Here is a 224,451-nt window from a genome sequence, read left to right as displayed (position 1 = left end):
CCGCGCCGAGATGCCGGCGGGGCATCGCTTTCCGATGGACAAGTTCTCGCGGCTGGCCGCCGTTCTGGAGGCCGAGGGCGTTCCTGGGGCTGACGGCTTTGCGAAACCCGAACCGGCCGATATCGAGACCCTTCGCTTGGCTCACACCGAGGACTACGTCCGAGGCGTGGTCGAGCTGTCCCTACCGCCCGACGTGGTGCGCCGGATCGGCATGCCCAATACCGAAAGCGTCGCGACGCGCGCCCGAGCCGCAACTGGCGGTACCCTGCTCGCTGCGCGTCTGGCCCTGGAGCATGGGATCGCCTGCAACACCGCCGGCGGCAGCCATCACGCTTCGGCCGAGAGCGGGGCGGGCTTCTGTGTGTTCAACGACGTGGCGGTGGCGGCGAGGCGACTGCAGGCCGAAGGCTTGGTCGGCCAGGTGCTGGTCGTCGATCTCGACGTCCACCAGGGCGACGGCACCGCGCGGATCTTCGAGGGCGATCCCAGCGTCTTCACCTTTTCGATGCATGCGGAGAAGAACTTCCCGCACCGCAAGGCGGCCAGCGACCTCGACGTCGAGTTGGCCGATGGAACCGATGATGGGGCTTATCTGACAAAGCTGGATGAGATCCTGCCGGCGCTGCTTTCCAGCGTCCGACCGGACATCGTCTTTTTTAACGCGGGGGTTGATCCCCACGCGGACGACAAGCTGGGCCGGCTGTCGCTGACCGACGATGGGCTGGGGCGACGGGAGGCCCTTGTCCTGGGCGCTTGTCTCTCTCTTGAAATCCCCGTGGTCGGGGTCATCGGCGGCGGCTACGACGTGGATATTGATCGTCTGGCGGCTCGCCACGCCATCCTGCATCGGACGGCCAAGTCTCTGTATTCTCGTTAGTCTTTAAGTCGCCATCTCCGTCGGGGCGGCTCTCGAAAAGAGCGGCCCGACGGAGGTTACGCGGCGATCACTTACAGGCTCTGGGCGATCGAGCCGACGATGATCACGAGCGGAAGAACCGCCAGAACGAGCGAAGCGAAGCCAGACACGGCGGTGGTCTTCATGGTCATGGTCTTGATCCCTTTTTTCTCCGGCCGCCCCGTTGGCATCCGGTAATCAGGGATATAGGCGCTGCCCTTGGTTATTTCACGTTACCTTTGCTTCATTACGTCGATTTTAAGGAGGTTATCGCGGTAAATTCACATTACGCGGGAGTAATTTTACGTGATCGGCAAGTATCGGAACAAAATTTCACCGAACCCCAGTCCTTCGCCCACTTCTTTCGCCAGGTGAATGGCCGGCCGCAGGCCGCGCAGGGCTTGGACGGCAGATCGCCCTTGGCGACCGCCTTTCCGCCCTTGCGCGACAGCTTCATGCGCCCTCCTCGCTGGGCGCGACCAGAAAGAGACCGCGCAGGGTGGCGATCGGGGCCGAACGGGTTTCCTGCCAGGCCTCGACATGGACGTTAGCGATGCGGCGGCCCAGCTTCTTGATGCTGGCGCGGGCATAGGTGGTTAGCGGCCGGCCAGAGCGCAGGTACTCGATCGAAACGTCGATCGTGCGCGGCTGGCGCGTCATCGGCGCGGCCACCGACAGCTGCGCCAGCGCCGTCATCTCCATGAAGGCGCCCAGGACGCCGCCGTGGATGGCTGGCAACATGGGGTTACCCACGATGTGCTGGGCGAACGGCAAGATCGCGGTCATCTCGTCCCCGGCCAACTCTGCGCGCACGCCCAGGAAGCGAGCATAGGGAATGGACTCCAGCATCGAGACCAGGCGGCTGTCGGCGTCGCTCATTGTTCGGCTCCCCCTGTCCGGGCGCGGCTGATGCGCGACGGTTTGAGATTGGCGCCTGGCTTCTTTCCGGCGCTGGCGTCGAGCATGAAGGTCGCCTGGGCCGTGGCCACGGGATCTTCGGGATCGCGGTCGTAGGCCACGGCCCGGACGAAGGCGACCGAGCGGGTCAGCTTGTAGCAGTGGGCGCGCGCCAGGATGTCCAGCCCCGGCTCGGCCGGCCGCATGTAGTCGATGCGCAGGTCCAGGGTCGCGATCGAGGTCCAGGCCTCCAGGGCGGCGTGCACCGCCTGGCCGCTGGCGTGGTCCAGCAGGGTGGTCACCACGCCGCCGGCGATTACGCCCGTCTCTGGATCGCCGACGATTTCGGGCCGGTATGGGACCTTCAGCAAGGCCGTCGCGTCGCCGATCTCAAGCGTGGAGAAGCCCAGGGCCCGGGCTTGCGGACTGCCTTCGTTCATCGCCGTGGCGATTAGGCGGCTTTGTTCGTTGTCGCTCATGCCGTCTCCCTCAACAGGGATAGGCTTAGCCCGTCAGGCGTTGTCATATCCAGCCGTGATCAAACCCGAAGATCTTCTCTGTCCCCGGCCCGGAGGCCTCTACTGCCCACCGGGGGACTTCTACATCGACCCGGTCCGTCCCGTGGACCGGGCGGTGATCACGCATGGCCATGCTGATCACGCCCGCGCCGGCCATGGCGTCGCCGTCGCCACGCCGCAGACCTTGGCGATCATGGCCGTCCGCTATGGCGAAGGCTTCGCCGGCCGGCGAGAGCCCGTGGCCTATGGCCAGACCTATGCGCGGGACGGCGTCGAAGTGACCCTAGTCCCGGCCGGCCATGTCCTCGGCTCGGCCCAGGCGGTGGTCCGCTGGAAGGGCCTGACCATGGTGGTCTCCGGCGACTACAAGCGCCGGCGCGACCCAACCTGCGCGGCGTTCGAGCCCGTGCCGTGTGATGTCTTCATCACCGAGGCCACCTTTGGCCTGCCGGTGTTCCGCCATCCGGAAGACGCCGGCGAGATCCGCAGACTGCTCGCTTCAGTCGAGCAGTTTCCCGAGCGCTGCCACATCGTCGGCGCCTATGCGCTCGGTAAGGCCCAGCGGGTGATCCGCCTGCTGCGCGAGGCCGGCTGGGACAAGACGATCTTCGTGCACGGCGCGCTGGAGCGGCTCAATGCGCTTTACGAGGCGCATGGTGTCGAGCTTGGCCCTCTGGCGCCGGCGACCGCGTCGGGACCCAAGGAGGCCTTCGCCGGCCAGATCGTCATCGCCCCGCCCAGCGCTGTGGCCGACCGCTGGTCGCGGCGCTTCCCCGACCCGGTGGACTGCTTCGCCTCGGGATGGATGAGGGTTCGGGCCCGGGCGCGCCAACGTGGCGTCGAGCTGCCGCTGATCCTGTCCGATCACGCCGATTGGGACGAGTTGACGGGCACGCTGGCGGAGCTTCGTCCTGGCGAGGTCTGGATCACTCATGGCCGCGAGGAAGCGCTGGAGCGCTGGTGCGAGCTGGAAGGCTTGCCCGCTCGCGCGCTGCGGCTGGTCGGCTATGACGAGGAAGAAGGCGAGTAGCCCTCGGGCGCCGCGCCGACATAGCGCGCCCTGGGCCGGATCAGGCGGCCGCTCTGCAACTGCTCGATCGCGTGGGCGGTCCAGCCGGCGCTCCGGGCGGTCGCGAACAGGATGAAGGGCGCGTCGGCGGGCAGCTTCAGCGCCCGCGCCAGGCTGACCAGGGCGAAGTCGATATTGGGCGACAGGCCCGTCGCCGCCTCGGTCGCGGCGCGAAGCTCGGCTAGGAGCGGCGGGGGATCAAAGGCCGTCAGCAGCGCCGCCGCGCGAGGATCGCCGTCCGGATAGAGCGGGTGGTTGAAGCCTGGCATCGACGCGCCCCGCGACAGACGCGCCGCCACCGCATGGGCTGGATCGCGGCGCTCGGCCTCTTCGACGAACGCCTCGACCCGCGCGGCCATCCCGCCGTGCAGGGGTCCCGAAAGCGCCGACAGGCCCGCCAAGCAGGCCGCGGACAATGAGGCGCCGGTCGAGGCGGCCACGCGGGCGGCGAAGGTCGAGGCGTTCAGCTCGTGATCGGCTAGCAACACCAGCGCGCGACGGACCAGATCCGCGCCGGCGGCGTCGAGACCCCAAGCGGCGGCGAACCTGACATGGGCTGGCCCCTCGCCGGCCTGACCGGTGGCGGCGTCCACGACCGCCTCCAGAAGATCGGCGGCCTCCATGGCTAGGGCCAAGAACGCGCGGCCCCGCGCCGGGGGCTCCCGTCCGGCTCGGAGGGCGAGCGTCAGGAACAGCCGCTGGCGCGCTGTGTCCGCTTCCGGTGGCGGTGGTCGACGCGAGGCCTTTGGCGCCGCGCCGTGGCCGCCGCGTAAGAGGCTTCCGACATTCTCCAGCGTCAGGTCCTGCTCGGCGAGCTGGACGGCGTCGCGGCCGCGATACCAGAGCTTTCCACCCGCCACCGTCGTGATCGCGGAGGGCAGAACGGGTTCGCCCCAGGCGATGGCTTCGGCCGCGACATCGGCCGCGCGTCGCCCTCGCGCCTTCTTCTGGGCCAGGACGGCGACGTCGGAGGCCCGATAGAGGCTGCGGCGCGGGTCGCGCGGATGGGCGGTCGCTTCGATCCGACCTCGGCTGACATAGGCGTAAAGCGTCTGCGGACGGATGCCGAGCCGCTCCAGAACCTGATCCGCGTCCATCCAATCGGCCATATAGATTGATTATATTGATCAAGATTGACGATCAAGCCGGGGAGGCGCTCCTTCGCCGCGAAAGGAGACCGCATATGTCCGATGGTCTTGAGGGCGTCGTGGCTGCCCGCACTGTCCTGTCCGATGTCGATGGCGCCCGGGGCCGCCTGGTGATCCGAGGCTACGCTGTCGAGGATCTATCGGGGCGCACGCGCTACGAGGACGCCGCCCACCTGCTGTTCGACGGCTTCTTCGAGGATGCGGCCAGCGATCTCGCCCCGGCGCTCGGCGAGGCCCGCCTCCGCGCTTTCAAGGAAGTCGCGGCTCTGGACGAGGGTCTCGCGCGCCGGGACCCGGTCGAGGCCATGCGCGCTCTGATGGCACGCCTGCCCGATGGCGACGACCTGCCCACGGCCCTGCTGCTGATCGCCGCGCCCGCTGTCTTCACGCCTGCGGTGCTTCGGGTCGCCGCCGGCCACAGCCCCGTCGCCCCCGATTCGTCTCTTTCCCACACCGCCGACATCCTACGCATGACCCGGGGCGCGCCGGCGTCGGACGCCGAGGCCGCCGCGCTGGACGCTTACCTCGTCACGGTCTGCGATCACGGCCTGAACGCCTCGACCTTCGCCGCCCGCGTCGTCGCGTCGACCCGCGCCGGCCTGACCTCGGCGGTGCTGGCGGGTCTCTCGGCTTTGAAAGGGCCGTTGCACGGCGGTGCGCCGGGACCTGTGATCGAGATGCTTGACGCGATCGGGACGCCGGCCAATGCGCGGCCGTGGCTGGAGAAGGCCTTGGCGCGTGGCGACCGGCTGATGGGCTTTGGCCACCGCATCTATCGCGTCCGCGACCCGCGCGCCGACGCCCTCAAGGCCGCCGCGCGCAAGCTCGCCTCCGCCTCCAGCGCCCTGCCGGGTCGCCTGGCCTTCGCAGAGGCGGTCGAGAAGGCGGCGCTGGAGATCCTGCGCGAACACAAACCTGACCGGCCGCTGGACACCAATGTCGAGTTCTACACGGCCCTGCTGCTGGAGGCCCTGGGCTTGCCGCCGTCCAGCTTCACCTGTGTCTTCGCCATGGGCCGCGTCGCTGGCTGGATCGCCCACGCTCGCGAACAACTGGCCGGCGGGCGTCTGATCCGGCCGCAGTCGGTCTATGTGGGGCCTGAGCCCCGTATCGCCGCCTGAGCCGTCGCGAGTCGTTCGCGCTGGGGCAAGTCGGGCCGCCTTGCTAAAAGGCGGCCATGTCCCCGACCGCAAACTCCCCCGAAGTTCGCGCCGCTACCCGCCGGGTCGCCCTGCTGTCGGTGGCGACGGCGTCGATCCTGATCGTCGTCAAGGCGATTGCCTGGGTCGCCAGCGGCTCTGTCGCCATCCTGGCCTCGCTGTCGGACTCGTCGCTGGATCTCGTCGCCTCGCTGATCACCGTCTACGCCGTACGCTACGCGGCCGAACCGCCCGACGCCGAACATCGCTTCGGCCACGGCAAGGCCGAGGCCTTCTCCAGCCTGATGCAGGGCGGCCTCGTGTTCGCCTCGGGCGCGCTGATCGGACGGGAAGCGATCAACGCCCTGCTGCATCCGCGCCCGGTGGAGCATGGTCTGGCTGGCGTCGTGGTGATGCTGATTTCCATCGGACTGACCCTGGCCCTGATCACCGCTCAGACCCGCGTCGTGAGGGCCAGCGGTTCGATCGCGATCTCCGGCGACCGTGCACACTATGCGGCCGACCTAGCCTCGAATGCTGTCGCCCTGGTCGGCGTCGGCGCGGCGGCGTGGCTGGGCCTGCCCTGGCTGGACGCCGCCGCCGGCCTCCTGGTGGCGCTGTGGCTGATCTGGGGCGCGATCGGCGTGTTCCGCGAGGCGTCGGGCCAGCTGATGGACCGCGAGTTGCCGGAGGAAGAGCGTACCCGCATTGTCCAGTTGGCCACGGTCGATCCGCGCATCCTGGGCGTCCACCAGCTACGCACCCGCGCCTCGGGACCTTACGTTCATATGCAGATGCACGCCGATCTCGCCGCCGATATCTCGCTGGCCGAGGCGCATACGATCATGGTCGCCGCCGAGAACCGGCTGCTCAAGGCCTTCCCGTCAGCGGACATCATCATCCATCCCGACCCGCGGGGCCTGGCTGAAAAGCACGGCGGCGTCTTCGCCGAGAGCGTCGAGGGTTGAGTTTTCGGGGCGGAGCGGTACGGAACTCCGCATGAACGACATCCTCGCCCACCTGCCCCGCGCTTTCGCCGGAAAGACCGTTCTGGTCCTCGGCGACGTGATGCTGGACCGCTTCGTCTACGGTGCGGTCGACCGCATCTCGCCTGAGGCGCCGGTGCCGGTGATCGCGGTCGAGAAGGAAACCGCCATGCTGGGCGGGGCGGGCAATGTCGCGCGCAATGTCGCCGCGCTCGGCGCCAAGGCCGTGCTGATCGGGCTGGTCGGCCAGGACGAGGCCGGCGCGGCCCTGCGCGGCATGATCGACGGCGAGGCGGGCCTCGACGCCGAGCTGATCGCCGATGCCGGCCGTCGCACGACCGAGAAGGTCCGCTACATCTCGGGCTCCCACCAGATGCTGCGCGTCGATCGCGAGGATCGAGCGCCAGGCGATGCTCCGGCGCTGTTGACGGCCTTCAAGGCTCGGTTGGCGGCGGCTGACGTCGTGGTTCTGTCCGATTATGCCAAGGGCGTGCTGACCGACGCCGTGGTGCGCGAGGCGATCGCCGCCGCCCGCGCCGCCGGCAAGCCGGTCATCGTCGATCCCAAGAGCCGTGATTTCGCCCGCTATGACGGCGCGACTCTGATCAAGCCCAATCGCAAGGAAGCCGCCGAGGCGACCGGGATCGTCGAGAATAGCGACGAGGCCTCGGAAGAGGCTGGCGCGGCCATCCTCGCCATGGCGCCCGCGCTGGAGGCCGCGCTGATCACGCGCGGCGGGGCGGGAATGACCTTGTCGGTGCGCGGAGAGGCGCCGGTCCACCTGCCTGCAACGGCGGTGGAAGTGTTCGACGTCTCGGGCGCCGGTGACACCGTCGCCGCCACCCTGGCCCTGGCCGTAGCGGCGGGCGCCAGCCTGGTCGTGGCCGCGCATCTGGCCAACTTGGCCGGCGGCCTGGTGGTTGCCAAGCTGGGCACCGACGTCGTGACCGCCGCTGAGCTGACGGCGCGGGCGGGGTCCCAGCAGGGCGAGCCGGGCGAGATAAAGATCGCCGACCTGGCCCAAGCGCGCGATATCGTCGAAGGCTGGCGGGCGCGCGGCCTGAAGGTCGGCTTCACCAACGGCTGCTTTGACTTGCTGCACCCCGGCCACGTGTCGCTGTTGTCTCAGGCCAAGGCTGCTTGCGATCGGCTGATCGTGGGCCTCAACACCGACGCCTCGGTCTCCAAGCTGAAGGGGCCCACTCGGCCCGTGCAGAGGGAGCAGGGGCGCGCCACGGTGCTGGCCTCGCTGTCGTCGGTCGACCTGGTGGTGCTGTTCGACGAGGACACCCCGCTGACTTTGATCAAGGCGTTCAAGCCCGACGTCCTGGTCAAGGGCGCGGACTACACGGTCGAGACCGTGGTCGGCTCCGATGTCGTGCTAGGCTATGGCGGCAAGATCCTGCTGGCGGACCTCAAGCAAGGTCAGAGCACCACGGCGCTGATCGGCCGTATGAACGCGAAGACCTGATCGAAATCGCCGCGCAAAAGCCTGGTTTTCCTGAGTAATCGCGGTTCAGCAATCTCTTGTTAAGCAAAACGGCGCATCGCTCTTTCGATGCAGCCTGAGCGCACCTAAGGCATGAGCGTCGAACGCACCCTTCATCATTTCCCCCTGGACCCCGCCTCGCGACAGGTGCGTCTGGCGCTAGGCGAAAAGCGGCTGCCGTTCGTCGAGGTCCAGGTCCGCTACTGGGAAATGCCGCCCGAGTTCTCGGCGCTCAATCCATCCGGTCTGCCGCCGGTGCTGGTCGAGACGCGCAACCAGCGCACCGTGACCGCCTGCGAGACCCGGGCCATTCTCGAGCACATCGAGGAGACCGAACCAGAGCCGCCGCTGTTGGGCCGCGACCCGGCCGAGCGGGCCGAGGCGCGCCGGCTGCTGCAGTGGTTCGACCGCAAGTTCGACAACGAGGTCAACGGCTTCCTCCTGCACGAGAAGATGGAGAAGCGCCTGCTGCGCATGGGCGCGCCGGATTTGGCTGCGTTGCGCCAAGGGCGCGAGGCGCTGCGTATGCATCTGGGCTACATCGAGAGCCTGCTGCAGACCCGCGACTGGCTGGCCGGCCGGCGTATGAGCCTGGCCGACTTCGCCGCCGCCGCGCACCTGTCGGTGATCGACTATTTCGGCGACGTGCCGTGGAAAGACTTCCAGGCGGCCAAGACCTGGTACATGAAGCTGAAGTCGAGGCCGGCCTTCCGGCCCATCCTGGCCGATCGCTGGCCCGGCCTCGCGCCGGCCGCGCACTATGACGACCTCGACTTCTGAGCTGACCCCCCCAAAAGACTTTGGCGCGATCAAGGACGAGATCCGCGCCGAGGCCCTCGCGCTAGGGTTCTCGACCTGCGGTTTCGCCGATGCGTCGGCCGCCTGGCCGAACGGCGAATGGCTGCGGGAATTCGTCGAGGCCGATCGACACGGCGCCATGGGATGGATGGAGGAGACGCTTGAGCGGCGCTCGCACCCGACGGCCATGTGGACAGAGGCCAGGTCGGCGGTGGTTCTAGGCGTCAACTACGGCCCCGACATCGACCCGCTGGAGCAGCTGGCGCAAACCGATCGCGCGGCTATCTCAGTCTACGCCCAGGGCGACGACTATCACGACGTCATCAAGAAGCGGCTGAAGGTTTTGGCCGGCTGGATGCACCGCCGGTTCGGTCAGGACGTGAAGGTGTTCGTCGACACCGCGCCGCTGATGGAGAAACCACTGGCCCAGCGGGCGGGCCTTGGGTGGCAGGGCAAGCACACCAACCTGGTCTCGCGCCAGTTCGGCTCTTGGCTGTTCCTGGGCAGCGTGCTGACGACGCTAGACTTGCCGCCAGATTCGCCGGAGACGGACCACTGCGGCCGATGCAGCGCCTGCCTCGACATCTGCCCCACAAAAGCCTTCCCCGCGCCGCGCCAACTGGATGCGCGACGCTGCATCTCGTACCTGACCATCGAGCTTGCGGGGCCGATCCCTGCGGAGTTCCGCTCGGCGCTTGGCAACCGGATCTATGGCTGCGACGACTGCCTGGCCGTTTGTCCGTGGAACAAGTTTGCATCGTTGTCGAGCGAGGCGAAGCTGCAGGCGCGGGACGCTCTGAGGCAGCCGTCGCTGGCCGAGCTTGCGCTGCTGGACGACGCTGAATTCCGGGCGCTGTTCTCGAAGAACCCGATCAAGCGCATCGGCCGGGATCGGTTCGTGAGGAACGTGCTCTACGCAATCGGCAACAGCGGCGACGCCAGCCTGATGGCGGTGGTCGAGCCATTGCTCGCAGACCCCGCCCCAGTGGTGCGCGGGGCGGCGGTCTGGGCCGCGCGCCGGCTCCTGGGAGGCGCGGCGGCGGTCCTGAAAGGGCGCGAGGACGACGAAAGCGTCCTCGCCGAGTGGGCCTAAGCCTTCAGCGCCGCTTCCACCGCCACGCGAGCGGCCGCGCCGAGATCAACGCGCTTCAAGGCCAGGGCGACATTGGCGCGCAGCAGGCCGATCTTGTCGCCGCAGTCGTGGGTGACGCCTTCATAGACATAGGCGTGGAACGGCTGCTGTTGCATCAGCTTGGCCATCGAGTCCGTCAATTGGATCTCGTTGCCGGCGCCCTTCTCCTGGCTGGCCAGCAGGTCGAAGATCTCGGGTTGCAGGATGTAGCGACCGGCGATCGACCAGTTCGAGGGCGCCGTGCCCTTGGCCGGCTTTTCGACCATGCCGGTCATGGTCGCCAAGCGGCCGTCGACCTTGCCCGGGGCGACGATGCCGTACTTGTGGGTCTCGCTTTCGGGCACTTCCTCGACGCCGATGACGTTGCCGCCGCCGACCTTGTCGTAGACTTCAATCAATTGACCCAGGGCGGACGGATCAGCATCGACGATCACGTCGGGCAGCATGACCGCGAACGGCTCGTCGCCGATGATGTCACGGGCGCACCAGACGGCGTGGCCCAGGCCCAGCGGGGCCATCTGGCGCACGAAGCTCATCTCGCCCGGCTTGGGCAGCTCGGCGCGAAGCTGATTGAGGATGTCGATCTTGCCCTTGGCCTCGAGTTGGGCCTCAAGCTCGACCTGGTGGTCGAAATAGTCCTCGATCGCGCCCTTGGAGCGGCCGGTGACGAAGACGAAGTGCTCGATGCCGGCCTTGCGGCCTTCTTCGACGATGTAGGACAGGATCGGCCGATCGACGACGTTCAGAAGCTCCTTCGGCGTGGTCTTTGTGCCGGGAAGCACGCGGGTGCCCAGACCAGCGACGGGAAGGACGGCTTTACGAACGGGTTTCATGAGCGGCTCGTCTAGTGTTGGGAGGCCGTTCTAGAAAAGCTGGCGACCGAAAGCCACCATTGTTCCGTGAAATCGTTGGCGGAATGGGTTTGGGGTGGAATACCCCGCCGTCCGTGCTAGCTGAACGGCCAGCTTCGCCTGAGGTTTATCCATGATCCGTCGCGCCCTTCTCGTAACCATCGCCGCCGCTGGTCTGACCCTGGCCGCTTGCGGGCCTAGCAAGAAGGCGCAGGAAAACCTCGCTGCGGCCGACGCCTTCATGGCTAAGAACGCCAAGGAGCCGGGTGTCGTCACCTTGCCGCAGGGCTTGCAGTACAAGGTCGTGCGCGAGGGACCGAACGGTGGCATGCATCCCACGACCGCCGACGAGGTGAAGGTCCACTACGAGGGCAAGCTGCTGGACGGTACGGTGTTCGACAGCAGCTATGAGCGCGGCGTGCCGGCCGTGTTCCCGCTGGACGGCCTGGTGCCGGCCTGGGTCATCGCGCTGCAGCGCATGAAGGCGGGCGACGAATGGATCCTCTACGTGCCGCCGGCCCTCGGCTACGGCGCGCAGGACAAGGGTCCGATCCCTGGCAACAGCGTGATGATCTTCCGGATCGAGCTTTTGGACGTGAACCGGATCGGCCCGGGTAAGCCCAAGGAATAGGCCTCCGCGGCCCTAGACGGCGCGGGGCGGGTAGCCGCTCTCGCGCAGGGCGTCCATGACTTCCTGGGTGTGCTGGGCGTCGCGGGTTTCGATCGTGATGTCGAACTCCGCACCCTTGGCTGGCACGTCCAAGGCGAGGCGGTTGTGGTTCACCTCGATGATATTGGCGCCCATCGTCCCGATGACGGAGGCCACGGTCGACAACAGGCCCGGGCGGTCGTCGCCGATGATCCGCAGGGAAACCAGGCGTTGGGCGCGGACCAGTTCGCGGGTCAGGACCGAGGCCAGCAGGCGGGTGTCGATGTTTCCACCGCACAGGATCAGGCCGCACTTCTTGCCCCGGAACCGCTCCGGATAGGCCAGCAGGGCGGCCAGCGACGCCGCCCCGGCGCCTTCGGCGATCGTCTTCTCGACATTGCAGTAGAGCGACACGGCCTGCTCCAGGTGCGGCTCTTCCAGCAGAAGCACGTCGTCGATCAGCGGTCGGACGACGCCGTAGGTCAGGTCGCCGACCTGCTTGACCGCCACGCCTTCCGCGATGGTCTGGCCGCCGCAGTGGGCCGCGACGCCGCGCATACGGGCGGTGAAGGAGGGGTACATGGCCGGCTCGCAGCCAATGATCCGGATGTCGGGCTTGAGCGCCTTGGCCGCCGTGGCTACGCCGCTGATCAGGCCGCCGCCACCGATCGGCACGGGCAGGACCTCCAGGTCCGGCGCGTCCTCGAGCATTTCCAGCGCGATCGTGCCCTGGCCGGCCATGATGTCGTAGTCGTCGAACGGGTGGACAAAAGTCAGGCCCTGCTCAGCGCAAAGCTTGCGGGCATGGGCGTTGGCGTCGTCATAGGTCTCGCCCTCGATCACCACGGTCGCGCCAAAGTCGCGGGTGTGCTGCACCTTCACGAAGGGCGTGGTCTTGGGCATGACGATGGTGACGGGCACGCCCAGGCGCGCGCCGTGATAGGCAAGGCCCTGGGCATGGTTGCCGGCGCTGGCGGCGATGACACCCTTGGCCTTTTCGGCCTCGGACAGCAGCATCAGCTTGTTCAGCGCGCCGCGCTCCTTGTAGGCGGCGGTGAACTGTAGGTTCTCGAACTTCACCCAGACTTCGGCGCCGGTGATCTTCGAGAGTGTCTTGGAGTGACGGCACGGCGTGCGCTCGATCTGGCCCTTCAGGCGGCCGGCGGCGGCTTGGATGGCGGCGAGGTCGAGGGTCATCGGATCAGCACTCTGTCGCGGCGAAGTAGGGCCGTGGCGGGGCTCTAACACGGCCAAGCCATCCGGGCCCACCCCTTTAGGACGCCGTTTCGAGCAGCTTTTCGATCGCCGACCACGCTTCCGGCTCGGTCAGCATCGGCGCGTGGCCGACCCCCGGAACCTCCGCGTAGGCCATGTGAGGCGCGGCGGCGCGCATCCGCTCGACGATCGCGGGGTCGATCAGGTCGGAAATGGCCCCGCGCACCAGCAGCAGCGGGCGGTCCTTCGCCAGGGCGCGGAACAGTGGGTACATGTCCGGCGGAGCCAGGGCCTGCCCGCCTTCCGCCTGGGTCTTGGTGGCGGCTTCGGCGGCGGCCTTGATCGGCGCGGAGATATCGGGGTCGTAGGCCAGGACGAAGCCGCCATCCCTTTCGTCGAACAGTCGGCGGGCGAACACCTCCCAGTCTTTCGGACCATAAGCCGGGAACGCCGCCACGTTGATCGCCTTGGCGTAAGCGACCGCGTCCGCCCATGTCTCGAAGCGGCTAGCCATGCCCGCATAGCCAGCGATGCGGGCAAGGCCGATGGGCGACAATTCCGGGCCGACGTCGTTCAGCACCGCCGCAGCGATCGCGTGGGGTATGATCGACGTCAGCACCATCGTGATCAGGCCGCCCATGCTGGTTCCGACGAACACGGCCTTCGCAATGCCGGCCGCTTGTAGCAGCGAGACGATGTCAGCGGCATAGGTTCCCGGATGGTAGTTCATCGGGCTGGGATCGCGGGACGAAAGCCCTCGACCGCGCACGTCCACCGCCAGTACCCGCCGACCGGTCGCGGCGATCTTCGGCGCCAGATTCTCGAAATCACGAGCGTTGCGAGTCAGGCCGTGGATGCAGATCACCGGCAGCTTCTGGTTCTTGCCGTGAGGCGCGTAGTCCCGGGCGTGCAGCGGCAAGCCTTCGGGCGAGGTCCAGAAGAAGTCGGTGACCGCTTGCATCTCAGCCCTCGTAGGTGAATGGCGAGTCGATCTCGCCCAGCAGCGGCGCGGCGTTATCGCGGTCGTTGGCGGAGATCTCAGAAGCGGGAACCGGCCATTCGATCCCGATCGCCGGATCGCTCCAGCGTACTGCGCCTTCGGCTTGAGGCGCGTAGTAGTCGGTGACCTTGTAGAGCACTTCGCAGGCGTCGGTCAGGGTGACGTAGCCGTGGGCGAAGCCCTTGGGAACGAGCAGTTGCTGGCGGTTCTCGGCCGAAAGCTCGGCGCCCACCCACTGGCCATAGGTTGGCGAGCCTTTGCGGATATCGACCGCCACGTCGAAGATCGCGCCGACCACGCATCGCAGCAGCTTGTCCTGGGCATGCGGCGGCTTCTGATAGTGCAGGCCGCGCTGTATGCCGCGCGTCGTCGAACGGACATGGTTGTCCTGCACGAACGCCGCCTTGAAACCGGCCTCTTCGAGCGCCGACTGGCGGAAAGTCTCGGAAAACCAGCCGCGCTCATCGCCATGGCGCGCGGGCGTGATAAGCAGAACTTCGGGGATCGCCAGCGGCGTGATCTTCATAACGCGTACTTTGCTTTGAGAAACGACCGGTCACCGATGCCGCCTGAGACGATGGAAGACAAGAGCGCTCCGACGGTAACGGTGGTGATCGTGTCCTACCAGAGCGGTCCGACCCTGGCCGAATGCTTGTCGCGACTGGAAACCCAGACCTTCTCCGACTTCGAGACGATCCTGATCGACAACGCCTCGACGGACGGGGCGCCGCAGGCCGCGGCCAAGGCACATCCGTTGGTCGATTTCGTGGAGGCCGGCGCTAACCTCGGCTTCGCGGCGGGCAACAACCTGGCCGCCCGGCGGGCCAAGGGGCGGTGGCTGGCTCTGCTCAATCCCGACGCCTATCCCGAACCCAACTGGCTTGAAGAGCTGATGGCGGGCGCTGCGCGTCACCCGACGGTGAAGAGTTTCGCGTCTCTGCAGCTCTCCGCCGATCGGCCCGGCCTGCTGGACGGGGCAGGCGACAACCTGACGAGCGCTGGCATCCCGTTCCGGGGCGGCTATGGTCGGAAGGCGCCGGCTTCCTTGCCCGAAGGCGAGGTGTTCTCAGCCTGCGGCGCGGCGATGTTGATCGACCGCCAGCTATTCCTAGAGGTGGGCGGCTTCGACGAGCGCTACTTTTGTTACTGCGAGGATGTCGACCTCGGCTATCGCCTGAGGCTGCTGAGCCAGCCGACCCTGCTGCTGCCCAAGGCCAAGGTCGCCCATGTCGGCTCTGCGAGCACGGGCGTCCGGTCCGACTTCGCCATCTTCCACGGATCGCGTAATCGCATCTGGACTTTCCTGAAGAACACCCCGGGCTGGCTGTTTCCCGTCACCCTGCCGCTGCACGCGGCAGTGACGGTTGGGCTGCTGCTGCTGCACTGGCGACGGGGCGACGTTGGCCCCGCCATCCGAGGGATCAAGGCCGCCCTGAAGCGTGACGACTTGGACGCTGTCATGGCCAATCGGCGCGTCATCCAGACGAAACGGAAGGCCTCCCCAGGCGCGATTCTGAGGGTGATGTCGATCGACCCGGCGGCGTTCGTCGGGCGTCGGTTCGTGATCCGGAAAGCGCGAAACCTCTAGACCGAGAGGTCCTCGACCAGGCGGCGCATGAAGGCCGCACCGCGCTGCATCTGGCTGATCTCGACATATTCGTCGGGCTGGTGCGCCTGATCGATTGAGCCGGGACCGCAGATCACAGTCGAGAAGCCCGCGCCCTGGAACTGCCCGGCCTCGGCCGCGTAGGGCACGACGCGCGGTGGGCCGTTGTCGCCGGCCAGCTTGCGGGCGAAGGCCTCGGCGACGCCGTCCTCCTCCGGCGCGAAAGCCGGAGTCAGCGAGCGACGCTCGACCCTCACGCCGCCCTCCGGCGCCTTGGCCTTGATCTCCATGTCCATCGCACGCGCCGCCGTGAAGAAGTCGGCCAACAGCGCTTCAGGGTCCATGCCCGCAGGCGTGCGCAGGTCAAACACGAAGACGCACTCTCGCGCCAGGATGTTGACGGCCGTGCCGCCGTTGACCTGGCCTATGGTCAGGGTGGCGCCCTTGGGCGTGAACGGCGAGTTCGGATCGGCTTCATGCTCCAGCCGTTCGGACAAAGCGACGAGCATGGCCATCAGCTTGATGGCCGCCATGTTCGCCGAGACGCCCAGATGCGTCAGGCTGGAATGGGCTTCGCGGCCCGTGACGGTGACGATGAAGCTGGCGATGCCCTTGTGGGCCCGCACGGCGACCATGTCGGTCGGTTCGCCGACCACGACGAGGGCGGGCCGGGGAAGCTCTCGGGCGATGACGTCGATCATATCCGGCGCGCCCAGGCAGCCGACCTCCTCGTCGTAGGAGAGGGCCAAATGAACTGGTCTGCTCAGAGTCGCCTTGGCGAGATCGGGCGCGGTCGCCAGAGCGAGCGCCAAAAAGCCCTTCATGTCGCAGGTTCCGCGCCCATAGAGCCGGCCGTCGCGTTCCGTCAGCGTCCAAGGATCGCTGGACCACGGCTGGCCATCGACCGGTACGACGTCGGTGTGACCCGACAGCACGACCCCGCCCTCGACAGCCGGGCCGATCATGGCCATCAGGTTCGACTTGGTCCCATCGGCGTTGGGAATGCGCCGCGAGGGCACGCCCAGATCGGCCAGATAGCCCTCGACCCACTGGATCAGCTCCAGGTTCGAGCGTCGCGAGGTGGTGTCGAAGGCCACCAGCTTGGCCAGGATGTCGATGGCGCGGTCGGACAGAACTTCGGAAGAGGAGATCATGGGGCGAGCCTAGACCCGTTCACCCCGCGACGCCTACCCGACTTGATCCCGTCGTCTTCCATTGATCTTTGGAGGGGCAAGACCATGCGCACTCGTGGGCCGATTGGCCGCCTCACGAGCGATTTCATGCCCTGGCGGCGTGACTGCGGGCTTTTCTTGGCGGCCACGGTTCTCTAGAGGGAGCGAACCATGATCCTGACCCTCTCCTGTCCCGACCAGCGCGGCATCGTCGCCAAGGTGTCCGCCTTCCTCTACGAGCGCGGCTGCAACATTCTCGACGCCCAGCAGTTTGACGATCAGGAGACCGGTCAGTTCTTCATGCGGGTGGTCTTCGACGCCGACGGCGCCGATCGCGCGGCGCTGCGCGATGAGTTTGGGGCGCTGGCCTCCACGCTGGCCATGAAGTGGACCCTGCGCAATCGGACCGAGCGCTATCGCGTGCTGCTGCTGGCTAGCAAGTTCGACCACTGTCTGGCCGATCTCGTGTACCGCTGGCGCATCGGTGAGCTGCCGATGGACATCACCGGCGTGGTGTCCAACCATCCGGCCGAGACCTACGCCCACATCGACCTGTCGGACCTGCCTTTCCACCACCTACCGGTGACCAAGGAGACCAAGTTCGAGCAGGAGGCCGAGCTCTGGAAGCTGATCCAGGAGACCCAGACCGACATCGTCGTGCTCGCCCGCTATATGCAGGTGCTGTCGGAAGGGCTGTCGGCCAAGCTGCAAGGCCGCTGCATCAACATCCACCACTCGTTCCTGCCGGGCTTCAAGGGCGCCAAACCCTATCACCAGGCCCACGCTCGCGGCGTGAAGCTGATCGGCGCCAGCGCCCACTACGTGACCGGCGACCTCGACGAAGGTCCGATCATCGAGCAGGACGTCGAGCGGATCAGCCATCGCGACACGCCCGAGGATCTGGTGCGCAAGGGTCGCGATATCGAACGCCGCGTGCTGGCGAGAGCTCTACGCTACCGTCTGGAAGACCGCGTTCTGCTGAACGGCCGCAAGACCGTGGTGTTCACCGACTAGCCCACGGCTTGGCCTCTCTGGTTGCAAGGATACTGAGAACTGGAGTACGGGGCTTCTCTCTTGAGGCGCCCGAGGCTTTCCAGCGCATGCTGCAGCAGAATCTCCGCGTGATGGTGACCGGCGGGTCGGGCTTCATCGGATCAGCCATGTGCCGCCATTTGGCCGGCCAGAACGACGTCGCGATCCTCAATTTCGATAAGCTGACCTATGCCGCCTCGCCGGCCAGCCTCGCCATGCTGGAGGGCAAGGCCGACTATCAGTTCGTTCAGGGTGATGTCGCCGACGCAGCTGCCGTCTCGGCCGCGATCAAGGCTTTCCGCCCCAACGTGGTCATGCACCTGGCCGCCGAGAGTCACGTCGACCGCTCGATCACCGGCCCGGGCGAGTTCATCCAGACGAATATCGTCGGCACCTATGTCACGCTTCAGGCGGCGCTTGAGCACTGGCAGAGCCTGGAAGGCGAGGAAAAGGACCGCTTTCGCTTCCACCACATCTCGACCGACGAGGTTTTCGGCAGCCTGGGCGCCGAGGGCCTGTTCTCCGAGACAACGCCCTACGATCCGCGCTCACCCTATTCGGCCTCGAAGGCCTCGTCAGACCATCTGGCCCGCGCCTGGCATCATACTTACGGCCTGCCGGTCGTGGTTTCGAACTGTTCGAACAACTATGGGCCCTATCACTTCCCCGAGAAGCTGATCCCCCTGGTCACGCTGAACGCGCTGGAGGGTAAGCCGCTGCCTGTCTACGGCAAGGGCGACAACGTCCGCGACTGGCTGCACGTGGAGGATCACGCCCGCGCCCTGCACATGATCGCCACCAAGGGCGTTCCTGGTGAAAGCTACAATGTCGGCGGCCGCAACGAGCGCACGAACCTGCAAGTGGTCGAGGCGATCTGCGACGTGCTCGACGAGTTGCGTCCGCTGCCGGGACGTAAGCGCCGCGAACTGATCACCTTCGTCGCCGATCGGCCAGGCCACGACGCCCGCTACGCCATCGACGCCACCAAGCTCGAAACGGAGCTGGGCTGGAAGGCTCAGGAAACGTTTGAGACCGGTCTGCGCAAGACCGTCCAGTGGTATCTGGACAACGAGTCGTGGTGGGCGCCGCTGCGCGAGCGCTACGCCGGCCAGCGCCTGGGCCTGAAGACCGCCTGATGGCCAGTCCGCGCATCGCCCTGTTCGGCGCCAACGGCCAGCTGGGCTCGGACATCGTCGCGCTGGCGGACCAGCGTAGTCTGGACTTGGTCGCCGTGACGCGCGCCCAGATCGATGCGGCGGACTCTTCGGCCAGCTTTGACGATCTCCACTTCGACATCGCCATCAACTGCGTTGCCGTCACGCGCGTTGACGACTGCGAGAAGGACCCCGCGCCGGCCGTCGCGATCAACGCCCATTTCGCGGGCCGCCTGGCCAAGGCCTGCGCCGCCAAGGGCGCGCGCCTGGTCCAGGTCTCGACCGACTACGTCTATGGCGGCCAGTCCCAGCGTGAGCCTCTGTCGGAGGAGGTCGGTCGCGCGCCGGTCAATGTCTACGGCGCGACCAAGGCGCTGGGCGAGGATCTGGCGCGCCTGGACCATGATGACGTCATCATCGCCCGCGTCGCTTCGCTCTTTGGCGTGGCCGGAGCCAGCGGCAAGGGCGGCAATTTCGTGGAGACCATGCTGCGGCTGGGCGGTGAGCGCGGCCGTCTGACCGTGGTCGACGATCAGGTCATGTCGCCGACCGCTTCCTGGGACGCTGGCGAGGCGATCCTGGACCTGATCGCGGCGCAGGCGCCGGCGGCCGACTACCACGTCGTCAATTCTGGCGCCGCCAGTTGGTGGGACTTCGCCTCGCGGATCATCGAGAGGGCCGAGGTCGCCGCCGAGGTCGCGCCTATCCCGACCAGCGCCTTTCCAACCCCCGCGCGGCGTCCGCCCTATAGCGCGCTGTCCAACGCCAGGTTGGCTAACGTCATTGGCCGGCAGATGCCGCACTGGACTGACGCGCTGGATCGCTATCTCCGCACCAAGGGGCGCCTCTGATCGCGCCTCAAATCCTCCACGATCATCGCGTTGAACCGCCATTCTCCGCGCGAAAGGCTTCACGCTCCGCGCAAATCCGCTCTAGGCTCGACCGTCAGGACTGAAAAAGAAGACGTTATGAAGGGTATCATCCTCGCCGGCGGGTCGGGTACGCGCCTCCACCCGGTGACCATGGCGATCAGCAAGCAACTGCTGCCGGTCTTCGACAAGCCGATGATCTACTATCCGCTGTCGGTCCTGATGATGGCCGGCGTGCGCGACGTGCTGATCATCTCCACACCCCGCGATCTGCCCCTGTTCGAAGGTCTGCTGGGCGACGGCGCGCGGTGGGGTATCAATATCAGCTACGCCGAGCAGGCCAGCCCCAATGGCCTGGCGGAAGCCTATCGCATTGGCGCGGACTTCGTCGGGAACGAGCCCAGCATCCTCGTCCTGGGCGACAACCTGTTCTACGGCGCGGGTCTGGGGCGTCTGCTGCAGGGCGCCAAGGACCGCTCGATGACTGGCGCCAGCGTGTTCGCCTACTTCGTCAACGACCCGCAGCGCTATGGCGTTGTCGAGTTCGACGCCGACGGCAAGGCCATCTCCATCGAGGAGAAGCCGCAGAACCCGCGTTCGAACTGGGCCGTCACGGGCCTCTACATGTACGACAATCGCGTGGTGGACTTTGCTCGCGATCTGAAGCCCTCGGCGCGCGGCGAACTCGAGATCACCGATATAAACCGCCTCTATCTCGAGGCGGGCGCTTTGTCGGTCGAGCGCATGGGCCGCGGCTTCGCCTGGCTCGACACGGGAACCCACGACAGCCTGCTGGAAGCTTCCGAGTTTGTTCGCACGCTCGAACACCGCCAGGGCCTGAAGATCGGCTGCGTCGAGGAAGTCGCCTACCAAAACGGCTGGATTTCGAGCGAGCAACTGCTGGGCCTGGCCCACGATCTGAAGAACTCGCCCTATGGAGCCTATCTTAAGATGATCGCTTCGCAGGGCTGATCTACGACCTCGACCCGCTGGAAAATGGCCTCGGCGTCGGCGACAGTCCTCGCCGACAAGAAGGTCCATCGGGAGGTCTCGTGTCCAAGAGAACAATTCAAGCCGCTTTCGCGGCGGCGTTGCTGGTTGTTCCGGCGAGCCCAGCCCTGGCGCGTCAGGCTCCGGCGGCGGTCGTTCAGTCGGCCGAGGTGACGATCGACAGGGCGCGGATCGACGCGGCGCTGAAGGCCATGGTGGACAGCGGCCGCGCCGTTGGTGTCTCGGCCCTGGTCTGGCGGGACGGGCGCGAGCGCTATTTCGGGACCGCCGGCATGGCGGATCGCGAGGCGGGCAAGCCTATGCGCCGCGACACCCTGGTGCAGATCTTCTCGATGACCAAGCCGGTTACCGGTGTGGCGCTGATGCAGCTTTGGGAGCAAGGCAAGTTCGCTCTCGATGATCCCCTCTCGCGCTACCTGCCGGAGTTCGCCGACACCAAGGTGATCGACGGGCAGGGCGGCGTGCGCCCGCCCGCGAGACCGATCCTGATCCGAGACGTTCTGCGCCATACGGCCGGCTTTTCGTATGGGATGCGCGACACGGCCGCCGATGAGGCGTTCCGGGCGGCTGATCCCCTGAACCTTAAAGTGGATCTGGCCGAGTTCGGGCGGCGGCTCGCCAAGGTTCCGCTTCTGCATGACCCTGGCGAGCGCTGGAACTACAGCGCGGCCGTGGATGTTCAGGCGCTACTGGTCGAGAAGCTCTCTGGTCAGCCGTTCGAGGCCTATGTGAAGGCGCACATTCTCGATCCGCTGGATATGAGGGAGACCGCCTGGACCCAGCCCGAGACGGCCTTCCCGCGTTTGGCTGCTGTCTACAACAAGGGGCTCGACGGCAAGCTCATCAGGGAGGACAGCGCCGAGACGCGGCGCATGAATTTTGATCCGGCTCGACGCATGACGATGGGCGGCGCGGGCCTGGTGGCGTCGATCGACGACTATGCCCGCTTCTCGCGGATGCTGCTTGGCGAAGGGGCGTTGGACGGCGTGAGGATCCTCCGCCCCTCGACCGTGCGGCTGATGGCGACGGATCATCTTGATCCGCGCGTGACCGATCGCTGGTGGTTGCCTAGCAAGGGGGCGGTCGGCTTTGGCTTCGACTTCGCCGTGCGCACGAAACAGCCGCAGGCCGCGACAGAAAACCGGGGCGCTGTGGGAGAGTTCTTCTGGGACGGGCGCGACAGCACGCTCTTCTGGGTCGACCCGGCCAACAGGCTGACAGCCGTGTTTTTCGTTCAGACCTATCCGTTCGACGCCACCTTGCACCATGACCTCAGGGCGGCGGTCTATGGCGCCGGCTATCTTGGCCCCAAGGGTGACTAGGGCCTTGTTTGGGCCTTGAGATCTCGTGGTCTCGACGCGCAGCCCTTGAGGATCTCATCGTCGATCCGAACCTCCGCGAGGTAATCGTAGCGTCGGTCCGACATGCCATCAGAACAATCGCCGGGGGTCAGGCGCAGGATGAGGCGCCGACCGTCGATACGTGCATCGAACACACCATCTTGGCCTTCGGTCTTCAGGGTCGCGTCTGTCGCCGCCTGATCCGGATGGCCTGGTCGCGATAGCGTCAGGCGGTTGGCGTGAATCTTCACGCTCCAGAACGGCTCGGTCCCGAGGGCGTCGAAATCCCCGGAATAGTCCGGCTCCACGAGAGCTGGCGCGTCCGCCGGCGGCGCGGCGTGGTCGGTCGAGCCCATGGGCGACTGGCCGCAGGCGGATATCAACAGCACGACGGTGGCGAGGGCGGCGGCGCGCACGACTTGGCTATCCCCTTGGGTCGGTGAGAGGCTAGACTCCCTGGCGATGAATCGAAACCCGCGCCCCACCTTTCTGGAGTTCTTCGCCGGCGGAGGCATGGCGCGTCTCGGCCTGGGCGACGGCTGGACCTGCGCCTTCGCCAACGACTTTGATCCGGTGAAGGCCGCCACTTATCGCGTCAATTTCGCCGACGCCGGCAGCCACTTCCAGCAGGGCGATGTCTTCGCCCTTTCCGCCGAGGCCCTGCCCGTGGCGGATGTGGCTTGGGCTTCCAGCCCCTGCCAGGACTTCAGCCTCGCCGGCGCCCGGGCGGGCCTGGCGGGTGGCAAGTCTTCGGCGTTTTTCGGCTTCTGGACCTTGATGAAGGCGATGTCGGCCGAGAGGCGGGCGCCGCCGGTGATCGTTATCGAGAATGTCGTGGGGCTTCTGACTTCGCGTCGTGGCGATGACTTCACCGCGCTATGCGGCGCGCTGAGCGAGGAGGGTTATCGCTTCGGCGCGCTTGAGATCGACGCGGCCGCCTTTGTCCCACAATCGCGACCTCGCGTGTTCGTGGTCGCCACGCGCCTGCCCACCGCCAACCTGGAGGGCGCTAGCGCCTTTCATAGCCGCGCTATTCGCGAGGCGGCTGCTCGGCTACCTGAAGATCTTCAGGCGCGCTGGATCTGGTGGGGTATTCCTTCGCCTCCGAAGCGCAACACCGATCTCGCTGCCCTGCTTGAGCCCGATCAGTCGGTGACCTGGCATCCGGCCGAACGGACCGAAGCTTTGCTGGCCTTGATGGCGCCTTCGCATCGTCAGGCGGTTGAGGCGCGGGTCCAGGCGAGGGGGCGGTCGGTGGGCGCGGTCTTCCGCCGTATGCGCGGCGGCCAGCAACGCGCCGAGGTGCGGTTCGACGGCCTCGCGGGGTGTCTGCGTACGCCGCGGGGCGGTTCGTCTCGGCAGACCCTCCTGGTGGTCGATCAGGGCCAGGTTCGTTCCCGTCTTCTGAGTCCGCGCGAGGGCGCTCGCCTGATGGGCTTGCCGGATAGCTATCAGCTCCCGGCGTCCCAGACCTCTGGGCTGCAGATTGTTGGCGATGGGGTGGCGGTTCCGGTCGTGCGGTGGCTCGCCGAAACCCTCTTGGAGCCGCTCGTCTATAGCAAAACTGCAAGCCTTGCCGCCGAATGACCTCCTGACAGCCGAGGGATAGGGGGCTAGGGTGCGCCGCTTCCCGCAACCCCAAGGCTCCGAGGTGTTCCGATGGACGACGCTTCCTCCCTCTATGACGCCGCCCGCTTCAAGCGCGCGGGTCGCGGCAAGATTTATGACTCGATCATCGACACGATCGGCGACACCCCCCTGGTGCGCCTGCCGCGTCTGTCCGCCGAGTTGAAGCCCAAGGGCGAGGTGCTGGCCAAGCTGGAGTTCTTCAATCCGATCAGCTCGGTCAAGGACCGGATCGGGGTCTCGATGATCGAGTCTCTCGAAGCCCAGGGCATCCTGAAGCCGGGCTCCACGATCGTTGAACCGACCAGCGGCAATACCGGCATCGCCCTGGCCTTCGTCGCGGCGGCCAAAGGCTACAAGCTGACCCTCGTCATGCCGGAGAGCATGTCGATCGAGCGCCGCAAGATGTTGCTGTTGCTGGGCGCTAAGCTGGAGCTGACTCCGGCCGAGAAGGGGATGCGCGGCGCCGTCGCCCGCGCCCAGGAGCTGATCGAGGCCACGCCCGGCGCGGTCATGCCGCAGCAGTTTGAGAACGGCGCCAATCCGCTGATTCACCGGGTCTCGACGGCGGAGGAAATCTGGAACGATACCGCCGGCGCCGTGGACGCCGTGGTTTCGGGTGTTGGCACCGGCGGGACGATCACCGGCGTGGGCCAGGTGCTGAAGGCCCGCAAGCCTTCGCTGAAGATGGTGGCGGTGGAGCCAGAGGCCTCGCCCGTCCTATCCGGCGGCGCCCCGGGGCCGCATAAAATTCAAGGTATTGGCGCTGGTTTTGTGCCGGGCGTTCTGGACCGTGGCGTCATCGACGATATCGTCCAGGTCAGCAACGATGACGCCTTCGCCATGGCCCGCCGCGCGGCGGCTATCGAGGGTCTGCCGGTCGGCATCAGCTCCGGCGCGGCGCTGGTCGCCGCCTTCGATCTGGCCCTGCGCGACGAGTACAAGGGCAAGACGATCGTCACGATCATCCCCAGCTTCGCTGAGCGCTACCTGTCGACGGCGTTGTTCGAAGGGCTGTAGAGCCGGTGGGCGCTTGACCGACGTCTACGACAAGGAAAAGCGCTCTGCCGTCATGGCGCGGGTCAGGAGCAAGGATACCTCGCCGGAAAGGGCGGTCCGCCATATCCTGACCCAGCTTGGCGCGCGCTACCGCCTGCATCGGAAGGACCTGCCTGGAAATCCCGATATCGTCATGCCGGGGCGCCGGCTGGTCGTATTCGTCCATGGTTGCTTCTGGCACGGCCACGACTGCCAGCGGGGCGCGAGAATCCCGCAAGCCAACCGCGACTATTGGCTGGCCAAGGTCGCCCGTAACAGAGCGCGCGACGAGAAGGCCGCTCAGGCCCTGGCCGTCGGCGGCTGGGCCGTGGAGACGGTCTGGGAATGTGAGCTGAAAGAGAAGGATCGCCTGACACAGCGTCTAGCGATACGACTTGAGGCCTCTAAAGCTCCCAGATCATAGGGGCGAGGACCCGTTCGATCCGGCTTGACCGCTCCCACCTAACCCAACGTCCTCTCGGCGGCGGATCGCGTGTCCATAGAGTCCGCCGACGAGACCGGCGGGGTGCGCGCCAAGGCGGCGTAGAGCTGGAACGGGTCGATCGGCTTGGATACGCGGTCGTTCATCCCGGCGGCGACGCAAGCTTCCCAGTCCTCCGAAGTCGCCGAGGCGGTGACGGCGATCACAGGCGCATTTTGGTTGGGTCCCGTGCTCGCGCGTAGGATTCGGGTGGCGGCGCGCCCGTCCATGCCGGGCATGTAGACGTCCATCAGAACCACGTCGAACACCTCCGACTGAAGCATTTCGAGAGCTTGCTCGGCGGATTCGGCCAGCGTCGCGCGGACGCCCAAGGGTTCCAGCACCAGTTCAAGTGCGCGACGATTGACGAGGTGATCGTCGACCACCAGCACCCGTAGATCGGCGATGGGCGCCGCTGCGGACGCGTCCGCCGGCGCTTCGGCGATCTCCAGCTTGGCGCTGAGGGTGAACTGGGCCCCGCCGCTGGGCGGGCTGCTCGCCGATAGGTCTCCACCCATCAGGCGCGCCAATTCACGGCTGATGACAAGCCCCAGCCCAGAGCCTCCATGATGACGGGCGATGGCGTCGCTGAGCTGCTCGAAGGGCGTGAACAGCCGAGAAAGCGAGTCTTCCGGTATGCCGGGGCCTGTGTCCGCCACCTCGATCGACAGCAGGACCATCGACCCCTCGACTTGAGCACGGGGACTGACCGTTATCTCGCCGCGGGTCGTGAACTTGAGCGCGTTGGACAGGAGGTTGTTCAGGACTTGCCGGAGGCGCATGGCGTCGCCCGCCACCCAGCGCGGCAACGCCGCGGCGCCCTTGACCCGCAGGCGCAGACCCTTGCGCGTCGCTTCGGGTCTCCAGAGCCGCACGGTATCCGCGATGGTCTGACGGAGGTTGAAGGGCGCTTTCTCGACCGACATGCGTCCGGCTTCCAGGCGCGAGAAGTCCAGCAAGTCGTTCAGCAGGCTCCGCATGAGCCCACCCGCGTCAGCGATCAGCTGGGCTTGGACCTTCGCGCTGGTGTCCTGAGCCTCGCCGTGCAAGCGGGCCGCGCCGGCCAGAATGGCGCTGATCGGCGTGCGTAGCTCGTGGCTAATCATGGCCACGAACGCCGACTTGGCCGCGACGGCTTCTTCCGCTTCATGCCGCCTCCGCTCGGCCTCGTCTTTGGCCTTGGCCGCAGCCTTGAGCGCGGTGTGCAGGGTATAGGCCGCGATCGTGACCGTCGCGATCAGCAGCAAGGCGCCAAACCACAGAGCGTTGGCCAAGGGTGACCCAGGGTTGGCCGCCCGCGCCACCAGCGGAACGATCAACAGATAGAGGACGTAGGGCGTCGCGGCGGAGATGATCGCGGAACGCTGGCTGCTATTGATCACCACCACGTTCAGCAAAGCTCCCGCTAGCAACATGCCTCCTAAGGTCGGGGCGAAGCGCGCCTGGGAGGCGAATAGCGGCAGGGAAATGAAGCCGAAGACGGCGGACGTCACGAACGGAAGCGCTGTTGAGCTCAAGCGCCGCCAGACCGTCTGGGCGCGTTCCGATTGCTGTCGGATCCAGGTGGACACCCAGGGCTCGACGAACTGCAGGGCGGCGTAGATCGCGGCCCACAGCCATACGCCATGCAGGTCTATGAAGACGTCGAGGATCAAGGCGATCGCGAAGGCTGCGATCAGGCGTAGGGACGTATTCGCGCGCCGTGAAGCCAGCGCGTGAGCGGTCCGCCGTCTCTCCCCTGTCGCGCCCATCAGCGCCATTCCCGAGAAGGCCTTGCTGGAGGCCTCGGAGCGGAGCTTAGGTCCGAAGGGCTAAGAGGGTGTGAAAAGAAATATGGTTCATCAATGGCTTGGCCCAAAAAGGAGCCCCGCCGTGCATCGTGTGTGCTACGATCAGGCGCCGCGCTTTCAAGGCCTTGGCCCAAAGGCGCGGGCGAGATCCGCCGCGTCGACGCCTTCCAGTTCCAGACGCTTGATCCGCGCGGCCTCGCCGGACGCCAGTGTTACGGCCGACCGGGGGATTTTGAGGGTCTTGGCCAGGAAGGCGATCAGGGCCGCGTTGGCGGCCCCGTCTACCGGCGGGCTGGCGACACGGACCTTAAGATAGGGCCGATGCTCGGAGTCGAGCGCCCAGCCCTCGATCGCGTCACGACCGCCGCGGGGTGTTAGCCTGACCGAAAGGAGCTCAGCCAAAGGGGCCGATCAGGGCCGCCTCAAGGGCGGGCAGGATGAAAATCTGGACGCCGCGCAACAGCAACAGCACGATGATCGGGCTGATATCGACGCCACCAATCGTCGGGATGAAGCGACGGAACGGGCGCAGGATCGGGTCGGTGATCCGATCCAGCACGGTGGCGACATTATAGACGAATTGGTTTCGGCGATTGATCACCTCGAACGCGAAAAGCCAGCTCAGGATCGCCGAGATGACGATGGCCCACCAAAGTAGGTCCACCAGCGCGCTGATGATGAAGAAGACGAGATGGATGATCGGGGCCATGGGTTTTCCGTCTAGACGCAAAAGCTTCTTGCCCCGCCTGAACGGTGCTGACAAGGCGCTGTTACAACCCCGCTTGACGAGACGCCCCTGGGGCCGTATCTCCGCCGCTCCTTGGGGCCGTAGCTCAGATGGTAGAGCGCCTCGTTCGCAATGAGGAGGTCAGGGGTTCGATTCCCCTCGGCTCCACCAAGGACCTTCTGAGAGTTAGCCTGGCTTCAACCTCGCGGCGGCCATCGCCCGCGACGACACGTCACAGGTATCCTTAACAAGATCGCCGGGGTCGGCGCCTAGCATCCTCATCGCGCCACAGGTCGAGGCCGAGGATCAGGATGCGCCAGGGTCTACACGTCGCGCTCCAGGTCGGAGCGATCATTTCCGCATCGCTGGCGATCGCCGTCGCGCCCGCCCGGGCCGAGGAGCGAGCGGCTTCGTCCGTCACCTTTAGTGGCGGCTACAGCCTGGATGTCGCCGGCGTGGTCAGCGGGGGCCTCGCCAAGCGCAGCCGGGTGCTTGACGACCTGCAGCTCGGCGCGGACGTCGATCTGGAGAAGGCGGTGGGCTGGAAGAGCGCCAGGGCGCATGTCCTTTTCCTGAACAACAGCGGCGCCATGCCGAACGATGACGCCGGCACGCTGCAGGGCGTCGACAACATCGAGGTCGCCCGTCAACGGGCCCGCCTTTTCGAAGCCTGGGTCGAGCAAAGTTTTGGCGACAAGGGCTCGGTGCTGGTGGGTCTCTACGACCTGAACAGCGAATTCTACGCCAACGACAGCGCGGGCCTTTTGCTGGCGCCGGCTTTCGGCATTGGCTCGGAGTTGGCGGCGACCGGCCCCAACGGACCGTCCATCTTTCCATCGACAGCCCTATCCGTACGCGGGCGCTGGACGCCCAACGAGAACGTCTATGTTCAGGCGGCCGTGATCAACGCGGACGCGGGCGTGCTGGGTGACCCCGGTGGTGTCTGCACCCGGTTTGAACACGGGTTGTTGGCGATCGCGGAAGCAGGCTGGCAAGGGCGGGGCAAGGTGGCCTTCGGCGCTTGGCGCTATACCAAGAAGCAGGCCGACATCCGCGATCTCACGTCCGCCGGCTATCCCGTCTCTCGGACGGCGCAGGGCGCCTATGTGTTGCTTGAGCGGCAGCTAATCGGTGATAGCGAAAACGCCATGCGCAAGACGACCGCCTTCGCGCGGCTAGGCCTATCCGACGGCGATACCACGGCGTTCAAGGGCGGCTGGCAAGCCGGCCTTCTGGTCGAGCACATCTTTAAAAGCCGCCCCGACAGCGCCTTCTCGATCGGCGTGAACCAGGCCTTCCTGACCAGTAAGTTCAGGGCCAACGCCTTCGACGAAGGTCAGCATCTCACGCGCGCCGAGAGCGCGATCGAAGTCACGTATTCCGACAAGATCGGATCCGTCACCATCCAGCCGGACCTGCAATATGTCCGGAACCCAGGCGCCGATAGCGGGGTCGGCCACGCCCTGATCGCCACCGTGCGGTTCGGGGTGGCGTTCTGACGCCACCCCATCCGGAGCTTAGCTCAGCGCCGCTTGTGCGACGGCTTCGGCGGTGATGCCGAACTTCTGGTAGAGCACCTCGAAAGGCGCGGAGGCGCCGAAGCTCTTCATGCCGACGAACTTGCCGGTCTCGCCGATAAAGCGCTCCCAGCCCATCTTGATGCCAGCCTCGACGGCCACGCGGACCGGGGCCTTGCCGATGACGGCGGCCTGGTAGGCGGCGTCCTGCTTGTCGAACAGCTCCCAGCAGGGGGTGGAGACGACGCGGGTCGGCTTGCCCTTGGCCTGCAGGATGTCGCGCGCGGCCACGGCGATGCCGACCTCGGTACCCGAGGCGAAGATCGTGACCTGCGCCTCGCCGCCCTCGGCGGGAAGGAGCTCATAGGCGCCCTTGGCCGACAGGTCGCCGCCTTGGGTGCGCACGTGCGGGGTCTTCTGGCGCGACAGGGTCATCACCGACGGGGTGCGGGCCTGCTGTAGGGCGACCTTCCAGCACTCGGCGGCTTCCACCGCGTCGGCAGGTCGGAAGACCAAGAGGTTGGGAATGGCGCGCAGGGAGGCGACCTGTTCCACCGGTTGGTGGGTCGGGCCGTCCTCGCCCAGGCCGATGGAATCGTGGGTCATCACGTGGATGACGCGGGCTTCCATCAGGGCGCCCAGGCGGATGGCCGCGCGGCTGTAGTCGGCGAAGGCCAGGAAGGTGCCCGAATACGGGATCACGCCGCCATGCAGCGACATGCCGTTCATGGCCGCGGCCATGCCGAACTCACGCACGCCGTAGTGGACGTAGCGGCCCTTGTAGTCAGGCGTGTCGAATGCGCCCATGCCCTTGACCAGGGTGTTGTTCGAGCCGGTCAGGTCGGCCGAGCCGCCGATCATCTCGGGGATGGCCGGGATCAGCTGATCCAGGGCCGAGCCGGAGTGGACGCGGGTGGCGTTGACCGGTTTGGTCTCGATGGCCTTGGCGACATGGGCGTCCAGGGCCTCGAAGGCGTTGGCGGGCAGTTCGCCAGCCATGGCGCGCTTGAAGTCGCTGGCGTTGATCGAGGCGGCGAGCTTGGCTTCCCAGGCCTTGCGGACCTTGCCGCCGCGACGGCCGACGCTCTTCCAGGCCTTGGCGATGTCGTCGGGCACCGTGAACGGCGCGGCGTCCCAGCCCATCGCCTCGCGGGCGGCTTTGATCTGGTCGTCGAACAGGGTGTAGCCGTGGCTGTGGGGGTCGCCTTCCTTGGGGCCCGCGCCCTTCGAGATCAGCGTCTTGCACGCGATCATCGTGGGGCGATCCTGCTTGGTCGCCCAGCGCAGGGCGGCGGCGATCTTGCCGTGGTCGTGGCCGTCGACGACCTTCACGGCCCAGCCGGCGGCCTTGAAGCGCGCGACCTGGTCGCCGGTCTCGGAGATCGTCGCCTCGCCGTCGATCGTGGTGTTGTTGTCGTCGAATAGCACCGTCAGCTTGGAGAGCTTCAGGCGACCGGCGATGCTGATGGCCTCGTGGCTGACGCCTTCCATCAGGCAGCCGTCGCCGGCGATCACCCAGGTGCGGTGGTCGACGAGGTCATGGCCAAAGCGCGCGGCCAGATGGGCTTCGGCCATCGCCATGCCGACGGCGGTGGCCAGGCCCTGGCCCAGCGGGCCGGTGGTGGTCTCGACGCCGGGCGTGTGATGGACTTCCGGGTGGCCGGGGGTCAGCGAGCCCCACTGACGGAAGTTCTCGATCTCCTTCATCGTCACGGCCTTGAAGCCGGTCAGGTGAAGCAGGGAATAGATCAGCATCGAGCCGTGGCCTGCCGACAGCACGAAGCGGTCGCGGTCGGCCCAGTCGGGCTTGCTGGCGTCAAACTTGAGGAACTTGCTCCACAGCACGGTCGCCACGTCGGCCATGCCCATCGGCATGCCTTGGTGTCCGGACTTGGCCTTGTGCACCGCGTCCATGGAAAGGACGCGGATCGCGTCGGCCATCTTGATGGGCGAAACGGGCATGGAAGTTCCGTCTTGTCTTTGTTTTGCAGGGCTGCGCGATCGGCGCAGTCGCATGGGAACCCGGAGGGGTCAACCCGCGACAGGGGCATAATCCGGGCGCCGAACGCCCGCCGTGGACGCTATGCAACAGGCTCTACAGGCGTTATAGCGGGATCGCGCCTTATGCTCATTTTCAGCATAAGGTGGACATCAGATGGGAAAGGCCGGTCGCTTGGGTAATCCGTCGTTCTTCTCGCCCTACCGCCACGGCTTTGTCCGGGTGGCCACGGCCGTACCGAAGGTGAAGTTGGCCGATCCCGCTGTGAACGCCCAGAGCGTTCTGGCCTTGGCTCGTGAAGCGCATGACGCGGGCGTCGCCGTGATCGTGTTCCCCGAGCTGGGCCTGACCGGCTACACGATCGACGACCTCCTGCAGCAAGAGGTCCTGCTGGACGCCGTCGAAGCGGCGATCGCGACCCTGGCTCAGGAGAGCCGCAAGCTCTCGCCGATGATCGTGGTCGGCGCGCCGCTTCGCGACGCGGGCCGGCTCTACAACACCGCCATTGCGATCCACAGCGGCAAGATCCTGGGCGCGGTTCCCAAGAGCTTCCTGCCCAACTACCGCGAGTTCTATGAGCGGCGCTGGTTCACGCCGGGCGCTGGCGTGGCGGGCAAGACCCTGAGCCTGTCGGGTCAGGATGTCCCGTTCGGGACCGACGTCTTGTTCCGCGCCAACGGTCCAACGTCGTTCACCGTCGGCGTTGAGATCTGCGAGGACGTCTGGACGCCTAATCCTCCCAGCACCGCCCAGGCCCTGGCCGGGGCCGAGATTCTGCTCAACCTCTCGGCCAGCAACATCACCATCGGCAAGTCCGAGACCCGCCGCCTGCTGTGCGCCAGCCAGTCGTCGCGGATGATCGCCGCCTATGTCTACTCGGCCGCCGGGGCGGGGGAGAGCTCAACGGATCTGGCCTGGGACGGCCATGTCGACATTCATGAGATGGGCGCCTTGCTGGCCGAGACCGCGCGGTTCTCCACTGGCCCGGCCTGGACCTTCGCCGATGTCGACGTCGAACGGATTCGGCAGGAGCGGATGCGCGTCGGCAGCTTCGGAGACGCCATGGCCCTGGCGCCGCCCAAGGTTCCCTTCCGGGTGGTCTCTTTCGACTTCCAGGCGCCAGCGGGTGATCTGGCCTTGGCGCGCGCCATCGAGCGCTTCCCGTTCACGCCGTCGGATCCGGCCAAGCTGCGCGAGAACTGCTATGAGGCCTACAACATCCAGGTGCAGGGCTTGGCGCGCCGGCTGGAGGCCTCGGGGCTCAAGAAGCTGGTGATCGGCATCTCGGGCGGCCTCGACTCCACCCAGGCCCTGCTGGTGGCGGCCAAGGCCGTCGACCAGCTGGACCTGCCCCGGGCGAATATTCTGGCCTATACCTTGCCGGGCTTCGCCACATCCGACCGCACCAAGTCCAACGCCTGGGCGTTGATGAAGGCCATGGGCGTGACCGCCGCCGAGCTCGACATCCGCCCGGCCGCGACCCAGATGCTGAAAGACCTCGACCACCCGTTCGGGCGGGGCGAGGCGGTCTATGATGTGACGTTCGAGAACGTGCAGGCTGGTCTGCGCACGGACTACTTATTTCGCCTGGCCAACCACAACGCCGCCCTGGTCGTGGGCACCGGCGACCTGTCGGAGCTGGCGCTCGGCTGGTGCACCTATGGCGTTGGCGACCACATGAGTCACTACAACCCCAATTGCGGGGCGCCCAAGACGCTGATCCAGCACCTGATCCGCTTCGTGGCCCATTCCGGCGATGTCGACGCCAGCACCGCGGCTCTGCTGGAGGACATCCTCGCCACCGAGATTTCGCCGGAGCTGATCCCGGGCGAAGAAGTACAGGCGACCGAGAGCTTCGTTGGCCCCTACGCCCTGCAGGACTTCAATCTCTACTATATGACCCGCTACGGCATGGCGCCGTCGAAGATCGCCTTCCTGGCCTGGTGCGCCTGGCATGACCTGAACAAGGGCGGCTGGCCTGCCGGCCTGCCAGACAAAGCCCGCCGGGCCTACGACCTGCCAGAGATCAAGCGCTGGCTGGAACTCTTCCTGAAGCGCTTCTTCGCCAACCAGTTCAAGCGCTCGGCCATACCGAACGGGCCCAAGATCTCGTCCGGCGGAGCCTTGTCGCCGCGTGGCGACTGGCGGATGCCATCGGACGCCACGCCAGACGCCTGGCTTGCCGAACTGCGCGCGCGCGTTCCGGACTGAAGTCAAGCTGGCGAAAAGGGATCGGGGCGGCGACCCTCGTCCGCGCTGACGGCGTCGCTCAGGTCTTTGCGGCGTGCATTTCCACAACCCGATCCAGCTCCCAGATCGCCAAGACGATGTGATAGAAGGAGCTGGCCGGAGCGGGCTCTTCCACGAAGGTCTCGTCGGGCTGATACTTGTCGCGCCATAAACCGGGGAGCGGCGTGCGCAGGTAGGTCAGCAGCCCCTCGGCGCCCGCCGCGGCCATGTCCCAATACCTGGCCTCGCCAGTGATCTCGGCGGCTAGCGCGGCCGCCTTGATCCGCTCGGTCTGGGGCCACAGACGCGCGCCGTTGTCGTGGATCGAGAAGTCGTCGAGAAGCGCGTTGATCGCCACGCCTCTGGCCAGATCCACGCCGTGGGCTTCGGCGTCGTCGATCATGCGTAAGGCCGCCTTGGTTGCGTCTGGGCGGCCGGCGAGCTTGCCCCAGCGCAGGAGCAGCCAGCCCCATTCGAACTGGTGGCCCGGCTCGCAGATTCGACCCTCGACGCCTGGCGCGGGGTTCCAGTCCAGATCGAAGAACTCGCGGAGCTGGCCGCTTTCGGCCTGGATGAACTTGGACAGCGCCAGTTCGGCGATCTCGTCGGCTAGAGCGCGCCAGGCTGGATCGCTGTCGATCGCGTTCCAGGCCAACATGGCCTCGAACATGTGCATGTGCGGGTTGGACTGAAGCGGCGTCGTTGGCGGGTTGGATTGGTGAAAGCCCGCGACGGGATGCTTGCGCTCCGCGATCAGCTTTTCGCGCACCGCGACCGCGATTGACTTGGCCTCGGCCGCGCGCGTCGGCAACGCTGTGGCCACGGCCGCCAGGGCGAACATGGCGAAGGCCTGGTCGTAGAGTTCCGCCGTCTCGTCCAGGCTCTCGCCGTTCGGGCCGATCAAGGTGCGGAACAGACCGTCCGGCCGTTGGTAGGCCGAAAGGTAGAAGGACAGTCCGTGCTCGACGGCTTCTGGCCACGGACCGGTCCAACCGAGATCTCCGGCGATCGAGAACGAGTAGATCTGGCGCGGCAGGACGCGGCCCCGCCGCGGACCCTCGACCGGCGCGCCCTCGAGGTCCAGCTTCTCGAAGAAGCCGCCCTTCTCGTGGTCCGCTCCGGTCGTCCACCACAGCGGATAGGCCGCTTCGGTCGCCCAGGTCTTGAGGCGGTCGCGTAGGCGGGCGGCGTCGGCGAAAGCGATGGTCATCGAGGCGTCTCCAGAGATGAGCCCTTCTAGAGCGCAACCCGTGTCGAGGCCAAGACAGTGGTCTGGCGATTTCACGTCGAGCGCGGTACTGCTCATGACATGACCGGCGCCTCTGATCTTCCGCCCCTGAAGGCCGTCTTCCTGGACCGTGACGGGGTCCTGAACATTGATCATGGCTATGTCTTCGACCCGGCGCGGCTGGACTGGATTGAGGGCGCCCGGGAAGCCGTGGCAGCGATCAGCAAGGCTGGCTTGAAAGTCCTCGTCGTGACGAACCAGTCGGGCATCGGCCGGGGCTATTTCGATGAGGCGGCCATGGACTGTTTCCACGACGCCATGCAGGACCAGCTGGCCGAGCTCGGCGGACAGATCAACGCCTTCTACTATTCCCCTTTCCATGAAGCAGCGATCGTGGAGGCCTATCGCGTGGCCGACCACCCCGACCGCAAGCCCAATCCCGGCATGATCCTGCGGGGTTTGGCGGAGTGGAACCTGAAGCCGGAAGAGGCCGTGATCATCGGCGATCGCCACATCGACGTAGAGGCCGGTAACCGCGCGGGTATGCCTGGCTATCTGTTCAAGGGCGGGAATCTGCGGGCCTTTGTCGCCCAGGTGCTCGGCGATCGCGTTCCAGAACTGAAATGAAAATTCTGCAGTTCGGCAGGACAGGTCAGGTCGCCACCGCCGTCCTGGCGGCTGTCCCCGATGGCATTGAGGTCGTCGCCCTCTCGCGCGCCGATTGCGTCTGGAAGACCCCGACAGTATTCGCGATTCCATTCGGAGAGCTGACTGCGACCTCGTGCTCAACGCGGCGGCGTTCACCCAGGTCGATCCCGCGGAGGCTCGACCTGATGAAGCCTTCGCGGTCAACGCGACCGCGCCGGGCGTGATGGCGGAATCCTGCGCGGCGCGCGGCCTGCCGTTCGTCCATCTGTCGACCGATGCGGTGTTCGATGGGCGGACGAATCTAGCCTACGTCGAGACGGACGCGGCCCGACCTATCAACGTCTACGGGCGCTCCAAGCTGGCCGGAGAGCAGGCGGTGCTGGCCCATCCCCGCGCGGTCGTGCTGCGCATCTCTTGGGTCTTTTCCCGCTACGGCCGTAACTATGTCAGCTTCATGCTCCGCTTGGCTCGCGAGCGCGAGGTGCTGAAGGTCGTCGCCGACCAGTTCGGAACACCGACCGACGCCGAGGCCTTGGCCGGCTTTGTGGTGGCGACCGCGCCGCGCTGGGCGAGCGCTTCGGCTGACGATCCGCTGTTTGGCCTGTTCCACTTCGCCAACGCAGGCGAGACCAGCCGCTTTGAGTTCGCGAAAGCCGCGATTGATCGCGATCCGCTCGCGAAAGCTAAGCTGGAGCCGACCACCCAGGCCGCCTTTGCTGAGCCCGCTCCGAGACCGCCGCGCTCTCCGCTGGACACGACGAAGCTGCGCCAGGTGTTCGATTTTCAGCCCGAACCCTGGCGGTCGGCGGTCGAACGCGCGGCCGATCGGCTTGTCGCGGGCGGAGGGATCGGCTAGCGGCTGGCGCCCTAAGCCTCCCCGCGATAAACGGACTGGAGTTTTCAAGAAAATCCAGCGCGAGCGACCATGCAGATCTTCCTCGACAGCACCGACACCAAGGTCATCGCCGACCTGGCCTCCACCGGCCTGATCGACGGCGTGACCACCAACCCGACCCTGATCGCCAAATCAGGCCGGCCGATGCTGGAGGTGATCGCTGAGATCTGCGACATCGTTCCCGGCCCGATCAGCGCCGAAGTCGCCGCGACCACCGCAGAAGCGATGATCGCGGAGGGCAAGAAGCTGGCCACGATCGCGCCGAACGTGGTCGTGAAAATCCCGCTGACCCGCGATGGTCTGATCGCCTGCGCCGCCTTCGCCGACGAAGAGATTAAAACCAACGTTACCCTGTGCTTTTCGCCGACCCAGGCGCTGCTGGCCGCCAAGGCCGGCGCGACCTTCGTCTCGCCGTTCATTGGCCGTCTCGACGACTACGGCTTCGATGGCATGGACCTGATCCGCGACATCCGCACGATCTACGACAACTATGGCTACGAGACCGAAATCCTGGCTGCCTCGGTGCGCAACGCCGCCCACGTCAAGGAAGCCGCTATCGTCGGCGCCGACGTCGTGACGATCCCCCCCACCGTCTTCACGGATCTTTACAAGCACCCTCTCACCGACAAAGGCCTGGAGCAGTTCCTGAAGGACTGGGCTTCGACCGGCCAGTCCATCCTGTAAGGGTTCTCAGCTTCCGGGCGGGTGTCGCCGGCGCCCGGAAGCTGCACAAGTGATCACAGTTTATTTCGCAATGGCGAAGCTGGTTCGCAAGAGCGAGTTTGCGCGCTAAAGATGGTCCGCTTGCAGAGGAACACACTCATGGTTCCCCAGATCGCCGAGACCGAAGTCCGCCTTTCAGGTCCCGAGGAGGCCGACCGGTTCTCTCGGTTCCTGCACGATTTCTTGTCCGACAACGGGTTTCCGTTCGTGATTATCCACGATGCGCCAGAGCGCTTGGGCCAACTGCGGCGCGTGGTGTTCGAAGAGGTTAACCTCAGTCTTAAGTTCGCGCGGGAATGGACTCACTGCCAGGGCGCTGCCTGACCTAGGCCTCTGGCTTCGCCGTCGGACGAGAGGCACGCTTTCGACGAGCCTTGATCAGACCCAACAAGTGCTTCTCGCCCTCGCCTGGCATGGCGGGGGAGGGGTCTGCGGCCTTCGATGGACGCGGGGTTGGTAGGTCTTCGCGCGTGGGGTTCTCGGCCAGCAGATGCGCCGAAAGCATCAGGTCCGTCTTCACCGGGCCGAAGTCCGCCGCCGCCGTCCAGACGCGAATGGCGGCTTGTGCATAAGCTTCGGACAAGTCCGTCACCTCGATCATCGGCGGGGGGTCCTTGCGAATACGCGGATCGTTCTCGGCCCGTTCGCGCAGGCGCTTGAGCACCAGCACGAGATCCGTCTTCAGCGGCGCCTTGAACATCACGTCCGCCCGACGATAGCGGTGGGTGGAGTAGTTCAGGATCACGTCTCCGAACACCTTGCTGTTGGGAATCATGACCTTGACGTTGTCGGGCGTGGCGATCTCGGTGAACAACAAATCCAGGGATTTCACCGTGCCCTGGCGGGTCGCAGTCTCGATCACGTCGCCGACGCGATAAGGCCGAAACAGCAGGATCATCACGCCCGCCGCCACGTTCGAGAGGGCCCCTTGCAGCGCCAGGCCGATGGCAAGGGAGGCCGCGCCCAGCACGGCGAGGATGGATGTGGCCTGTACACCTAGCTGCTGAAGGACGGCCACAAGCCCCACCGCGATGACCGCGTAGCGGGCCAGGGAGGCGCTGAAGCTTTCCAGTGTAGGGTCTGGCGCGTTGCGATGGACCTTCCTCAAGGTTCGTCGCATGAACCGCGCAACCCAGCCGGCCGCCCAGAAGGTGACGGCCAGGATAAGCGCGGCGACCACCAGGTTTACGGCCAGCTTCCCCAGCCAATCCAGAAAGTGGCCGAACATGGTTTCGTCAGCCTTCACGTTCATCAGCGACGGTAGCGGCGTGTTTGGCGGGATCGGATTCGGCTTGGTCTGCATGACGTCTCGATAGGCGCCCCAGCGCACTGCGGTCAACGATAGGCGCGGCCCATGGTTCCGCTTGCGGAGGCCGCGTCAAGCCAGCGGAAACAGTCGGTTACATCAATTGGCTCGAATTCGTCATGAACGGAGACTAAGAGCGCCGCCCATGAGCATGCCCTTCATCGACCTCGCCGCGCAGCAGCGCCGAATCCGAGACAAGATCGACGCCGCCATCGCCAAGGTGCTGGATAGCGGCGCCTATGTCATGGGGCCGCAAGTGCGCGAGTTCGAGGCCAAGCTCGCGGAGTTCGGCCAGGCCAAGCTGGCTTTGTCCTGCGCCAACGGCACCGACGCGATCGCCTTGCCGCTGATGGCCTGGGGCGTCGGCCCCGGTGACGCGGTGTTCTGCCCGTCTTTCACCTTCGCGGCGACGCCGGAAGTCGTGCCGTGGGTGGGCGCCACGCCGGTGTTCGTCGATGTCCTGCCGGACACCTACAACCTCGACCGCGCCAAGCTCGAAGCGGCCATCGCGGGCGTGAAGGCCGAGGGCAAGCTGACGCCCAAGGTGGTCATCGCGGTCGACCTGTTCGGTCAGCCCGCCGACTATCCGGCGATCAAGGCCATCTGCGACCGTGAAGGCCTGAACCTGATCGCCGACAGCGCCCAAGGCTTTGGCTGCACGCTGGACGGCAAGCACCCGCTGCATTGGGCGGACGTGGCCACCACCAGCTTTTTCCCGGCCAAGCCTTTGGGCTGCTACGGCGACGGCGGGGCGGTGCTGACCAATGACGCGACCCTCTGGGACCTGATGGACAGCTACCGCGTCCACGGCAAGGCCGTCGGTCCGGATCTGGCCGGCAAGAGCTTCGACCACGACCCGAAGTACCTGAATACCCGCATCGGCATGAACTCGCGCCTCGATACGCTCCAGGCCGCGATCCTGATCGAGAAGCTGGCGATCTTCGCCGAGGAGATCGCCCTGCGGCAGGTCGTGGCCCATCGCTACGCCGAGGGCCTGAAGGGCGCGGTGATCTCGACGCCGGCCGTGATCAAGGGCGGCGTCTCGGTCTGGGCTCAGTACGTTATCGAGCACAGCGATCGCGACGGCTTGGCCGCCCACCTCAGGACGCAAGGCGTCCCGACGGCCGTTTACTATCCTGTCCCGATGCACGTCCAGGCGCCGTACGCGGTCTTCCCGCGTGGGGCTGGCGGCTTGCCGGTTACCGAGGCCAAGGCCGAGACCGTGCTGGCCCTGCCGATGCATCCCTATCTGGCCGAGGCCGACCAGCAGAAGATCATCGACGCGATCCGGTCGTTTGGCGGCTAAGGGCCGCTTAGCTTAGCATTGCCTCCAAGGTGGCAAGCTCGTCGGCCTCCCGCGCTGGTTTGTCCCAGCGGATGCGGTTGATGCGCGGAAAGCGCATCGCGACCCCCGACTTATGCCGGGTCGAGCGCTGCAGGCCCTCGAAGGCGACCTCGAAAACCAGGCCAAACTCGAGGTCGGCGCGCACCGAGCGCACGGGTCCGAAGCGCTCGATCGTGTGATCTCGGACGAACTTGTCGATCTGCTTCAGCTCATCGTCGGTGAAGCCGAAATAGGCCTTGCCCACGGGCGTCAGGCTGCGCCGTCCCTCCTCGTCCTCGCGCCAGACGCCGAAGGTGTAGTCGGAATAGAAGCTGGACCGCTTGCCGTGGCCGCGCTGGGCGTACATCAGCACCGCGTCGATCAGGCGCGGATCGCGTTTCCACTTGAACCACGGGCCCTTCGGCCGGCCGGTCTCGTAGACGCTGTCCCGGCGCTTGAGCATCAGACCCTCGGAGAGGCGGGCGTCACCCTCGGGCGGATCGAGGCGCAGGGCGGCCAGCGCCTCCCAGGTCGCGAACGGTTGCAGCGGGGACAGGTCGATCCGGCCGGTCTTCAGGCGACCGACGAAGGTCTCCAGTCGAGCGCGCCGCTCGACGAAGGGCAGGCCGCGCAGATCCTCCTCGCCGTCGAGCAGTAGGTCGTAGGCGCGGATTCCGGCGGGAAAGTTCGCCAATTGCTTGCTGTCCACCGTCTTGCGGTTCAGGCGCTGCTGCAGGTCGCCGAAGGACGCCAGCGCGCCGTCCCGCAGCACCAGCAGTTCACCATCGAGGGCGCCTTCGAAGTCCAAGGCGTCGATCACGTCTAGAAAGCTGGCCGAGATGTCATCGCCGGTGCGGGTGTAGAGCTTGCGCATCCCGCGCTCGCTGACCGCCTGGACGCGGATGCCGTCCCACTTCCATTCAGCGATGTAGTCGGCGGGATCGAGCTTGGCGAAATCGACGGCCTCGTCGATCGGCTGGGCCAGCATCACCGGCCGGAAGCGTCCCGGCGCGTCCGGCGAAGGACGCTCCGAGCGCCCTTCCAGCCAGGCGAAGAGGTCGCCATAGGGCGGGCTCATCGCGTGCCAGACCTCCTCGATCTCGCCGATCTCGACGCCGCCAAAGTTGGCGCAGGCCTGTTTGGCGAGGCGCGAGGAGACGCCGACCCGCAGGCCGCCGGTCATCAGCTTCAAGAGCGCCCAGCGGCCGTCGGGGTCCAGCGCGTCCAGCCACCCTTCGATCAGTCGCTGGACTTCGGTGCGCGAGGCCGAGTGCAGGGCGTCGATCACTTCGGACAGCTCAGGCGGCCGGTTGGCGCCAGGCTTCGCCGGCCATACGAGGGCCACGGTCTCGGCCAGGTCGCCGACATAGTCGTAGGACCAGGCGAACAGCTGGGAGTCCATCCGCGCCTCGACGGCCTTGCGGATAAAGGACGGCTTGGCGGCGTTAAACGACAGGGCTCCCGTCAGTGCCGCCAGGGCGTATCCGCGATCGGGGTCCGGCGTCTGGCGCAGGTGGTTCTCGATCAGGGTCAGCTTGGCGTTGCGCGAGCTGGTCAGGGACAGCCGGTCGAGCAGGTGGGCGAAGGCGCGCATGGACATGGAATGTCGGACGGGCTCCGTTCGTTCAGCCGGACGCATAACGGGGTCTCCCGGCGCCGCGCGCAAGAGCCAAGCGCGCATCTGACCAGCGCTTGCCAGACGCCTAAGCTTGACCTGTAGTCGAACAACACGGGTCGGAGGCCGTCATGATCAACCTGTCCGCCTTGCCGCTTCCGCTGCTGGGCGCGGCCTTGGCCGCCAGTCTCCTATTGTCGCAGGAGCTCGGTTATCGCTGCGGGCGACGCATGGGGGCGAGCGACGAGACGACGGGCGCGGGCCATCTGCTCTCGGCGGCCTTGGCGCTGCTAGGCCTGCTGATCGCCTTCACCTTCTCGATGGCGTCTGATCGCTATGAAGCGCGGCGGGCGCTGGTCCTAGCCGAGGCCAACGCGCTGTCGACGACCTACTTGCGAATCCAGGCGCTGGACGATCCCTTCCGGGGTCAACTGAGCCAGGGCGTCATCGCCTATGGCCAGGCGCGCCAGGATTTCTTCGCAGCGGGCGAGGACAATCAAAAGCTGGCCGCCGCCAGCGCCGAGACCGATGCCCTGCAGGCGCGGCTGTGGGGCGATCTGGTTCCGGCCCTGCGCGCGGCGCCGAGCGCGACGATCAATCCCGCCCTTCTTGAGACCACGAACGAGCTGTTCGATCTGGCCGCTTCGCGGCAGGCGGCGCTGGAGGCTCATGTGCCGGACGCGATCCTCCGCTCGCTGGTCGTCTACGCCTTGGTGGCGGCGGCGATGCTGGGCTACGGCATGGCCTCCGCCGGGCGACGCCACATGGTCGCCTCGCTGGCGCTGTTCGTCTTGGTCTCCTTGGCGGTCACTCTGATCCTCGACCTCGACCGGCCGCGCGCTGGTTCGGTGACGATTTCCCAGGCGCCGTTCGCCCGCACCCTCGAGGGCTTGAAGACGCTGGAGGCCGCGAGACTTCGCGCCCCGCGCTGAAACGAAAACCGCCGCGAAAGCGGTCAGGCTCTCGCGGCGGCTCTAGTTTTCAGGCTCTGAGAAGATCAGGCGCGTTCGTGAACGGCCTCTTCCGCCGCCAGAGGCTGCGGCAGGCGATTGAGCATTTCCTTCGGGCAGACCTGCCAGAACTGATCGCGCACGCGGTCCCAGTCCCTCAGCAGGGTCGCGGCGAACACCGAGTCCGTTTCGCGGGCATGCTCGGCGATCAGCGAGCGCAGCACGCCTTCCCAATAGGGCGAGGCCAGGCGCTGGACGAGGATGCTGTCGGGATTGATGTTGGCCTGGAAGCGGTCGTGCTGGTCGAGCACGAAGGCCATGCCGCCGGTCATGCCGGCCCCGAAGTTGTTGCCCGTCGGGCCCAGGATCACCACCTGGCCGCCGGTCATGTACTCGCAGCCGTTGGCGCCGCAGCCCTCGACCACGGTGACGGCGCCCGAGTTGCGGACCGCGAAGCGCTCACCGGCCTGGCCCGCCGCGAACAGTCGGCCCGAGGTAGCGCCGAACAGCACGGTGTTGCCGATCAGGGTGTTGGTCTCGGGGGCGGCCAGGCCGCGCGCTGGCTTGATCACGATCGTCGCGCCCGACAGGCCCTTGCCGACATAGTCGTTGGCCTCGCCGGTCAGTTCGATGCGCAGGCCCTGAACGGCGAAGGCGCCTAGGCTTTGACCCGCCGAGCCCTTCAGCTGGACGGTCAGGTGGCCTGAGGGCAGGCCCTTCATGCCGAACTTGCGGACGATGTGGCTCGACGTGCGCGTGCCGATGGTGCGGGCGGTGCTGCGGACCGTGTAGGTCAGCTGCATCTTCTCGCCGCGTTCCAGCAGGGGGGCGGCGTCGCGGACGATCTGGGCGTCCAGCGTGTCCGGCACCGCGTTGCGGCCCTCGACCGTGCAGTAGGGCTTGTTCGCGCCGGGATCGGCGCGGACCAGCAGCGGGTTCAGGTCGAGGTCGTCGAGGTGCTCGCCGCCGCGGCTGACCTGAGCCAGCAGGTCGGTGCGGCCGACGATTTCCTGCAGGGACCGGAAGCCCAGGCCCGCCAGAATTTCGCGCACCTCTTCGGCGACGAACGTGAAGAGGTTGATGACCTTGTCCGGCGTGCCGGTGAACTTGGCGCGCAGGGCCTCGTCCTGGGTGCACACGCCGACCGGGCAGGTGTTGGAGTGGCACTGGCGCACCATGATGCAGCCCATGGCCACCAGCGAGGCGGTGCCGATGCCGAACTCCTCGGCGCCCATCATGGCGGCGATGACGATGTCGCGGCCCGTGCGCATGCCGCCGTCGGCCCGCAGGACGACGGAGTGGCGCAGGTTGTTCAGCGTCAGCACCTGGTTGGCTTCCGACAGGCCCATCTCCCACGGACCGCCGGCATACTTGACCGAGGTCTGGGGCGAGGCGCCCGTGCCGCCGACGCCGCCGGCGACCAGGATCACATCCGCTTTGGCCTTGGCCACGCCGGCCGCGATCGCGCCGATGCCGGTGGCGGCCACCAGCTTCACCGTGACCCGGGCGATCGGGTTGATCTGCTTCAGGTCATAGATGAGCTGAGCCAGGTCCTCGATCGAGTAGATGTCGTGGTGCGGCGGCGGGCTGATCAGCATTACGCCGGGCGTCGAGTGACGCAGGCGAGCGATCATTTCCGTGACCTTGAAGCCGGGCAGCTGGCCGCCCTCGCCGGGCTTGGCGCCCTGAGCGACCTTGATCTCCAGCTCGACGCACTGGTTCAGGTATTCGGCGGTGACGCCAAAGCGACCCGAAGCCACCTGCTTGATGGCGCTGTTGGGGTTGTCGCCGTTGGGCAGTGGCTTGTAGCGCGCGCTGTCCTCGCCGCCTTCGCCCGAGACCGAGCGGGCGCCGATGCGGTTCATGGCGATGTTCAGGGCGCCGTGCGCCTCGGGGCTGAGGGCCCCCAGGCTCATGCCCGGCGTGACGAAGCGCTTGCGGATCTCGTTGACGCTCTCGACGTCGTCCGTCGAGATCGGGTTGCGGTCCGAGCGCCAGTCCAGCAGGTCGCGCAGCTGGATCGGCTTCTGCGTGCGCAAGCCGTTGGACCAGCGGCGATAGAGCTCGTAGTCGCCGGTGTCGCAGGCCGTCTGCAGGGTGTGCATCAGGCGCGCTTCGAAGGCGTGAGCCTCGCCCGAGCGGCGGGCCTTGTAGAGGCCGCCGACCGGCAGGGTGACCGCCGTCAGGCCCCAGGCCTTGCGGTGGAGTTCGACGGACTTGCTCTCGATGCCGGCCAGACCAATGCCCGAGATGCGCGAGGGCATGCCGGGGAAGAACTCGGCGGCCATGGCGCGCGACAGGCCGACGGCTTCGAAGTTGTAGCCGCCGCGGTACGAGGAGATGACGCTGATGCCCATCTTGGAGATGATCTTCAGCAGACCGCCCTCGATGGCCGTCTTGAAGTTGATGCAGACGTCGCGCAGCGACTTCTCGCCGATCAGGCCGCGCTCCAGCCTGTCTTGGAAGCTTTCCTGGGCCAGATAGGCGTTCACCGCCGTCGCGCCGACCCCAACCAGCACCGCGAAATAGTGCGTGTCCAGGCACTCGGCCGAGCGGACGATGATCGAGACGTACGACCGCAGGCCCTTGGCGACCAGGTGAGCGTGCACCCCGCCGGTGGCCAGGATCATCGGCAGGGCCACGCGCTCGGCGTCGCTGGCCTCGTCGGTCAGGACGATGGCGCCGCAGCCGCGCAGGACGGCGTCCTCGGCCTCGGCGCGGATGCGGTCGAGGTTGGCGCGCAGGGCGTCGCCGGCGCGCGCCTCCTCGGCCGGTAGCGGCATGGTGCAGTCGATGACCGCGACGTTCTTCTCGCCGAGCAGCGCGTGGACGCGCTCGTACATGCCGGTGGTCAGCACGGGGCTTTCCAGCACATAGACGTCCGCCTGGGCCGCGTCCTGGGCCAGGATGTTGCCGAGGTTCTTGAAGCGGGTCTTCAGGCTCATGACGCCGGTCTCCCGCAGGGGGTCGATCGGCGGGTTGGTCACTTGGCTGAAGTTCTGGCGGAAGTAGTGGCTGAGCGGGCGGTACTTCTCCGACAGCACCGCCAGCGGCGTGTCGTCGCCCATCGAGCCGACGGCTTCCTTGCCCTCCTCGACCATGGGGGCGAGGATCATTTCCAGGTCTTCAAGGCTGTAGCCGGCGGCGGCCTGGCGGCGGGTCAGCTCCTCGCGGCCGAACTTGCGCGGCTCGGGACCCGGACCGATCTCCTTTTCGAGATCGACCATGTTGCCCAGCCACTCGGTATAGGGGTGGCGGCCGGCCAGCTCGTCGATGATCTCGTCCTCGCCGTAGAGCCGGCCCTCGGCCAGGTCGATGGCGATCATGCGGCCCGGCGAGATGGCCAGCTTGCGGGTGATGCGGCTTTCCTCGACGCCGCACATGCCGGCTTCCGAGCCCATGATCACGAGGCCGTCGTCGGTATAGGCCACGCGCAGCGGGCGCAGGCCCGAGCGGTCCTTGCCGGCCACGACCCAGCGGCCGTCGGTGGCGCACAGGGCGGCCGGACCGTCCCACGGCTCCATCACGGCGTTGCAGTAGGAATAGAGCGCCTTGTGGGCGTCCTTCATCTTCGGGTTGCTGGCTTCCGGCACCAGTAGGGCCTTGGCCATCGGCGCGTCACGGCCGGCGCGCACCAGCACCTCGAAGGTGTTGTCGAGGTTGGCGCTGTCGGAGCCGCCCGGTTGGATCACGGGCTTCACGTCGTCCCCGAACTCGCCAAAGGCCTGGGCGGCCATCTTGATCTCGTGGGACTTCATCCAGTTGATGTTGCCCTTGATCGTATTGATTTCGCCGTTGTGGGCGAGCATCCGGAAGGGCTGGGCCAGGCGCCACTGCGGGAAGGTGTTGGTCGAATAGCGCTGGTGGAAGATCGCCACGGCGGCGGTGAAGCGCTCGTCCTTCAGGTCGGGATAGAATTCGTCGATCGCCTCTGCCAGGAACATGCCCTTGTAGATCAGGGACTTGGCCGACAGCGAGCAGATGTAGAAGTCGGTGATGTTCTGGGCGTGGACGCGCTTTTCGATGCGCTTGCGGCACAGGAACAGGGCGCGTTCCAGCGCCTCGCCTTCCAGTCCGGCCGGACCGGCCAGCATGATCTGCTCGATCTCCGGACGCGTGGCGTTGGCCTTTTCGCCGATCACGGCGGTGTTCACCGGCACCTGGCGCCAGCCATAGATGTAGAAGCCGAAGCGCAGGGCTTCCGCCTCGACGATGGTGCGGCAGGTTTCCTGGGCGCCCAGGTCGGTGCGCGGCAGGAAGACCTGGCCGACGGCGATCGGGCCCGCGCGCAGGGCGTGGCCGGTGCGGCGCACCTGATCGACGAAGAAGTCCTGCGGGACGCTGACCAGGATGCCCGCGCCGTCGCCGGTCTTGCCGTCGGCGTCGACCGCGCCCCGGTGCCAGAGGGCCTTCAGGGCCTTGATCGCCAGCTCAACAACTTCGCGGCGCGGCTGGCCGTCGATGGCGCAGACCAGGCCCACGCCGCAGGCGTCGCGCTCTGTCGACGGGTCATAGGCGTGGCCGTCGATCAGGGCCTGGCGGTTCTTCAGATAGAGGTCCATCGCGTTCATGGGTCTTTGGTCCTCTCTCTTATTCCGCCGCGATCAGCGCGGGCGCGCCGACCTTGGCCTGCAGGTAGCGGTGGATGGCGTCGGCGGCGTCGCGGCCGTCCTTGATCGCCCAGACGACGAGCGAGGCGCCGCGCACGATGTCGCCGGCGGCGAACACGCCGTCGAGACTGGTCATCTGGTTGCGGACGTCGGCCTTTACAGTGCCCCAGCGGGTCACCTTCAGGTCCGGGGCCGACCACTGCTCTGGCAGGTTCTCGGGTTCGAAGCCCAGAGCCTTCACGACTAGCTGGGCCGGGCGGTCGAAGTCGCCGCCCGGGATTTCCTCGGGGCTCTGGCGGCCCGAAGCGTCAGGCGCGCCCAGGCGCATGCGGATGGCGCGCACGCCGGTGACGGCCTCGGCCTCGCCAGACAGGGCGCGCGGGGCGGCCAGCCATTCGAAGGTCACGCCTTCTTCCTCGGCGTTGGCCACTTCGCGCATTGAGCCTGGCATATTGGCCTTGTCGCGGCGATAGAGGCAGGTGACGGAGGCCGCGCCTTGGCGGATCGCGGTGCGCACGCAGTCCATGGCGGTGTCGCCGCCGCCGACCACGACCACGTCCTTGCCCTCAGCGTTCAGCTCGCCGGAGTCGTAGGCCGGGACGCTGTCGCCCAGGGACAGGCGGTTGGAGGTGATCAGGTAGTCCAGTGCGGGCACCACGCCCTTGCTGCCGCCGCCCGGAACGGTCAGATCGCGCGCGGCGTAGACGCCGACGGCGATCAGCACGGCTTCGTGCTTGGCGCGCAGGTCTTCCAGGGTGGCGTCCTTGCCGACCTCGAAGCCCAACTTGAACTCGACCCCGCCCTCGGCCAGGCGCTGGGTGCGGCGCTCGACGACCTCTTTCTCTAGCTTGAAGCCGGGGATGCCGTAGATCAGCAGGCCGCCGGCGCGGTCGTGGCGGTCATAGACGGTGACGTCATAGCCAGCCTCGCGCAGCTTCTCGGCAGCTGCCAGGCCCGCGGGGCCCGCGCCGATGACGCCGACCGATTGGCCGCGCGCCGGACCGGCGACCAGCGGCTTGACCCAGCCGTTCTCCCAAGCCTTGTCGGTCAGGTAGCGCTCGACTGAGCCGATCGTCACTGTGCCGTGACCGGACTGCTCTATGACGCAGTTGCCTTCGCACAGGCGATCCTGAGGGCAAATCCTGCCGCAAACCTCCGGCATGGAATTGGTCGCCTGCGACAGGGCGTAGGCTTCTTCCAGGCGGCCCTCGGCCGTCATCCGCAGCCAGTCGGGGATGTTGTTGTGCAGCGGGCAGTGAGTCTGACAGAAAGGCACGCCGCATTGCGAGCAACGCGAGGCCTGCTCGGTCGCCTTGGCGTCGATGAAGTCGGCGTAGATCTCGTGGAAGTCGCCGGAACGCTCGGCGGCCGCGCGCTTTTCGGGCGTCTTGCGGGGCACGGTGATGAATTTCAGCATGCGCTCGGCCATGCGGCTTCCCTCGTCATCCCTGGCGGGAGAAAAATTGCTCTGGCGGGCGTCTTACGGACTCTTTCGGGCAATAAGAATGTGTTGGTAAAAATTATAGACAAATATATCCCTGTCAGGGGCGTGGTCATTGCGAACCGATCGCAAGAGGCTCGGATAATGGTCTACTTTGTGGATTAACGCCGTATTTACGATGTTTGGCGCACGCCGAAGGGGTTGGCGCTCTAGGGGACGTTCATGCCGGATTGGCTTATCGCACTCATTCTCGGGCTGATTGAAGGTCTGACCGAATTCATCCCCGTGTCGTCGACGGGGCACCTGCTGCTGGTCGGCCACTTCCTGGGCTTCCACAGCCCCGGAAACACCTTTCAGGTGCTGATCCAGCTGGGTGCTATCCTGGCGATCACCAGTGTCTACTTCGGCCGTCTATGGGGCTTGCTGACCACCCTGCCGACCAACCCGGGCTCCCGTCGGTTCGTGATTGGCATTCTGCTGGCTTTCCTGCCGGCGGTTTTTGTCGGCGTGGCCGCGCACGATTTCATCAAGACCGTTCTTTATGAGACGCCGGCTCTGGTCTGCTCTACCTTGATCATCGGCGGCTTCATCCTGTTGGCCCTCGACCGCATGAAGTTCGAGCCGCGCTATACCGATGTGGCCGACTATCCGCTGAAGACGGCCTTCATCATCGGCCTCTTCCAGTGCCTGGCCCTGGTGCCGGGCGTGTCACGCTCTGGCGCGACGATCGCTGGGGCGTTGTTATTGAAATGCGACAAGCGCTCCGCGGCCGAGTTCAGCTTCTTTTTGGCCATGCCGACCATGGCTGGCGCCTTCGCCTACGACCTCTACAAGAATATCGACCAGCTAAGCGCCAACGACCTGGGCCTCATCGGCGTAGGCTTTGTCGGGGCGTTGGTTTCGGGCGTCTTTGTCGTCAAGACGGTGCTGAACTTCATCACCCGTCACGGCTTCGCGCCATTCGCCTATTGGCGGATCGCCGTGGGCGTCATCGGCTTGGCGCTGCTCTACGCCCCCCACTGATCGCCTGGAAGCGAAAAAGCGGACGCCGGTAGGCGTCCGCTTCTGAACGTCGGATAGGGCTGTCCGGCTAGAACGCGCCCGCTGGGGTCTCGGCGTACTGACCGCCCTTGCGATAACGATAGAGATAGGTCGGAACCACCGCTTCGACGGCGGTCGGGGCGACGCCGGCCTCGGCCAGGCCCGGCAAGCCATGATCGGCGACATTGTCGCTCTTCAGCATCTCGACCTGATCGGTGGTCAGCGGCGGGGCCAGCGGCAGGATCGAGGCCTGCAGGTCGCCCAGCGTCCCGATGAGCTTGGCGATCGGCCACGGCACGGGGAGCAGGGGGCGGGTCCGACCCGTCTCGGTCAGGATCAGCTCAAGAATCTCGCGCATCGTGTAGACGGTCGGACCGCCCAGCTCATAGGTCGCGCCCACGGAGGCCGGGCTGGCGATGGCGTTGGCGATCACTGCGGCCACGTCTCCGACGAACACCGGTTGGAACTTCGTATCGCCGCCGACCAGCGGCATCACCGGCGCCAGAGCGGCCATCTGGGCGAAACGGTTGAAGAAGTCGTCTTCGGGGCCGAACACGATCGAGGGACGCACGATGGTGGCGCTGGGGAAGGCTTCGCGAACGGCCGCCTCGCCTTCGCCCTTCGAGCGAGCGTACTTGGCTGCACTGTTCACGTCGGCGCCGATGGCGCTGACATGGACCAGGCGCTTTACGCCAGCCTTGGCGGCGGCCTCGGCGACGTTGCGCGCGCCCATGGTGTGCACCGACAGGAACTTCTGCCGGCCGCTCTCGAAGAGCACGCCGACAAGGTTCACGCAGGCCTCGGCGCCGTCCAGCGCCCGGGCGACCGAGCTGGGAACCCGGACGTTGGCCTGGACCACCTCAATCTGGCCGACATCGCCCAGCATGCGCATGCGATAGGCCAGATTCGGCTGGCGCACGGCCACCCGCACGCGATAGCCCGCCTTGGCGAGCGCCCGCACGACTTGGCCGCCCACGAAACCGGAGCCGCCGAACACCGTGACAAGACCCTGCATCTTCATTCCTCATCGCATGCGATGAGGCGGGAATTAGACGACCGCGCGCGGCGACGCAATGAAATCACGATTTGTCGTTTTTTCGCTGTTGACGTGGCCGGGCGCTTTCCCTAAACGTCCCGGCCTCGCGGCGACCTAACCGGTTGCGACTGCGGGCCCAGGTGGCGGAATTGGTAGACGCGCTGGCTTCAGGTGCCAGTGACCGAAAGGTCGTGGAGGTTCGAGTCCTCTCCTGGGCACCACCCCGTTTTCAGCTCATTGAACGAAGCTGAGGGGTGGCGCCAAAATCCTCGACGGATAAACATATCATTCATCGTGAGTATAAGTAGCGCGCGCCTACATTGGGCGCGTGGTTGAACGCGTCATGCGCGCGATTCTCGCCGGAGACTTCTGAGACTTGGCCCATTTCGTTCACGAGGGCGATCTGCCCGAAGGCGCGTTCGCAGGCGCGAGCATCATTGCGATTGATTCTGAAACCATGGGCCTGCGCTTAGGTCGTGACCCACTGTGCGTGGTGCAGCTATCTTCCGGCGACGGCGACGCCCATGTCGTCCGGTTGGGCCGCCCAGCTTACGACTGCCCGAATCTCAAGGCCCTGTTGAGCGATCCGGCCGTTCTGAAGCTTTTTCACTTCGGCCGCTTTGATATCGCCATGTTCGAACTCCATCTGGGAGTCGTGACCGCCCCTGTCTACTGCACCAAGATCGCCTCGAAGCTGGCCCGGACGTACACCGACCGCCACGGCCTGAAGGACGTGACGCGCGAACTGCTGGGCATCGAGCTCTCGAAAGCGCAGCAGTCCTCGGACTGGGGATCGACTTCGCTGAGCGCCGACCAGGTCGCCTATGCGGCGTCGGATGTGCTGCATCTGCATGCGCTGCGCGAGAAGCTCAACGCCATGCTCGAACGCGAGGGCCGTATGCGTCTGGCCCAGGCCGCTTTCGACTATCTCCCCCACCGCGCCTCGCTGGACCTGGCCGGGTGGGAGGACGTCGACATCTTCGCGCACAGCTGACGGAAGGCGTATGCACCCGACTGCGGTCATGACCGGACGAGCCATCAGCGCCGATCTCGCGCGCTGGCGCAGCCGCTCGCGCCGCGTCCTGCTGGCGCGTATCGTCTTGCCGATCGTGATCGGGGCCTTGCTGCTAGTGGTCGTTTCGCAAGTTGGATGGCGCACCTACATGGCCGCCACGCATCCGCCGACCGAGGCCAAGACCGAGATCCGCCTGATCACGCCGCGGTTCTACGGCCAGTCGATCGACGGCCGCAGCTTCATGATCACCGCGCGGTCGGCGATCCGCGATGACGCCGACCCCCGACGAATCCTGCTGGACGAGCCAGCTCTCACCCTGGATCTTGGTTCGCCGACGCCCACCCGCATGACTGCCAAGAACGGAGTCTATCGCCAGGACGATTTTGGCCTGATCTTGAAAGATGACGTGCGGCTGGACGATGGGACCGGCTATCGCTTCGCGTCGGAGGAGTCGTTTGTCGACACCCGTACCGGTGATGTGACCGGCGAGAGCGCCCTCAACGGCGAAGGACCCAGCGGGCAGGTGCAATCGAGCGCCTACTCCGTATATGACAAGGGCGACCGCATCGTTTTCAGGGGCGGGGTTCGCGCGCGGCTAGAACGGCAGTAAAGAACGTAAATGGCGCGGGTTCGCTGATGCGCGCGACGGATGAGGACATGGTTCTGATGAAGCGATGGACGGCTGCTGCGGCGACCGCGTTGGTCCTGTCTGGGTTGGGGGGCGCTGGCGCGGCTCTCGCCCAACAAGGCGACTCGAGCGCGCCGATCGACGTGTCCGCCGATCAGCAGGAAACGATCAACAGCAAGTGCATCACGATCTTCCGCGGCAATGTGGAGATTCTGCAAGATCGCTCGCGGATGCGCGCCCAGCTGGTGACCGTTTACAGCGCCAAGCGCGCGGGTTCGGAGAGCGGATGCGGTAACGCGCAACGCCTCGAGGCCGAGGGTGACGTCTATGTGGTCAGCGAGAACCAGAAGGCTCGCGGCGATCGCGCGGTCTACACGTTCAGTGACAGCACCGCCGTGCTGACGGGCGACGTTATCCTGACCAAGGGCAAGGACGTCGCGCGCGGTGATCGCCTGACCGTCAACACCAAGACCAACGACGCTAGGCTCGAGTCCACCGCCAAGGGACGCAGCGCTCCGCGCCGGGTTCGGGCGGTGTTCTATCAGGATGATAGCAAGAAGAGCGACGCGCCCGCCGCATCCGACCAACCGGCCCAGCGCTAGGACCGTTTCATGACCCTGACCTCCAGCGACATGGACGGCCTGTTCGTTGATTCCGTCGGCAAGTCGTTCGGCGACCGACCGGTCGTCAAGAACGTCTCCCTGCGCCTGAAGCGTGGCGAGGTCGCGGGCCTGCTGGGTCCGAACGGCGCCGGTAAGACGACGTGCTTCTACATGGTCACAGGCCTGATCGCCGCAGATTACGGCGCGATCTATCTGGACGGCGAAAATATCACGGCTCAGCCGATGTTCCAGCGCGCGCGTCTCGGCGTGGGCTATCTGCCGCAAGAAGCTTCGATCTTCCGAGGCATGACGGTCGAGCAGAACGTCATGGCGGTGGTTGAGATGCGTCAGAAGGACGCCCGTAAGGCCCGCGAGCAGGTGACCAGCATCCTCGAAGAGCTAAGGATCACTCACATTCGCAAATCGCCTGCGGTCGCCCTTTCCGGCGGCGAGCGTCGTCGCGTCGAAATCGCCAGGGCCTTGGCCAGCGAGCCGTCTTTCATGCTGCTCGACGAGCCGTTCGCCGGTATCGACCCCTTGGCGATCGCCGACATTCGAGAGGTGATCGGTTATTTGAAAAGCCGCGGGATCGGCATCCTGATCACCGATCACAACGTGCGCGAAACGCTCGACATCATCGACCGGGCCTCGATTATCCATGCGGGCGAGGTGCTGTTCGAAGGCTCGCCCCGCGAAATCGTCGATAACCCGGAAGTTAAGCGAGTGTATCTGGGCGATAGCTTTTCGGAACCCAGGTTGGGCGCTTGATCGAGGCTTTGATCGCCGCGAAACGTCCCTCAATCAGACCGTTTCGGTGAAAAGTCCTTTCAGGGCAAATATTTAGCCTCTGGCGCGATTTTTTCCGAGGCGGAAGGTCGCACCGGCCCGATATTTGCAGGCGTTCGCAACCCGTTAACCAAACCAGCCCTTCAATGACGGTCGAGATTGGTTCGTTCGTCAGGAGGGCGCATTGGCGCTCAGCCATCGACTAGAGCTCCGGCAAGGCCAGGGCCTCGTCATCACCCCCCAGCTGCAGCAGGCGATCAAGCTGCTGCAGCTATCGAACATCGAGCTCGACGCCTTCGTGGAGGCCGAGCTCGAACGCAATCCGCTGTTGCTGCGTGATGAGGGCGAGGCCCAGCCTGCGCCGGATGTCGAGGCCGAGCGTGACCCAAGTCTGACGCCGGTCGACAGTGTAGCCGACACGGCCGCCGGCCGTGAAATGGATGCCCCCGTGGAAGATGCGTCCCCCGGCGAGCGCGCCGCGGGCGAGACTATCGAGGCCGAGCACGCCGGGGGCCAGATCGACTGGTCTCGCGCCGGTTCCGGCGGGTCTTTCGATAGTGAAGACGGCTACGAGAGCGCTCTTGTCGATGTCCCCACTCTTTCGGCGCATCTGCGCGCGCAGCTGGCCCAGGCTGGTCTGTCGCCGGTTCGCAACGCCATCGCCGACTTCCTGATCGACGCCGTTGATGAGGGCGGTTATCTCCGCCTGGACGTTGTCGAACTCGCCGTGCGTCTGGGCTGCAGACTTGAAATGGTCGAGGAGGTCCTGACCGTCCTGCAGGGCTTCGAACCGGCTGGCGTCTTCGCGCGTGATGTCCGTGAATGCCTGGCTCTCCAGCTCAAGGATCTGAACCGCTACGATCCGGCCATGGCCGCCATGCTCGACCACCTCGAACTGCTGGCCAAGCGCGACATGGCGAGCCTGCGGCGCGTCTGCGGAGTCGACGACGAGGATTTGCGCGACATGATCGCGGAAGTGCGATCACTGAACCCGCGTCCCGGCGCGGCCTATCTCAGCGAACAGGCCGAGACCTTGGTGCCGGACGTCATGGTGCGCGAGGGTCTAGGCGGCATGTGGCATGTCGAGTTGAACACCGACACCTTGCCGCGCGTGCTGGTCGACCAGCGCTATCACGCCCGTGTGGCCAAGGGCGCGCGAAGCGACCAGGAAAAGACCTTTGTCGCCGACTGCATGGCCTCGGCCAACTGGCTGGTGAAGAGCCTAGATCAGCGTGCCAAGACCATCCTGAAGGTCGCCAGTGAGATCGTGCGCCAACAGGACGGCTTCCTGGCCTATGGCGTCGAGCACCTTCGTCCCCTGAACCTTAAGACGGTCGCCGATGCGATCAGCATGCACGAAAGCACGGTCAGTCGCGTCACTTCGAACAAGTACATCGCCACGCCGCGCGGGGTGTTCGAGCTGAAATTCTTCTTCACCTCGGCCATCCAGTCTTCTGAAGGAGGCGAGGCCCACTCCGCCGCTAGCGTCCGTCACAAGATCAAGGGCCTGGTGGATGCGGAAAGGACCGAGGCTGACGTCCATTCTGACGATCGGATCGTAGAGATCCTGAAAGCTGCCGGTGTAGATATCGCCAGGCGCACGGTGGCGAAGTACCGCGAGGCCATGCGTATCCCGTCGTCGGTCGAGCGTAGACGACAGATGAAGGAAATGGCCTGACCGCCCTATATGAGGCGTGAACACCGCGCGCGCCTCTTGGCCGCGCGGCCTAATCGGCTTCCGCGCGTTCCTGTGCGGGCGTGACGAGGAACCGATGAGCGAGAAGAGCCTGGCGGACGTGATCGAGGGGTTCGGCGAGGACGCCCGCCCAACCCTGACCGTCGGCGAGATGCTCGACGCCTTCGACAGCCGCGCCTTTGGCGCCATGCTGCTGGTCTTCGGCCTGTTGAACACGCTGCCCCTGCCGCCGGGGTCATCGACGATCCTGTCCCTGCCTATCCTGCTCCTGGCCCCGCAGATCGCCATGGGCGCCGACCATCCCTGGCTTCCTAGAAAACTCACCGAAAAGCCGTTGAAGCGGGACGACATGCGCGGCCTCTTCCGTCGCCTCGCCCCGATTGTGCGAAGCATGGAGCTGATTACCCGTCCCAGGCTGCGACCAATGTTCGCACCGGTGGGCGAGCGCGCCATCGGCGTGGTCTGCACCTTGCTGGCTCTGGTGCTGGTTTTGCCGATCCCGCTGGGCAATCTGGCGCCGGGAGCGACCGTGGCGATCTTGGCTTTGGCCCTGCTCCAGCGGGACGGAATCCTTGCGTTGGCGGGCTACGTGATGGCGCTGTTCAGCGGGGGACTTCTGTTCGTCAGCGCGCACGTGGTGATCATGGCCGTGCGCAAGCTCGTCAGCGTATTTTCGGGTCTGTTCTGACGGCTCCTTAAGGAGCGTTCGGACCGCTTGACACCCGTTCGAGACAGGCGCGTTGTATCGGTATGCAAGTCCAAGTTTCCGGCAAGCATGTCGACGTTGGCGAGGCTCTGCGAGCGCGAGTCTCCGACGAAATCGCCCTAAGCATCGGCAAATACTTCGATCGCGGCGGCGCCGCCGAGGTCGTGGTCAGCAAGGAGGGTTACGCCTTCCGTGTCGATTGTTCGGTCAAGCTGGCCTCGGGTCAGCAATTGATCAGCCACGGGTCGGGAGGCGACGCCCACGCCGCCTTTGACTCGGCGCTGGCCAAGATCGACACACGGATTCGACGATACAAGCGCAGGCTCAAGAGCCATTCCGCGGCGGCGACGGCCAAGAAGGTCGAGAACGCGGCCATGTTCGTTCTCCAAGCGCCCGACGCTGGGGACGGCGAGGATCATGACTGGGATGTGGATATCGACCACCCGACGGGCGCGCCCGCGGCGATGGTCATCGCGGAGACCCAGGCCGCTTTGAAGACAATGACCGTTTCCATGGCTGTCATGGAACTGGACTTGACCGGCTACCCGGCAATCGTGTTTAGGAACGCCGCCCACGGCGGATTGTCCGTGGTCTATCGGCGTCCAGACGGGAATATCGGCTGGATCGATCCCGAACGCACGAAGTCGCTGAACGGGCACGGGTCAACCGCGAGCTAACCGGACCGTGTCTCGGCCGTTGGCGCCGTCGGCGGATCCGCGGCGACGGCGCCCAGGCGGTCGATAACGAGCGGACGTTACAAGCTATGACCATTGGCGACCTTCTGGACCCGGGGGCGGTGGCGTTACGCGCTGGCGCACCCGGCAAGCGCCAGGCTCTCTCTCTGGTCGCTGACGTCGCCGCGCGCGTGCTCGGCGTGGATGCCGACTCCACCCTCGAAGGCCTTCTGGAAAGAGAAGCCGCCGGGTCGACGGGGGTTGGCGAAGGGGTCGCCATCCCCCACGCTCGTGTTCAAGGCGTGGATAGGGTCCGGGCGGTGGTCCTGCGCCTGGACACGCCCGTTCCCTTCGATGCGCTCGACGACAAGCCTGTCGACCTGATGGTGGCGCTATTTGCGCCGCTGGAGGCGAGCGCCCAGCATCTGCGCGCTCTGGCCCGCGTGGCGCGTGTGCTGCGTCAGCCCGAAACCCGCGCTGCCTTGCGCCAAGCCAAGTCTGCCGACGCCATCCACGTTCTTCTCACCCAGGAGGCCGCCAGCACGGCCGCATGACACTCTTCGCTAGAGCGCGTTGGGTTCAAGTGTGAGCGGCCAAACCGCTGGAACGCGCTCTCAGTCCATAGAGATTGAGTCGGCTTGTTTGGCTCAGATGCTTCCATCTAAACCACACCGGCCCTAGTGGACCGAGACCGGCGCCAGTTCGTGCGCCAGCGCGGTGGCGATCGCGGTGTCGCGGTCGATCATGACGGCGAGGCGTGCGCCGTCGGCGCGACAGACGGCGTAAAGCGTCTGGTCGGGCGCGAGATTGAAATCCTCCACGCCCTCGGGCGCGTCGGCGAGCAATTCTGCGGCTTTGATAGGTCGCACGTAGACGAGATCAGGAGCTCCAAGGGCCGCGAAGGCTTCGCTCGTGAGGAGCGGGCTTTGATGGGTGTTGGGCGTCATGATGACCACCTCCTTCAATGAGGGAACGCCTCTTGCTCCGGCCGGTTCAGCCCGCGCCGGAAGAGACTCGTTCCACGCGACCGTCTGGCCCGCGTTACCTTCTGATGCGCGGTCAGCCCGCGCTACGGATCGGGATGCGCTTGATCAGCCGTTCGGGCTCTGGGCGCGCGAGGTCGATGTGCAGGAGGCCGTGCTCCAGGGTTGCGGCCTGTACCTCCATGCCTTCGGCCAGAACGAAAGTGCGGACAAAGCCACGGGCCGCTATCCCGCGATGCAGGAAGGCCCTCTCGGCCTCGCTGCGGCCTTCGGCGTCGCGTTTGCCCGCTACGATCAGTTGGCCGCCTTCGACCGTCACCTGCAGCTGCTCGGGCGAGAATCCCGCCACGGCCAGAGTGATGCGGACGCCGCCGTTCTCGGCCTGCTCGACATTGTAGGGCGGATAGCTCTCGGACGCGGCCTTGGCGGCGCGCTCGATTAGGTCCCTGGTGTGCTCAAAGCCCAACAAGAAAGGGCTGTCGAACAGGATCGTCCGGGTCATCGCGAAGTCCTCGCTCAAGCGACTTCGTTCGCGGTGAACAACCCGAGGATCGGCGTTTCTCCCCGCGACACAACGCTAGACATGGCGAGCAGCGATGAAGCGTTCAAGAGGTAAGAGGGGGAAGTTCGCTTACGCGTGGCCTCGGATGGCGACGGCAAAGCCCAGAAATGGACAAGGCCCGGACGTTTCCGTCCGGGCCTTGATGGTGGAGCTAAGCGGAGTCGAACCGCTGACCTCTTGAATGCCATTCAAGCGCTCTACCAGCTGAGCTATAGCCCCGAAAATTTCTGAGAACACCTGAGGTAACTCTCGGAAATCCTTGGTCTCTTCAGCGTTTCGACTGGTGTCGCTCCCCGAAGAGGCGCGGAACCTAGTCCGGGATTTTCCGGGGATCAACCCTCCCTGCGAACTTTTTTCGAGAAAAATGTCGCAGGTCCGAAAACGCTTGTGGAAAGCCGGTCGCGGGACGATCCGTGACCGGCTTTCCACTGGATCAGTCGTCGACGCCCTCGCCGGGGAGGCCTTCGATCTCCTCGTCGAGGATGTCGTCGTCCTCGTCCTCCAGGAACGGAACGTCGTCGGCTTCGTCTTCGGCGAGATCGTCGTCCTCGGCGAAGTCGACGCCCAGGTCGGCGTCACCGGCGGGCGCGGCGCCGGGTTCGGCGTCTTCGTCGTCCGTCTCGACAACATCGGCCTCAGCCGCCTCGTCGATTTCCGGAGTCTCGTCGACCTCGTCCTCGAAGCCGTCCTCCTCCTTCGGGGCGACCGGCTCCTTCTCATCGTCGGACTCATAGTCCGGCGTGATCGCGCGGGCGCGGACGCGGCGCGACTTCAGAGCCTCTTCCGGGTCAAACTGCTCGCCACACTTAGGGCAAACAGCTGGACGGCGGTTGAGGTCATAGAACTTCGACTGGCAGCTGGGGCAGATTTGTTTTGCGCCCAAGTCGGGATTTGCCAAGGTGGCGACCCTTTGATCCTGATGGGAAAAGCGGCCGGTCACTTGCCATGACGGGAGGCCGCTGTCAAAAGCAAACCCCTTCGCGAAAACAACCAAATACTAAGGAGCCGGTTTCGGCATGTCGTCGGCTGGATTGAAGAGCGCCCCCGGAAGCGCTCTGCGAGGGATCGTACGCGCTCCGGGAGACAAGTCTATTTCCCACCGTTCTATGATCCTGGGCGCGCTCGCGACAGGGACGACGACGGTCGAGGGGCTGCTCGAGGGGGACGATGTTCTCGCCACGGCGCGGGCCATGCAGGCCTTCGGCGCGCGGGTTGAGCAGGAAGGCGTCGGTCGCTGGCGCATCGAGGGCCAGGGCGGCTTCGCTGAGCCTTCCGACGTTATCGACTGCGGTAACGCCGGCACGGGCGTTCGCCTGATCATGGGCGCGGCGGCGGGTTTCCCGATGTGCGCCACCTTCACCGGCGACAGCTCGCTGCGCGGACGGCCGATGGGGCGGGTCTTGGACCCCCTGGCCCGCATGGGCGCGACCTGGCTGGGTCGCGACAAGGGGCGTCTGCCCCTGACGCTGAAAGGCGGCAACCTGCGCGGCTTGAACTACACGCTGCCCATGGCCTCGGCCCAGGTGAAGTCGGCCGTACTGCTGGCGGGTCTTCACGCCGAGGGCGGCGTCGAGGTTATTGAGCCTGAGGCGACCCGCGACCACACCGAGCGCATGCTGCGGGCCTTTGGCACCGAGGTGATCGTCGAGGACCGCGTCGTCGGAGAGAAGACCATCCGGCACATCCGTCTTCCCGAAGGTCAGAAGCTCACCGGAACCCACGTGGCTGTGCCGGGCGACCCGTCGTCGGCCGCTTTCCCTTTGGTGGCGGGGCTGATCGTCCCGGGTTCGGAGGTCACGGTCGAGGGCGTGATGCTCAACGAACTGCGCACCGGTCTCTTCACGACCTTGCAGGAGATGGGCGCAGATCTCGTGATCTCGAACCAACGCCTGTCGAGCGGGGAGGAGGTCGGCGACATCACCGCCCGCTACTCCAAGCTCAAGGGCGTCGTTGTGCCGCCCGAACGCGCGCCGTCGATGATCGACGAATATCCGATCCTGGCCATCGCGGCCGCCTTCGCCGAGGGCGACACCGTGATGCGCGGCGTCGGCGAGATGCGGGTCAAGGAAAGCGACCGCATCGCCCTGACGGCGAACGGCCTCAAGGCGTGTGGCGTCCAGGTGGTCGAGGAGCCGGAGGGGTTCATCGTCACGGGGGCGGGACATCCGCCGAAGGGCGGGGCCACCGTCACGACCCATGGCGACCACCGGATCGCGATGAGCCACCTGATCCTGGGCATGGCCGCCCAGGCGCCGGTGGCCGTCGACGAGCCCGGCATGATCGCCACCAGTTTCCCAGGCTTCGTCGATCTGATGCGGGGCCTTGGCGCAACGCTCGCGGAAGCCTGAGCATGGGGTTCGTGATCGCCGTCGATGGGCCCGCTGCGTCCGGCAAAGGCACGATCGCTGGCCGCTTGGCGGCGCTTTACGGCTATCCGCTGCTGGACACCGGCCTGCTCTACCGGGCGGTCGGGGTTGGCGTTCTGGCCGGCGCGGGCGATCTCGATGACCCCATCGCGGCTGAGGCCGTGGCCAGGTCGCTTGACCTTTCGGATCTCGACAGCGTCGAGGTGCGGACACGCGCCGCCGGGGAAGCGGCTAGCCGGGTCGCCGTGCACCCCGGCGTCCGCGCCGCTCTGTTCGACCTGCAGCGCAACTTCGCCAAGCGCGAGCCCGGCTCGGTGCTGGATGGCCGCGACATCGGCACGGTTATCGCGCCTCACGCACCGGCCAAGCTCTACGTCACGGCTCGTCCCGAGGTCCGCGCCGAGCGCCGCTGGAAGCAGCTGGTGGGCCAGGGCGAGGCGGTGGATTTCGAGGATATCCTGGCCGACATCCACAAGCGTGACGCGCGCGATGGCGGTCGCAAGGATGCGCCAATGACGCAGGCCGCCGACGCCGTCTTGCTCGATACGTCGGAAATGACTATAGAGCAGGCCTTCGATGCGGCCCGCCGTATCGTCGAGGACGCGCGCGCCCGTCACCGGCTCTAGCCGGAGGGGCAAATCCACCGCCCGGCCTCGCCGCGATCAGAGAGTATCGCGGGCCCGCTTTATCAAACCCACTTCATCCGGAATCCCGAGAACCGTCTCGCGACGGGGCTCGTTTTAAGGGGTTCCCCCAACCTAGAGACCAAAGATCAGCATGGCTGACGATATGAGCTTCAACCCGACGCGCGACGATTTCGAAGCGCTCCTCAACGACTCGATGGGCGGCCGTGACTTCGCCGAAGGCACCGTCGTCAAAGGCAAGGTCGTCGGGATCGAAAAGGACTTCGCCATCATCGACGTCGGTCTGAAGACCGAAGGCCGTATCCAGCTGAAGGAATTCGGCGTCGACGAAGCCGGCAAGGCCACCATCAAGATCGGCGACTCGGTCGAGGTGTTCCTGGAACGTCTGGAAAACGCCCTCGGCGAAGCGGTCATCAGCCGCGAAAAGGCCAAGCGCGAAGAAGCCTGGACCCGCCTGGAAGGCGTCTACGCCAAGAACGAACCGGTCATGGGCGCCATCGTCGGTCGCGTGAAGGGTGGCTTCACCGTCGACCTGGGCGGCGCCTCGGCGTTCCTGCCGGGCTCGCAAGTCGACATCCGTCCGGTCCGCGACGTCGGTCCGCTGATGGGCAAGGAACAGCCCTTCGCCATCCTGAAGATGGACCGTCCGCGCGGCAACATCGTCGTCTCGCGTCGCGCCATCCTGGAAGAAGCCCGCGCCGAGCAGCGCACCGAACTGGTGTCGCAGCTGCAAGAGGGTGAAATCCGCGAAGGCGTCGTCAAGAACATCACCGACTACGGTGCGTTCGTTGACCTGGGCGGCATCGACGGCCTGCTGCACGTCACCGACATGAGCTGGAAGCGCGTCAACCACCCGAGCCAAGTGCTCGCCGTGGGCGACACCGTGAAGGTCCAGATCGTCAAGATCAACCCGGACACCCAGCGCATCAGCCTCGGCATGAAGCAGCTGCAGTCGGATCCGTGGGACGGCGTTGAAGCCAAGTACCCGGTCGGCGCCAAGTTCACGGGCCGCATCACCAACATCACCGACTACGGCGCCTTTGTGGAGCTGGAAGCCGGCGTTGAAGGCCTGGTGCACGTCTCGGAAATGTCCTGGACCAAGAAGAACGTCCACCCCGGCAAGATCGTCTCGACCTCGCAAGAAGTCGATGTGGTGGTGCTGGACGTCGATCCGTCCAAGCGTCGCGTCTCGCTGGGTCTGAAGCAGGCTCTGGCCAACCCGTGGGAAGCCTTCCTGGAAGCTCACCCGGTCGGCTCGACCGTCGAAGGCGAAGTCAAGAACGCGACCGAATTTGGTCTGTTCGTCGGCCTCGACAACGACATCGACGGCATGGTGCACCTGTCGGACATCGACTGGAGCGTCCCGGGCGAAGAAGCCATGGCCCGCTACAAGAAGGGCGACATGGTCAAGGCGAAGGTTCTCGACGTCGACGTCGAGAAGGAACGCATCTCGCTGGGCATCAAGCAACTGGCTGGCGACCCGATGTCGGGCGACACCTACCGCAAGGGCCAGACCGTGACCGTCACCGTCACGGAAGTGACCTCGGGCGGCATCGAAGTCCGCTTCGGTGAAGACGACGCTCCGATGTCGGCCTTCATCCGCAAGTCGGATCTGTCGCGCGACCGTCAAGAGCAACGTCCGGAGCGCTTCGCCGTCGGCGACCGCATCGACGCTCAGATCACCAACCTGGACAAGGCCGCGCGCCGCGTCTCGTTGTCGATCAAGTCGCTGGAAATGGCCGAAGAGAAGGAAGCCATCGAGCAGTTCGGCTCGTCGGACTCCGGCGCTTCGCTGGGCGACATCCTGGGCGCCGCTCTCCGCGAGCGCGCCAGCAAGGAATAAGCTTCCGCTCCATTCGAGTTGAAGTTGGCGGCGGCCGGAGCAATCCGGCCGCCGTTTTCTTTTGCGTGAAACCCTGCCACAACTCTCAGGGTTGAGTTGCGAGGGGGTCTTCTTGTCAGTCGATAGTGGATGGAGCGCTCGGTGGGCGGTGATTGCCGTCGTGTCGGTCACGGCCTTGGCGGGCGCGGCGCAGGCCGATGAGAAGCCTAGCTATGGGCCGCCCGCCAAGTGGGTTCAGGTCGCCGAGATCCCGGCGCCGCCGGCTGACGATCAAGCGCCTTCGGTTCAGCTTCTGCTGAGCGACAAACAATCCCAGCACGATAGCTCGGGCTCGGCCTACTACAACCGCCGCATCGTCAAGGTGCTGAAGCCAGAGGGCCTGCAGGGCGGCTCGCGGTCGGTGACCTGGGACCCGGTTCGCAGCAAGGTCACGTTGCATGCGTTGGCCATAATCCGAAATGGCCAACGGATCGACTTGCTCAAGCAAGGGCAGGATGTTCTGGTTCTTCGTCGCGAAAAGAACCTCGAGCGCGCCATGCTCGACGGGCGAATGACCGCCTCGATCCAGATCAAGGATCTACAGGTCGGCGACGTGATCGACTGGGCCTACACACAGGAGCACAAGGAGGTGCTGCTGGGCGGTCGCACGAACGACTTCGAGGCGATGAGCTGGAGCGGCGTCGCCGCCCGGTACCGCGTTCGTCTGCTATGGCCGGACGGTACGCCCCTGACCTGGAGGGTCACGACGGGCTTTCCTCAGCCGAAGATCGGCAAGTCCGGCAAGATCAATGAACTGCTTGTCGATGTCCGCGATGTGAAGTCGCCAAAGGCGCCCATCGGCGCGCCGATGCGCTTCCAGCGCCTGGGCATGCTGGAAGCCACGACCTACAGCGGCTGGGACGATATCTCGCGTCGCATGGCGCCCCTCTACGCCAAGGCCTCGGAGCTATCGGCCGACTCGTCATTGAGGCCTGAAATCGCCCAGATCGCCGGCGTCAGCTCGGATCCCAAGGTGAGAGCCTTTAAGGCGTTGCAGATGGTCGAGGACAAGACGCGCTATCTGTTCCTGGGAATGGGCGATGGCGGCTATAAGCCCGCGTCTGTCGACGAGACCTGGTCGCGGCGCTTTGGCGACTGCAAGGGCAAGACGGTGCTGTTGCTGACCGTACTGCGCGAACTGGGGGTCGAGGCCGAGCCGGTTCTGGTGTCGACAACTGGTGGCGATGGCCTCAGCGAGCGCACGCCTTCAGCGGCGCTCTTCAATCACGTCCTTGTCCGTGCCCGCATCGACGGCAAGAGCTATTGGCTGGATGGCACCCGTTCCGGCGACCTGGGCGACCTGGACAGCTTGCGGCCGCCTCCGTTCCGGTGGGCGCTGCCTTTGCGGGCCGCAGGCGCCTCTATTGAGGAGATTGTCCAGCCGCCACTCAGTCGGCCCGATGACGAGGGTCTGATTCATATCGACGCCTCGGCAGGTCTGGACAAGCCAGCGCGCATGACGACCACCCTCATCCTGCGCGGCGAAAGGGGGCTGTCGATGGCGCGCGCCTTGCGCACAACGCCGCGCGCCGACCTTGAGCGCGTGCTCAAGCAGCAGGCCTCCGCAAGCACGAGCTGGATGACGATCGAGAAGATCGACTTCGATGTGTCGCCAGACGGCGTCGGCAAGATCGTGATCAGCGGTTCCGCCGATCTGGATTGGAGGATGAATGACGATCTTGGTGTGAGGGAGTTCCGTTTTCCTGGTTCGGGGGCGGGCAAGGCTTCGGCCTTCCCGAGACGAGAGCCCGGCCCAAATGACGACGCTCCGTACATTACGCCGTTCCCGAACTATTCGACCTCTACAGTCGAGGTGGTTCTGCCTAACAAGGGTGCGGGCTTCACGGTCAAGGGGCCGAGCTATTCGGGACGGCTGGCCAATAACGAGCTGGTTCAGACAACAGGCCTGAAAGATGGCGTGGCGCGCTTCACGTCTTCGTCGCGGAGTGTTGGTCGTGAGCTTCCGTTCGCCGACGCCGAAGAGGCCAATAAAGCCGCTCGCCGCCTCGCCGGCGAGGCCCAGATCGTCCGCGCGCCAAAGGGTTCCTAAGCGTGCGCATTAACCGAACCTTGGTCGTGAATCGCACGCAACCCCTTGAAGACTCAGCCCTCGTTGGGCAAAGGTCCGGTCGCGCCTTGTTAGTCCTAGGGCGTTCCGGGGATATCGATGATCAAGTCTGAACTCATCGCCAGGCTCGCGAATGAAAATCCGCACCTGACGCAGAAGGACGTCGAGCGCGTCGTCAGCGTTATCCTGGAACGCATGATCGGCGCTCTGGAGGACGGCGGTCGCGTTGAGCTGCGGGGCTTCGGCGCCCTTTCGGTGCGGTCGCGCCCGGCTCGAACGGGTCGCAATCCGCGTACCGGCGAAGCGGTCGAGGTTCGCGCCAAGCACGTGCCCTTCTTCAAGAGCGGCAAGGAGCTCCGCGCTCGGCTGAACGCCGACGGCGACGAGTAGACGCGTGCTTAGTCGGGCTTGACCCCGACTCGCGAACGCCCGCAGCCTCCCGCTCATCCTGAAGAGGCGAGGAGGCCGTCATGAGCGTCGTCAAAGAGTTCCGCGAGTTCATTGCGCGCGGCAACGTCATCGACTTGGCCGTTGGCGTGATCATCGGCGCGGCGTTCAACGGCATCGTCAAGAGTTTGGTCGATCAGGTCATTATGCCGCCGATCGGCCTGCTGACCGGCGGTCTGGATTTCTCCAAACTGGAGTTAGTCCTGCGGCCTGAAGACACAGCGACCCAGGCCGTTGAGAAGGTGGCCGTACAGTACGGCGCCTTCATCAACACCGTGATCCAGTTCCTCATTGTCGCGGTGGTCGTCTTCCTGCTGGTCAAGCTGGTCAATGAGATCCGGCGCAAGGACGCCGAAACGCCCGCTCCGGCCGCGCCCACGCCTGAAGAGAAGCTTCTGACGGAAATCCGCGATCTGCTCGCCAGATCAAAATAGGCGGCGATCCGCCTGGAGCGCCCTTTCGAACGGGTGCTCCAGGCTTTTCGTCATTTGCCCAAGCTCGGGCTGTCGAGGTCGAGCTTGGCGGCCGGGATCACCGTGGCGCTTGGCGCGATCTTAGCGAGATCATCGCCCATGGCCTTGGCGTCGCCCGCAACGATCACGCTCATCCGCGTGGGATCGAGCTGAGCTTTGGCGAAGGCCTGCACTTGTTGGGGCGTCACCGCTTCGACCTTCGCGGCGTAGGCCTGAATTTCCGCCAAGGGCACGCCGTAGACGGCTAGGTTGCCTAGGATGTTGGCCAAGCCTTCGGATGTGCCAAGATCGCGGCCAAACCCTCCCACCAGAACGGATTTGCGCGCCGTCAGCTCATTGGCCGCGGCCGGTTCTGAGGCTAAGCGAGTCAGCTCCGCCCGGGTCAATGAGATGACTTCTCCGGCGGATTGGTTCTTGGTCTGCACCCGCGCGGAGAAACCGCCAAAGCGCCCCTGAGGCGTCAGGCTGGAGCCGGCGCCATAGGAGAGGCCGCGCTTGATGCGGATTTCCTGGTTCAGTCGTGAGGAGAAGCCCACGCCGAGCACGGTGTTGGCGACTATGCCGGGATAGTAGTGTGGATCGGTCCGCGTGATCGCCGGCTTGGCGAGAACCACCGCCGCCTGGCCCGTGCCCGGCAGGTCGATGATCACGTTGCGCGGTTGATAGCCGGCCGGGGCGGCCGGTGGCGCGGGCGGCGGCGAGGTGGGCTTCTTCCAGCCGCCGAAGGCTTTCTCAGCCAGCGCGAAGCCGGCTTCCGGCGTCAGGTTGCCCGTCAGGACCAGGACGGCGTTGTCGGGCCGCCAGTAGGCCGCATGGGTCTTGGCCAGATCGGTGCGCTTGATCTTCGGCAAGGAGCCCGGCGTGCCGCCCGCCACGTGGCCGTACGCAGAGCCAGCATAGAGAACCGGCGCCGTGGCGAAACTCGCCAGACTGCCGGGCCGCTGGTAGGCGACCGAAAGGCTGTCGAGAGTCTCGGCGCGGACCCGATCCAGCTCCGTCGTCGCGAAGGCGGGATTTTTAGCCACGTCGGCCATGACGGCCATGGCGGGCGCGGCGTTGTTCTCGGTGACGCTCAGAGTCAGAGAGGCGGCCTCCCAGCCCGAACCGGCTTCCAGATTGGCGCCCAAGGCCTCTGTCTCGCGTGCGACTTGGGTCGCCGAGCGGGTGGTCGTGCCCTCGGTGAGCAACTCGGCGGTCAAGCTGGAGACACCTGCCAGACCCTCAGGGTCGGAGCTCGCGCCGCCGCGCACCGTCAGGTCAGCCGTGATCAGCGGCAGGTCGCTGGATTTCGCAACAATAACGCGCAGACCGTTGGACAAGGTCTTCTCAGCCGGTGTCGGCAGCACGGCGGGTACGGGCTGGGCGATCGGCGGAGGGGCCTGACGCTCGCCTTCCGGAGCCAGTGTCGTGACCGGGCCGTCGTACTTCACCGAGGCCACTTTCGGGATCGGCGGTGTCGGATCCTTCTCGCCGGCCGGCCTGTCCTTCTCCGGCAGGTAGCGGATCACGGTGCGTTTGTCGTCGGCGAGGTACTTGCGAGCCACGCGTTGGACGTCGTCGGCGGTGACCGCCTGCAGCGCGGCGAGATTAGTGTTGGCGCGGGCTGTGTCGCCCTCGGTCATCAGCGCGTAGCCGATGGCGAAGCCTCGGCCGTCGATCTCTTCGCGACGACGCACGGCGTCAGCCAATAGGCCGGCCTTGGCTTCCGAGAGCTCGGCGGGCGGAACGAGGCCGTCGCGAAGACTTGCGACCTGGGCGCGGAGAGCTGCCTCGCCCTGCTGGACCGTCTTACCACCCGCCATGATCGCGCCCACGTAGAACAGGCCTGGTTGGGCATTGTTCGGCGCGCTGGAGAACACCGACTGGGCGATCTTCTGGTCATAGACGAGGCTGTCGTAGAGGCGGGAGGACTTCCCGGCCGACAGGATGGCGTCCAGCACGGTCAGGGCCGGAGCGTCCTGGTCGGCGGCGGCCGGCGCCAGCCAGGTGATGGCCAAGGCCGGCAAGGGCACGTTCGGGCCATAGGTGTTGACCTCCTTTGGCCCAGTGCGCGCGGGTTCGACCACCGAGACTTTTGGAATCTCGCCGGTCGGCTTGGCGATGCCGCTGAAGTATTGGTCGATCATCGCGTCCAGCTTGGCCTGGTCGAAGTTGCCCACCACGATCAGGGCGGCGTTGTCGGGCCGGTAGTAGGTCTGGTGGAAAGCGCGCACGTCGTCGACCGTGGCCGCGTCCAGTTCCTCGATCGAGCCGATGCCTGGGCGCTGGTAGGGGTGGGTTGTGAACGACTGCTGCGGGATCGAGAGAGCGAAGAAGCGACCATAGGGGTCGGCTAGAACGCGCTGGCGCAGCTCCTCCTTCACGACATCGCGTTCAGACGCGAACACGCTCTCGTCGATCACCAGCGATTTCAGGCGGTCGCTTTCGGCCCAGAGCAGGCGCTCCAGATGATTGGCCGGCGCGACCTCGTAATAGTTGGTGAAGTCGTCCCAGGTGGAGGCGTTGTTGAAGCCGCCGACATCCTCGGTCAGGCGATCGAGCGTCTCGCTTGGCATGTTGCGCGTGGCCTTGAACATCAGGTGTTCGAAGAGGTGCGCAAAGCCTGAGCGGCCTTGTGGATCGTCCTTTGAGCCCACGCCGTACCAGACCTGAACGGAGACGTTCGGTGTCGTGGCGTCGCGGGACGTGAAGACCTTCATGCCGTTCGGCAGGACGCGCTGCTGATAGACAATCGGCGGCGCCTTGATCGCGGCGGCCGCGATCGCGGGTTCCGCAAGCGGTTTTGTCGCCGCAAAGGCCACGGGGGACAACGCCGTGGTCGAAAGGGCGGCCGCCACGAAGGCCAGCTTGGCGGAGCGGATCATGCGCGGGAATCTCCTGAGTAATCGCGTAGAACCCTAGCACTGACGCCCTCGAGGTAAACCTTACCGAGCTGTCATCTGCCGGGAAGCGAAGCGTCACGTGACCGTTAATGGTGGCCTTTTCGCCTCCCCGTCGCAGGGCGCGAGTGTGGCGGTGCGCTTCATGACGATGCGGATCCGGGTACGCCCGTTCTGCGGAAGCTTTACAGCGTCGAGAGCATCGCGGGGTTGCTCTAGGGTTCTTCGGTCAGGAACCGGGCGCGCTGGCTTTCCGTGGGAATGACGCAGCGGTCCCGACGCCCAAAGAGGCGGTAGCGGTTGACGGCGATCCAATCATAGACGCGGTCGGTCAGGCCGCGTGGCCAGTGGTCGATGATCGCCAGCCAGCGCCATGGGGCCGGCATGCGCCGGAGGATTGCCGCGAACGCCGCCGTCTTCGTGAGCGCCCGGCCGTGTTCCAGGAAAACGAGACTTTCGGGCGAGCTTGGGTCCACGCCGTGTAGGGCGGCGAGCTTCTGGCCGTAGGGCGTCTGCAGGGGGGTGAAACGGATGGCGCTGTCCCGGTCCAGCGCCATCACCGTTCGCACCGCGCCGTCGCAGAGATTGCACATCCCGTCAAACAGCATCAGGTCATCGACCTGTGGACGTAGCGGGGCGGTCATGGGCGCTCGCACTCGCGCCGAAGAGCCTCCAACGCCGCTGGCGCGTCGCGGCGCATCATGCGGCCAGCCAAGTCGACGGGAAGGCCAAAGGGGGGTGACGCCCAGAAATCATAGGCCACCTGAGTGCGGCGACCGCCGTCGATAGGCGTCAGTCGCCACGTTCCATCGCACGCTCGGATGTCGCCCTTTATGCAGGTGAAGCGGATCTGCCGGTTTGGCTCCAGCGTCACCCGGGAGGTCGAGCGTAGCGGCGGCAGGAAGACGCTGAACCGGACCACATGCTCCCGGATTTCGCCCTCGACTCCGGAGGACACGACCTTGCACCTGCGGACCCCGGGCATGATCCGAGCGGCGCGGTCGCAGTCGAGCAAGGTGCGATAGACGACCTCGGGTGAAGCAGCGATTTCGGTGCGAGCGCGAACGACGCCGTGGCCTTGCTCGTCCACCCCCATCGACACGTCGACGGCGTCGCGACGCGCGCCGACGTCATCCGCTCCCGAGGCAGGGGAGGAGAGCGCGGCGGCGAAACCCAGGACGAGAAGGATCGAACGCATCACCCCGACGCTAACGCCCAAGCGCGATTTTCGTCAGGCCTCACGCGCCCGCGCGGTTCTGGACAAGGTCATCCACCACGGAGGGATCGGCCAGGGTCGAGGTGTCGCCGAGGCTCCCAAGCTCGTTCTCGGCGATCTTGCGCAGGATGCGGCGCATGATCTTGCCCGAGCGCGTCTTGGGCAGGCCGGGCGCCCACTGGATGACGTCCGGCGTGGCGATTGGGCCGATCTCGCGCCGAACCCAGTCGGTCAGCTCCTTGCGCAGCGTGTCGGTGGGAGCCACGCCCGCATTAAGGGTCACGTAGCAATAGATACCCTGGCCCTTAATGCTGTGCGGGTAGCCAACGACCGCCGCTTCGGCGACGCGCGGGTGGGCCACCAGCGCGCTTTCGACCTCTGCGGTGCCCAGGCGGTGACCGGAGACGTTCAACACGTCGTCCACGCGGCCCGTGATCCAGTAGTAGCCATCGGCGTCGCGGCGGCAGCCGTCGCCGGTGAAGTACTTGCCGGGGTAGGTCGAGAAGTAGGTCTCGAAGAAGCGGCGGTTGTCGCCATAGACCGTACGCATCTGGCCCGGCCAGCTGTCGGTAATGACGAGGTTGCCCTCGGTCGCGCCCTCCAGCACCCCGCCTTCGGCGTCGACCAATTCGGGCTTCACGCCCGGCATGGGTCCACAGGCTGAGCCAGGCTTCAGAGCGTCGGCGCCCGGCAGCGGCGTCATCAGGGTTCCGCCCGTCTCGGTCTGCCACCAAGTGTCGACGATCGGGCAGCGGCTTTCGCCGACCACGCGGTGGTACCAGAGCCAAGCCTCGGGATTGATCGGCTCGCCCACGCTGCCCAGAAGGCGCAGGGACGCGCGCGAGGTGCGCTCCACCGGCGCCTCGCCCTCGCGCATCAGGGCGCGCAGGGCCGTCGGGGCGGTGTAGAAGATCTCGACCCTGTGCTTGTCGATCACCTGCCAGAAGCGGCTGTTGCAGGGATAGTTCGGCACGCCTTCGAACATCAGGCTGGTGGCGCCGTTCGCGAGCGGACCATAGACGATATAGGTGTGGCCGGTGACCCAGCCCACGTCCGCTGTGCACCAGTAGATTTCGCCTGGCCGGTAGTCGAACACGACCTCGTGCGTCCAGCTGGCCCAGACCAGATAGCCGCCGGTGGTATGTAGAACACCCTTGGGCTTGCCCGTTGAGCCCGAGGTATAGAGGATGAACAGCGGGTCTTCGGCGCTCATCGGCTCGGGTGTGCAATGGATCGAAGCCTTGGCGGCTGCGTGCTCGTAGATGACGTCACGGCCCGCGGCTAGCGGCACGCCGGCGCCGGTTCGGGTCACGACGAGCACCTTCTCCACGCCCGGGCAGTGGGCGACTGCCGCGTCAACGTTCAGCTTCAGGGGAATGCGCTTGCCGCCGCGCACGCCTTCGTCGGCGGTGATCACCAGCTTGGAGTCACAGTCGTTGATACGGCCGGCCAAGCTGTCGGGCGAGAAGCCCGCGAAGACCACCGAGTGGATCGCGCCGATCCGGGCGCAGGCCAGCATGGCGTAGGCCGCCTCGGGGATCATCGGCAGGTAGATGGTGACTCGGTCGCCCTTGGTGACGCCGTGCGCCTTGAACACGTTGGCCATGCGGCAAACCTGCTCGTGCAGCTCGGCATAGGTGATCTTGCGCGAAGCAGCGGGGTCATCCCCCTCCCAGATCAATGCGACCTCATTGGCCCGATGGGGCAGGTGGCGATCTATGCAGTTGGCTGAGACATTGAGGACGCCGTCCTCGTACCAGCGGATACGGAAGTCTTCTTCCTTGAAGGAGACATCCTTGATCTTGGTCGGCGGTGTGATCCAGTCGAGACGGTCGGCGAGATCCTTCCAGTAGCCATGGGGATCCTCATCGGCGCGCCGCCGCGCGGCCGCCAGGGCGTCGGCGTTCAGGTGGGCGCGCTCGCCCCAGGCCTTCGGAACCGGAAACAGCATCCCGTCGCTCACTCGCCGTACTCCCTTTTATATCATTTGCCGCCGAGATAGGCGAAGCTGGCGGCCTAGCGCAATAAGACCACTGAGGTTTGTCGCCGCCAGCAGCGTTCGCAGGTCGATGGGGCTGGAAGATGACGACCCGATCCTAGAGGCGTAAAGCAGAGGCCTCAGTTTACCGGAGTGCCTCCATGCTGCTCGCGCTGTCCACCTGGGCCGAGATCGAAGCCTATCTGAAGACCAGCCGGACGGTGGTGGTGCCGATCGGCTCGAACGAACAGCACGGCCCGACGGGCCTGCTCGGCACCGATTGGCTATGCCCCGAGATCATCGCCCACGAAGCCCATAAGCGCACCGACAAGGTGCTGGTGGCGCCGACCTTCAATATCGGCATGGCCCAGCACCACCTGGCCTTTCCGGGAACCATCTTCCTGCGGCCCTCGACCTTCATCGCCGCGATCGGCGACTGGGTGCGTTCGCTGGGCGCCCACGGGTTCACGCGCATCTATTTCCTGAACGGGCACGGCGGCAATGTCGCCTCGATCGAAGCGGCTTTTTCCGAGATCTACGCTGAGTACAGCTTCCGCAAGGAACGGGCGCCGTTCGCGCTGAAGCTGAAGAACTGGTGGGACCTGGCGGGCGTCAACGCCTTGGCCAACAGCCAGTTTCCGACCGGCCATGGCAGTCACGCCACGCCGTCCGAGATCGCCGTGACCCAGTGGGCTTACCCGGAGACGATCAAGACGGCGGCGTACGAGCCGAAGATCGCCCCGACGGGCCCGATCCGCGAGGCGCTGGATTTTCGGGCGCGTTACGCCGATGGTCGCATGGGCTCGGACCCGGCGCAGGCGACGCCCGAAAAGGGCGGGGCGCTCGTGGATCTCGCCGCGAGGTCGTTGATCGAGGACCTTGAGACGTTCTCGGCGGAAGCGACGCCGGTCTAGACCTCGACGGACTGTCGCGCCAGGGCGGGCTGGCCGTGGCGCGCGGCCATCACCTCGCCGATCACCGCCACCGCCACCTCGAACGGCGCCTTGCCGCCCAGGTCGAGTCCAATCGGCGCGCGCAACTTGGCCAGATCACGCTCCGAAATACCATCCGATCGCAGGCGGGCCAGACGCTCGGGAAGCCGACGCCGGGCGCCGAGCAGGCCCACATAGGGGGCTTCGGAGGGCAATGCCGCCATCAGGGCGGCATGGTCCTGCTCGGGCTCGTGACCGCAGACCGCCATCGCTGTCCAGGCGTCGAGGCCGATATCGGCCAACGCAGCCTCGATGCTGTCGCGTCGATAGGCCACGCCCACAAGCGGCGGCGGTGACGCAGGGCCCTTGGGCCTGAGCAGTGTGGTCTCGAAGCCCGACTGCGCGCCCAGGCTTGCGACGGCGAGGGCCGTGGGGTCGCCGCCGACAACGACCAGCCGCGGTTGGGGATCGTACGCCCGCTCAAAAGCGCCAAGCCAGAGAGCTTGCGGCTCTTCCGCGCAATGGCGGCGTAGCCCGTCGCTGACCCAGAAGGCGGGAGTCCTCCGCTGGGCAAGATCAAGAAGCGCCCGTACGGCCGCATCCTCGGGCGTGATGCGTTCCACAAGGATTTCGATCCGCACGCCGCATAGGAGGCGAATATCCGGCCAGGGACTGCCTTCGCCGTAGACCAGACGACGGGGCTTGCCATCCTCGAGGCTTGCTTGAGCATGGCTTTCGACGTCGGCCTCGATGCAACCGCCGGACAGAAATCCGGAAATGATCTGATCGCCGAACACCATCTGCGTCCCGACGGGACGGGGCCCGCCCCCGCCCAGCGAAACAATCGTGGCGAGGGCTGCAGGACCTCGCGAAAGGGCTTCGGACAAGGCCGACCGGGCGTCATCGGTCATCCCGTGCATCGGCCATGCATCGTCGGAGCGGTGGTTCATCATTGGGACTAACATTAACCCCTCGGCAAGGTTCCAGAAACCTGATGTTCAAACCTTGGCGCGTAGCGTCGATCTTCGATTGGTAATCTCCGCACGGATGGCATGTCCATTTCGGTTTCAAAATTGGGTCTCGCGGCCGCGCAGTTCGGCCTCGACGGAAGCGGTTCCGCGCCTCGCGGCCGCTCGCCCGAAGCTGAGACGCGCGAAATCCTGAACATCGCCGCGCGCGCGCGCCTGTCGGTTCTCGACGCTTCGGGCCTGTTTGGCCGCGCGGAAACGACTCTGGGCGAAGTGCTACCGCGCCCGACGCCATTCCGCATCACCCTGGCCGCCGGTCGCGCTGATCGTGGTCCCGACTATGTCGAGGCCGAGGCTCGCGCCACCCTTCGTCGCCTGGGCGTCGAGCGCGCGGACGCCATCATCGTCCATTCGCCGTCGGAATTGTTCGGGGCGCATGGACCGGCGCTTTGGGACCGTCTTCAGCGCCTGAAGGATCAAGGCGTGTTCGCCAAGGTCGGCGTCGCCGCCCATGCTTCGGACGATCCCGTTGGCGTCGCCAAGCGCTTTAAGCCAGACATTCTGCAGGCGCCCGCCAGTCTGCTCGATCAGCGCCTGCTGGCCGATGGCTCGCTGCAGCGCATCGCGGGCATGGGGGTCGAGGTGCACCTGCGCTCGATTTTCCTCAATGGTTTGTTGTTCCTGCCGCCTGATCGCGTGCCGGCCCAGTTGAAGGGGGCCTCGGGCCGCTTATCGCGCGTACGCCGTATGATCGCCGAAGGCCGCTCGGATCCCTTGCAGGCCGCTTTGGGCTTTGCCTTGTCGCGTCCGGAAGGATCGGCCGTGCTGGTCGGCGTCAATTCTGCCGCGGAACTCTCGGCGGTGGTGGCTGCGGCTTCAAGCCCGCCACCGGACCTCGACTGGGACGAGATGGCGATCGACGATCCCGTCGCGCTCGACCCGCGACGTTGGGTCGCCTGAGGGATGGCCCGCCGACGCGCCGCATCCCCTGGCGCGCCCCTAGAATCATCCTGGACACTGTTTCAATCGTAGGCCGCGTCACGGTCGACGAAGCACTTTGCTTAAGGTCGATTAACCCTAAGATTCACTCGGATTTTAAGACTCAAGGCCTAGTTTGATCCCAACTGAGGGAGAGACGCGACATGATCCTCGCCGTGCTGCAGGCCCGCATGGGGTCCACCCGACTGCCGGGCAAGTCGATGGCCACGCTTCGCGGCGAGCCCATGATCATCCGTCAGCTGGAGCGCCTGCGCGGCGCGCGCTGTCTTTCCAAGATCATCGTCGCCACCAGCGCCGACACGGTCGATGACGCCCTGGCCGGCTTCCTGGTTTCACGTGGCTTTACGGTTCATCGTGGCGCCGGCGCCGACATCCTGGCGTGCATCGCCCGCTGCGCCGAAACCATCAGCTCGGTTAGCCATGTTGTCCGCTTGAAGGGGGACGCGCCCTTTGTCGATCCGGGGGTGATTGACGAGGCTGTCCGTCTGGCTCTGGTCAGCGGCGTCGACTACACATCCAACCGTGTCCAACGGACCTATCCTGCCGGTCTCGAAGTCGAGGTGATCAAGGCCGAGGCGCTGCAAGCCGCCGCTGCCGAGGAGCGGGATCCGATGGCGCGTATCTCGCCGACAGCCGCCATTCGTAATCAACAGGGGCGCTGGAGCCAGGCGCACCTAATGGCGCCTCGCGACTGGTCGCGTCTCGACTGGCGGGTCAAGACCGCCGCCGATCTCGCCTTCGCGCGCTCGGTCTATGACGCCCTGCACCCCGTCGATCCGGGTTTCCGGATGAACGACGTCTTGGACCTGATTGGCAGCCGTCAGGACATCGCTCGCTTCGCGGCGTGAAGGAAGGCTGCTCCCCGGCCTGGACCGGGGGGGCGCGGCTTCCAACGCTTACTTCCAGGCCCCGTAGGGGTCGACAGAGGTCTTGCCTAGCGCTTCGGCGACGGCGGGGTGGGTCAATTCGCCCTTCAGCACATTGAGACCGCGCGCCAGGTGAACATTGGCCTTGAGCGCGTCCAGGCCCTTGTCGGCGATCGCCAGGCCGAAGGGCAAGGTGGCGTTGCCGAGGGCTTCGGATGAGGTGCGCGGGGCCGCGCCCGGCATGTTGGCCACGCAGTAGTGCACCACGCCGTCGACCGTGTAGGTCGGTTCGGCGTGGGTTGTCGGCTTGCTGGTTTCGAAGCAGCCCCCCTGGTCGATCGAGACATCGACTAAGACCGAGCCCGGCGTCATCTGCTTCAGGTGTTCGCGGCGCACCAGCTTGGGCGCGGCCGCGCCAGCCGTCAGCACAGCACCGATCACCACGTCGGCCTTGAGGATTTCCTCCTCGACGGCCGCGAAGGTGGAGTAGCGGGTCAGGATGCGGCCCTGGTAAAGGTCGTCCAGCTCGCGCATGCGCGGGATCGACCGCTCAAGGAGCACGACGTCCGCGTCCAGGCCCGCGGCCATGCGCGCGGCGTTGCTGCCTACGACCCCGCCGCCCAGCACGACCACGCGCGCCGGCGGCACGCCCGGAACGCCGCTGAGCAGCAAGCCCATGCCGCCATTATGTTTCAGCAGGGTCTCGGCGGCCGAGTAGACCGCAATACGTCCCGCGACCTCGGACATCGGCGCCAACAGCGGCAGGCCGCCGCGCGCATCGGTGACGGTCTCGTAGGCGATGGCCGCGCAGCCGCTTTTCAGCAGGCCTTCGGTCTGGGCCGGATCGGGCGCCAGGTGCAGATATGTGAAGAGAATGTGCCGCGGTTCGAGCTTCTCCCACTCGACCTTCTGCGGCTCCTTGACCTTCACGATCATGTCCGCGCCGGCGAAGACCGCTGCGGCGTCGGGGGCTATGCTCGCCCCCGCTTTCACATAGGCCTCGTCAGCATGGCCCGCGCCAAGTCCGGCGCCCGATTGAACAAGAACCGTGTGGCCGTGGCCGACATATTCACGGACGGCTGTCGGCGTAAGCCCGACCCGGTGTTCGCCCGCTTTGATCTCTGAGGGGACGCCAACCCGCATGATGCTTCCTCCAAAGGCGCTTTCTTGGAATTGTGCTCTTCGGAACGCGCAGTTTCCTTGGTGATTTTGTGCTTTGATACTAGTTTAATGCAGGATTCCTGCGCCGGACGTGCCAAGCATGACTAAACCCGCCGCTAGCCTCGATGGTTTCGACCGGAAGCTCCTCAACCTCCTGCAGAGGCGGGGGCGAGCCAGCTATGTGGAAATGGGCGAGGCGGTGAATCTTTCCGAGTCCGCCTGCCTGCGCCGGGTTCGGGCCTTGGAAGAGTCCGGTGTGATCAGCCGATACGCCGCTGTGATCGACGAACGCGCCGTGGGGTTGCCGCTCAGCGTCTTCGTGACCGTTACTCTGTCGTCTCAGGCGGAGTCGGCGCTGAGCGCCTTCGAAAAGGCGATCGCCAATGTCCGCGAAGTCGCTGAATGCTACCTGATGACGGGCGGGTCGGACTATTTGCTTCGTCTGGTGGTCCGCGATGTCGATGACCTCGAGCGCGTGCACGCTCAAGAGCTGACTCGTATTCCCGGTGTCGTCAGAGTCAGCTCAAGCATCGCCATGCGCACCGTGGTCAAGCGCGTTGAATTGCCGCTCTAGGCCTTCGATTAACGTTCCTTAGAGCCGTTCTGGCTTAGCGTTTCGCGACATTGACCGACGTCGGGGGACGAGATGGTTTCGAGACGATTGCTGCTGGGCGCTCTCATGGGCGTGGCCGCGCCGGCTATCGCGTTTGCCGAGGGCGAAGGCGGCTCTCCGAGCCTTCTGACCAAGAAGGGTCGCCGCACGGCCCACGCACTCAAGCATCAGGCCACCGACAAGGCCGCGCTCGACAAGGCGCTGGCGACGGTTAAGCCCGTGACGCCGGAGCCGGCTCATGCGCCGGCGGCCGCCGAGGCCATGGCCATCAGCCCGGACGAGGCGCTGGGTCGTCTCAAGCACGGCAACGCCATCTTCGCCCGTGGCGGCGCTAATATCTCCCTGCCCTCGATGGCGCGCGTGGCGGAGCTGTCCAAGGGGCAGAAGCCGTTCGCCGTCATCATCGGCTGTTCCGACAGCCGCGCCGCACCGGAACTGATCTTCGACTGCAATCTTGGCGAGCTGTTTGTCGTCCGTGTCGCTGGATCGACCGTCAGCCGGGAGGGCCTCGGCTCGATCGTCTACGCCGTCGAGCACCTGGGAGCCCCGCTCATCGTGGTGCTGGGCCACACCAAGTGCGGCGCTGTGGGCGCGGCGGTGGACGTCGCCACCAAGCACGCCGAACTGCATGGCGCCTTGTACGAGATGGTGCTGCCTATCCTGCCGGCCGTCCTGGAGGCCGAGGAACAGCACCCCGCTGACCTGCAGGACGCGGCGATCCGCCAGAATGTCCGCGATATCGCCCGTCGCCTGAAAGTGGCCGACGGGACGTTGGCCGAGCGGGTCGAGGAGGGGCGGCTGAAGGTCGTTTCGGCCTGCTACGACCTGACTACGGGCACGGTGGCCTTCGACGCCTAGCTGGACATGGACTCCGCCACCACCCGCTCGTAGTCGCCTAGGCTCGCGATGCCGATATCCAGATCGGTGACCAGGCCGTTGTGCAGCGAATACACCCAGCCGTGCACGGCCAGGGATTGGCCTCGCGCCCAGGCGTCCTGGACGAAGACGTCAGCCGCCACATTGCGGACCTGACGCGCGACGTTCAGCTCGGTGAGGCGGTCCAGCATCGCGCGCTTTTCCGGAATTTTCTCAAGCTCGTGCTTGTGCTCGGCGCAAACTTCGCGGATCGGATGCAGCCAATGGTCGACAAGGCCACGCCGTTGGCCGTCTATCGCTGCGGCGACGCCACCGCAGCCGTAGTGTCCCACGACCATGATGTGCTTGACCTTCAGAACGTCGACCGCAAACTGCAGCACGCTGAGATAGTTAGCGTCCTGGGGCGGGGCGAGGTTGGCGACGTTGCGATGCACGAATAGCTCGCCTGGATCCAGGCCGACGATCTCGTTGGCGGGAACCCGGCTGTCGCTACAGCCAATCCAAAGATACTCCGGGCTTTGCTGGCCCTCGAGACGCTTGAAGAAGTCCGGATCAACCTGGGTCTTGCTCTTTGACCACGCGGCGTTCTTGGCTTTCAGATCCTCAAGCATCTAGCGCTCCGGATGATGATCAGGGTGTGCGGCTGCGATGGCCGGATGCCCGGCCGCGCGGGCGGCGGCGGCTTGGATCGCTGGGAATGGCGAGAGGTCGATGTTGAAGCGGCTGGCGTTGAACACTTGAGGCGCCAGAAGACAATCCACGAGTCCCGGCGTGTCGCCGAAGGCGAAAGCGCCGCCGTGACGAGCGACCATCGGCTCCAACGCGGTAAAGCCGTCAGAGATCCATCGCGCGACCCAAGCGTTGCGTTGATCCTCGCCGATTTCCAATGCGGTCAACGCCCGCAGGATCCGCAGATTGTTCAGCGGATGGATATCGCAGGCGATGATCTCGGCCATGGCGCGCACTGTGGCGCGGTCGAAGGGATCGGTCGGCAGAAGAGGAGGCTCTGGAAAGACCTCCTCCAGCCATTCCAGGATCGCCAGGCTCTGCGTGAGAGGGCGACCATCGACCTCCAGCGTCGGCACCAGGGCCTGGGCGTTAAGGCTGCGATAGTCTGCCGTCTGGTGGGCGTTCGAGACGAGATCGACAGGTCGCAGCTCGAAGGCCAGACCTTTGAGGTTCAGGCCTATCCGCACCCGATAGGGCGCGCTCGCGCGCTTGGCGCTGTGCAGAACGAGTTTCATTCCAACCTCAGACCAGGGTGAATTCGAGACGACCGACGCTCTCGACCTCGCTGGTCACGACGTCTCCGCGCGCGATGGCGCCAACGCCTTCGGGCGTGCCGGTGAAGATCAGGTCTCCCGCCGCAAGGGTCCAAAGCGCGCTGGCCTTGGCGATCACCTCGCCCACACTCCAGATCATGTCGCCGATCTGACCGCGCTGACGCTCGGTTCCGTTGACCCGCAGCGTGATGGCGGCCTCTGGCGCGGGCGGGGCCATGACCCGGATGGCGCTTATCGGAGCGCTGGCGTCGAACGCCTTGCCGGCCTCCCAGGGCTGGCCCTTGGCCTTCGCCGCGCCCTGCAGGTCGCGGCGGGTGAGGTCCACGCCCACCGCGTAGCCAAAGACGCAGGCGAGGGCCTGCTCTGGCGTGAGATTCGCGCCGCCGGCCTTCAGCGCTACGACGAGCTCGACCTCATGATGCAGGTCGCTGGTCGCGGGCGGGTAGGGGATTTCGTGGCGCAGCGGCGCGACGGCGTCCGCAGGCTTGGCGAAGAAGAACGGCGGATCGCGCTCGTCGCCGCCCATTTCGCGCCTGTGCGCGGCGTAGTTTCGTCCGACGCAAAGAACCCTGCGCACCGGGAAGACCGTATCCGATCCCTCCACCGGGACCGTCGGAAGGGCGTGCGGAGGAAAGGCGTAGTTCGTCATGGGGCCTCCTGTAGACCCAAACCGTGCTCGCAAAAACCCTCGTCAACGGGTTGAAGGGGCGCCACGTCCCCCCTCCAAGGGGCGCCTTGCGCAATCGTCAGGTTGAAGCGGGGCCTAAACGTTCTTTCACTTGCCCCCATCCGCGCCGCCGAGTCATGACGTTATGGGGATATTCGGGCGGTATATGGGGGCATCGGAAACGTTCATGCTGATCATCGAGAACTTGACCCACGTCTACGGTAGCGGCGTGAAAGCCTTGGACGAGGTCAATCTGACGATCCCGCGCGGAATGTTCGGCCTTCTCGGCCCGAACGGCGCCGGCAAGTCGACCTTGATGCGCACGATCGCGACCCTTCAGGCGCCAAGCTCTGGCCACATCCGCTTCGGTGATATCGACGTTTTGAAGACGCCCGAACTGCTGCGCCGGACTTTGGGCTACCTGCCGCAGGACTTCGGCGTTTATCCGCGCGTCTCGGCCTACGACATGCTGGATCATATGGCTGTCCTGAAAGGGATCGCCGACGCCAAGGATCGGAAGCAGACCGTCGAGCATCTGCTGAACCAGGTGAACCTGTGGAACGTGCGCAAGAAGGCGATCGCGGGCTTCTCTGGCGGCATGCGCCAACGCTTCGGTATCGCCCAGGCCCTGATCGGCGATCCGCGCCTGATCATCGTCGATGAGCCGACGGCCGGTCTCGACCCCGAAGAACGTAATCGCTTCCTCAACCTGCTGGCCGAGATCGGCGAGAACGTCGTGGTGATCCTCTCGACCCATATCGTCGAGGACGTCTCCGATCTGTGCCCCGCTATGGCGATCATTTGCGACGGCCGCATCGTTAGCGAAGGCGCGCCGACCGATCTGGTCGCCAAGCTGAAGGGTCGGATCTGGAAGAAGGTCATCGACAAGAGCGAACTCGAAGCCACCAAGGCTCGCTATAAAGTCATTTCCACCCGTCTGCTGGCGGGGCGCACCGTCATCCATATCGAGTCCGACGGCAACCCGGGCGACGGCTTCACGCCGGTGGAGGGCGGGCTGGAGGATGTCTATTTCTCCACCCTCTCGACCACTCGGCGCGCAGCCTGACGGAGGGCGGCCGATGTTTCGCAAGATCGCGGGTTTCGAGCTCCGCTACCAGTTGAAGCAGCCCGTTTTCTGGGTTGGCGTCGGCTTCTTTTTTCTTCTGGCCTTTGGGGCGGTGGCGTCCAGTGTCGTGCAGATCGGCTCGACGGCCAATGTCCACCGTAACGCCGCGACGGTGATCGCCCAACTGAGTTTGGTATTCTCTGTCCTCTACATGTTCGTGACGACGGCGTTCGTCGCCAACATTATCTTACGCGACGACGATACCGGCTACGGCGCCATCCTGCGCTCTACGTCGCTGTCCAAGTTCGACTATCTGTACGGCCGCTTCGCCGGTGCGTTCCTGGCGGCGGCGATCTCGTTCCTGGCCGTTCCGTTAGGCCTGATGGTCGGTTCGGTCATGCCCTGGGTCGATGCAGAGACCCTGGGTCCGTTCGCTCTCAACCACTATCTCTTCGCCTATTTCGTCTTGGCCCTGCCGACGCTGCTGCTGACCTCCGCGGTGTTCTTCGCCCTGACCACGGTCACGCGTTCGATGATGTGGACCTATGTCGGCGTCATCGCCTTCATGGTGTTGCAAACGATCGGCTCCAGCTTCCTGCGTCAGCCAGGCATGGAGAAGATCGCCGCCCTCTGGGAGCCCTTCGGCGGAGCGGCCTTCGGCCTGGCGACGCGCTACTGGACGGCGACGGAGCGTAACAGCCAGGTCCCCGAACTGGCCGGCTATCTGCTGGCCAATCGCGCGCTATGGCTGGGCGTGTCACTGACCATTGTCGCCGCGGCTTACCCGCTGTTTCGGATCGCGCCGGCCCCCCGCCGGAGCAAGGCGAGTAAGAAGGCCGAGGTCGATGCGCCGGTTCCGGTTTCTGCGACGCGCGGAACCCAGCGCTTCGACCGCGCCAGCCGCCTGAACCAGCTATGGGCGCGAGCTCGCCTTGACGCCCGCCAGGTGTTCGTCAGTCCAGCCTATCTGGTGTTGCTGGGCCTAGCGGTGGTGCTGTCGTTGACCAATCTCTGGCGCGCCACCGAGGACAATCTCTACGGCGGCTCGGTGTATCCGGTCACCCGCGTAATGATCGGCGCGCTGGAAGGAATCTTCGTCTTCATGACGATCGTCATCGCCTCGTTCTACGCGGGGGAGCTGGTCTGGCGCGAGCAGGATCGCAAAACGCACGAGATCATCGACGCTACCCCGATCCCAGACTGGGCCTTTGTGGTCCCCAAGACGATCGCCATCGCCCTCGTTCTGACCTCGACCTTTGCGGTGAGTATCGTCGTCGCTGTGCTGATGCAGCTGTTCAAGGGCTATACGAACTTAGAGTTGGCCAACTACGTGGTGTGGTGGCTCCTGCCCCAGACCGTGGACTGCCTACTGCTGGCGGTGCTGGCCGTGTTCATCCAAGTGCTCTCGCCGCACAAGTTCGTCGGTTGGGGCCTTATGGTCGTGTACATCATCGCCCAGATCGTCGCGGCCAACTTCGGCCTCGACCACATGCTCTACAGCTATCCGAGTGGGCCTTCGGCACCGCGATCGGACATGAACGGTCTGGGGCAATTCTGGATCGGCGCCTGGTGGGCGCGGCTCTACTGGTCCGCATTCGCGGTGATCCTGCTTGTGATGTGCCACGTGCTGTGGCGGCGCGGGACCGAGACCCGCCTGATGCCACGCCTAGCGGCCGTTCCACGCCGGCTGCGCGGCTCTGCGGGCGGTGTTGCGCTGGGCGCGGCAGTGGTCTTCGTGAGCGCCGGCGCCTTTATCTATCTGAATACCAACGTCTGGAACGAATACCGGACCAGTCTCGACGACGAGCGCTGGCTTGCCGCTTATGAAAAGACCTTGCTGCCGCTCGAGAAGGTTCCCCAGCCGACCATCACCTCGGTGAGGCTGGAGGTTGATCTGCGGCCGCACGAGTCCACGGCGACGGCAAAGGGCGTCTACACGGTGCAGAATCGCACCGACAAGCCGCTGCGCGAGATTCACGTCCGCTTCGACCGTGACCTGAAGGTTCGGGGGCTCTCGATCGAAGGCGCACGCTCGAAAAAGACCTTCGACCGCTTCAACTACCGCATCTTCACCTTCGACTCGCCGATGGAGCCGGGCGAGACCCGAGCGATGTCCTTCTCAACGGTCCGCCAGCAGGTGGGTTTCAGGAATCGCGGCAACGACACGCGCTTGGTCGATAACGGTACGTTCCTCAATGACCAGGAACTGGCGCCAGGGTTGGGGATGACCCGCGACGGCCTGCTGAAGGACCGCGCTAAGCGCCGCAAATACAAGCTGCCGCCGCCGCCACGTCCCGCCAAGCTTGGCGATCCCGCCGCCGTGGCGCACAACGCTCTTCGTCAGGATAGCGACTGGGTGACCGCTGACATCACCGTGACCACCGACGCTGACCAGACCCCGATTGCACCAGGCTACAAGGTCTGGGACGTAACGAAGAACGGCCGTCGGACCGCGCGATTCAAGACCGAGGCCCCGATCCTGCACTTCTTCTCGATCCAGTCGGCCCGCTACGCGGTCAAGACCGCCGGTTACAAGGGGATCGAACTCGCGATCTATTACGATCCCAAGCACGCCTGGAACATCGATCGCATGGAACGCTCGATGAAGGCCTCTCTCGACTACTATCAGGCCAATTTCAGCCCCTACCAGTTTCGGCAGCTACGCTATCAGGAGTTTCCCGGCTACGCGGACTTCGCCCAGTCGTTCGCCAATACGATACCCTGGTCGGAGAACCTGGGCTTCATCGCCAACTATAGCGATCCGACCAAGATCGACATGGTTACGTATGTCGGGGCGCATGAGATCGGCCATCAGTGGTGGGCGCACCAACTGATCGGCGCGGACGAGCAGGGCGCCACGGCCATGTCCGAGACTCTGGCCCAGTACTCGGCGCTGATGGTCATGAAGAAGATCTATGGCGAGCCGATGATCCGCAAGTTCCTGAAGTATGAATTGGACCAATATCTGCGCGCGCGTGGCGGCGAAGTTATCGAGGAGTTGTCGCTCAATCGAGTCGAGAACCAGCCCTATATCCACTACAACAAGGGCTCGTTGGTCATGTACCGCCTGGCCGACCAGATCGGCGAGGACAAGGTCAACGCCGCTCTACGCGACCTCCTGGCCCGATACGCTTTCAAGGCCGCGCCCTACCCGACCATGAACGAGGTCGTGGCCGCCTTTCGCGCCGAGGCCCCAGCGGACAAGCAGGCGCTGATCACCGATCTCTTCGAGAAGATCACGCTCTATGATCTCAAGGCCCAGAGCGCCTCGGTGAAAGCTAGACCTGACGGCAAGTTCGACGTCACGGTCACGGTCGACGCCCAGAAGAAGTACGCCGACGGTAAGGGGAGGGAGAGCTCCGCCGCTCTCAATGAGTCTATGGAAATTGGCCTCTTCACCGCCAAGCCCGGCGACAAGGGGTTTGGCGGCAAGGACGTGCTTGTTTACGAGCGCCGTCAGATCCGTTCGGGCATGCAGACGTTCACCTTTACGGTATCCAAGAAGCCCAAGTTCGCCGGGATCGACCCCTACAACACCGTCATCGACCGCAACGGCGACGACAACACGGTCGGGGTGGGCAACTGAATCTGAAGAGGCCCGCCATCCAGCTTGGGCGGCGGGCCTTCAAGTCGACAGAGAGTTAGCGCTTGGCGTTGGCCTCGGCGATGTCCTCGCCGGTGTCGAAACCGTTCTTCAGGCCTTCGGCCATGTTCAGGTGCTGCTGAACCTTCGGGGCGGTCGCGGCGGCGAACGTCTTCAGGGCGGCGTTGTCGCCGTCCTGCGCATAGCGCTGCAAAAGATTCAGAGTGGCCTGGTGGGTGTCGACCTGGCTGTCGGCGTACTTCTTGTCGAAGTCCTTAGCGTCGGCCTTGTTCAGGTCGTCCAGGTCCTCCTGGAGGTCTTGCGGCAGCATGGTCGGCGTCGTGATCGAAGCGCCCGATGCGGCGATGGCGACCTTGAGTTCCTCGGTCGTCTTCATATGCGCCTTTTGCATATTGGCCGCGAAGGTTTTGACCGACGGGTTGGTCGAGCGCTTGGCCACGATCTTGGCGGCTTCGATCTCGAACATGTCGTTGGCAGCGGCCTTGGCGACGAACACATCGGCGCGGGTTTCATCCGAGGGGGTCGGAATGGTGGCCGCCGGATTGGCGTCCGGCGTCGCGGCTTGCTCGGCCGGCGTCGCTGCGCCCTTGGTTTCGTCTGTCTTCTGGCCGCAGGCGGCGAGGCTCAGCGCCGCAATGGCGGCGCCGACAATCATTAGGTGACGGGTCATGGCTGTGTCTTTCCCTGAGTTCTTTTTTGTAGAGAGGGATAAAACTCCGGCGCCGCGGTTCGCCGTCGTGCCGCAATAACCTCACGGGGCCGTGATCGGTTCCCGTGAAGCTGGGGAACATGCCAATGGCCGAAGGTCCACTTTCCGGATTGCGCGTGATCGAGATGGGTTCGCTGATCGCCGGCCCCTTTTGTGGACAGGTGCTGGGTGACTTCGGCGCTGAAGTGATCAAGCTCGAGGACCCTAAGGTCGGCGACCCCATGCGCCAGTGGGGCCGCTCCAAGCCCAAGGGGCTCTCGCCCTGGTGGCCGGTGATTGGCCGCAACAAGAAGTCGGTCACGATCGACCTGCGCACCGATGAGGGCCGCGATATCGCCCGCGCGCTGATCGCCAAGGCTGACGTTGTCGTCGAGAACTTCCGGCCGGGCACCCTGGAAAAGTGGGGCATGGGCTACGAGGCCTTGGCCAAGACCAATCCGGGTCTCGTGATGGCCCGCGTTTCTGGCTTCGGTCAGACCGGACCCTACGCCAAGCGCGCCGGCTATGCGCTGGTCGGCGAAGCCATGGGAGGCCTGCGCCACATCACCGGCGAGCTCGATCGGCCGCCGGCGCGTGCGGGTATCTCGATTGGCGACAGCCTTTCAGGCCTGAACGCCGCGCTGGGCGTGATGATGGCTCTCCACGCTCGTCAGCGGACCGGCAAGGGCCAGGTGGTCGACGCGGCGATCTACGAGAGCGTGCTGACGGTGATGGAGAACCTGATCACCGAGTATGATCTGACAGGCTACATTCGGGAGCGTTCTGGCGCTGTGCTTCCGGGCATAGCGCCTTCGAACGTCTATCCGACTCGGTCGGGCGAACTGGTGCTGATCGGCGCCAACCAGGACACGCTGTTTAGGCGGCTTTGCGACCTGATGGGGCGTCCAGACCTCGCTGACGACCCGCGTTATCGCGACCACGCCGCGCGTGGCGCCCATCAGGCCGAACTCGACGCCCGCATCGCGGCCTGGACCGCCGACCAGGACATCGAGGACCTGTTACCCAAGCTGGAGATGGCAGGTCTGGCGACCGGCCGCATCTATCGTGCGCCCGACATGCTGGAGGACCCCCAGTTCCTGGCGCGGGAGTCGATCGTCACCGTGCCACATCCGGTGTTTGGCCAGCTCAAGATGCAGAACGCCTTTCCGCGTTTGACCGACACGCCTGGGGGCGTGCGCTGGCCGGGCCCAAGGCTCGGCGAGCATACGGATGCTGTCCTGGGCGAACTGGCCGGTCTGGATGCTGACGCCTTGGCGGACCTGCGGGCGCGCGGCGTGATCTAGAGAGCGGCTCAGGCTCTTCCGGTCACCCCGGCCACGGCGCGAGCGATCTGGTGGACATTGTACGGCTTGCGCACGATCGGCGCGTCGAAACCCATCGGCGCGGCCTTGTCGGCGTAGCCCGTGGCGAACACGAAGGGGCGGCCCATGCTGCGCAGAATCTCGGCGACAGGGGCCACGGACTGACCGTTGAGGTCGGCGTCCAGCACCGCGACGTCGAAGTCCTTCTCGAGCATCGAGAGAGCCTCGCTCAGCTCGGCGGCGCAGCCCACCACCTCGACGCCGGCGTCTTCCAGGCCCGCCTCAAGCTCTAGAGCCAGCAGGAGCGAGTCCTCGACGATCAGCACCTTGAGGCCGGCGATCGCACCGGGCCGCACGGTCTCATCCGCAGCGACCACGGTCTCGACGATCCGTTCGGGCGCCGCGCTGACCGGTTCGACTGGCAGCGCGTCGGCGAGCGCTTCGGCCGCGCCGACGATCATGGCGGTGACGCCGCTGGGGCGATAGGTGATCTTGGCCGAGCCGCCCAGTTCCCGGCCCGCGACGTCTTCGATCAGGGTGGCGCCGAAACCCTTGGTCAAGGGCGCGACCGCAGGCGGTCCGCCGGTCTCGAGCCATTCGAGCGCGAAGCCGCCTTCCGGCGAGTGGCGCCAGACGACCTCCACCTTGCCATTCTCGGTCGACAGCGAGCCGTAGCGTACGGCGTTGACCGCCAGCTCGTGCAAGGCCAGCGATAGGGCCGACGCCGCGCGAGGCGTCAGGAAAAGTTCAGGGCCGTCCCAGCGTGTCTGGGTGGGTGCGAGGCCGCCCAGCTCGGCGGCGGCGATCCGCGCCAGGGTCGCGCCTCGCCAACGGGCGGCGGTCAGCAGGTCGTGCGCCGAGCTCATCGACTTCAGGCGCGCGGCGAAGGTTTTTAGGAAGACGTCGAGCGAGGCGGACTTCCGCGCCGATTGGGCGGCGACTGACTGCACGACCGCCAAGAGGTTCTTGATCCGATGATCCAGCTCGGCGACGAGATTCTCGCGCTGCTCTTCCTCGGCCTTGCGTTCGCTGATGTCCTGGACCACGCCGATCACATGGGTCGGCTCGTGATCTGGCCCGAACAACATCACGCCTGAGCTATGATACCAGACCGCGTGACCGTCTGGGTCGGGCAAGCGCCGATATTCAGCGGCGTATCGACCCGTCTCGCGCAGTTGCTGGTTGATCGTCTCCCGCGCGGCCTCGCGGTCGTCAGGATGCACATAGGGGAAGAGCGCCGCGCCGCCTTCGGACGGGATCACGCCCGGGGCGATACCCGCGATCTTCGCCAGACGTGGGCTGATCTTGAAGACATCGCGCTGGATGTCCCATTCGAATTCACCCAGCGCCGCAGCGGCGATCGCCAGATTCAGGCGTTCGCCCTCGAGCGTCCGAGCGGCTTCCGGCTTGACAGTGAGGATTTCCGCCGCGAGGTCGGCCAGATCCTCAAGCGCCTGGAGATCCTCCGGCTGAACAAGACCAGCCGCGCCAGGGCCCTCGACGACCAAAGCGCCTAGGACATAGCCTTGGCAGTCCCGGATCGGCGCCGCGAGATCGACAACCCGTCCCGCAGCGACGACGCGTTCGGCCAAGTCGCCACAGCGCGGGGCGTCCGGCGCCGGATAACCGACAAAAGCTTTTCGCCAGATCCTGGCCTCATCGACCAGCACGACGGCCGCCTTGGGGGCGTCGAACAGCCGAGCCGCCAATCGCGCCACGCGCAGCAGTCGCGGTTGGTTGACCTCGCCATCCAGAATTCCAAGCGCGCGCAAAGCCTTGAGGCGGGCGGATTCCTGACGGTCGTCGCTGACGATTGGGGCGTCGTCCATGATTCGACCTTAAACTTGGTTCGCGTTCGGCGCGAGCGCCTTTGAATCGGGGCCGTTTCTCAGCGGATTCCGAGTGGTGAAGCTTGGGGTCCTTGAGTATCGTGGAACCGCAGCGACGAAAGCAGCGTTGTCGGGACGTCGCTTCCCGCGTCCCGGTCGGTTGCGTCGCGAACAGGAGATGACCATGCCCGCCAATTCCCTGAACACCGCCGCCAAGGAAGCCGACAAGGCCAAGGGCGCCACGCTAGAAGCCGTCGAGCACGCCGAGCGCAGCTTCGCCGAGGCCGCTCACGCCGCGCGGATTTCGCTGACCGAAGCCGCCAAGCGCGTGGAAAAGTCGGTAGCCGAGGGCTTCGAGACGCTGCGCGCCCAGAGCCGCGCCTATACCGACACCGCTGGTGAGCAGCTTGAGGAAGCCCAGCGCTATGTCTCGGAGCGCGTGCGTGAGCGCCCGATCACCGCCACGCTCGCTGGCGTGGGCGTCGGTGTGCTGATCGGCCTCCTGATCGCCGGCGGTCGCAGTAACAACCGGTGATGTTCGAGAAAACCCTCATGACCCTGGCGGCGGCCGCGGCGATCGCCGCCGCCGCCGCCGTCAGTGTCGTCTCCGCCGCCTTCGCGCTCTACGCCATCCTGTTGCCGGCGGTTGGCGCCGCCGGCGCCTCGGCCATTGTCGCGGCGGTAGCGGCCCTGATCGTCGCGATCGCGGGGATGATCGCCGCCCGCAAGGCCGAGAGCCGCCGCGCTCCTCATCAGGACGTTCCGCAGGGTGGTTTCGATCTCACCGGAAAGGTCGTCGAGATCGTGCGAGAGCGTCCTCTCATGTCGCTGGGCTTGGGCTTGGCGGCGGGTATCATCGCGCTGAAGAACCCGACGCTTACGGCCTCGCTGGCGAAGGCCTTCCTGGATCCGAAGCCACCGCAGCGCTGAAGCGCGCAACAAAGCAAAATATCGCCGCCGTCCGCGTTCTCCGGTGGCGGCGATGTCCTGCTCAAGGCCCGGAAGCCCCAAGTTTCAAAGGGAATTTATCTCTAAAATTTGACCAAGATCATGCGGCTGGCGACTTACACTTTCGCCCGCGTGCCTCTAGATGCCACGTCGCGTTCCCGCTCCTCCCTTCATGGGAACGCCTTCCCATGGAGTGAACATGTACAAGCTGCCGGACCTGCCCTACGCCTATGATGCGCTGGAGCCGACCATCTCCGCCAACACGCTCCACTTTCACCACGACAAGCATCACGCCGCCTATGTCACGGCCCTGAATGGCCTGCTGAACGGCGACGACAAGGGCTCGCTCGAGGCGGTCATCAAGTCGGCCGGTCCGGGCAAGGTGTTCAACAACGCCGCGCAGGCCTGGAACCATGCCTTCTTCTGGGACGGCATGAGCCCAACCAAGACCGCTCCGAGCGCCGAGCTCGCCGCCGCGATCGACAGCACCTTCGGCGGTCTCGCCGAGCTGAAGGAAAAGTTCGTCGCCGAAGGCATTGGCCACTTCGGCTCGGGCTGGGTGTGGCTGGTCTCGGACGCCTCGGGCGCGCTGAAGATCATCTCGACCCACGACGCCGAGAGCCCCGTCACGCAAGACCTGACCGCTCTGTTGGTCGCGGACGTTTGGGAGCACGCCTACTACCTAGACTATCAGAACCTGCGGAAGGCCTTCCTGGAAGCCTTCTTCGACAACCTGGCCAACTGGTCGCTGGCCGATAGCCAGTACGCCGCCGCGAAGGCTGGCGCTCAGGGCTGGGCCTATCCGGCTCCGGAATAGGTTTTTGGATCGGAACGTCCGGATCGCCGGGCGCGTTGTCGACAAGCGAGGCCGTGGAGGTCTCGCTGATGGACAAACCCGCCCGGCGACCCGCCGGCCAATCCGGAGAGGCCAATGCTGAATTGGGCCCTGACCTTCCTGGTGATCGCCCTGATCGCCGCCCTGCTGGGCTTCACCAGTATCGCGGGCGCGGCGATGGGGATCGCCAAGATTCTGTTCTACGTCTTCCTGATCCTGTTCCTGGTGTCGTTAGTCAGCCACCTGTTCAGAGGGCGGCGTGCGCCCTAGCCGGTGATGAGACCCATGCACATCAACGGCGCGGCCTCGGCCGCGCCGTTTTCGTATCAACGCCTGTCGAATGCCCAAGTGCGCCAGACGTCGAAGCGTCCCCGTTCGTAGGCAAGGGCTTTGACGCGCACGCAGTCGGGCTCCACCTCGATCAGATTGAAGCCCGGCGCGGCGCCCCGCTCGCGCAGGGACAACGTTCCAGATCCTATCAACTGCGTCTTGCCGTCGCCAAACGGGATCGCCGTCACGAACGGCAGGTGGATGTGACCCGACAGCACGATATCCGCGCCCGCCTGGACGAAATGGTTGGCTGCGTCGACACCGCCGCGAACACGCGCAGTCATTGGACCGCCTAGCACTTCCATCAGCGGGTGATGGCAGACGACGACTTTCAAGTCTTCCCTATGCGCGCCCGACAGCATCGCGCTTACTCGACGGATTTGGGCGCGCGATACGGCGCCCTTGGACCAGTTCCAGCGCAGTTGGGCGGCCCGCGCGGTATTGAGAGAGGTGACGATGACCCCTGGGGCGCGCCAGGCCGCGCCGTCCTCGGTTCCGAACCGATCGCTGAACCGTCGCCAAGGTCGTGTGAACCGAGTCCAGAGCTCGCCAGGCCCCACGAACGGAGTGTCGTGGTTGCCCGGAACGGCCAGAATGGGACGTGGAAGCGTCTTCAGCCAGGCCGCCGCCGCGTCGAACTCCGACCTTCTGCCGTCCATCGTCAGGTCGCCCGCCACGACGACTAGATCCGGCGCTTCGTCACGGATGTGGTTGGTCGCCGCCTTCACAGCCTCGCGGTTTTCGCCGCCGAAATGGATGTCCGAAATCTGGACTAGCTTCATGCGGGGGGAACCAGGGCGCGGAAGGCTTTAGGGCGGAAGCGGATCGACACTTTCGGATCGAAGCGCGTTGGCTCGCCGTCCAGAATAGCGGGTATGCGTCCGCCCGCCCAGACGTTGCCGGTTCGGCACCGCCCCACGGATACCGAAGGGTCCTCACGCCACTGACCGCGCGCGGCGTTGAAGCCCAGGCGGAAGACGTCCAGCGCGCTTGACGGGTCAAGCGCGGCCGCCTCCAAGGCTCGCTCTTCCGCGTCGAGCGCGGGCGACACCAGTGGACACATCAGGGTCAATGCCTCGGCTCTCTGCTTGGGGCGACCGTCCAACGAAAAACGCAACCTGCCGGAAAAGGCGCGTTGGAAGGCTCTGCGTGCTCTGGCGATCGCCAGATCGAAGCGACCTTTGCGCGCCGCCTCTCGCGCCGTCGCCCACAGAGCCGGGCTGCCGAGGATGGCGGCGACGAAGAAGAGGCGACCCCCGACCTCGCCGCCCGAGATCATTCGCGCCTCACCGTTTCGCAGGCAGTCGCCCATCACGTCTTGCCAGGTCCGCTCGCCATAGAGAGCGTGGGGCAACATGTTCATGGTGCCGCCAGGAAGGGGCGCGATGAGCGGTCCCAGATGCCCGGCTAACTCCGCCGCCGCCCGAGCTGTGCCGTCGCCAGCCAGGACCAGGACGGCGTCCGGCGCGGCGTCGATGACGTTCCGCAGGCACATCTCCAGCTCATTCGTCTGGGGGGCGTAAACCCGTCCAGCGACGCCGTATTCCGCGAGCAGGCGTTCGGCGATGGACGGCGCGTCCGGCCCGACCGACCCCGAGGCGGTATTGACGACAACATCGATCCGCCGCACGGGCGCCCCCTGTTCCATAATCTCGCGACGCAACGGCCCGGACTTGGCCAGGGTTCCGCTTGCGTGCGGAACCCTCCCCTGACGGTGGCCGTTTGCTGGGCAGGGGACAAGCTCGGAACGGAGAGCCAAGATGAAGACGACCATGATCGCTCTGATGGGCGTGGGTGTGCTCGCCGCAGCGTGCACCTCGACCGGCAATGTGGAGCGCAACGCCGCCGCGGGGCTCTGGGCGCGCTGGCGGGCGCGGTGATCGGCAACAATGTCGGCGGGGGTAGCGCGAGCACTGGCGCGGCTGTGGGCGCGGCGCTGGGCGGGACGGTCGGCGCGTGAAAGGTTGCCGTGAAGACGGCGGCTGCGGCGCGAACTCCGTCAATCGCAGGCAGTATTACGACGAGCGCGCGGGGCGCTACTACTACTACGACTCCCGCAGCGGCCGTTACTATTGGGAAGACGGCGCTCCCCGCTACTAAGCAGGGGCCGTCGCGCTCATTTCGAAAGGCGATCGGCCCGGCCGGTCGCCTTTTTCATCCTGGCGAGTGTGGAGGAGGAACCATGAACACGACCAGAGCCGCTGTTCTGATGTTAGGATTCCTAACGCTTACCGCCTGCGCCGAAACCAATAGCCCCTGGCGGACCTTGAAAAGACCTGTGGCGGCGGCGCCGGCCTGCGCGGGCTTCACCTCGTCGATCTACTTTGATCAGGACAGCGCCGAGTTGACGCCTGAGGCAGGGATGGTGCTGGCGAACGCGCGAGCCCAGGCTGGGGGTGTAACGTTCGGTCTGTGAGAGTGGTTGGATTGGCCGACGCGGTCGGCGCGCCTGAGGCCAATCTGGCGCTTTCGAAGCGCCGCGCCGATGTCGTCTCAAAGGCCCTTGCCTCCCATGGCTTCGGAAGGGCGGATTTTGACCTCGCGGCGATTGGCGATGCGGGGGCCAAAGCGTCTTCGGGCGTCGCCGCTCCCCTTCGTCGGCGCGCCGACATCGTCTTCGATCTCAAGTCGCACGCCCGCTAGTCAAAAGGAAGGGCGGGCCGGTTGCCCGGTCCGCCTGAGTTCGCATCAACAAAGGGGGTGCGAAGGCGGCAGACTGGCTTGCGCCAGTCTCAAGTCGGGGGGCGTCGCCGCCTTCGCGAAGATAGAAACGGGGCGCTGCGGAAAGAGTTCCCGCTAGACGCGATTTTTTCGGCCACCAGGGCCAGCGCCGCGCGGAACAGCCGAGGAAGCGAAGCGTTGATTTCATGGGCGGCGCAAGAGCCGTTGCGAATGGGAGTTGCGTCGTGATCCGGACTTACCAGACCGAACATGGCGAAACCGCTTTTGTACAGGCGCTTACCGAGCGGCGGCGCCGCTCGCGCACGCTCCGCATGGCGCTGGCCGTGATCGCGGCGACCGCGATCTCTGCGGCGACGCTCATGACTTTCCACCATCGGGCCGCAGGTCTGGCGCGCGCCGATATCAATGCGTCCTGGACACCCTAGGACTTTCAGGAGGTAGGACATCATGCCCGCCGACGCTCACCATCCCGCCGAGCCTGGCGCCGAAGGTCCTCGAGTCAACGCCACTCGCGCCCGGCAGGGGCGCTTTGGGCTTCATGTCTTTTGGATTTTGATCGTCTCGACTGTGCTGGCCGCTTTAGCCTTGTTCGGGGCCTGGAGCTTCCGCGCCAACGACTTCGCGGCCGTGGAGCACAACACTGGAGCCACGACGCCCGCCGAGGCGCAGGCGGGAAACACGCCTCAACAGCCCGCGCGTCAGACGCCATAGCAACGGTCGGATCTTTCGACCCTCGCCATTCTGCAAGGAAGTACGGCCTCCCGAGCGGGAGGCCGTACTTCCTTGAGGTTTGCCGGTTCAGGCCGCTTTGCGCGTGCGCCGAGGGTGGAAGAACAGGGCCTGGCCGATCGCTGCCTTCACGGTCTCGGGTTGGAAAGGCTTGGTGATCAGGAAGGTTGGCTCTGGACGCTCGCCGGTGAGCAGCCGCTCGGGGAAGGCCGTGATGAAGATCACGGGGACATCCAGGCGGCCAAGGATATCCTTCACCGCGTCGATGCCCGACGAGCCGTCGGCGAGCTGAATATCGGCCAGCACGAGACCCGGTGTACGCCGCGCGACCGCTTCCAAGGCCTCGCCGCGCGTGGCGGCGATATCGGTGACGTCATGACCCAATTCGCGAACGAGCGCTTCGATGTCGGCGGCGATCACCGGTTCGTCCTCGATGATCAGCACTTCCGTGGCCAGTTCGGCGTCAATCTCGGATTGCGCGTCGGCGATGAGCCGTTCGATCTCGCCGAACTCACAATCCAGGATCTGGGCGGCTTCTGTTGGAGTGAAGCCTTCCAGCGCGGTGAGCAGGAAAGCTTGCCGCGAGCGCGGTGCGATGCGCATCAGCCGCTGTGCGGCGTCATCGGCTGAGCTGATGCCTTCGTCGCGCCGCGCTTCAAGCTGCGCGCCGGAGCTGAGCCAGATGGCGTGGAACACGCGGTAAAGCGCCACGCGGGGCGACAGATCGGCGTCCAGCGAGCGCTCGCCGGCCGCCAATGCTTCCAGAGCCACGCGGACATAGTGATCCCCCGTGGTTTGGTCACCGGTCAGGGCGCGAGCGTAACGGCGGATGTAAGGCAGATGCGGCGCCAGCCGAGCAAGAAGACTCATGACCCCTCCCGATGCGGTGTCTCGAAAACCGTAGAACGCACAGTCAAGCTGCGCCGTTCCGTCGAAGCTCGATAACGCTTCCTCAACTGACCGGTTCCGCCCATCGAGGATTTTTGCCATCTTACGCCCAAGCTTATGGAACCCGGTACGGAAAAGCACGTTGTCATCCGGCGGAAAGACATTCGGCCAAAGGGGGCGGGCGCCGATGCACTTCGGTGTCGAGGACATGATCGAACACGTACCCATGGAAGACAAACGCAAGAGCGCTGCGGCGCTTGACGAGGCGCGCTTGCGCCAACAGGCCATTGGCGTGAAGCTGCGCCAGATGTTCGACGAGGTCGTCAACGAGCCCGTGCCGGACGAATTCCTCGATATTCTGCGCAAGGCGGAACCGCCGACAGGAGGCCAATGACCATGGCCGAAGAAAAAGTTGGGCGTTCGGCGCCCGACCCCGCTCGCGACGCGGTGTTCAAGCGCGAGCTGGTCACGCTCATTCCGCACCTGCGCGCTTTCGCTCGCACCCTGACGGGTGATCCGACCGCAGCCGACGACTTGGCGCAGGACGCCATGATGAAGGCGTGGGACGCGCGCGCCAGCTTCCAGCTGGGCACGAACATGAAGGCCTGGACCTTCATGATCCTGCGCAATCAGTTCTATTCCGAGAAGCGCCGCAGCTGGCGTCAGAGCCAGCTCGATCAGGAAGCCGCCGAGCGTACTCTGGTGGCGGTCGACGACCCCGAAGCACCGGTCGCTCTGGACGAATTGCGGCTGGGCCTGGCCATGCTTCCCGCCGAGCAGCGCGAAGCGTTGATCCTAGTGGGCGCCGGGGGGTTCGCCTACGAGGAAGCGGCCGATATCTGCGGCTGCGCGGTGGGCACGGTGAAGAGTCGTGTCAGCCGTGCCCGGCGCGCTTTGCAGGCCATTCTGGACACTGGCGCCTACGATCGTGATGGCGCGGCCGCCGGAGATGCGATGCACGCCATCCTGGCCGACGCGGAGCGGTTGAGCTCTCTGCGGTGAATGTGCTCGCCGGCCGCGCCGCGCAGGCCGTCACCTCTATTCGTGTCCGCCTCGCCATCGCTCTGTGTGTGGCGCTTCTGCCGGTGCTGGTCCTCGGCGGCATGCAGTCGATCTTCGCATTTCGCGCTGAGGCCGACTCGCGCCGCCAGAGCCTGGAGCTGGCGGCGGGGCGGAGCGCAGCCATTGCTCGGGCGCGCATCGAGGCGGCTGGCGTGCTTTTGCAGACCCTGGGGCCCCGGTCGGTGGGGCTGGAGTGCGCTCAGCGGCTCGCTGATGTCCGGGCGCGTCTGCCCGGCTATGCCAACCTGATCCGCTTCGACGCTCGCGGTCGCGTGGCGTGCGCGGCGGCGACGACCCCCTATGACCCTCAGCGGGGCGCCCGCATCTGGTTCCAGTCCCTTCGCGGGGGCTCGACGCTTGTCGTGGCGGCTGATCCGGGAGCGATCTACGCCAACGAGCCTTCGGTGCTCGCGGCGGTCCGCGCTGGCTCGCCAGAGCAGTTCGAGGGCGCCATGGCCGCAGTGCTGACTTTGGCCGACCTGAAGGTCGAGACCGCCAACCGTTTCCTGCCCGGCGGCGCCGAGGTGGCCTTGGCGGATTCCAACGGCCACGTTTTCGCCGCGACAAATCCCTCGGCCTTCGGTTCGCCGCCCAGTGGCTGGCGCGCCGTCGCTGCCGAACGGGGAGCTGCGTTGTGGACCGCGCGAGACAATCAACGTCGTGACAGGACCTTCTCCGCGGCGCCGCTGGTCGATGACGACGTCTTTGTCATTCTGTCCGCTCCAGCGCCTCGATTGCTGTCCTGGGCCTGGATCAACCCGATCTCGCGCCTGCTCCTACCGCTCTTGGCGTTCGCCCTCGGTTTGGCCGCAGTTTGGTTCACGGCTGAGCGGGGCGTCATCCGCTGGATCGTCTACCTTCAGCGCGTGGCGGCGATCTACGCCCGGGGGCGCTTCACGGTGCGGCCCCTTCAGGCCGAACGCGCGCCGCCGGAGATCCGGGAGTTGGCCGCCACCCTCGACGCCATGGCCGGGGCTATTGTCGCGCGGGACGCCTCGCTAATGGATAGTCTGGCGGAGAAGGACGCGCTGATGCGCGAAATCCATCACCGGGTGAAGAACAACCTCCAGATCATCACCTCGCTGCTGAATATGCAGCAGCGAGCCCTAGCCGACCCGGCCGCTAAGGCGGCGATGAACGACACCCGTCAACGGATCACCGCCCTGGCGCAAATCTATCGCGCGCTTTACCAGGGGCCCGATCTGAAGCGCGTGGACCTGCGGCCGTTTCTCGAGGAACTCACCGCCCAGTTGCTGGCGAACGATATGGGCACGTCCGGTCTCGTTCGAACCGAAGTCCATGCCGATCCCTTGGTCATTGATCCCGACCGCTTGGCGCCGATCGCACTGTTCGCGGTCGAGGCGATCACAAACGCCCAGAAGCATGCTTTCGGGTCTTCTGGCGGAACCTTGCGGGTCGGTTTCAATGTCCGAGGCGAAGAGGCCGAGCTTTCAATCAGCGACGACGGTCCTGGCGTTCCCGACAGCCTTGGGGGCGGCGTTGGGCGAACCTTGATGACGGCCTTCGCCCGCCAGCTTCGCGGCAAGGTGGCGTTCGAATCCCAGGAACCGCGCGGTCTTACGGTGCGCCTTATCTTCCCGACTCCGTTGGCTGGCGGACCCACCACCTGAATCGTGAAATCTCGACCGGAACCGAGCTTCGCCGGTGGCGTTGTTTCTGGGCGATTGTTTCACAGCCTTCCCATGAAGCCCTGGGAGGCGAACTGCGGAGAAGACCATGCGTAAACTGGTGATCCTGGCCGCCCTCGCCGCCAGCTTGTCTGTCGCGGCCTGCAATACGGTCGAAGGCGCGGGCAAGGACGTCTCTTCGGCGGGGCGGGCCGTGACCGATACGGCCAAGGACGTCAAGAACAACTGACGTCCGCCTCCTGACGAAAATAGAGGCCTACTGGAAACAGTAGGTCTTTTTTCTTTCAGCCACCTCCAGCGTATTTCCAGGGCGCAAATAATGGGTGCTAGCCCGAGATAACTCTGAAAAGCGGGCAGTCAATTTTAGACCCTCCGATAGAGGGATCTGTAGATTGTCGAGCGGCGCAGTTTTCATTCATAGCGGCTGGCGTTGTTCGAGCACCTACATATGGCACCGCTTTCGCGCCGCGCCGAACGTTCGCGCCTATTACGAGCCTTGGCACGAACAACTGGCCCGCGTGACCGCTGAGGCGATCCTGGCGGAAACGCCCGAAAATAGTGGTCTGCGGCATCCCGGCGGCAATGAGCCCTATTTGAAGGAATTCGAGGTCGTCCTCGATCCTGCCGGAGGGGTTCGCGGTTTCGACGCGAGCTTCGCGCTAGACCGCTATTGGATCGAACCCGAAGCCAGCGATCTGGCGCAACAGGCCTATGTGCAAGGGCTCATAGACGCCGCGCGAAGCCGGGACGAGATTCCCGTACTGGCTTGCTGCCGCACACTCGGGCGAGCCGGATGGCTCAAGAGGCGTTTTGGTGGATTTCATATCGTCTTGGTGCGCGATCCGATCCAGCAATGGCTGTCCTTCTATTCGCTCCGTCGCCGCCCCAGGCCCACCTATTTCGAGCTTTGCCACTACGTCCTTCTATCGGAGATGACCGCTTGCCGCGTCGCGGCTCGTAGGGTTCTTGGTGGCGATTTCGAGAGCGCAGGATCCCTGGCCCAGCGCCTGGCGGTCGTGCGCCGGAGGTTCAAACGCAGCCCGGCGCGCTTGTCCTTTCAGGTCTTCCTCGCGGTCTGGCTGGCGTCCCACCTGAAGGCCTTACCTCATGCCGATCTCGTTATCGACGTCGACCGGCTGGCGCGCGATCAGGCCTATGCGCGCGACGTCGAGGGGGCCATCGCGGCCGGCTCTGGCCTTAGGCCGGATTTCTCGGATTGTCGCGCGCCGGCTCCGCATGGGATCGCGCCGCCCGTCGAATGGCGCCAGGCGGCGCGCGCCGTCGTGGACGCCATGGACCTGCGTGAGGCAATCGTTGGGCCAGGCGCGCCGCCGATCCTGTTCCGCAAGCTCGCGCCCGCCTTAGCGGCTCTGCCGGACGCGCGAGCCGGAATCACGATGCGAATCGCTGAGGCTCTTGGCGGCTTGATTGGCGGAGCCGCGCTCGCGCGTCTGCAAGCCAGGGTTAGGAGGGCTTGAGAGCGGTCAAGCCGCTGCAGCGGTCCCGATCGTGGGGTCCCGTAGATAGAGGCCGGCGCCGCCTGGCGCGGCCTTGAGGATGTCGCTCAACTCCGAGGCGTCATCCTCTGGGTCCAGCACCAGCACGCCGTCAGACGCCAGGCGCATGGTCAGGCTCCGAACGATCTTGCTCCGAAGGGACGGGACCATGTTCCGCAAGACATTGCGCAGCAGGATGACGTCGAACGCGCCCAGGGCCGAAAGGTCCGACAGCAGATTGATCCGCCGCCAGCGCACCGTCTGGCGGATGCGCGGCGAGATGGTCCAGGTGTCGTCCTGGTTTTCGAAGTATTTGACCAGCATCCGGATTGGCAGGCCGCGCTGGATCTCGAACTGAGTGTAGAGGCCGCTTTGAGCCTTCTCCAGGCACCGCTCCGAAAGGTCCGAGCCGAAGAATTCGAACCGCGCGCCGGGCGCCAGACCGGTGGACTCGGCGGCCGCCATGGCTGCGGAATAGACCTCCTGACCGGTGGCGCAGGCCGCGCTCCAGATCCGCAAAGGCGCGTCACGGCGATGGGAAAGCGAGGGCAAAACACCATCCCGTAGCGCCGCGAAGGCTTCTCGGCCACGGAAGAAGGTCGTCTCGGTGCGGCACAACGACTCAACAACGGCCCAGATCAGCCGTTCTTCGCGTTTGGCGCGAAGTTCGTTGATCAGGGCTTCGATGCTCTCGAAGCCCTCGCGCCGCGCCAGGGGCGTCAGGCGGCTTTCGATCAGATAGGGCTTTTCGACTTCCACCCGCACACCGGCGCGGGCGCGTCCCAGCGCCGCCAGGAGCTCGATGTGCTCGGGGGTCACAGCAGACCCGCCTCGGCGAACTTCGCCTGGATGATGTCGCCGTCGAAGGGCTTCATAATGTACTCGTCCGCGCCGGCGTCGAGCGCCTCGCGGATGCGGGCGACGCTGTTCTCGACCGTGCAGAAAATGACCTTTGGAAAGTCGCCGTCGCGCTCCTTGCGCAGGAGTTTCAGGAACTCAAGGCCGTTCATCACCGGCATGTTCCAATCCAGCAGCACGGCGTCAGGCATGGCCGCGCGACACCAAGCCAAAGCTTCCATGCCGTCGGAAGCCTCGGCGATGTCGAAGCCGATGTCCTCGAGGACTCGGCGGGCGACCTTGCGGATCACCCGGCTGTCGTCGACCACCAGGCAGGTCTTCACGGCGTGCTCCAATCCAGAGAACGACAATGAAGCCTTCTGGTTAAGGAGCGGTTTGCCGAACTTTCGAGCGCGAAGACGGCTCTAGGCGGGCACCCAAGCCGCGACCGAGGCGCGATCTTCGCCGACCTCGGCGGCGATCTGGCCGCCGGCCGCGCGGACCAGGGCGGTCAGGTAGGCCGCCTGCACCCAAGGGCCGCCCAGGCCCTCGGCCAGCGGCTCGCCCTTGAGGCCGGCCAGAACTTCCGGCCGGAGGCGGGCGCGAGGGCCGACCGCCTCGGCGATGATCGAGAAACGCCCGTCGGCGGCGACGCCCTTTACGGTCGCCACGCCGCCCGCCGGCAGAGCGCTGGCGGCGATCTGGGCGATGTTGAGCACAGCCCGGGCGGACGGTTTGTTCATCGCCTGGGGCTCGATCGCCCAGTTCAGCGTCGGGCGCACATGGGCGAAGACGCCTTGCGCCAGCCTTTCGAGTTCCCGGCTGTCGAAATTCTCGGCCGAGGCCGAGGCGCCGAACGCCACGCGGGTGAATTGCAGCAGGTCCGCCAGCTTACGCGCCGATGAGGCGATCAGGTTCATGGCGTCCTCGCGCATGTCCTGGGCGGCGGGGTCTTCCAGCAGGTCTAGGCCCGAGACGATGGCGCTGGCCGGGCTGATGAAGTCGTGGCACAGGCGCGCGGCCAGCATGGCGGCGAAGTCGGGGCCTTGCACATCCGTTTGCGGTAGCGCGGGCGCCGGGGTCGCGGAGGCGGTCTCGGGGACGGTATCGGTCATGGCGCCGGACTCTGCCGTGATTTGAGGCTTTGGCAAACTGGGCCAAGCCTCTACAGGAAGGCCGTTATGGATCCGTTTCTAGAGCCGGGCGTCCTGGTGCGCCATCCCAACCAGCCCGACTGGGGTTTGGGGCAGGTTCAGTCCGTCATCGGACATCGGGTCACCGTCAATTTCGAAGAGGCGGGCAAGCAGATGATCGACGGCCGGCGCGTCCGGCTGGAGTTCGTCGGCGACGACCCCCGGGGACAGGCATGAGCGAGACCGCGACCACTGAACAACTGGCCGACTGGGGCCGCGCCCTTGCCCGGATCACCGAAGAGGCGGCGCTGGTCATCCTGCCGTTCTGGAGGACGGAATTGGCCGTGGCGCAGAAGGCCGATGAGAGCCCGGTCACGGAGGCCGACCGCGCGGGCGAGCGTCTGATCCTTCAACGTCTGGCCGAGACGTTTCCCGGCGTTACGGTGATCTCCGAGGAGCACGCCAGCGAGTTTGGGACGCCCGACGCCGTCGGCTCGCGCTTCTTCCTTGTGGATCCTGTCGACGGCACAAAGGCCTTCGTGCGTGGCGATCCGAACTTCACGGTGAATATCGGTTTGATCGAGAACGGCGTGCCGGTCGCCGGCGCGGTCTGCGCACCGGCCACGGGCGAGGTCTGGTACACGACTGCGGAAGGCGCGGTGAAGCGTTTGGGCTCTGACGGCATGGAGACGCCGGCGCGCATCCGTCCCTGGCCCGCTGGTCAGGCCTTGGGTCTCATCAGCCACACGATGCGCGAGGAGAAGGCCGCCGAACTCGCCGCTCAGTACGGTTTCGACCTCCGCACGGCCATGGATTCGTCGATCAAAATGTGTCGGATCGCCGAAGGTTCGGCCGACATCTATCCGCGGCATGGTCCGACGTCCGAATGGGACACCGCCGCCGCCCACGCGGTGCTGGTCGCGGCCGGCGGTAGCTTCACGCAACCCGACGGCTCGCCCTTCACCTATGGCAAGGCCGACCAGGGGTTCCGCAATGGCTGGTTTGTGGCGCGTGGTGGGGCCGCAGCTTCTGCCTGAGCCTCAAAGGGCGCGCCTTGAATAGAAACGTCGGGCGTGCTGCTCTCCCGGCGAAGTCTTGGCTCTTATCGGATCGACCGCATGGCTCGCCGTCTCGCCCTGATCACCGGCGCTTCCGCCGGCATCGGCGCCGCTTCCGCCCGCATCTACGCTAGCCACGGCTACGATGTGGTCCTGACCGCGCGCCGCGCCGATCGCCTGGAAGCCCTGGCGGCGGAGATCAAGCTGCGCTCGGGCGTCGAGGCCTACGCCGTCGCCGCTGACCTCGCCGAGCCGGCGGGCGTGGACGCGGTGCTCGCCGCCATCGCCGAGCAGGGGCGGGTGATCGACGCACTGGTCAACAACGCCGGCTACGGCTTGCCCGGAACCTATGCGACGACCAGCTGGGCCGACCAGGCGACCTTCTTGCAGGTGATGCTCACCTCGGTCTGCGAAATGACCCACAAGGTGCTGCCGGGCATGGTCGAGCGCCGGTTCGGGCGGATCACCAACGTCGCGTCGCTGGCGGGCCTCGTGCCCGGCGCGGCGGGCCACACTCTGTACGCCGCGACCAAGGGCTTTCTCGTGAAGTTCTCCCAGAGCCTACACCTGGAGAACCTGTCGACCGGCGTGCACGTCAGCGCCCTTTGCCCGGGCTTCACCTATTCGGAATTCCACGACGTCAACGGCACCCGCGCCCAGGTCAGTCAGGGCGTGCCGGACTGGATGTGGCTGGGCGCCGACGAGGTCGCCGCCGCCGGCTATGAGGCCGCCGAGGCCAACCGCCCGATCTGCGTGCCGGGCTCGCCCAACAAGGCGATCGCGGCTGTGGCCAAGGTCCTGCCCGACGACTGGGCCTTGGCCCTGATGGCCGATCAAGGCGGCCGGTTCCGGAGGGTCTGACGGGGCGCGACGCCTGGTCCTTTTGGAAAACCGGTCCGGACCTGCTATATATCCGCCTCGACCCCCGAAGATCCGGACATCCCCTTGAGCGTCACCCTCGACCTGTCGCGCGTCTCGTCTGACGCCGCGCCCGCAACCCCCGTCACCAAGTCGCTGCTCAACCTGTCGGGCCTCACGCGCTCGCAGCTGGTCGCTGCTCTGGTCGAGAGCGGCGTGGTCGAGCACGGCAAGGCCAAGATGCGGGCGACCCAGATCTTCCGCTGGATGCATCATCGGGGCGTCACCGACTTCGCGGCCATGAGCGACGTGGCCAAGGAAACCCGCGCTCGCCTCGCCGAGGCCTTCACGATCGCGCGGCCCGAGATCGTCGAGCGCCAGGTCAGCCAGGACGGCACCCGCAAGTGGCTGATCCGCATGGCGCCGGGCATCGAGGTCGAGAGCGTCTTCATCCCCGGCGTCGGCCGTGCCGGCGCCCTTTGCGTTTCCAGCCAGGTCGGCTGCACGCTGAACTGCAGCTTCTGCCACACCGGCACCCAGCCGCTGGTCCGCAACCTGACGGCGGCCGAGATCGTCGCCCAGGTTCAGGTGGCCAAGGACGATCTGGGCGAATGGCCGTCCGACAAGGAGGACCGCCAGCTCTCGAACATCGTGTTCATGGGCATGGGCGAGCCGCTCTACAATCTGGGCCAGGTCGCCGACGCGATCGAGATCATCAGCGACAACGAGGGCATCGGCATCTCACGCCGCCGGATCACGGTCTCGACCTCGGGCGTCGTGCCGATGCTGGAGAAGCTGGGCTCGACAACCCAGGCCATGCTGGCGATCAGCCTGCACGCCACCAATGACGCTCTGCGCGACGTGCTGGTGCCGCTGAACAAGAAGTATCCGATCGCCGAGCTGATGGCCGGCATCCGCGCCTATCCTGGCTTGTCGAACGCCCGCCGGGTCACCTTTGAGTACGTGATGCTGAAGGGCGTCAACGACAGCCCGGCCGAGGCCCGCGCGCTCGTGAACCTGATCAAGGGCATTCCCGCCAAGATCAATCTGATCCCGTTCAACCCCTGGCCGGGCAGCGACTACCAGTGCTCGGACTGGGCGACAATCGAGGCCTTCGCCGCGATCCTCAACAAGGCTGGCTATTCCTCGCCGATCCGCACGCCGCGCGGCCGCGACATCCTCGCCGCCTGCGGCCAGCTGAAAAGCGAGAGCGAGAAGGTCCGCGCGTCGGCCCTGCGCAAGCTGTCGCTGGCGGCGATGGCAGGCGTGCTGAGCGAGGATGACGAGGACGAGGCGGCAGCCTAGGCCTCCTCGATCTCCTCCACCGTCTTTTTCAGCCGGCTGAGCATGCTCGCCGCATAGACCGCGTAGGGCCCGATCCAGCGTTCGTGGATGGCGTGGATCGGCAAGGCGTCCAGGTGGTTCCACCGCTCGCGCCCGCGCCGTTCGGCCACGACCAGCCCGGCCTCTTCCAGAACGCCCAGGTGTTGCATCACCGTGCAGCGGTCCAGCGCGGGGAAGCGGGCGCACAGCATGCCCGTCGTCAGAGGCTCGGCCTTCAACAGATCCAGCATGGCGCGGCGGACGCGATGCCCCAGCGCCTTGAAGATCAGGTCGGCTTCGTCCTCGCTTGACATGTTATAAACATATAACACATGGTCGCGACCATCAAGGATGGAGAGCCTCCATGTCCCACGCGTTCACCGTTAGCGGCCGGATCGCCAAACCGGTCACCGAGGTTTTCGAGGCTGTCGTCGATCCCAAGAAGCTCTCGGGCTACTTCACGACGGGCGGCGCGCGGGGGCGGCTGGAAACCGGCGCGACGGTCACTTGGGACTTCCACGATTTCCCTGGGGCGTTCCCGGTCGAGGTTGTCGAGGTCGTACCGAACGAGAAGATCGTTCTTCGCTGGGGCGCCTCGGAGCCTGGCGCGACCTACAAGACGACGGTCACCATGACCTTCGCCGACACCGGAGACGGGCGCACCCTCGTGAAGATCCATGAAGCCGGCTGGAGCGAAACCCCGGCGGGAGAAAAGGCCGCGTTCGGCAACTGCGAGGGTTGGACCGGCATGCTCTGCGCCCTGAAGGTCTTCGTCGAACACGGCCTTAATTTGCGGGACGGCTTCTACAAGTAATTGGCCAACGCACGCGCCCCCTACGCAAGCCTTGGCCTGCCGTGCTAGTCAGTGAACCGCACCTTTCCGGGGGTAGTCCGCGTCCATGCCGTCCCAGCTCCAGTCGCCCGAGGTCCAGGCCTTCGCCACCGGCTTTCCCGTCACCCTGCTGCACGCGGGCGTGACGCTGATCATGCTGATCCTCGGCGCGGCGCTCTACGCGCTGATGACGCCGCACAAGGAAATCACCCTGATCCGCGAGGGTAACTCGGCGGCCGCGCTGTCGCTGGGTGGGGTCATGGTCGGGCTGGCCATTCCGCTGGCCGTGTCCCTGAGCGCCGCGACGTCGGTGGTCGAGATCGTCATCTGGGGAGCCGCGACCACGGCGGTCCAGCTCCTGGTCTTCCGCTGCACCGATATGGTCCTGAAGGGCTTGCCTGAACGCATCCAGGACGGCGAGATTTCGGCCGCAGCCCTTCTGGTTGGCGCCAAGCTTTCGACGGCCCTGATCCTCGCCGCCGCCGTGGCGGGCTGAGCGGACGCGGGGCGTCCCATGCATTTCCCCAAGCTTCCCGATTGGCTGGTGTATGCGGTGGTGGTCAGCGCTCTGCTGGTCGTCGCCGTGGGCCGTCAGGAGCGATCCGACGCGCCCCCGCCCCCGCCCCCGGTGCCTGGTGAGGAGGGGCTGCCGCTGGGACCGTCTTCGCCCTTTGACCCCTCCATCGTGGTTCAGGTGCCCGAGCGGCCTGAGCCGGGGTCGGGCACCGCCTTCTCGATCGGCGACGATGGCGCCTGGCTGACCGCCCGCCACGTGGTCGACGGCTGCAAGCAGGCCGCGATCGTGGTCGCCGATGGGCGAGGCGTGGCGGCCAAGGTCCATGTCGATCCGCGCGCGGATGCGGCCATCCTGACCACCGAGGGCGGCGCGCCCGCCGTGCCTCTTGGCATCGACCAACCGTTGCGGCGGGGCGCTCGCGCCTATCATCCAGGCTTCCCGCAGGGCCATCCGGGCGAAGCGGCTTCGCGACTGCTGGGGCGCGAGAACCTGGTGGTCCATGGTCGCGGGGCGCGCACCGAACCTGTTCTGGTCTGGGCCGAGGTCGGGCGGACCGACACCCTGAAGGGGACTCTGTCGGGCCTGTCAGGCGCGCCGGCGCTGGACGCGGCGGGACGAGTGATCGGGGTCACGGTCGCCGAGGCCCCGCGCCGAGGGCGCATCTATACGACCGCGCCGGAAACCCTGAAGACGTTGCTCGGCTCGCGACGCCGCCCGTCGCCATCCGAATTCGCGCCCAGCGAGCCGATCACCACCGAGAACTATGGCCGCGTGGCCGACGGCCTGCGCCGCGAGCTACGCGTGGCCCAGGTGGTGTGTCTGGCGGTTTAGGCTGACGCCGGCTTTGCGCCCTGAATCCTATCCTGCCGCGCGGCGACCAGGAACGACAGCACGATGGCCACGACGCCGATCAGGGCGGTGTAGATGAAGAAGGCGGTGTAGCCCGCCGCCATGGCCGGGGCGCTGACGCCCAGCTTGGCGCCGGCGGCGGTGAAGCTCTCCGGCGGCAAGCGGGTGAATAAAGCCTTCAGCGCGCTGATCGGCCCGCCCTGCTCTGCGGCCTTGGCCGAGGCCTCAACGATCCGGCCCGATTGCGAGGCGATCAGCTTGCCGGGCAGGGCGTATAGCGACGAGAACAGCGCGTACTGGGTCGCCGTGAAGCCGGCGGTGGTCAGGCTGGACATGTAGGCGATCAGCGCCGTCCCCGCGACGCCGCCGGCCAGATTGTCCAGGCAGATCGAGATGAAAAGCATGCCGGTATCGTGTCCGCTCATCGCCAGCAGGACGAACATCAGGTTGCTGAGGGGCTGGGCGAACGCGCCGATGACCAGGGCCCTCATCAAGCCCAGGCGCGCGACCACCACCCCGCCCAGGAACACGCCGATCATCGAGGCGATGATGCCGAAGACCTTCCGGATCTCGGCGATCTCGGTAAGCGAGAACCCCATGTCGCGATAGAACGGGTTCATGATGTTCAGCACGAAATCCGAGACCCGATAGACGCAGATCGCCGCCAGGATCAGCCCGGCGACGCCGTGGAAGCGGGTGAGGAAGTCCTTGAGGGGCGAACCCAGGGCCGTCGACAGATAGACGCCAGGCTTGGTCGAGACCTTCGGGATCGGGGAGGCGGCCACCGCGACGATCGCCAGGCCGGCGATGATGCCCATGAGCTGAAGCCAGACGCCGTTTGGCTTGGCGGTCCACGCGTCGGCGAGGGCGGGGCTGCCGACGATCTTCGAGAGCAGGCTCGCGTCGCCCGACAGGCCCGAGCCGATCAGCAGGGCGCCCGCCAGGAGAATGGTCAGTCGCGCCAGCCACTCGCCAAGCTCCAAAGGCCGGGCCTGGGTCACGCCCTCGGCATGGATGGGGCGGATCGTATGGGCGGCTTCACGCGGCGCCAGTAGGGTTGCCAGCACGCCGATCAGCACCGCCAGGGCCATGAAAAGGTAGGAGATGTTCCAATTGAAGTGCTCGGCCAGCAGCAGCGGGACGGCGCCGGCGATGATCATCGCGCCGCGATAGCCCCACTGCACCGCCACGGCCATCTGCCCCTGACGCTCGGTGTCGACCACCTCGATCCGCCAGGCGTCGATAACGATGTCCTGAGTGGCGGTCGCGAAGCCGGTGATCACGGCGGCCAGCGCCATCAGGCCTAGATTCGCGGCGGGGTCGATCGCCGAGATCGAGAGCAGGCCCAAGATGATCGTCGCCTGGCAGGCCAGCATCCAGGCTCGTCGATGACCCAGCAGGCCGTGCAGGAACGGAATTCTGGCGCGGTCGACCAGCGGAGCCCAAAGGAACTTGAACGAGAACGACAGGGTCGCCAGGCTGAAAAAGCCGATCACGGTCAGTGATAGGCCCGCGTCCCGCAGCCACAGCGAGAGCGTGTCGAAGATCAGCATGTAGGGCAGGCCGGAGGCGAAGCCGAGGCCCAGCATCACCAGGCTGCGCCGCTCGCCGAAGAAGGCCAGCGTCTGAAGCAGGCTCTTTTTCTCGGGCTTGGCCTTGGCGTCCTTGGTGTGCTCGGTCATGCGGCGGATTCCCCGGCGAGGGGACCGCCCCCGCTTCAGCCGGCGACCTTGGATCGCGTCGCGCTTTTCGTCCAGCCAGCGCCCGCCACGCCAGAAGTCGTCCAGCGGGTCAGCACATCCCGGAGGGCTTCCTGGGTGAGCGGCTTGACCAGGAAGTCGTCCATCCCGGCGGCCAGGCAGGCGCGTTTGTCTTCGTCGAACGCATCGGCGGTCAGAGCGGCGATCGGAGCGGCGACTGCCTTGCTCCGCAGCGTCTTGGCGGCCTCGACGCCGGACATGCCGGGCATGCGCAAGTCCATCAGGATCAGGTCGTACGATCCCGACACCGCAGCGGCGATCGCCTGCGCGCCGTCGGCGACGCGATCGACCTTGCAGCCTTCGCGCTCCAGCAGGGTGCGGGCCAGCAAGGCGTTGATCGGATTGTCCTCGGCCAGCAAAACCCTAACGCCGTGAGCCACGGCGCCGGCGATACGGTCGTCGTCATGGTGAGGGCTGGGGCCTGGCGCGGCGTCGGCGACGTCGGCCTGCAGGACCTGCGCCACCAACGAGGCTGTTCGCAGCGGCTTGATCAGGTAGCCGCTGAAGCCGGCCGACTTTAATGGGGCGATGCGGTCGCGTTGCCCGGGCGTCAGCAATACCACGGCCTTGCGGCCCGCTGGCGGCTTGAGCCCACCCCTAGCAGACGAAAGGGCCGCGTCGATCAACAGGACGGTGTCCGCTGGCGCGCCGTTCAAGCCGGCGTTGATATCGACGGCGGTGAAGGCTCGGCCGCCAGCCGCCTCGATCTGCCGGGCCGTGGCGATCCGAACAATCGCGTTGGGTGAAACGATGGCCACATTTCGCCCGGCTAGAGGGGCGTCGCGCGTTGCGGGGGTGGTGGTCGCGAACGGCGCTTCGAACCAGAACTCGGCGCCGTGTCCAACGTCGCCGCCAACGCCCACCTCGCCGCCCATCGCCGTGGCTAGGCGCGAGACGATGGCGAGACCCAGGCCCGCGCCGCCGAGCTGGGTGCTATGGGTAATGTCGGTCTGGACGAACGCTTCAAAAATGCGGGCGCGGGCTTCGGGCGCTACGCCCGGCCCGGTGTCGGCCACCGAGAAGCGTATGCGACCGTTCTCCCCGCCGAGGCCGAGAGCAGGACGCCGCCGGCTTCCGTGAACTTCACGGCGTTGCCGGCGAAATTGAGCAGGATCTGCCGCAGACGGCCTTCATCGGCATGGATCGTGGGCAGAGGTGCGGTCAGGGCCCAGGCGATCTCCACGCCCTTTTCGTGAGCGCGGGGGCTCATCAGTTCGGCGACCTGGCGCAGCAGGCTCTCAATATCGACAGGCGCGAGGCTCAGTTCAATGGAGGCCGCGCCCAGGCGGGCGAAGTGCAGGACGTCATTGACCAGAGACAGAAGGTGGTCGCCGCTTTCACGGAGGGCGATGACATAGGACCGCTGTTCGGCCGTCAGCTTGGTGTTCTCGAGCAGGCGCGCCATACCCAGCACGCCGTTCAGCGGCGTGCGGAACTCATGGCTCAGGGTGGCCAGCTGCTCGGGCGTGACGCCGGGTCGCCCACTCGTCGCTTTGGGGTCGCTCATGAGGCGCGACCTTAGCCGGAGCCAATTAACGGGGGGTCAACCCTGTAGGGCCTCCTCGCCGACAGCTGCAGTGCGACGATAGGCCAGCGCTTCCGCCACATGCAAGCGCCGCACGGTGTCTGCGCCTTCGAGATCGGCGATGGTTCGCGCCAGGCGCAGGACGCGCGTCCACCCCCGGGCGCTGATGCGTCCCGCCTCGGCGGCGCGCGCCAGAAGAGCGCGGCCGGACTCGTCCAGCCCTGTGATCCGTTCGAGGAAGGCGCCTTCGGCTCTGCCATTCAGCGCCTCGCCGCCGTCGAGATCGGCGGCGCGATCCGCCTGAAGCCGGCGCGCGCGGGCGACCCGAGCGGCGACTTCGGCGGAGCCTTCAGACGGCGGCGGCAATGAAAGATCGGCGGCTGTCACGGCGGGCATGTCCACCGCAAGGTCGATCCGGTCCATCAGGGGGCCGGACACCCGGCCCTGATAGTCCTTCTGGCAGCGGGGCGCCTTGCCGCAAGCGCCGCGCCCCGCGCCGCCGTGACCGCAGCGGCAAGGGTTCATCGCCGCTATCAGTTGTACGCGGGCTGGGTAACGGACGTGGGCGTTGGCCCGGGCGACCATGACCTCGCCCGTTTCCAAGGGCGCGCGCAGGCTGTCGAGAGCCTGGACGCCGAACTCTGGCAGCTCATCGAGGAACAGTACGCCGTTGTGGGCTAGCGACACCTCACCTGGCTTGGCGCGATGGCCGCCTCCTGTCAGGGCGGCCATGCTGGCGCTGTGATGCGGCGCACGAAAAGGGCGAGCGCGGCTCAATGTACCGCGGGCGATCAGCCCGGCCACCGAGTGGACCATCGAGGTCTCTAGCAACTCCTTGGAGGTCAGCGGAGGCAGAAGGCCAGGAAGGCGTTGGGCCAGCATGGACTTACCTGAACCTGGCGGACCGCAGAACAGGAGATTGTGGCCACCGGCGGCGGCGATCTCCAGGGCGCGCTTGGCATGTTCCTGGCCCTTCACGTCGCGAAGGTCCTTGGGGCGCTCCCCTTCGACGATTGGGCCTGGGGTGGGCGCCGACAGGACTTGGCTGCCCCGGAAGTGATTGATCAGCGACACCAGGGAGCGTGGCGCCAGGATGCGAGTTCCGCCGGCCCAGGCTGCCTCGGGTCCTGACGCCTCCGGGCAAATCAGTCCAAGGTCGATGGCGCCCGCCGCCATGGCGGCGGGAAGCGCGCCAGCGGCGGGAACGATCCGGCCGTCCAGCGACAGCTCGCCCATCGCCGCCCAGCCATCGAGGGCGTCTAGTGGGATGACGCCCAGCGCCGCCATGACCGCCAGCGCGATCGGAAGATCGAAATGGGTACCTTCTTTGGGCATATCGGCCGGCGCCAGATTGGCGACGATGCGCTTGCCGGGGAGGGACAGGCCCAGGCCCGCGAAGGCGCCTCGGACCCGCTCCCGGCTCTCGGCCACCGCCTTGTCGGCCAAGCCGACGACGACGAAGGCATGCTGGCCAGTCGTCAGCTGGACCTCGACGTCCACCCTTCGCGCCTCGACGCCCTCGAATGCCACTGTGACGACTCTGGCCGCCATGCCCCTGCCTTGCGGATGATAGATTTATCCACAACTTGCAGCATAGCTTGAGGGGAGTAGCAAGAACGAAAAACGAACGTTTCGGGAAAATCCGAGAGTTTGAAAAATCTACCCACGGACTCCGCGAATGTCCTCGATGCGATCCCAAAGTACAGCCGCTGCGTTCAAGCCGCTGAAGCGCAAGAGCTGTTGGGCTCCGGTCGGTGACGTGACGTTGATTTCAGTCAGGTACTCGCCGATCACGTCGATGCCGACAAAGATCAGTCCACGGCGTTTCAATTCCGGCCCGATGATCTTGCAGAGTTCGATGTCGCGGGCGGTCAGCTCCACGGCTTCGGCGCGGCCGCCGACGCGGAGATTTGAGCGGACTTGGCCGTCGGCTGGTATGCGGTTGATCGCGCCGACGGGTTCGCCATCGACCAGCAAGACGCGCTTGTCCCCCTTGCTGACCGCTGGGACGAACTTCTGGGCGATGACCTGTTCTCGGCCGATCATGGCGTGTAGCTCAAGCAACGCGTCGAGGTTCGGGTCGTCCTTCAGCAAGCGCGCCACGCCCGAGCCGCCGCCGCCGTAGAGCGGCTTGAGCACGATGTCGCCGTGGCGAGCGCGGAAGTCGTAGATGGCTTCGTGGTCGCTAGTGATCAGCGTCGGCGGCTGGACGCCAGGAAAGTCCGTGACGAACAGCTTCTCCGGCGCATTTCGCACTTCGGCCGGGTTGTTCACCACCAGGGTGTGGGGGTGCACCTTCTCCAGGAAGTGGGTCGCGGTGATGTAGGCCATGTCGAACGGCGGGTCCTGGCGCATTAGCACCACGTCTACATCGTCCTTCATATCCAGCAGGACAGGCTCGCCGAGCCTGGCATGGGCTCCCTTCTCGGCGAAGACCTCCAGGGGCTGGGCGCGGGCGAAGACGCGGCCGTCCTCCAGTGACAGCTTGTCGGGGGTATAAAACCAGAGCCTATGACCCCGGCTCTGAGCCTCCATCATCATCATGAAGGTCGTGTCGGTGTCGATGTTGATCCCCAGGACGGGATCCATCTGGACGGCGACTCGCAGCGACATAGGGGCTCCTGGGGTTCTTCCGGGCGTCTGGACGAGACGGCTTAGTTAGGTGTTCTTGTGCGCGGCTCCAACCAAGAAGCCGCCCTGTCGTCAGTTCAGCCTCAGGCGCATCCGCTCGCGCGCGGCCCGAGCCGCCATCGCAGCCCCGCCATCCAGCACCTGGGCGCGAGACAACGCCTGCAAGGCGCCGGCCAAAGCGCCTTGGCCTTCGCGCGCCGCCGCGACGTCCAGCCAGGGGCGATGGTCGTTGGGGTTCAGCAGGGCCCGGCGCAGGGCGGAGCGTTCGGCGCGCACCCAGTCCTTGGCCTGCTGGGCGCGGGCGAAGATGTTGTTCTGCAGACGGATCAGGACGGCCCGGTCCGAAATGGGCGCCATCAGCAGCTCAAGCCGCGCGGCGACATCCGGCATCAGACCCGTGCGCAAAGCCCGGCGTGAAAGCTCGGAGGGAAGCACGACGCGACCTTCGCTGAAGGGGTCCAGCGCCAGCGGCCCCTCATCGGTCTCGATACGCAGAAGGAAATGGCCGGGGAAGTCGACGCCATGGACCTCCAGCCCCACGGCGCGAGCCGCGTGCAAATAGAAGACGCCCAAGGCCACGGGCAGTCCCTTGCGCCTCTGAGCAATGGCGATGACGTCTGCGTTGTCGGGATGGTCGTAGGTCAGCACGTCGCCGGTCAGACGAAGATCGCCGGCCAGCGCTTCAGCGATCGCCTCTTCGGGTGACTCCGACTCCACGCGTAGGCGAAGGCGTTCAACGGCCTCGGCGGCGAGGGCTGTGGTCGCCGAGGTGTCGCGACTGGGGTCGTCATGCGCGGCGCAGGCTAGCGCCGCCTCGAAAAGCGGAAAGCTATCGTCTGGGCCTTCACCCGCTCGAGTGAGGATCTCTTCGGCTTCGTCGCGCGTCATGCGGAACGGCCTTGGGAGAGCTCGGCGCTCCAGGCGTCGGGTAGGTGGCGCGGGACTCGACCGGGAGACAGGGCGATCAGATCAAGACGTGTCTCAAGCGCGCGCAAACCAGTTCTGTGCGCGCTCAAATGGGCGGCGGCGCGACGCAATCGGTCCCGCTGTGTGGGTGTCACGGCGTCCAGGGCATCCTCGATGGTGGCCCGCTGCTTGACCTCTACAACGGCCAGGACGCCGCCGCGTTGCGCCAGAAGGTCGATTTCCCCAAGCGGCGTCGCCAGGCGGAACCCCAGGATGCGGTAGCCCTTGGCCATCAGCCACAGCGCGGCCAGGACCTCTGATCGGCGACCGATCTTGCGCGCTGCGGCGCCTCGAACCTGGCGCGCGCTAGCCGTCATCCCGCCGCCTCCTTGAGCGCCAGCGCCTGACGATAGAGGTCCTTGCGCGACAGGCCGAAAGCTTTGGCCACTTCGGACGCGGCCTCGCCAAGCGGAAGTCGGCCGAGGGCCTCGCGAAGGGCGGCTTCGACATCGTCCGCGCTGGCGGCCTTTTCCACGCCAGGTCCGACGATGATAGCGATTTCGCCCTTGGGAGCCTCGAAACGCGGATCGGCCGCAAGCTCGGGCAAACTTCCTCGCACGCAGGTCTCGTAGAGCTTGGTCAGTTCCCTACAGACCGCCGCGGGGCGCGGGCCAAATACGGCGGCCATGTCCGCCAGGCAGTCGGCGACGCGTGACGCGCCCTCGTAGAAGATCAGCGTCGCCCTCACATTGCAGAATTCTTCCAGGAACGTGCGCCGAGCAGCACTTTTCGGCGGCGGGAAGCCAGCGAATAGGAAGCGATCCGTGGGCAAGCCGGCCAGGGTCAGCGCGGCCAACGCCGCTGAGGCGCCAGGAATCGGGATTACCGTATGGCCCGCCGCTATGGCGTCGCGCGCCAGGCGATAGCCTGGATCGGACACCATCGGCGTTCCCGCGTCCGACACCAGGGCGACCCGTTCGCCGGCCTCAAGGCGTTCGAGGATGCCAGGGATCGCGCGTTCGGCGACATGCTCATCGTGGCGCTCAAGCCGCGTGCGTATGCCGTAGGCCGACAGCAGCTTTCCAGTAACGCGGGTGTCTTCGGCCAGCAGCACGTCGCAGCCCGCCAGGACGTCCAGCGCGCGCAAGGTTATGTCGCGCAGATTGCCGATCGGCGTCGCCACCAAGTAAAGCCCAGTCGCGAGCGGCGCGTCCGACAGGGCTGGCGGGGGGAGCTGACGGCTCAAATCACACGTCCTTAGAATATCGCTCAATCTTAGTTGGTATCGCTTGCCCGCGCTAAACCCTCGCGGGCCATACTCATATCAGGTCGCGAGCATGCCTGTCAGCCGATCCAGAACCAGGCGTCCCGCGCGGGTCGCCCGCAAACGATTGGGATCGTCGACCAGCAGGCCTGCTTCGATGAGGTCGCGGACCTTGGGCTGGGCCGATGATAGACCCAGAGGGGCCAGTTCGACGAACGTCACGCCTGCGTCGATTCGGAGGCCCAGCACCAAGCGCTCCTCGGCGGCCTCCTCGGGCGTCAGTATTTCTCGCGTGAAGCCAAGACCCGTTTCCTGGACGGCGGCGATGTAGTCGGTGATGGCGCGATGCGCGGTGGTGGCCGCGCGCCCTTCGGGCAGAGCGAGCCGCCCGTGGGCTCCGGGACCGACGCCGACGTAGTCCACTCCCCGCCAGTAGACGAGATTGTGCCGGGACCGCGCCGCCTCGCCCCGAGCGTGGTTCGACACCTCGTAGGCGTCGAAGCCAGCCCCTTCGAGGACTTCCTGGGTCGTCTCGAAGAGCGTGGCGGCAAGGTCTTCGTCCGGGACCTTCAGCGTTCCCCGCCCGACCGCGCGGTCGAAGGCAGTCCCCGCTTCGATGGTCAGCTGATAGGGCGAGATGTGCTCGGGGCCCGCCGTCAGGGCCTCGGCCAGTTCGGACCGCCACGCGGTGTCCGTCTGGCCGGGTCGGGCGTAGATGAGGTCGATCGAGAGTCTTGGAAAGGCCCGGGCGGCCGCAGACATGGCCCGCCGAGCCGCTCCAGCGTCGTGGTTTCGCCCAAGCATCTTCAAGGCCTCGTCGTCCAGCGCTTGGACGCCCAGGGAAAGTCGCTGGACGCCAGCATCGGCCAAGGCCGCGAAGCGATCGGCCTCGGCGTCGGTCGGATTGGCTTCGAGGCTGATCTCCAGGTCGCTAGCGGGCGACCAGAGGCGCCTTGCCGTCTCTATGACCCGCGCGACCTGGGCGGGATCCATCAGCGATGGGGTTCCTCCGCCGAAGAAGATCGACAGCACGCTTCGCTCGCCTGTCAGCGCGCGCTGGGCCTCCAAGTCGGCGACGATGGCGTCGGCCAGCGCTGCCTGCTCCTGGCTCCGCCCGCGATCGCGCACGACGTTGAAGTCGCAGTAAGGGCAAATGCGCGCGCAATAGGGCCAGTGCACGTAGACGCCCAGCGGGGCGAGATCACTCAAACAGAGCCGCCTTCAGCTTGGCGAAGGCGCGGGCGCGGTGGCTCATGGCGTCCTTCGCCGCGGGCTCCATCTCACCGAAGGTCGTCGTATGACCTTCCGGAACGAAGATCGGATCGTAGCCGAAGCCCCGATCGCCGCGCGGCGGGAAGGTCAGGGTCCCGTCGATGCGCCCCTCGACCACAACCGCTGGCCCGTGGGGCCAGGCTACGGCCAGGGCCGAGGTGAACCAGGCCGAGCGATCGTCCGAACCGGTCTCTTCCAGTCGTTCCTCTACCTTGCGCATGGCCGCAGCGAAGTCCTTGCCCGGGCCCGCCCAGCGGGCCGAGTAGACGCCAGGAGAGCCGTCAAGCGCCGCGACCGACAGGCCGGAGTCGTCGGCCAAGGCGACGAGTCCCGAGCGATCGGCGGCATGGCGGGCCTTCAAGAGGGCGTTGCCGACAAAGGTGCTTTCGGTCTCGTCCGGCTCAGGCAAGCCCAGCTGACCGGCGGTGACGATTTCGAAGCGACCATCCAGAAGGGCCATGATCTCGGGGACCTTGCCAGGATTGTGGGTGGCGGCCACAAGCTTCGCTCCCATCTCAAGCTTCAGCGCCATTCGTCTCTCCGGTCAGCCAAGGAAATCACGTCGATGCGGCTCCTTTACTCCGCCCTGTCGCCTTTTGCGCGCAAGGTTCGTGTCCTGGCTCTCGAAAAAGGTCTCGCTGAGCGTATCGGTCTGGAACCTGCCGCTCCGTACCAGGACGAGGTTGTCCGCGCCCTGAACCCGCTCAACAAGATCCCGACTCTGGTCACCGACGGTGGCGAGGCAGTCTACGACTCGGCGGTCATCTGCGACTATCTCGATGGTCTCGCCGAGCCCCGCCTGATACCTGCCTCCCAACCCGAACGTCACCGCGCCCTGAAGCTTGAAGCCGCCGCCGATGGCCTGGGTGACGCAGCCCTGTTGGTCGTCCGCGAGCGTATGCGACCCGGGGGCGAGCATCGCCAGGACGTGTTCGATCGCCAACTGAAGGCCATCGAGGCCGCGCTCGACCTGTTCGAGGGCGCGGGGCTGTCGGTCGAACGCTTTGCGATCGGCGAGATCGCTGTCGCCGCGCAACTGGGCTATCTGGACGCGCGCAAGGTTGTGGACTGGCGGACTGGACGGCCCGTCCTCGCCGCATGGTTCGAGGCGGTTTCCAAGCGTGGTTCAATGATCGCCAGCGACCCCAGCGCTGGTTGAGTGTGACCTTAGGGAAACATCGCTCTGCCGCTTTCCATCATTACCAAGGTTTAATATCGTTTTTCGATAATCGCGATTGGCGGAACGCAAATCGGGCCCTATGTGTTGAGCGTGGAGACCGCCGAACTCTCGGCAGATTTCCACACCCTCTTGAACCGGGAAATCCGATGTCCGCCGCCCGCCTGTTCCACATCGCCGACAAGCTTGTCATGACCGCCATTACGGCCGCCTTGATCGTGGCCGTGCCGGTCTCGGCCGTGGCGTTCGTGGCGCAGAGCCTCTAGGGCCGGTTTCGGGGCGAGGGTCGCCATTTGACGCCTCCCGCGACGTGGGGCGTATTGTTCAGCGTCGCTGTCGGGGAGCAGCCATGCGCGCCTTGGGGCCAGGCTCCGTTTCGAGTTTCCTGAAGATCATCCTCGACGTCATCTACGTCGGGCTGTGGATTTTCGTCAGTCTCTTGTCGCTGTTCACGCTGGTCGCCCTGCTGTTCAGCTTCAATCCCGAACTCCTGGCCTCGATTTTGCCGATCAGCGACGCGGTCGAGGTGATCAGCCGCGATGGCCCCTTGCTTGCGGGTGCGCTGGCTGCCTTCGCCCTATTGCTGGGTGGCTGGATGGTGATCGTTGAGCGCCTTCGCAAAATCTTCGCGACTCTGACCGCCGGGGATCCCTTTCATCCCGACAATGTCGTGCGCCTGCGCCTGATTGGCCTGGTGCTCGCGGGGCTTGAGGTTGGCCGCTACGTCTTCTCGGGAATGGCGCGCTGGCTTGCCCCCAAGGCCGAGGTCATCGACGACAGCTTCACCTTGACCGCGTGGTTCGCGGTTCTGGTGGTTTTTGTCCTGGCCGAAGTGTTCCGCGAAGGCGCGCGTCTTCGTCGCGAAGCCGAACTGACGATCTGACCTGGAGCGATCTCTCTATGCCCGTTCGCGTGAACCTCGACCGCGTTCTGCTGGACCGCCGCATGTCGCTGACGGAACTATCCGATCGCGTCGGCGTGACGATCGCCAACCTCTCGATCCTGAAGACCGGCAAGGCGCGGGCGGTGCGCTTTTCGACGCTCGACGCGCTCTGTCGCGAGCTGCAATGCCAACCGGGCGATCTGCTGACGTTTGAGAGCGGCCCGCCTGGCGGCTATGACGAGGACTAGTTCAAGCGCCGCTTCTTCAGGAGCGTGTTGCGGTCCATGGAGCGGACCTCGACCTCAAAGGCGTCGCCTTCACGCAAAATCTTGAGCGGCACCGTCGCCCCCGCTTCGCCCAGGCTCCACATCGCCCCGTAGAACTCCGACAGGTCAGAGACCGGTCTGCCGTCGACGGCCAAAATCAGGTCTCCAGGTCTGATCTCGGCCCGGGCGGCGGGACCCTTGGGCGAGGTGCCCACGACGACGACGTGGTTCTCCATCTCCTGCGCGAAAATCCCCAGCCAGGGCCGGGGCGGATGCGGAGATTTGCCCCGCGCTAGGTCGTCCAGGATCGGCGGAAGCAGCTCCGCCGGCACGAACATGTTGAGCGGTCGGGTCTCGCCGTTCTGGTCGCGGCCTTCCAGCGTCAGGGAGCCCAGACCCACCAAATCGCCCTTTGGACCAATGAGGGCCGCGCCGCTCCAGTGCGGATGGGCGGGGGCGGTGATGATGGCCTCGTCCAGCAGGTACTCCCAGTAACCGGCGAACGGGATGCGAGCCAGAACCTTGCTGACGGCTGCGTGGGCTCGACCACCCGCGCCGGCCGCGATGACCGGCGCGCCGGCTTCGAGGTCTTTGGCGCTGCCCAATGTGATGACTGGCAGGTCCAGAGGCTCCAGCGCCTGGACGAGGCCAAGGCCCGAGCGAGCGTCCAGGCCCAGGAGGTGGGCTGGAACGCGGCGGCCGTCATTGCGGGTCAGTACGACCTCTTCGGCCTCGGTGATCAGATAGGCCATGGTCAGCACCAGGCCCGAGGGACCGACCACGACGCCGTTACCCACGCGTTCGGTCCCCAGGATCGCGGCCGTATAGGCGTCTGAAGGGACCTTGGCCTCCAGCGCCACGACGCTGGCCAGCGCTTGGTCAAGGTCGAACCGATAGGCTTCTGCCGATGGACGCAGACGCGCTTCGACTTCGTAACCTTCGAACGGGGAGGGCACACTGAACTCCTGATCTACAGGGTTCGAATCTGGGTCCTGCGGCCGCCCCCGACAAGAGGGGTCTTAGCCCCCGATCGCCGCGCGCTGTAGAGCGAAGAGCTCGCCAATGCCCTTTTCAGCCAGGCCGAATAGGGATTCGAATTCGGCGCGGGTGAAGCCGCGCTTCTCGCCGGTGGCCTGGATCTCCACGATGTCACCAGCGTTAGTCAACACGAAGTTGCTGTCGGCTTCGGCGCTGGAATCTTCTTCGTAGTCGAGGTCTAGGACGGGCGTATCTTTGAAAACGCCGCACGAGACGGCCGCGACCTGGCCCACGATCGGGTCCGTTCTCAGAACGCCTTCGTCCAGCAGATACTTGGTCGCTAGGCGCAGGGCCACCCAGGCGCCGGTGATTGAGGCGGTGCGCGTGCCGCCGTCAGCCTGCACGACATCGCAGTCTAGCGTGATCTGGCGCTCGCCGAGGGCCTTGAGGTCGACCACAGCGCGCAGTGAGCGGCCGATCAAGCGCTGGATTTCCTGGGTGCGGCCACTCTGCTTACCTGCAGCGGCTTCGCGGCGGCCCCGGCTGTGGGTGGCGCGCGGGAGCATGCCGTACTCGGCGGTGACCCAGCCCTGACCCTTGTTGCGCAACCAGCCGGGTAGGCTTTCCTCGACGGTCGCGGTGACCAGCACCTTGGTATGGCCGAAGGAGATCAGACACGAGCCTTCAGCATAACGATTGACGCCGGTTTCCAGCGTGACGGCGCGCATCTGGTCGGGGGCGCGTTCGGACGGACGCATAGGAAACTCCGGGGTTTGAATAGGTCGATGGGGCCGCTTATCCTATTGGCAGCGGAACTTGAAAGAGGCTGACTGCTTTTGTTCGCCCACCGGGTCCCAAACGACACGAATCAAGACGAAACGCTCAGGATGACGTCGACATGACGCAGTTGTTTCCAGGAGCGATTGTCCGCGCCCCAGGACTTGCCGAGCTAGACGCCCGCGCCCGCGATATTTTTCGGCGGGTGGTGGAGTCCTATCTCGAGACCGGCGAGCCGGTGGGATCGCGCACCATTTCAAAGGGCGGGGTGGCGCTGTCGCCCGCCTCGATCCGCAACACCATGCAGGACCTGGCGCAGTTAGGGCTACTTGACGCACCTCACACCAGCGCCGGCCGTATGCCGACTCATGCTGGTCTGCGGATGTTCGTCGACGGTTTCCTGGAGGTTGGCGACATCGCCGAGGCCGAGAAACAGGCCATCGAGGCGCGGCTGGCGGTCAAGGGGCGCTCCTTCGAGGAGGCGCTTGCCGAGGCTTCGGCCGTGCTGTCGGGTCTGGCGGGCGGCGCCGGGATCGTCGTCACGCCGGTGCGGGAGGGCGGCGTCAAGCATGTGGAGTTCGTGCCGCTGGGCGGCGGTCAGGTGCTGGCGGTCATGGTGTTCGAGGACGGCCAGGTCGAGAACCGCCTGATGCGCCAGGCGCCGGGCGTTACGCCGTCCGCACTGCAAGAGGCGAGCAACTTCCTCAACGCGCGCCTGCGTGGCCGTACCCTGAGCGAGGCGCGCGTTGAAATGGGCGCCGAGCTGGATTTCGCGCGCCGCCAGCTGGACGAAACAGCCGCCCGCCTTGTCGAGGACGGCCTGGCGGCCTGGAGCGGCGGCGAGGGCGACGCCCGTTCGCTGATTGTGCGAGGCCAAGCGAACCTGCTCGCCGACGCCCGGGCCCGCGAGGATATCGACCGGGTCCGCCAGCTCTTCGACGATCTCGAGCAGAAGGGACAGCTGATCGGTCTGCTCGACGATGTCCGCGACGCCGAAGGCGTGCGCATCTATATCGGAGCTGAAACGCGCCTGTTTTCGCTTTCGGGTTCCTCCGTGATTGCGGCGCCCTATATGACAGGCCGGCAGAAGGTGCTGGGTGCGATCGGCGTGATCGGACCCGCCCGCTTGAACTACGCCCGTGTTATCCCGTTGGTGGACTACACCGCCCGGGTGCTCGGACGCATGATGGATGGATAAGGACCTTAAGAGATGACCGACGAGCAAACGCCGGCCGAAGACACGACGTTCGAGACCGAAGACCTCGCGCAAGAGATCGAGGCGCTTAAGGCCGAGATCACTGCTCTGAAGGAGCAGGCCCTCCGCTACGCCGCCGAGGCCGAGAACACCAAGCGCCGGGCCGAGCGCGAAATGAACGACGCGCGCGCCTACGCGATTCAGAAATTCGCCCGCGACCTCTTGGGCGCCGCCGACAATCTGGCTCGGGCGACGGCACACAGTCCGCGAGACTCGGCCGATCCGGTCGTGAAGAACTTCGTGATCGGCGTCGAGATGACCGAGAAGGAGCTTCTGACGGCGTTTGAGCGCAACGGCCTAAAGAAAATTGACCCCGCCAAGGGCGAGAAGTTCGACCCGCATCTGCATCAGGCGATGATGGAACAGCCCTCGGATGAGGTCGCCGCTGGCGGCGTCGTCGCCGTGCTGCAAGCGGGCTACGAGCTGATGGGTCGCCTCGTGCGTCCAGCCATGGTCGCCGTGGCCGCGAAGGGCTCGACTGGTCCTGCCGCGCCTGAAAGCAGCGCGGCCGGCGCCAATCCCTATGCGGGCGCTGCCGAGGCCGACGGCGCAGGCGGCACGTTCGACGCCAAGGCCTGATCGCTCCGGTCGCGCGCTCGACGATCGGCGCGCGACCATAGTCGTTCGTGGATACTGAAGGCGACGGTCTGGACCATCGGCTCCACTAGGCCGACCGCCAGCGCCACCCGCCAGTCGCGGGTCAACGCGTAGGCGACGGCCACCGCCACCGTTAGGTGCATCGAGGCGTAGGTCAGGGTCTTAAGGGCTAGGCGCATGAATGCGCTCCCAGTTGAGAATTGTTCTCAATAAATAGCGACCATTTCCGACGCCGCAAGGGCTCCGGCCTCTTCCCCGCGCGCGTGATTTCGCTAATGTCGGCGGTCCCTTCTCCACGGGGGCCGCGGGGAATGATTCTCCCCGGGGGCGGGACCCTACAGCTGGACCGGACTATGAAGCTTACCATCGAACGGGCGGCGCTCCTGAAGGCGCTGGGGCATGTGCAGAGCGTCGTCGAGCGTCGCAACACCATCCCGATCCTGTCGAATATCCTGCTGTCAGCGGAACGCGACCAGCTGTCGTTTTCGGCGACCGACCTGGATATGGAGATCATCGACGAGGGCCTGGCCCAGATCGACATCCCCGGCCAGATCACGGCGCCGGCCCACACCCTCTATGAAATTGTCCGCAAGCTGCCCGACGGCGCTGACGTTTCTCTCAGCTTCAGTGGCGATGATCCGCGCCTTGTGATCCAGGCGGGCCGCTCGCGCTTCAACCTGCCGGTCCTGCCGGCGGGGGACTTCCCGGTGATGAGCAGTGATGGCTTGTCCAGCCGCATCGCGGTGGACACCAACGAGCTGATCCGCCTGATCGACAAGACCCGCTTCGCGATCTCGACGGAAGAGACCCGCTACTATTTGAACGGCCTCTATCTGCACACGGTCAACGACGGCGGCGAGACTAAGCTGCGCGCCGTAGCCACCGATGGCCACCGCCTGGCTTTGGCCGAGATGCCGGCGCCCGAGGGCGCGGTCGGCCTGCCAGGCGTGATCGTGCCGCGCAAGACGATCGCCGAGGCGCGTCGCCTGATGGAATCGGCTGGCGAAACGGTCGACTTGCAGGTCTCGCCCCAGAAGGTGCGCTTCGAGTTCGGTGCGGCCGCCCTGACCTCCAAGGTCATCGACGGCGCTTTCCCGGACTACATGCGGGTTATCCCGCGTGATAACGCCAAGATCCTGACGCTGGACAACGACCTCTTCGCCAAGGCCGTCGACCGCGTGGCCACGATCTCGGCTGAGAAGAGCCGCTCGGTGAAGCTGGCTGTCGAGCCGGGCCGCATCACCCTGACCGTCCGCAACATGGAAGCCGGCCAGGCCGTCGAGGAGGTCGAGGTCGACTATGACGGCGAGCCCTTCGAAATCGGCTTCAACGCCCGCTACCTGCTCGATGTTTGCGGCCAGATCGCTGGCCCGCAGGCCGAGTTCCGCTTCGCCGACCCGGCCAGCCCGACCCTGGTGGTCGATCCGGTCGATCCGGGCGTGAAGTACGTCCTGATGCCGCTGCGGGTCTGATCCGCGGCCTGTTTCGAGTTCAATGAGCGGGCGCTTTGGGCGCCCGTTCTGCTGTTCGGGGTCTCGCATGAAGAAGTTGCTCGCCGCCTCCGCCATCGTCCTGGCGCTCGCCTCCGCCGCACCGGCGTTCTCGCAAGCGGTGGAGCGGCGTGAGATTGGCAACCAGATCCTCGAGAACGTGCCGGTCGCTGCGCCGTCCATCCGGGAAAGCCTGGCCCGCTATCAGAACGCGCGTTCAGCCTCGTTTGGCGACTGGCTCCAAGGCGGCGGCATGCTCATCACCACGCGGTTCGGCAATACCAATCAGCTGCACGTGGTCAGCGCGCCCGGCGCCGATCGCAGTCAGATCACCTTCTATGACGAACCGGTGTCCTCGCCCCACGTCCTGCCCAACGGGGAAGTCCTGTTCTCCAAGGACACGGGCGGCGATGAGTGGTTCCAGCTCTTCCTGCGCGGTCCGGACGGTAAGACCGTCCAGCTGACCGAACCCGGCGCCCGCAACGGCTCGCCTGCCTGGTCCAAGGATGGTTCGACCCTGGTTTGGTCGCGGGCGGTCAAGGGCTCGGCGAACTATGACGTGCTGATGCGAGACGCTTCCGGCGCGACCAAGATTGTCTTCAAGGGCGAGGGGCAGGTCTCGCCGCTGGCCGTCTCGCCCGATGGCAGGACCCTGCTGCTGGGCCGTTACTACTCGATCTCGGAGTCCAGGCGTTGGCTGTTGGACGTCGCCACGGGCAAACTGACCGAACTCAATCCGTCCAAGAAGGGCGCGGTTGGGATCGCCTATGACGGCGGGGCGTTCACGCCCGACGGCAAGTCCGTCCTGCTGCTGTCCGACGAAGGCTCTGACTTCCTGCGCCTGGTCCAGATCGACCTGGCGACCGGCGCCAAGGTCAATGTCTCCGGTGACCGGTCGTGGGATGTCGAGGACTTCGCGCTATCCGGTGATGGAAAAGTCCTCGCCTATGTTGTCAACGAGGATGGCTACTCGAAGCTTGTGGTGCAGGACTTTCGCACTCGTCGCGCCCTGCCGCAGCCGGAGCTGCCCGCTGGCGTCGTCAGCGGCCTCGCCTTTTCATCGGATGGTGGCCAACTGGGCTTCACCCTGGCGACCCCGACCTCCGTCAGCGACGCATGGAGCTGGGGCGTGAACGACGGGAAGTTGGAGCGTTGGACGACCTCGGAGCTCGGCGGTCTGGACGCCAAGGCGCTCGCGACGCCAGAACTGATCCGCTACCCCTCGTTCGACAAGCGCTCGATCCCGGCCTTTGTCTACAAGCCCAAGCTTTCGGCCGGCCAGAAGGCGCCGGTGATCATCGATATCCATGGTGGACCAGAAGGGCAGTCCCGGCCGACCTTCAACCCTTTCCATCAGCACAGCGTCGCCGAGCTGGGCGCGGCGGTGATCGTTACCAATGTCCGGGGCTCGACCGGCTATGGTCGAACCTTCCACAACCTCGACAACGCCGAAAAGCGCGAGGACTCGGTCAAGGACATCGGTGCGCTGCTGGACTGGATCAAGACGCAACCTGATCTCGATCCGAGCCGCGTCGTCGTCTACGGCCAGTCGTATGGCGGCTACATGTCCTTGGCCGTGATGACCCACTACTCCGACCGCATGGCCGGGGGTATCGAGCGCTACGGCATTAGCAACTTCGTCTCGTTTCTGCAGAACACCGAGGCCTACCGCCGAGACCTGCGTCGCGCCGAATATGGTGACGAGCGCGATCCAAAGATGCTGAAGGCTTTCGAGACGATCTCGCCGCTGAACAACGTCGGCAAGATCAATAAGCCGATGCTGGTCATGCAGGGGTGGAACGATCCGCGTGTGCCCAAGTCCGAGTCAGACCAGGTGGTCGCCAAGCTGCGAGAGAAGGGCGTTGAGACCTGGTACGTACAGTTCAAGGACGAGGGTCACGGCTTCCTGAAAAAGGCCAACAATGACCGCCGCCGCGAGGTGGAGACGCAGTTCCTGCGCAAGGTCCTTGGCCTGAGCAACTAGTTCGTCCGGTTGCGATCGCGCCAAGGCCATGTCAAGGTCCGTTTTCTAAGAAAACGGGAGGTGGCGCATGGCCAAGGTGAACTATGTGACGGTCGGTTCGAACGATCTGGAGAAGGCCAAGGCCTTCTACGACGCTCTGCTGGCCTCGATCGGCTTCAAGCCCATGTTCGACCATCCTTCTGGCGGCCGCCTCTATCGTGGCGATGGCTGCATGTTTGGCGTGCTTGGCCCGCATGACGGCAATCCAGCCTGTGTCGGCAACGGCATGATGGGTGGCTTCGCTTTCGACACGATCGAGGAGGTCGACGCCTTCCACGCGAAGGCGATCGAGCTGGGCGGCAAGGATGAGGGTGCGCCCGGCGCGCGCATGCCTAAGGCCTATTTCGCCTATTTCCGCGATCTCGATGGCAACAAGCTTTGCGGCTACAAGCTGGGTTGAGCCCTTCGCGCCAGTAGCCGCGACGGCCGACACCGCTTAAGAACGCCGCATGGCGTCGGCCGCACTGCTTTCCCTGACCCTCACGGATTTTCGTTCCTACGAGCGCGCGCGCCTCGAGACGGAGGGGCGCAGCGTTTATTTGTTTGGCCCTAACGGGGCGGGCAAGACGAACCTGCTGGAAGCCATCAGCCTGCTGACGCCCGGCAAGGGTCTGCGCGGCGCCAGTCTCACCGAAGTCGGGCGCCGGCTTCCCGGTGAAGCGACCGGCCGACCTTGGGCCGTCGCCGCGGAGGTTGAGAGCGGTCTGGACGGGCCGTTGCGTATCGGAACGGGCGTGGAGCAGGGCGGGGCCAGCCGTCGGACGGTGCGGCTCGACGGCGAGACCGTCTCACCCGGCCGCCTGGCCGATCACCTCCGACCCATCTGGCTCACCCCAGCCCAGGACCGCCTTTTCCTGGAAGCGGCGTCGGAACGCAGGCGCTTTTTTGACCGACTTGTCTTCGCAGGCGAGCCTTCGCACGCGGCGAACGCTAATGTCTATGACAAGGCCCAACGCGAACGAATGCGCCTGCTGATCGAGGCGTTCGAGCGCGGAGCGTCGCCCGATGCTACCTGGCTCAACGCGCTGGAAGCCAGGCTTGCCGAGAGCGGCGCGTTGATGGCGCAGGCCCGGGCTCGCACGCTTCAAGCGTTACAGGCCGAGATCGACGGACGTGGTGACCGCCCATTTCCTCAGGCTCGCCTGACATTGACCGGCGACTGGGAAAAGCTTGCGCTGGAAGGCGTGCCTTTCGCTGAAATCGAAGAGAAACTGGCGGCCGCCTTCTTATCCGCGCGGGCGAGAGACGCTGCCGCTGGGCGAGCCTTGACAGGGCCCCACCGGGGAGACCTGGCCATCTTCCATGTCGAGAAGGATCGCCCCGCAGCCGAATGCTCGACAGGAGAGCAGAAAGCTCTGATTTTGAACCTCGTTTTGGCTCAAGCCGCGCGACTTTCGCGTGCGGAATCTGCGCCGAATCCTATAATATTGCTCGACGAAGTCGCCGCGCATCTCGATCTTGCCAGACGAGCCGCTTTGGCTGACGAACTCACGGCGCTCAAGCTCCAGGCCTTCCTCACCGGCACGGACGAGTCGCTGTTCGACCATCTCAAGGGTCGGGCGCTAGGCGTTCGCGTGGGCGACGCCGGCCTGACCGTCCTGGAAGACGAATGACCGAGAACACCGAAGACCAAGTTCCCGAAGAGTCGACCCCGGAAATGACGACCGAGGAAGCCGCTGCTCAGTATGGCGCCGATTCGATCAAGGTGCTGAAAGGCCTCGACGCCGTTCGCAAGCGCCCGGGCATGTACATCGGCGACACCGACGACGGTTCAGGCCTGCACCACATGGTCTACGAGGTGGTCGACAACGCCATCGACGAGGCCTTGGCCGGTCATGCGACCAAGGTCCAGGTGATCTTGAACGCCGATGGCTCCGTGACGGTCACCGACGATGGCCGTGGCATCCCGGTCGACATGCACGAGGGCGAAGGCGTGTCTGCGGCCGAGGTCATCATGACCCAGCTGCACGCGGGCGGTAAGTTCGACCAGAACAGCTACAAGGTTTCCGGCGGCCTCCACGGCGTGGGCGTCTCGGTCGTCAACGCGCTGTCGGACTGGCTGGAGCTGTTGATCCACCGCAACGGCAAGGTCCACCAGATGCGCTTCGAGCGCGGCGACGCCGTGACATCTCTGAAGGTTACGGGCGACTCGCCCGTCCGGACCGAAGGGCCGAAGGCGGGCGAGACGCTGACGGGCACCGAAGTCACCTTCTTCCCCTCCAGGGACACTTTCGCGTTCATCGAGTTCGACCGGAAGACGCTGGAGCACCGCCTGCGTGAACTAGCGTTCCTGAACTCGGGCGTGACGATCTGGTTCAAGGACCATCGCGACGCCGAGCCGTGGGAAGAAAAGCTCCACTACGATGGCGGCATCGAAGCCTTCGTGCGCCACCTCGACAAGGCCAAGACTCCGCTGCTCAAAGCCCCGATCTCGGTTCGCGGCCTCAAGGACAAGGTCGAGGTCGATCTCGCGCTGTGGTGGAACGACAGCTACCACGAGCAGATGCTGTGCTTCACCAACAACATCCCGCAGCGGGACGGCGGCACGCACCTCTCGGCCTTCCGCGCGGCCCTGACCCGGATCATCACCAACTACGCCGAAAGCTCGGGCATCCTGAAGAAGGAAAAGGTCAATCTGGGCGGCGAGGACGCCCGGGAAGGCCTGACCTGCGTGCTGTCGGTCAAGGTGCCGGACCCGAAGTTCAGCTCCCAGACCAAGGACAAGCTGGTCTCGTCCGAAGTGCGTCCCGCCGTCGAGGGCCTGGTTCAGGAAGGCTTGGCGACCTGGTTCGAGGAGCACCCGAACGAGGCTCGGGCTATCGTATCCAAGATCGCCGAGGCCGCCGCCGCCCGTGAAGCCGCCCGTAAAGCGCGTGAGCTGACCCGCCGCAAGAGCGCGCTGGACATTACCTCTCTACCCGGCAAGTTGGCCGACTGTTCCGAGCGCGATCCCGCCAAGTCCGAACTCTTCATTGTCGAGGGCGACTCGGCCGGGGGCTCGGCCAAGCAGGCGCGCAATCGCGACAATCAGGCTGTCCTGCCCCTGCGCGGCAAGATTCTGAACGTCGAGCGAGCGCGCTTCGACAAGATGCTGTCGTCCGACCAGATCGGCACGCTGATCACCGCTCTGGGCGCCGGCATTGGCCGCGACGACTTCAACCCGGACAAGGTGCGCTACCACAAGATCGTGCTGATGACCGACGCCGACGTCGACGGCGCCCACATCCGCACCTTGCTCTTGACCTTCTTCTACCGGCAGATGCCCGAGCTGATCGAGCGGGGCTACATCTACATCGCCCAGCCGCCGCTCTATAGGGCCAGCAAGGGCAAGTCTTCTCGCTACCTCAAGGACGACACCGAGATGGACGCCTTCCTGGTGGACGAAGGCGTCGACGGCGCCGAGCTCGACCTGGCGTCCGGTGAGCGTCTGATCGGCCAGGATCTACTGTCGCTTGTCCAGACCGCGCGCTCGGCAAAGGCCAATATCGACCGCCTCGCGGCGCGTGCGCCGGCCACCGCCATTGAGCAGGCGGCGCTAGCTGGGCTGTTCGGCGAAAAACCTGACCCCGCAGCGGCGGCCAAGCGCCTCGACCTCTACGCCGAAGAGGGTGACGGTCCTTGGACGGGGGAGCGCGGTGAGACGGGCTTTGTGTTCAGCCGGGTGCGCCGTGGCGTGTCCGAGCGGGTGGTGCTGGACGACGTGCTGCTTCATGCTGCTGATGCTCGCCGTCTCGCGGAACGCGCCGTCAAGCTGGCGGAAATCTTCTCGGGCCGCGCCGTGTTCCGTCGGAAGGATAAGTCAACGACGGTCCGCGGGCCGCTGGATCTTGTGAGCGCCGTGCTGGACGCTGGGCGCAAGGGTTTGACCATCCAGCGCTACAAGGGCCTTGGCGAAATGAACCCCGAACAGCTGTGGGAGACCACTCTGGACGTCGAGGCCCGCACCTTGCTGCAGGTCCGTGTCAACCATGCCGATGACGCTGACGATATGTTCAGCCGGCTAATGGGCGATCTTGTTGAGCCGCGTCGGGAGTTCATCCAGGAGAACGCGCTCGACGCCGAGGTCGACGTCTAGCTACTCGCAAACGATTGTTTTCTGAGCGCCGGGCGCCCGTTTTAGGGGCGCTCCGGTGCTTTTGCATGCCTGAGGCGATAAGAAGGGGCATTGCGTCTGCCACATCGTCGCGCCGCCACGACGAGAGCGTCATCTTCCTGAGCGCAGGTGATTCGCTTAAGCGTGCGTGGGGGCGCGTCAGTAATGGAACAGGACGCCAGTTTTCGTCCGGAACGGATCCTGGACTTGTCCGAACGGCTTTCGAGCGTGGCGGGCGAGAAGATTGGCGAGATCGCGAGGGTGAACCGCGCGGCCAAGATGCTCTCGATCAATGCGCTAATCGTAGCGGCCCGCGCGGGGGAGGCTGGTAAAGGCTTCGCCATCGTCGCCGAGGAGTTCAAGAAGATCTCCACCGAGATCGACGCCGTTGCGGCCGCGCTGGAGAGCCAGGTTCGCGCAGACCTCGATGAATTGTCGGCGATCGGCGGAGCGATCCTTTCGCACATGCGAGGGCAGAGGCTGGCGGATCTGGCGCTCAACGCCATAGAGATCGTCGACCGCAATCTTTACGAGCGCACCTGCGACGTGCGTTGGTGGGCGACGGATTCCGCCATTGTCGCTTGTCTCGCTCAGGACGACGACGGTACGCGCCGTTATGCGAGCGAGCGGCTAGGCGTCATCCTCGACGCCTACACTGTCTATCTTGATCTATGGATCTGCGACACGCGGGGTCGGGTCATCGCGAACGGTCGCCCAACGCGCTATCCCAACGTGGTCGGGCAATCCGTCGCGGAAGCAAGATGGTTCCAAGAAGGGCTGCGCACGGCCAGCGGCGACGACTTTGTCGCGTGTGATATCGAGCGGTGCCGGGCGCTCGCAGATGCCCCCGTCGCCACCTACGCCACGGCCATACGCGCTGGCGGCGAGTCCAGCGGCAAGCTGCTTGGGGTCCTTGGTGTTCATTTCGATTGGCGCCCGCAGGCTCAGGCCGTCGTGGACGGTGTTCGCCTCACGAGCGAGGAGCGCCAGCGCTCCCGAGTCATGTTGCTCGATCAAAAGGGACGTGTTCTGGCGTCCTCCGACAATCAAGGCGTTCTTAGCGAAATATTCCCCCTCGACACCTCGGCGGGCCCCATGGGGAGTTATGCTGATGGCGAAGTCACAGTCGGCTACGCCCTGACGCCCGGCTATGAGACTTATGCGGGCCTTGGTTGGTATGGTTGCCTTGTTCAGCGCCAGCAAGTTGCGGAATTAACCACCGTTGCTGCCTAATCTTAACCAAAACGTGTGCGGATTAACCGAACTATTGGTCGCTTAATACGCGAATGCGTCCAGATTCTTGGCATTTTTTATGGATTTTCCAGTCGTGGCGTTGCATTACGACGCCGCGCATGGTTTTTTTAGGCTAACGAGCTGCTGACGAAGTCTGATAGTTCTGCCGGGGGCGGAGAGACGCGTCATATTCTTAGTCTAAGGCTCGTTCGCGTGTTCTTTTTCGCGGTGATCTGCACGGGAAGTGTGGTCTCCGAGAAACGCTCCTGTCGAGAAATCGACGGGGGACGCGTTCTGGGCTAGAGCATTCGTTTACATTGTCCTAAAGGGACGCCGTTAATTTGGAGGGAGCATTCATGGCTTCTCATCGCGTTCGAGCGATCGCTATCAGCTTGGCCGTCGCGCTCGCGCCTATGGGCGCTGGCAACGTCTGGGCTCAAACTGCGGCCCCCACGGCCGCTTCGCTGCAGTCCGCCATTGCAGCCGCCGCTCAGGAAGCCGCCTCGCAGCCTGGTTTCGCCGCGCTGTCGTCTGCGGCGAAGCTCGCGGCCATTGAGGCAGCTGTTGCGTCCGCGCTCGCCGCTAGCGGCGCTTCTCCCGCGGCAATCGCTGCGGCTCTGATCCAAGCCGTTTCGTCCGGCACGGTCTCGGCTGGCGTTGCGATCCAGGTGGCCGCTGCGGTCGCTCCGCAGATCGCTCAGCAAGTCGCCGAGGCTCCGGCCGTTCAGCAGCAGCTAGCCGCGACGGGCCAGACGGCGACCGTCACAGCGACGGCGGCGACCACGACTGATGGCGCTCCCAGCGTTCTGGTCAGCCTTCAGGGCGCTGCTTCGACGGCGACGGGCGGTGACGCTGCGACCGGCGCTGGCGGTGGTACGACGACGGTCACGCCGGCGCCGTTCGATCCGTGCGCTGGCGTGGTTGCTGCCTACTGCGGCGGCTAAACAACTATAGTCTCGAGGCGGACCGGCGCGTCACGACGTGCGTCGGCCGCCACCTTCTGGTGGGGATAAACATGCGACTCCTAATGTGCTCGGCCGCCATGGCCTGCATCGCCTTGACTGTGCCTCAGGCCGTCCAGGCTCAAGATCTCGGCTCTAACTTCAAGCGCGATAAGAACGTCAGCGTTCGTCAGCGCCCGCGCCCGGACTATGAGGCGGCGGGGCAAAAGGCTGGCGGCTTCACGCTTTATCCGCGGATCACGGTCGATGCCGAATACAATGACAACATTTACGCTGAAGTGACGGGCAAGGACGACGACACCATCTGGCGCGTGAAGCCAGAGTTGGCGGTTCGTTCGGACTGGTCGCGTCACGCGCTGGGTCTGTTCGCCGGCGGTAATCTCATTCGTTATTCGAACAACGGTTCCGAAGACGCGGAAGAGTATACGGTCTCCGCGAATGGCCGGTTGGACATCGCGCGCGGTTCTAACATCACCGGCTCGGCCCAAACCCAAAACTTGGTTGAGCCGCGCACCTCGCCCGATGCACCCACGGCGGCGGGCAAGCCGGTGAAGTATGATCTTAACCAAGGCTCGATCGTTCTGACCAAGGAGTTCAATCGTCTTCGCGTCACCGGCCGCGTCGAAGACAAGGACTTCAACTACAAGGATGTTCCGCAGAGCGACGGTACCGATACTGTCGATCAGGACTTCCGTGACCGCAATGAGCTCTACTACGGCGGTAAGGCCGAGTACGCTGTCGGCCCGGATACCGCTGTCTATCTGTCGGCGACGGGTAACAAGAAGGACTACGACACCAATGTCGTCGCCTCTGACCGCTCGTCCGACGGTTATGTCGTTGGCGTTGGCGCCAACTTCGACGTCTCAGAGCTGGTGCGCGGTGACGTGCAGGTCGGCTACATGAAGCAGACCTATGATAACTTTGGCGAGATCGACGGCCTCAATGCCGTTGGGCGCGTGGAATGGTTCCCGACCCAGCTGACGACAGTTGGCGTCAATGGCTCACGGACGATCGAGGAATCTACGGCTGCGGATTCGCAGGGTTACATCTCGAACAACATCGGCGCGTCGATTGACCACGAGCTGATGCGTAACGTCTTGGTGTCTGCGGCCTACTCGCACGGCAAGGACAACTACAAGGGCGTTGATCGCGACGACAAGCGCGACAACTTCTCGGCGACGGCGACCTACCTGTTGAATCGCCGCGTGGGCCTGTTCCTGACCTATAACTACCTCAAGCAGGACTCGTCGGGCGCCCAGGCTGGCGCTTCGTTCAAGGACAACAAGCTGATCGCGTCCGTCGCGCTTCAGTTCTAAGAAAAACGTCCACGAAACGGCAATCAATGCCGATTACTGAGAGTGGTTATGGACGGCTCCGGTTATGAAACTTCGAACGCTCCGGTGAAGGACACCGGAGCGTTGTCTTTTGATCTGAACATCGTGATCGCGACTTTCAGGCGGCGATTCCGCCTGTTCGCGGCAGTGGGCGTCGTGGTTTTCGCCGCGGTCGTTCTGTTCACCCTGCAGCAGACTCCGCGTTACACGGCGATCGCCCAAGTGATGCTGGATGTCCGCAAGGAGCAGGTCACCGACATGAGCGCGGTGCTCTCTGGTCTGCCGGCGGACTCGGCTGTCGTCGACACCGAGGTTGAGGTCCTCAAGTCCCGCTCGCTGGCCGCGCGGGTCGTAAAGGACCTGAAGCTCGAAGAAGACCCTTACTTCAACCCTTACCTGCCTCAGGCTAAGGGGGCGACGGCTTGGTTCTCTTCGCTCAAGAAGGCGGCCGCCCCGGTGACGGTGACCGATCCGGTGGAGATACAGCGTCGTCGCGAGCGGATCGTTGACAGTGTGCTTGGTGGTTTGAAGGTGCGGCGGGCGGGCCTGACGTATCTGATCTCGATTGAGTATACGCACACCGATCCTCGTCGCGCGGCGGATTTGGCGAACGCCTTCGCCAATCTTTATCTGACGGAACAGCTTGAAGCTAAGTTCGACGCTACCCAGAAGGCCAATGAATGGCTGGATACACGGGTGGGCGAGCTCCGCGACCAAGTCGCGCAGGCTGACGCCGCTGTTCAGCAGTACAAGATCGCGAACAACCTGCTGAGCGCCGAGGGGGCGACCCTTACGGAGCAGGAAATCTCGGGGCTGAACCAGCAACTGGCGCTTAGCCGCGCAGCCCAGGCCGAAACCGATGCTCGCCTGTCGATTGCGCGCCAGCAGTTGGCTCGCGGGAGCACTGGCGAGGATGTTGGCGAATCTCTCAATTCGCCGGTTGTCCAACAGCTACGCAAGCAGCGGTCGGAAAAAAGCGCGCAAGTGGCCGATCTCAGCGGTCGGTACGGCGACCGCCATCCTGATCTGCTGAAGGCCAAGCGCGAGCTCGCCGACATCGACACTCAAATCCAAGCCGAAATCCGTCGGATCATCTCGAACCTGGAAGCTCAAGCTCAGGTCGCGCGTCAGCGGACGGGCTCGGTCGCCTCCAGCGTTTCGCAATCCAAGGGTACGCTGGCTGGTAACAATCGCGCCACGATTGGTCTGGCGGAACTGGAGCGCAAGTCCCAGTCGGTCAAGACGCTGTACGAGACGCTGCTCTCGCGCTTCAAGCAGACGACCACGCAGGAAGGCATCGAGCAGGCTGACGCCCGCGTCGTGTCGCCGGCCAAGATCCCGACGCGCGCCAGCTATCCCAAGCCGTCCTTGAACCTTGCCCTTGGCCTGGTTCTGGCCTTGGGCGCGGGCGTCGCCTCGATCGTTCTCGCCGAAATCCTGATGGCCGGTCTGTTCACCGAGGACGAGGTCGAGCGTCGTCTGGGCCTGCCCTATCTGGGAGCGGTTCCGTCTCTGGACACGACGGTGGATGACGCCAAGACCCTGCGGGGTGTGACGCCACCGGAGTACCTGTTGGCCAAGCCGCTTTCGAGCTTCGCTGAAAGCCTCCGGAAGTTGCGGGCGTCGATCCTGTTCTCCAAGGTTGGGGAAACGGTGAAGGTGATCGCCGTGACATCGTCCCTGCCGGGCGAAGGCAAAACGACCACCACCTTCTCGCTGGCTCGAACGCTGGCGACGTCCGGCGCAAAGGTCATTGTCGTCGACTGTGATCTGCGTCAGAGCGCCATCAGTCAGTTCCTCAAGGAGCCGGCGAAGGTGGGCCTGTTGGAGGTGCTGAACGGCGTTGCGACCCTGGAGCAGGCCTTGGTCGACGACGAGAGCGGCGCGCATATCCTGCCGCTTGCGAAGACGTCCTACACGCCGCGCGATGTGTTGGGCTCGGCGGCGATGCACCGTCTGCTGCAGGAGCTTCGTAGCCGGTATGAGATCGTGCTGCTGGATACGGCGCCGCTTCTGGCGATCGCTGACACCCGCATCCTCGCGCCGCATACCGACGCTGTGGTCATGCTGGTCCGGTGGAAGAAGACGCCTGTGAAGGCGGTCCAATCGGCGCTGGCGCTTCTTCAGGGAACGCGGGCGTTTATCGCCGGTGTCGCCCTTACCCAGATGGACCTCAAGGCCCAGTCTCGCTACGGCTACGGCGACTCTTATTACTATTACGCCAACTATCGAAAGTATTATGCGGACTAAAATGAAGCCGGGCGTCTCGCCGTCGCCCGGCGCCGCTAGAACCCGAAAACTGCAAGGTTCCGAGGGCGTCGCGATCGGCGCCCTCGTTGCTTTGGTCATGGCCGAGATCGCGGCTTTCGGCGCCAGCGACGTGGCGGTCGCCGCCGTGTTCGGAGCTCTGCAGGCGCTCTTTCTTCTCGTGCTGCTGGCGACATGTGGCTGGGCCCGGCGCGTTCCCAACATCCTGACCTCCCCGTGGCCTGGCCTTCTGTTCCTGGCCGTTCTGATCGGAGCGGCCTGGCCCTTAACGCCCTTTGGTCCCGGTGGGCCCCATCCTGTCTGGGCCTATATCGGTCAAGGCGGCGGCTCTATCACCGTGGACCGGTCCGCCCTTATCCTGAACCTACTACGGCTACTCGGGCTGGCGTGCCTCTTCAACGCGGCCTGGATTATCGGTGCGTCTGAAACTCGTCGCCGCGCTTTGATCTGGTGGCTTCTACTGGCCCTGGGCGCATTCGCCGCCCTGGCCATAGTTGATAATGTCACGCTGCGAAGGGGCGGGCGGCTGGCGGCGACTTTGCTGAGTCCCAATAGCGCGGCCACGCTGATGGGCATTGGCCTGGTGTTTGCTTTGGCGTTCTTCTCGCAAGCGATCCAGAGAGCCGGGGGAACACTTCGTCTGGAGCGGCTAGGCCTGGATGCGAGTTTGGCCTTGGGCGCGGCTGGCGTGTTCGCGGTCGCCCTGACGATGACAGCCTCCCGCGCGGGCCTATTCTCCAGCGTGATCGCCTTGGCGGTTCTGCTGACCTGGCAAGTCCTGGCTCAAGGGCGAAAGGTCAGAGCCATGGCGATCATCGGCGGCGCTGCGGCGCTGCTCGTGGTCGTCGGCGTGGCCATGCGGAGCGCCGATCTGGCGGCCGCCCGGCTAGAGAACCTCGAAAACGACATGGCTTCGCGCCAGATCATCTTCGATGCGCACTGGCAGGCGTTTCTTGGCTCGCCGTGGTTCGGTTTCGGCCTCGGCTCGTTTCCAACCGTCAATCAACTGATCACGACCAGCGAGACGCTGAACGTCCTTTATGACGTACGAGCGACGCATAACCTTTATCTTCAGTGGCTTGAGGAGGGCGGGATCATCGCCGCCGCCTTGATGGGGGTCTGGGTGCTGGCCGCGCTTTGGCGCGCGGTCCAAGAGGGCCTTAAGCCTGGCACGTCAGGAGCGATGGCGCGCGCCACCGTAGCGGCGGGCCTTCTGGTCTTGTTGCACGGCCTCTCGGACTTCGCGGCCCAAGTACCGGCCCTTCAGGCTCTGTTCGCAGTCGGTCTTGGCGCCGTCACGGCCGTGCCGCCGTCGCGCCGGGCGCCAGCGACCATGAAGTGGGGGGGCTTCGCGTTCGCCGGGGTTGTTCTCGCCGGGTCTGTTCTATTCAGCGCACCCTTAGCGGTCTCGCGTTTTGGCGGCGACATGGCTTGGATCCCGACGGCGTCTGCGGATGTCTTGGCGGCGAGTGTCGAGAAGGGTCTAGCGCGTGAAACCAAGGACCCCGCCGCCCAGAAACAGATGTTGGCTCGCGCTCAGCGGGAGTTGGCGATGCGGCCAGCCTCGGGCGGCGCGTGGCTGAGGCTCGCGGCTGTCCAGTTTCAACGTGGCGACGTGGCGGCGGCCAATATCGCGCTCGATCATTCGCTCTCGGTGGCGCCGCTCCAGACAAGCCTCTTCCTGAGCCGTACGCGCCTCGCTTACGAGCATTGGGGAGCCCTGACCCCCGCCGTCCGCCAACAGGTCATGTACCAGGCCCGTGTTGAGTTCGGCCGGGGCGGCGGACCTAAACGCCTGACCGCGCTGGCGAACAGTATCCGAGATCCTGCGGGCCGGATCGGTCTGGCGTTCCTGATCGTGGCCGAGCGGGCTAAGCTTCAGCAGGCGAAAGCTGTTCAATAGGCGCTTTTGCATGGTTGGAGGCGCTACGAGCTCTCGCTAGAGGCTCGGGGGCAAGTCGCCGCCATGTAGCTGTGGCGACTGGGGTGAGGCCGACATTGCCCAACGAGATCTCGCCGATTGCAGGGTCCATGTCACCGCCAGTTGTCGCGCCCACAATCCACAAGGCGTCTTTGCGTCCGGCGAATATGTTTAATCGAGATAAACCCTGATTTTTCACGGCCTATTACAGTCGTCACGGTACACCTTCGACAAGCAGGAGTTGTAGTCGATGGTCGACGCCGAAATCTCTTTCTCCCCGGTGGACATGCCTTTGCCGGCACACGATCGTCGCTTGGCGCCACTGACGGGCCTGGGTTTTGCGGCGCTGGCGTCGATCGGCCTATGGGGTCTTTTGGCGCTGGGCGTGTCGCAACTCTTCTAGTGTCCAACAGTCGTTTGGCCTGAAGGGCAATCTTATAGCATCAACGCCCGCTCCGCTTGTCGGGGCGGGCGTTCTGCTTTCCAGATGTTCCTGTCTTTTCGCGGACTGCGTGAGATGGAAATGAGAAAAGCCCCGGATCCTGATCCGGGGCTTCTTGAGGCGCTGTGTCCGCGCGGTGTCTAGGCTAAGCTCGTCCATAGCGCCGTGCCGGGGACCTGGCGTTGAACCCAACGGTAGTTGAGGTCTTCCCACGGAGTCGCCCAAGGCGTGAGGTTATCTAGAACCCAATCGCCGCTCTTCAGGGAAACCATCAGAACTGCGTGGCTCTCGCCGCGTGCGGTGACCGCCACCGCCAGAGACAGAGCGCTTGCAGGCACGCCAGCGGCCACCAGTTGGCGGCGCTTCTCAAGGGCGTAATCCTCGCAGTCGCCGTAAAGCTTGCCATTGATCTGACGCGGCAACGACCAATACTCGGGCTGGCCATAGAGATCCAGGTCGCTTGCCTTCTTGACCTCGCGGTTAACTGCTTGGTTGATCTGGTTGAGAACCTTCAGTTGTTCCCGCTCGCCGCGCCCCATCCAGGCCAGAATGGCTGAAATGGAAGCATTCTCGGTTTCGACCACGCTGGCGTCCTGATCCCTGGTCGTAGGTTCTATCAGAGCAACAGGCGTCGCAGCGCCCGGCACTTCAGCCATGGGGGGACGCTGCTCGGCGCTCGGGGATGTTGCCTGCTCGTCCTGGAACGGGTGAGGCGCGTTCACGCCGACCGACGAAGTCGGCGCGGGCTTCGACGGCGGGGCAAGACCCATTAACGCCAGCTGGCTGGACGGCAGGCCGCAGGTCGCGACATCGCGCCGGCAAAGCTCTGCGAAACCCATGGGCGCACCGACGCCCCCGCCGCGCGGCATGAAGGGCATTGAACCGGCATGAGCATTGACCCCAGCCGAGAGAGCCGAAGCGCTTAGTAGTCCGATAACAATGTTGCGCGTGTTGAACATGCTGACCCCGCTGTGTTCGTGGGGTCAATATTCATTCCGGGCGCAAATTTGAGCTGAATTTAGATGGTATAATAGAGATGTAATATAATGGTAATCTTGATATTAATTCTAACCGAGCCCATATATATTAGGTAAATTCATTGCGAACTGGTTTGCTAAATTCAGGGTTAACCGGCTCGCGCGCCGTTGAACTTGGCGTCCGCCTGAGGCAAAATTGGACGATCCTCACGGCGCCTGTCGCCGACCTGGCGAGCTCGATGTTCAAGTCTCTTTTTCGACCAAAGCAGTCCCTTCAGCGCGCCGCGTCCACTGATGGACGGCTGCTCTATGCCGTGGGGGACGTGCATGGTCGGCTCGATCTTCTGGACGGTCTGGTCGAGCGTATGACGGCGGATTTCCGCGCGCTGGGCCGCGACGATCGACCGGTCTTGATCATGCTGGGCGATTACATTGACAGGGGGCCGCATTCGGCGGCCGTGATCGACCGATTGATCGATTTGCGTCAACAATCGGCCGAAGGGCGTTTCGAATTGCGGGCCCTCATGGGTAACCACGAGGAGACGTTGCTGCACTTCTTGGACGACCCGATGGCCGGCCCATCTTGGGTGGAATACGGCGGCGGCGAGACCATGGCCTCTTACGGCGTGCAGCGACCCGTGGGGCGGGCGGAGCCCGAGGTCTGGGAGCAGACCCGTCTGGCGTTCCGGGAGGCGTTTCCGCCGTCGCACGAGGCTTTTCTTCGCCAGCTTGAGCTGATGGTCGTTTACGGCGATCACGTCTTTGTCCATGCCGGCGTGCGCCCAGGCCTGCCCTTGGAGCGCCAGGTCCCCGCCGATCTGCTTTGGATCCGCAATGAATTCCTGGACAACCCTCACGGCCTGGACGCCACGATCGTGCATGGCCATACGCCGGTGGAGGAGGTTTTCATCGGACGCGGACGGATCAACGTCGATACTGGCGCCTATGCGACTGGCGTGCTCACGTCTGTAAGACTTGACGGCGGTGCGCCTCAGATCATCCAGTTCAGTAAAGCGCGCCCGACCTGAGGCTTCGCCTTGTTCATCAGGCGGTCACGTGCAATGTGCAATTCCAATCTCTACGTCTTGTAAGTCTCAAGGTGAGAAGCTTCGCAATGATCGGTGTTCCGAAACTCTCTCGCGCCCTCTCCATGTTGGCGCTGGCGGTGTTCATGACGTTCGGCGCCATGACCGGCATCGCACATGCCCAGGTCGTTTCTCCAAGCGCGCCCGGCGTCGCGCCAGCGCAGTCCATGGATTACCTGCTCGGGCCTGCGGATAAGGTCCGGGTCACGGTTTATGGGGAGCCTTCGCTTTCCGGCGAGTTCTTCGTGACCGGCAGCGGCCTGATGTCATTGCCGCTGATCGGCGAAATCAAGGCGGGCGGCATGACCGTTGGCCAATTCCAGCAGGCCGTTCAACGGGCGCTCAGCGATGGCTATTTGAAGGATCCGCGTGTCAGCGCCGAGGTCCTGACCTTCCGGCCGTTCTACATCCTGGGCGAAGTCGAGAAGCCTGGCACCTATCCGTATACCTCGGGCCTGACGGTCCTCAACGCGGTGGCGACTGCTGGCGGTTTCACCTACCGCGCCGACAAGAAAAACGTCTGGATCAAGCACAACGGCGAGACGACGGAAAACAAGAGCGAACTGACGCCGTCGATCGTCGTGGCGCCGGGCGACACCATCCGTATCGGTGAGCGCTTCTTCTGATCTTTGCTGAGCGACGTTGAAAATGGGGCGTGGCGGGCGACCGCCACGCCTTTTTCGTGTCGGTTCGCTGAACGCTGCTTCGCGAGATTGAGACGCCATGTAAACAAAATGAGACACCGCGCCGTCGGCCCCGCCCGTGCCCCCTGCTAGTGTCCAGCTAGAGGGACATGATCGCCACCCGCCTCGGCGACGGTCCTTCAGGCTTGTCCGCCGTCCTGAAGGATATAGGCAATACGCAAGCCGTACCGGTGGCTGAGGACGGCGGTTAATCACTGCCGCCCCGCCCCTCAGCCGCAGGTGGGGGATTCCGTCCGTGAGCCATGGCGCTCGCGGGCGGATGTCCGCGCCTCAGAGGCGTTACGATCATCAGAATTTTCAGAGAAGCCGCTGGCGCACCCGACACGATTCGAACGTGTGACCTTTGCCTTCGGAGGGCAACGCTCTATCCAGCTGAGCTACGGGTGCATCCCTTGCGGGAAGCGGGTCTTAGCCGAAAGGTGGGCTCGGCGCAAACGGTCTTGCGGGGAGCGGCTTACGCCGCCCCCATGTAGATAAAGCGGGCGACGAAGAGGGCCGCCAGCACGAATAGCAGCCAGTCGCCTTTGCGAGCCTGGCCCCGCGCTAGCTTGAGTCCGGCATAGGCGGTGATCCCAAAGGCTAGGCCATTGGCGATCGAGAAGGTCAACGGGATGGCGATCACCGTCAGGAACGCCGGAATCGCCACGCCCGGATCTTCCCAGTCTACGTCGACCAGCGCGCCGATCATCATCGAGCCGACAATGATCAGGGCCGGCGCCGTGGCCGCGGCCGGGATCGCCTGAACCCAAGGAGCGAAGAACAGGGTGACGAGGAACAGGACGCCGACCACGATCGCCGTCAGGCCCGTGCGACCGCCGGCGGCGACGCCCGAGGCGCTCTCGATATAGCTCACCACCGTCGAGGTGCCGGCCAGCGAACCACCAATTGTCGCGATCGAGTCCGCCGTCAGGATCCGATTGAGGCGCGGTATCGTTCCGTCCGGTTGGACAAGGCCTGCCTTTTTCGTCACGGCGACAAGGGTGCCGACATTGTCGAACAGGTCGACGAACAGGAAGACAAAGATGACCTCGGCCAGGGCCATCCCCATGCCGCCGTTCAGGTGGAGCGCGGCGGGAACATCGAGCTTGAAAGCCGTCGCCGTGAGGGCGGCCAGCCCGTAGTCGCCAGGAGCGATCTTCGCCAGGCCCAGCGACCACGCCGCGACGGCGGCGACCAGGATGCCGATCAGAATCGCGCCTTTCACCCGCCAGACCATAAGCGCGCCCATCACGAGAAGGCCCAGGATCGCGAGAGCGGCGTTGGGCTTGGTCAGGTCGCCCATCGCCACGGTGGTGGCCGGATCGGCCACGATGATCCCCGCTTCCTTGAGGCCGATGAAGGCGATGAACAGTCCGACCCCGCAGCGACGGCGGAAAATAGCGGCCGAGGGATGGCACCGACGATCAGTTGCCGGATGCCGGCTACCGTCAGCACCAGGAAGGCGACGCCGGACAGGAACACGCAGCCCAGCGCCGTTTCCCACGGCAGGCCCATGCCCTTGACCACGGTGAAGGTAAAATAGGCGTTGAGGCCCATGCCCGGCGCGAGCGCGATCGGATAATTGGCGATGAGCCCCATCATGATGCTGCCGAAGCCAGCGGCCAGGCAGGTCGCGGCGGCGACGGCGGCGACGGGCATGCCCGCCTGGCCGAGGATCGTCGGATTGACGATCACGATGTAGGCCATGGTCAGGAAGGTGGTGAAGCCCGCCAGCATCTCGGTGCGCACCGAGGTCCCCTGCGCCGACAGTTTGAACATACGCTCGATCATTTCGCCGCGCCCCCGATGGTCGCCATGTTAGGCGTAACTATCTCGTACCGATCCCCGTGCACGCCGATTTCGGGGGACCAGCGCGCGCGGCGCCGCAGGCAAGGCGCGGCGAGGGTATCTTTCAGCGGCGTCACCAAAAACCCCACCAGACGCATCGCCGCCGCCCTCTAACGCAAATCGTGGCGAAGCTGGCGTGGCGTGGCGGGACTGGCAAGCGCGTTCGCCGCCTTCGGTCCCGTTGAATGCGCGCTGACTAGTCTTTGGTCGGATCGGCCGCGTTTGGATCGCCATAGGTGAGGGCGACGAAGACGTCCTCAAGGTCGGGGTCTTCGGTGGCGATATCCTTGATCAGCAAGCCACTGGCTCGTACCGCCGCGAGCACCTGCTCGACGCTGGACTGGCCGGTGCGGTAGCTGACCGCGAAGGCGCCGCCCGCGCGCAGCTTGGTCTCGAAGCCCACCAGGACCGGCGCCGCAGTCACCGGCTGCTCTGGCGTCACCACGACGTTGCGGCTGTCCATGCGGCGCAGCAGCGTCCCGGTCGGCTCGCAGGCCACCACCTCGCCGCGATTGATGATCGCGATCTGGTCGCACAGCTCTTGTGCTTCTTCCAGATAGTGGGTGGTCAGGACGATGGTGACGCCCAGCTCGTTGAGGCCGGTCACGTACTGCCAGAGCTGGCGCCGCAGCTCGACGTCGACGCCAGCGGTGGGTTCATCGAGGATAAGTACGGGCGGCTGGTGGACCATGGCCTTGGCGACCATCAGGCGGCGCTTCATGCCTCCGGAAAGTTGCCGCACATAGGCGTTGGCCTTGTCGCCCAGTCCAAGCGCGTTGAGCAACTCGTCGGTGCGACGCTCGCGCTTGGGCACGCCGTAGAACCCAGCCTGAACTTCCAGGGACTCGCGCGGGGTAAAGAAGACGTCCGCCGCCAGTTCCTGGGGCACCACGCCAATGGCCGCACGGGCGTCGCGCGGTCGCTGGTCGATGTCGCGGTCCCAAATCCGAACCGTTCCAGAGCTCTTGCGGACCAGACCGGCCAGAATATTGATGAAGGTCGACTTGCCGGCGCCGTTTGGACCCAGGAGACCGAAGATCGAGCCCCGGGGGACCTTCAGGTCGACGCCATTGAGGGCCCTCTTCTCCGGCGAGGTCTTGGTGGCGGCGTAGGTCTTGTAGAGGCCTTCAGCTTCGATGGCGTAGGCGGGCAGGTCCATGGATCGTCCAGATTGCAAACGGCGAGGGCGGAAACGCCGCCAGAAGGGCCTCAGGCGGTGCGCGTCGATTGACGGCGCCTTTCGGCGTCGCATAGGTATGCCTCGTTCGCGGTAACGCCAAGGCTGCGATCCGAATTCGAGGACTCCGAAGATGGCCAAGGCCAAGACCCCGACCGCCAACGCGACCGTTCCGACCGCCATGGACCCGGCGGCGATCGCCGGTCCCGCGCCGGAGACGATTACCGTCCGCTCGCACCGCATCGCCTGCGAGGGCGTCGGCGGCGCCTTGGGTCATCCGCGCGTCTGGCTGGAGATGGGCGCGGCCGGCTTTGTTGACTGCCCCTACTGCGACCGCCGCTTCGTCGCCGCGACGGGCGAGGGCGACGAGAGCGAGCTGCAGGCGCCTGGCGTCTACGAAGGCGCTGGCGGCCACTAAGCCGTGAACGACAGCGTTCCGACGGACCAGCGGGCCGAGACCCTCGCCAAGGCCTGGGAAAAGGCCGAGTGGCCGCACGAGGCGCCGGTGCTGCGCGCCATCGCCATGCCGTCCGACACCAATCCCGAGGGCGATATCTTCGGCGGCTGGCTGCTGTCCCAGATGGACCTCGCGGCCGCCTCGATCGCCTTCCACCGCGCGGCGGGCCGCTGCGCGACCATCGCCATCGACGGCATGACCTTCATCAGCCCCGTTTTTGTCGGCGACGAGGTCAGCCTGTTCGCCAAGGTCGTCCATACCGGCCGCACCTCGATCAAGGTGGCGGTTGAGGCTTGGCGCCGCCGGCGCGACGGCGAACAGGCGCACAAGGTGACCGAAGGCGTTTTCACCTTCGTGGCCATCGACGAGCACCGCAAGCCGCGGCCATTGCCGGTCTAGCCTAGACGACCGCGCCGAAGACCTTGCCGATCAGGGCCGTGGCCGCCAGAGCCAGAGCGCCCCAGAACGTCACGCGGATCACGGACTTCAGCGGCGGAGCGCCGCCGGCCCAGGCTCCGAGCCAGCCCAGGACTCCCAGAGCCGCCAACGTGGCGATCGTCACCACGGGGATCATCGTCCCCTGGGGCGCGATCACGGTAACGATTAGCGGCATGGCCGCGCCCAAGGCGAAGGTGGCCGCCGAGGTCAGGGCCGCCTGAACCGGACGCGCGGTCAGGTGCTCTGAAATACCAAGTTCGTCGCGCGCATGGGCGGCCAGTGCATCGCCAGCGTTTAGCTGGACAGCAACCTGTCGGGCGAGGTCCGGCGTCAGGCCACGCGCGACATAGATCGCGGTCATCTCGTCCAGCTCTTCTTCGGGGCGGGTCGCCAGTTCCTGCCGCTCGCGCGTAAGATCGGCGGCTTCGCTGTCGGCCTGCGAACTGACGGAGACGTACTCACCGGCCGCCATGGACATCGCGCCGGCCACAAGACCGGCGCCGGCGGCCAACAAGATCGCACCGCGCGAAGTCTCCGCCGCCGCGACGCCGACCACCAGCGCGGCGGTGGAGACAATGCCGTCATTTGCGCCCAGAACGGCGGCGCGCAGCCATCCGATCCGCGATACTGCGTGTCGTTCGACGTGGGCCTTCAACCGAGCCATGGGGTTCCTTTCGGTCGGATCAGACCGGAAGGAGGGCGCGCAAGGCTCTGCCGGGTCAAGCGTCGCGGACGCCTAAGGGCTCAGTGCGCCAGGTCGAAGCGCTCTGCTGGCACGCCGAGCCAGGCGCAGATGTCGAGAATGACCTGCCGCTCGTTCGCCTCAAGCCCGCCATCGGCGATCGAAACCGCCACGGCGGCGGCGGCGACCTCGATGGCTTCGGCGCGGCCCTTGATCTGCCGGATGGTCATTTCCGCTTCGGCGCGGGCTTCATCGGGTCGGGTCTCGAAACGAGCGTCCAGGGCCTCGAACGCCTCAAGGACATCATCCACGCCGAACGGGATCAGCCCGGACTGTCCGCGAATCCGATCTAGCATCCGGCCGCGCTCCTCGGTGGAAACCTCGCCGTCGGCATGGGCGATCAGGGCGCAGGCCGCGACCACGGCGTCGAGCTGTTCCAATTGGCGAGGCGTCCAGACGTCGGTGGGCGCAAGCGCCTTGCGCGGGGCGGTGTTCATGGTCGTTTCCTCGTCTTTGTCGTTGTCCACGGGCTTTGAGGTCGCCTCAAGCCCATCGGGCGGTGGCGGCGTTCAGCTCGATCGTCCAGAGCCGCTCCTGGAGGCTCTGCCGTCGTAGGCTCCAGATTTGGATTTTGGCCTTGTCCGGATTGGGCCGCGCGCTTTCCTCGCGCATGGCTATGGCCAGGCGCGCGATTTCCGCGCGGAGCTGCTGAGCGTTCATCAAGGGCATCTGTTTGCACTCCTCTGTTGGGGAGCGCGCCGATGCCGGGGCGAAGGGGCTTGGGGGTGGGAAGCTGCCTCCAGGACCCAGCATCGAGCGCACTCGATGCGGTCCGACATCACGGCCGACGCAAGCGTCGAGACGTCAGAGGGGCCCGGCCCGCAACTAGGACTTTGGGAGGAAACCCGTCAAACTCAAGAGGGGCGCGAAAGTTTTTCGCGTTATTCAGCCCACGACGGGGGTCCACAGCACATCTTCGATACGCCGGGCGCCGGTCGCTAGAAGGACCAAGCGGTCGAATCCCAGGGCCGATCCAGAGGCCTCGGGCATATGGGCGAGGGCGGCGAGAAAGTCTTCGTCCAGCGGATGGCGCTCTCCGTAGATCCTGGCCTTTTCATCCATTTCCATGACGAACCGACGGCGCTGCTCGACCGGATCGGTCAGTTCGCCGAAGGCGTTGGCCAGCTCGACGCCGCAGGCATAGAGCTCGAAGCGCTCGGCCACGCGCGGGTCAGCGGCCTTGGGGCGCGCCAGGGCGGCTTCGGGTATGGGGTATTCGCAAAGGATCGTCGGGCGGCCTGCGCCCAGGCGTGGCTCGACTTTCTCGACGATGATCCGGCTGAAGATGTCGGCCCACGTATCGTCTTCGGCGACGCGAACGCTGGCCGCGCTGGCTGCGGCGGCTATAGCGTTCCGGTCTGTCGCCCCGTCCGACGCCACGCTAGAGAGAAGGTCGACGCCGGCATGGCGCTCAAAAGCCTCGGCCACTGACAGCCGCTCGGGCGGAGCGAACGGATCGCACGCCATACCTCGAAAACCGAAGCTCTTTGTCCCCGCTGTTTCCGCGGCCAGCGTCAGCAGCGCGGCGCAGTCGTCCATCAAAGTCTCATAGGCCGCTCCGGCGCGATACCATTCCAGCATCGTGAACTCGGGGTGGTGCAGCGGTCCGCGCTCGCGGTTGCGCCAAACCTTGCCGAGGCTGAAGATCTTCTCCTCGCCCGCCGCGAGCAGCTTCTTGCAGGCGAACTCGGGCGAGGTGTGCAGGTAAAGGGGCGTAGTCTCGCCAGCCGCGCTCAAGGCTTCGGTGGCGAAGGCGTGCAGATGCGCCTCGGCGCCCGGTGAGACCTGCAGGGCGGCCGTCTCGACCTCCTCGAAGCCTTGGCGCTCGAACCAGGCCCTAACGGCCTTGGTGATCCGATTGCGGGCCAGCAGGAAGGGGCGGCGGTCTTGGTGGACGTCGGAGCGCCACCAGGTCGAGGAAGGGTGCTGCAAGGGCTCAAAACCGAAGAGACTGGAGATTTCGGCCCTTTCGCTATAGGAGGGCGCTCACGGATCAATAGCACGAACGCGCCCGCGGCCTCGCGCGCGCTTTCCACCAAGGAACGTAACTACGTGAAGGTCGCAGCCAGCTCGCTCCGCAAAGGCTCCGTCGTCGACATGGACGGCAAGCTCTATGTCGTCTTGACGGTCGACAACATCCACCCCGGCAAGGGCACGCCGGTGACCCAGCTGAACATGCGCCGCATCTCGGACGGCGTGAAGGTTTCGGAGCGCTATCGCACGACCGAGCAGGTCGAGCGCGCCTTCGTCGACCAGCGTAACCACACCTTCCTGTACCAGGACGGCGAGGGCTTCCACTTCATGAACCCGGAGACCTACGACCAACTCGTGGCGACCGAAGACGTGATTGGCGACGCCGCGCCCTACCTGCAGGAGAACATGACGGTTCAGCTGTCGACCCACAACGACGTGCCGATCGCCATCGAGCTGCCGCGCACCGTGGTTCTGGAAATCGTCGACACCGAGCCGTCGGTGAAGGGCCAGACCGCGTCCTCGTCGTATAAGCCGGCCGTGCTCAGCAACGGCGTCAAGACTACCGTCCCGCCGTACATCACCGTCGGCACCAAGGTGATCATCCTAACGGAAGACAACAGCTATCAGGAACGCGCCAAGGACTAAAGTCTTCGGAGCGCTGAAACAGGAAAGGCCCGGCGGGAAACCGCCGGGCCTTTTCTCTACGCGGGAACGGGGGTGCTTCAATCCAGGCGGGCGTGCTCGACGAAGCCTGTATCTCGGGTTGACACCGGACCGTGCCCTACTCAGAGTGAAGCGGGCTATTTTATTTTGGGGGTGTGCGAATGGCGCGTTATATTGACCAAGTTATTACTGGCGATGAGAAAATCTTGTTCGACGCCAAGGTTCACTGGGGAATATATATCTGGCCAGCTTTCTGGACGATAATCAGCTTTGGCTTGCTGTTTCCGCTTACTTTATTCTGGTTCATCGGCGCTCTGATGTACCAGCTGAACTCTGATTTCGCCGTGACCAACAAGCGACTGATCGCGAAGTTCGGATTCATCAACCGGACCACGATCGAGCAGCGCCTGAACAAGGTCGACACGATAATCGTCAACCAGGGCGTGCTAGGCCGCATCCTGAACTACGGCAAGATCATCGTGCGTGGCACCGGCGTCTCGGCCTCGCCGTTCGGCCCGATTGCCCAGCCGCTGGACTTCAAGCGCGCCATCGAGGAAGCGATCGAGGCCACCGAGGCCAGGTAAGACTTCTCCGTCGGGAACAAAGAAAGGCCCGGCGGTCTATCGCCGGGCCTTTTGCTTTGGCGGGGCGTGCTCGGCTAGAGCCCTCTCCGATCTGATTGATCCAATCAGATCGGATAAAAAAGCTCTATTTCAAAAGTTTAGAGCATTTTTCGATCCGATAACCGTTTCACACTTGTCGGAAAATGCTCAAAAACTCCGCCGACACCGTCACGAAGCCCATGCGCGGGGGCTGCGGGAAGGCAACGCCGTAATGACGTTGCGCTGACGCCACGGTTGGGCGCGGACACGCTTTGAGAAGGGCCGCGAGCGCGGCCTTTCCCAAGAGCTCAGCGGCTACAGATTGGCGATGACAGCGTCACCCATCTGGGCGGTGGTCAGGGCCCCGCCCAGATCGCGGGTCTTGGCCCCTTGGTCCAAGGTCTTCTTGACCGCCGCGAGCAGGGCGTCGGCGGCTTCGACCTGCTTCAGCGACCAGCGCAGCGCCATCTCGAACGACAGGATGGCCGCGAGCGGGTTGGCCACGCCCTTGCCGGCGATGTCGGGCGCCGAGCCGTGGATCGGCTCGTAGAGGCCTGGCTTGTTCGGATCGCCGATAGCGGCCGAGGGCAGCATGCCGAGCGAGCCGGTCAGCATGGCGGCGGCGTCCGACAGAATGTCACCGAACAGGTTGTCGGTGACGATCACGTCGAACTGCTTGGGCGCGCGGACCAACTGCATGGCGCAGTTGTCGGCCAGTATGTGCTCCAGCTGGACATCCGGATATTCGCGGGCGTGCAGTTCGGTGATGACCTGCTTCCACAGCAGGCCCGACTCCATGACGTTCGACTTCTCAGCCGAGTGGACCTTGTTGGTGCGGCCCCGGGCTAGCTCGAAGGCCACGCGACCGACGCGCTCAATCTCGCTAGTCGTGTAGACGGCCGTGTCGAAGCCCTTTCTCTGACCATCTGGCAGGGTCTCGATGCCGCGCGGCTGGCCGAAGTAGACGCCGCCGACCAGTTCGCGGACGAACATGATGTCCAGGCCCGAGACCAGTTCCGGTTTCAGACTTGAGGCGCCGGCCAGGGCTTCGAAGCAGTAGGCGGGGCGCAGGTTGGCGTAGACGTTCATGGCCTTGCGCAGGTTCAGCAGCCCGGCCTCTGGGCGCAGATGGCGCGGGGCGTCGGCCCATTGCGGGCCGCCGACGGCGCCCATCAGAACGGCGTCGCTGGCGATGGCTTGGTCACGCACCTCATCCAGAAGCGGCGCGCCATAGGCGTCGTAGCTCATGCCGCCATAGGGCGCTTCCTCGACCTTCAGGTCCGGGGTGAGGGCAGCGGCCACGCGGCGGACTTCGGCGCAAACTTCCGGGCCGATGCCGTCGCCGGGCAGGAGCAGCAGGGTGGACATGAAGCTTCTCTCTTAGATCTCTGACTTAGATTTGGCGGTAGGCGGAAACGTCGAAAGACTGGAGGTCGCGGCCGTGCACGCCCAGTTCGGCGCACGCGGCGCGCCAGGCGGCCATGTGCGGCGTGGCGCGATGGAATTCCAAGGCCGCCTCGCTTTCGAAATGCTCGTATACGCGGATCAGGCCGGGGTCGAGCGGGTCCTCGGTCAGGGCGTAGTCCAGACAACCCGGCTCGGCCCGCGTGCCCTCGACTTGGGCGCGGAGGTGCGAACGCAGCTCGGCCAGGCGCTCGGGAGCGATGCGGATCGTGCCGGCGAGGATCAGGGTCATTGGGAAGCCCGGTCTAGGTTGTCATCCCGGCCGTAGCGCAGCGAAGAGCCGGGACCGCAAGAGCGCTGGCGCTTCCGGCGGTCCCGGTTCTACTTGCTTCGCGCTTGACCGGGATGACAGTTTTTACGGCTACGCCTCCAGCCAGGGCTGGCTGATGGCGCGCTTGTTTTCAAAGACGTCGATGTCGGTCGCGTGCTGCATCGTCTCGCCAATCGCGTCGAGGCCCTTGAGCATCTTCTCCTTGCGGACCGGGTCGATCTGGAAGGTGAAGGTCTTGCCTGACGGCGAGATCACGGTCTGGGCTTCCAGGTCGACGCTGACCATGTGGTTTCCGCCCTTGGCCTCGTCCATCAGGACGGCCAGCTCCTCCGACTTCACGACCACCGGCAGTAAGCCGTTGTTGAAGCAGTTGTTGTTGAAGATGTCGGCGAAGCTGGTGGAGATCACGCACATGATCCCGTAGTCCATCAGGGCCCAGGGCGCGTGCTCGCGCGAGCTGCCGCAGCCGAAATTGTCGCCGGCGATCAGGACGCTGGCGCCCTTGTACTCGGGCTTGTTGAGCACGAAGTCGGCGATCTCGTTCCCATCGGCGTCGAAACGGAAGTCGTAGAACAGGCCCTTGGCCAGGCCTTCGCGCTCCACGGTCTTCAGGAACTGCTTCGGAATGATCTGGTCGGTGTCGATATTGGCCAGCTCCAGCGGAGCCGCGCGGCCATCGAGGCGGATGAAGGCTTTCATGGGGCGGTCTCCGAGAGCAGCGTCCGCACATCGACGAGATGGCCGGCGATCGCCGCCGCCGCCGCCATGGCGGGCGAGACCAGGTGTGTGCGGCCGGCGCGGCCTTGGCGGCCCTCGAAGTTGCGGTTGCTGGTCGAGGCGCAGCGCTCGCCCGGTTGCAGCTTGTCGGGGTTCATGGCCAGGCACATCGAGCAGCCGGGCTCGCGCCAGTCAAAGCCGGCGGCCTTGAAGATGGCGTCCAACCCTTCGGCTTCCGCCTGCTCCTTCACCAGGCCCGAGCCGGGCACCACCATCGCCTTGACGTGCGGCGCCACGAGGCGCCCGTGCAGGAAGGCTTCCTGAACCACGGCGGCGGCGGCGCGCATGTCTTCGATGCGGCTGTTGGTGCACGAGCCGATGAAGACGCGGTCGATCCTGGCCTCGGTGATCGGCTGGCCGGCGGTCAGGCCCATATAGTCGAGGGCGCGGTGGGCGGCGGCGCGCTTGTCGGGCGTGGCGAAGCTTTCCGGGTCGGGCACATTGCCGGTGACCGGAATGACGTCCTCAGGGGACGTGCCCCAGGTCACCATCGGAACCAGGGCCGAGCCGTCGATGACGACGGTGCGGTCAAAGACGGCGTCGTCGTCGGTGAAGAAGGTCTTCCAGTGGCTAAGCGCCATGTCCCAGGCCGCGCCCTTCGGCGCCGCCGGCTTGCCCTGGATGTAGGCGAAGGTCTTCTCGTCCGGCGCCACCAGGCCGGCCTTGGCGCCGCCCTCGATGGTCAGGTTACAGAGGGTCATGCGACCCTCCATCGAGAGGCCCCGAATGGCTTCGCCGGCGAACTCGATGACATAGCCGGTGCCACCGGCCGTGCCGATCTCGCCGATCACGGCCAGGGCCACGTCCTTGCCAGTCACGCCAGGCGCCAGCTGGCCGTCGACGCGGACCAGCAGGTTCTTGGCCTTCTTCTGGCGCAGGGTCTGGGTGGCCAGGACGTGCTCGACTTCGGAGGTGCCGATGCCGTGGGCCAGGGCGCCGAACGCACCGTGGGTCGAGGTGTGGCTGTCGCCGCAGACGATGGTCATGCCCGGCTGGGTGCGGCCTTGTTCGGGACCCACCACATGGACGATGCCGTTACGGATGTCGCCCATCGGGAAGAATTCGATGCCGTTGTCAGCGACGTTGCGAGCCAGCGTCTTGAGCTGCAGGCGCGCTTCCTCGTCCTTCACCGCGTCGACGCCCAGCGATTGGCCTTCGGTCGGGATGTTGTGGTCGGCCACGGCCAGGGTGCGATCGGGCCGGCGTACTTTGCGGCCGGCCGCGCGAAGGCCCGCGAAGGCTTGCGGCGTGGTGACCTCATGGATGAGGTGCAGGTCGATATAGAGGATCGCTTCGCCGCCTGCTTCGCTGACGACGTGGGCGTCCCAGATCTTGTCGTAAAGGGTTTTACCGGACATGGCGGGGATATAGGGCGGATCATGCGTCAAAATCCAGTGGCGCCCCGCTGATGCGACAAATTCTTGCGCCCCGTGGCCGCTGAGCGACGAGAAAACGCAAAGGGCGCGCCCGTCTTTCGACCTGTCGGCGCGCCCTCGCATCGTTTTCAGCCTTCGGGGGCCGATGGGCTCCGCCCGAAGAGGGCCGTCCACTAGAAAGGAGACGGTCTGGAAGCCCGGGCGACAAAGCGCCGGGGGTGAAAAGATGATCTCACGGAACGTCGATTTGTCAATCTTTGTGCGAACGCACGCAAACTCGGTCGCCGCGTTGGGCCAAAGAAAAGGCCCCGGCGTTTCCGCCAGGGCCTCGATCTTTCGCGATGACGACGAAGATTACTCTTCGGTCGCGGCGGCCTTCGGGCCACCGGCGCGCTCGGCGATACGGGCCGACTTACCGCGACGGTCGCGCAGGTAGTACAGCTTGGCGCGACGGACGACGCCGCGACGCTTGACTTCGATGCTTTCGATGCTCGGCGACAGCAGCGGGAACAGACGCTCCACGCCTTCACCGAACGAGATCTTACGGACCGTGAAGCTCTCGTGGACGCCCGTGCCGGCGCGGGCGATGCAGACGCCTTCGTAGGCCTGAACGCGCTCGCGCTCGCCTTCCTTGATCTTCACGTTGACGCGCAGGGTGTCGCCGGGACGGAATTCCGGGATCGCGCGGGCGGCCAGCAGACGGGCCGATTCTTCTTGCTCAAGCTGAGCGATGATGTTGATCGCCATGATCATTTCTCCTTGGGCTTACCCGTTTTCGGGTCGCCTTTTGCCTGTTGATTGGCGAGGTGGGCCTCCCAGAGATCCGGGCGCCGCTCGCGGGTCGTTTCTTCACGCATACTCTTGCGCCATTGGTCGATCCGCTTGTGATCGCCCGACAGCAGCACCTCGGGGATGTCGAGCCCTTCGAACGTCCGCGGTCGCGTGTACTGCGGATGCTCGAGGAGGCCGTCCTCGAAGCTTTCTTCCAGCGTGCTCTCGATATTCCCCAGAACCCCCGGGGCAAGTCGAACGCACGCCTCGATCACGACCATCGCCGCCGCTTCGCCACCGGCGAGCACGGCGTCTCCGACCGAGACCTCCTCGAACCCTCGGGCGTCGAGCACCCGCTGATCCACCCCTTCGAAGCGGCCGCACAGCACCACGATACCGGGCGCCTTGGACCACTCCCTTACGCGCGCCTGGTTCAGGGGCCTGCCCCGGGCGCTCATGTACAAAAGCGGTCGTCCATCGAGCTCCACGCTATCGAGCGCCGAGGCGATGACGTCCGCTTTGAGCACGGCTCCCGCGCCGCCACCCGCAGGGGTGTCGTCGAGGAAGCCGCGCTTATCCTTGGAAAAGGCGCGAATGTCCAGTGTTTCCAGACGCCAAAGGTCCTGTTCCTTCCAGGCGGTCCCGATCATCGAGACGCCGAGCGGGCCCGGAAAGGCCTCGGGGAACATGGTCAGGACGGTGGCGGTGAACGGCATGGGCGCTGTTTAGCCGCAGCGGGCGTCAGAGTCGAAGGGCCGGTTGTTTACCCAAGGGGTTACCGGCTTGTTCACTAGGGGCCGCTCAAGGTGGATGAGCATTGGTTGGATTGCTGGATGTCGCGCCTCACCCGCCTTTTCCGCCGTCTCGGGCGTGATGACCGGGGCGCGATCGCCATACAGTTCGCGCTGCTGGCCATTCCGATGTCGATCCTGGTCTTCGCCCTGATCGACCTTGGCCGCATCAGCCTGCAACGACACCAGATGCAGGACGCCCTGGACGCCGCAACCTTGATGGCGGCGCGGTCCACGGCGGTGACGGACGTTGAACTGGAGGCCGTCGGCGACCCGGCCTTCCTGGCCGAGATCGCGGAGCTGGACCTGGGGCTTTCGGCCTCGAACGCCACATTCAAGGCGGGAACAGGCAACCACATCGTGGGGACCGCATCGGCGACGGTAAAGCCGATCATCGCCCATCTATGGACGCAGTCTGACTTCACTCTCACGGCCAATTCCGACGTGGTGCGCTCATCCAAGAACCTCGAGGTCGCCGTGGTGCTCGACATCACCGGCTCGATGAGTGGCTCGCGCATCACCGACCTGAAGACCGGCGCCGCCGACCTTGTGGACATCGTGGTCAAGGATCAGCAGTCGCCGTTCTACTCGAAGGTCGCCATCGTGCCCTATGCGGTTGGGGTCAATGTCGGGAGCTATGCCGATGCGGTTCGCGGCGCCGTCACCGCGCGGGCCATCACGGACGTGAGCAGGGCAAACCCTGCGGTCGTGGCTTCGGCCGCTCACGGCTTCATTGTCGGGGACAAGGTGACGATCAGCGGCGTGTCTGGCCCGACCATGCTGAACGGCAACACCTACAGCGTGACGGCCGCGTCCGCGAACAGCTTCACGATCAACGCCAACACCGCCAATGCGCCGAGCTACGTGTCTGGCGGCGTGGCGGCCTGCGACACCAGCACCAATCCGGGGTGCCTGAACTTCACCTTCACCAGCGCGAACTTTACGACGGTCACGCGCAAGCTCAGCACCTGTGTGACGGAGCGAACCGGGACCTACGCCTATACCGACATGGCGCCGAGCATCGCGCCTGTGGGGCGCAACTATCCGAATCCGAACTCGAACCCCTGTCCAAGCGCCACCATCACGCCCTTGTCGAGCGACCGCACCGCGCTGAAGACCCAGATCAGCGCTCTCTCGATCGGCGGCTCCACGGCGGGCCAGATTGGCTTCGCCTGGGGCTGGTACATGATCTCGCCGAATTTCGGTTATCTCTGGCCCAGCGCCACCCAGCGTCCAGCGCCTTACAAAACCAAGGATCTGGTGAAGGTGGTGGTGCTGATGACTGATGGCGCCTTCAACACGCCCTACTGCAAGGGCGTGATCGCCAAGGACGCCGGCTCGGGCAGCGGATCGGCCAGCGACCATATCAATTGCACAGCGACGAACGGCGATGCGTTCAGCCAGACCCGCAAGCTGTGCGACGCCATGAAGGACCCGGCGCTGGATCTGACCATCTTCACCGTGGGCTTCGATGTCGGCGGGGACGCCAACGCCACGAGCATGCTGAAGTACTGCGCCACCGACGCCCAGCACGTCTATTTTCCGGCGACCGGCTCGGAGCTGAAGACCGCCTTCAAGTCTATCGCTCAGGAGATCTCGTCGCTTCGGATCGCGAAATAGATAAGGGCGGCGACCCATGGCCGCCGCCCTTGTCGGTCTTTCTCTCTGACAAGGCGCCTTAGGCCAGCTTGATCTCGCGCAGGCGTTGCTGAAGGAATTCGTCGGCGGTGATCGACTCCGGATAGCGGTCCGGGTTCTCCGCCGTGACGCAGCTGGGCAGGGTCTTGATCTCGTAGTCCGACGCGAAGTGCAGGAAGAACGGCGTCGAATAGCGCGCGAAACCGCGGCGCTCCGGCGGCGGGTTGACCACGCGGTGCACCGTCGAAGGCAGGACGTGGTTGGTCAGGCGCTCGAGCATGTCGCCGATGTTGATCACCAGGCAGCCGGGCGGCGGGTTGATCGGCAGCCATTGGCCGTCGCGATCCAGCACCTCCAGCCCGCCTTCTTCGGCGCCGAGTAGCAGGGTGATGGTGTTGATGTCGCCGTGGGCGCCGGCGCGCACCCCGGTCGCGTCCACCGGGATCGGCGGATAGTGCAGCAGGCGCAGCACGCTGTTGCCGTCCTTGACGGTCGGCGCGAAGAAGTCGCGGTTTAGCTTCAGGTAGTTGGCGATCGCCTCCAGCACCTTGCCGCCCATGCCGTCCAGAGCGTTGTAGAGCCAGCTGACGCTATGTTTGAACGCCGGGATTTCGGCCGGCCAGACGTTGTCTGCCATGTGCGCGCGGAAGCGGTGGCCGGGCGGCAGGTCGCGGCCCATGTGCCAGAATTCCTTCAGGTCGTAGTGGTCGGCGCCTTTGGCGGTCTCGACGCCGAAGGGGATGTAGCCCCGCGCGCCGCCCTTGACGCCGGCGTATTGCTTCTTGGTGTCGACAGGCAGGGCGAAGAAGGCCTTGGCGGCGTCGACGGCGGCGTCGATACGCGCTTGATCCAGGTCATAGTCCGACAGCACGGCGAAGCCGTAGCGTTCGAAGGACGCGCCCAGCTCCTGGGAGAAGCGCGTGAAGTCCTTCGCGTAGAGCGAGAAGGAAACCGGAGCGATGGCGGAGTTGGACACGTCGACGAGCCTTGGATCTGCGAGCTTCTGAATGAGTAAGTTCCTTATTACTACACCGCGCAGCGATCGACGCGAAGGGCGTTCGTCTCGCTGTCGGCGCAATAGGGGAACTTGACCATAAGTCGGGCGTTTGCCCGTCGGACCTTGATCTACAACAAACCAACGAGGGTTGCGATGACGCGCAAGTTTGCTCTGGCCGCCGTGTTGGTGGGCGCGGGCGCCCTGGCGGCCTGCACGACCACCGATCCCTATACCGGCATGCCGGTCCGCAACAACACCGGAACGGGCGTTCTGGCCGGCGCGGGCGCCGGCGCCCTGCTCGGCTACCTGACCAACACCAACAAGGGCGAGCAAGGCCGCAAGAACGCGCTGATCGGCGCAGGGATCGGAGCCTTGGCCGGCGGCGCGGTCGGCAACTATATGGATCGCCAGCAGGCCGACTTCCGCCGCAGCCTAGAGGGCTCTGGCGTGATGATCCGGCGTAACGGCGACCAGATCGTGCTGGTCATGCCCAGCGATGTCACCTTCGACGTCGACCGCTCTGACATCCAGCCGCGCTTCGTGAGGGTTCTGGACGACGTGGCGCGGACCTTGAACGCCTATACCCAGACGACGATCGACGTGGTCGGCCATGCCGATTCCAGCGGGCCGGATGATTACAATCAGGTCCTGTCGGAACGGCGCGCCAGCGCCGTCGCCGGCTACCTGACCAATCAAGGGCGCGTACTGCCTGATCGGGTCTTCGTTGCGGGGATGGGCGAGCGTCAGCCGATCGCCGACAACGCGACCGCAGCGGGTCGCGCCGAAAACCGGCGCGTCGAGATCGTCCTACGTCCGCTGACCCGCTAGCCAGGCTCGCCAGGCCTGAACCCTTCGGGCCCTTACGAGCACGAAGCGGTTGCTTTTCGCCGCTGTCGTCGCCAATTCGTCACCTTCGAGCCGTGCGAGGGTGAAGTGGCCAAGACAGCGAGCGATAGCGTCAGCCTGACGCGTCAGGCCTACGCCCTGACTGACGATCTGATGAGACCCAACGCGACCGTCTACTGGATCGACCTGCTGATCTCGGCGGCGTTGATGTGGAGCGGCTTCCTGCTGGCGGCGACCACATCGAGTCTGGCGGTCGGTGTCGCCGCCGGTCTGGTCAGCGTTCTGGCGCTCTATCGCGCGCTTAGCTTCATCCACGAGCTGACCCATATTCGCGACGACGAGGCCCCCGGCTTCCGCGTCGGTTGGAACGTTCTGGTCGGCGTGCCGCTGATGACGCCGTCGCTGATGTACGAGGGCGTGCACAACGTCCATCACGTCAAGGACCGGTTCGGCACCGCGCTTGACCCGGAATACCTGCCGCTGTCGCGCTACACGCCACTGTCGCTGGCCGGCTTCCTGTTCGTCGCCTTGCTGGCCCCGATCGGCGTGCTGATCCGTTCGGCGATCCTTACGCCCCTATCCTTCGTTGTTCCGCCACTGCGCCGCGTCCTCAAACAGCGAATGTCCGCACTAGTCATCAATCCCGACTTCGTGCGTGAGGACATGACGAAGATGCGGCCTGAATGGTTGACGCAGGACATCGCTTGCTGGCTTTGGTCCTGGGCGCTGATCGCCGCCACCGTCACCGGCTGGCTGCCTCTCCGCTTCGTCTTGACCGGTTTGGCGATCTTCTCCGTCGCGACCTTTGTCAACCAGGCCCGGACTCTCGTCGCGCACCACTGGGACAACGACGGTGACAATATGAGCCTGGACGAACAGTTCCTGGACTCGGTCAATGTCCCGCCGCCGAACCTGGCGTCCGAGCTCTGGGCGCCGGTCGGCTTGCGTTACCACGCCCTGCATCACCTGCTGCCCAAGCTGCCCTACCACAATCTAGGCAAGGCCCATGCGCGGCTAGCCCAAGCGCTGGCGCCAGACTCACTCTATCATCGTGCGTCCCAAAAGGGACTGTTCGAAGCGTTGACGGCGTTGTTCCGGCGCGTGGGACAAAAGCCAGTCCTAGTTTCTAAAGGGCCGCACGCCGCCGAATAGTTGTAAGCTCTCGACAAGGACAAGGTCCGAGGGCATGGGAGCTTAAGGCGTCGCGGCAATGTTTGCGCGCCGTACCTTGTTCGAGCGTCATATGTCGCTTTCCTTGTCGCTTCCTCGGCACCATGCCGGCACGCGTTTTTCGCCGGGTCGGCGCGGCGTCGCCGACTATGCCGAGGCGATCTCCCCGGTTTTCGATACGCGTCTGAGGGATGTGGACGATGCAGGTCCCGACCTCTGGATCAGCAGCATCAATGTCGGGCCCATGCTGCTCGGCTACGCCAAGATGAGCGGCGGGACCTACAGTTACGGGCGGGACCATCGCAAGATAGCGGCCACGGGCCTGGACCTCATCCTGGTGCAGATCATCGCCCAAGGAGCCGATCGTCGGCAGGCCCATCGCGGCGATATTGAGACAAAGGTCGGTGACATTTGCCTGCTGGATCTGACACGGCCGTTCCAGTCCGAAACGCAGTTCTGCGGCAACTTCAGTCTTGCCATCCCTCGCGAGGCCCTAGCCGCTCGTGATCGCGACCTCGACGACTTGCACGGGCTGGTGCTGCGTCATGATACGCCGGCGGCGCGGCTGTTGAAGGGGCATGTCGAGACGCTGTGGAACATGGCCGGGGCGATTTCGATGCAGGACGCGCCCGCCGTCGGGCGAGCGACCATAGACCTTCTGTCGGGCCTGGCCTTGCCGGCGTCGGATCGCCAAGCGGCCCGGTTGGCGATATCGGAGTCGCGGATCACGCAGATCCGGCGGTTCATCGACGCCAATCTAGACGATCCGAGGCTTGGTCCAGAAACGCTGTGCCGGCGGTTCGGATTATCGCGAGCCTCGCTCTATCGGCTGTTCGCGCCCCTCGGCGGGGTCCGTGAGCACATCCAGGGACGTCGCTTGCGCCGAGCGTTCGACGTGCTGACCGATCCGGCCTTCGCTCATCTGCCGCTCAGCCACGTGGCCGAAACTCACGGCTTTTCGGCTTGGTCCAGTTTCGCCAGGGCCTTCAAGGCGCGGTTTGGCCTAAGCCCCGGCGAAGCGCGGGAGGTTGGCGCGGCCGCCGCCATGCGGGCCTTGAGCGCCGTCGCCCAAGATCAGGGTCTGCCCGATTGGCTGAGGGCCCTCGACGGCGCCTGAGGCGGCTTCCGGCCTAGTCAGCGCCTTCTTGCTGCGCCCGCTCGCGCAACTCCTCGTCCAGGCTCGCCGTATCCCACGCGCCGGCCCCGTCGCCGGGGCGCATCCGGTGCAGATCGGCGTCCAGAAGGCGGTCCATCGTCTTGGCGGCGTCGCGCGAGGCCAGGATGTAGGCCTCCTCCTGGCCCCACATGGGACGCAGCTCCTCGAACACGCGCCGGTCGTGGCGACGGAAGTAGGCTGCGGCGCGGTGGGCGCGATGGGCGCGGAAGCCCAGCTTCTGAAGCGCGGTCGCGCCGAGAGCGAGGGCGGATTCGAAGGTCTCGCGTTCCACGGCGTCCGCGCCGTTAGCCAGCAGGTCGTAGGCGTGACGACGGTCCCAGGCGCGCGCCAGGATAACAAGATCGGGGAACGCCTTGCGCGCCGTCTCGACCAGCTCGACTGTCTTCTCTCGATCGTCCAGGGCGACGATCAGCATCCGCGCCCGATCAGCGCCGGCTGCCCGCAGCAGGTCGAGGCGCGTCGCGTCGCCATAGTGCACGCGGCGGCCGAAGCGGCGCAGCAGCTCAATCTGTTCGATGTCGCTATCCAGAACCGTCGATTTGAAGCCGTTCGCCGAGAGCAGGCGGCCCGTGATCTGTCCGAAGCGACCGAAGCCAGCGATGATGATGTCGGGTTCGCCGTCATCGAAATCACCGGTATCGGGCGTCACGTCCGGAATGGCCGCGTCCATCAAGGCCGCCACGCGCTCATAGAGGATCATGGCCAGCGGCGTCAGCGCCATCGAGACTGCCACGGCGGCGGTCAGCAGCGCGGCCAATGGCGCGCCGATCACGCCCGCCCCAACCGTGAAGCTCAGCAGCACGAAGGCGAACTCGCCGCCTTGGGCGAGCGCCGTGGCGACCGCCATCGCGCCGCGCTTGGGCGCGCCGAACAGGCGGGCGATGCCGTACATGACCAGGAACTTCAGCACCATCAGGCCGATCACAAGGCCAAGCAGCGTCAAGGGTTGGCGAGCGACCAGCGGCAGGTCCACCCCCGCGCCGACCGTGATGAAGAAGAGGCCCAGCAAGAGGCCTCGGAAGGGCTCGATGTCGGTCTCCAGCTCGCGACGGAACTCGCTTTCGGCCAGGACAACGCCGGCCAGAAAGGCGCCGAGCGCGGGTGAGAGGCCCACCATCTGCATCAGGCTGGCCACCGCCACGACGATCAGCAGAGCCGAGGCGGTGAAGATCTCGCGTAGGCGGGCCTTGGCGATGAAGCGGAAAACGGGCCGGACTAGATATCGTCCGCCGCCGACCACGGCCGCCACGGCCGCGAACACCGACAAGCCCTGGGCCCAGACCGGCAGGTGAGCGACGAGATTGCCGCCACCGTGCCCGCCGGCCTCCGCATGCGCCGCGGGTACCACGGTGGCCAGCAGGGGCAGGAGGGCGAACAGCGGGATGACCGCCAAGTCCTGAAGCAGCAAAACTCCGAACGCCGCGCGACCCACAGGGCCCTGCCTCAGGCCCTTCTCGTCCAGGGTCTGCAGCACGATGGCGGTGGAGGACATCGCCAGAACCAGGCCTACGGCCAAGGCCGTCTGCCAGGGCAAGCCCAGAGCCAGCGAGGCCGCCGCGATGGTGAGCGCCGTCCCCGCGACCTGGGCGCCGCCGAGGCCGAAGATGGTCTTGCGCATGTCCCACAGCATTGAAGGGCGAACCTCCAAGCCGATTAGGAACAGCAGGATGACAACGCCGAACTCGGCGAACTTCATGACGTCGGCTTGGGCGCCCACCAGCGAAAGGGCGTAGGGACCGATGACAACGCCAGCGATCAGGTAGCCGAGCACCGAGCCAAGGCCTAGGCGCTTGGCGATCGGCACCGAGACGACGGACGCGCCCAGATAGACCAGGGCCTGGGTGAGGAAGTTTTCCATGACGCCTTAAGCCTCCGCCTTTCCCGAAGCCTGTTGCGTTGGCAGCAGCGAGGCCACCCGCGCCTTGTAGCGTTCGGCCTCGGCCTTCAAGGCCGCGTCGTCCTTGACCGAGGCGCCGTGCACGACGAATGGCGTCTCCCAGTCCATCCCGCACAGATGGGCGGTCTGCTCCCAAGGGCGCAGGAACTCGTCCATGGTGAAGCGGTTGTAGCCGTGGGCGTGATAGGCCTTGGCCGTGCCGCCGGTCGTGCATGCCACGAACAGCTTCTTGCCCTTCAGCGCCTCGCCGCCCTCGCCATAGGCGAAACCGTGCAGCCAGACGACGTCGAGCCACTCCTTCATCAGCGAGGGCGTCGAGTACCAGAAAAGTGGGAACTGCAGGGCGACGACGTCGTGCGTCACCAACGCCGCCTGCTCGGCCTCGATATCGACCACGAAGTCCGGATAGGTCTCGTAGAGGTCCTTGAAAGTGACGCCGGAAAGGCCCTTGGCCGCCTTGGCCAGGGCGCGATTGGCGCGCGAGCGTTCAAGCGCCGGATGCGCCAACACCAAAAGCAAGCCGGAGGTGGCGGGTGTCACCGAGCCGGTGTTAGCGTCGGACATCAGGCAGCCCTTCCGGAAAAACAATTCATCAAGGGTTGAATTTCTTCATGGCTCGGGCGACACGGTTCGCCCATCACTCGACTAGCAGGTCGGGACAAGGGAGACACCATGGTCGACAAGGTGAAGAAAGACGCCGTCGAGGCCCTGGCCGGGCTGCTCAAGGACGGCATGACCATCATGGCCGGGGGCTTTGGCCTCTGCGGCATCCCGGAGAACCTGATCGCGGCGATCCGCGAGGCGGGGGTCAAGGACCTCACGGTCGTCTCCAACAATTGCGGCGTCGACGGCTTCGGCCTGGGCATCCTGCTGGAAAATCGCCAGATCAAGAAGATGGTCTCGTCCTATGTGGGTGAGAACAAGCTGTTCGAACAGCTCTACCTGAGCGGTGAGCTGGAGCTGGAGTTCAATCCGCAGGGCACCCTGGCTGAGCGCATCCGTGCGGGCGGCGCGGGCATCCCCGCCTTCTTCACGCGCACCGGCTACGGCACCCTGGTGGCCGAGGGCAAGGAAGTCCGCGAGTTCGACGGCGAGATGTACGTGATGGAGCGCGGCCTGACCGCCGACCTGTCGATCGTCAAGGCCTGGAAGGGCGACGCCGAGGGCAACCTGATCTACCGGAAGACCGCGCGGAACTTCAATCCGATGATGGCCACGGCCGGCCGCGCCACCGTCGTCGAGGTCGAGGAGCTGGTCGAGATCGGCGATCTGGACAAGGACGCCATCCATACCCCCGGCATCTATGTCGACCGCATCATCAAGGGCGCGAAGTTCGAAAAGCGCATCGAGCGGGTCACCACTCGCCCCCACGAGCAAAAAACTCAGGAGACCGCGTAATGGCCTGGACCCGCGATGAGATGGCGGCCCGCGCCGCCAAGGAGCTGCAGGACGGCTTCTACGTGAATCTGGGCATTGGCATCCCGACCCTGGTGGCCAATTACATCCCCGAGGGCATGCATGTGACGCTGCAGAGCGAGAACGGCATGCTGGGCATGGGCCCCTTCCCCTATGAGGGCGAGGAAGACGCCGACCTGATCAACGCCGGCAAGCAGACGATCACCGAGCTCGACAGCAGCTCGTACTTCAGCTCCGCCGACAGCTTCGCCATGATCCGCGGCGGCCACATCGCCCTGTCGATCCTGGGGGGCATGCAGGTGGCCGAAAACGGCGACCTCGCCAACTGGATGGTGCCCGGCAAGATGGTCAAGGGCATGGGCGGAGCCATGGACCTCGTCGCTGGCGTCAAGCGCGTGGTGGTGGTCATGGACCACTGCGAGAAGTCCGGCGCCTCCAAGTTCCTGAAGGCCTGCACCCTGCCGCTGACCGGCGCGGGCGTGGTCGACCTTCTGATCACCGAGCTGGGTGTCTTCGAGATCAATCGCGGCAAGACGCCGGTCCGGCTTATCGAGCTGGCGCCGGGCGTGACCGTCGATGAGGTGAAGGCCAAGACGGAAGCCGCGTTCGAAGCGGCGGTCTAAACCCAGCCGCGCCGAACTATTCGCGCTTCGGCTTCGGCGGCAGGCCGCTGACAGGGTCGCGAGGCAGGGGCGCGAAGCCTTCCGCGATGAACAGGTCGATCCTGCGCGCGCGCTTCTTGTCGAGGCGCACGCGCGAGATCTGCAGGCCCGAGGTCGCCTTGAAGTCTTGCTCGATCTCGGGGCGATAGCCGCCCTCCAGGCTGACGACCAGGGCGCGGCGGCCGTAGGCGGCGTCGAGCGGGGCCTCGGTCTCGGCCTGGTTCTGGGGATAGGCCTCGTGCACCCACATGCGCAGAGGCGGCGCGCCGGGCTGTCCGAAGTAGTCGCGGCCGTAGTAGGCGGCGGCGTTGTAGAGGAAACGGTCGTCCATGGCGACGGCGCTGACCCCGCCGCGCAGAGCTTGTTCCTCGCGTGTTCGGTCGATGATGGCCTGGACGGTCTGATCCCAGCCCCGTACGCGCTTGAAACCGTTCGAGAGACCCACGGCGTCGGCCGCGCGCGGGTTGACCATGCAAACGACAAAGAAGGTCGCGAATAGCGCCTGCAACGTCAGTCCGCCGATCAGCCATCGGCGCGCGTTCCAGCGCAACAACCAGCCGGCGGTCAGGACCGACCCGGCGACGAAGGCCGCGCCGGCCCAGTTGGCGTTGGCGCGGGAGACGAAGGCCTCGCCCGCGACGATGATCAGGGGGGGCGCGCTGAAGCACAGAAGCAGAAGGTCCGGCGACTGAATCTTTCGCTTCACGCCAAGCCAGATGGCGCCGCCCAGCAGCACCCCGAACGGGACGGGGCCGAAGACGCCGAACTGCGAGAGAAGGAACTCGCTCAGCTCACGGATATTGAAGAGCTGCGCTCCCCAGTTTGCGTTCGCTGCGGTGTGCTTGACGGTCGAGAATTGATGGCTGGCGTTCCAGGCGAAGTTCGGCGCCAGGGTCAGAACGAAGGCCAGGGCGAACAGCACGATCGTAGCGGGACACCAGCGTTGACGCGCCTGGCGAGAGATCAGCGCGTGAAGGACGATGCTGCCGAGCGCGTAGACGGCGGCGTACTTCGACAGGAAGGCCAGGCCCAGCGCCGCTCCCATGCCTGCGGCGACGGCGTAGCGACGTGGGGCGTTGGCGTGCGCCAGGCTGACATAGGCCCAGATCGTCAGGGACAGGAAGAAGAGCAGGGGGGCGTCCGTGGCCATCAGGCCTGACGACAGCACGACGCCCGGCATCAAGCTGTAGATCGCCGCCGCCACAAGGCCAGACCGTCCGCCATAGAGGCGACGGGCGATCTGGTGGATGACAAGCGCGGTCGCGCCATGCAGCAAGGGCGCCGAAAGGCGGACCCAGGCCTCGGCGTCTCCGCCGATCGTTGTGGTCAGCCAGATCAGCCAGGCGATCATCGGCGGCTTGGAGAAGTAGCCGAACGCCAGCTCGCGCGACCACAGCCAGTATTGCGCCTCGTCCGGATAGAGCTCCAGCGGCGTCGAAAACAGCGCCGCAACGCGCACCGCCGTCAGGCCCGCCACCATCAGCAGGGTTATTCGCCAGGCGCGGCTTTCGGCGATTTGCGGGGCTGAGTCTGGGTGGGCTGTCATGACGCCTGATTAAACAAGTAAGAAAAATATGACCAATTCTTCCGCGTTTCCGGGGCATTGTGACAGTTTCTGGGCCGGCGTGGCCTTTCCGTCACCAAACCTTCGAAAACTTTCTGTAAACGGCCCCAAACGACGCGAGACCGTGCTTCCAAGCCTGGGCGCTTCGAAGAACAGAGGGGATCCTTCCGTATGAAAATGAAAAACTTCGCCCTGGCGACGACCGCCCTGGTCGGCAGCCTTCTGACCGCCGGCGCGGCCATGGCCCAATCGACGGGTTCGACCGAGCTCGACAGCGTGACCATCACGGCTGCGGGCCAGAGGGCCATCAGCGGCATCGCCCAGGAAACGGCTCCGAAGTCGAAGGCGACGATCACCCAGGAATTCATCGCGACCCAGGCGACGGGTCAGACGATTTTCCAGTCGCTGAACCAACTGCCGGGCGTCAGCTTCACCAACAATGACCCCTACGGCTCTTCGGGCGGCAACCTGCGCCTGCGCGGCTTCGACGGCAACCGCGTCTCGGTCACCTTCGACGGTATCCCGCTGAACGACACCGGCAACTACGCCGTCTACCCGAACCAGATGCTCGACGGCGAACTGATCAGCCGCGCCAGCGTCAATCTGGGCACGACCGATGTCGACAGCCCGACCGCTTCGGCCACGGGTGGCACGATCAACTACATCACCGCCAAGCCGACGAAGGAATTTGGCGGTCTCGCGACCGCTTCGGTCGGCAGCTTCAACTATCGTCGTGGTTTCGCGATGCTCAACTCGGGTGAGTTCGGCCCCTGGGGCACCACCGCCTGGGTCGCTGGTTCGTACCAGAAGTACGACAAGTGGAAGGGCAAGGGCACGCTCGAGAAGAAGCAGTTCAACGCCCGTCTGTATCAAGATCTAGGCAACGGCGATTTCGTCAGCCTGGCCGCGCACTACAACGAGAACCGCAACAATAACTACCGTCAGATGTCGATGGCGGAGTACCGCGCTTTCGGCCGTAAGCTCGACTTCACCGACACCTGCGTTAACCGCACGGTCAACGCCGCCACGGCGACGATCACCCAGGCCGCGCCGACCGTCCCGGGCAACTGCTCGGATTTCTACGGCCGTCAGGTCAACCCGTCGAACACCGGCAACATCCGCGGCGCGGGCAAGTTCCACCTCGGCCCGAACGTGATCTGGACGATCGACCCGTCGTTCCAATACACCCTGGCCGACGGCGGTTCGCAGCTGGGCACGATCTCTGAAACCGACGGTCGCGTGCGTGGCAGGGGTACGGTTGGCAAGGACCTGAACGGCGACGGCGACACCGCCGACACCGTTGCGTTCTTCACGCCTTCGGTCACCAACACCCGTCGTTACATGGTCACCAGCTCGCTGATCTGGCAGGCTGCGGACAATCAACGCTTCCGGATCGCCTATACGGGTGACTACGGCCGTCACCGTCAGACCGGCGAATTCACCACGCTAAACGCCGACGGTACGACCACCAACATCTTTGGCGGCAAGGATGGCCACGGCGCCAAGGTCGCCACGGCCGATGGCAGCTTCCTGCGCAATCGCGACCGCTTTTCTATCGCTCAGCTGAACCAAGTCTCGGCCGACTACAACGGCCGGTTCCTGGATGACAAGCTGACCGTCAACCTCGGCGTCCGCGCGCCCTTCTTCAAGCGTGAACTGAATCAGTTCTGCTACACGCCGAATGCCAATACGACTGGTTCGGGCGTCCCCGCCGGCTTCAACGCCTACTGCACGACCCAAGCCGTGGCCCAGACCAATGCCGACGGCACGGTCCAGTTCGTCACGGGCACGGTCGCGGCGAACCAGCGCTACATCAAGCCGTTCTCGGCCACCAAGAAGTACGACGACGTCCTTCCGAACCTGGGCGTGACCTATGAGGTTGCGCCGAGCCATGTGGTCTACGCCGCGTACGCCGAAGGTTTCTCGTCGCCGCGCACCGACAACCTGTACACGGTCTCGCTGGTCAACGGCCAAGTCCAGCCGGCCGGCGTCGAACCGGAAACCACCAAGTCGGTGGACATTGGCTACCGCTTCTCGACCCCGACCTTCCTGTCCTCGGTCGCGCTGTGGGCCACCGACTTCAGCAACCGGATCGTCAGCTCCTACGACGCCGACCAAGGCATCCAAATCGACCGCAACGTCGGCAAGGTGAAGGGCTATGGCCTGGACGCCCAAGCCGCTTGGCAAGTGGCCGAGTACCTGCGTGTCAGCGGCTCGTTCTCGTACAACAACAGCGAGATCAAGGACGACTTCCGTATCTCGTCGACCGTCGTGCTGCCGACCGGTGGCAAGCAGATCGTCGAGACTCCGGAATATAGCTGGTCTGGCCGTGTTGACTGGGACATCACCGAAAATCTGCAGTTTGGCGTCCAAGCCAAGTACACCGGTGAGCGCTGGTCGACCGACGTCAACGACGAGAAGACCCCGGCCTACTCGATCGTCGATATGAACGTGCGCTACAATCTGCCTTTCGCCAAGGAGACGTACGTCCAGCTCAACGTCACCAACCTGTTCGACGAAGAGTACTTCGGCTCGATCAGCTCGCGTAGCACCGCTTCGGGGATCGTCACCGGCACCGGTACGCTTTCCGGTTCGCCGCCGACGTACCACGTCGGCTCGCCGCGCACCGTCCAGGTGACCCTGCGCACCGAGTTCTAAGCACTCTAAGCTGGCGACAGCTGGGAAAGGGCGGCCCCACCCGGGCCGCCCTTTTTCTTTGTCACGAGGGTTTGCTAACTAGGCTCGGCTTGACCCCAGGCCCCGGAGGGGCCATCTGCGCCCCCTTCGTTTTCCCCCACCCCTTCATTGGGTTTTCGAATGACCGTGATCGTCCCCGCCGAGTGGGCTCCGCACCGCGCCATGTGGGTGGGTTTCCCCAGCCACGCCGAGCTGTGGCAGGAGGATCTTGAGCAGGCCCAGCAGGAGGTCGCCGACCTCGCTCGCGCCCTGGCGGGTCCTGGCGGCGAGCGCGTGCGCCTGATGGTGGTCGGGGACGAGGCCGAGGCGGCCGCCCGCGCCCTGCTGTCCGACACGGCCGTCGAGATCGTCCGGGGGCAGTTCGGCGACATCTGGCTGCGCGACACCGGTCCGATCTTCGTCGACGACAGCGGCAAGGCGGTCGCGGCCGGCTTCAAGTTCAACGGCTGGGGCGGCAAGTACAGCCTGGAGGGCGACGACATCGTCGCCGAGCAGATCGCCGCCGCCTCGGGCACGCCGCTGGCCCGCAACGACTTCATCCTGGAAGGGGGCGCGCTCGACCATGACGGCCTGGGCACCATCCTGACCACCCGCCAGTGCCTGTTGAACGACAACCGCAACACGGGCTGGGACGAGGCCTCGGCCGCCGCCGCCCTGGCCGCCGCCCTGGGCGCCAAGAAGGTGCTGTGGCTGGGCGATGGCCTGCTGAACGACCACACCGACGGCCACGTCGATAACCTGGCCCGCTTCGTGGCGCCCGGCGTCGTCGCCTGCCCGATGGCCTATGGCGCCGATGATCCGAACACGGAGGTCTATGCCGAGACCGCCCGTCTGTTGGCCGGCCTGACCGACAGCCGGGGCTCGCCCGTGCAGGTCGCTCGCATCCCGTCGCCCGGTAAGCTCCTGGACGAGGACGGCGAGCCGATCCCGGCCTCGCACATGAACTTCCTGATCGCCAACGAGGCGGTCATCGTGCCGATCTACGCCGAGGAGTCGGGCGCCTTCGCCGTCGAGGTGATCAAGGGTCTGTTCCCCGAGCGCCAAGTCATCGGCCTGCCGTCCACCGCCATCCTGACCGGCGGCGGTTCGTTCCACTGCATCTCGCAACAAGAGCCGGAGACCGCCTGATGGCCCGCACGCTCAGCGTCGCCGCGATCCAGACCTCGTACGGCATGGATCTGCAGGCCAACATCAAGAAGACCGAGGCCTTCATCCGCGAGGCCGCGTCCAAGGGCGCTCAGGTCATCCTGCCGTCGGAGCTGTTCCAGGGGCCGTACTTCTGCGTCGCCCAGGAGGAGCGCTGGTTTGCGCAGGCTCATCCGTGGCGCGAGCACCCGGTGGTCAAGGCGATCGCGCCGCTGGCCGGCGAGCTGGGCGTGGTGATCCCGATCTCGATCTTCGAGCGTGAGGGGCCGCACTACTTCAACAGTCTGGTGATGGCCGACGCCGACGGCTCGCTGATGGGCGTCTATCGCAAGAGCCACATCCCCGACGGCCCCGGCTATATGGAGAAGTACTACTTCCGGCCCGGTGATACGGGCTTCAAGGTCTGGGACACGCGGTTTGGGCGCATCGGCGTCGGTATCTGCTGGGACCAGTGGTACCCGGAAGCCGCCCGCGCCATGGCGCTGATGGGGGCCGAGGCCCTGTTCTATCCGACCGCGATCGGCAGCGAGCCGCATGACGCCAGCCTTGACACCGCCCTGCCCTGGCGGCGGGCGATGCAGGGCCACGCTGTCTCGAACGTCATTCCGGTGATCGGCGCCAACCGCATCGGCTTCGAGCCGTGGGACGGCTATCCGAACGGGGGGCAGACCTTCTACGGCTCGTCGTTCATAGCCGACCATCGCGGCGACCTGGTCTCGGAGTTGGGGCGCGCGGACGAAGGCCTGGTCAACGCGACGTTCGATCTCGACTTTCTGACGACGCACCGCGCCGCCTGGGGCTTCTTCCGCGACCGGCGGCCGGAGTTCTACACGGCCCTGTCGAGCGGCCGCCCCGCGTGATCCAAACGGGCCGCCTGACCCTGCGTCCGGCGGTCGACGCCGATCGCGGCGCCATCGCCGCGCTGAACGCCCATCCGAGGGTGGGTGAGTGGCTGGGCGGCGTGCGCGACCGCGCCGAGAGCGACGCCTTCGTCGATCGCGTCCAGGCTCATCAGACCGAACACGGCTTCGGCTTCTGGGTCGTCGAGCGCCAGGCGGATTTATCCGTTGTCGGCATGACCGGCATCTGGTGGACGCCGCCGGAGGTTGGCCTGGGCCGCGTCGTCGAGATCGGATGGCGTTTCCTTCCCGAGGCCTGGGGCCAAGGCTACGCCACCGAGGCGGCGAAGGCGGCGCTTGGCTATGGCTTCGAGACTGTGGGGTTGCCCGAGATCGTCGCCTTCACGGCGCGGACGAACTTGGCCTCGCAGAACGTCATGCGCCGGATCGGCATGAGCCACGACCCAGCGCGCGACTTCGACCATCCCGGCTTGGCGGAGGATCACCCGCTCCGCCCTCACATCGTCTACGTCTCCAAACCTTAAGCGCCGCAGTCCGTTGGCGGCCCATTCGCCTTCGACGCCGCCACCTCGGCTCGCGCCTTTGCGAGATCCGACATGAAGGCGGGATCGTCGCGCAGGCGCGTCACCAGAGCTGACCCCAGGTATCGGCCGGCCTCGACGTCGCTTTGGAAGTGAACGCCGCAGATGATCCGGCTATCGCCAAAGGCCTTGCCGCGCGCCAGGACGGGACTGGCCTTCTCCGGGACGAGTTCGGCGATCACCGATGCCCAGGCCCAGCCGATCATGCCGTGTCCGGAGGGATAGGAGCCGTCGGTCGCGATCCACGGCTCGCGCGGCACGCAGATCGGCGCCGTATTGCCCACGGGCGGCCTCGCGCGCTGATAGGCGCGCTTGGCCGGCTGGTAGATCTTGGCCGCGTCGTCGGTCATGCGCAGAAGCATGCTGGCCAGGGTTGGGGTCACTTCGGCGCTGAGAGTCACGCCGGCCGCGCAGGAAAAGCTCTTCAGGCCGTTCTTGCCGGAGAGGTCGGCGTCGGCGATCGCCTGGGTCCAGACGGACGTGTTGACCAGCTTGCGGCTCTCTTCGAACTGTACGCGCTCGGCTTTTCCGCGCGGCGAGTTCGGCGCGGGCGGTGCGCCGATGATGGCGGTGGCGTCGATGCCGCCATTCCCGGCCAGATAGCCCGGCGGCGGCTTGGTCCAGCCCGTCGACGGCGGGGCGGTGGCGACGGGCGTGGGCGAGGCGTCGAAGCGCGCGCAGCCGGCGAGGAGCGCGATGGCGGCGATGAGCACGAAACGAGGCATGGCGTGCATCCTTGATGTCATCCGCCCACAGAGCGAGCGACAAAACCCGCGTCAAGAACAGAGGCAGCGGAAAAGCGGATTGACGAGAGGATATGTTATTTCATAACACCTCCCGTGAGGCCGTTCTATCGGCCACATCGTACCTTTCTAGGACTTCCCATGCTCCGTCGCGCCGTCCTTTCCGCCGCGAGCCTGCTCGCGCTCGCCGCCGCTGTTTCCGCCCATGCCGAGACGCCGGCAGCTCCGGCGCCTGACTCGGAGAGCACCGAAGTCTCCAAGGTGGTGATCACCGCCGCGCCCTACGCCATTTCCCTCGATACGGTGACCAGCAGCGTCAACATCATCACGCGAGACCAGCTGGACGTCGCCCCCCCGCCGGCTTGGGGGACACGCTGAACGGCCAGCCTGGTCTGCGTTCGACCGCCTATGGCCCGGGAGCCAGCCGGCCGATTATTCGCGGCCTGTCAGGTCCGCGAGTGATGATCCTGGAGAACGGCGTCGGCCAGGTCGACGCCTCCTCGCTTTCGCCCGACCATGCGGTGGCGTCCGATCTGGGCGAAGCCGAGCGCATCGAGGTTCTGCGTGGCCCCTCGACCTTGGCCTATGGCGGCTCGGGCATCGGCGGCGTGGTCAACATCATCGACGACCGGGTGCCGTCGAGTCCCGCCCATAACGGCTTCGAGGGGCGGATCGCCGGTTCGATGTCGTCGGTCGACGACGGCAAGTCGATCAACGGCTCGGCCAAGTTCGGCAAAGGGCCTTTGGTGTTCGCTATCGACGCCGACCACCGGGAGAGCAGCGACTACGACGTGCCGACCACGCCGGTCTCTAGCCGCCTGGCGGCGCGCGACGGCCTGACGCCTGATCCGGACAAGACCGTCAAGAACACCGACGTCGAGATGGACGCCTATGGCGCCGGCGTCTCCTACGTCCATGACAGCGGCTATTTTGGCGTTGCGGTGAAGAGGACCGACACGACCTACGGCGTGCCCTATCTGCAAATCCTGGCGCCGATCGATCCGGACGCCGAGGGGCCGGTCTCGATCCACCTGCAGCAGACCCGCTATGACCTGCGGGGCGAGCAGGACGTGGACCTTGGCCCGTTCGCCAAAATCCGTCTGTCGGCCGGCCACGCCAAGTATGAGCACGCAGAGGTCTTGGTCGAGGACGGCGAGGTCGGCACCCGCTTCCTGTCCGACGGCACCGAAGGCCGCCTGGAACTGGTGCAGAAGGAGCGTGATGGCTGGCAGGGCGCTGTGGGCTTCCAGGCCCTGGAGCGCCACTTCGAGGCGATCGGCGACGAGGCCTTCGTGCCGTCGACCGACATCAAGGAGTACGGCGTCTTCACCCTGCAGCGCCTGGACAAGGGCGCCTGGGGTATCGACGCGGGCCTGCGCTTCGACAGCCGCGAACTGAAGACCGACTTCACAAAGCGCTCGTTCGACAATGTCTCGGCTTCGCTGGGCGTGTTCTACAAGCCGGCCGACAAGCAGTTCCTGGCCTTGACCCTGTCGCGTAACGGCCGTGCTCCGACCGAGTTCGAGCTGTTCGCCGATGGTCCTCACCCTGGCACTGGCGGCTACGAGGTCGGCGACGCCACCCTCGATTCCGAGAAGGTGACCTCACTGGAGGCCACCTACCGCTACACCGGCGAGCGTTTGCGGGTTGAGGGCCACCTGTGGGGCGCTGAGTACGACGGATTCATCGAGGAAAAGCCGACCGGTGCGGTCGAGGACGACCTGCCGGTGTTCCAGTACTTCCAGACTGACGCCAAGTTCCACGGCGCCGAGGTTGAGGCGTCCTATGTCGCCTGGCGCGGCGGTGAGAACGCTTTGAAGCTGGAAGGCGTCTACGACTGGGTGCGCGGCTCGACCGACCTGGGTGTCCCGGCGCGCGTGCCGCCTTGGGCCTTGACCGGCCGCGTCGTCTGGAGCGCGCCGCGTGTCGAGGCTCGGGCCGAGGTGCGCCGTGTCGCCGAGCAGGACCGCGTTTCCACGTTCGAGTTGCCGACCGATGGCTACACCCAGGTCAACGCCATGGTCACCTTCAAGCCGTTCCAAGATCCGGCGCTGCGCCTGTTCTTGGATGGCCGCAACCTGACCAACGCGACGATCCGGGAGCACGCCTCGTTCCTGAAGGACTTCGCCCCCGCAGCGGGCCGATCGGTCCGCGCCGGTTTCGCCTGGCGCTTCTAGCGCCTGTCGGAGGCGGGTTCTCGAACAGCCCCTAGAGAGCTCGCCATGCGCCGGGGCCCGGATCCTCCCATACCGGGCCCCGGACTCGCCTACGACGGCGGCCAGATTGCCGCATCCGGCTGGATCGGCTAGAACCGCGAGCCTTTGCGGTCGTCTTCGAAGTGTTCGAGCGTCCGTTTCCAATTTCTGTCGTAGAGCGCTTCATGACCACGACCCAGTCCGCCGGCGAAATCACCGGCAACGTCCTGTTCTACAACTCGCCCGAGCCGCTGAACCGCGAGCAGCACGCCAAGCTGGCGCTGGTGCACAAAGACAAGCCCTATGGCTTCGCCGCCGCCGGCACCGCTGTGCCGCTGACGGTTTCCGAATTCGCCCCCGCCGCCCTGACCTTCCCGGTCATCTTCGCCGGCGAAGACAAGGTTCCGCTGGCCGTGATGGGCTTGAACCAGCAGGAAAACCTGTTCATCGGCGCGGACGGGTCGGTCGAGCCGAACGTCTACATCCCGGCCTATATCCGCCGTTATCCGTTCGTGCTGGCCAATGATGACGGGCAAGACCGCCTGATCGTCTGCATCGACCGCAGCTCGGACCTGCTGACCGAGAACGGCCAGACCCCCCTGTTCGACGACAAGGGTGAGCCGACCGAATACACTCAGAACTGCATCAAGTTCTGCGACGACTTCGAACTGGAGCGCCGCCGCACGGACTCGTTCGTTCAGCTGCTGAAGGAGCTGGACCTGTTCGAGCTGAAGAAGGCCACGTTCCAGGCTCAGGACGAGACTGGCGCTCCCGCCGGCGAGCCCGTCACCGTCGCCGAGTACTTCGGCGTCTCGGAAGACAAGCTGAACAACCTGTCGGCCGAAAAGCTGAAGGAGCTGCAGCAGAACGGCGCCCTGGCGCAGATCTATGCTCACCTGGTGTCGCTGCTGGGTTGGGATCGCCTGATCAACAAGACCATGCTGAAGCAGGCGGAAGCCGCGAACCTGAACTAAGGTTCGGCGTTAGCTGAAGACGAAGAGGGCGGCGGGGCTTTGGTTCCGCCGCCTTTTCTTTAGCGCGCGAAGATGCTGCGGGTCAGGCAGGAGAAGACCAGACGCCCGGCCTCGTCCAGTAGGTCATGCTGGGCGATGACGATGCCCTTTCCTTCGCCCACTGGGTCTTTGCCCATCACCGTCATGCGGCCGCGCAACAGCTCGCCGACGGGCGGGTTGCGCATCCAGCGCAAGGCGTCGACGCCCAGGCGCTTGGTCTGCGGCCAGGCGGCGCTGGCTTCGGTGTCCAGCCGCGTCCAGATCGAGAAGGTCATGGCGTCGGGGGCGCCGTTCTCGACAGGCCAGCCGGGCGTAAACGCCGCGATGAATGCGTCCAGAGCCTTGGCGTCGACCGCCCGCGTTCCCAGCGAAACGACCTGACCGATCTCGATATCGTCGAACGCGGCGGGCATGGGCGGCTCCGGATGATTCCTGGATCGACTGTCGGGTGCGTCTTGACCATTGTCGAGAGCGCCAAGGCGGGCCATGTGTGAAAGCGCTGTCGTTTTTACAAAGTCGGGTCGCCGATGTTCCTCAAGAGAGCTGTCCTCGCCCTGAAAGCCCTTGTGGCGGCGACGCTTCTAGCGGGGGCCGCCATCGCTGGCCCTGTCGTCAATTCCGGTCATATCGAGTCCCAGCTCGTTCCGCAGGAGGCCGGGATCGCGCCAGGCGGTACGATCTATGTCGCCCTACGCCAGAAGATTCAGCAGGACTGGCACACCTATTGGCGCAACCCCGGCGATGCGGGCGAGCCGACCAAGATCACCTGGACGCTGCCGGCCGGCTGGAGCGCTGGCGACATGGTCTGGCCGACGCCGGTCAAGACCCGGCTGGGGCCGTTGCTGGACTATGCTTACAAGGGCGAGGTGCTGATCCCTGTTCCGATCACCGCTCCTGCCGACGCCCAGGTGGGAACGACCGTCTCGCTGACGGCGGATGTCGCCTATCTGGTGTGCGAACAGGTCTGCATTCCGGAGGACGCCAAGCTGACGCTGCTGCTGCCCGTCGTCGCGGGCGCGCCGAAGCCCGACCCGCAATGGGGCGTCAGGATCGCCGATGTTCTGGCCAAGGCGCCCAAGCCCGCAGGCCTGAAGGCAACGTTCAAGCTTGAGGGGCAGGCGCTGAAGCTCGCCGTGACCGGTAGCCCTCTCAAGGGCGCGGATATGGCTGGGGCCTATTTCTTTCCCTACTCGTCCAAGGTCATTGAACACGCGGCCGACCAGGCGATCGAACGGGGCCCGGAGGGCCTGACCCTGACGCTGAAGCCTGGTTATGACTTTGTGGGCGGCGGAACTGCGCCGACCGAGCTTGTTGGTGTTCTTGCCTTGGATAGCGGCGCGGCCTGGGAGGTCTCGGCGACAGCGGGCGAACTGCCCACCACTGCGGCCGGCCTGGGCGCCCCGCCGGTCAAGGACAAGGCCTCTACAGGCGGCGCGCCCGGGGGGCTGCTTGGCGCCCTGGTCTTGGCGTTCCTGGGGGGGCTGATCCTGAACCTGATGCCTTGCGTCTTTCCCGTCCTGTCGATGAAGGCGGCCAGCCTGGCCGGCCATGCCCACCATGCCGGAAAGGCGAGGGCGCAGGGGCTGGCCTTCCTGGCGGGCGTTCTGGCGACATTCCTGATCCTTGCGGGCATATTGCTAGCCGTGCGAGCGGGCGGCGCGGCCGTGGGCTGGGGTTTCCAGCTACAGTCGCCCCTGGTGATCGCAGCGCTAGCCCTGCTGATGCTGCTGGTTGCGTTGAACATGTCGGGCGTGTTCGAGATTGGCTCCTCGATACAGGGCGTCGGCGCTGGAGCATCTTCGCGTGACGATCTTCTCGGCGCGTTCTTCACTGGCGCACTGGCCGTGGTGGTGGCCGCGCCCTGCACCGCCCCCTTCATGGCCGGCGCGCTAGGCTACGCCTTGACCCAGCCCGCCGTCGTGGCGCTGGGGGTGTTCACGGCGCTCGGGTTGGGCTTCGCCTCGCCCTTCGTGGCGGTCGCGTTCATTCCCGCCGTGCTGCAGCGCTTGCCGCGCCCTGGAGTCTGGATGGAGACCCTCAAGAAAGGCCTCGCCTTCCCGATGTACGGCGCGGCGCTCTGGCTGACCTGGGTCTTCGCCCAGCAGGCCGGTTCGATCGCGCTGGGCCAGGTGCTGGGCGCGGGCGTGCTGGCCGCCTTTGGCGCCTGGGTTTACGGCTTGGCGCAAGGCCGCCGCTCGGCGGCCAAGGCCTTCCTGGCTCAGATGGTCGTCGGCCTCCTTTGCCTGGTCGCCGCCTTGGCGCTGGCGATCTCTGCCGCGCTCGCCGCTCAGCCAGCGACCACCACGACGGCCGCCGCGCCGTCGTCGGGGCCAGGCCTCGTCGCCGAGCCCTGGTCGCCCGAGCGCGTCGCCGCGCTAAGGGCGGAAGGGCGTCCGATCCTGGTCGACTTCACCGCCGCCTGGTGCGTGACCTGCCAGGTCAACGAGAAGGTCGCCTTGTCCGGCGGCAAGGTGGCGGAGGCCTTCAAGGCCGAAAACGCTGTCCTTCTTAAGGCCGACTGGACCAATCGCGACCCGGTCATCGCCAAGGCTCTTGCGGACTTCGGCCGGGTCGGCGTGCCGCTGTACGTGGTCTATCCGAAGAGCGGCGGCGAGCCCGTGATCCTGCCCCAGCTGCTGACCGAGGGCATGGTCATCGAGGCGATCGAGAAGGCGGGCGCTTAAGGCAGCCGCTATTTCTTCTTGTCGCCGCCGCCGAACGGCAGCTTGGACTTGACCTGGTCCAGCGGGGTCCTGGTGATCACGACCGGTGGCGGCGCGATGATCGGCGCGGTCTTGATCGGATAAGCGCGCCAGCCCGTCTGGATCAGGGCGGTGAAGCCCTGGCACTTGGGCAGGTAGCGGACCATGCCCGTGCGCGGCTTGGCGAACGGCGCGGGCTGGGCGAGGTCTTGCCGCTTGGGATCGACGAAGCGCCAGTCGGTCGGCAGGCCATAGCCCTTTTCGCCGCCCAGTCGCACGGCCTTGTACGCGATGTTGGCCTGGAAGGGCGGCACGCCATACTTCAGCATCGCCCGCAGGAAGATGTCGTCGGCCTCCTGGCGCTTGCCCGGCTCGCCGATCGTGTAGAGCCAGTCGTGGACGATCGCCGCGCGCGCCGTCGGCCCTTGCGGGTCGATGAAGGCCTGGCCGTACCAGGGCACGCTCGCGAAGTCGGTGACGTACCAGCGCGGCACCACTATGAGCTTTCCCGTCTCGACGTCGCAGTACGGGAACTCGGCGTCCAGAGTGAACAGCTTGCGGCCATCCTTGGTCTGGTTGAACAGCATGATCGGCTGCGGCGTCAGCGAGCTGGGCGGCGTCGGGGCCACGACCGGCACGTAGACGGTCGTATTCGTCTGCGTGGCGCAGGCGGCGAGGATCAGGCTGGCGCCAGCGAGCGCGGCGGAGAACTTCAAACGGGACATCAGGCGGGAGGCGGTAGTGAACGGGAATACGCGTTCTTCTGGGCGCGGGTGGCCATGGGAGCAAGCAAGAATGGCGAAGTTTCGGCCGTGGCGACAATTTTGCGACCGTTTCGCATAACTGCGATCTGTGGCAGGGTCGGGCTGGGGAGGACATCAAACTGGAGACCGATATGCCGATCACTCGCCGTCTCGTCGCCGCCAGCCTGCCGCTGGCGGTCCTGGTTCCCACCGTCGCGAACGCCCGGCCCGCGCCGGACTTCACCGCCGTCGACGCCGACGGCAAGACGCGCTCGCTGTCCGAGTTCCGCAGCAAGACCGTGGTCCTGGAGTGGACCAACGAGGGCTGCCCCTATGTGAAGAAGCACTATGCGGGGAACATGCAGGGACTGCAGCAGGCCGCCCGCGCCGACGGCGTGGTCTGGCTGACCATCGCCTCGTCCGCGCCGGGCAAGCAGGGCCACTTCCCGGACGGCGCGGCCGCCAAGTCCTGGATGAACGCCCGCGGCGCCAAGCCCACGGCCCTCCTGCTCGACCCGGACGGGAAGGTCGCGACCGCCTACAAGGCCAAGACCACGCCGCACATGTTCGTCATCGATAAGGCGGGTCTTGTCGTCTACGAGGGCGCCATCGACGACAAGCCGACCAACAAGGTCGAGGACATCGCGGGGGCCAAGAATCTGGTCGCCGGCGCCCTGACCGACGTCAAGGCGGGGCGCAAGGTCGCCACGCCGTTCGCGACACCCTATGGCTGCTCGGTAAAGTACAAGGACGCTTAAGCGATCGGCGCGTGGCGCCTCCAAAGCCGCGCGCCGAAAAAACGTCATTGGTCCGCCATGACGCGGCGGCGGCTGTTTGCTAAGCCCGGTGCGAAAGCTCCGATCTCTCTTAGCAAGGACGCCGCCCCATGGCCGATCTCGACGCCGCCTGGACCCGCCTGGAAACCGCCGCCAAGGCCGCTGGCGAACAGCGCATCGTCGATTTCTTCAGCGACGAGCCCGGGCGTCTCGAGACCCTGACCCTGGACGTGGCTGGTCTGCATCTGGATCTCTCCAAGCAGGCCTGGGATGAGGCTGGCCTCGAGGCGGCCCTGGATCTCGCCCACGCGGCGGACGTCGAGGGCGCCCGCGCCCGCATGTTCGGCGGCGAGGCGATCAATTCGTCCGAGGGCCGCGCGGTGCTGCACACCGCCCTGCGCGCTCCCGCCGACGCGCATGTGAAAGCGCAAGGCCAGCCGGTCATGGCTGATGTCGAGGCCGTCCGCCAGCGGATGAAGGCGTTTGCAGAGGCCGTCCGCTCGGGTGCGATCAAGGGCGCGACCGGCAAGCCGTTCAAGGCGATCCTGCACATCGGCATCGGCGGCAGCGATCTTGGCCCCCGCCTGCTGTGGGACGCCCTGCGTCCCGTCAAGCCGCAGATTGACCTGCGCTTCGTAGCCAATGTCGACGGCGCCGAGTTCGCCCTGACGACGGCGGACATGGATCCGGAGGAGACCCTGGTCATGGTGGTCTCCAAGACCTTCACGACCCAGGAGACCATGGCCAACGCCGGCGCGGCGCGGGCCTGGCTGGTCGGGGCCCTGGGCGAGCAGGGAGCGAACCAGCATCTGGCCGCTATCTCGACCGCGCTGGACAAGACCGCCGCCTTCGGCGTGCCGGACGATCGCGTGTTCGGTTTCTGGGACTGGGTCGGCGGCCGCTATTCGCTGTGGTCGTCGGTGAGCCTGTCGGTGGCCGTCGCCGCTGGCTGGGACGCCTTCGAGGGCTTCCTGCGCGGCGGGGCGGCGATGGATGAGCACTTCCGCACCGCGCCGCTGGAGGCGAACGCCCCGGTCCTGGTCGCCCTGGCCCAGATCTTCAATCGCAACGGCCTGGACCGCCGGGCCCGCTCGGTCGTGCCGTACTCGCACCGCCTGCGCCGCCTGGCCTCGTTCCTGCAGCAGCTGGAGATGGAGAGTAACGGCAAGTCGGTCGGCCCCGACGGCAAGCCCGCCCAGCGGGGCACGGCCACGGTGGTGTTCGGCGACGAGGGCACCAATGTCCAGCACGCCTATTTCCAGTGCATGCACCAGGGGACCGACATCACGCCCATGGAGCTGATCGGCGTGGCCAAGTCGGACGAAGGCCCGGCCGGCATGCACGAGAAGCTGCTGTCGAACCTGCTGGCCCAGGCCGAGGCCTTCATGGTCGGGCGCTCCACCGAGGACGTCGTCGCCGAGCTGAAGGCCAAGGGCGTCGCTGACGCCGAGATCGCCACCCTGGCTCCACAGCGGACCTTCGCCGGCAACCGGCCCTCGACCCTGGTGCTGCTGGAGCGCCTGACGCCCCAGACCTTCGGCGCCCTGATCGCGCTGTACGAGCACAAGACCTTCGTCGAGGGCGTGATCTGGGGGATCAATTCCTTCGACCAATGGGGCGTCGAGCTGGGCAAGGTGATGGCCAACCGCATCCTGCCCGAGCTGGAGAGCGGCGCCGCCGGCGACCATGATCCGTCCACGGCGGCCCTGATCGCCCGTCTCAAAAAGTAGGTTCCTTCTCCCCTTGCGGGAGAAGGTGTCATCCGAAGGATGACGGATGAGGGGTTGAAAGGCCTGCCCGCCAAGCCCGTGCGACCCCTCACCCGACCGCCTTCGGCGGCCACCCTCTCCCGCAAGGGGAGAGGGGACTCTCATCAGAACGTCTTGCGCACCCGCAGGGTGACGAAGGTGCGCGGGTTGATCACGCGGTCCTCGACGAAGGCGACCGTGCGGTTTGGCCCGCGGTTGGCGAAGACCGTCCGGCGGATCGTGAAGTCGTCCCAGAGGTTCAGCTGCGCCCGGATCGCCAGGGTCGGCGTCGGCTTGTACTCGGCGAAGGCCTCGTAATAGGCCGAGCCGCGCCAGCCGCTGACCTGGTCGACGTCATAGGTCTTCTGGCCCAGCAGCGGCAGCCAGTTCACGCCCCACTGGGTCTTCCACGAGGCGATGTCCTGCTCGAAGCCGAAATTGGCCTGGGTCGGGCGGACCTGGGTGATCGGCCGGTCGCGGCCGGTCGTCGGGTCCTTCACGTGGGTCTCGTTCCAGTCGTTCTTGAAGGTCAGGCGCCCGCCCTTGATCCCGAACTTGTCGGTCGGGACCACGATGTTCAGCGACAGGCGGTCCAGCGTGCCGTCGCCGATATTGCCCACTGCCGTCAGGCCGCCGGGCAGCGGCAGGCGGTCGATCACGCCGATGATCTCGTCATGGCGGTAGGTGACGGCGACGATGCCCTCGCCCCAGAAGCGGCGCTCATAGCCGACCTCGGTGATCCAGCGCTGCTCGGGCTTGAGCTCGACATTGCCGCCATAGACATTGCCGTCGTCCAGGTCCGACGAGGCGGCGAAGTCGTCGAAGTCCAGCTGGCCCAGCTCCCGCTCGAAGCGGACGCGCACCTGGCTGCCCGATCCCGGCGTCCAGGTCGCCAGGAAGCGGGGCTTGGCGTAGAAAAAGCTCTTCTCGTGATCGGCGTCGCCCGACTGCTTGATCGTCGACTTTTCCAGCCGCAGCCCGCCCTCCAGGGTCAGCTTGGGGTTCACGCGCCAGGTGGCCTTGGTGAAGGCCTCGCCGCGCAGCTCCTCGACCTTGACCGAGGCGCTGGGCAGGGGCACGCCAACGCCGCCCACGCTATAGGCCTGGGTCACGTCCAGCATGTTGTAGGCGCCCTCGGCGCCCGCCTCCAGCGTCAGGGCCGCCGAGAAGTCGTGGCGCAGCAGGGCGCGGAAGATCGACTCCGACTCATCGCCCTCGGCCACGAAGCGCTGCTGGGCCGAAGCCTTGCCGTTCAAGCTGTCGTCGCCGGTCTCAATGCTTTCGAAGTCCTCGACCGAGTGGATCAGCCGCGTCTCCAGCGCCCATTTCGGCGCCAGCGGCCGGGCGTAGGTCAGGCCCAGCTCGCCGGTGTTTTCCTTGTCGTTGTAGGCGCTGCGGCGGAAGGTCGAGGCCGAGGTCAGCTGCGTCCACTCGTTCCAGTCCTCGCGGCCCAGGCGCGCGGTGGCTTCCAGCTTGCCGCCCAGCAGCGGTCCCGACCAGTTGCCCCGGATCGAGCGCGAGCCGCCATAGCCGTCGTCCAGATAGGCCTCGTCGCGGATCAGCTTGCCCGTCCCGTCCTGGCGCGTGCTGCGGCCCGGGCCGTTGGAGTCGCTGGTGCTGATGCCGTCGCTGAGCGTCACGCCCCAGCTGGTGTCGCCGTTGGTGGCCGTGAACTGGTAGCTGCCGCCATAGACGTCGTGGCCGCCGTCGAACAGCGCCGCGTTCCAGGTGGCGATCTGCTGGTGGTTGACGCCCTTCTTCAGCATGACGTTGGCCACCACCGAAAAGCCCTGCATGTCGACGCCCGGCGCGCCGCCCCGGATCAGCTCGATCCGCTCGACCCGGTCGGCCGGAATGCGCGCCAGCACGTTGCTGGCCGTGTCGTTCTTCGAGGCCGGGCGGTTGCCGTTGATCAGCACATTGCCGACCGCGCCTTCGAAGCCCCGCGTGCCCGCGCCGTCCTGGATGGTGAAGCCCGGCACCCGGGCGACCATGTCCTGGGCGGTGTTTGGACGGTTGGCGGCGAAGAAGTCCGGGGTGAAGACCAGCACGCCCTTCTGGGCCGCGTCGTCCAGCGGGGCCTGAGACGCAGGACCCGTGGGGACCGGCGCCACGGCGGCGGCCTGGGCCGACGCGCCGATGGCGAGCAACACGGCGGCGGTCGTCGCCAGAAGCGCGGTCTTGGTCATCAATTTTCCCCTCACGAGGAAAGCTGTGGCCGCCGCCCCTGTTCATCTCAAGTTACAATCGCGAAAGGTGGATTACATCTTTGATAGGTTCGGGTTCGTCATATCTATACCGGCGGAGCTGTGGATAAACCTGGCCGCGCCGGCCGAAAGTCTTAAGACTTCGTGTAGAGGCGCCCCCCAGGATCAGCCGTCGTTGGCCGGCGGGGCGTGGGCCTCGGGGACGGGCGGCAGGCTCTCCACTCGCGCCTTCACGGCCTGGAGCAGTTTGTATTCCTGCCGCCGCATCAGCTCGTCGAAGACCCGGGACCGCTCGGCGCGGATCGCCTCGATAGAGCTGTCGGCGTTGACGGCGCTGGTTTGGGGTGAAGTCGGCGAGGCCGGGGGTCTGTGCTTGGACATGCGAGGTTCCTCTTGGTTTGGACATGCGGCGACGGTCTTCCGCCGGAAAAGCCGGCGGGCTGGGGAGGCGGCGGAGCTCCGGGGCGCGCCCGGAAAAATGTAGGAGTTACCGTTTCGACGAGACCCGGATGCTCCGCGCGATCGTTTGGACGAAAGCCCTCGGGGCGCGGGGTTTTAACCCGCTTCCGAAAAGAGGCCCTCGGCGGGCGGGAGGGAAAGCGACCCTCCCGGACCGCGCGGGCGATTTCAGCCCGCGCCTGGCGCGGTTCTCTCGGCGTCGCGAGCATGGCCCCCGGCCCGACCGCCGGAAGGAGCCGCCCCGTCCGGAGCTGTCGCCCTTCCGCCGGCCCGCCGGGCCCCGCGACGCCGAGCCGGACCGCATCCCGCTCGACCACCCCGCCGCCCGTTCGGTCGCCAGCTGGACGGCCTCCCCCGCGACGGGGCGAGAACAAGTATGGGCGCCATTCCAGAGGGGGAGGATAGATTGACGTGTAAAAGTGAGAAGTGATTGATTTCGTGGGATTCGATTCCGGATACGCGGCTGCGTATAGGGGCAAAATCCTCCCCCAGCGGGGGAGGTGTCCGCGCAGCGGACGGAGGGGGAAGACCTGCTGACCCGGCCTCTTCCCCCTCCGTCGTCTCTTCGAGCCGACACCTCCCCCGCTGGGGGGAGGATTTTCGCCCGCCCCCTGTCGGCTCCCGCCGCCCCCATCCGTCCTCGCTCCAAACGGAGGGACGACACACATGCGCGAGAAGATCACGACCTGGGCCGGATGGATGCTGTCGGGGGCGTTCGCCCTGTTTATCGCCACCGCCTCGGTCGCGCCGAAGCTGCTGCATCACCCGGCGGCGACGGGGACCCTGGAAAAGCTGGGCTGGGACCCGCGCCACACCCTGACGATCGGGATCATCGAGGCTGCGTGCCTGGCGCTCTACCTGATCCCGCGCACCCGCCTGTTGGGCGCGGTGCTGTTCACGGGCCTCTTGGGCGGCGCCATGGCGACCCAGATGCGCGCCGAGAGCCCGCTGGTCAGCCATACCCTGTTCAGCGTCTATCTGGGCCTGTTCCTGTGGGGCGGCCTGTGGCTGCGCGACCCGGTGCTGAGAGCGCTGTTCCCGGTGCGGCTGGGGAAGTAGGGGCGTTGTCGGAATCCCTCTCCTTCAGGGAGAGGGAGGGGCCCGCCGCGCAGCGGGGGGAGGGTGAGGGGTTACGGGGGCTGACGCTGTGCCGGCCCGCCGTCGGACGCCGTACCCCCTCACCCCAACCCTCTCCCCATGGGAGAGGGAGCGTGGCGGCGCTCAGTCCCCCGACCGCCCCAGGCCTCGCGCGGAACCATGCGCGCTCTCCCAAGGGGGAACAATGCGTGAACAATATCGCGCCGTCACCCCCACAAAACCCACCGTCATTCTCGCCCTTGTGGCGAGAACCCCTGGTTCAGCTTCCACGTGAGACGCCAGCGAACCGCCAGCGGTTCGCCCCTCCCGCACTTGCGGCGGATAGAGGGGTTCCCGCCACAAGGGCGGGAATGACGGAGTTTAATAGGATTGGTCAGTTAAGCCCCCGACCGCCCCAGGTCGGGCCAAGCCTTACATCTCTTGGAGGCTGCAGCGTGCTGGGCGGGCCGGGTTGGTCAAAGGCATGCCCTCGGGCCGGCGAAGCCGGTCCCGGGGGACGGCGCTCCGCGCCGCCGCGCCGCGGCCGCCCTCCGGGCGGTCCTTGAGCAACCCGGCCCGCCCAGCGATCGTCTCGCCGTGAGATGTAAGGAGGGCTGCGGCGGCATTACTCGCCTGAATTCACTTTTTCTGCAAAGCTGCTAGCTATCAGAATATGCCGCAATCGAGTTGTTTTAATGAATGACACGAGAAAAAATTATGCATCAGACGAGGTAGTATCTCGCCTCAACGCTGCTGGGCCGCATCTATCTAGCGCGAAGTATGTGTACTATCACGACGAGGCGGTTGATCCATTTTATGCTGTATTACGAGAAGCGAATTGGATTATGGACGCGATTCCGGGGCTTCTGGAAATACGAGGGATATTGGTATTCGCGGTCGTGGGAGGGTCAAATTCTCCCTATCAAATAGCCCGCGTCGGTGACGATGAGTTTGTTCTGCTCGTTGATCAAAGGGCTTTCTATTATTTGCTAACGATATGCCTTCGAATTCAATCTCTGAGCCCTTTGTCAAAAATACTTCATAGTGATGAGAAGCCAAATGAGAAGAATTATTATGGAAAATTTCTGCTAGATATTACTAAAGATATCGTATTCCATACTGATGATATCGCGCCGCTGTTGACCGGAAAGGTGCATCGGTCGATATTTCAGGCTGCATTTACGTATATCATTGGGCACGAGTTGGCCCACGTTTCTCATGGTCATCTTGAGTTTCTGAAATCACCCGCGTTCTCTGAATTCAATTCGAGCGAAGATGATCGTAATTTGACGTTGAGAACCCTTGAGATGGATGCAGATAGCTCGGCTACGTCGAGTGTATTCGATGTTTTTGAGCATGTTATGAGGACGCGCCCGCCAGACTTGGATGGAGGCGCTCATGATTATGTGAAATTGCTTCGAACGCACTATGTGGCAGGTGCCTTCATCGCGTTATTATATCTTGACACCTTGGCGTCTAATTACAATCCGACGCGCCATCCCGTTGGCTATGCGCGGTTTCTCACTACTTCCGGTGTATTTTCACGCATCTTTGGAACTTATTGCCCTGATTCAATCGGTATCCCCGAGCAGGTTCGAGCTGCGATCGTCGAGACGTTCGTTAGGCTTAGCGGCAGCTTAGAAGGTCTTTGTCACCCGATCGCCTCAAACGTCACGCTGATAGAGAGGGGAAAAGAACCTATTGCGCTCTATAACGAGATAGGAATCGCTGCCGGTCTTGAGCATCTGGAGCCCTTGCACGGTCGTTGGGCGCGAATTCGGCCGTATCTGGAGGCGTTTCATCGCGGAGGGAGGCTTGCTCCCGCATCTGCTACGCCCTTGTAGGCTCCCCCTTCCCCTCACCGCCGCCATCCGCTACACCGCCCCCCGCAATGACCCGCACGCCGCACCATCACGGCCACCACCACCATCCGACCTCGCCTCGCGGGATCGGCCGGGTCCGCTCGCTCTAACAGCAAGCCCCCAGCCAGCCCCCGCCTAGCGGATGGGGCTTGGCTCAAGCGCCATCCGTCGAAGCCTTGAAGTTCTAAGGACCGACGATGACCACCGCCTCCGACGACACCACCCCGCAAGACTTCCGCCCCGAGGCGCGCAGCCCCCGAGGCTTCGCCGACAAGCGCGCCCGCGACCTGCGGGCCGAGCGGGCGATCCTGGAGGCGGTGTCGGCGGTCTATGAGCGCTACGGCTTCGAGGCGCTGGACACCGGGGCGTTCGAATACGCCGACGCGCTGGGCAAGTTCCTGCCCGACAGCGACCGGCCCAACGAGGGCGTCTTCGCGCTGCAGGACGATGACGAGCAGTGGATGGCGCTGCGCTATGACCTGACCGCGCCGCTGGCGCGGTTCGCCGCCCAGAATTGGGAGACCCTGCCCAAGCCGTTCCGCCGCTACGCCTTCGGGCCGGTGTGGCGCAACGAGAAGCCGGGGCCGGGGCGCTTCCGCCAGTTCATCCAGTGCGACGCCGACACGGTGGGCTCGGCCCGTCCGGAGGCCGACGCCGAGATCATCGCCATGGCCGTCGAGGGCCTGGAGGCCGCGGGCCTGCCGCGCGGGGCGGCGGTGCTGAAGATCAACAATCGTAAGCTCCTGAACGGCCTGCTGACCGCCGCGGGCGCCGACAGCGCCGGCCAGAAGCTGGCCGTGCTGCGCGCGGTCGACAAGCTGGACCGCCTGGGCGTCGACGGCGTGCGGCTCTTGCTGGGCGAAGGGCGCCTGGACGAGAGCGGCGACTTCACCAAGGGCGCGGGCCTGAAGGGCACGGCGGTCGACTCGGTGCTGGACTTTGTCCAGGCCGGGGCGGGCGGTCGCGCCGCGACGCTGGACAATATCGCGCGCGTGATCGGCGGCTCGGCCGAGGGCGACGAGGGCCTGTTGGAGCTGTCGCGGATCGACGCGGCCCTGACCAGCCTCGGCATCGCCGACGACCAGGCCTTCATCGACCCGTCGATCGTGCGGGGGCTGGAATACTACACCGGCGCGGTGTTCGAGGCCGAGCTGCTGCTGTCCACCACCGACGAGAAGGGCAATAAGGTCTCGTTCGGCTCGATCGGCGGCGGCGGGCGCTATGACGACCTGGTCGCGCGGTTCACCGGCACGGTGACGCCGGCGACGGGCTTCTCGTTCGGGGTGTCGCGCCTGGCGGCGGCGCTGCGGGCGGCGGGACGCGAGCCGGGCGGCGTGGCGCGCGGGCCGGTGGTGGTGATCACCTTCGACCAGGCGCATATGCCCGAGTACTTCTCCGTGGTCGGACAGTTGCGGGCGGCGGGCATTCCGGCCGAGGTGTATCTCGGGACCTCGGGCATGAAGCCGCAGATGAAATATGCCGACCGCCGGGGCGCGCCGGCCGTGGTCATGCTGGGCGGCGACGAGATCGCCGCCGGCACGGTGACGATCAAGGACCTCGACGCGGGCCGGATGGCCGCCGAGGGTCTGGCCGACAACGCCGCCTGGAAGGCCGAGCGTCCCGGCCAGCAGACCATTCCGCGCGGCCAGCTGGTCGACGCCGTTCGCAAGATCATCGGGGGCTGATGTGAGGCTCGAGCGTTCCATTCCGGCGGAGGCGCTCGACGCCATCCGCGCTCCGCTTTTGGCCGCCGACGCCGCGCCGACCGACGCGCCGGTGCTGCAGCCGCTGGGCCTGCTGCTGGACCTGGCCGGCGAGGCCATGCGTTCGCGCCTGTTCGTCGTCTCCGGCGACAGCGGCGAGGAGGCGGCTCTACGCCCCGACTTCACCGTCGCCGTGGCGCGGCAGCACTTTTCCGGTGGCGCGTCGGCGGGCCGCTACCGCTACGAGGGCAAGGCCTTCCGCGTGGCCCCGCGTGGCTCTGATCGCGCCGAGGAGTTCCTGCAGATCGGGATCGAGGCCTTCGAGGCCGGCGATCCCGTCGCCGCCGACGCCGAGATGGCGGCCCTGGCCTGGGCGGCCTCGGCGGCCGGCGGGCGCGGGGACCTCTCCTTGGTGCTCGGCGACGTGTCGTTGTTCGCGGCCTTCGTCGAGAGCCTCGATCTCGCCGCGCCCCTGGCCGCCCGCCTGAAGCGCGCCTTCGCCAAGCCGCGCCAGCTGAAGGCCGAGCTGGACGGCTCGTCTGAGCGCGGACTGGCTGCGGACGAGGAAAAAAGCCGCATCGCCGCCCTGCTGGCCGGCTTGCCCGAGGCCGAGGCGTCGGCCGTGCTGCAAGAGCTGTGGTCCCTGGCCGGCATCGAGCCCGTCGGCGGTCGCCGCCCGGCCGAGATCGCCCGCCGCCTGGTCGAGAAAGCCGAAACCGCCAAGGCCGGCCGTCTCGATGCGGACCAAGCCGCCAAGGTCCGCGCCTTCCTGGCGGTGTCGGATCGTCCGGACGCCGCGCTCGACGCCATCGGCGCCCTCGCGGGTCCGAACGATGCGAGCTTGAAGGCCGCGATCGCCGCCTGGCGCGCGCGTCTGTCGGGCATGGCCGCCGCCGGCGTGCCGCTGGAGCGTGCGACCCTGGCCGCCGCCTTCGGCCGGGCATTCGGCTATTACGACGGCTATCTGTTCGAGGTCCGCTCGGCGGCCTTGAGCGACGAGCGGCCGATCGCGGCCGGCGGCCGCTATGACGGCTTGCCCGGACGGCTGGGCGTCTCCACCACCAACACCGGCGCGGTCGGCTTCATGGTCCGTCCCGCGCGCGCCTATGCGGGAGGCGGCGAATGAGCTCCGCACCGATGATCTTCGCCATTCCGTCCAAGGGCCGCCTGAAGGACCAGGTCGAGGCCTGGCTGGCCGAGTGCGGCTTCAAGCTGGAGATGACCGGCGGCGCGCGCGGCTATTCGGCCGAGCTGTCGGGCCTGCCCGGCGTCTCGGTGCGCCTGCTGTCAGCCGGCGACATCGCCGCGGGCCTCGACAGTGGCGACCTGCACCTGGGCGTCACCGGCGAAGATTTGCTGCGCGAGCGCGGCGATGACATGGACAGCCGGGTCATGCTGCTGCGCGCGCTCGGGTTCGGCCGCGCCGACCTGGTCGTGACCGCGCCCAAGAGCTGGCTCGACGTCGACACCATGGCCGATATCGACGAGGTCGGGCACGCGCATCTGGCCAAGACCGGTCGGCGCCTGCGTGTGGCGACCAAGTACGTGACCCAGACCCGCGCCTTCTTCGCTCGCCACGGCGTCGCCGACTACCGCATCGTCGAGAGCAGCGGCGCGACTGAGGGGGCCCCCGCCGCCGGCGCGGCCGAGCTGGTGGTCGACATCACCACCACCGGCGCGACCCTGGCGGCCAACGGGCTAAAGATCCTGTCCGACGGCGTGATCCTGAAGAGCCAGGCCCAGCTGACGGCCTCGCTGCTGGCCGGCTGGAACGGCGAGCAGCTGGACGCCCTGCGCCGCCTGCTCTCGGTGGTCGAGGCCAAGGGGCGGGCGGGCAAGCTCGCGACCCTCGTTTGGCCGGCCGAGCAGGACCGCGCCGCCCAGGACGCCGTCGCCGGCTTCGTCGCCAAGGGCGGCTCGCGCCGGGCTAACGGCGCCCTCTTGGCCACCGCCGACCTGTTCGACGCCGCCGCCGCCCTGGCCGAGGCCGGGGTCGAGCCGGTGACCGTCTCGCGTCCAGACTATGTCTTCGAGTCGCGCTCGGCGGTGCTGGACCGTTTCGTGGCGACCCTCGAAAAGTAAGTTTTGACTGTCTCGTCAAAAATAACACCGGAATCCGAGGGTAAAACCGACTTTTCAGTCCAAACTACGCCAACGGCGTCAAAAATTCGTCCAATCCTTTGCAGAAAACGGCTTTGACGCGTTGACACCGTCACGAATTTGACGTTTCTACACACTGCAAGGACGAAACGAGCCCAACAGAGAGCTCCCGTTCTTCGGCGTTTCGGGGAGGAAACGCCCGCCTAGATCGAATGATCGAGAAAATAGCCAGCCCGTCGCGATTATCCCCCGCGGCGGGTTTGGTGTATCTGGGCCCTAGCTTCTCTTTTTTACATCTTCGTCAAAAATGTGCGACGGGGAAATCCGCGCAACCCTGCGTCGTCGGGCCGCAGCGCGCGCTCGGGAATCTCGGGCCATCCTGCCTCGTGATTGGGAGGCTTCGGGAGATGGCCATGGACGAGTTCATTCGCCGCAAGAATATCGAGCTGTTCCGCGCCAAGCTGCGGCGCGAGCCCGACCCCGACATGCGCGAGACGCTGGAAGAGCTGCTCAAGGAATACGAGGCCCTGCCGATGGGCGGCGGCGACAACTCGCCGATCGCGGCCTAGGGGCGCAAGCCCCGGCCCTTCGCGATCGGGGCTCAACGTATCAACCAGACCATCATTCCCGCCCTGGTGGCGAGGGGAATAGACCGGCCCGGACATTCCGGTTTCCGGCGTCGGAAGCGGACCTGGCGATCGTCTGTTCGGGGAGGGTAGCGGAAGTTGGCTCAGAAGCGCCCCCTCCGTCTCGCTGCGTATCCGCAGCGATCCACCTCCCCCGCAAGCGGGGCAGGAGGGTGTGGCCTCCTCCTCACCCGTGAAACGGGGGAGGTGGCGCGGCGCCGATAGGCGACGTGACGGAGGGGGCGCTCCAACGTCCAACTAGGGTCGTGAGCCCTCTTCAGCATCCCGGCGACAATCGGACCTTCAGATCGCCACGACGAGCCAATTGTAGGCTTCGGATCAGACCCGCCCTGAAATGACGGGAACGGGCCGCCACGGACATTCCGGTCGCGGACGCGGAAGGTGGACAGGCCACGGTCCGTTCGGGTGGAAGGCGGCCGCCCGCGCGTCCGGCGGCCGCCCTCACGGTCAGAAGGCGTGGCGCAGCGTGACGCGCACGCGACGCGGCTCGCCGTAGACGAAGCCCGCGAACCAAACGTTGTTGCTGTAGTAGGTCTTGTCGAACACGTTATCGACGTTGAGCTGGACCAAGGTTTGGTCCGTGACCTTGAACTGCCCCATCAGGTTCACCAGCACATAGGCGGGCTGGCCGACGGGCTGCGTCAGGCCCGTGCCAGGATTGACCGCCGTCTGCGGCGGCCGGCTCTCCCAGCGCAGCGATCCGCCCACGCTGATCCGGTCCAGGGCGCCGGGCAGCTCATACTTGGTGGATAGGCGCAAGACGCGCCGCGGGTGATGGGCCTGGACATTCGCGCCGTCGCCGTCCTTGGCTGAAAACTGGCTCCAGCCCACGCTGACGTCCCAGCCGTCCAGCACCTGGCCCTGAACCTCGGCCTCATAGCCCTTGGACACCGTGCCCTGGGCGGCGCGATAGGCCGGATCGGTTGTGCCCGGAACCAGGAAGCCGTCATCGGCCACCGGGAAGTTGTTTTGTTCGACGCGGAAGATCGCGGTGGAGGCCCGCAGGCGTCCGCCCATCAGGTCCACCTTCAGCCCCGCCTCGTAGTTGTCGCCCTCGAGCGGGTCGAGGTACTGGCCGTTGCGATCCTTGTAGTCCTGCGGATCGAAGATGCTGGTGTAGCTGGCATAGGCCGACAGGTTTTCCGTCAGGTCATAGATCAGACCGGCATAGGGCGTGAGGACGTTGGTATGCTTCAGCGTGAACGCCGCTGGCGTATAGACCGCAACCTCTTCCTCGCGCTTCCAGTCGCTGAGGCGGGCGCCGGCGATCAGCTTCAGGCGGTCCAGCAGTTGCAGTCGGGTCGCGCCGTAGACAGCGGCCTGCGTGGTCGTCCCAAGACCCGACATATCGTAGCGCGGGCCCCAGGTCGGCTCCGGATAGCTGCCGTCCCACTGGCGGAAGTCTCCCGAGTCCGCCACGGCCGAGACGGGATCTTGGTTGGTCCAGCCATTGGACAGGCGGTTGTACATGGCGCCCAGCACCAGCTCGTGCTCGCGGCCGAACAGGTCGTAGGCGCCCTTGACCGTGAGGTTGAGGTTCCACTGCTTTGGCGCGGTCTTGTACCAGTAGGGCCAGGCGCTCATCCCGACGCCGGTCTGGGCGTCCAGGGCGCCCCACATCCAGAGCAGCTTGGAGTCTTCCTTCTGGCGGTGATAGGCGGCGTCGCCCCGGATCGACCAGCGGTCGTTCAGCGAGTGCTCCAGGGTGACGAACGCGGCCTGCTCGGTGGTGTCCCACTGGTTCCACTTGGCGGCGCTGGTCTGAGAGCGCGGCCAGTCGGTGCGCACGCCATTGCTGTACCAGTAGGGCAGTTGCCCCCACAGCGTGCCGCTGCGCTCGTCGCGCTGGTGGCTGGCCCCGATGCTGAGGCGCGTCTTGTCGCCCAGATCGGCGTCGATCACGCCGTACAGGGTGAAGCCCTTGTTGTGTTCCAGGTCGATGAAGCCGTCCTCATCATAGACCTCGGCGACGAAGCGGCCGCGCACGGCGCCGTCGCGGGTCAGCGGGGCCGACACGTCCGCCGTGCCGGAGAAGCGGTTCCAGGACCCGGCTTCCAGGGTCAGCTCGCCCGAAAACTCCCGCGCGGTCGCATGCTTGCGCACCAGGTTGATGGAGGCCGAGGGCTCGCCGGCGCCCTGCATCAGGCCGGTGGCGCCGCGCACCACCTCGACCCGCTCATAGAGCGCCGTACTGGTCTCCTCCAAACCGATATTACCCGTTTCGAACGGCACGCCATCCAGCTGGAAGTTGGTGATCTCAAAGCCCCGCGCCGACAGGCCATTGCGCCCCCGGTCCACCGCCTTCACCGAAACGCCGGTCGTGTAGGCCAGCACTTCGGTCACCCTGGACGCGGCCTGATCCTGGATCTGCTCCCGCGTGATGACGCTGAGAGACTGAGGCGTCTCTCGCGGCGTGAGGTCCAGACCCGTCGCCGTCGTGTTCTTGGCCGCGCCGCGCCCGTACACGAGCAACTCATCCACCGCGACCTTGTCGTCGGCCGCCGCTTCCTGCGCCCAGGCCGCCGAGGGCAGCAGGGCCATCGCCGGCAGCAGCGCGACGAGAGACGCTGATCGCGCCAACTTGAGCCGACGCGCGACCGTTGAAGATGTTGTTGCGTGCATTGAGCGCTCCTCCCGATTCAGGAGCGACTAGGTATTGCATGTGAAAATCATTTGCAAATTTGTGTCACAATTGAACGATGTTGAGTTGTCGGGCGACGAGCCGGCGCGCCTAAGGTCTCAACCGCTGAAAGCGGTTTCAGCTAAACCAGACAGAGGCGCTAGCGCCCCGTCTCCGTCCACCCGCCGCCGAGCGCCTGGTACAGCGCCACGGCGTTCTGCAGCCTGGCCTCGCGGACCTGTGACAGCGCGAGATCCGTCGCCAGCAGGCCGCGCTGGGCGTCCAGCTCTTCCAGATAGCTGACATAGCCGGCCTGATAGCGCTTGCGGGCGTGGTCGAGGGCCGAGGCCGCAGCGGCGCGTTGGCGGACGGCCGCAGCCTCCTGCTCGGCTAGGCGGTCGGTCCCTTCAAGCGCGCTCTCGACCTCGCTGAAGGCGGTCAGCACGGCCTTGCGATAGGCGAAGGCGGCCTGGTCGCGGCGGGCCGTGGCGGCGTCGGACTGGGCCCGCAGGCGACCCCCGTCGAAGATCGGCGCCAAGGCGCTGGCGCCCACGGTCCAGATGGTCAGGGTGTCGACGTTCCGGACGGACATAACGCCTGCGCCCCCCGACAGGCGCACCTGGGGCAGGAAGGCGGCGCGGGCGGCCGCCAGGCTGGCGTCGGACGCGGCCAGCGTCGCCTCGGCCTGGGCGATGTCGGGCCGGCGGGTCAGCAGCGACGAGGGCAGGGGCGCGGCGGGCTGGGGGATGACGAGCCCGGCCAGCGTCCCGCGCGGGATCGCTTGTGACGTCTGGCCGACCAGCAGGGCGAGGGCGCCTTCCTGGCGGCGGATCGCCAGTTCCAGGGCCGGGACGCGCTGGGCGGCGGCCTCCAGCTCGCCCTCGGCCTGACGCAGCTCCAGATCAGAGGTCACGCCCTCCTTGGCGCGGCGGCGAGCGCGGACGGCGGCCTCCTGGCGCGAGGTCAGCGTGCCCTGGGCGGTGGCCAACTGGGCGTCCAGCGACAGCAGGGCCACATAGGCGCGCGCCACGGCGGCCGATACCGACAGGCGCGCGGCGTCGCGGGCGTCACGGCTGGCCTGCAGGCTGGCGCGGCCGGCGGCGTCAGCGGCGCGCAGGCGGCCCCAGAGATCGACCTCATAGGCGACCTGGACCTGAGGCTGGACGGCCAGAAGGGTTTCGGGCCGGCCAAAGGCGCTGAGTTCGCGCTGCTTCTGCAGGCCGGCCGAGGCATTGACCGACGGCAGCAGGGCGGCGCTGGCCAGGCGGCTCTGGGTCTCGGCTTCGCGCACGCGCGCCTCGGCGGCGCCGAGGTCGGCGTTGTAGGTCAGGGCGGCGGCGATCAGGTCCGACAGACGGGGGTCGCCGAACGCCTTCCACCAATCGGCGGCGGCGGCGTCTTCCGAAACGGTGGCGGCGGCGCGCCAGCCGGTCGGCGCCGTCACGGCGGCCGTGGGCGGCGGCGCGGTCTTCGGTCCCGGCGTCGCGCAGGCGGCCAGGGCGCTCAGGCTGACGAGGCCGATCAGGGCGCGGCGCATCAGTGGCGAGCCTTGGCGGTATCGACCTCGGCCTCGACCGACATGCCGGGCCGCAGGCGGGCCAAGTCCGGCTGACCGGCGTCGAGCACGATGCGCACCGGCAGGCGCTGGGCGATCTTGGTGAAGTTGCCGGTGGCGTTCTGCGGCGGCAGGATGCTGAATTCCGAGCCGGTGGCGGGTGAGACCTGCTGGACCTTGCCCGTGAAGCGCTGGTCGCCCAGGGCGTCGACCGTGACGCTGGCCGGCTGGCCGGGACGCATGCGGCCCGACTGGCGCTCCTTGAAGTTGGCGATCACCCAGCGCTGCGGCGGCACCAGCGAGACCAGCTGGCTGCCGGCGGTGACCCACTGGCCCTGGCGCACCCCGACCTGGCCCAGCTGGCCGTCGGCGGGGGCGGTGACGAGGGTGTTGGTCAGGTCGATCTCGGCCAGACGTAGGGCGGCCTTGGCGGCGGCGACCGAGGCCTCCAGCCCCCCGCGCGACACGCCGACCGAGCGGATGTCCTGGCGGGCGATCTCGCCGCCGGCCTTGGCCGAGGCGAGCGTGGCTTCGGCGGCGCGCAGGGCCGCGCGGGCCTGGTCGCGTTCGCGCAGGGAGACCGAGCCGTCGGTGGCCAGCTCGGCGACGCGGGCCATGTCGGCGCGGGCTCGTTCGACCTGGGCCTGGGCCGAGGCGATGTCGGCGTGACGGCTCAGCAGGGCCGCCTCGCGCCCGGCCTGGGCCTGGGCGGAGTTGGCCAGATCCGCCTCGCGCGCGGCCAATGTGGCGCGGGCCTGCTCCACGCGCTGGGCGTAGATGCGCTGGTCGATCGTGAACAGCGGCTGGCCCTTGCGGACGGTCTGGAAGTCCTGGGCCGAGACCTGGACGACATAGCCGCTCAGCTGGGGGGCCACGACCGTCACCTGGCCTCGGACATAGGCGTTGTCGGTCCGCTCGATCGAGCCGCCGAATGGGGGCAGCTTCCACAGGAACAGGATCAGCAGGATCACGGCCAGGGTGACGCCGGTTGTGGCCAGGATCGCATAGGCGCTGGGCGGCTTGGGCCGGGCGGGCGGCGGCGCGGCCGAGGCGGCGCGATCTTCTGGCTGGGGCGCGGAGCCGGACGGTGAAGTCGCGTCGGTCATGCGGTCTCTCGGGCTGGAACGGTGGGGGCCGGCGCGGCGTCGGCCTGGGCCTTCATGCGCAGGCCCAGGCGCGTAAACAGGAAGCCGGCGTAGAAGAACTGAACGAGAGCGACGACGCCGACCACCAGGAAGACGTCGTTGAACGCCAGGATGTTGGCCTGCTGCGTTACCTGCTGTGTTAGCAGGGCGCTGGCGTCGGCGGCGCGTAGCGCAGGATCGGCCTGGGTCGAGGCGTAGACGCCGCCATAGGTCTGCAGCGTCGCGGCGACCGTCGGATCAGCGCCGGTCAGGCGCTCGGCCAGGCCCACGGCGTGCTGCTGGGTCCGCACCGTCTGCAGCGTGCCCAGCATGGCCGCGCCGAACAGGCCGCCCAGGCTCTGGGCGACGCCGAACATGACCGAGAAGGTGATGATCGAGCCCAGGCCTCGGGTCAGCAACTGACCGATGCCGAACATGAAGGACGGACCCAGGAACATGGTCGCGGCGAAGGCCAGCAGGGCCTGGCTGAAATAGAGCTCGCCCGGCCCGGTCTGGGGCGTGGACCGCGCGTCCAGGAAGGCGGCGATGGCGATCAGCAGGATCGAGCCCAGGAACTGCGCCGGCAGGGTCTTCTGGGTCAGGGTCGCGGCGCTGACCACCAGGCCGGCGGCCGTGGCGGCCAGGACGATGGCGTACAGCAGGCGCTGCTGCTCGGCCGCGAAGCCCAGAGCCTGCATCAGGCCTGCGGCGCCGACGGTCTGCTCCGACAGGATCACTCGCACCAGGGCGACGTTCAGACAGAAGCGCAGGAAGGTCCCGGTCGCGACCCATCGGGTGTCGATCAACGGGTGCGTCCGGCGGTGCTCGACGATGCTCCCGGCCGCCAGCAGGAGGACGGCGGCGATCAGGCACCAGCCCAGCCATGGGGCCTCGAACCACCAGACGATGCGACCCAGACCCAGGACCGCGACGATCAGGCCAAGGCCGCCGCCTAGCAGGGCGAAGGTCAGGGCGTCGACGCCTTCGAACACGTGGATGCGCACGCCGTGCGGCAGGCGGAACAGCCAGACGGCGGCCAGGCACAGGGCCGCCAGGCTGGCCTCCAGCGCATAGAGCCCGTGCCAGTAGCCCGCGTCCAGCAGGCTGGTGGAGATCACCCGGGCCAGGGGCGAACCCAGCTGCGAGACCCCGACCCCCAGCACCAGGGCGCCGATCCGGAACGAGGCGGGAAAGGCCTGCAACATGTAGAACATCGCCAGCGCCGTCAGGGCCGCCGCGCCCACGCCGCTGATCGCCCGCAGGATCAGGGCCATGGCGAAGTTGTCGAGCGCCAGGTGGGCGAAGGCGGCGACCGTGTACAGGCTGAGGAACACCAGGGCGAACCGGCGGATGCCGAACTGCTGGCGGTACTTCACCAGCAAGAGGTTCATCGAGATGTTGGTCATGATGTAGATCGTGGTCAGCCACGCGCCCTGCGTGGGCGTCAGGCCCAGCGACCCCTGGATGGCCGGCAGGTTGACCTGGATCAGGGCCTGGCCCAGCGAGCCGGTGATCCCGATCAGCAGGCTGATCAGGCCGTGAATGACCCGGAACTGGACTGGAAAATGCGGCGTCGACGGCGAGCCGGGCAGGAAGGGCCGCTCGTGCGGAAGCCAGTCCGGCGTCTGTCCGATCTGTTGGCCGTGCTGGGGCATGAGGTCTCGACTGGGTGTCGAGGTCTTTTACTCCGCGGCGCCTGCGCGGCAAGGTTTAGTCTCGGCTGCGCGCACTCGCCTGCTCTGTTCTCGCGAGTAAGGGGGCCGTCGACGCCGTGGTTAAATCGTGGTTCCCGATTTGGCGTAACGGCGATATTCCAGTTAGATTGGCCCGACGGGGCCGCGCAGCGCGGGGGGGCATGCATGAGCACGACTGAAGTCTGGGCGCCGCCGAACGATCTGGGGTTCTTTCGAAACCTCGTGACGGTCATGGCCGTGGTCGAGATCGCGGGCTTCGTCCTGCAGCTGGCCATGAGGCGGTCGAGCTTCGGCGCGCCGCTAGTCGTGCATTTTCACGCGGTGGTGTTCATGGGCTGGGTGGCGATCGTCGTCGCCCAGGCCTGGCTGGCGAGCGGTGGGGCCTTGCGCCTCCACCGGACGCTGGGCGGTCTGGCGCTGGTCTGGGTGCTGGCCTTGCTGGTTCTGGGGCCGTTGGTGACGCTGGCGGCGGTCCGTGCCGGGCGTACGCCGTTCTTCTTCCAGCCACAGCACTTCGTGGTGGCCAATCCAGCCACCCTGCTGGGCGCGGTCGGGCTGTTCGCCGCCGCCGTCGTCCTGCGCCGCAGCCGCGACTGGCACATGCGCCTGCAGGTCGGATCGTTCACGATGCTGATGGGGCCGGGGCTTGGCCGCATCCTGCCGCTGCCGTTCCTCAAGCCCTATGCGTTCGAGGTGGCTGCCGGGGCGGCGGTGATCTTCCCCCTGATCGGCCTGGCGCGGGACTGGAGGTTGCGCGGGCGGCCGCATCCGGCGTGGTTCTGGACGATCGGCGTGCTGGCCGCGTCCCTGATCGGGGCGCGTGTCCTGGCCGCGTCGCCAGCTGGCGATGCTATCTACGCCGCTGCGGCCGCAGGAGCCCCCGCCGCCCCGGCGGACGGCCGCGCCTTCCCCAAGCCCCCGTTCTAGGCGCCCGATGTGAAAAGGGCCGGCGATCGCTCGCCGGCCCTGGATCCTGGCCCGTCAGAGGGGGGCGCGGGACGTTCTGGCGACTACCAGATCTTCACGCGCTCTTCCGGCGGGATGTAGAGCTTGTCGCCCGCCTTGACGTCGTAGGCCGAGTACCAGCCGGGCTGGTTCCGGATCGTGCCGTTGACGCGGTAGTAGCCCGGCGAGTGCGGATCGCTGGCGATCTGCTGTTTGAGGGCGTCGTCGCGCGACTTGCCGCGCCACACTTGGGCCCAGCCCAGATAGATGCGCTGGTCGCCGGTGAAGCCGTCCAGCACCGGGGCGGGCTTGCCCTTCAGCGACAGGTGGTAGGCTTCTAGGCCAAGCGTCAGGCCGGCCATGTCGCCGATGTTCTCGCCCATGGTCAGCTTGCCGTTGACGTGCATGCCCGGGAACGGCTCGAACGCCGAGTACTGGGCGCCCAGCCGGTCGGCCTGGGCGTTGAACTTGGCGGCGTCTTCGGCCGTCCACCAGTCGCGCAGCACGCCGTCGCCGTCGGACTTGCGGCCCTGGTCGTCGAAGCCGTGGCCGATCTCGTGGCCGATCACGCCGCCGATGCCCCCGTAGTTGATGGCCGGGTCGGCGTCGGGGTGGAAGAACGGCGCCTGCAGGATGGCGGCCGGGAACACGATCTCGTTGTTGACCGAGTTGTAGTAGGCGTTGACCGTCTGCGGGGTCATGCCCCACTCGGTCTTGTCGACCGGCTGGTTCAGGCGCTCGACGTCGTGGCGATAGTCCCACGCGCCGGTGCGGATCATGTTGCCGTAGGCGTCGCCTTCCTTGATCTCCAGCTTGGAGTAGTCACGCCACTTGTCGGGATAGCCGATCTTGACGGTGAACTTGGCCAGCTTGTCCTGCGCCTTGACCTTGGTCTCCGGGCCCATCCAGTCGAGATTGTCGATGCGGGTCTTCAGGGCCGCGCGGACATTGGCGACCAGATCCAGCATCTTGGCCTTCGACTCCGGCGGGAAGTAGGCGGCGACGTATTCCTTGCCGACAGCTTCGCCCAGCATGCCGTTGACCTGGGCCACGGCGCGCTTCCAGCGCGGACGCTGTTCGGGCTGGCCCGACAGGGTCTTGTTGCGGAACTCGAAGTTGGCGTCGACGAAGCGCTTGGACAGCATCGGGGCGGCGCCGTCGGCCACCTTGAACGCCTGCCAGGCCTTGAGCGTCTCCAGCGGGGTCTCGGCGTAGATCTTGGCGTACTTGGGGAACGCGGTGTTGGTCGTGACGATGAAGCGGTCGATCTTCGGCAGCTCGGTCCCGACCAGATAGCGGTTCCAGTCATAGCCCGGCGTCATCGCCTGCAGCTCGGCCAGGGTGGCGGGGTTGTAGGTCTTGTCGCGGTTACGGCGCTCGACGCGGGTCCACGAGGCCTCGGCCAGCTTGGTCTCGAAGTCGACGATGGCCTTGGCGTTCTCGGCGGGCTTTTCCCAGCCGGCCAGGGTCAGCATCTTCTCGACATAGACGAGATAGGCGGCCTTCTTGTCGGCGAACTTGGCCTCCAGGTAGTAGTCGCGGTCGGGCAGGCTGAGGCCGCCGGTGCCCGCATAGACGGCGTAGCGCTGAGGGTTCTTGGCGTCCGTCGAGACGCCTAGGCCGATCAGGTCGGTGTAGGGCGTCGTCGAGCTCTTGCCCATCAGGGCGGTGAAGTCGTCCTTGGTCTTGACCTTCTTGACGCCGTCCAGCCAGGGCTGGATCGGCTTGGCGTCCAGCTTTTCGATCGCGGCTTCATCCATGAAGGCGCGGTAGGCGGCGCCGATCTTGGCCTTCTCGCCGGTCGCGGCCTTGTCGGCGGCGGCGACCTCGATGATCGCCTTGGTGCGAGCTTCCGACAGCTCGGCCAGCTTGTCGAAGTTGCCGTAGCGGACGCGGTCCGACGGGATTTCGGTCTTGGCTTCCCAGGTCCCGTTGGCGAACTTGTAGAAGTCGTCGCCGGGCTTCACGGTGGTGTCCATGCCCGAGATGTCGAAGCCCCAGGTCCCGAAGCGCGGGGATTCCAGCGAGGTGGTGTCGCCGGCGGCGGCGCCCGACGCCGCGCCCGAGACCGCGAAAGGCAGGATGGACTGCATCACGCAAGCGTCGTCGATGCAGGCGTGCTGTTCATGGGCCGAGACCCCGAAGGCCGACAGGGACAGGGCCGCGAGGGCCGCCGCGCCGAACAAAACTCTTTTCATAGAAATCGCATCCGTTGGTATGAGCCGGCGGCAATCTGCAACGATGCGAAACGTTTTGCTTCCTTAAAAAAAGTTCATGTTGGCGCCGCTTGGGCGCCGCGCGTCGAGAACCGCTGGCGCGGGCGCTCAGCGCCCGTCCGAGTGGCGGGGCGCGGCCGGGCGATCGTCGTTACGGAAACTTTTGCCTGAGAGGGGAAACCCGATCCGGGAGAGCGTCAGCCCTTGGCGGGACGCCGGCGGCGAGGGACGCGAACGATCGCCTCGCCGTCCATGATCGGGTCCTCGCCGACCAGGGCCTCGCAGCGCAAGGTGACGCGAGCGCTGACCTCGTCGATCGCGGCCACCGTCACGCGGGCGATGACCACATCGCCGATCCGCACCGGGCGATGGAAGGCCAGGGTCTGGGACAGATAGATCGAGCCCGCGCCCGGCAGGATGGTGCCGACCACGGCCGATCCGAACGAGGCCGACAGCAGGCCATGGGCGATCCGGCCGCGATAGGCGGTCTTGGCGGCGAAGGCTTCGTCGATATGGACGGGGTTGAAGTCGTCCGACGCCTCGGCGAACAGGCCGATGCGCTCCTCGGTGACGGTCACGCGCTTCTCGGCCGTCATGCCGACCGACAGTTCTTCAAGAATGTAGCCGCCCGAGGCGTGTGGCTGGATCATGACGCCGCGTTACCGGGCGGGGAGCGCGGTGGCTAGCGAAAAAGGGCGGAAGGGGGGCGTCGGAGTTCCATGTGCGGCTTGAATAAGGGCGGCGACCTCGTCAGGCTCGCCTCCGTCGAACCGGCAAAGTTGCAATTCAACCCGACCAAGGTGGCGTCGGCCCAGGGGGCAGCTGCCTTGCTTTAGCCACCGTCAAAACCGCGAAGTTCTCGCGTATGTCTGTGGAGTTCGATCAAGGCAGCTCTCTCGCCGCTGTTGGAAGTCCGCAATCTATTAGGCCATGATACGGGCCCCATGCACACACGGATGGGCCGAGGTCAACATGACCTAAGTTGACCAGCAGCAACGCCGCCATCGCAATGACAAATAGCGCTACCGCTAAGATGAACCTCCGCTTCAAAACGGCCCATAGTTCAAAGATACTCAGAAGATGCGCGGCGCTGAGGATTGCGAAGCTTGCAACATTTTGAAGAAGCACACCAGGCCACATCAACAATGCTACCCAGACCGAAAGGGCGGCAACGCAAAGGCTGAGAACACACACGAACCATGCGGCGATCTGGAGAACCCTGTTCATGCCGCACATTACCACGTGCCAAGTGGCCTAAAGGCAAGCTTCATGAGCTGCTCGGAACTTCCGCAAAGGATCGATCCGAGACGTCGCATCCAGCCAGAAAACCTTCCCGGCGAATGCCGGGACCCAGATCGAACTCGCGAGCGCTTACCGGTTTGCGCCGAGCGGTGTCGCGTCATCCCCGACCTCCCTGGATGAATCTGGGCCCCGGCATTCGCCGGGGAGGTCGGGGGATTATGAGCCGTCCAAGGAGGCGGACGGGCCTCAGTGCGCCGTCGCCGCCGCCGCCGCCGGCGCAACTGGCTTACGCGGTGCTTTCGCCAGCATCCCCCGCGCGATCTCGTCCTCGCCGATCAGGGCGTGGGCGGCGCCCATCTGCTTGAGCAGGGCGACGTCGGCGTCGGTGTAGGCGCGGGCGATGATCAGGGCCTTGGGGTTGGCGGCTCTCGCCTGCTCGATGATCCGGGCGGCCTCGAACGGGTTGGGCACGGCGACGAACAGGTGGGTGGCCTTGTCGAGTCCCGCCTCCAGCAGAACCTCGGGCTTGACGGCGTTGCCGGCGACGGTCTCGAAGCCGGCGCGGCGCAGGTCCTGCGCGCGCTCGACGTCATCCTCGATCACCACCAGCGGCGTGCGGCCCTTCAGGCCCTCGGCCACGGCCTTGCCGACCCGGCCATAGCCGACCAGCACCGCGTGCGGCTGGGCGGCGGCGCTCATCGTCGGCGGCTCGCCGCGCGCCTTGGCCTCCTTGGCGATCATCTTGGGCAGGACGCGGTCCAGGATCGCAAACAGCAGCGGGTTGACCAGGATCGACAGGATGGCGCCGGCCAGCACCAGGTCACGGCCCTCCGGCGGCAGCAGCTTCAGCGAGACGCCCAGGCCCGCCAGGATGAACGAGAACTCGCCGATCTGGGCCAGGCTGACCGAGATGGTCAGGGCCGTGCTCATCGGCCGCCTGAAGGCCCGCACGATGATCAGGGCGGCGATCGACTTGCCCACCACGATGATCAGCAGGGTCGCCAGCACCGCCAGCGGCTCACGCAGCAGCACGCTGGGATCGAACAGCATGCCGATCGAGACGAAGAACAGCACCGCGAAGGCGTCGCGCAGCGGCAGGGTGTCGTTGGCGGCCTGCTGGGACAGCTCGCTCTCGGCCATGATCATGCCGGCGAAGAAGGCCCCCAGCGCGAACGAGACGCCAAACAGCGCCGCCGAGCCGAACGCTACGCCCAGGGCGATGGCCAGCACGCCCAGGCGGAACAGCTCGCGCGAGCCCGTATGGACGATGCGATGCAGGATCCACGGGATCACGCGCCGGCCGACGATCAGCATGAAAGCCACGAACGCCACGACCTTGCCGATCGTCAGGGCGAAGGCGCCCAGCATCCCGCCGCCAGCGGCCGTTGAGGCCGGCGCCTCGCCGCCCAGCACGCCCGACAGCGCCGGCAGCAGAACCAGAGCCATCACCATGGCCAGGTCCTCGACGATCAGCCAGCCGACCGCGATCTTGCCGCGACCGGTCTCGACCAGCCGTCGCTCCTGCAGGGCGCGCAGCAGGACGACGGTCGAGGCCACTGACAAGGCCAAGCCGAACACGATCCCCGCGCCGACGCTCCAGCCGAGGGCAAGCGCCAGGCCCAGACCCATCACCGTCGCCGCCGCGATCTGCACGACCGCGCCCGGAATGGCGATCTTGCGCACCGCCATCAGGTCCTTCAGCGAAAAGTGCAGCCCGACGCCGAACATCAGCAGGATCACGCCGATCTCGGCCAGCTGAGGGGCCAGTTCCTGGTCGGCGACATAGCCAGGCGTGAACGGCCCGACGACCACGCCGGCCAACAGATAGCCGACCAGCACCGGCAGCTTCAGCCGGTTGGCGATGGCGCCGAGGATGAAGGCCAGGCCCAGGCCCGCGACGATGGTGGCGATCAGCGAGGTGTGGTGCAAAGCTTCTCCTTGACGGTCATCTTTTTCGGGCGTAATCAACCAATATGGGTGATGATGCCCGGGGCTGCTAGATGCCGCACGCAAAAATTCTCCTCCCGGCGCAATGCCGGGCCGCCCGAGGGCTGATCAATTGGTCCCAGGGAGAACTCGCCGATCGGGCGGGCGTTTCGCGCAGCACGGTCAAAGATTTCGAAACCGAACGCCACGCTCTGCATCATAGCACCGAAAGGCTGCTGATCGACGCGATCGAGGCGGGCGGCGTGACCCTGATCATGGCGGACGAGGCCGGCGCCGGCGTTCGCTTCAAAAGGCCAATCTAGCACCGGAGGCGAAGAGGAGGGCGCGTGGAGCACGGGGTTTCAGCAGAGAACTACAAGGACCTGGTCCTGTTCCTGGCGACCGCCGGCATCGTCGCGCCGATCTTCAAGCGCCTGAAGATCAACTCCATCCTGGGCTACTTGCTGGCCGGCGTGATCCTGGGGCCGTTCGGCCTGGGCCGCTTCATCCATGTCGCACCCTGGCTGGACTACGTCACCGTCGACAGCCCCGACGAAATCGCCCAGCTGGCCGAGTTCGGCGTCGTCTTCCTGCTGTTCATGATCGGGCTTGAGCTGTCGTGGGAGCGGCTGCGCCTGATGCGCAAGCTGGTCTTTGGCCTGGGCGCGGCGCAGGTGATCGGCTGCACCCTGGTCCTGGCCGGCGGCGCCATGCTGTTCGGTCAGCCGCCTGCGGCCGCGCTCGCTATCGGCGCGGCCTTGACCCTATCGTCCACCGCCATCGCCGTCCCGGTGCTGGCCGAGCGGCGACGGCTGCATTCCGAGGGCGGACGCGCCACCTTCTCGGTGCTGCTGTTCCAAGATCTGGCGGTCGCGCCGATCCTGATCACCCTGGCGATCGTCGGGCGAGGTCACGGCGAGTTCCACGCCGCCGACCTGCTCTCGCTTGCGCCGGCGGCCCTGGGTCTTGGCTTGATCGTGCTGGTCGGTCGCGTGGCCCTGCGCCCGATGCTGAAGTCCGTCGCCAAGGCCAAGAGCGAAGAGATGTTCATGGCCGCCTGCCTGCTGGTGATCATCGGCGCGGGCCTAGTCAGCCAGATGTCGGGCTTGTCGATGGCCCTGGGCGCGTTCGTCGCCGGCATCCTGCTGGCCGAGACCGAGTATCGCCACGAGGTCGAGGTCAAGATCGAGCCGTTCAAGGGTCTTTTGCTCAGCCTGTTCTTCGTGTCGCTGGGAATCCGCCTGGATCTGTCGCTGCTGGTCGTCAAACCGGCGATGATCCTGGGGACGGCGGTTGGCCTTCTCCTGGTCAAGGCGGCCGTCGTGTTCGGCATCGGCCTTCTGATGGGCCTGGGCCGCAAGGCGGCGACCGAGGCGGCTCTAATCCTGGCGGCTGGCGGCGAGTTCGCCTTTGTGCTGCTGGACAATGCGATGGGCGCCAAGGTCGTATCGCCCGCCATCGGCCAGGCGGTGCTGGTCTCGGCGACCCTGACCATGTTCCTGATTCCGGGGATGGCGGCCCTGGGCCAGCGCCTTGGGCGCAAGGGCGCGCCGCCGCCGGTCAGCGAGACGCCCGTGGGCGAGCCCGACCGCTTGGGTCCCGAGCCCACCGGCCAGGTCCTGGTGATCGGCTATGGCCGGGTCGGCAAGCTGGTCAGCGACATGCTGGACCGCCACGATCTGCCGTGGATCGCGATCGAGCGCGACGCGCGTCTGGTCGAGCAGGGGCGTCGCGACGGCCGCCGCATCTATTACGGCGACGCCTCGCGCGTGGAGCTCCTGGAGCGCTGCGGCCTGGCGACGGCCAAGGCGGTAGTGGTCACCATGGACGCGCCCGAAGCGGCCGAGGCGGTGGTCGCCGCCGCGCGCGGCGCGCGTCCGGATCTCGCGATCGTGGCCCGCGCCCGCGACGCCCGCCACGCCGCGCGTCTTTACGAGCTTGGCGCCACCGACGCGGTGCCCGAGACGATCGAGGCCTCGCTGCAGCTTTCGGAGGCCGTGCTGGTCGACATCGGCGTGCCGATGGGCTTGGTCATCGCCTCGATCCACGAGCGTCGCGACGAGTATCGCAAGAAGCTCAACCGCCCCGACGCTCTGGGCGGCAAGCGCCGCCGCCTGCGGGACGCATCGCTGCGCTAGCGATCGCTCCAAGGCGTCCGTGCGGTGGGCTGAAGGCGGCGAAGATGCTCGGGAGACGTCGATCGTTGGCGTTCAGGCCCTTGCGCGCAATCGTTTCACGTGCGAACCCAGCAAAAGCTGACGCTTCCATTCCGTGGAGGTCGCCGGACACACTCGGATGTGATTCTGAGGGGCGGTCTTGTCGAGCTTTCCCTTGAGAAATCAGGGGGGCGAAACCTGACGAGTGTGTCTTCGTCGACACTTTCCCGTGGCGTTCGCCTTGGTATAACAGCGCTAGGCTCGGGTCTCCGGCCTAGGCAGGGCAATAGAGGGCTCTTCAAAAATGAAACTCAATCTCCTGGCGGGAGCCGCTCTGGCCGCGGTGTTCGCCGCGTCGGGCGTTTCGGCCCAAGAGACCGGCTGGTATGGCGCGGTCGATCTTGGCTACCACTGGCCGCAGGGCCTGAAGACCGAGTCGGACGCCAACGCCCCCGACGGCGCTCACTATCATTGGAACTGGAAGTCGGACAGCGACTGGCTCGGCTTTGTCCGCCTGGGCTACCAGTTCAATCCGAACTGGCGCGCTGAAGTCGAAGGCGGCTACCGTCCTGGCGATCTGAAGAGCGTTCGTGGTCCGGCCGTCCGCACCCCGATCGGCCTCTGCACCCCGGGCGTGACCCGCTCCGCGTCGGCCCCGACCTGCGGCGCCCCGGACGGCTCGGTCGACTCCTGGACCCTGATGGCGAACGTCATCTATGACTTCGCGCCAAACTCGTGGCTGAACCCCTTCGTGGGCGCCGGCGTCGGCATCAACCGCCTAGACGTCAAGACCCTGGGCCAGTTCAGCAACGTGGGCCCGATCGGCGCGACCAACACCGCTGTCCAGAACCTGACCGTTGACGACGACGATCTGGCTGTCGCCTGGCAAGCCATCGCGGGCGCCTCGATCAAGGCGACCGACAAGCTGAAGATCGACGTCACCTACCGCTACACCACCGGCGCCGACCACGCTTGGCAGTCGTTGGGTTCGGGCGGCCTGCAGCCGGGCGCCTTCTCGGGCCAGTACAGCGATCAGTCGGTGACCGTGGGTCTCCGCTACTCGTTCGCGTCGCCGCCCCCGCCGCCCCCGCCCCCGCCGCCTCCGCCGCCCCCGCCGCCTCCCCCTCCGCCGCCTCCCCCGCCGCCGCCGCCGCCTCCGCCGGCTCCGGTGTTCGAGGCTCGCGAGTTCATCGTGTACTTCCCGTTCGACCAGTCGGTCCTGACGCCGGAAGCGCAATCGGTGGTCACGGAAGCCGCCAAGTACTCGAACGACGGCAAGGCGACCAAGATCATCGTGGTCGGCCACACCGACACCTCGGGTTCGCCGAAGTACAACGCCAAGCTGTCAGAGCGCCGCGCCAAGGCCGTCGCCGACGCTCTGGTCTCGCAAGGCGTCTCCAAGGACGTCCTGGGCGTCGACTGGAAGGGTGAAAGCGCTCCGGCCGTCGCCACCGGCGATGGCGTGAAGGAACCGCTGAACCGCCGTTCGACGATCTCGATCAACTTCTAAGATCGACGACAACTGCAAGACTTGGGAGGGCCCGGCGGCGACGCCGGGCCCTTTCTCTTGGGCGCTTTCTCTTTGGCGCTTCCTTGGACGTGGCTTGGGTCTGGCGCGTCGAGGCTGTAACACCGCCTCATGCTGACCGATCCGCTGTTCTACGCCGTCGCCATTCCGGGCGTTATCCTGCTGGGCCTGACCAAGGGCGGGTTCGCGGGCATAGGCGTCGTGGTCGTGCCGCTGATGTCTCTGGCGGTGTCGCCGGTCGTGGCCGCCTCGATCGTGCTGCCGATCCTGCTGGTCCAGGACGTGGTCAGCGTCTGGGTGTTTCGGAAAACCTGGGACAGGGGTCTTTTGATCCTGATGCTGCCCGCCGCTGCGGTCGGCATCCTGCTGGGCTGGGCGCTGGCGGCCTTCGTCAACGAGGCGGCGGTCGAGCTCGCGGTCGGCGCGATCGCCATTGTCTTCGCCTTGCAGCGCCTGTGGGCCGAGCGCGCGCTCTCGGGCGCCGAGCAGATCGAAGCGACACCCGGCCGTCCCTGGTTCGGCGTCCTTTGCGGCGCGACCGCGGGCTTCACCAGCCAGATCGCCCATGCCGGCGGCCCGCCATTTCAGATCTACGTCCTGCCGCGCCGCCTGCCGCGCGACACGTTCATCGGCACCAGCGCGATCTTCTTCGCGGTCGTCAACTGGATGAAGGTTCCGGCCTACGCAGCCCTGGGTCAGTTCACGCCCAAGGTGCTTGCCACCGCTGGGGTGCTCCTGCCGCTGGCGATCGTCTCGACCTGGGCGGGCGTCTGGCTGGTGCGCCGCGTGCCGGCCGAGGGCTTCTACAGGGTCATCTACATCCTGCTGGTGCTGGTCGGCGGCAAGCTTGTCTTCGACGGCGCCCGCGGCCTTTTGACCTGAAGCGCGTTTTCGCTGCTGTCGTGTCCAGATCGCCCTTTCGCGGCCATACTGATCGACGCTTATATGTCACGGAACGAACTTACCGTTCGGGCGTACTGCATCCGGACAGAGCGGGGCCATGACCACGACCATCCAAACGACCGAACGCGTCGGGAGCGAGCCAGAAGCGACGCACTATCCGACGCCCGCCGCCAAGTGCGCGGACCTGATCGTACACCTGGCGGGCCTGGCCTGCGCCCTGCTGGGCGGGGGCATGCTGCTGGGCTTGGCCTTTGGTCTTGGGAACCTCAAGCAGGTGGCTGCGGTCAGCGTCTATACGGTGGGCCTGATCCTGATGCTGTCGCTGTCGACGGCCTACAACTTCGCCAAGGCGCGCTGGCGTCCGCTGCTGCGTCGCTTCGACCACGCAGGCATCTTCGTGATGATCGCCGCCTCGTACACGCCCTTCACCACCCAGAACCTCACCGGCTGGTGGTCGATCGGCATGACCACGGCGGTGTGGACCGTCGCCGCCGTCGGCGTGGTGGCCAAGCTGTTCCTGCCGGGCCTGGATAAGCGCTTTTGGGTCGGGCTGTACCTGGCGCTGGGCTGGCTGGTTCTGGTGGCGATCAAGCCGATGATCGACGGCCTGTCTTGGGTTGCTTTGCTGCTGCTCGCCATCGGGGGCGTGGTCTATTCCACCGGCACGATCTTCTACCTGATGCGGCGCCTGAAGTTCCGCCGCGCGATCTGGCACGGCCATGTCGTTGGCGGAGCGGGGCTGCACTACGCCGCCGTCTTGGTCGGCGTCGTGCTGGCCGGCGCCCACTAGAGACCGGAACGCGGCGTGGACAAGGATCTTTCCGGCAAGGCCAGCCTGCAGGGCTTCTTCCGGACAGATCCCCTGCGCGGCAAGCGCCTTCCCGCTCCGCCGAATGACCGTCATGTCGAGGCCGCCGGCTTTCCCGGCGTGCGCCTCAGCGTCGACCAGGCCGACGACGCCCTGCGGCAGGCCGCCGACCGGCTGGCGCCGATGCGCTCGCTGCTCCGTCGAGACGAGTTCAACATCCTGGCCCTGTCGGGCGGCGCCGCTGGCGGGGCCTATGGCGCAGGCGTGCTGACGGGCCTTTCCAAGGCGGGGCGCCGTCCGGACTTCGCCATCGTTACTGGCGTCAGCACCGGCGCCCTGATCGCGCCCCTGGCCTTCCTGGGCTCGGCCTGGGATGAGCGCCTAACGGACGCCTATGTCGGCGGCCATGCGGCCGAGCTGCTCAGCCTGCGCCGGCTGAACTCGGCCCTGGGTCCCAGCATCTTCAAGGGCGAGTCGCTGGACCGGCTGGTCGAGACTTTCGTCGACACCGAGATGGTCGAGGCGGTCGCGGCCGAGCACCTGAAGGGCCGTCGCCTCCTGATCGCCACGACCAATCTCGACAGTCAAAGGGCGGTGGTCTGGGACCTGGGCGAGATCGCCACACGCGGCGGGGACGAGGCGCTGAAGCTGTTCCGCACCCTGCTGGTCGCCTCATCCTCGGTGCCGGGCATCTTTCCGCCCAAGCTGATTGACGTCGAGGTCGATGGCCGGCCGCACCAAGAAATGCACGTCGACGGCGGCGTGGCCGCGCCGCTGTTCCTGATGCCCGACGCCCTGCTGCACTGGCGCAACCTGGGCCCCCGTTTCCGGCGCGGCCGCGTGCATGTGATCGTCAACACGGTGCTGGATCCCGCGCCCCAGTCGACCCCGACGGGCGTGGCCTCGATCATGAGCCGCAGCTTCGACACCATGCTGCGGTTTTCCTACCGCCAGGCCTTGAGCCTGGCCGCCGGTTTCTGCACGCGCCATAATCTGCCGCTGTCGGTGGCCTCGATCCCGAGCAGCTTCGAGGGTTTCAACTTGCTGAAATTCGAGACCGGGCTGATGAAGCGCATCTACGACGCGGGCGTGGAGCAGGCGATAGCCGGAACCGCCTGGACCAGCGCGGTCGAGGAGCAGAGCCTGTGGCGGGGCCTGTTCAAGAAGCCGCTGGCGGCCTCTCCTGCGGCGGGCACGGGTGTGATGATCCGCGAGGAGCCGCCCAGCGCCGCAGCGCCGTCGGAGCCTTAGGACGTCCTCAAGCCTTCTTCAGATACCGCGCGCGCAGCTTGGCGACGTTGGGCGGGTCGGCGCGGAAGTCGGACGCCAGGCCCAGGCGCGCGTTGCACGCGGGGCAGCGGACATGGTCCTCGTCGGCCAGCTCGGTCGGCGGGTCGAAGCGCGTGCCGCACGGCTTGCACTTCCAGTCGCCCACTGGCGCGGGCGCGGGGGGCGGAGGCGGCGGCGCGGCCGAGGGCGTGAACACGGTGGCGCGGGCCGACGGCTTGACCATGCGCTCAAGCGGCGGCGGACCGCCAGGCGCGGCGACGCCGCTCTTGAGGCTCAGGGTCTTGCGGCGCGGGGGCTCGCTCTCGCTCATGGTCTCGCTGGGGCAGTGGACAGGTGGGGCGCTTGCTGCATGAAAGCGGCCGGAAACACAAGCCTAATAGGCCGATAGGCCCCTACCAGTTCGGCTTCAGGCTGAAAGACAGGGCTATGACGTCGTCCTTCTGGGTGGCCAGGCCCATGATGCCTTCCTTGGCCTTGATCTCGCGGTGGATGTAGCCCAGCGAGGCCTGCATCGGCCCCTTGCGCCAAGCGATGCCCGCCTGGCTGTCGCCGATCAGGCGGCTGGTCGTGTCCTGGGTCAGGCCCGCGCGACTCCAGTCGCCGTTCTGGCCGCGCAGCATGTTGAAGCCGACGGCCCGGCCGCTGGCGGCGGCGTAGACGTACCAACGCCCCCGGCCACCGAACGCCGCGTCGCCCTGGCGAACGCCCAGCGCGTCGGTCACCCGATCGCCCATGTTCTTCTTCTTGCCCAGGCGCACCATGGCGCCGGCCTCGGCCGAGCCGCCGCCCCCGCCAAAGCCGAGGCCTGCGTGCGGGGTGACGTCCAGGGCGTACTTGCGGCCCTTCAGCATGACCGCCGAGGGCCAGCCGCGCGTGACGGTCACGTCGACCTCCCGCAGTTCGTAGGCTTCGGGGCGCGAGAGCATCAGGGGCGCATAGGCCGCGGTCGGGACGGTCCCGGCCATCGAGATGCGCACGGAGTCGATTGGTCCCCCGGCTGGGCCTGGTGGTTGAAGGCGTTCGAGCGCCAGCTGACGGGCCCGACGCCCTGGTAATAGCGGTCAGTGTCGAGCAGGCGAGCGTCGCCGGCGGCGCTGCCACCTGGCGACAGCGCAAAGCCGCCTTCCAGAGCCAGTTCGATGGCGTCGGTGTCGTAGGCGATGAAGCCGGCGGCGGGATCGAGGGGGCGTAGGCTTTCAGGCTTCACCTGGAAGGAGGGTTGAGCAGGAGCCTTGGCGAGGTTGTCGGCTGGCGCCTTGTCGGCCTTCTGGGCGGCGCGGACGCTCCCGGCGTGACCGAGCGCGACGGCCAGAACGGCTGCAACACAAAGGACGGTGCGCTCCCCAGCGGTCCGCATCCCGGATTCCCCAATCCTAACGGATACTCAGCCTACGCGCTTCCGGCAGCCTGTCCACCGTGACGAAAGCGCACGTGGTGAACAGTCGGGGCGCGGCGGGTTTCCGATTCTCCAAAGAAAAACGGCGGCGCGATCCCCATCGCGCCGCCGCTCTTTTAGCGAGCCTTTGTGACAAGCCCTATTGGCAGGCCCCTATTGGCAGGCCAGGCACTCGTCGTAGTCGGTCTTTTCGGGAACGTCGAAGCCGTTGGTCGCCGCTTCGGCCTTGTCCTCGGCGCCGGCATAGGCCGCGCGCTGCACCGACTTGGAGCGCAGGTAGTACAGCGATTTGACGCCGCGCTCCCAGGCGGACCAGTGCAGCATGTGCAGGTCCCACTTGTCGACGTCGCCCGGCAGGAAGACGTTGACCGACTGGCTCTGGCAGATTTCCGGCGTGCGGTCGGCGGCCAGTTCGATCACCCAGCGCTGGTCCAGTTCGAAGGCGGTCTTGTAGACGTCCTTTTCGTCCTGGCTCAGGAAGTCCAGGTGCTGGACCGAGCCTTCGTTCTCCAGGATCGAGCCCCAGACCGCGTCGGTGTTCTGGCCCTTTTCCGACAGCAGGTTTTCCAGATAGGGGTTCTTCACCGCGAACGAGCCCGACAGGGTCTTGTGGGTGTAGATGTTGGCCGGGATCGGCTCGATGCCCGCCGACGTGCCGCCGCAGATGATCGAGATCGAAGCCGTCGGGGCGATCGCCAGCTTGTGCGAGAAGCGCTCCATCGAGCCACGATCAGCGGCGTCGGGGCAGGGGCCCTTCTCCTGGCCGATCGCGATGCTGGCCTTGTCGGCCTCGCGGCGCAGGTGCTTGAACATTCGCATGTTCCAGCTCTTGGCCAGGGCGCTTTCGAACGGAACGTTCTGGCTTTGCAGGAACGAGTGGAAGCCCATCAAGCCCAGGCCCACCGAGCGCTCGCGCATGGCGGCGTAGACGGCGGTCGAGGCGGCGTCGGGCGCACGGTCGATGAAGTCCTGCAGGACGTTGTCGAGGAAGCGCATGACGTCCTCGATGAACGTCGGGTGGTCGCGCCACTCCAGGAAGGTCTCGGCGTTGACCGATGACAGGCAGCAGACGGCGGTGCGCTCGTTGCCCAGGTGGTCGGTGCCGGTGTGCAGCATGATCTCGCTGCACAGGTTCGACTGGCGCACCTTCAGGCCCAGCTCGCGCTGGTGAGCCGGCATGGCGTTGTTCACGCTGTCGGAGAACACCAGATAGGGCTCGCCGGTCTGCAGGCGCAGTTCCAGGACCTTCTGCCACAGGGCGCGGGCGTCCACCTCGCGCAGGACCTCGTTGGTCTTGGGCGAGCGCAGGCCGAACTTCTTGCCGTCACGCACCGCGAACATGAATTCGTCGGTGATGTTGATGCCGTGGTGCAGGTTCAGGGACTTGCGGTTGAAGTCGCCCGACGCCTTGCGGATCTCGAGGAACTCTTCGATTTCCGGGTGGTGGATGTCCAGATAGACGGCGGCCGAGCCGCGACGCAGCGAGCCTTGGCTGATCGCCAGGGTCAGCGAGTCCATCACGCGGATGAAGGGGATGATGCCCGAGGTCTGGCCCTGGCCCTTGACCTTTTCGCCGATCGAACGGACGCCGCCCCAGTAGGTGCCGATGCCGCCGCCGTTGGCCGCCAGCCAGACGTTCTCGTTCCAGACGCTGAGAATACCGTCCAGGCTGTCGTTGACGGCGTTCAGGAAGCAGCTGATCGGCAGGCCGCGATCGGCGCCGCCGTTCGACAGCACCGGCGTGGCCGGCATGAACCACAGGCGGCTCATATAGTCATAGACGCGCTGGGCGTGGTCGGCGTCGTCGGCGAAGGCCGTCGAGACGCGCGCGAACATGTCCTGGTAGCTTTCGCCCGGCAGCAGGTAGCGGTCTTCCAGCGTGGTCTTGCCGAAGTCGGTCAGCAGGGCGTCGCGCGAGCGGTCGACCTCGACCTTGCGCACGAGGGCCAGCTGAGGCCGCTTGGCGGGCTTGATCGCCGCCAGTTGCGCCTCTTTACGGATGGTCGTCTTCGCCGCTTCACTGCCGTTCATGACCAAATTCCATTGCTCAATCAGCGTGTTCCGGAGAAGGGTTTCACCCTGCCCAGCCGCTATATCTTGTGGCTGAGGTGCCCCCTCAGCCCAGATATGGGGCCACAGTGGTGAATGACTCGTCAACGGTGTTGGGCTGAGTTTTTCGTTAACAAGCTGTGAACGGCTCGAACTTGTGAGGCAGGATCAAGGGGTTGCAAGGACCAACTTTTTTCACCCGCGACGGAGGGTCGCAAGGCGCCCCTGGACATCCGCCCCCGGACGAGCGGCGTTCGCTCACAAGGTGACCACAAGATGTTGGGGCGGAGGGGCGGAGTATGATCCGTCGAGCCGGCCATTACCCTCGTCATCCCGGCCGAATCCCGGCCTTGAGCCGGGGGAAGAGCCGGGACCCAGGGGCGGCGCGCATGGCGTTTCGTCACCCCCTGGGTCCCGGATAGCCTCTTCGAGGCTTCCGGGATGACGAGGTTTCCTAAGCTTGGCGATTCTCAGCCCAGCATGACCTCGGCGATCTGCACCGCGTTCAGGGCCGCGCCCTTGCGCAGGTTGTCGCCGACGACGAACAGGGCCAGGCCATGCTCGACGGTCGGGTCCGGACGCACGCGGCCGACGAAGACCGGATCCTGGCCGGTGGCGGCCAGGGGATTCGGGACGGCGTCCACGACGACGCCCGGCGCCTGGCCCAGCAGCTCAAGCGCCTCGGCGACCGAGACCGGACCATCGAATTCAGCGTTGATCGACAGGGAGTGGCCGGTGAAGACCGGCACGCGCACGCAGGTGCCGCTGACCGGCAGGCCGGGCAGCTCGAGAATCTTGCGGCTCTCGTCGCGCAGCTTCAGCTCTTCCTCGGTGTAGCCGTCCTCGCCCAGCACATAGTTCAGCGGCACGACATTGTAGGCCAGCGGCACGGCCCACTTGCGGGGCTGCGGCAAGGGGGCGGCGTCGGGCGAGCGGGCCAGGCCGTCCAGGTCGCCAGCCGCGCCGGCGCGCAGCTGCTCGGACAGCACCTCGATGCCCTCCATGCCGCCGCCCGAGGCCGCCTGGTAGGTGCTGACGGTCAGGCGCTTCAGCCCCGCCTTGTCATGCAAAGGCTTCAGCACCGGCATGGCGGCCATGGTGGTGCAGTTGGGGTTGGCGACGATGCCCTTGGGGATGGTGTTCAGCGCGTGCGGGTTCACCTCGGCCACCACCAGCGGAACGTCCGGGTCGCTGCGCCAGGCCGAGCTGTTGTCGATCACCACGGCGCCCGCCGCAGCGGCCTTGGGGGCCAGCTCGCGCGAGGTCGAGCCGCCGGCTGAGAAGAACACGATATCCAGCCCGGCGAAGTCGGCGGTCGCGGCGTCCTCGACCACGATCTCTTGGCCCTGGAAGTCGATCTTGCTCCCAGCCGAGCGCGCCGAGGCGAACAGGCGCAAGCTCGCCAGCGGGAAATCCCGCTCGGCCAGCAGCTCGCGCATCATGCCGCCGACGAGGCCCGTAGCGCCGACGACGCCGACGTGGGGCGGATTGGTACGGGAAAACTTGAAGCTCACGGTCTTGCGTCTCCTGAAAGGTGCGGAGCGCGGGGAGCTAGAGGTCTCTGGATGTGAGAACCGCCCCGCGCATCGGCGGGGCTGGTTGCGGGATGCTCGCTAGTGCGCGCGCACGCCCGACCACGCCCCGCCGCAGCGGGTCGTTTTCGGGGTAATAATTTTGGTCGCGCGGACTTGCATCGGCGGCGCTTCTAGCGAGGAAGCGCCGCCGCGTAAAGAGCGGTTTTGGGGAAGGGTGTTGCGGTGGGGGAGGTTTGCGGCGCGCGGAGGGGCATGAATGTGCGCTGGGCGGCCCGCCCGCCTTCCCCCGCGCCGGAAAATCCGGGCAGGATGTCGGACGCGGCGCGCTGGGTTCGTCCTTCGAGCGTCACGCCGCCCGGAGATCGTCCCCATGCTTCCCATGCCGCCCATCCTGACCGCCTTTCGCCAATCGCCCGATCGCGGCCGAGGCCTGGCGCGCGACATGCAGGTGCGTTGGGCGCTGGAGGAGGTGGGCCAGCCCTACGACACGCGGCTGGTGACGTTCGACGAGATGAAGGCGCCCGCGCACCTGGCTTTGCATCCGTTCGGCCAGATCCCGACCTATGAGGACGGCGACCTGGCCCTGTTCGAGTCCGGGGCGATCGTGCTGCGCATCGCCGAACGCCATGCGGGCCTCTTGCCCGCCGACCCGGACGCGCGCTCGCGAGCGATCATGTGGCTGTTCGCGGCCCAGGCCACCCTGCAGCCGCCGATCATCGAGCTGGAGATGGCTTCCTTGGTCGAGCGCGATGCGCCGTGGTTCGAGGCCCGCCAGCCGATGCTGGAACAGCGCGTCCGCGACCGCCTGGGCCAGCTGTCGGCGCGGCTGGGGGAGGCCGAGTGGCTGGACGGGGATTTCAGCGCCGGCGACCTGCTGATGGTCACGGTCCTGCGCCGCCTGGGCTCGGCGCGGCTGCTGGACGCCTACCCGAATCTCGCCGCCTACGTCGCCCGCGCCGAGGCGCGGCCAGCGTTTACGCGGGCGTTCGCGGATCAGCGGGCGGTGTTCGAGGCGGCCACGAAATCCCTCTCTCTTTGAGAGAGGGAGGGGCCCACGCCCAAGGCGTGGGAGCAACCATGTCATTGTGCGGGTCGAGTGCGCCAGGGGCGTTGCTGACGGAGGATTAGGTTCGCCGCCTCTATGAGCTTTCGCATGATGGCGACAAGGACGAGCTTAGGAGGCTTGCCCTTTGAGCGCAGTCGTTCGGCGAAGGCCCTGAAGCCTGTATCGACGCGCTTTGCGGCCAGTGCGGCGATGTAGACAAGACGCCTGGGGCGAGAGCGCCCGCCCTGGATGAAGCGCTGGCCTTTGTGTTGGCCGCTTTCGCTGTCGAACGGCGCAACGCCGAGCAGGGCGGCGGCCTTTCCTGGCTCCAGGGCGCCAAGCTCGGGCATGCGGATCAGGACGGCGACGGCCACGACCGGCCCAAAGCCCGGCAGGCTTCGCAGCAGCGCCAGACGTTGGGCCAAGTCGGGATGAACCGCCACCAGGGCCAGGATGTCCTTAAGCAGCCGAGCCTTCAGGTTTTCCAGAGAACGGATCCGAGCCTGATAGCTGCGGATGATGTCCTTCAGCGTCACGTGCTCCAGATAGGTCTTCATCTGGGCGGCCTGATCGCTCATCTGCTCGTAGGCCGTCAGGCGCTCGGCTAGCTGGCTCAAGCGAGGATCGCTGGCGGCCCTGACCGCGTCGACCTGCGCCGTCGCCGCAGCGATCAGCGCCGCATCGAGACGGTCGTTCTTAGCCTTCATGCGCTTGAGACGCGCGAACAGCCGAACCTCCAGAGGCTGATGCATCACCACCTCTAGACCCGCAAAGCCCATGGCCTCACGCACCGCCCGTTCGTAGCCTCCGGTCGCTTCCAGCCCAACGCGCGTGACGCCGTGCGACTTCAGCCAATCCAGCAAGCTTCCGATCCCGGCCGGGCTATTGTTGATCACCAACGTCTCGCTCCGGCCATAAAGCGCCACGTCGAGGCGACCCTTCCCCACATCAATCCCGGCGATGATCGTGTTAAGCTTACACCGTTCCATGTCCCGTCCTTGTGCTTGCGGACCCTGTCGTCCCTGCAACCATCCGGGTCTTGAAACGTCGACGAGGGCCCAGCTCCCACGCAGCCCCTAACGGCTCAGGGTGAAACGGCCTCTCTCCGACCGTCCGCCTGGCGCGCCAACGCCGGGCGGACCTTCCGGACACCCACGCCTAACATCCCATCGGCAAACAAGGGTGAGGGGTTTGGGTCTTTCGGGCGCGAGGCGCGGTTGGGGCGGCAAGGTTCGTGGGAGGGGCTTCAAGTAGAGGGTGAAACCTCTCACCCTCCCACCGCTTCGCGGCGGGCCCCTCCCTCTCTCACAGAGAGAGGGGTTCGTTACGCGCCTTCTCCCCCGGAGAAGGAGCCCTCCCTAAATCTCACGGCGAGACGATCGCAGGGCTGGTCGGGTTGCCAAGGCATGCCCTCGGGCCGGCGAAGCCGGTCCCGGGGGACGGCCCTCGGGGCGGCCGCCGCGCGGCGACGCGGAGCGTCGTCCTTGACTGACCTGCTCAGCCCTGCACGCTCCAGCCTCCAAGAGATTTAAGGATCGCACCCGACCGGGGTTCGGTGCTTAAAAGCTAAAACTCTACATGTTGCCGTGCCGTTGAACTATTTTTCAGTATTTACGGATGCGGCTGACTTTCTGGCTGCTCCGCGCTTTCTGTCTTCGACAAATTGGATCTTATCGTGTGGTAGTTCGCCGTATATTTCATCGGCCAAAATATCGAGGCCGATTGTTTGGTCTACAATCGCGTTTACCAGGTGGAATAACTTTGTCGCACTGGCCAAGTCGTCATTGGAGTTAATAGTGCCCAAATGAACGCTGTCGTTGGTAATTATGCGTACCGCGTCGCACATTTTTTGGACGCGCTCCGGCATTCCTCGGTCGACGAGCGTTTGAATGCCATCGTTTGGCTTCACCGCTTCGCCCACCAAATGATTGATCAACTTCTCTAAGGCCACTCTGACGAGCGCTGCCGCGCCGCGTGGCGAAAGCTGCAAAATAGAGCATGCTTCAACAAAGTCGGCCTTTATCGCCGCAGGCATGTGAATATGCGGCTTAATATCGGGCGTAAATTTCGGCCAAATTAAGCGTGTCCCAATCCAAATTGCAGCCTCACTACAGCTATAGCACTTCGATATGCTTATGTTTTGAACAGGTATATTTCCCTGGCTATGAATGTTCGGGCTGGGGGTACCGAGTGTGACGCTGGGCGCCATTCCGAAGGCGGCGTCGCTGGCGGGGGAAGGCTGCTGCTTGTGAATATCTGATCGCGACGGAGCCCGGTTCGCGGCGTAGCAGTTGAACCAGCTCTGGTGTGCCTCCACGCCACAGTTTGGACAGCTAAAGCCAGATTTCCAGAGCGTCGGGGGCGAAGTCATGGCTCAACTATGCCTAAACGCGGTTGGATTTCTACTGCGGTTCCCGGCCCCTCACCCCTGCGCCCCCAGCCTCTCCCACCCGTCGAAGAACGGGAACCGCTCCGCCCAGAAGCCCGCCAGCCTCGGATCACCATCCACCCGCTTCACCACCTCCGCCATCCGCGGCGCGGCCTCGTAGAACCGCACGCGCCTTGGCCCCCAGCGGCTGACCACCGTGACGTAGAGGTCGAGCACGCTGAGCTCATCGCCCAGCAGATACCGCCCCCCAATCTTCTCGCTAAAAGGCGTGATCTGGCTCTCCATCATCCGCCAGCAGTCCAGGATCCGCTCGGCGGTCGCGGCCTTGATCCGCGCCTGGACCTCCGGGTCGGGCCCGCCCAGGCGCGAGGGATCGTCGCGCACCCAGAACAGCGAATAGATCGAGGCCGGGATGAAGGTCATCCAGCGCAGGAACTGGGCTCGCGCCGGGTCGTCGAGCGCGGGGCCAAGGCGCGCGGCCGGATAGCGGTCGGCCAGCCAGATCAGGATGGCGGCGCTTTCGGTGATGGTTTCGCCGTCCGGGGTGACCAGGGCGGGAATCTGCTTAAGGGGATTGATCGCGGCGACCTTGGCCGTTTGCGCCTCGCCCTCCCAGGTCGGGGCCTCGATCACCGCATAGGGCAGGCCGATCAAGGACATAGCCGCCTCGACGGGCACGCCGCCCGATCCGAGGGCGCTAAAAATCGTGAACGGTTTTTCCACAGATCCTCCCCTATGTTGTGCTAGCGACCCATTGTCACACTAGATGTGGTGGGTCAGTATGAGCGTGCGTCGGGCGTCGGCCTGCCGTAGCCTAGCCTAAACCGCCCGCTCGATTCTCGCTCTACCGAGGCCCCGTCATGTCCGCTCCGTCGTCGCTGATCCTGCCTGGCCTGATGACCCCCTCGGGCGGCTACAAGCCGTTCCGCTATCCCTGGGCCTACGACTTCTGGAAGAAGCAGCAGCAGGTCCACTGGATGCCCGAAGAGGTGCCGCTGGGCGAGGACCTCAAGGACTGGGCCGTCAAGCTGAACGACAAGGAACGGAACCTGCTGACGCAGATCTTCCGCTTCTTCACGCAGTCCGACGTCGAGGTGCAGGACAACTACATGGAGCGCTACGGTCGGGTGTTCAAACCGACCGAAGTGAAGATGATGCTGGCCTCGTTCGCGAACATGGAGACGATCCATATCGCGGCCTACGCCCTGCTGCTCGAAACCATCGGCATGCCCGAGACCGAGTTCTCGGCGTTCATGGAATACGAGGCCATGAAGGCCAAGCACGACTACATGCAGACCTTCGGCGTCGACTCGAACGCCGACATCTGCCGCACCCTGGCCATGTTCGGCGGCTTCACCGAAGGCCTGCAGCTGTTCGCCTCGTTCGCGATGCTGATGAACTTCCCGCGCTTCAACAAGATGAAGGGCATGGGCCAGATCGTCTCGTGGTCGATCCGCGACGAGAGCCTGCACTGCGACGGCATCATCAAGCTGTACCACGCCTTCAACAAGGAAACCGGCGCGGTGACCAAGGCCGTGGCCGACGACATCGTCGACTGCTGCAAGACCGTGGTCGGCATGGAAGACAACTTCATCGACCTGGCCTTCGAGGCCGGCGACATCCAGGGCATGACCCCGGACGACATCAAGGCCTACATCCGCTTTGTCGCTGACTGGCGTCTGCGCCAGCTGCACCTGCCCGAAGTGTACGGCGTGAAGGAAAACCCGCTGCCCTGGCTGCAGTCGCTGCTGTCGGGCGTCGAGCACGCCAACTTCTTCGAAGCCCGCGCGACCGAATATTCCAAGGCCGCGACGCGTGGCCAATGGCATGGCGCCGAGGGCGTCTGGACCAGCTTCGACGAGATGATGAAGAAGCGCACGGACCTGACGCCGGCGCAATAAGAGCCCCTTTCTGGGGGCTGAGTGAGGGGCGGGACTTGGCGCAGGCCAGGTCCCGCCCTTCGTCGTTGTGGGTCGGGCTCGGGCTCGAAAGGCGTGTACGTACAAAAACGCGCTGGCGTCAGGACGGCTTCCTTGTTTCGGTTGGCGGCGATCGGGGCTTGCCTGCGGCTCCGGAACGCCAGAGACCTTAGGATGATGAAGCGCCAGCCCAAGAAGTCGGAGACCCTGCAGGTTCGTCTGCCCCACGGCATGAAGCGCGACTTCATGCAGCGGTGCGAGGACGAGAACCGGCCGGCGAGCGACGTGCTGCGCAACTTCATCGAAGGCTATCTGGCGGGTCCGGTGGAAATGCTCACATCGGAGAGAGCCGTCATGATCCGCAGAACCTTCGTCTATCCCGTCGCCGCGGCGGCGGCCCTGTTGGGCGCCGTCCTGGTGCTGACGCCCCAGAGCAGCCAGGCCAGCAGCCTGCGCGGCGACTTCGCCGCCATGGACGCCGACAAGGACGGCTTCATCGCCTTGAGCGAGTACAGGCCGCCCGAGGATGGCGTGACCTATTCTCAGCGGACGGCGATACCCGAGCCGTCCAAGCCGGCGGCCAAGGGCTGGCGGCTGGCCGAGAACAGCAACGCTGGGACGTTCCGCAGCCTGGACAGCGATGGCGATGGCAAGCTCAGCTTCGAGGAATACCGGCTGATGCGGGTCGGGGCGGCGATGGCCATTGTCCGCCTGGGCGACCGCGACGCCGATAAGCGCCTGACCCGGGCCGAGTATGTCGCGGCGGTCACGATCCCGGACGCGGCCCTGGCCCAGATCAAGACCAAGACGCCCGACGCGCTGGTCGACGCCGCCGTCGCGGGGATGCGCAAGAAGGCCGATGCGCGGTTCGGTGCGCTGGACCTCGACCACGACGGCCTCCTGACGCTGGAGGAGATGACGCCCGCCTGACGACGGCGCCGGGGCGGAGGTCCGTATCCGCTCCGGCCCGGCTCGCCGCCAGGAAGTGCGTGACCGCAGGGCGATGGCGAACTAGAGCGTGACGCCGAAAGTGGGAACCGGTTTCGGCACGGGTCACGCTCTAAGTGTTTGATTTAGAGCCTTGTTATCGCGTCAAAACGATTTCGTTTTGACGCGCAAGGCTCTAGGAGAGGCCCGGCCTTCAAGGACGGAGCTTTGACATGACGACCATCGCGGTGATCGGCCCGGGCGCCGTCGGCGGAACCGTGGCAGCCTGGCTGGCCCAGAATCCGGCCCACGTGGTGACCGTCTGCGTCCGCACCCCGTTCGAGAGCCTGGCGGTCGAGACGCCGGAGGGCTCGATCTCGGCGACCCCGCGCGTGGCGGCCTCGCCCGCAGGCCTCTCGCCCGTCGACTGGGTGCTGGTGACGACCAAGACCTATGACACCGACGCCACCTGGGCGTGGCTGGACGTCCTGGTCGGACCGGACACCCGCGTGGCGATCCTGCGCAACGGCGTCGAGCACACCGCGCCCTTCGCGAGCCGGATCGCCGCCGAGCGGCTGGTCCCGGCGGTGGTCGATATCCCGGCCGAGCGCTCGGCGCCCGGGCGGGTGCTGCAGCGGCGCAACGGCTGGATCAAGGTTCCCGCCGGACAGGCTGGGGAGGCTTTCGCGGCTCTCTTCGCCCATACGCCGATCGAGCTGCAGGTGGTCGACGACTTCGTCACCGAAGCCTGGAAGAAGCTGGCGCTGAACTGCGCCGGGGCGGTCAACGCCCTGGTCCTCAAGCCTGCCGGGATCGCCCATGACGAGGGCGCGGCGCAGGTGATGCGCAGCCTGGTGCGCGAGTGCGTGGCGGTGGGCCGGGCCGAGGGCGCGGACCTTTCGGAGGACCTGGCCGACCAGGTGATCGCCGGCTATCGCGCCGCCGACCCGGACGGGGTCAATTCGCTGTACGCCGACCGCGCCGCCGGCCGGCCTATGGAGCTGGACGCCCGCAACGGCGTAATCGTCCGCAACGGCGCGGCGCACGGCATCGCCACGCCCGCCAACGCCATGGTCGTGGCGCTGTTGAACGCGGCTGCCGGTTAGGCGCTGTGGCCTACGGCTGGTCCTTCTTGGGGATCAGCGCGATCTGCTCAGGGGTCAGCTTGGTGATCGTCTTGGCCCGGATCGGGATGGCGACGCCAAAGCCGTCCGACACCCGCAGATCCAGGTCCAAGGGGCTGCAGACGCTGTCCACGCCTCGGACGATCGAGACCAGATGCGAGCCCGGCCAGGTCAGCTGGTTGGAGCCATAGGCCAGATCAACCTTATAGACGTCCTTGCCCCGCACCTTCAGGTACAGGGTGTCCTTGTCGGGAGCCGACCAGCCGCGCCAGTCGGACAGGTAGAAGCATTGGCGAGCGGGCTTGATCGGCTTGGCGGCGGTCGGGGTCTCCTGGGCGGCCGCGACTCCGGCCAGCGACAGGGGGACCGCGATGGCCAGGCCGACCAGCGCGGCGCGCGCGATATGGGCGATCTTGCTCATGACGTCGTCCTCAAAAGTCCCTCGCCGTTGAGATTGGTCCTCGCCGGGGGGCTGTCAAGTTTTTGCTGCCTGTGGAGTCGCGCACGGAAAAACGGCCCGCCTCCGGTGTGGAAGCGGGCCGTTATGGTTCAAGAGCGGCAAAGGGCCATCAGGCCCTGGTGAAGGCTGCCTAGGGGCGAGCTTTCGTCAGCGCGGCGGCTTGTTGCGGCGTCAGCTTGGTGATGGCCTTTGCCTTGAGCAGCATATTCATCCCGGAGGCGTTTTCCACGCGCAGCTCGATGTCTTGCGGTGAGCAAATGCGATCCACGCCGCGCCCCACGGAGGCCAAGCTATAGCCCGGCTGGGTCAGCCCCTGGAAGCCATGAGCGAGGTCCACGCGATAGACATCGTTCGTGCGGCTGGTGACGTAGAGCGTATCCTTGTCGGCGGCCGACCAACCGCGCAAGGCCGAGCGCGCGAGGCATTCTTGCGAAGGCGTGCTCGTTTCCCTGGCGGCCGCGGCGCCCGAGAGCGTCAGCGAGGCCGCGATGCCCAGTCCAACGAGGACGGTAGTGGTGATCTTGCTCACGACGGTCTCCCTCAGGATGATCTAGAATTGAGAATGGCCCCACGTACAACTAAGTCAAGTCTCTTGAAGGCTTGCGCCGTAAGGCAAACGGCCCGCTTCCGGTTTGGAAGCGGGCCGTCTCCTGGCTTCGATGCGAAGGGCGATCAGGCCTTCGCGGCCTGGCTCTCGCCATCGGGTTCGATGTCGTCCAGCTCGCCCTCCCACTTGGCGACCACGGCGGCGGCGACGCTGTTGCCGACGACGTTGGTGGCGCTGCGGCCCATGTCCAGCAGGTGGTCGACGCCCAGGACCAGGGCGATCCAGGCCTCCGGCAGGCCGAAATAGGTGAGGGTGGCCATGATCACCACCAGCGAGGCGCGCGGCACGCCGGCGATGCCCTTGGAGGTCACCATCAAGAGCAGCAGCATGAAGATCTGTTGCTGGACCGTCAGCTCAACCCCGTGCGCCTGGACGATGAACATCGTGGCGAAGGTGCAGTACAGCATCGAGCCGTCGAGGTTGAACGAGTAGCCCAGCGGCAGCACGAACGAGACGATGCGGCGGCGCACGCCCACCTTGGGCAGGTTGTCCAGGATGCGCGGATAGGCCGCTTC

214 protein-coding genes, 4 tRNA genes and 8 pseudogenes (2 of these 226 only partly in view) are annotated in these 224,451 nt (G+C 65.9%); 128 read left to right on the top strand and 98 right to left on the bottom strand.

The genetic code is table 11. The annotated features are described in order from the left end of the window. Positions 1-877, top strand: the 3' portion of a protein-coding gene (locus tag CSW59_RS12340) for a histone deacetylase (RefSeq protein WP_099444583.1). Its footprint begins 38 nt before the window's first position; only the last 877 of its 915 coding nucleotides appear in the window; the start codon falls outside the window, past its left edge; it ends in the stop codon at positions 875-877. Positions 878-948: 71 nt separating this feature from the next. Here the strand turns inward: CSW59_RS12340 and CSW59_RS21865 are convergent, their stop codons facing one another. From CSW59_RS21865 to CSW59_RS12320, 4 genes are all read right to left on the bottom strand, one after another. After that, complete coding sequence (locus CSW59_RS21865; RefSeq protein WP_099444298.1) at positions 949-1,047, bottom strand: hypothetical protein; 99 nt, start codon at positions 1,045-1,047, stop codon at positions 949-951. Between the two features lie 134 nt (positions 1,048-1,181). Next, positions 1,182-1,352, bottom strand: a complete 171-nt coding sequence (locus CSW59_RS12330) for a DUF2256 domain-containing protein (protein ID WP_099444297.1) — start codon at positions 1,350-1,352, stop codon at positions 1,182-1,184. Beyond that, positions 1,349-1,774: a PaaI family thioesterase gene (locus tag CSW59_RS12325; protein WP_013081186.1), complete on the bottom strand. Its 426-nt coding sequence runs from the start codon at positions 1,772-1,774 to the stop codon at positions 1,349-1,351. The genes CSW59_RS12330 and CSW59_RS12325 overlap by 4 nt, the downstream gene beginning before the upstream one ends. Continuing rightward, positions 1,771-2,271: a PaaI family thioesterase gene (locus tag CSW59_RS12320; RefSeq protein ID WP_099444296.1), complete on the bottom strand. Its 501-nt coding sequence runs from the start codon at positions 2,269-2,271 to the stop codon at positions 1,771-1,773. Before CSW59_RS12320 ends, CSW59_RS12325 begins: the two co-directional genes overlap by 4 nt. Before the next feature lie 40 nt (positions 2,272-2,311). Here CSW59_RS12320 and CSW59_RS12315 point away from each other — a divergent pair, with 40 nt between their 5' ends. Then, positions 2,312-3,340, top strand: coding sequence for a ligase-associated DNA damage response exonuclease (locus CSW59_RS12315; protein WP_099444295.1), 1,029 nt, complete (start codon positions 2,312-2,314; stop codon positions 3,338-3,340). Here CSW59_RS12315 and CSW59_RS12310 read toward each other — a convergent pair. After that, positions 3,316-4,488: a citrate synthase family protein gene (locus tag CSW59_RS12310; protein ID WP_099444294.1), complete on the bottom strand. Its 1,173-nt coding sequence runs from the start codon at positions 4,486-4,488 to the stop codon at positions 3,316-3,318. The two genes, CSW59_RS12315 and CSW59_RS12310, sit on opposite strands and share 25 nt — an antisense overlap. A 74-nt stretch (positions 4,489-4,562) precedes the next feature. Here CSW59_RS12310 and CSW59_RS12305 point away from each other — a divergent pair, with 74 nt between their 5' ends. The 5 genes from CSW59_RS12305 to queG all read left to right on the top strand — a co-directional run bounded on the left by CSW59_RS12305 (position 4,563) and on the right by queG (position 10,032). Continuing rightward, positions 4,563-5,648 carry a citrate synthase/methylcitrate synthase gene (locus CSW59_RS12305; protein ID WP_099444293.1) on the top strand — a complete coding sequence of 362 codons (1,086 nt, stop codon included), beginning with the start codon at positions 4,563-4,565 and terminating at the stop codon, positions 5,646-5,648. A 56-nt stretch (positions 5,649-5,704) separates the two neighbouring features. Next, the gene (locus CSW59_RS12300; protein ID WP_099444292.1) at positions 5,705-6,634 is read left to right on the top strand and encodes a cation diffusion facilitator family transporter; all 930 of its coding nucleotides are present in this window, start codon (positions 5,705-5,707) and stop codon (positions 6,632-6,634) included. Positions 6,635-6,665: 31 nt separating this feature from the next. Further along, positions 6,666-8,123: a D-glycero-beta-D-manno-heptose-7-phosphate kinase gene (gene rfaE1, locus CSW59_RS12295; RefSeq protein ID WP_099444291.1), complete on the top strand. Its 1,458-nt coding sequence runs from the start codon at positions 6,666-6,668 to the stop codon at positions 8,121-8,123. 111 nt (positions 8,124-8,234) lie between these two features. Beyond that, on the top strand, positions 8,235-8,921 hold the full coding sequence (gene fzlA / locus CSW59_RS12290; RefSeq protein WP_013081179.1) for an FtsZ-binding protein FzlA: 687 nt from the start codon (positions 8,235-8,237) through the stop codon (positions 8,919-8,921). Then, entirely contained in the window at positions 8,902-10,032 is a 1,131-nt protein-coding gene (queG, locus tag CSW59_RS12285) for a tRNA epoxyqueuosine(34) reductase QueG (RefSeq protein WP_099444290.1), read from the top strand. The genes fzlA and queG overlap by 20 nt, the downstream gene beginning before the upstream one ends. Here queG and CSW59_RS12280 read toward each other — a convergent pair. Beyond that, positions 10,029-10,904, bottom strand: a complete 876-nt coding sequence (locus CSW59_RS12280; protein WP_099444289.1) for a UTP--glucose-1-phosphate uridylyltransferase — start codon at positions 10,902-10,904, stop codon at positions 10,029-10,031. The genes queG and CSW59_RS12280 overlap by 4 nt on opposite strands. A 151-nt stretch (positions 10,905-11,055) precedes the next feature. On the opposite strand from CSW59_RS12280, the gene CSW59_RS12275 reads away from it, so the two are divergent. Then, positions 11,056-11,553, top strand: coding sequence for an FKBP-type peptidyl-prolyl cis-trans isomerase (locus tag CSW59_RS12275; protein ID WP_099444288.1), 498 nt, complete (start codon positions 11,056-11,058; stop codon positions 11,551-11,553). A gap of 12 nt (positions 11,554-11,565) precedes the next feature. Here the strand turns inward: CSW59_RS12275 and CSW59_RS12270 are convergent, their stop codons facing one another. The 3 genes from CSW59_RS12270 to rfbC form a co-directional block, all read right to left on the bottom strand. Then, a complete protein-coding gene (locus tag CSW59_RS12270) occupies positions 11,566-12,768 on the bottom strand; it encodes a threonine ammonia-lyase (protein WP_099444287.1) in 1,203 nt (400 codons plus the stop codon). A 76-nt stretch (positions 12,769-12,844) separates the two neighbouring features. Further along, complete coding sequence (locus CSW59_RS12265; RefSeq protein WP_099444286.1) at positions 12,845-13,747, bottom strand: alpha/beta fold hydrolase; 903 nt, start codon at positions 13,745-13,747, stop codon at positions 12,845-12,847. A gap of 1 nt (position 13,748) precedes the next feature. Continuing rightward, positions 13,749-14,312, bottom strand: coding sequence for a dTDP-4-dehydrorhamnose 3,5-epimerase (gene rfbC / locus CSW59_RS12260; protein WP_099444285.1), 564 nt, complete (start codon positions 14,310-14,312; stop codon positions 13,749-13,751). Positions 14,313-14,348: 36 nt separating this feature from the next. Between rfbC and CSW59_RS12255 the strand changes: the two genes are divergently transcribed. Next, a complete protein-coding gene (locus CSW59_RS12255) occupies positions 14,349-15,374 on the top strand; it encodes a glycosyltransferase family 2 protein (RefSeq protein ID WP_099444284.1) in 1,026 nt (341 codons plus the stop codon). Here the strand turns inward: CSW59_RS12255 and argE are convergent. Beyond that, positions 15,371-16,546, bottom strand: coding sequence for an acetylornithine deacetylase (gene argE / locus CSW59_RS12250; protein ID WP_099444283.1), 1,176 nt, complete (start codon positions 16,544-16,546; stop codon positions 15,371-15,373). The two genes, CSW59_RS12255 and argE, sit on opposite strands and share 4 nt — an antisense overlap. Positions 16,547-16,735: 189 nt before the next feature. Here argE and purU point away from each other — a divergent pair, with 189 nt between their 5' ends. From purU to CSW59_RS12225, 5 genes are all read left to right on the top strand, one after another. Beyond that, complete coding sequence (gene purU / locus CSW59_RS12245) at positions 16,736-17,578, top strand: formyltetrahydrofolate deformylase (protein WP_099444282.1); 843 nt, start codon at positions 16,736-16,738, stop codon at positions 17,576-17,578. Between the two features lie 86 nt (positions 17,579-17,664). Further along, complete coding sequence (gene rfbB, locus CSW59_RS12240) at positions 17,665-18,732, top strand: dTDP-glucose 4,6-dehydratase (RefSeq protein WP_099444281.1); 1,068 nt, start codon at positions 17,665-17,667, stop codon at positions 18,730-18,732. Continuing rightward, positions 18,732-19,601, top strand: a complete 870-nt coding sequence (gene rfbD / locus CSW59_RS12235; protein ID WP_099444280.1) for a dTDP-4-dehydrorhamnose reductase — start codon at positions 18,732-18,734, stop codon at positions 19,599-19,601. The genes rfbB and rfbD (CSW59_RS12235) overlap by 1 nt, the downstream gene beginning before the upstream one ends. 117 nt (positions 19,602-19,718) lie before the next feature. Then, complete coding sequence (rfbA, locus tag CSW59_RS12230; protein ID WP_099444279.1) at positions 19,719-20,591, top strand: glucose-1-phosphate thymidylyltransferase RfbA; 873 nt, start codon at positions 19,719-19,721, stop codon at positions 20,589-20,591. Between the two features lie 80 nt (positions 20,592-20,671). Next, the gene (locus tag CSW59_RS12225; RefSeq protein WP_099444278.1) at positions 20,672-21,952 is read left to right on the top strand and encodes a serine hydrolase; all 1,281 of its coding nucleotides are present in this window, start codon (positions 20,672-20,674) and stop codon (positions 21,950-21,952) included. Here CSW59_RS12225 and CSW59_RS12220 read toward each other — a convergent pair. Further along, positions 21,949-22,386: a COG3650 family protein gene (locus CSW59_RS12220; RefSeq protein ID WP_099444277.1), complete on the bottom strand. Its 438-nt coding sequence runs from the start codon at positions 22,384-22,386 to the stop codon at positions 21,949-21,951. The genes CSW59_RS12225 and CSW59_RS12220 overlap by 4 nt on opposite strands. Positions 22,387-22,432: 46 nt before the next feature. On the opposite strand from CSW59_RS12220, the gene CSW59_RS12215 reads away from it, so the two are divergent. The 3 genes from CSW59_RS12215 (at position 22,433) to CSW59_RS12205 (ending at position 25,058) form a co-directional block, all read left to right on the top strand. Then, positions 22,433-23,557: a DNA cytosine methyltransferase gene (locus CSW59_RS12215; RefSeq protein WP_099444276.1), complete on the top strand. Its 1,125-nt coding sequence runs from the start codon at positions 22,433-22,435 to the stop codon at positions 23,555-23,557. 72 nt (positions 23,558-23,629) lie between these two features. Beyond that, positions 23,630-24,616, top strand: a complete 987-nt coding sequence (gene cysK, locus CSW59_RS12210) for a cysteine synthase A (RefSeq protein WP_099444275.1) — start codon at positions 23,630-23,632, stop codon at positions 24,614-24,616. A 13-nt stretch (positions 24,617-24,629) separates the two neighbouring features. After that, entirely contained in the window at positions 24,630-25,058 is a 429-nt protein-coding gene (locus CSW59_RS12205; protein ID WP_099444274.1) for a very short patch repair endonuclease, read from the top strand. Between the two features lie 38 nt (positions 25,059-25,096). Here CSW59_RS12205 and CSW59_RS12200 read toward each other — a convergent pair whose 3' ends face one another. The 3 genes from CSW59_RS12200 to CSW59_RS12190 all read right to left on the bottom strand — a co-directional run bounded on the left by CSW59_RS12200 (position 25,097) and on the right by CSW59_RS12190 (position 27,614). Further along, the gene (locus CSW59_RS12200) at positions 25,097-26,875 is read right to left on the bottom strand and encodes an ATP-binding protein (RefSeq protein ID WP_201722787.1); all 1,779 of its coding nucleotides are present in this window, start codon (positions 26,873-26,875) and stop codon (positions 25,097-25,099) included. Positions 26,876-27,022: 147 nt separating this feature from the next. Then, a complete protein-coding gene (locus tag CSW59_RS12195) occupies positions 27,023-27,307 on the bottom strand; it encodes a DUF167 domain-containing protein (protein ID WP_099444273.1) in 285 nt (94 codons plus the stop codon). Next, the gene (locus tag CSW59_RS12190) at positions 27,300-27,614 is read right to left on the bottom strand and encodes a YggT family protein (protein ID WP_099444272.1); all 315 of its coding nucleotides are present in this window, start codon (positions 27,612-27,614) and stop codon (positions 27,300-27,302) included. Before CSW59_RS12190 ends, CSW59_RS12195 begins: the two co-directional genes overlap by 8 nt. A 113-nt stretch (positions 27,615-27,727) precedes the next feature. On the opposite strand from CSW59_RS12190, the gene CSW59_RS12185 reads away from it, so the two are divergent. Beyond that, positions 27,728-27,803, top strand: a tRNA-Ala gene (locus CSW59_RS12185). A gap of 140 nt (positions 27,804-27,943) precedes the next feature. After that, positions 27,944-29,131: a carbohydrate porin gene (locus tag CSW59_RS12180; RefSeq protein ID WP_099444271.1), complete on the top strand. Its 1,188-nt coding sequence runs from the start codon at positions 27,944-27,946 to the stop codon at positions 29,129-29,131. Positions 29,132-29,149: 18 nt separating this feature from the next. Here CSW59_RS12180 and tkt read toward each other — a convergent pair whose 3' ends face one another. After that, positions 29,150-31,111 carry a transketolase gene (gene tkt, locus CSW59_RS12175; RefSeq protein WP_099444270.1) on the bottom strand — a complete coding sequence of 654 codons (1,962 nt, stop codon included), beginning with the start codon at positions 31,109-31,111 and terminating at the stop codon, positions 29,150-29,152. 211 nt (positions 31,112-31,322) lie between these two features. Here tkt and CSW59_RS12170 point away from each other — a divergent pair, with 211 nt between their 5' ends. Continuing rightward, positions 31,323-33,359, top strand: coding sequence for an NAD(+) synthase (locus CSW59_RS12170; protein WP_099444581.1), 2,037 nt, complete (start codon positions 31,323-31,325; stop codon positions 33,357-33,359). A gap of 58 nt (positions 33,360-33,417) precedes the next feature. On the opposite strand, the gene CSW59_RS12165 is transcribed toward CSW59_RS12170, so the two are convergent. Beyond that, positions 33,418-34,587 carry an AGE family epimerase/isomerase gene (locus tag CSW59_RS12165; RefSeq protein ID WP_099444269.1) on the bottom strand — a complete coding sequence of 390 codons (1,170 nt, stop codon included), beginning with the start codon at positions 34,585-34,587 and terminating at the stop codon, positions 33,418-33,420. Positions 34,588-34,686: 99 nt separating this feature from the next. On the opposite strand from CSW59_RS12165, the gene CSW59_RS12160 reads away from it, so the two are divergent. The 4 genes and pseudogenes from CSW59_RS12160 to CSW59_RS12145 all read left to right on the top strand — a co-directional run bounded on the left by CSW59_RS12160 (position 34,687) and on the right by CSW59_RS12145 (position 37,195). Next, positions 34,687-35,232, top strand: a complete 546-nt coding sequence (locus tag CSW59_RS12160; RefSeq protein ID WP_099444268.1) for an HAD-IIIA family hydrolase — start codon at positions 34,687-34,689, stop codon at positions 35,230-35,232. Next, a pseudogene (rfbD, locus tag CSW59_RS12155) lies at positions 35,229-36,109 on the top strand (dTDP-4-dehydrorhamnose reductase). Before CSW59_RS12160 ends, rfbD (CSW59_RS12155) begins: the two are co-directional and overlap by 4 nt. A 69-nt stretch (positions 36,110-36,178) precedes the next feature. Then, positions 36,179-36,832 (top strand): fructose-6-phosphate aldolase, encoded by a 654-nt coding sequence (gene fsa / locus CSW59_RS12150; protein WP_099444267.1) that lies wholly within the window; start codon positions 36,179-36,181, stop codon positions 36,830-36,832. 138 nt (positions 36,833-36,970) lie between these two features. Further along, positions 36,971-37,195: a hypothetical protein gene (locus tag CSW59_RS12145; protein ID WP_099444580.1), complete on the top strand. Its 225-nt coding sequence runs from the start codon at positions 36,971-36,973 to the stop codon at positions 37,193-37,195. Position 37,196: 1 nt separating this feature from the next. Here CSW59_RS12145 and CSW59_RS12140 read toward each other — a convergent pair whose 3' ends face one another. Beyond that, positions 37,197-38,174 carry a mechanosensitive ion channel family protein gene (locus CSW59_RS12140; protein WP_099444266.1) on the bottom strand — a complete coding sequence of 326 codons (978 nt, stop codon included), beginning with the start codon at positions 38,172-38,174 and terminating at the stop codon, positions 37,197-37,199. A gap of 148 nt (positions 38,175-38,322) precedes the next feature. Here CSW59_RS12140 and CSW59_RS12135 point away from each other — a divergent pair, with 148 nt between their 5' ends. Next, positions 38,323-39,483, top strand: a complete 1,161-nt coding sequence (locus tag CSW59_RS12135; RefSeq protein WP_099444265.1) for a DegT/DnrJ/EryC1/StrS aminotransferase family protein — start codon at positions 38,323-38,325, stop codon at positions 39,481-39,483. 7 nt (positions 39,484-39,490) lie between these two features. Here CSW59_RS12135 and CSW59_RS12130 read toward each other — a convergent pair whose 3' ends face one another. Next, a complete protein-coding gene (locus CSW59_RS12130) occupies positions 39,491-41,101 on the bottom strand; it encodes a cisplatin damage response ATP-dependent DNA ligase (protein WP_099444264.1) in 1,611 nt (536 codons plus the stop codon). A 146-nt stretch (positions 41,102-41,247) separates the two neighbouring features. Here CSW59_RS12130 and CSW59_RS12125 point away from each other — a divergent pair, with 146 nt between their 5' ends. Then, the gene (locus CSW59_RS12125; RefSeq protein ID WP_099444263.1) at positions 41,248-42,048 is read left to right on the top strand and encodes a DUF4239 domain-containing protein; all 801 of its coding nucleotides are present in this window, start codon (positions 41,248-41,250) and stop codon (positions 42,046-42,048) included. 65 nt (positions 42,049-42,113) lie between these two features. Here the strand turns inward: CSW59_RS12125 and gltB are convergent, their stop codons facing one another. Continuing rightward, complete coding sequence (gltB, locus tag CSW59_RS12120; protein ID WP_099444262.1) at positions 42,114-46,637, bottom strand: glutamate synthase large subunit; 4,524 nt, start codon at positions 46,635-46,637, stop codon at positions 42,114-42,116. A gap of 19 nt (positions 46,638-46,656) precedes the next feature. Then, positions 46,657-48,105 (bottom strand): NAD(P)-dependent oxidoreductase, encoded by a 1,449-nt coding sequence (locus tag CSW59_RS12115; RefSeq protein WP_099444261.1) that lies wholly within the window; start codon positions 48,103-48,105, stop codon positions 46,657-46,659. A 234-nt stretch (positions 48,106-48,339) separates the two neighbouring features. On the opposite strand from CSW59_RS12115, the gene CSW59_RS12110 reads away from it, so the two are divergent. Further along, positions 48,340-49,140, top strand: coding sequence for an undecaprenyl-diphosphate phosphatase (locus CSW59_RS12110; RefSeq protein WP_099444260.1), 801 nt, complete (start codon positions 48,340-48,342; stop codon positions 49,138-49,140). A gap of 67 nt (positions 49,141-49,207) precedes the next feature. Here CSW59_RS12110 and CSW59_RS12105 read toward each other — a convergent pair whose 3' ends face one another. Further along, positions 49,208-50,173: a complex I NDUFA9 subunit family protein gene (locus tag CSW59_RS12105; protein WP_099444579.1), complete on the bottom strand. Its 966-nt coding sequence runs from the start codon at positions 50,171-50,173 to the stop codon at positions 49,208-49,210. Between the two features lie 155 nt (positions 50,174-50,328). Here CSW59_RS12105 and CSW59_RS12100 point away from each other — a divergent pair. From CSW59_RS12100 to CSW59_RS12060, 9 genes and pseudogenes are all read left to right on the top strand, one after another. Next, positions 50,329-50,415: transfer RNA gene (locus CSW59_RS12100), tRNA-Leu, on the top strand. A gap of 155 nt (positions 50,416-50,570) precedes the next feature. Next, the gene (locus CSW59_RS12095) at positions 50,571-51,188 is read left to right on the top strand and encodes a ribonuclease D (protein ID WP_099444259.1); all 618 of its coding nucleotides are present in this window, start codon (positions 50,571-50,573) and stop codon (positions 51,186-51,188) included. Continuing rightward, a pseudogene (gene lptC, locus CSW59_RS12090) lies at positions 51,155-51,819 on the top strand (LPS export ABC transporter periplasmic protein LptC). The gene CSW59_RS12095 and the pseudogene lptC overlap by 34 nt, the downstream one beginning before the upstream one ends. Positions 51,820-51,875: 56 nt before the next feature. Further along, on the top strand, positions 51,876-52,439 hold the full coding sequence (locus CSW59_RS12085; RefSeq protein WP_201722786.1) for an LptA/OstA family protein: 564 nt from the start codon (positions 51,876-51,878) through the stop codon (positions 52,437-52,439). Between the two features lie 9 nt (positions 52,440-52,448). Further along, entirely contained in the window at positions 52,449-53,207 is a 759-nt protein-coding gene (gene lptB, locus CSW59_RS12080) for an LPS export ABC transporter ATP-binding protein (protein ID WP_099444257.1), read from the top strand. Between the two features lie 202 nt (positions 53,208-53,409). Then, a complete protein-coding gene (gene rpoN / locus CSW59_RS12075) occupies positions 53,410-54,903 on the top strand; it encodes an RNA polymerase factor sigma-54 (protein ID WP_099444256.1) in 1,494 nt (497 codons plus the stop codon). Positions 54,904-54,997: 94 nt separating this feature from the next. Further along, the gene (locus CSW59_RS12070; RefSeq protein WP_099444577.1) at positions 54,998-55,609 is read left to right on the top strand and encodes an exopolysaccharide biosynthesis protein; all 612 of its coding nucleotides are present in this window, start codon (positions 54,998-55,000) and stop codon (positions 55,607-55,609) included. A gap of 62 nt (positions 55,610-55,671) precedes the next feature. Then, on the top strand, positions 55,672-56,304 hold the full coding sequence (gene hpf / locus CSW59_RS12065) for a ribosome hibernation-promoting factor, HPF/YfiA family (RefSeq protein ID WP_099444255.1): 633 nt from the start codon (positions 55,672-55,674) through the stop codon (positions 56,302-56,304). A gap of 86 nt (positions 56,305-56,390) precedes the next feature. Beyond that, on the top strand, positions 56,391-56,855 hold the full coding sequence (locus tag CSW59_RS12060; protein ID WP_099444254.1) for a PTS sugar transporter subunit IIA: 465 nt from the start codon (positions 56,391-56,393) through the stop codon (positions 56,853-56,855). A 123-nt stretch (positions 56,856-56,978) separates the two neighbouring features. Here the strand turns inward: CSW59_RS12060 and CSW59_RS12055 are convergent, their stop codons facing one another. From CSW59_RS12055 to CSW59_RS12040, 4 genes are all read right to left on the bottom strand, one after another. Further along, positions 56,979-57,248 (bottom strand): DUF1150 family protein, encoded by a 270-nt coding sequence (locus tag CSW59_RS12055; protein WP_099444576.1) that lies wholly within the window; start codon positions 57,246-57,248, stop codon positions 56,979-56,981. A gap of 112 nt (positions 57,249-57,360) precedes the next feature. Further along, on the bottom strand, positions 57,361-57,786 hold the full coding sequence (locus CSW59_RS12050; protein ID WP_099442690.1) for an Hsp20 family protein: 426 nt from the start codon (positions 57,784-57,786) through the stop codon (positions 57,361-57,363). A 203-nt stretch (positions 57,787-57,989) separates the two neighbouring features. Beyond that, positions 57,990-58,065: transfer RNA gene (locus CSW59_RS12045), tRNA-Ala, on the bottom strand. Positions 58,066-58,279: 214 nt separating this feature from the next. After that, the gene (locus CSW59_RS12040) at positions 58,280-58,744 is read right to left on the bottom strand and encodes a TIGR02300 family protein (RefSeq protein WP_099442689.1); all 465 of its coding nucleotides are present in this window, start codon (positions 58,742-58,744) and stop codon (positions 58,280-58,282) included. A gap of 118 nt (positions 58,745-58,862) precedes the next feature. Here CSW59_RS12040 and aroA point away from each other — a divergent pair, with 118 nt between their 5' ends. The 6 genes from aroA (at position 58,863) to mscL (ending at position 65,687) form a co-directional block, all read left to right on the top strand. Next, entirely contained in the window at positions 58,863-60,194 is a 1,332-nt protein-coding gene (gene aroA / locus CSW59_RS12035) for a 3-phosphoshikimate 1-carboxyvinyltransferase (protein ID WP_099444253.1), read from the top strand. A gap of 2 nt (positions 60,195-60,196) precedes the next feature. Then, the gene (gene cmk / locus CSW59_RS12030) at positions 60,197-60,838 is read left to right on the top strand and encodes a (d)CMP kinase (protein ID WP_099444252.1); all 642 of its coding nucleotides are present in this window, start codon (positions 60,197-60,199) and stop codon (positions 60,836-60,838) included. A 151-nt stretch (positions 60,839-60,989) separates the two neighbouring features. Further along, complete coding sequence (gene rpsA / locus CSW59_RS12025; protein ID WP_099444251.1) at positions 60,990-62,699, top strand: 30S ribosomal protein S1; 1,710 nt, start codon at positions 60,990-60,992, stop codon at positions 62,697-62,699. A 148-nt stretch (positions 62,700-62,847) separates the two neighbouring features. After that, positions 62,848-64,788 carry a DUF3857 domain-containing protein gene (locus CSW59_RS12020; RefSeq protein ID WP_236632215.1) on the top strand — a complete coding sequence of 647 codons (1,941 nt, stop codon included), beginning with the start codon at positions 62,848-62,850 and terminating at the stop codon, positions 64,786-64,788. A gap of 117 nt (positions 64,789-64,905) precedes the next feature. After that, positions 64,906-65,196, top strand: coding sequence for an integration host factor subunit beta (locus CSW59_RS12015; protein ID WP_066687914.1), 291 nt, complete (start codon positions 64,906-64,908; stop codon positions 65,194-65,196). Between the two features lie 80 nt (positions 65,197-65,276). Continuing rightward, entirely contained in the window at positions 65,277-65,687 is a 411-nt protein-coding gene (mscL, locus tag CSW59_RS12010; RefSeq protein WP_099444249.1) for a large-conductance mechanosensitive channel protein MscL, read from the top strand. 50 nt (positions 65,688-65,737) lie between these two features. Here mscL and CSW59_RS12005 read toward each other — a convergent pair whose 3' ends face one another. The 4 genes from CSW59_RS12005 to acs all read right to left on the bottom strand — a co-directional run bounded on the left by CSW59_RS12005 (position 65,738) and on the right by acs (position 71,772). Further along, positions 65,738-68,590 (bottom strand): pitrilysin family protein, encoded by a 2,853-nt coding sequence (locus tag CSW59_RS12005; RefSeq protein ID WP_099444248.1) that lies wholly within the window; start codon positions 68,588-68,590, stop codon positions 65,738-65,740. Positions 68,591-68,820: 230 nt separating this feature from the next. After that, positions 68,821-69,249: a thiol-disulfide oxidoreductase DCC family protein gene (locus CSW59_RS12000; protein ID WP_099444247.1), complete on the bottom strand. Its 429-nt coding sequence runs from the start codon at positions 69,247-69,249 to the stop codon at positions 68,821-68,823. After that, the gene (locus tag CSW59_RS11995) at positions 69,246-69,803 is read right to left on the bottom strand and encodes an SRPBCC family protein (RefSeq protein ID WP_099444575.1); all 558 of its coding nucleotides are present in this window, start codon (positions 69,801-69,803) and stop codon (positions 69,246-69,248) included. Before CSW59_RS11995 ends, CSW59_RS12000 begins: the two co-directional genes overlap by 4 nt. 40 nt (positions 69,804-69,843) lie before the next feature. Next, positions 69,844-71,772 carry an acetate--CoA ligase gene (acs, locus tag CSW59_RS11990; protein WP_099444246.1) on the bottom strand — a complete coding sequence of 643 codons (1,929 nt, stop codon included), beginning with the start codon at positions 71,770-71,772 and terminating at the stop codon, positions 69,844-69,846. 188 nt (positions 71,773-71,960) lie between these two features. Between acs and CSW59_RS11985 the strand changes: the two genes are divergently transcribed. Further along, positions 71,961-72,713, top strand: coding sequence for a creatininase family protein (locus CSW59_RS11985; RefSeq protein ID WP_099444245.1), 753 nt, complete (start codon positions 71,961-71,963; stop codon positions 72,711-72,713). On the opposite strand, the pseudogene CSW59_RS11980 reads toward CSW59_RS11985, so the two are convergent. Then, positions 72,710-73,754: pseudogene (locus tag CSW59_RS11980) on the bottom strand (XdhC family protein). The gene CSW59_RS11985 and the pseudogene CSW59_RS11980 overlap by 4 nt on opposite strands. A gap of 29 nt (positions 73,755-73,783) precedes the next feature. Here CSW59_RS11980 and CSW59_RS11975 point away from each other — a divergent pair. Together CSW59_RS11975 and CSW59_RS11970 are read left to right on the top strand one after the other, a co-directional pair. Beyond that, complete coding sequence (locus CSW59_RS11975) at positions 73,784-74,659, top strand: bifunctional regulator KidO (protein ID WP_099444243.1); 876 nt, start codon at positions 73,784-73,786, stop codon at positions 74,657-74,659. A gap of 182 nt (positions 74,660-74,841) precedes the next feature. After that, positions 74,842-75,546, top strand: coding sequence for a glycosyltransferase family protein (locus CSW59_RS11970; RefSeq protein WP_099444242.1), 705 nt, complete (start codon positions 74,842-74,844; stop codon positions 75,544-75,546). Positions 75,547-75,594: 48 nt separating this feature from the next. On the opposite strand, the gene ald is transcribed toward CSW59_RS11970, so the two are convergent. After that, on the bottom strand, positions 75,595-76,707 hold the full coding sequence (gene ald / locus CSW59_RS11965) for an alanine dehydrogenase (RefSeq protein WP_099444241.1): 1,113 nt from the start codon (positions 76,705-76,707) through the stop codon (positions 75,595-75,597). Between the two features lie 118 nt (positions 76,708-76,825). Here ald and CSW59_RS11960 point away from each other — a divergent pair, with 118 nt between their 5' ends. Continuing rightward, positions 76,826-77,299, top strand: a complete 474-nt coding sequence (locus CSW59_RS11960; protein ID WP_099444240.1) for an Lrp/AsnC family transcriptional regulator — start codon at positions 76,826-76,828, stop codon at positions 77,297-77,299. A 72-nt stretch (positions 77,300-77,371) separates the two neighbouring features. Beyond that, positions 77,372-78,196 carry a carbonic anhydrase gene (locus CSW59_RS11955; RefSeq protein WP_099444239.1) on the top strand — a complete coding sequence of 275 codons (825 nt, stop codon included), beginning with the start codon at positions 77,372-77,374 and terminating at the stop codon, positions 78,194-78,196. On the opposite strand, the gene CSW59_RS11950 is transcribed toward CSW59_RS11955, so the two are convergent. Genes CSW59_RS11950 through CSW59_RS11940 form a run of 3 tightly spaced genes read right to left on the bottom strand, consistent with a single transcriptional unit; the run spans position 78,193 to position 80,146 of the window. Beyond that, on the bottom strand, positions 78,193-78,825 hold the full coding sequence (locus CSW59_RS11950; protein WP_099444238.1) for a carbonic anhydrase: 633 nt from the start codon (positions 78,823-78,825) through the stop codon (positions 78,193-78,195). The two genes, CSW59_RS11955 and CSW59_RS11950, sit on opposite strands and share 4 nt — an antisense overlap. Next, complete coding sequence (maiA, locus tag CSW59_RS11945) at positions 78,826-79,458, bottom strand: maleylacetoacetate isomerase (RefSeq protein WP_099444237.1); 633 nt, start codon at positions 79,456-79,458, stop codon at positions 78,826-78,828. Positions 79,459-79,465: 7 nt separating this feature from the next. Beyond that, positions 79,466-80,146: a fumarylacetoacetate hydrolase family protein gene (locus tag CSW59_RS11940; protein WP_099444236.1), complete on the bottom strand. Its 681-nt coding sequence runs from the start codon at positions 80,144-80,146 to the stop codon at positions 79,466-79,468. Between the two features lie 205 nt (positions 80,147-80,351). On the opposite strand from CSW59_RS11940, the gene CSW59_RS11935 reads away from it, so the two are divergent. Together CSW59_RS11935 and CSW59_RS11930 are read left to right on the top strand one after the other, a co-directional pair. Next, positions 80,352-81,230 (top strand): ABC transporter ATP-binding protein, encoded by an 879-nt coding sequence (locus tag CSW59_RS11935; RefSeq protein ID WP_099444235.1) that lies wholly within the window; start codon positions 80,352-80,354, stop codon positions 81,228-81,230. Positions 81,231-81,243: 13 nt separating this feature from the next. Continuing rightward, positions 81,244-84,816 carry a M1 family aminopeptidase gene (locus CSW59_RS11930; protein WP_099444234.1) on the top strand — a complete coding sequence of 1,191 codons (3,573 nt, stop codon included), beginning with the start codon at positions 81,244-81,246 and terminating at the stop codon, positions 84,814-84,816. Between the two features lie 55 nt (positions 84,817-84,871). Here the strand turns inward: CSW59_RS11930 and CSW59_RS11925 are convergent, their stop codons facing one another. Next, the gene (locus CSW59_RS11925) at positions 84,872-85,504 is read right to left on the bottom strand and encodes a DUF4142 domain-containing protein (protein WP_099444233.1); all 633 of its coding nucleotides are present in this window, start codon (positions 85,502-85,504) and stop codon (positions 84,872-84,874) included. A gap of 119 nt (positions 85,505-85,623) precedes the next feature. Between CSW59_RS11925 and CSW59_RS11920 the strand changes: the two genes are divergently transcribed. Then, positions 85,624-86,826, top strand: coding sequence for a CaiB/BaiF CoA-transferase family protein (locus tag CSW59_RS11920; RefSeq protein WP_099444232.1), 1,203 nt, complete (start codon positions 85,624-85,626; stop codon positions 86,824-86,826). 8 nt (positions 86,827-86,834) lie between these two features. Here CSW59_RS11920 and CSW59_RS11915 read toward each other — a convergent pair whose 3' ends face one another. Then, positions 86,835-88,673 carry an HWE histidine kinase domain-containing protein gene (locus CSW59_RS11915; protein ID WP_099444231.1) on the bottom strand — a complete coding sequence of 613 codons (1,839 nt, stop codon included), beginning with the start codon at positions 88,671-88,673 and terminating at the stop codon, positions 86,835-86,837. A 184-nt stretch (positions 88,674-88,857) separates the two neighbouring features. Here CSW59_RS11915 and CSW59_RS11910 point away from each other — a divergent pair, with 184 nt between their 5' ends. The 4 genes from CSW59_RS11910 (at position 88,858) to CSW59_RS11895 (ending at position 90,726) form a co-directional block, all read left to right on the top strand. Next, the gene (locus CSW59_RS11910) at positions 88,858-89,208 is read left to right on the top strand and encodes a hypothetical protein (RefSeq protein WP_099444574.1); all 351 of its coding nucleotides are present in this window, start codon (positions 88,858-88,860) and stop codon (positions 89,206-89,208) included. After that, entirely contained in the window at positions 89,205-89,603 is a 399-nt protein-coding gene (locus tag CSW59_RS11905; protein ID WP_099444230.1) for a hypothetical protein, read from the top strand. The genes CSW59_RS11910 and CSW59_RS11905 overlap by 4 nt, the downstream gene beginning before the upstream one ends. A 217-nt stretch (positions 89,604-89,820) precedes the next feature. After that, positions 89,821-90,438: a superoxide dismutase gene (locus tag CSW59_RS11900; protein ID WP_099444229.1), complete on the top strand. Its 618-nt coding sequence runs from the start codon at positions 89,821-89,823 to the stop codon at positions 90,436-90,438. Between the two features lie 114 nt (positions 90,439-90,552). After that, positions 90,553-90,726: a DUF1328 domain-containing protein gene (locus tag CSW59_RS11895; protein WP_013081098.1), complete on the top strand. Its 174-nt coding sequence runs from the start codon at positions 90,553-90,555 to the stop codon at positions 90,724-90,726. A gap of 56 nt (positions 90,727-90,782) precedes the next feature. Here the strand turns inward: CSW59_RS11895 and CSW59_RS11890 are convergent, their stop codons facing one another. Together CSW59_RS11890 and CSW59_RS11885 are read right to left on the bottom strand one after the other, a co-directional pair. Further along, positions 90,783-91,568 (bottom strand): metallophosphoesterase, encoded by a 786-nt coding sequence (locus CSW59_RS11890; protein ID WP_099444228.1) that lies wholly within the window; start codon positions 91,566-91,568, stop codon positions 90,783-90,785. After that, on the bottom strand, positions 91,565-92,416 hold the full coding sequence (locus tag CSW59_RS11885) for a diacylglycerol kinase family protein (RefSeq protein WP_201722806.1): 852 nt from the start codon (positions 92,414-92,416) through the stop codon (positions 91,565-91,567). Before CSW59_RS11885 ends, CSW59_RS11890 begins: the two co-directional genes overlap by 4 nt. 130 nt (positions 92,417-92,546) lie before the next feature. Between CSW59_RS11885 and CSW59_RS11880 the strand changes: the two are divergent. From CSW59_RS11880 to CSW59_RS11865, 5 genes and pseudogenes are all read left to right on the top strand, one after another. After that, a pseudogene (locus CSW59_RS11880) lies at positions 92,547-92,886 on the top strand (glycine zipper domain-containing protein). An 82-nt stretch (positions 92,887-92,968) separates the two neighbouring features. After that, on the top strand, positions 92,969-93,202 hold the full coding sequence (locus tag CSW59_RS21395; protein WP_236632213.1) for a hypothetical protein: 234 nt from the start codon (positions 92,969-92,971) through the stop codon (positions 93,200-93,202). 11 nt (positions 93,203-93,213) lie between these two features. Next, a complete protein-coding gene (locus tag CSW59_RS21390) occupies positions 93,214-93,429 on the top strand; it encodes a hypothetical protein (RefSeq protein ID WP_236632212.1) in 216 nt (71 codons plus the stop codon). A gap of 263 nt (positions 93,430-93,692) precedes the next feature. After that, positions 93,693-93,893, top strand: a complete 201-nt coding sequence (locus CSW59_RS11870; RefSeq protein WP_143754994.1) for a hypothetical protein — start codon at positions 93,693-93,695, stop codon at positions 93,891-93,893. Between the two features lie 22 nt (positions 93,894-93,915). Beyond that, positions 93,916-94,179 (top strand): hypothetical protein, encoded by a 264-nt coding sequence (locus tag CSW59_RS11865; RefSeq protein ID WP_099444225.1) that lies wholly within the window; start codon positions 93,916-93,918, stop codon positions 94,177-94,179. An 87-nt stretch (positions 94,180-94,266) separates the two neighbouring features. On the opposite strand, the gene CSW59_RS11860 is transcribed toward CSW59_RS11865, so the two are convergent. Further along, positions 94,267-95,067 (bottom strand): response regulator, encoded by an 801-nt coding sequence (locus CSW59_RS11860; RefSeq protein WP_099444224.1) that lies wholly within the window; start codon positions 95,065-95,067, stop codon positions 94,267-94,269. 226 nt (positions 95,068-95,293) lie between these two features. On the opposite strand from CSW59_RS11860, the gene CSW59_RS11855 reads away from it, so the two are divergent. The 5 genes from CSW59_RS11855 to CSW59_RS11835 all read left to right on the top strand — a co-directional run bounded on the left by CSW59_RS11855 (position 95,294) and on the right by CSW59_RS11835 (position 99,274). Beyond that, positions 95,294-95,479: a NepR family anti-sigma factor gene (locus CSW59_RS11855; RefSeq protein WP_167535166.1), complete on the top strand. Its 186-nt coding sequence runs from the start codon at positions 95,294-95,296 to the stop codon at positions 95,477-95,479. A gap of 2 nt (positions 95,480-95,481) precedes the next feature. Next, complete coding sequence (locus CSW59_RS11850) at positions 95,482-96,087, top strand: sigma-70 family RNA polymerase sigma factor (protein WP_099444223.1); 606 nt, start codon at positions 95,482-95,484, stop codon at positions 96,085-96,087. Next, entirely contained in the window at positions 96,084-97,778 is a 1,695-nt protein-coding gene (locus CSW59_RS11845; RefSeq protein WP_201722785.1) for a sensor histidine kinase, read from the top strand. Before CSW59_RS11850 ends, CSW59_RS11845 begins: the two co-directional genes overlap by 4 nt. A gap of 106 nt (positions 97,779-97,884) precedes the next feature. Then, on the top strand, positions 97,885-98,025 hold the full coding sequence (locus CSW59_RS11840; protein ID WP_013081087.1) for an entericidin A/B family lipoprotein: 141 nt from the start codon (positions 97,885-97,887) through the stop codon (positions 98,023-98,025). A gap of 163 nt (positions 98,026-98,188) precedes the next feature. Beyond that, positions 98,189-99,274, top strand: coding sequence for a hypothetical protein (locus CSW59_RS11835; protein WP_099444222.1), 1,086 nt, complete (start codon positions 98,189-98,191; stop codon positions 99,272-99,274). Between the two features lie 6 nt (positions 99,275-99,280). Here the strand turns inward: CSW59_RS11835 and CSW59_RS11830 are convergent, their stop codons facing one another. From CSW59_RS11830 to chpT, 3 genes are all read right to left on the bottom strand, one after another. Then, complete coding sequence (locus tag CSW59_RS11830; protein ID WP_099444221.1) at positions 99,281-100,111, bottom strand: protein-glutamate O-methyltransferase CheR; 831 nt, start codon at positions 100,109-100,111, stop codon at positions 99,281-99,283. Beyond that, positions 100,108-100,485, bottom strand: coding sequence for a PleD family two-component system response regulator (locus CSW59_RS11825; RefSeq protein WP_201722805.1), 378 nt, complete (start codon positions 100,483-100,485; stop codon positions 100,108-100,110). Before CSW59_RS11825 ends, CSW59_RS11830 begins: the two co-directional genes overlap by 4 nt. A 69-nt stretch (positions 100,486-100,554) precedes the next feature. After that, entirely contained in the window at positions 100,555-101,244 is a 690-nt protein-coding gene (chpT, locus tag CSW59_RS11820) for a histidine phosphotransferase ChpT (RefSeq protein ID WP_099444220.1), read from the bottom strand. A 66-nt stretch (positions 101,245-101,310) separates the two neighbouring features. Between chpT and CSW59_RS11815 the strand changes: the two genes are divergently transcribed. The 4 genes from CSW59_RS11815 (at position 101,311) to rlmN (ending at position 104,483) form a co-directional block, all read left to right on the top strand. Then, the gene (locus CSW59_RS11815) at positions 101,311-101,499 is read left to right on the top strand and encodes a DUF3553 domain-containing protein (protein WP_099444219.1); all 189 of its coding nucleotides are present in this window, start codon (positions 101,311-101,313) and stop codon (positions 101,497-101,499) included. Next, positions 101,496-102,299, top strand: a complete 804-nt coding sequence (gene cysQ / locus CSW59_RS11810) for a 3'(2'),5'-bisphosphate nucleotidase CysQ (protein ID WP_099444218.1) — start codon at positions 101,496-101,498, stop codon at positions 102,297-102,299. The genes CSW59_RS11815 and cysQ overlap by 4 nt, the downstream gene beginning before the upstream one ends. Positions 102,300-102,380: 81 nt before the next feature. Then, positions 102,381-103,181 (top strand): SDR family oxidoreductase, encoded by an 801-nt coding sequence (locus tag CSW59_RS11805; protein ID WP_099444217.1) that lies wholly within the window; start codon positions 102,381-102,383, stop codon positions 103,179-103,181. A gap of 84 nt (positions 103,182-103,265) precedes the next feature. Further along, complete coding sequence (rlmN, locus tag CSW59_RS11800; protein WP_099444216.1) at positions 103,266-104,483, top strand: 23S rRNA (adenine(2503)-C(2))-methyltransferase RlmN; 1,218 nt, start codon at positions 103,266-103,268, stop codon at positions 104,481-104,483. Here the strand turns inward: rlmN and CSW59_RS11795 are convergent. Beyond that, positions 104,480-104,815 (bottom strand): helix-turn-helix transcriptional regulator, encoded by a 336-nt coding sequence (locus CSW59_RS11795; RefSeq protein ID WP_099444215.1) that lies wholly within the window; start codon positions 104,813-104,815, stop codon positions 104,480-104,482. The two genes, rlmN and CSW59_RS11795, sit on opposite strands and share 4 nt — an antisense overlap. Positions 104,816-104,865: 50 nt before the next feature. On the opposite strand from CSW59_RS11795, the gene CSW59_RS11790 reads away from it, so the two are divergent. The 3 genes from CSW59_RS11790 to CSW59_RS11780 all read left to right on the top strand — a co-directional run bounded on the left by CSW59_RS11790 (position 104,866) and on the right by CSW59_RS11780 (position 106,681). Then, positions 104,866-105,315: an SRPBCC domain-containing protein gene (locus CSW59_RS11790; RefSeq protein WP_099444214.1), complete on the top strand. Its 450-nt coding sequence runs from the start codon at positions 104,866-104,868 to the stop codon at positions 105,313-105,315. 85 nt (positions 105,316-105,400) lie between these two features. Then, positions 105,401-105,829, top strand: a complete 429-nt coding sequence (locus CSW59_RS11785) for a DUF350 domain-containing protein (RefSeq protein ID WP_099444213.1) — start codon at positions 105,401-105,403, stop codon at positions 105,827-105,829. 18 nt (positions 105,830-105,847) lie between these two features. Beyond that, the gene (locus tag CSW59_RS11780) at positions 105,848-106,681 is read left to right on the top strand and encodes a serine protease (RefSeq protein ID WP_099444212.1); all 834 of its coding nucleotides are present in this window, start codon (positions 105,848-105,850) and stop codon (positions 106,679-106,681) included. Here the strand turns inward: CSW59_RS11780 and CSW59_RS11775 are convergent. From CSW59_RS11775 to rdgB, 10 genes are all read right to left on the bottom strand, one after another. Further along, positions 106,678-108,381 carry an MFS transporter gene (locus CSW59_RS11775; protein WP_099444211.1) on the bottom strand — a complete coding sequence of 568 codons (1,704 nt, stop codon included), beginning with the start codon at positions 108,379-108,381 and terminating at the stop codon, positions 106,678-106,680. The two genes, CSW59_RS11780 and CSW59_RS11775, sit on opposite strands and share 4 nt — an antisense overlap. Before the next feature lie 35 nt (positions 108,382-108,416). Next, positions 108,417-109,475, bottom strand: coding sequence for a response regulator (locus CSW59_RS11770; RefSeq protein ID WP_236632211.1), 1,059 nt, complete (start codon positions 109,473-109,475; stop codon positions 108,417-108,419). Further along, positions 109,451-109,966, bottom strand: coding sequence for a HAMP domain-containing sensor histidine kinase (locus CSW59_RS21385; protein WP_236632210.1), 516 nt, complete (start codon positions 109,964-109,966; stop codon positions 109,451-109,453). The genes CSW59_RS11770 and CSW59_RS21385 overlap by 25 nt, the downstream gene beginning before the upstream one ends. Positions 109,967-110,002: 36 nt before the next feature. Continuing rightward, the gene (locus CSW59_RS11765; protein WP_099444210.1) at positions 110,003-111,535 is read right to left on the bottom strand and encodes a YifB family Mg chelatase-like AAA ATPase; all 1,533 of its coding nucleotides are present in this window, start codon (positions 111,533-111,535) and stop codon (positions 110,003-110,005) included. Between the two features lie 108 nt (positions 111,536-111,643). After that, entirely contained in the window at positions 111,644-112,597 is a 954-nt protein-coding gene (gshB, locus tag CSW59_RS11760; RefSeq protein WP_099444209.1) for a glutathione synthase, read from the bottom strand. 90 nt (positions 112,598-112,687) lie between these two features. Beyond that, positions 112,688-113,503 carry a SirB1 family protein gene (locus CSW59_RS11755; RefSeq protein ID WP_099444208.1) on the bottom strand — a complete coding sequence of 272 codons (816 nt, stop codon included), beginning with the start codon at positions 113,501-113,503 and terminating at the stop codon, positions 112,688-112,690. Continuing rightward, positions 113,500-113,898, bottom strand: a complete 399-nt coding sequence (locus tag CSW59_RS11750; protein WP_099444207.1) for a YraN family protein — start codon at positions 113,896-113,898, stop codon at positions 113,500-113,502. Before CSW59_RS11750 ends, CSW59_RS11755 begins: the two co-directional genes overlap by 4 nt. Continuing rightward, positions 113,895-114,767: a 16S rRNA (cytidine(1402)-2'-O)-methyltransferase gene (gene rsmI / locus CSW59_RS11745; protein WP_099444206.1), complete on the bottom strand. Its 873-nt coding sequence runs from the start codon at positions 114,765-114,767 to the stop codon at positions 113,895-113,897. The genes CSW59_RS11750 and rsmI overlap by 4 nt, the downstream gene beginning before the upstream one ends. Positions 114,768-114,845: 78 nt before the next feature. Continuing rightward, positions 114,846-115,994 (bottom strand): radical SAM family heme chaperone HemW, encoded by a 1,149-nt coding sequence (hemW, locus tag CSW59_RS11740; RefSeq protein WP_099444205.1) that lies wholly within the window; start codon positions 115,992-115,994, stop codon positions 114,846-114,848. Further along, positions 115,987-116,589: an RdgB/HAM1 family non-canonical purine NTP pyrophosphatase gene (gene rdgB, locus CSW59_RS11735; protein ID WP_099444204.1), complete on the bottom strand. Its 603-nt coding sequence runs from the start codon at positions 116,587-116,589 to the stop codon at positions 115,987-115,989. Before rdgB ends, hemW begins: the two co-directional genes overlap by 8 nt. A gap of 33 nt (positions 116,590-116,622) precedes the next feature. Here rdgB and CSW59_RS11730 point away from each other — a divergent pair, with 33 nt between their 5' ends. From CSW59_RS11730 to CSW59_RS11715, 4 genes are all read left to right on the top strand, one after another. After that, positions 116,623-117,216, top strand: coding sequence for a glutathione S-transferase family protein (locus CSW59_RS11730; protein WP_099444203.1), 594 nt, complete (start codon positions 116,623-116,625; stop codon positions 117,214-117,216). 167 nt (positions 117,217-117,383) lie between these two features. Beyond that, complete coding sequence (locus tag CSW59_RS11725) at positions 117,384-117,500, top strand: hypothetical protein (RefSeq protein WP_099444202.1); 117 nt, start codon at positions 117,384-117,386, stop codon at positions 117,498-117,500. Positions 117,501-117,583: 83 nt separating this feature from the next. Continuing rightward, on the top strand, positions 117,584-118,117 hold the full coding sequence (locus CSW59_RS11720) for a DUF2975 domain-containing protein (RefSeq protein WP_099444201.1): 534 nt from the start codon (positions 117,584-117,586) through the stop codon (positions 118,115-118,117). 17 nt (positions 118,118-118,134) lie between these two features. Beyond that, positions 118,135-118,365 (top strand): helix-turn-helix transcriptional regulator, encoded by a 231-nt coding sequence (locus CSW59_RS11715; RefSeq protein WP_099444200.1) that lies wholly within the window; start codon positions 118,135-118,137, stop codon positions 118,363-118,365. On the opposite strand, the gene CSW59_RS11710 is transcribed toward CSW59_RS11715, so the two are convergent. Together CSW59_RS11710 and rph are read right to left on the bottom strand one after the other, a co-directional pair. Further along, positions 118,362-119,339 carry a S1C family serine protease gene (locus tag CSW59_RS11710; RefSeq protein WP_099444199.1) on the bottom strand — a complete coding sequence of 326 codons (978 nt, stop codon included), beginning with the start codon at positions 119,337-119,339 and terminating at the stop codon, positions 118,362-118,364. The genes CSW59_RS11715 and CSW59_RS11710 overlap by 4 nt on opposite strands. Before the next feature lie 63 nt (positions 119,340-119,402). Next, the gene (gene rph / locus CSW59_RS11705) at positions 119,403-120,119 is read right to left on the bottom strand and encodes a ribonuclease PH (protein WP_099444198.1); all 717 of its coding nucleotides are present in this window, start codon (positions 120,117-120,119) and stop codon (positions 119,403-119,405) included. Between the two features lie 140 nt (positions 120,120-120,259). Here rph and hrcA point away from each other — a divergent pair, with 140 nt between their 5' ends. Beyond that, the gene (hrcA, locus tag CSW59_RS11700; protein WP_099444197.1) at positions 120,260-121,336 is read left to right on the top strand and encodes a heat-inducible transcriptional repressor HrcA; all 1,077 of its coding nucleotides are present in this window, start codon (positions 120,260-120,262) and stop codon (positions 121,334-121,336) included. Between the two features lie 12 nt (positions 121,337-121,348). Next, positions 121,349-121,972: a nucleotide exchange factor GrpE gene (gene grpE, locus CSW59_RS11695; protein ID WP_099444196.1), complete on the top strand. Its 624-nt coding sequence runs from the start codon at positions 121,349-121,351 to the stop codon at positions 121,970-121,972. Here the strand turns inward: grpE and CSW59_RS11690 are convergent. Next, positions 121,915-122,169, bottom strand: coding sequence for a DUF2061 domain-containing protein (locus CSW59_RS11690; RefSeq protein ID WP_099444195.1), 255 nt, complete (start codon positions 122,167-122,169; stop codon positions 121,915-121,917). The two genes, grpE and CSW59_RS11690, sit on opposite strands and share 58 nt — an antisense overlap. 174 nt (positions 122,170-122,343) lie before the next feature. On the opposite strand from CSW59_RS11690, the gene dnaN reads away from it, so the two are divergent. From dnaN to CSW59_RS20955, 11 genes are all read left to right on the top strand, one after another. Continuing rightward, on the top strand, positions 122,344-123,462 hold the full coding sequence (gene dnaN / locus CSW59_RS11685) for a DNA polymerase III subunit beta (protein WP_099444194.1): 1,119 nt from the start codon (positions 122,344-122,346) through the stop codon (positions 123,460-123,462). Between the two features lie 67 nt (positions 123,463-123,529). After that, positions 123,530-125,464, top strand: a complete 1,935-nt coding sequence (locus CSW59_RS11680; RefSeq protein WP_099444193.1) for a S9 family peptidase — start codon at positions 123,530-123,532, stop codon at positions 125,462-125,464. A 67-nt stretch (positions 125,465-125,531) separates the two neighbouring features. Continuing rightward, entirely contained in the window at positions 125,532-125,903 is a 372-nt protein-coding gene (locus CSW59_RS11675) for a VOC family protein (RefSeq protein WP_099444192.1), read from the top strand. Positions 125,904-125,952: 49 nt separating this feature from the next. Then, entirely contained in the window at positions 125,953-127,116 is a 1,164-nt protein-coding gene (gene recF / locus CSW59_RS11670; RefSeq protein WP_099444191.1) for a DNA replication/repair protein RecF, read from the top strand. Continuing rightward, complete coding sequence (gene gyrB / locus CSW59_RS11665) at positions 127,113-129,578, top strand: DNA topoisomerase (ATP-hydrolyzing) subunit B (RefSeq protein ID WP_201722784.1); 2,466 nt, start codon at positions 127,113-127,115, stop codon at positions 129,576-129,578. The genes recF and gyrB overlap by 4 nt, the downstream gene beginning before the upstream one ends. Positions 129,579-129,761: 183 nt before the next feature. Then, a complete protein-coding gene (locus CSW59_RS11660) occupies positions 129,762-130,829 on the top strand; it encodes a methyl-accepting chemotaxis protein (RefSeq protein WP_099444190.1) in 1,068 nt (355 codons plus the stop codon). A gap of 341 nt (positions 130,830-131,170) precedes the next feature. Further along, entirely contained in the window at positions 131,171-131,773 is a 603-nt protein-coding gene (locus tag CSW59_RS11655; protein WP_099444189.1) for a hypothetical protein, read from the top strand. Positions 131,774-131,844: 71 nt separating this feature from the next. Continuing rightward, positions 131,845-133,107: an outer membrane beta-barrel protein gene (locus CSW59_RS11650; RefSeq protein ID WP_099444188.1), complete on the top strand. Its 1,263-nt coding sequence runs from the start codon at positions 131,845-131,847 to the stop codon at positions 133,105-133,107. A 48-nt stretch (positions 133,108-133,155) separates the two neighbouring features. Then, complete coding sequence (locus CSW59_RS11645; RefSeq protein WP_099444187.1) at positions 133,156-135,375, top strand: polysaccharide biosynthesis tyrosine autokinase; 2,220 nt, start codon at positions 133,156-133,158, stop codon at positions 135,373-135,375. Continuing rightward, positions 135,365-137,296, top strand: coding sequence for an O-antigen ligase family protein (locus CSW59_RS11640; protein WP_099444186.1), 1,932 nt, complete (start codon positions 135,365-135,367; stop codon positions 137,294-137,296). The genes CSW59_RS11645 and CSW59_RS11640 overlap by 11 nt, the downstream gene beginning before the upstream one ends. Positions 137,297-137,564: 268 nt before the next feature. After that, a complete protein-coding gene (locus CSW59_RS20955; RefSeq protein WP_201722783.1) occupies positions 137,565-137,717 on the top strand; it encodes a hypothetical protein in 153 nt (50 codons plus the stop codon). Positions 137,718-137,896: 179 nt separating this feature from the next. Here CSW59_RS20955 and CSW59_RS11635 read toward each other — a convergent pair whose 3' ends face one another. After that, entirely contained in the window at positions 137,897-138,715 is an 819-nt protein-coding gene (locus tag CSW59_RS11635) for a transglutaminase-like cysteine peptidase (RefSeq protein ID WP_099444185.1), read from the bottom strand. 257 nt (positions 138,716-138,972) lie between these two features. Between CSW59_RS11635 and CSW59_RS11630 the strand changes: the two genes are divergently transcribed. Together CSW59_RS11630 and CSW59_RS11625 are read left to right on the top strand one after the other, a co-directional pair. Continuing rightward, on the top strand, positions 138,973-139,761 hold the full coding sequence (locus CSW59_RS11630) for a metallophosphoesterase family protein (protein WP_099444184.1): 789 nt from the start codon (positions 138,973-138,975) through the stop codon (positions 139,759-139,761). An 86-nt stretch (positions 139,762-139,847) separates the two neighbouring features. Beyond that, a complete protein-coding gene (locus tag CSW59_RS11625; protein WP_099444183.1) occupies positions 139,848-140,444 on the top strand; it encodes a polysaccharide biosynthesis/export family protein in 597 nt (198 codons plus the stop codon). Between the two features lie 388 nt (positions 140,445-140,832). Here the strand turns inward: CSW59_RS11625 and CSW59_RS11620 are convergent. The 3 genes and pseudogenes from CSW59_RS11620 to CSW59_RS11610 all read right to left on the bottom strand — a co-directional run bounded on the left by CSW59_RS11620 (position 140,833) and on the right by CSW59_RS11610 (position 143,508). Further along, positions 140,833-140,909 (bottom strand) — tRNA-Arg (locus CSW59_RS11620). A gap of 67 nt (positions 140,910-140,976) precedes the next feature. Continuing rightward, positions 140,977-142,292, bottom strand: a pseudogene (locus tag CSW59_RS11615) (NCS2 family permease). A gap of 253 nt (positions 142,293-142,545) precedes the next feature. Next, complete coding sequence (locus CSW59_RS11610; protein WP_099444182.1) at positions 142,546-143,508, bottom strand: ABC transporter ATP-binding protein; 963 nt, start codon at positions 143,506-143,508, stop codon at positions 142,546-142,548. 151 nt (positions 143,509-143,659) lie between these two features. Between CSW59_RS11610 and CSW59_RS11605 the strand changes: the two genes are divergently transcribed. Both CSW59_RS11605 and CSW59_RS11600 read left to right on the top strand, forming a co-directional pair. Then, positions 143,660-143,944: a zinc-finger domain-containing protein gene (locus CSW59_RS11605; RefSeq protein ID WP_099444181.1), complete on the top strand. Its 285-nt coding sequence runs from the start codon at positions 143,660-143,662 to the stop codon at positions 143,942-143,944. 3 nt (positions 143,945-143,947) lie between these two features. Further along, a complete protein-coding gene (locus tag CSW59_RS11600; RefSeq protein WP_013081035.1) occupies positions 143,948-144,382 on the top strand; it encodes an acyl-CoA thioesterase in 435 nt (144 codons plus the stop codon). A gap of 1 nt (position 144,383) precedes the next feature. Here the strand turns inward: CSW59_RS11600 and CSW59_RS11595 are convergent, their stop codons facing one another. The 4 genes from CSW59_RS11595 to epmA form a co-directional block, all read right to left on the bottom strand. Continuing rightward, positions 144,384-145,085, bottom strand: coding sequence for a VIT family protein (locus CSW59_RS11595; protein WP_099444180.1), 702 nt, complete (start codon positions 145,083-145,085; stop codon positions 144,384-144,386). An 80-nt stretch (positions 145,086-145,165) separates the two neighbouring features. Further along, entirely contained in the window at positions 145,166-145,600 is a 435-nt protein-coding gene (locus CSW59_RS11590; RefSeq protein WP_099444570.1) for a tellurite resistance TerB family protein, read from the bottom strand. A gap of 46 nt (positions 145,601-145,646) precedes the next feature. After that, positions 145,647-145,832: a hypothetical protein gene (locus CSW59_RS11585; RefSeq protein ID WP_099444179.1), complete on the bottom strand. Its 186-nt coding sequence runs from the start codon at positions 145,830-145,832 to the stop codon at positions 145,647-145,649. A 216-nt stretch (positions 145,833-146,048) separates the two neighbouring features. Next, the gene (epmA, locus tag CSW59_RS11580; protein WP_099444178.1) at positions 146,049-147,095 is read right to left on the bottom strand and encodes an EF-P lysine aminoacylase EpmA; all 1,047 of its coding nucleotides are present in this window, start codon (positions 147,093-147,095) and stop codon (positions 146,049-146,051) included. A 120-nt stretch (positions 147,096-147,215) separates the two neighbouring features. On the opposite strand from epmA, the gene efp reads away from it, so the two are divergent. Beyond that, on the top strand, positions 147,216-147,782 hold the full coding sequence (gene efp, locus CSW59_RS11575; RefSeq protein ID WP_099444177.1) for an elongation factor P: 567 nt from the start codon (positions 147,216-147,218) through the stop codon (positions 147,780-147,782). Between the two features lie 335 nt (positions 147,783-148,117). Then, the gene (locus CSW59_RS20795; RefSeq protein ID WP_161495051.1) at positions 148,118-148,384 is read left to right on the top strand and encodes a PH domain-containing protein; all 267 of its coding nucleotides are present in this window, start codon (positions 148,118-148,120) and stop codon (positions 148,382-148,384) included. Positions 148,385-148,717: 333 nt separating this feature from the next. On the opposite strand, the gene leuB is transcribed toward CSW59_RS20795, so the two are convergent. The 6 genes from leuB to trmD form a co-directional block, all read right to left on the bottom strand. Further along, entirely contained in the window at positions 148,718-149,770 is a 1,053-nt protein-coding gene (gene leuB / locus CSW59_RS11565; protein WP_099444175.1) for a 3-isopropylmalate dehydrogenase, read from the bottom strand. 25 nt (positions 149,771-149,795) lie between these two features. After that, positions 149,796-150,098 (bottom strand): putative quinol monooxygenase, encoded by a 303-nt coding sequence (locus tag CSW59_RS11560; RefSeq protein ID WP_099444174.1) that lies wholly within the window; start codon positions 150,096-150,098, stop codon positions 149,796-149,798. Positions 150,099-150,227: 129 nt separating this feature from the next. Continuing rightward, a complete protein-coding gene (gene leuD / locus CSW59_RS11555; protein ID WP_099444173.1) occupies positions 150,228-150,836 on the bottom strand; it encodes a 3-isopropylmalate dehydratase small subunit in 609 nt (202 codons plus the stop codon). Beyond that, on the bottom strand, positions 150,833-152,272 hold the full coding sequence (gene leuC / locus CSW59_RS11550) for a 3-isopropylmalate dehydratase large subunit (protein WP_099444569.1): 1,440 nt from the start codon (positions 152,270-152,272) through the stop codon (positions 150,833-150,835). The genes leuD and leuC overlap by 4 nt, the downstream gene beginning before the upstream one ends. 372 nt (positions 152,273-152,644) lie before the next feature. Next, the gene (rplS, locus tag CSW59_RS11545) at positions 152,645-153,037 is read right to left on the bottom strand and encodes a 50S ribosomal protein L19 (RefSeq protein ID WP_099444172.1); all 393 of its coding nucleotides are present in this window, start codon (positions 153,035-153,037) and stop codon (positions 152,645-152,647) included. Between the two features lie 2 nt (positions 153,038-153,039). Beyond that, positions 153,040-153,777, bottom strand: a complete 738-nt coding sequence (gene trmD / locus CSW59_RS11540) for a tRNA (guanosine(37)-N1)-methyltransferase TrmD (protein WP_099444171.1) — start codon at positions 153,775-153,777, stop codon at positions 153,040-153,042. Positions 153,778-153,894: 117 nt separating this feature from the next. On the opposite strand from trmD, the gene CSW59_RS11535 reads away from it, so the two are divergent. After that, on the top strand, positions 153,895-155,472 hold the full coding sequence (locus CSW59_RS11535) for a ubiquitin-activating E1 FCCH domain-containing protein (RefSeq protein ID WP_099444170.1): 1,578 nt from the start codon (positions 153,895-153,897) through the stop codon (positions 155,470-155,472). 58 nt (positions 155,473-155,530) lie between these two features. Here the strand turns inward: CSW59_RS11535 and CSW59_RS11530 are convergent, their stop codons facing one another. Further along, complete coding sequence (locus tag CSW59_RS11530; RefSeq protein ID WP_099444169.1) at positions 155,531-156,466, bottom strand: isopenicillin N synthase family oxygenase; 936 nt, start codon at positions 156,464-156,466, stop codon at positions 155,531-155,533. A gap of 174 nt (positions 156,467-156,640) precedes the next feature. On the opposite strand from CSW59_RS11530, the gene CSW59_RS11525 reads away from it, so the two are divergent. The 3 genes from CSW59_RS11525 to CSW59_RS11515 all read left to right on the top strand — a co-directional run bounded on the left by CSW59_RS11525 (position 156,641) and on the right by CSW59_RS11515 (position 159,620). Further along, positions 156,641-157,315, top strand: a complete 675-nt coding sequence (locus CSW59_RS11525; RefSeq protein WP_099444168.1) for an OmpA family protein — start codon at positions 156,641-156,643, stop codon at positions 157,313-157,315. Between the two features lie 105 nt (positions 157,316-157,420). Continuing rightward, positions 157,421-158,485, top strand: a complete 1,065-nt coding sequence (locus CSW59_RS11520) for a fatty acid desaturase (RefSeq protein WP_099444167.1) — start codon at positions 157,421-157,423, stop codon at positions 158,483-158,485. Between the two features lie 91 nt (positions 158,486-158,576). Continuing rightward, positions 158,577-159,620 (top strand): helix-turn-helix domain-containing protein, encoded by a 1,044-nt coding sequence (locus CSW59_RS11515; RefSeq protein ID WP_161495050.1) that lies wholly within the window; start codon positions 158,577-158,579, stop codon positions 159,618-159,620. A gap of 13 nt (positions 159,621-159,633) precedes the next feature. On the opposite strand, the gene CSW59_RS11510 is transcribed toward CSW59_RS11515, so the two are convergent. Further along, positions 159,634-161,538 (bottom strand): monovalent cation:proton antiporter-2 (CPA2) family protein, encoded by a 1,905-nt coding sequence (locus CSW59_RS11510; RefSeq protein ID WP_099444165.1) that lies wholly within the window; start codon positions 161,536-161,538, stop codon positions 159,634-159,636. A gap of 6 nt (positions 161,539-161,544) precedes the next feature. Continuing rightward, positions 161,545-162,141 carry an NAD(P)H-dependent oxidoreductase gene (locus CSW59_RS11505; RefSeq protein ID WP_099444568.1) on the bottom strand — a complete coding sequence of 199 codons (597 nt, stop codon included), beginning with the start codon at positions 162,139-162,141 and terminating at the stop codon, positions 161,545-161,547. 108 nt (positions 162,142-162,249) lie between these two features. Here CSW59_RS11505 and CSW59_RS11500 point away from each other — a divergent pair, with 108 nt between their 5' ends. Next, complete coding sequence (locus CSW59_RS11500; RefSeq protein ID WP_099444164.1) at positions 162,250-162,975, top strand: CoA transferase subunit A; 726 nt, start codon at positions 162,250-162,252, stop codon at positions 162,973-162,975. Continuing rightward, complete coding sequence (locus tag CSW59_RS11495; RefSeq protein ID WP_099444163.1) at positions 162,975-163,616, top strand: 3-oxoacid CoA-transferase subunit B; 642 nt, start codon at positions 162,975-162,977, stop codon at positions 163,614-163,616. Before CSW59_RS11500 ends, CSW59_RS11495 begins: the two co-directional genes overlap by 1 nt. A gap of 16 nt (positions 163,617-163,632) precedes the next feature. Here the strand turns inward: CSW59_RS11495 and CSW59_RS11490 are convergent, their stop codons facing one another. Next, positions 163,633-165,201 carry a glycosyltransferase family 39 protein gene (locus CSW59_RS11490; protein ID WP_099444162.1) on the bottom strand — a complete coding sequence of 523 codons (1,569 nt, stop codon included), beginning with the start codon at positions 165,199-165,201 and terminating at the stop codon, positions 163,633-163,635. A 189-nt stretch (positions 165,202-165,390) separates the two neighbouring features. Here CSW59_RS11490 and CSW59_RS11485 point away from each other — a divergent pair, with 189 nt between their 5' ends. The 4 genes from CSW59_RS11485 to CSW59_RS11470 all read left to right on the top strand — a co-directional run bounded on the left by CSW59_RS11485 (position 165,391) and on the right by CSW59_RS11470 (position 170,446). After that, a complete protein-coding gene (locus tag CSW59_RS11485; RefSeq protein ID WP_099444161.1) occupies positions 165,391-167,877 on the top strand; it encodes a TonB-dependent receptor in 2,487 nt (828 codons plus the stop codon). 159 nt (positions 167,878-168,036) lie between these two features. After that, entirely contained in the window at positions 168,037-169,044 is a 1,008-nt protein-coding gene (locus CSW59_RS11480) for an agmatine deiminase family protein (protein WP_099444160.1), read from the top strand. After that, positions 169,044-169,922: an N-carbamoylputrescine amidase gene (gene aguB, locus CSW59_RS11475; RefSeq protein WP_099444159.1), complete on the top strand. Its 879-nt coding sequence runs from the start codon at positions 169,044-169,046 to the stop codon at positions 169,920-169,922. The genes CSW59_RS11480 and aguB overlap by 1 nt, the downstream gene beginning before the upstream one ends. Next, entirely contained in the window at positions 169,919-170,446 is a 528-nt protein-coding gene (locus CSW59_RS11470; RefSeq protein ID WP_099444158.1) for a GNAT family N-acetyltransferase, read from the top strand. Before aguB ends, CSW59_RS11470 begins: the two co-directional genes overlap by 4 nt. Here the strand turns inward: CSW59_RS11470 and CSW59_RS11465 are convergent. Then, a complete protein-coding gene (locus CSW59_RS11465; protein ID WP_099444157.1) occupies positions 170,443-171,228 on the bottom strand; it encodes a phosphatase PAP2 family protein in 786 nt (261 codons plus the stop codon). The genes CSW59_RS11470 and CSW59_RS11465 overlap by 4 nt on opposite strands. A gap of 159 nt (positions 171,229-171,387) precedes the next feature. Between CSW59_RS11465 and CSW59_RS21860 the strand changes: the two genes are divergently transcribed. From CSW59_RS21860 to CSW59_RS11455, 3 genes are all read left to right on the top strand, one after another. After that, positions 171,388-171,624, top strand: a complete 237-nt coding sequence (locus CSW59_RS21860; RefSeq protein ID WP_236632209.1) for a hypothetical protein — start codon at positions 171,388-171,390, stop codon at positions 171,622-171,624. Continuing rightward, complete coding sequence (locus CSW59_RS11460) at positions 171,609-173,423, top strand: TonB-dependent receptor domain-containing protein (RefSeq protein ID WP_236632208.1); 1,815 nt, start codon at positions 171,609-171,611, stop codon at positions 173,421-173,423. Before CSW59_RS21860 ends, CSW59_RS11460 begins: the two co-directional genes overlap by 16 nt. 203 nt (positions 173,424-173,626) lie before the next feature. Then, entirely contained in the window at positions 173,627-174,415 is a 789-nt protein-coding gene (locus CSW59_RS11455) for a SapC family protein (protein ID WP_099444156.1), read from the top strand. A 59-nt stretch (positions 174,416-174,474) separates the two neighbouring features. Here CSW59_RS11455 and CSW59_RS11450 read toward each other — a convergent pair whose 3' ends face one another. Then, positions 174,475-174,867: an acyl dehydratase gene (locus CSW59_RS11450; RefSeq protein ID WP_099444155.1), complete on the bottom strand. Its 393-nt coding sequence runs from the start codon at positions 174,865-174,867 to the stop codon at positions 174,475-174,477. Positions 174,868-174,981: 114 nt separating this feature from the next. Between CSW59_RS11450 and CSW59_RS11445 the strand changes: the two genes are divergently transcribed. Continuing rightward, positions 174,982-177,138 carry a protein-disulfide reductase DsbD gene (locus tag CSW59_RS11445; protein ID WP_099444154.1) on the top strand — a complete coding sequence of 719 codons (2,157 nt, stop codon included), beginning with the start codon at positions 174,982-174,984 and terminating at the stop codon, positions 177,136-177,138. Between the two features lie 8 nt (positions 177,139-177,146). Here the strand turns inward: CSW59_RS11445 and CSW59_RS11440 are convergent, their stop codons facing one another. Next, positions 177,147-177,881 (bottom strand): DUF1353 domain-containing protein, encoded by a 735-nt coding sequence (locus CSW59_RS11440; RefSeq protein WP_201722782.1) that lies wholly within the window; start codon positions 177,879-177,881, stop codon positions 177,147-177,149. 170 nt (positions 177,882-178,051) lie between these two features. Between CSW59_RS11440 and CSW59_RS11435 the strand changes: the two genes are divergently transcribed. Then, positions 178,052-178,657: a thioredoxin family protein gene (locus CSW59_RS11435; protein ID WP_099444153.1), complete on the top strand. Its 606-nt coding sequence runs from the start codon at positions 178,052-178,054 to the stop codon at positions 178,655-178,657. A gap of 128 nt (positions 178,658-178,785) precedes the next feature. After that, entirely contained in the window at positions 178,786-180,405 is a 1,620-nt protein-coding gene (gene pgi, locus CSW59_RS11430; RefSeq protein ID WP_099444152.1) for a glucose-6-phosphate isomerase, read from the top strand. A gap of 143 nt (positions 180,406-180,548) precedes the next feature. Here pgi and CSW59_RS11425 read toward each other — a convergent pair whose 3' ends face one another. Next, positions 180,549-182,615: a TonB-dependent siderophore receptor gene (locus CSW59_RS11425; protein ID WP_099444151.1), complete on the bottom strand. Its 2,067-nt coding sequence runs from the start codon at positions 182,613-182,615 to the stop codon at positions 180,549-180,551. A gap of 180 nt (positions 182,616-182,795) precedes the next feature. After that, positions 182,796-183,011, bottom strand: coding sequence for a hypothetical protein (locus CSW59_RS11420; RefSeq protein WP_099444150.1), 216 nt, complete (start codon positions 183,009-183,011; stop codon positions 182,796-182,798). Between the two features lie 672 nt (positions 183,012-183,683). Here CSW59_RS11420 and CSW59_RS11410 point away from each other — a divergent pair. Continuing rightward, positions 183,684-184,148, top strand: a pseudogene (locus CSW59_RS11410) (DoxX family protein); the annotation flags it as partial. A 550-nt stretch (positions 184,149-184,698) separates the two neighbouring features. On the opposite strand, the pseudogene CSW59_RS20615 reads toward CSW59_RS11410, so the two are convergent. Further along, positions 184,699-184,770: pseudogene (locus tag CSW59_RS20615) on the bottom strand (hypothetical protein); the annotation flags it as partial. Positions 184,771-184,948: 178 nt separating this feature from the next. Here CSW59_RS20615 and CSW59_RS20610 point away from each other — a divergent pair. The 6 genes and pseudogenes from CSW59_RS20610 to CSW59_RS21370 form a co-directional block, all read left to right on the top strand. After that, positions 184,949-186,010 (top strand): hypothetical protein, encoded by a 1,062-nt coding sequence (locus CSW59_RS20610; RefSeq protein ID WP_143754993.1) that lies wholly within the window; start codon positions 184,949-184,951, stop codon positions 186,008-186,010. 215 nt (positions 186,011-186,225) lie between these two features. Beyond that, entirely contained in the window at positions 186,226-187,713 is a 1,488-nt protein-coding gene (gene hisS, locus CSW59_RS11400) for a histidine--tRNA ligase (RefSeq protein ID WP_099444148.1), read from the top strand. Position 187,714: 1 nt separating this feature from the next. After that, entirely contained in the window at positions 187,715-188,857 is a 1,143-nt protein-coding gene (locus CSW59_RS11395) for an ATP phosphoribosyltransferase regulatory subunit (protein ID WP_099444147.1), read from the top strand. Further along, entirely contained in the window at positions 188,854-189,813 is a 960-nt protein-coding gene (hisG, locus tag CSW59_RS11390; protein WP_099444146.1) for an ATP phosphoribosyltransferase, read from the top strand. The genes CSW59_RS11395 and hisG overlap by 4 nt, the downstream gene beginning before the upstream one ends. Positions 189,814-190,244: 431 nt before the next feature. Then, positions 190,245-190,400 (top strand): hypothetical protein, encoded by a 156-nt coding sequence (locus CSW59_RS20790; RefSeq protein ID WP_161495048.1) that lies wholly within the window; start codon positions 190,245-190,247, stop codon positions 190,398-190,400. A gap of 169 nt (positions 190,401-190,569) precedes the next feature. After that, positions 190,570-190,682, top strand: a pseudogene (locus tag CSW59_RS21370) (hypothetical protein); the annotation flags it as partial. Between the two features lie 243 nt (positions 190,683-190,925). Here CSW59_RS21370 and CSW59_RS11385 read toward each other — a convergent pair. The 4 genes from CSW59_RS11385 to CSW59_RS11370 all read right to left on the bottom strand — a co-directional run bounded on the left by CSW59_RS11385 (position 190,926) and on the right by CSW59_RS11370 (position 197,432). Then, positions 190,926-193,100, bottom strand: a complete 2,175-nt coding sequence (locus tag CSW59_RS11385) for a TonB-dependent siderophore receptor (RefSeq protein WP_143754992.1) — start codon at positions 193,098-193,100, stop codon at positions 190,926-190,928. Positions 193,101-193,258: 158 nt separating this feature from the next. Further along, positions 193,259-194,635, bottom strand: coding sequence for an efflux transporter outer membrane subunit (locus tag CSW59_RS11380; RefSeq protein ID WP_099444144.1), 1,377 nt, complete (start codon positions 194,633-194,635; stop codon positions 193,259-193,261). Next, complete coding sequence (locus CSW59_RS11375) at positions 194,635-195,759, bottom strand: HlyD family secretion protein (RefSeq protein WP_099444143.1); 1,125 nt, start codon at positions 195,757-195,759, stop codon at positions 194,635-194,637. The genes CSW59_RS11380 and CSW59_RS11375 overlap by 1 nt, the downstream gene beginning before the upstream one ends. Beyond that, positions 195,756-197,432 carry an MFS transporter gene (locus tag CSW59_RS11370; protein WP_099444142.1) on the bottom strand — a complete coding sequence of 559 codons (1,677 nt, stop codon included), beginning with the start codon at positions 197,430-197,432 and terminating at the stop codon, positions 195,756-195,758. Before CSW59_RS11370 ends, CSW59_RS11375 begins: the two co-directional genes overlap by 4 nt. A gap of 204 nt (positions 197,433-197,636) precedes the next feature. On the opposite strand from CSW59_RS11370, the gene CSW59_RS11365 reads away from it, so the two are divergent. Next, positions 197,637-198,398, top strand: a complete 762-nt coding sequence (locus tag CSW59_RS11365; RefSeq protein WP_236632207.1) for a hypothetical protein — start codon at positions 197,637-197,639, stop codon at positions 198,396-198,398. Positions 198,399-198,481: 83 nt separating this feature from the next. On the opposite strand, the gene CSW59_RS11360 is transcribed toward CSW59_RS11365, so the two are convergent. The 3 genes from CSW59_RS11360 to ybaL form a co-directional block, all read right to left on the bottom strand. After that, on the bottom strand, positions 198,482-200,614 hold the full coding sequence (locus tag CSW59_RS11360) for a M13 family metallopeptidase (protein WP_099444141.1): 2,133 nt from the start codon (positions 200,612-200,614) through the stop codon (positions 198,482-198,484). Between the two features lie 215 nt (positions 200,615-200,829). Next, entirely contained in the window at positions 200,830-201,282 is a 453-nt protein-coding gene (locus CSW59_RS11355; RefSeq protein ID WP_099444140.1) for a MaoC family dehydratase, read from the bottom strand. Between the two features lie 838 nt (positions 201,283-202,120). Continuing rightward, positions 202,121-203,803: a YbaL family putative K(+) efflux transporter gene (gene ybaL / locus CSW59_RS11345; RefSeq protein ID WP_099444139.1), complete on the bottom strand. Its 1,683-nt coding sequence runs from the start codon at positions 203,801-203,803 to the stop codon at positions 202,121-202,123. A 71-nt stretch (positions 203,804-203,874) separates the two neighbouring features. Here ybaL and CSW59_RS11340 point away from each other — a divergent pair, with 71 nt between their 5' ends. The 6 genes from CSW59_RS11340 to CSW59_RS11315 all read left to right on the top strand — a co-directional run bounded on the left by CSW59_RS11340 (position 203,875) and on the right by CSW59_RS11315 (position 210,446). Then, positions 203,875-204,123 carry a helix-turn-helix domain-containing protein gene (locus CSW59_RS11340; protein WP_099444138.1) on the top strand — a complete coding sequence of 83 codons (249 nt, stop codon included), beginning with the start codon at positions 203,875-203,877 and terminating at the stop codon, positions 204,121-204,123. A gap of 24 nt (positions 204,124-204,147) precedes the next feature. After that, positions 204,148-205,938 carry a cation:proton antiporter gene (locus CSW59_RS11335; RefSeq protein ID WP_099444137.1) on the top strand — a complete coding sequence of 597 codons (1,791 nt, stop codon included), beginning with the start codon at positions 204,148-204,150 and terminating at the stop codon, positions 205,936-205,938. 322 nt (positions 205,939-206,260) lie between these two features. Further along, positions 206,261-207,466 (top strand): OmpA family protein, encoded by a 1,206-nt coding sequence (locus tag CSW59_RS11330; RefSeq protein WP_099444136.1) that lies wholly within the window; start codon positions 206,261-206,263, stop codon positions 207,464-207,466. 129 nt (positions 207,467-207,595) lie between these two features. Then, a complete protein-coding gene (locus CSW59_RS11325) occupies positions 207,596-208,366 on the top strand; it encodes a sulfite exporter TauE/SafE family protein (RefSeq protein WP_099444135.1) in 771 nt (256 codons plus the stop codon). A 118-nt stretch (positions 208,367-208,484) separates the two neighbouring features. Beyond that, positions 208,485-209,177, top strand: coding sequence for a hemolysin III family protein (locus tag CSW59_RS11320; RefSeq protein WP_099444134.1), 693 nt, complete (start codon positions 208,485-208,487; stop codon positions 209,175-209,177). Positions 209,178-209,192: 15 nt separating this feature from the next. Continuing rightward, positions 209,193-210,446 (top strand): patatin-like phospholipase family protein, encoded by a 1,254-nt coding sequence (locus CSW59_RS11315; RefSeq protein WP_099444133.1) that lies wholly within the window; start codon positions 209,193-209,195, stop codon positions 210,444-210,446. 7 nt (positions 210,447-210,453) lie between these two features. Here the strand turns inward: CSW59_RS11315 and CSW59_RS11310 are convergent, their stop codons facing one another. The 5 genes from CSW59_RS11310 to CSW59_RS11295 form a co-directional block, all read right to left on the bottom strand. Then, positions 210,454-210,795 carry a hypothetical protein gene (locus CSW59_RS11310; protein ID WP_099444132.1) on the bottom strand — a complete coding sequence of 114 codons (342 nt, stop codon included), beginning with the start codon at positions 210,793-210,795 and terminating at the stop codon, positions 210,454-210,456. An 82-nt stretch (positions 210,796-210,877) separates the two neighbouring features. Then, positions 210,878-211,450, bottom strand: a complete 573-nt coding sequence (locus tag CSW59_RS21855; protein WP_369825774.1) for a lipid A-modifier LpxR family protein — start codon at positions 211,448-211,450, stop codon at positions 210,878-210,880. Further along, positions 211,411-211,842: a hypothetical protein gene (locus CSW59_RS21850; RefSeq protein WP_369825773.1), complete on the bottom strand. Its 432-nt coding sequence runs from the start codon at positions 211,840-211,842 to the stop codon at positions 211,411-211,413. The genes CSW59_RS21855 and CSW59_RS21850 overlap by 40 nt, the downstream gene beginning before the upstream one ends. A gap of 192 nt (positions 211,843-212,034) precedes the next feature. After that, positions 212,035-213,918 (bottom strand): ribonucleoside-diphosphate reductase subunit alpha, encoded by a 1,884-nt coding sequence (locus CSW59_RS11300; protein ID WP_099444131.1) that lies wholly within the window; start codon positions 213,916-213,918, stop codon positions 212,035-212,037. Between the two features lie 482 nt (positions 213,919-214,400). Next, entirely contained in the window at positions 214,401-215,444 is a 1,044-nt protein-coding gene (locus CSW59_RS11295; protein ID WP_099444130.1) for an aspartate-semialdehyde dehydrogenase, read from the bottom strand. Positions 215,445-215,844: 400 nt separating this feature from the next. Here CSW59_RS11295 and CSW59_RS11290 point away from each other — a divergent pair, with 400 nt between their 5' ends. Continuing rightward, positions 215,845-216,504 carry a glutathione S-transferase family protein gene (locus tag CSW59_RS11290; RefSeq protein WP_099444565.1) on the top strand — a complete coding sequence of 220 codons (660 nt, stop codon included), beginning with the start codon at positions 215,845-215,847 and terminating at the stop codon, positions 216,502-216,504. Positions 216,505-216,545: 41 nt separating this feature from the next. On the opposite strand, the gene CSW59_RS11285 is transcribed toward CSW59_RS11290, so the two are convergent. The 3 genes from CSW59_RS11285 to CSW59_RS11275 form a co-directional block, all read right to left on the bottom strand. Further along, positions 216,546-217,499, bottom strand: a complete 954-nt coding sequence (locus CSW59_RS11285; RefSeq protein ID WP_099442359.1) for a transposase — start codon at positions 217,497-217,499, stop codon at positions 216,546-216,548. Positions 217,500-218,107: 608 nt separating this feature from the next. Then, positions 218,108-218,881, bottom strand: coding sequence for a DUF4145 domain-containing protein (locus CSW59_RS11280; protein ID WP_099444129.1), 774 nt, complete (start codon positions 218,879-218,881; stop codon positions 218,108-218,110). Positions 218,882-218,932: 51 nt separating this feature from the next. Continuing rightward, positions 218,933-219,622 carry a glutathione S-transferase family protein gene (locus CSW59_RS11275; protein WP_201722781.1) on the bottom strand — a complete coding sequence of 230 codons (690 nt, stop codon included), beginning with the start codon at positions 219,620-219,622 and terminating at the stop codon, positions 218,933-218,935. Between the two features lie 137 nt (positions 219,623-219,759). On the opposite strand from CSW59_RS11275, the gene CSW59_RS11270 reads away from it, so the two are divergent. The 3 genes from CSW59_RS11270 (at position 219,760) to CSW59_RS11260 (ending at position 222,851) form a co-directional block, all read left to right on the top strand. Further along, complete coding sequence (locus CSW59_RS11270; protein WP_099444128.1) at positions 219,760-220,800, top strand: ribonucleotide-diphosphate reductase subunit beta; 1,041 nt, start codon at positions 219,760-219,762, stop codon at positions 220,798-220,800. A gap of 192 nt (positions 220,801-220,992) precedes the next feature. After that, entirely contained in the window at positions 220,993-221,748 is a 756-nt protein-coding gene (locus CSW59_RS11265; RefSeq protein ID WP_099444127.1) for an EF-hand domain-containing protein, read from the top strand. Between the two features lie 230 nt (positions 221,749-221,978). Beyond that, positions 221,979-222,851 (top strand): 2-dehydropantoate 2-reductase, encoded by an 873-nt coding sequence (locus tag CSW59_RS11260; protein ID WP_099444126.1) that lies wholly within the window; start codon positions 221,979-221,981, stop codon positions 222,849-222,851. Positions 222,852-222,861: 10 nt separating this feature from the next. Here the strand turns inward: CSW59_RS11260 and CSW59_RS11255 are convergent, their stop codons facing one another. The 3 genes from CSW59_RS11255 to CSW59_RS11245 form a co-directional block, all read right to left on the bottom strand. Beyond that, positions 222,862-223,290, bottom strand: a complete 429-nt coding sequence (locus CSW59_RS11255; protein WP_099444125.1) for a DUF6491 family protein — start codon at positions 223,288-223,290, stop codon at positions 222,862-222,864. Between the two features lie 169 nt (positions 223,291-223,459). Beyond that, positions 223,460-223,858 carry a DUF6491 family protein gene (locus CSW59_RS11250; RefSeq protein WP_099444124.1) on the bottom strand — a complete coding sequence of 133 codons (399 nt, stop codon included), beginning with the start codon at positions 223,856-223,858 and terminating at the stop codon, positions 223,460-223,462. 143 nt (positions 223,859-224,001) lie between these two features. Next, a protein-coding gene (locus CSW59_RS11245) for a dicarboxylate/amino acid:cation symporter (RefSeq protein ID WP_099444123.1) crosses the window boundary here: on the bottom strand, positions 224,002-224,451 show its 3' portion. The gene runs 810 nt beyond the window's last position; only the last 450 of its 1,260 coding nucleotides appear in the window; its start codon lies beyond the right edge, outside the window — the gene reads right to left on this strand; it ends in the stop codon at positions 224,002-224,004.

Source organism: Caulobacter sp. BP25 (assembly GCF_002737755.1).
In the GTDB taxonomy this organism is placed as follows: Bacteria; Pseudomonadota; Alphaproteobacteria; order Caulobacterales; family Caulobacteraceae; genus Caulobacter.
This window is presented reverse-complemented; position numbering and strand designations above follow the sequence as displayed.

Coding starts and splice junctions, on each gene's coding strand:
- rfbA (WP_099444279.1), top strand. CDS start 19,719: ATGAAGGGTATCATCCTCGCCGGCGGGTCGGGTACGCGCCTCCACCCG.
- rdgB (WP_099444204.1), bottom strand. CDS start 116,589: ATGGCGCTGAAGCTTGAGATGGGAGCGAAGCTTGTGGCCGCCACCCAC.
- CSW59_RS12015 (WP_066687914.1), top strand. CDS start 64,906: ATGATCAAGTCTGAACTCATCGCCAGGCTCGCGAATGAAAATCCGCAC.
- CSW59_RS12320 (WP_099444296.1), bottom strand. CDS start 2,271: ATGAGCGACAACGAACAAAGCCGCCTAATCGCCACGGCGATGAACGAA.
- CSW59_RS11370 (WP_099444142.1), bottom strand. CDS start 197,432: ATGCCCCAGCACGGCCAACAGATCGGACAGACGCCGGACTGGCTTCCG.
- CSW59_RS11725 (WP_099444202.1), top strand. CDS start 117,384: ATGTCCGCCGCCCGCCTGTTCCACATCGCCGACAAGCTTGTCATGACC.
- CSW59_RS11625 (WP_099444183.1), top strand. CDS start 139,848: ATGATCGGTGTTCCGAAACTCTCTCGCGCCCTCTCCATGTTGGCGCTG.
- mscL (WP_099444249.1), top strand. CDS start 65,277: ATGAGCGTCGTCAAAGAGTTCCGCGAGTTCATTGCGCGCGGCAACGTC.
- CSW59_RS20795 (WP_161495051.1), top strand. CDS start 148,118: ATGTACCAGCTGAACTCTGATTTCGCCGTGACCAACAAGCGACTGATC.
- CSW59_RS11935 (WP_099444235.1), top strand. CDS start 80,352: ATGCTGATCATCGAGAACTTGACCCACGTCTACGGTAGCGGCGTGAAA.
- CSW59_RS11805 (WP_099444217.1), top strand. CDS start 102,381: ATGGCTCGCCGTCTCGCCCTGATCACCGGCGCTTCCGCCGGCATCGGC.
- CSW59_RS11355 (WP_099444140.1), bottom strand. CDS start 201,282: ATGATCCAGCCACACGCCTCGGGCGGCTACATTCTTGAAGAACTGTCG.
- fsa (WP_099444267.1), top strand. CDS start 36,179: ATGCAGATCTTCCTCGACAGCACCGACACCAAGGTCATCGCCGACCTG.
- CSW59_RS11750 (WP_099444207.1), bottom strand. CDS start 113,898: ATGACGGCTAGCGCGCGCCAGGTTCGAGGCGCCGCAGCGCGCAAGATC.
- CSW59_RS11515 (WP_161495050.1), top strand. CDS start 158,577: ATGTCGCTTTCCTTGTCGCTTCCTCGGCACCATGCCGGCACGCGTTTT.
- CSW59_RS11635 (WP_099444185.1), bottom strand. CDS start 138,715: ATGTTCAACACGCGCAACATTGTTATCGGACTACTAAGCGCTTCGGCT.
- CSW59_RS11660 (WP_099444190.1), top strand. CDS start 129,762: ATGGAACAGGACGCCAGTTTTCGTCCGGAACGGATCCTGGACTTGTCC.
- CSW59_RS11720 (WP_099444201.1), top strand. CDS start 117,584: ATGCGCGCCTTGGGGCCAGGCTCCGTTTCGAGTTTCCTGAAGATCATC.
- tkt (WP_099444270.1), bottom strand. CDS start 31,111: ATGCCCGTTTCGCCCATCAAGATGGCCGACGCGATCCGCGTCCTTTCC.
- CSW59_RS11640 (WP_099444186.1), top strand. CDS start 135,365: ATGCGGACTAAAATGAAGCCGGGCGTCTCGCCGTCGCCCGGCGCCGCT.
- CSW59_RS11420 (WP_099444150.1), bottom strand. CDS start 183,011: ATGTCCAAGCACAGACCCCCGGCCTCGCCGACTTCACCCCAAACCAGC.
- CSW59_RS11910 (WP_099444574.1), top strand. CDS start 88,858: ATGCCCGCCAATTCCCTGAACACCGCCGCCAAGGAAGCCGACAAGGCC.
- CSW59_RS11440 (WP_201722782.1), bottom strand. CDS start 177,881: ATGTCCCGTTTGAAGTTCTCCGCCGCGCTCGCTGGCGCCAGCCTGATC.
- CSW59_RS11955 (WP_099444239.1), top strand. CDS start 77,372: ATGGTTTCGAGACGATTGCTGCTGGGCGCTCTCATGGGCGTGGCCGCG.
- CSW59_RS11890 (WP_099444228.1), bottom strand. CDS start 91,568: ATGAAGCTAGTCCAGATTTCGGACATCCATTTCGGCGGCGAAAACCGC.
- CSW59_RS11485 (WP_099444161.1), top strand. CDS start 165,391: ATGAAAATGAAAAACTTCGCCCTGGCGACGACCGCCCTGGTCGGCAGC.
- CSW59_RS11895 (WP_013081098.1), top strand. CDS start 90,553: ATGCTGAATTGGGCCCTGACCTTCCTGGTGATCGCCCTGATCGCCGCC.
- CSW59_RS20955 (WP_201722783.1), top strand. CDS start 137,565: ATGGTCGACGCCGAAATCTCTTTCTCCCCGGTGGACATGCCTTTGCCG.
- CSW59_RS12310 (WP_099444294.1), bottom strand. CDS start 4,488: ATGGCCGATTGGATGGACGCGGATCAGGTTCTGGAGCGGCTCGGCATC.
- cysQ (WP_099444218.1), top strand. CDS start 101,496: ATGAGCGAGACCGCGACCACTGAACAACTGGCCGACTGGGGCCGCGCC.
- CSW59_RS11645 (WP_099444187.1), top strand. CDS start 133,156: ATGGACGGCTCCGGTTATGAAACTTCGAACGCTCCGGTGAAGGACACC.
- CSW59_RS12190 (WP_099444272.1), bottom strand. CDS start 27,614: ATGGCCCCGATCATCCATCTCGTCTTCTTCATCATCAGCGCGCTGGTG.
- CSW59_RS11925 (WP_099444233.1), bottom strand. CDS start 85,504: ATGACCCGTCACCTAATGATTGTCGGCGCCGCCATTGCGGCGCTGAGC.
- cysK (WP_099444275.1), top strand. CDS start 23,630: ATGGACGACGCTTCCTCCCTCTATGACGCCGCCCGCTTCAAGCGCGCG.
- CSW59_RS11360 (WP_099444141.1), bottom strand. CDS start 200,614: ATGAAAAGAGTTTTGTTCGGCGCGGCGGCCCTCGCGGCCCTGTCCCTG.
- CSW59_RS12265 (WP_099444286.1), bottom strand. CDS start 13,747: ATGCAAGCGGTCACCGACTTCTTCTGGACCTCGCCCGAAGGCTTGCCG.
- CSW59_RS11690 (WP_099444195.1), bottom strand. CDS start 122,169: ATGCGCCTAGCCCTTAAGACCCTGACCTACGCCTCGATGCACCTAACG.
- recF (WP_099444191.1), top strand. CDS start 125,953: ATGGCGTCGGCCGCACTGCTTTCCCTGACCCTCACGGATTTTCGTTCC.
- CSW59_RS11505 (WP_099444568.1), bottom strand. CDS start 162,141: ATGTCCGACGCTAACACCGGCTCGGTGACACCCGCCACCTCCGGCTTG.
- CSW59_RS11915 (WP_099444231.1), bottom strand. CDS start 88,673: ATGGACGACGCCCCAATCGTCAGCGACGACCGTCAGGAATCCGCCCGC.
- CSW59_RS12000 (WP_099444247.1), bottom strand. CDS start 69,249: ATGACCGCCCCGCTACGTCCACAGGTCGATGACCTGATGCTGTTTGAC.
- CSW59_RS21395 (WP_236632213.1), top strand. CDS start 92,969: ATGAACACGACCAGAGCCGCTGTTCTGATGTTAGGATTCCTAACGCTT.
- queG (WP_099444290.1), top strand. CDS start 8,902: ATGACGACCTCGACTTCTGAGCTGACCCCCCCAAAAGACTTTGGCGCG.
- CSW59_RS12325 (WP_013081186.1), bottom strand. CDS start 1,774: ATGAGCGACGCCGACAGCCGCCTGGTCTCGATGCTGGAGTCCATTCCC.
- CSW59_RS11525 (WP_099444168.1), top strand. CDS start 156,641: ATGACGCGCAAGTTTGCTCTGGCCGCCGTGTTGGTGGGCGCGGGCGCC.
- CSW59_RS11330 (WP_099444136.1), top strand. CDS start 206,261: ATGAAACTCAATCTCCTGGCGGGAGCCGCTCTGGCCGCGGTGTTCGCC.
- CSW59_RS11595 (WP_099444180.1), bottom strand. CDS start 145,085: ATGGCTCGGTTGAAGGCCCACGTCGAACGACACGCAGTATCGCGGATC.
- CSW59_RS12140 (WP_099444266.1), bottom strand. CDS start 38,174: ATGCAGACCAAGCCGAATCCGATCCCGCCAAACACGCCGCTACCGTCG.
- fzlA (WP_013081179.1), top strand. CDS start 8,235: ATGAGCGTCGAACGCACCCTTCATCATTTCCCCCTGGACCCCGCCTCG.
- CSW59_RS11930 (WP_099444234.1), top strand. CDS start 81,244: ATGTTTCGCAAGATCGCGGGTTTCGAGCTCCGCTACCAGTTGAAGCAG.
- rfbD (WP_099444280.1), top strand. CDS start 18,732: ATGGCCAGTCCGCGCATCGCCCTGTTCGGCGCCAACGGCCAGCTGGGC.
- CSW59_RS11365 (WP_236632207.1), top strand. CDS start 197,637: ATGAGCACGACTGAAGTCTGGGCGCCGCCGAACGATCTGGGGTTCTTT.
- trmD (WP_099444171.1), bottom strand. CDS start 153,777: ATGCCGTTCACCGCCACCGTCCTGACCATGTTCCCCGAGGCCTTTCCG.
- CSW59_RS11840 (WP_013081087.1), top strand. CDS start 97,885: ATGCGTAAACTGGTGATCCTGGCCGCCCTCGCCGCCAGCTTGTCTGTC.
- CSW59_RS21850 (WP_369825773.1), bottom strand. CDS start 211,842: ATGCGGACCGCTGGGGAGCGCACCGTCCTTTGTGTTGCAGCCGTTCTG.
- CSW59_RS11900 (WP_099444229.1), top strand. CDS start 89,821: ATGTACAAGCTGCCGGACCTGCCCTACGCCTATGATGCGCTGGAGCCG.
- CSW59_RS11465 (WP_099444157.1), bottom strand. CDS start 171,228: ATGCCTCGTTTCGTGCTCATCGCCGCCATCGCGCTCCTCGCCGGCTGC.
- CSW59_RS20790 (WP_161495048.1), top strand. CDS start 190,245: ATGGACGAGTTCATTCGCCGCAAGAATATCGAGCTGTTCCGCGCCAAG.
- ald (WP_099444241.1), bottom strand. CDS start 76,707: ATGCGGGTTGGCGTCCCCTCAGAGATCAAAGCGGGCGAACACCGGGTC.
- CSW59_RS12180 (WP_099444271.1), top strand. CDS start 27,944: ATGCGCCAGGGTCTACACGTCGCGCTCCAGGTCGGAGCGATCATTTCC.
- CSW59_RS11730 (WP_099444203.1), top strand. CDS start 116,623: ATGCGGCTCCTTTACTCCGCCCTGTCGCCTTTTGCGCGCAAGGTTCGT.
- leuC (WP_099444569.1), bottom strand. CDS start 152,272: ATGTCCGGTAAAACCCTTTACGACAAGATCTGGGACGCCCACGTCGTC.
- hisS (WP_099444148.1), top strand. CDS start 186,226: ATGACCACCGCCTCCGACGACACCACCCCGCAAGACTTCCGCCCCGAG.
- CSW59_RS12060 (WP_099444254.1), top strand. CDS start 56,391: ATGACCATTGGCGACCTTCTGGACCCGGGGGCGGTGGCGTTACGCGCT.
- CSW59_RS11495 (WP_099444163.1), top strand. CDS start 162,975: ATGGCCTGGACCCGCGATGAGATGGCGGCCCGCGCCGCCAAGGAGCTG.
- CSW59_RS12070 (WP_099444577.1), top strand. CDS start 54,998: ATGAGCGAGAAGAGCCTGGCGGACGTGATCGAGGGGTTCGGCGAGGAC.
- CSW59_RS12125 (WP_099444263.1), top strand. CDS start 41,248: ATGATCAACCTGTCCGCCTTGCCGCTTCCGCTGCTGGGCGCGGCCTTG.
- cmk (WP_099444252.1), top strand. CDS start 60,197: ATGGGGTTCGTGATCGCCGTCGATGGGCCCGCTGCGTCCGGCAAAGGC.
- lptB (WP_099444257.1), top strand. CDS start 52,449: ATGACCCTGACCTCCAGCGACATGGACGGCCTGTTCGTTGATTCCGTC.
- CSW59_RS11560 (WP_099444174.1), bottom strand. CDS start 150,098: ATGACCCTGATCCTCGCCGGCACGATCCGCATCGCTCCCGAGCGCCTG.
- chpT (WP_099444220.1), bottom strand. CDS start 101,244: ATGACCGATACCGTCCCCGAGACCGCCTCCGCGACCCCGGCGCCCGCG.
- CSW59_RS12215 (WP_099444276.1), top strand. CDS start 22,433: ATGAATCGAAACCCGCGCCCCACCTTTCTGGAGTTCTTCGCCGGCGGA.
- CSW59_RS11715 (WP_099444200.1), top strand. CDS start 118,135: ATGCCCGTTCGCGTGAACCTCGACCGCGTTCTGCTGGACCGCCGCATG.
- CSW59_RS11585 (WP_099444179.1), bottom strand. CDS start 145,832: ATGCCCTTGATGAACGCTCAGCAGCTCCGCGCGGAAATCGCGCGCCTG.
- rph (WP_099444198.1), bottom strand. CDS start 120,119: ATGCGTCCGTCCGAACGCGCCCCCGACCAGATGCGCGCCGTCACGCTG.
- CSW59_RS11270 (WP_099444128.1), top strand. CDS start 219,760: ATGTCCGCTCCGTCGTCGCTGATCCTGCCTGGCCTGATGACCCCCTCG.
- CSW59_RS12305 (WP_099444293.1), top strand. CDS start 4,563: ATGTCCGATGGTCTTGAGGGCGTCGTGGCTGCCCGCACTGTCCTGTCC.
- CSW59_RS11865 (WP_099444225.1), top strand. CDS start 93,916: ATGCCCGCCGACGCTCACCATCCCGCCGAGCCTGGCGCCGAAGGTCCT.
- CSW59_RS11455 (WP_099444156.1), top strand. CDS start 173,627: ATGACCACGACCCAGTCCGCCGGCGAAATCACCGGCAACGTCCTGTTC.
- CSW59_RS12330 (WP_099444297.1), bottom strand. CDS start 1,352: ATGAAGCTGTCGCGCAAGGGCGGAAAGGCGGTCGCCAAGGGCGATCTG.
- CSW59_RS21860 (WP_236632209.1), top strand. CDS start 171,388: ATGCTCCGTCGCGCCGTCCTTTCCGCCGCGAGCCTGCTCGCGCTCGCC.
- CSW59_RS12105 (WP_099444579.1), bottom strand. CDS start 50,173: ATGCAGGGTCTTGTCACGGTGTTCGGCGGCTCCGGTTTCGTGGGCGGC.
- CSW59_RS11860 (WP_099444224.1), bottom strand. CDS start 95,067: ATGAGTCTTCTTGCTCGGCTGGCGCCGCATCTGCCTTACATCCGCCGT.
- rplS (WP_099444172.1), bottom strand. CDS start 153,037: ATGGCGATCAACATCATCGCTCAGCTTGAGCAAGAAGAATCGGCCCGT.
- CSW59_RS11675 (WP_099444192.1), top strand. CDS start 125,532: ATGGCCAAGGTGAACTATGTGACGGTCGGTTCGAACGATCTGGAGAAG.
- acs (WP_099444246.1), bottom strand. CDS start 71,772: ATGCTGTTTCCGGTTCCGAAGGCCTGGGGCGAGCGCGCCCACCTGAAC.
- CSW59_RS12005 (WP_099444248.1), bottom strand. CDS start 68,590: ATGATCCGCTCCGCCAAGCTGGCCTTCGTGGCGGCCGCCCTTTCGACC.
- CSW59_RS11380 (WP_099444144.1), bottom strand. CDS start 194,635: ATGCGCCGCGCCCTGATCGGCCTCGTCAGCCTGAGCGCCCTGGCCGCC.
- CSW59_RS11435 (WP_099444153.1), top strand. CDS start 178,052: ATGCCGATCACTCGCCGTCTCGTCGCCGCCAGCCTGCCGCTGGCGGTC.
- CSW59_RS12165 (WP_099444269.1), bottom strand. CDS start 34,587: ATGACCATCGCTTTCGCCGACGCCGCCCGCCTACGCGACCGCCTCAAG.
- CSW59_RS12130 (WP_099444264.1), bottom strand. CDS start 41,101: ATGTCCATGCGCGCCTTCGCCCACCTGCTCGACCGGCTGTCCCTGACC.
- aguB (WP_099444159.1), top strand. CDS start 169,044: ATGGCCCGCACGCTCAGCGTCGCCGCGATCCAGACCTCGTACGGCATG.
- CSW59_RS11510 (WP_099444165.1), bottom strand. CDS start 161,538: ATGGAAAACTTCCTCACCCAGGCCCTGGTCTATCTGGGCGCGTCCGTC.
- CSW59_RS11535 (WP_099444170.1), top strand. CDS start 153,895: ATGTCGCGCCTCACCCGCCTTTTCCGCCGTCTCGGGCGTGATGACCGG.
- hpf (WP_099444255.1), top strand. CDS start 55,672: ATGCAAGTCCAAGTTTCCGGCAAGCATGTCGACGTTGGCGAGGCTCTG.
- CSW59_RS11285 (WP_099442359.1), bottom strand. CDS start 217,499: ATGGAACGGTGTAAGCTTAACACGATCATCGCCGGGATTGATGTGGGG.
- CSW59_RS12115 (WP_099444261.1), bottom strand. CDS start 48,105: ATGGCCGAGCGCATGCTGAAATTCATCACCGTGCCCCGCAAGACGCCC.
- gyrB (WP_201722784.1), top strand. CDS start 127,113: ATGACCGAGAACACCGAAGACCAAGTTCCCGAAGAGTCGACCCCGGAA.
- CSW59_RS12055 (WP_099444576.1), bottom strand. CDS start 57,248: ATGACGCCCAACACCCATCAAAGCCCGCTCCTCACGAGCGAAGCCTTC.
- CSW59_RS11375 (WP_099444143.1), bottom strand. CDS start 195,759: ATGACCGACGCGACTTCACCGTCCGGCTCCGCGCCCCAGCCAGAAGAT.
- CSW59_RS11940 (WP_099444236.1), bottom strand. CDS start 80,146: ATGACGAACTACGCCTTTCCTCCGCACGCCCTTCCGACGGTCCCGGTG.
- CSW59_RS21855 (WP_369825774.1), bottom strand. CDS start 211,450: ATGGCCGGGACCGTCCCGACCGCGGCCTATGCGCCCCTGATGCTCTCG.
- CSW59_RS11385 (WP_143754992.1), bottom strand. CDS start 193,100: ATGCACGCAACAACATCTTCAACGGTCGCGCGTCGGCTCAAGTTGGCG.
- CSW59_RS12255 (WP_099444284.1), top strand. CDS start 14,349: ATGCCGCCTGAGACGATGGAAGACAAGAGCGCTCCGACGGTAACGGTG.
- CSW59_RS11765 (WP_099444210.1), bottom strand. CDS start 111,535: ATGGCGGCCAGAGTCGTCACAGTGGCATTCGAGGGCGTCGAGGCGCGA.
- CSW59_RS12280 (WP_099444289.1), bottom strand. CDS start 10,904: ATGAAACCCGTTCGTAAAGCCGTCCTTCCCGTCGCTGGTCTGGGCACC.
- CSW59_RS12275 (WP_099444288.1), top strand. CDS start 11,056: ATGATCCGTCGCGCCCTTCTCGTAACCATCGCCGCCGCTGGTCTGACC.
- CSW59_RS12050 (WP_099442690.1), bottom strand. CDS start 57,786: ATGACCCGGACGATCCTGTTCGACAGCCCTTTCTTGTTGGGCTTTGAG.
- CSW59_RS11605 (WP_099444181.1), top strand. CDS start 143,660: ATGGCCAAGGCCAAGACCCCGACCGCCAACGCGACCGTTCCGACCGCC.
- leuB (WP_099444175.1), bottom strand. CDS start 149,770: ATGTCCACCCTGCTGCTCCTGCCCGGCGACGGCATCGGCCCGGAAGTT.
- CSW59_RS11815 (WP_099444219.1), top strand. CDS start 101,311: ATGGATCCGTTTCTAGAGCCGGGCGTCCTGGTGCGCCATCCCAACCAG.
- CSW59_RS12145 (WP_099444580.1), top strand. CDS start 36,971: ATGGTTCCCCAGATCGCCGAGACCGAAGTCCGCCTTTCAGGTCCCGAG.
- hisG (WP_099444146.1), top strand. CDS start 188,854: ATGAGCTCCGCACCGATGATCTTCGCCATTCCGTCCAAGGGCCGCCTG.
- CSW59_RS11490 (WP_099444162.1), bottom strand. CDS start 165,201: ATGACAGCCCACCCAGACTCAGCCCCGCAAATCGCCGAAAGCCGCGCC.
- CSW59_RS11630 (WP_099444184.1), top strand. CDS start 138,973: ATGTTCAAGTCTCTTTTTCGACCAAAGCAGTCCCTTCAGCGCGCCGCG.
- CSW59_RS11255 (WP_099444125.1), bottom strand. CDS start 223,290: ATGAGCAAGATCGCCCATATCGCGCGCGCCGCGCTGGTCGGCCTGGCC.
- CSW59_RS11310 (WP_099444132.1), bottom strand. CDS start 210,795: ATGAGCGAGAGCGAGCCCCCGCGCCGCAAGACCCTGAGCCTCAAGAGC.
- purU (WP_099444282.1), top strand. CDS start 16,736: ATGATCCTGACCCTCTCCTGTCCCGACCAGCGCGGCATCGTCGCCAAG.
- CSW59_RS11985 (WP_099444245.1), top strand. CDS start 71,961: ATGCTGCTCGCGCTGTCCACCTGGGCCGAGATCGAAGCCTATCTGAAG.
- leuD (WP_099444173.1), bottom strand. CDS start 150,836: ATGAAAGCCTTCATCCGCCTCGATGGCCGCGCGGCTCCGCTGGAGCTG.
- CSW59_RS11290 (WP_099444565.1), top strand. CDS start 215,845: ATGCCGCCCATCCTGACCGCCTTTCGCCAATCGCCCGATCGCGGCCGA.
- CSW59_RS11650 (WP_099444188.1), top strand. CDS start 131,845: ATGCGACTCCTAATGTGCTCGGCCGCCATGGCCTGCATCGCCTTGACT.
- CSW59_RS11855 (WP_167535166.1), top strand. CDS start 95,294: ATGATCGAACACGTACCCATGGAAGACAAACGCAAGAGCGCTGCGGCG.
- CSW59_RS11480 (WP_099444160.1), top strand. CDS start 168,037: ATGACCGTGATCGTCCCCGCCGAGTGGGCTCCGCACCGCGCCATGTGG.
- CSW59_RS11950 (WP_099444238.1), bottom strand. CDS start 78,825: ATGCTTGAGGATCTGAAAGCCAAGAACGCCGCGTGGTCAAAGAGCAAG.
- argE (WP_099444283.1), bottom strand. CDS start 16,546: ATGATCTCCTCTTCCGAAGTTCTGTCCGACCGCGCCATCGACATCCTG.
- CSW59_RS11265 (WP_099444127.1), top strand. CDS start 220,993: ATGATGAAGCGCCAGCCCAAGAAGTCGGAGACCCTGCAGGTTCGTCTG.
- hrcA (WP_099444197.1), top strand. CDS start 120,260: ATGACGCAGTTGTTTCCAGGAGCGATTGTCCGCGCCCCAGGACTTGCC.
- CSW59_RS11795 (WP_099444215.1), bottom strand. CDS start 104,815: ATGTCAAGCGAGGACGAAGCCGACCTGATCTTCAAGGCGCTGGGGCAT.
- CSW59_RS11320 (WP_099444134.1), top strand. CDS start 208,485: ATGACCACGACCATCCAAACGACCGAACGCGTCGGGAGCGAGCCAGAA.
- CSW59_RS12160 (WP_099444268.1), top strand. CDS start 34,687: ATGACCGGCGCCTCTGATCTTCCGCCCCTGAAGGCCGTCTTCCTGGAC.
- CSW59_RS11260 (WP_099444126.1), top strand. CDS start 221,979: ATGACGACCATCGCGGTGATCGGCCCGGGCGCCGTCGGCGGAACCGTG.
- CSW59_RS11850 (WP_099444223.1), top strand. CDS start 95,482: ATGGCCGAAGAAAAAGTTGGGCGTTCGGCGCCCGACCCCGCTCGCGAC.
- aroA (WP_099444253.1), top strand. CDS start 58,863: ATGTCGTCGGCTGGATTGAAGAGCGCCCCCGGAAGCGCTCTGCGAGGG.
- grpE (WP_099444196.1), top strand. CDS start 121,349: ATGACCGACGAGCAAACGCCGGCCGAAGACACGACGTTCGAGACCGAA.
- CSW59_RS12110 (WP_099444260.1), top strand. CDS start 48,340: ATGCCGGATTGGCTTATCGCACTCATTCTCGGGCTGATTGAAGGTCTG.
- CSW59_RS11970 (WP_099444242.1), top strand. CDS start 74,842: ATGATCCTCGCCGTGCTGCAGGCCCGCATGGGGTCCACCCGACTGCCG.
- dnaN (WP_099444194.1), top strand. CDS start 122,344: ATGAAGCTTACCATCGAACGGGCGGCGCTCCTGAAGGCGCTGGGGCAT.
- CSW59_RS11775 (WP_099444211.1), bottom strand. CDS start 108,381: ATGACCGAGCACACCAAGGACGCCAAGGCCAAGCCCGAGAAAAAGAGC.
- CSW59_RS11755 (WP_099444208.1), bottom strand. CDS start 113,503: ATGACGCGCGACGAAGCCGAAGAGATCCTCACTCGAGCGGGTGAAGGC.
- CSW59_RS12085 (WP_201722786.1), top strand. CDS start 51,876: ATGAAGCGATGGACGGCTGCTGCGGCGACCGCGTTGGTCCTGTCTGGG.
- CSW59_RS21385 (WP_236632210.1), bottom strand. CDS start 109,966: ATGAGCGACCCCAAAGCGACGAGTGGGCGACCCGGCGTCACGCCCGAG.
- CSW59_RS11790 (WP_099444214.1), top strand. CDS start 104,866: ATGTCCCACGCGTTCACCGTTAGCGGCCGGATCGCCAAACCGGTCACC.
- rfaE1 (WP_099444291.1), top strand. CDS start 6,666: ATGAACGACATCCTCGCCCACCTGCCCCGCGCTTTCGCCGGAAAGACC.
- CSW59_RS12270 (WP_099444287.1), bottom strand. CDS start 12,768: ATGACCCTCGACCTCGCCGCCATCCAAGCCGCCGCCGGCCGCCTGAAG.
- gshB (WP_099444209.1), bottom strand. CDS start 112,597: ATGTCGCTGCGAGTCGCCGTCCAGATGGATCCCGTCCTGGGGATCAAC.
- CSW59_RS11780 (WP_099444212.1), top strand. CDS start 105,848: ATGCATTTCCCCAAGCTTCCCGATTGGCTGGTGTATGCGGTGGTGGTC.
- rpsA (WP_099444251.1), top strand. CDS start 60,990: ATGGCTGACGATATGAGCTTCAACCCGACGCGCGACGATTTCGAAGCG.
- CSW59_RS11680 (WP_099444193.1), top strand. CDS start 123,530: ATGAAGAAGTTGCTCGCCGCCTCCGCCATCGTCCTGGCGCTCGCCTCC.
- CSW59_RS11590 (WP_099444570.1), bottom strand. CDS start 145,600: ATGAACACCGCCCCGCGCAAGGCGCTTGCGCCCACCGACGTCTGGACG.
- CSW59_RS21865 (WP_099444298.1), bottom strand. CDS start 1,047: ATGACCATGAAGACCACCGCCGTGTCTGGCTTCGCTTCGCTCGTTCTG.
- CSW59_RS11785 (WP_099444213.1), top strand. CDS start 105,401: ATGCCGTCCCAGCTCCAGTCGCCCGAGGTCCAGGCCTTCGCCACCGGC.
- CSW59_RS11280 (WP_099444129.1), bottom strand. CDS start 218,881: ATGACTTCGCCCCCGACGCTCTGGAAATCTGGCTTTAGCTGTCCAAAC.
- maiA (WP_099444237.1), bottom strand. CDS start 79,458: ATGAAACTCGTTCTGCACAGCGCCAAGCGCGCGAGCGCGCCCTATCGG.
- CSW59_RS11340 (WP_099444138.1), top strand. CDS start 203,875: ATGCCGCACGCAAAAATTCTCCTCCCGGCGCAATGCCGGGCCGCCCGA.
- CSW59_RS12135 (WP_099444265.1), top strand. CDS start 38,323: ATGAGCATGCCCTTCATCGACCTCGCCGCGCAGCAGCGCCGAATCCGA.
- rfbB (WP_099444281.1), top strand. CDS start 17,665: ATGCTGCAGCAGAATCTCCGCGTGATGGTGACCGGCGGGTCGGGCTTC.
- CSW59_RS11975 (WP_099444243.1), top strand. CDS start 73,784: ATGTCCATTTCGGTTTCAAAATTGGGTCTCGCGGCCGCGCAGTTCGGC.
- rfbC (WP_099444285.1), bottom strand. CDS start 14,312: ATGAAGATCACGCCGCTGGCGATCCCCGAAGTTCTGCTTATCACGCCC.
- CSW59_RS12300 (WP_099444292.1), top strand. CDS start 5,705: ATGTCCCCGACCGCAAACTCCCCCGAAGTTCGCGCCGCTACCCGCCGG.
- CSW59_RS11960 (WP_099444240.1), top strand. CDS start 76,826: ATGACTAAACCCGCCGCTAGCCTCGATGGTTTCGACCGGAAGCTCCTC.
- CSW59_RS11920 (WP_099444232.1), top strand. CDS start 85,624: ATGCCAATGGCCGAAGGTCCACTTTCCGGATTGCGCGTGATCGAGATG.
- CSW59_RS11450 (WP_099444155.1), bottom strand. CDS start 174,867: ATGCCCGCCGCGTTCGACGATATCGAGATCGGTCAGGTCGTTTCGCTG.
- CSW59_RS11500 (WP_099444164.1), top strand. CDS start 162,250: ATGGTCGACAAGGTGAAGAAAGACGCCGTCGAGGCCCTGGCCGGGCTG.
- CSW59_RS11995 (WP_099444575.1), bottom strand. CDS start 69,803: ATGCGTTCGATCCTTCTCGTCCTGGGTTTCGCCGCCGCGCTCTCCTCC.
- CSW59_RS11610 (WP_099444182.1), bottom strand. CDS start 143,508: ATGGACCTGCCCGCCTACGCCATCGAAGCTGAAGGCCTCTACAAGACC.
- CSW59_RS12200 (WP_201722787.1), bottom strand. CDS start 26,875: ATGGCGCTGATGGGCGCGACAGGGGAGAGACGGCGGACCGCTCACGCG.
- CSW59_RS11445 (WP_099444154.1), top strand. CDS start 174,982: ATGTTCCTCAAGAGAGCTGTCCTCGCCCTGAAAGCCCTTGTGGCGGCG.
- CSW59_RS11325 (WP_099444135.1), top strand. CDS start 207,596: ATGCTGACCGATCCGCTGTTCTACGCCGTCGCCATTCCGGGCGTTATC.
- pgi (WP_099444152.1), top strand. CDS start 178,786: ATGGCCGATCTCGACGCCGCCTGGACCCGCCTGGAAACCGCCGCCAAG.
- gltB (WP_099444262.1), bottom strand. CDS start 46,637: ATGAACGCGATGGACCTCTATCTGAAGAACCGCCAGGCCCTGATCGAC.